Origin of the sequence: Streptomyces cucumeris (assembly GCF_024295805.1) — a bacterium.
Lineage (GTDB): Bacteria > Actinomycetota > Actinomycetes > Streptomycetales > Streptomycetaceae > Streptomyces > Streptomyces cucumeris.
This window is the reverse complement of the sequence record NZ_JANCLX010000002.1, coordinates 100,720-327,641: the sequence shown is the minus strand read 5'-3', so window position 1 is coordinate 327,641 and position 226,922 is coordinate 100,720. Positions and strand designations below refer to the sequence as shown.

Here is a 226,922-nt window from a genome sequence, read left to right as displayed (position 1 = left end):
CCGCTGGAGGAGACCGTTCCGGCCGAACGCCCGCTGACCGTGCGCGATCTGCTGACCTTCCGGATGGGGTTCGGGCTGGCGCCGGGGCCGCCCGGCGGCCATCCCGCGCTGGCCGCCGCCGAGGAGCTGGGGCTCGCCATGGGGCCGCCGAAGCCCGCCACCCCGCACGGTCCCGACGAATGGCTGCGGCGGTTCGGCACCCTGCCGCTGATGCGCCAGCCCGGCACGGCCTGGCTGTACCACACCGGGTCCCAGGTGCTGGGGGTGCTGATCGCCCGCGCCACGGGACGCCCGCTGGAGGACTTCCTGCAGGAGCGGATCTTCGAACCGCTGGGGATGAAGGACACCGGCTTCCACGTACCGCCCGGTGCGCGGGACCGGTTCGCCGCGTCCTATCTGCCCGATCTCACCACCGGGGAGCCCACGCTGTACGACGCGCCCGGGGACGGCCGGTGGAGCCGCCCGCCGGTGTTCCCCGACGGGGGTGCGGGCCTGGTCTCCACGGCCGACGACTACCTCGCCTTCGGCCGGATGCTGCTCGCCGGGGGGCGGTACGGCGCCGGTGCGCGGCTGCTGTCCCGTCCGGCGGTCGAGGCGATGACGACCGATCAGCTCACCCCCGCCCAGAAGGCCGCCTCCACCGCGGCGCCCGGCTCCTGGGACCACCGCGGCTGGGGCTTCGGCGTCCAGGTGGTGACCGGCCGGGACGGGATCTCGGCGGTGCCCGGCCGGTTCGGCTGGGACGGCGGACTCGGCACCTCATGGGCCTCGGATCCGGCGGAGGACCTGGTCGCGGTCCTGATGACGCAGCGCGCGCAGTTCCCCCGGTACTCGCCCCTCTACCTGGACTTCTGGACGCTGGTCTACCAGGCGATCGACGACTGAGCGGCCACCGGTGCCGGTGCGCCGGCGCGGCACCCGTACCCCGGTGCCACATCAGCCGAGGTGCGTGCCCTACGAGGCGTCTGCCGGGCCCGCGAGCCCCACGCCGAGCAGCGGATCGGCGAGCGCGTCGGCCAGCCGGGTCTCCTGGAAGCGCAGCAGGGGGCTCTCGTTGCGCACCAGCCACTGGCGGTAGGCGTCACTGGCCCAGGCGATCTCGAAGTAGGCGTCCTCCAGGTCGCCGAAGAGGGCGTCGACATCGAGGAGCCCGGCGACCGGAGCGCCGCCGGGGTGCCCGGCGCGGGGCGGCACCGTCGCCCGCGAGGCGAGGAAGAGCCGGACGGTCAGCGGGTCCCCGCACAGCGGGCGGACGGCGACGCCCTGACGGGAGCGGGCGGTGGGCTGGCAGGGGGTGACCACTTCGCCGGAGGCCACCAGATCGGCGGCGGTGAGGTAGTCGCCGTAGACGACCCGGGGGCTCACCCCGGCCGCGGCCAGCACCCGCCGCAGCCCCGGGCCCTCGCCGTCCACGCTGGGGTCGACCATCCACTGGTCGGAGGCGAGATCGGCCAGGTGCACCGTCTGCCGGGCGGCGGCCGGATGGGTGTCGGAGAGCGCGACGAACTGCGGTTCGCGCTCCACCAGCACACGGCGCCGGACGCCTTCGGGAACGTGCAGCGGGGCGCCCTCGACCTCGTGGACGAAGGCCACGTCGAGCTGGTTGGCCTCGACCATCTGCAACAGCGCGTTGGCGGACACATCGATGTGGATCGTGGTGTCCGTGTCCGGGCAGCGGGTGCGGAGCCTGCGCAGCCAGCCGACCACGGCCCGGCTCCCGGTGCTGCCGATGCGCAGCCGGGCCCCCGCGGCCTGTCCGGCCTCCAGCCGGACCTCGGTGAGCAGCGCGCTCATCTCGGCGACGATCGGCCGGGCGCGGCACAGCACGGACCGCCCCAGCGGGGTCGGCCGGCTGCCGGTGACCTCCCGCGAGAACAGCCGACCGCCGATGGTGTTCTCGATCCGCCGGAGCTGGGTCGTCAACGAGGGCTGGGTCATGCCCAGTTGGCGCGCGGCCTTGCGTAGGCTGCCGGTGTCGGCAATGGCGCATAGTGCACGAAGGTGCCTCACCTCGAGCTCCATAACGGGAGCATAACGGTGCCCGCGGTGGTCACACCAGACTCTGAATCCCCACCAAATTTGCCTCATGTTTGACCAATTGGTAGTCAAACGACGATCAACCAGGGGTCAATCGGCCCTCAGTGGGGGCCGGTCGGGGCAGGGTGATGCGTTGGCGCTATCACCCTTTGATATCTCTTCGACAGGCCAATTCTCCTCAAGACTCTCCGGCACCAAGAGTTCATCCCACGGCCTGGTCGCCTCCCCACACTCGGCGGCCGTCGGCCCGAGGACGATGAGGAGCCCCCCACATGACCCTGCCCAAGTTGGCGCTGTCCGCGACCCTCGGAATCGGCCTGGCGGCCACCCTGACCGCCCTGCCCGCGTCCGCGGCCACCACCGACCACAGCCAGACCCAGCGGACCAGCGCGGCCGCCGGGTACACCGCGAGTGGTGAGGACCGGGCCGACACCACCGCGTTCCTCAAGGCCGTGGTGAAGTCGGCGCTGGCCAAGAAGGAGAAGGCGCACGACAAGTCGGCGGCCGTCACCGTGACCTACGACGCCAGCGCGGCCCCCACGTTCAAGAACGAGATAGCCCGCAGCGCCGAGATCTGGAACTCCTCGGTGAGCAACGTGACCCTCCAGGAAGGCGGCAGCGCCGACTTCACCTACCGCGAGGGCGACGACCCGAACGGCTCGTACGCGAGCACCGACGGCCACGGCAAGGGCTACATCTTCCTGGACTACGCGCAGAACCAGGAGTACGACTCGACCCGCGTGACCGCCCACGAGACCGGCCATGTGCTCGGTCTGCCGGACCACTACGAGGGCCCGTGCAGCGAGCTGATGTCCGGTGGCGGCCCCGGCACGTCCTGCACCAACTCGCAGCCCGACCAGAACGAGATCGCCAAGGTCAACGAGCTGTGGGCGAACGGCCTCGCCAAGCTGGACAAGAAGCTCGCCGGCAACCGCTGAACCGGTACCGGGGGCCGGCCGGTCCGGTGGGTGATCCCACCGGGCCCGGCCTGCCCGTCCGGCCCCGCTGATCCCTCGCTCCATGGTTCAGGGCCCATGGATCAGGGCCCCACCGCCCGTACCCGGTCACCCGATGCCGGGTACGGGCGGTCGGCGGTTCCGGTAGGTACGCGTCGCACCGGTCCGCACCGTCCGCACCGCTCCGGACGGGTCCGCTCCGGACGGGAGACGCCGTCCTCGGTCGGAGGTACCGTGTAGACACCGCATGTCGCACGAACCGGCCGGATTCCTCCAGGCTGGGGCCCGGCCCCAGGGAGTGGTCACCATGCAGACCGTCGTCACCGTGGTCGTGATCCTCGGGCTGATCGCCCTCGGCGCACTGCTGATCCACCGGCTCAATGTCCAGCAGGGCTACCACATCACCCCCGAGAGCCACGACGCCGTTCGCGGCGGTCGCCGCCACCACCACGGCCAGGGCCGGGGACGGGCGCACCCACGGCGGGTCACCCCTCCGCGGGACCGCCGGGCGTAGCTCCCGCACCACCGGATGTGGTCCGCGGACCGCCGGATCCGGACCCCGCGCCGCCGGACGCGGCCTCCTCCTCGTGAAGCGCCTGCGCGAGCGTGGGCACCGGGGCGAACACCTCCGCCAGACCGCCCGCCCGCAGGGTGCGGAGGATCAGCGGATGGGAGCAGACCAGCCGCAGCCGGCCGCCGCCCTCGATGACCCGCCGCCGGGCCCGGCACAGCAGCCCCAGCCCCGAGCAGTCGAAGAAGGCGGTGGGGGTCAGATCGATCACCAGCACGGGGGTGGCCGTGGCGGCGTCGAGCTGGGGACCTACGGACGCCAGCCCCGCGATGTCGATCTCGCCGTGCAGCTCGACGACGGTGCACCGGCCGGACCGGTACATCACCGCGCGCGGCTCGGGATCCGGGGCCGCGGGCCGCTCCGGCAGGGGGCATAAGCCGTCGGCGGCGCCACCGGCCAGACGGCCGGGACCCACGGCGGCGTCCGACGACACCGGCGCACGGCGAGGAGCGCCTGGCTGTGTCATCGCGATATCCCCTCGGAACGGCATACTGCCCCCTCTCACCCCCGCCAGGGTCCCGCGCGTGGGCATCTCGGGCGCATGGTGTGGATCCGCGGCACAGGATGCGGATCCGCCGGTCCCTGGGTGGCGTGCGGCGAGCGTAAAGGGGTGACCGTCGGTTACAGGGGGCAGGGCACGAGATTCCGCCACCAAAAAGCGTTCTTCCGAGTGAATTTCCGCTCTTACTATTGACGCTTCGTCAGATCGACTCAGGCTCGGTCGGATGTCTGGGCCGAAGCCTCCGCGACTGCCGGAGTCAGATCCTCCAGCACCTCGAAGGCATCCTCGAGCCGCACCATGCGCAGCAGCCGCAGAAACCGCGGATCGTCGATGACCAGCCGCAACCGGCCCTCGCGCTCCAGCACCCGGTTGCGCAGGCGGCACATCAGGGACAGTCCCGCGCAGTCCAGGAAGGTGACCGGCCGGAGGTCCAGCACCAGATCCGGGCACCTGGCCTGGGCGAGGGACTCCAGCCGTGCCGCGATCCGCCCCGCGGCGAAGATGTCCAGCTCTCCCGCCACTTCGGCCACCGTGACGCCGCCGACCACACGTACACGGACTCCGAAGGCGGGCCGATCATCGAACATGCAAGCCTCCTCGGCATGGTGGGAGGCGCGCGACACCGGAGCGCCCGGGATGACACACCGTCCGATCAGGAGGTGCGCGGACACCACAACGCCGCCGCGCCGGTCACCACCGGGGCCCAGGCCGGCCCTTCAGTACATGACATACCCATCTACCGGCTGACCAGTCAACGCACGGCGCGGCACGTGACGTTGGCCTATTTAGGCTGACGCCATGACCGACACTCCCGCCCGGCTGCTGACCCTGCTGTCACTCCTCCAGACCCCGCGCGAGTGGCCGGGCAGCGAACTGGCCGAGCGGCTCGGCGTCAGCCACCGCACCATCCGCCGCGATATCGAGCGGCTGCGTGACCTCGGCTATCCGGTGGACGCGAGCAGGGGTGCCACCGGTGGCTACCGGCTGGTGGCGGGTACCGCCATGCCCCCGCTGCTGCTGGACGACGAGGAGGCGGTGGCCATCGCGGTCGGGCTGCGCACGGCCGCGGGCCACACCATCGAGGGCATCGAAGAGGCATCCGTACGGGCCCTGGCCAAGCTGGAACAGGTGCTGCCGTCCCGGCTCCGCCGCCGGGTCGGCGCCCTCGGCTCCGCCACCGTCCCGCTGCCGCCCGCCGCGGGCGGCCCCACGGTGGACCCCGAGCGGCTGACCGCGCTGGCCGCCGCGGTGGCCGCGCACGAACGGCTGCGCTTCGCCTACCGCGCGGGCGACGGCACCGAGACCCGGCGGCTGGTGGAGCCGCACCGTCTGGTGGCCTCGGGCCGCCGCTGGTACCTGGTGGCGTACGACAACGAACGCGAGGACTGGCGCACCTTCCGGGTGGACCGTGTCCATGACCCCCGGCCCACCGGCGTCCGCACCGCCCCGCGCGCCCTGCCCGGCGAGGACGCGGCCGCCTTCGTCTCCCGCTCGCTGCGGGGCGTCGCCCCCGCCCACCGGGCGGTGGCCACTGTGCGGCTGCCCTGCGAGCGGGTGGCCGGGCTGCTGCCGGGCGCCGAGGTCGAACGCCTCGACGAGCACCGCTGCCGGGTGCGCACCGCCACCGAGGCCCTGGAGTGGCTGGCCTTCCGGCTGGTGCTGCTCGACGCCGAGTTCGAGGTGCATGAACCGCCGGAACTGATCGCCTATCTGCGCGTACTGGGCGGCCGGGCGCTCCGGGCCGCGAATGCGCCAACTAGTGATTCTCCGCCAACTGTTACTGAACGGTAATCCCTTGGTCTTCCTCTGTCCGCCCCAAGCCGTGAACATGCCATCCGGGGGCACCCAACGACTGAGGATGTGACAGATGACAGCAGCACGTACACGTTCGCGACGGTTCGGCGTGACGACGGCGGCCGTGGCCATCGCCATCGGTGTCGGCGGAACCGCCACGACGGCGAACGCGGCTCCGGCCGCCGCACCCGCTGCCGCCAGTGCCACCACCACCGCCGGTGCCGCGAAGGTCGACTACGAGACCTGGAAGCGCGATGTGCAGGACATCGTCGACAACCAGGCCCGCCCCTACGTCGAGCAGCGCATCGCCAACCCGGGTGGCCAGAAGCAGGCCATCGTCCTCGACATCGACAACACGTCGCTGGAGACGGACCTCGGCTTCACCTTCCCGCAGCACGCCGTGGAGCCGGTGCTGAAGCTCACCCAGTACGCCCACGAGCGCGGTGTGGACATCTTCTTCGTCACCGCCCGGCCCGGGATCATCTACCCGGTCACCCACTACAACCTGGAGCACGCCGGCTACTCGGTGAAGGACCTGTACGTGCGGTTCCTCCCGGACCTGTTCAAGGACAAGGGCGAGTACAAGGCGGCCAAGCGCGCGGAGATCGAGAAGAAGGGCTACACGATCATCGCGAACATCGGCAACACCCCGACCGACCTGGTCGGCGGCCATGCCGAGCGGCACTTCAAGCTCCCTGACTACAACGGTCAGTTGTCCTGAGCCGGGGCCGGGTGACCCGGCCCCCAGCGCACCACCGGGCGGCGGCTCCCGCGGACCACGGCCACCAGGCCACCGGCCGCGACGAGGACGCCGCCGCCCACCGTGAGCAGCCACACCGGAACGCCGCCCGCCGTCAGCAGCGTGTCGTGGTACCGGACCCGCTGGTACGCGCTGTCGCGGGCGGCGCGCCGCAACTCGTGGTCCCCCGAGATCCGTTCCGGCCGGGGGAACTCCTGCCGGAACGAGGTCAGGAACATCCGCCGCCCCGCCAGCTCCTCCAGCGCCCCGCGCGACGCGGGCCCGGGCTCGACCCGTCCCGCGTAGAGCACCTCGGGCCGCTCCCCGCCGATGTCACCGCGCGGCTCCATCCGATGCGGGGCCAGGACATGGAGCTCCAGCTCCTGCGCCGTCCTGGCCAGCCGGGACAGCCGCATCGGATAGATCAGGCGCTCGGAGGCGAAGCGCAGCCGCAGCGGCTCCAGGGTGCCGCCCAGCACGGTCCGGCCAACCGCGCCCGTACCGCCGCTCCCGGCGGAGCCGCCCCTGGCGGAGCCGCCCCTGGCGGAGCCGCCCCTGGCGGAGCCGCCCCTGGCGGAGCCGTCCTCGGCGGGCGCCAGCCGGACGGCCACGTACTCCCACTTCGCCCGCACATAGGGCGTCAGCCCGTCGGCCAGCCGGTCCGGCAGTTCGAAGCCGTTCCGCTCCAGCCAGTCGCGCAGCGCGTGCGGATCGGTCGCGGTCAGCCGGGCGACATCGAACGGGCCCAGCCGCTCCCGGCCGACGACGCCCACCGGCGGCGCGGCGGCCTTGGCGCCGTCCCCGGGCGGGGCACCCACGGCACCGTCCCCGTGATCGCCGTCGAAGGGCCAGTCGCCGTCACGCGGCCAGAAGTAGTGGCGTTCCCTGTCGGCCGGCGCGATGACCTCCGTGACCTCGTCGAGGAGATCTCGGTCACCCAGAGTGACCGAGGCCCGGTGTGGCACCGGCATGACCCAGGCGGCCTCCGAGGCGTCACCGCCCACCGTGAGGCTCATGACGATCTCCTCGGTGGTGCCGTCCCAGCGCACCACCGAGGTCTCGCGCTGCACCGCGATCGTGGTGTTCCGCCCCGGCACCATGCCGCCGCAGCCGCACGCCCAGGCGGGCCGCACCAGCGATCCGAGCTGGACCAGCACCAGCGCCAGTACCACCACCAGGGCCCGCCGCCGCCCCGGCGACAGCCGTTCCCCGATTCCCCCGCCGACCATCGCTTCCACTCCCCCGTGTTCTCCGCCACACCGGCGGACACGGCCTCAGACGGCGCGCGCGGGTTGTCCGGTTCCACCAGTGGAAAGACCGCTTCCACCGGTGGAAAGGCCGGAAGCTCCAGAACTCGGGGCGCAAGATTGGTGGGTACCTCCGCGCCCGCGCGCCCCATGCGCACCAAGACTGGGACACACCGCCGACTGTGCGCCGACACTCACGCGAAACCGCGCATACGTCACTGCCAGTCACCCCGCGAAGGGACGACCGATGACCGGATCACACATAGTGGCGCTGGGCCACTACCAGCCCGCGAAGGTGCTCACCAACGACGACCTCGCGGCCATGGTCGACACCAGCGACGAGTGGATCCGCAGCCGGGTGGGCATCCGCACCCGGCGCGTCGCGCGCCCCGACGAGACGGTGGACGAGATGGCCGCGGCGGCGGCCGCCAAGGCGCTGGCCGGCAGCGGTCTGCCGGCCGCCGACATCGATCTGGTCCTGGTGGCCACCTCCACCGCGATCGACCGCAGCCCCAATATGGCGGCGCGGGTCGCCGAGCGGCTCGGTCTGGGCAGCCCGGCCGCCATGGACGTGAACGTGGTGTGCGCCGGGTTCACCCACGCCCTGGCCACCGCCGACCACACGCTGCGCGCCGGGGCCGCCACCGCCGCGCTGGTCATCGGCGCGGACAAGTTCACCGAGGCCGCCGACTGGACCGACCGCTCCACCTGTGTGCTGCTGGGCGACGGCGCGGGGGCCGCCGTGGTGGTGGCCGACGACCGGGCGGACGCCGGACCGGGGACGCTCGCGGGGATCGGCCCGGTGGTGTGGGGTTCGGTGCCCACCATGGGCGGCGCGGTCCGGATCGAGGGCACCCCGATCCGCTTCGCCCAGGAGGGCCAGTCCGTCTACCGCTGGGCCACCACCCAGCTTCCGCCCATCGCCCGGGAGGTGTGCGACCGGGCCGGGATCCGCCCCGAGGACCTGGCCGGAGTGGTACTGCACCAGGCCAACCTGCGGATCATCGAACCGGTCGCCCGGAAGCTGGGCGCCGTCAACGCGGTGATCGCCCGCGATGTGGTGGAGTCCGGCAACACCTCGGCGGCCAGTATCCCACTCGCCCTGTCCAAGCTGGTCGAACGCGGCGAGGTCGCCTCCGGCGATCCGGTGCTGCTGTTCGGCTTCGGCGGCAACCTCTCCTACGCGGGCCAGGTCATCCGCTGCCCGTGACCGGGGCGCGCGCCGGGGGAACCCGTCCGATTCGTTCAAGACCGGCGGCCGGGGCGCTGCCTACGCTGCCCGCATGACTCCACGATTCGACGCGATCGGCATGGTCGTCGCGGATATGGCCGCATCCCTCGCCTTCTACCGCCGCCTGGGGGTGGACATCGCCCCCGAGGCCGACTCCCAGCCGCACGCCGAGGCCACCCTGCCCGGTGGCACCCGGCTGCTGTGGGACACCGTCGAGACGGTGCGCTCCTTCGACCCCGGATGGACGCCGCCGACCGGCTCCCCGCGCACCGGGCTGGCCTTCCTCTGCGACGGTCCGGCCGAGGTGGACGCGGTCTACGCGGAGCTGGTGAAGGCGGGCGCGCCGGGGCACAAGGAGCCCTGGGACGCCTTCTGGGGGCAGCGCTACGCCGTGGTGCTGGACCCGGACGGCAACGGCGTGGACCTGTTCGCACCGCTGCCCGGCTGACGGGCTCCCCGGCCGCCGGGACGGCGGCTCAGCCGGACTCCGCCAGCAGCCGTCCCAGCGGTACGCCCGCCATCGTCCGTACCTCACGGGCCAGATGGGCCTGGTCGGCGTATCCGGCCACCACCGCGACCTCGGCGAAGGGGAAGCCGTCGCGCGCCAGGTCCAGCGCCCGGTTCAGCCGCAGCACCCGCCCGAGGGTCTTGGGGCCGTAGCCGAAGGCGGCCAGCGAACGGCGGTGGAGCAGCCGCTCCCCCAGCCCCGCCGACCGGGCCACGTCCGCCACACTGCGCCCGTGCGCGAGCCCGGCGACCACGCCCGCCAGGACCGGATCGGGCGGCGGCGCCTCATCGAGCCGCCCGAGGGCGGCGTCCTCCAGCGCCCGGCCCACCGCGGCCGCCAGGCCCCCGGGCTCGGCGGCCCCGGCCGCCGCATGTCCGGCCACCCGTCCGGTCAGCCGCCGCACCCGCGCCCCGGGCCACAGCGCGGACAACGGCACCCGCCGGTCCCGCAGTTCGTGCGCGGGGACGCCGAGTACGGACGGGCCGGTGCCGGGCGCGAACCGCAGCCCCACGTAGCGGGCCCCGGGCGGGGCGGCAGCGAGCTGGGCACGGGTGTCGGGACCGGCCACGAAGAGCCGGCCCTCCGGGGCCGTGCCGCCCTCGTCGGTCCAGATCAGATCGGTGCAGCCGTCGGGCAGCACCCGCTGGGAGCCGGTTCCGGCCGTGCGGGTCCACACCACCGTGCCGCCGCCGAGCCGCGACCCCCGCTCGCGGTATCCGCTCACGGGACCTCGCGCAGGTACATCGCACCGCAGGAGTGGCAGAACGGACCTCCGTCGTGGGTGGCCCACAGATCGGCCGCCTGGGTCTCCGCGTCCGGGGCCAGCTCACGTCCGCACATGGCCGTGGTCCCATTGGCCCGGACCATGTGCCAGATCTTGACCGGCGCACCGGCCACCCGTCCGGAACTGCCCTCCTCGTACTCGGCGCGCATTTCGTGCTGCATGGCGGGACACCTCCTGCTCACCACCACTCCTTCCATGCTCCCGCCCGGCCGGGCCGTACGCCACCCTGGGGGCGGCCTGGCTAGAAGACCGACCAGCCGGTCAGCGTGGTGAAGTGGTCCAGCGCGGCCACCCCGGCCACCGAATTGCCCCGCGCGTCCAGGCCGGGGCTCCACACGCACAGGGTGCACCGGCCCGGGATCACCGCGATGATGCCGCCGCCGACGCCGCTCTTGCCGGGCAGTCCGACCCGGTAGGCGAAGTCGCCCGCCGCGTCGTACGTCCCGCAGGTGAGCATGACCGCGTTGACCCGCTTCGCCTCACGGCGCGACAGCAGCCGGGAGCCGTCCGCGCGCAGTCCGTGGCGGGCCAGGAAGGTGCCCGCGAGCGCCAGGTCGCGGCAGCTCATCTCGATGGAGCACTGCCAGAAGTAGTGCTCCAGGACGGTCGGCACCGGGTTGTCGAGGTTGCCGTAACTGGCCATGAAGTGCGCCAGGGCCGCGTTGCGGTCGCCGTGGCCGGATTCGGAGGCGGCCACCGCCGGGTCGAAGGCGAGCTGGTCGTTGCCGCTCTCGGCGCGCAGGAAGTCCAGCATGGTGGTGCTGGCGTCACCGGTCAGGCTGTGCAGCCTGTCGGTCACGACCAGGGCCCCGGCGTTGATGAACGGGTTGCGCGGGATGCCGTTCTCGTACTCCAGCTGCACCAGGGAGTTGAACGGGTTGCCCGACGGCTCCCGGCCGACCCGCCGCCAGATCCGCTCCCCGTCCTGGGCGAGGACGAGCGCGAGTCCGAACGCCTTGGAGATGCTCTGGACGGAGAACGGCACCTCCCAGTCACCGACCCCGGTGATCCCGCCGTCCACATCGGCCACGGCCATTCCGAAGTGCTGGGCGTCCACCTCGGCGAGCGCGGGGATGTACTGGGCCACCTGCCCCCGGCCGACCTGTGGCTTCACATATGCCGCGACCTCGTCGAGTACTGCCTGGTAGTCCATGGTGCCGTGGTTCTCCTGCGCGTCGTCGAGCGGATCTGACCGCACGATAACCACACCTCTCCCACTGGTCACCCCATGTGTTTATGAGAACGCAGCGGGTAAGCAACCAGTGAAACGAGCGGGCCGCGGCCGGCGCGCCCGCCGCATGAGCAGAACGGAGGCGGCCATGGCCTCACCCATGTCCGCTGGGGACTTCCTTTCGGCGCTGAAGCGCGAGGGCCTGCGCGTGGTGCAGGTCGGCGACTGGCGCAACCACAACCGTAATCACAAGGGCCCCTGGGGGCCCGTGCACGGGGTGATGATCCACCACTCCGTCACCCGAGGCACCGCGCAGACCGTGGAGATATGCCGGGACGGCTATGAGTCCCTGCCCGGTCCGCTGTGCCACGGCGTGATCGCCAAGGACGGCACCGTGCATCTGGTCGGCTACGGCCGGGCCAATCACGCCGGGCTCGGCGATGACGACGTGCTCCAGGCCGTCATCGCCGAGCGGGTGCTGCCGCCGGACAACGAGGCCAATACGGATGGCAACCGCCATTTCTACGGCTTCGAGTGCGAGAACCTCGGGGACGGCCAGGATCCATGGCCCGAGGCCCAGTTGGAGGCGATCGAGCGGGTCTCGGCCGCGATATGCCGCCATCACGGCTGGAACCAGCGCTCGGTGATAGGCCACCTGGAATGGCAGCCGGGCAAGGTGGATCCGCGCGGCTTCACGATGGATGCGATGCGGGCGCGGATCCGCGAGCGGCTGGCCTGAACCACCCCGTCCGGGGAGGACCCGGGGGCGGGCGGCTCAGAGTCCGCCCTCCGGGGCCTCCTCCCGGAAGGCGGCGGCCTCCTCCAGATCCAGTCGGCGCAGCAGCCGGCGCAGCATCTCGTCGTCGATCCGCCGCTGGTCACGCAGGTCGACGAAGACCTTCCGCTCGGCCTCGATCATCTCGCGGGCCAGTCTGCGGTAGGTGTCGTCCACGGATTCGCCGGTCACCTCGTTGACCGCGCCGAGCCGTTCCCACACCGCGTTGCGCCGCCGTTCCAGGACATGGCGCAGCCGGTCGACCAGCGGCGGCGGCAGGGCGTTGCGCTCGGCCGCGAGGAGTTCGTCCAGCCGGGTCTCGGCCGACTGGGACGCCTCGGCCTGCGCCTGTGCCTCCAGCAGCGTCTCGGCCTGGGGGTCGCGGCCGGGCACGCCCAGCCGCCGGATCAGGGCGGGCAGGGTGAGTCCCTGGACGACCAGGGTGCCGATCACGGTGGTGAAGGTCAGGAAGAGGATCAGGTTGCGGGCCGGGAACTCCGCACCGCCGTGCGTGGTGGGCGGGATGGAGAAGGCGATGGCCAGCGAGACCACACCGCGCATCCCCGCCCAGCCGACGACGACGGGCGTCGTCCAGGTGACGCCCGGTTCGCGCTCCCGGATCCGGCGGAAGAGCTTCCGGGGCAGGAAGGTCGCGGGGAAGACCCAGACGAAGCGCATCAGGACCACGGCCAGGAAGACGATGACCGCGTACCAGGCGGCCTCGGCCGAGCCGTACGGCCCGAGGCCCTGGAGCACCACCCGCAGTTGCAGCCCGATCAGCGCGAAGACCGCGGACTCCAGGATGAAGGCGATCATCCGCCACACCGCCGCCTCCTGGAGCCGGGTGGCGAAGTCGACCTGCCAGGCGTGGTGTCCGAGGTAGAGGCCGACGACCACCACGGCCAGCACACCGGACGCCTCGACCTGCTCGGCGGCGGAGTAGGCGACGAACGGGATGAGCAGCGAGAGGGTGTTCTGGAGCAGCGGGTCCGTCAGCCGCCGCCGCAGCCAGTGCAGCGGCACCATCAGCACCAGACCGACGCCGACACCGCCGACCGCCGCGAGCAGGAACTCCCCGGCTCCGTGCAGGAAGGTGACCCCCTCCCCCACCACCGCGGCCAGCGCCACCCGGTAGGCGGTGATCGCCGTGGCGTCGTTCACCAGCGACTCGCCCTGGAGGATGGTGGTCAGCCGCGACGGCAGTCCCAGCCGCCGGGCGATGGCGGTGGCCGCCACCGCGTCCGGCGGCGCGACCACCGCGCCCAGCACCAGCGCGGCGGTCAGCGGGAGATCGGGCACCAGCAGATGGGCGATCCAGCCGACCGAGACGGTCGCGAACAGCACATAGCCCACCGAGAGCAGGGCGATCGGGCGCAGATTGGCCCGCAGGTCCAGGTACGAGCTGTCCAGCGCCGCGGTGTGCAGCAGCGGCGGCAGCACCAGGGGCAGCACGATATGCGGGTCCAGGGTGTAGTCCGGCACCCCCGGGACGAAGGAGAGCATCAGCCCGACGGCCACCAGCAGCAGCGGCGCGGGGACCGGGGTGCGACGGGCCGCCCCCGCAACCGCCGCGCTGCCCGCGACCAGCATCAACAACGGCAATACGTCCATCGGCCCCGGCCCGTCCCCTTCGGTTGCGTCTAACCTGGCAATCATGAGCGAGTGCCCACATGTTCCCGACCTGCCGCGCCCCGGTCCGCGCCCGCTGACCGACACCTGTCCGGAGTGCCTGGCCGCCGGAAGCCATCCGGTGCAGTTGCGGATGTGCCTGGAATGCGGTCATGTGGGCTGCTGCGACTCCTCCGCCTTCGGCCATGCCACCCGGCACTTCGAGGAGACGGGTCATCCGGTGATGCGCAGCCTGGAGCCGGGTGAGGGATGGCGCTGGTGCTATGTGGATCTGCTCATCGTCTAGTGCGACGGCTGCCGCGGCACGGGTGGCTCCGGTTAGCCTTCATCACATGATCAGACCAGTGAAGCCGTCGGACGTCCCGGACATCCTCGCGATGATCCGGGAACTGGCGGAGTACGAGAAGGCGCCGCAGGAGGCGAAGGCCACCGAGGAGCAGCTTCGCGAGGCGCTCTTCGGGGCGGACCCGGCGGTCTTCGGGCTGATCGCCGAAGAGGGCACCGGAGCGGACGCGGAGACGGTGGGGTTCGCCCTGTGGTTCCGCAACTTCTCCACCTGGACCGGCACCCACGGGGTGTACCTGGAGGACCTGTACGTCACTCCGCGGGCGCGCGGCGGCGGCCACGGCAAGGCGCTGCTCGCCGAGCTCGCGCGGATCTGCGTGGAGCGGGGCTACGCCCGCTTCGAGTGGTCGGTGCTCGACTGGAACGCTCCGGCCATCGGCTTCTACGCCTCGCTGGGTGCCGAACCGATGGACGAATGGACGGTCCGGCGGCTGACCGGTGACCCCTTGCGTGCATTGGCCGCCCAAGCCGTGGGCACCTCTATGACCAGCGATTCGTTGGGCGAGGCGACATCTCTTTCGAATTGAGACCGCAGACCCCTAGCCACGCTGCGTACTCATGTGCTTACTATGAGTGATATCGCGAACCTTCGGGTCGGGGTTCACCCATGACGGGGGCCGTGCTTCGTCCAGGCGACACCGCACCGCAGATCGCGATAGCGTCGCAGCCGAACCACACATCGCGCCGACTGTTCTGCCTCCACCATACGGGCATACGGGCGGCGCTCCAATCAGCTCAGCTCAACCAGCTTGTGTCACCTTGGAGGTGAGGGTGTCCCAGATCGCAGGCGAGCCCGGGACCCAGGACTTCGTAGAAGTCCGGCTGCCCGCTGCGGGGGCGTATCTGTCGGTGCTGCGTACGGCCACGGCCGGTCTCGCAGCCCGGTTGGACTTCACCCTCGACGAGATCGAGGATCTGCGCATCGCCGTTGACGAGGCCTGCGCGATCCTGCTTCAGCAAGCCGTCCCCGGCAGTGTGCTGAGCTGCGTCTTCCGATTGATCGACGACGCACTGCAGGTGACTGTCTCGGCTCCCACCACCGATGGCCGCGCGCCCGAGCGCGACACCTTCGCCTGGACGGTGCTCTCCGCACTGGCGGGCAAGGTCGACTCGACCGTGGCCGAGGACCGTACGGTCAGCATCAGCCTGTACAAGGAGCGCGGCGCCGGCCCCGGACAGCCGTGACGGAACGAGGGGGCTCCGTGAGCACTGCATCATCGCGGGGAGTGGGTACCCCGGCCATCCCGCACCCGCCGGCCCGGCCGCACCCCGCGGACTCGGAGGCGGCAGGAGACCGACCAGAGCGGGCGGACCACATGGATCAGCACGACCACGAGCAGGCGCAGCAGCACCACCACGATCCGCACGACCGGAGCGGCGCGCGGGCGATGTTCATCGAGCTGCGCCGGCTCCCGGAGGGCTCCTCCGAACGGGCCGAGCTGCGCAACCACCTCGTGCGTATGCACCTCCCGCTGGTGGAGCACCTGGCCCGGCGCTTCCGCAACCGGGGAGAGCCGCTGGACGACCTCACCCAGGTCGCCACCATCGGGCTGATCAAATCCGTGGACCGGTTCGACCCGGACCGCGGCGTGGAGTTCTCGACCTATGCGACCCCCACGGTCGTCGGCGAGATCAAGCGCCACTTCCGGGACAAGGGCTGGGCGGTGCGGGTGCCGCGCCGCCTCCAGGAGCTGCGGCTGTCGCTGACCACGGCCACCGCTGAGCTCTCCCAGCGGCACGGCCGCGCTCCGACCGTGCACGAGCTGGCCCAGCATCTGTCCATCTCCGAGGAAGAGGTGCTGGAGGGGCTGGAGTCGGCCAATGCCTACAGCACCCTTTCGCTGGACGTGCCGGACACCGACGACGAGTCCCCGGCGGTCGCCGACACCCTCGGCGCCGAGGACGAGGCGCTGGAGGGCGTGGAGTACCGCGAGTCGCTCAAACCGCTGCTGGAGGATCTGCCGCCACGGGAGAAGAAGATCCTGCTGCTGCGCTTCTTCGGCAATATGACCCAGTCGCAGATCGCGCAGGAGGTCGGCATCTCGCAGATGCATGTCTCCCGGCTGCTGGCGCGCACCCTCGCCCAGCTCCGGGACCGGCTGCTGGTGGAGGAGTAGCGGGCGGCGGAGCGGAAGGGCGTGCGCGGCACACCGGTCAGGCGTCGCGCGGCCCGATCCCCAGCGCCTCGGTCGCGGTGGGGTTGATCAGCAGCGCGAGGACGGTGAGGGCCACGATCCCGATCGCCGCTCCGGCGGCGATCAGCCCCCCGCCGTTCGACACCAGCGTCCAGGCCACCGGCAGCGCCATCAGCTGCGTGATCATCGCCGGACCCCGGCTCCAGCGGCGGCGCAGCCACAGTCCACGGGCGGCCAGCAGCGGCAGCGCGGCCAGTGCCAGCACGGTGACCCCGAGCATCTCCGCCTGCTGCGGGCTCTCCGGGTCGCCGGTCAGCCCCATGATCAGCACATAGACGCCGAAGCCCAGGAGCACCACGCCCTCGACGGCGGCAAGCACCGCGGCAGCGGTGATCCGCGCCGGACGCGGCCCCTCGGGGGCGGTGTCGGCCGGTGCAGCCGGCGCGGCGGCCGCCTGGGCCTTCTTCCCCTGGGACCCCTGCGGCGCCTTCTTCCCCTGCGGGGCGGTTCCGGCGGGGCGGGGCTTCTTGGCGGTGGCGGACTTCTTACTGCTCACCCCAGCAGCGTAGCCGTCGCCCCGGGCTCCGGGGCGCACCCCGGGGATTACGGCCGTTCACCGCGGATGGGTAGGCTGGCGCGCATGCGCGCACTCCTCGTGGTCAATCCGGCAGCAACCACCACCAGTGCCCGCACCCGTGACGTACTGATCCATGCGCTCGCCAGCGATCTCAAGCTGGACGTGGCGACCACGGAGTACCGGGGGCACGCACGCGATCTGGCCCGCCGCGCGGCCGACGCCGGCACCCATGAGCTGGTCGTCGCCCTCGGCGGGGACGGCACCGTCAACGAGGTGGTCAACGGGCTGCTGCACAACGGTCCCGCACCGGAGGACCTGCCCCGGCTGGCCGTGGTCCCCGGCGGCTCCACCAATGTCTTCGCCCGCGCCCTGGGGCTGCCCAATGACGCCGTCGAGGCGACCGGCGCCCTGCTGGACGCCCTGCGGGACGGCACCGAGCGCACCGTGGGCCTCGGGCTCGCGGGCGGCACCCCGGGCACCCCGGACGAGGCGGTGCCCGCACGCTGGTTCACCTTCTGCGCCGGATTCGGCTTCGACGCAAGTGTGATCGGCCGGGTCGAACAGCAGCGCGAACGCGGCAAGCGGTCGACCCACGCCCTGTACATACGGCAGATGCTCCGGCAGTTCCTCGGCGAGCCGCACCGGCGCCACGGCACCATCTCGGTGCGGCGACCGGGTCAGGACACCCTCGAGGACCTGGCCCTGGCGATAGTCTGCAACACCGCCCCCTGGACCTATCTGGGCAACCGGCCGGTCTACGCGGCCCCTCGCGCATCCTTCGACACCGCCCTTGACGTGCTGGGACTCACCAAGCTGTCGGCCCCGGCGGTGACCCGCTACGCCACCCAGCTGCTGATGTCGAGCCCCGAGCGGGGCCCTCACGGCAAGCACGCGGTCTCGCTCCATGACGAGACGGACTTCACCTTGCATTCCCAGGCGCCACTGCCCTTCCAGATGGACGGTGACCACCTGGGACTGCGTACGAGCGTGACGTTCACAGGCGTACGCCGTGCACTGCGTGTGATTGTGTGAGTGAGACCGCCGAAACTCCTTTCAGTCGAACGTTTAGGCTGGCTTCCACCCAACGGAAGTACGGCTGTGACCTAGTCGACACCAAGGAATCAAAAAAAACTTTCCGGAAGGGGTTGTATCCGCCGCCGAGGTTTGCGAGTCTCTTCTTGGCGATCGGGACGGCCGGAGAACGGCCCCCTTGAGAGCCCGAACCCCCTCCTCATTCCACGGGACCGCACCAGCCCCAACTGGTTGATGTCCCTAGCCTTGCGGGGGGATTCGTGAAAGCGTTCACATTCACAAGCAACGAACCCGCAATCCGCGAGGAGATGGAGCAGCCATGGACTGGCGTCACAACGCCGTTTGCCGCGAGGAAGACCCCGAGCTGTTCTTCCCCATCGGCAACACTGGTCCTGCGCTGCTGCAGATCGAGGAAGCCAAGGCCGTCTGCCGTCGCTGCCCCGTGATGGAGCAGTGCCTGCAGTGGGCGCTTGAGTCCGGCCAGGACTCCGGCGTCTGGGGTGGACTCAGCGAGGACGAGCGCCGCGCGATGAAGCGCCGTGCCGCTCGGAACCGGGCGCGCAACGCCAGCGCCTGACCCTGAACGCCCCGTGGCCCCCGAGCCGCAGCGCGCAGTAATCCCGATGCGCACAGCAACGTGAGCTTTGAGCCCCCGGACCAGCCGGTCCGGGGGCTCAGTGCTGTGCGGGCCCAGTTGCTGTACGGGCCCGGTACGGTGCGGGCCGTGCTGTGAGGTGGACGACAGACGGAGCGGTCAGCGCTTCTCGGCGCGCACCGGGAAGTCCAGGACCACCCGGGTACCGCGCTCCGGGGCCGGCCGCATATCGAAACTGCCGCCGAGTTCACCCTCCACCAGGGTGCGGACGATCTGGAGCCCGAGGTTCCCGGTCCGCTGCGGATCGAAGCCCTCCGGCAGTCCCCGGCCGTCGTCCTGCACGGTGACCCGCAGCCTGCTGTCCTCACCGGTGCCGCCGCGTACCGCCGCGACCTCGACCGTGCCCTGCTCCCCCGGTCCGAAGCCGTGCTCCAGCGCGTTCTGCAGCACTTCGGTGAGCACCATGGACAGCGGGGTGGCGACCTCGGCGTCCAGGATGCCGAAGCGTCCGGTGCGCCGTCCGGTGACCTTGCCCGGCGAGATCTCCGCCACCATGGCCAGCACCCGGTCGGCTATATCGTCGAACTCGACCCGCTCGTCCAGGTTCTGGGACAGCGTCTCATGGACGATCGCGATCGAACCGACCCTGCGCACCGCCTCGTTCAGCGCCTCCCGGCCCTGCTCGGAGTCCATCCGGCGGGCCTGGAGGCGCAACAGCGCGGCCACCGTCTGGAGGTTGTTCTTCACCCGATGGTGGATCTCCCGGATGGTGGCGTCCTTGGTGATCAACTCTCGTTCGCGCCGACGCAGTTCGGTGACGTCCCGCAGCAGCACCAGCGAGCCGATGTGCAGGCCCTTGGGCTTGAGCGGGATGGCCCGGAGCTGGATCACCCCGTCGCCGCCCTCGACTTCGAACTCCCTGGGCGCCCAGCCGCTGGCCAGTTTGACCAGTGCCTCGTCCACCGGTCCGCGCACCGGAGCGAGTTCGGCGGTGGTCCGGCCCAGGTGATGGCCGACCAGGTCGGCGGCCAGCCCCAGCCGGTGGTAGGCGGAGAGCGCGTTGGGGCTGGCGTACTGGACCACCCCGTCGGCGTCCATCCGGATCAGCCCGTCGCCCGCGCGCGGCGAGGCGTCCATGTCGACCTGCTGGCCGGGGAACGGGAATGCGCCGACGGAGATCATCTGGGCGAGGTCGGAGGCGCTCTGGAGGTACGTGAGCTCCAGCCGGCTCGGGGTCCGCACGGTGAGCAGATTGGTGTTGCGCGCGATGACGCCCAGCACCCGGCCCTCCCGGCAGACCGGGATGGACTCCACCCGCACCGGCACCTCCTCGCGCCACTCCGGGTCGCCCTCCCGGACGATCCGGCCCTCGTCCAGGGCGGCGTCCAGCATGGGGCGGCGCCCGCGGGGAACGAGATGGCCGACCATGTCGTCCTGATAGGAGGTGGGGCCGGTGTTGGGCCGCATCTGCGCCACCGAGACGTACCGGGTGCCGTCACTGGTCGGCACCCACAGCACGAGGTCCGCGAAGGAGAGGTCGGAGAGCAGCTGCCACTCCGATACCAGCAGGTGAAGCCATTCGAGATCGGCATCGCCGAGGGCGGTGTGCTGGTGTACGAGGTCGTTCATGGAGGGCACGGTGTGAGCCTACCCGCCCGGGTGGATTAGCCTATCCGCGCACAACCATGGACAGACCCTAGTGGTCTAGTCCAGAATGATCGAGCATTGAGATCTTCCGCACTCCCCGCACAGGAGGGCGGATCGGGTACCCGGCGCGCTCTGCCCTGACCGCACCGGGCGCCTCGTGGCCGGCCGCTCGGCCGGCGCAACCCGGGCTGCGGTGCCGGGCGGGTTGAGGGTCCCGCTCTGGCGCCGCGGCCCGCGGGTGGTTCAGCGGGTTTCGGTGACCTTGGCCAGCGCACGGGGCGCGTCCGGATCCTGGCCACGGGCGATGGTCACCTCATACGCCAGCATCTGCAGCGGCAGGATCTCCAGGATCGGCTGCACCTCCTCGGCCACCCCACCCGTGGGCAGAGCGAACCCCGCACAAGCCCGGTCCACCTCCGACTGCGCGCCGATCACCACCAGGTCCGCTCCCCGGCCGCGCAGCCGCTCCAGCACCGGCTGCAACGCCTCCCCGCCCCGGCCCTCGGTCACGATCGCGATCACCGGCGAGATGTTGTCGACCATCGCCAGTGGACCGTGCAGCAGATCCGCCCCCGAATACGACAGGGCCGGGATATAGCTGGTCTCCATCAGCTTCAGCGCCGCCTCCTTCGCCGTCGGATACCCAAAGCCCCGCGAGGTGAGCACCATCCGCTCGGCGAACCGGTACCGCGCCGCCAGCGCCCGCACCTCGCCCTGCCGCTCCAGCACCCCCCGCGCCAGATCCGGCAGCACCTTGGCCGCCGCGCCATCCCCGCCCCGCAACCCCTCCACCAGCAGATACAACGCCAGCAACTCAGCGGTGTAGGTCTTGGTGGCGGGCAGTGCCTTCTCCGGCCCGGCCAGCACATCGATATGGAACTCCGAAACCGCCGCCAGCGGTGATCCGGCGTTGTTGGTCACCGCCAGCGTGATCGCCCCCGCCGCCCGCGCCGCCTCGGTGGACGCCACCAGATCCGGCGAACCACCCGACTGACTCACCGTGATCACCAGCACATCACGCAGATCCTGCCGCGCCCCGTACGCCGTCGTCGTCGACATCGACGTCAGCCCACACGGCTTACCCCACAACACCTCCACCAGATACTTCGCATACAACGCCGCATTGTCCGACGTCCCCCGCGCCGTCAGCAGCACAAAACGCGGAGCCCGCGCCGCGATCCGCTCCGCCGTCTCCCGGATCCGCGGCGCCCCCTCCTCCAGGATCCGCCGTAGCACCGCGGGCTGCTCGGCCATCTCACCGGACATGATCCGACCGGGACGGGAGTCGGGCCGGGCCGTCGGGGTGGCGGACATGACGGGTGCCTCCAGGTGGCTCTGCCGGGTGGTGCTCGGTGGAGTCATACCCCGGCCGCACCGCCGACGATGACTTCCGCGGCCGCCCGTCCGCAGACCCGGGCGGCGCCGTGGGTCGCAATGTGCAGCGCCCCGGCGGGCGGCGCCTGGGGCACCCCCATCTCGACGACGACCGTGTCGGGCCGGGCGGCGAGCAGGGCGTCCAGGGCGTCGGCCATCCAGCGGTGCCGGTGGACGTCGCGGACCACGGCGACGATCCTACGGTCCGCCGCCTGGTCGAGCATGTCGTCGACCAGGGCGGGGACACCGCCGGTCCCGGCGTCCTGGCGTCCGTGGGTGGCGGTCGTGGTGCCGGGCAGCAGCCGGGTGAGTTCGGCCGCCACGCCCCAGGGCGTCTCGTCGCCGACCGCGATGTTGGCCATCGGGGTGAGGGCCGCGACATGCGCGGGCCCGGTCGGCGGCCGGTACGCGGTACCGCCGGGGGTGATCCGCAGCGCCCGCCGGGCCGCGGCGAGCCCGATCCCGGGCGCGGGCTCGATCCCCTCCGCGGCGCCCGGTCCGCCGTACCGCCGGGTCCACTCCCCCAGCGCCCGTACCCGCGCCGCGGCGTCGGCCAGCCGCTCCTGCGGCAGCCGGCCGTCGAGCACGGCGGCCACCAGCGCGTCACGCAGCCGGAGCACGGTGTCCTCGTCGGCGAGACCGCCGCCCACACAGATGGCGTCGGCGCCCGCGGCGACGGCCATCACACTGCCGCGCTCCAGGCCGTAGGCGTCGGAGACGGCCCGCATCTCCATGCCGTCGGTGACGATCAGACCGTCGAAGCCGAGGCCGCCGTCGGCGACGGGGCCGCGCAGCAGTCCGTGGAGCGCGGCCGGGCTGAGGGTGGCCGGGTGCTCCGGGTCGAGCGCGGGCAGCAGGATGTGGGCGCTCATCACCGCCTTGGTCCCGGCGGCCACGGCGGCCCGGAACGGCACCAGTTCACGTGTCGCCAGGGTGTCGAGTCCGGCGTCGATCCGCGGCAGCGCGTGGTGGGAGTCGACAGCGGTGTCGCCGTGGCCGGGGAAGTGCTTGGTGCAGGCGGCGACCCCGGCGCTCTGGAGCCCCTCGACCCAGGCGGCGGTGTGCCGGGCGACGAGCCGGGGCCCGGCGCCGAAGGAGCGGACGCCGATGACCGGGTTGTCGGGGTTGGAGTTGACGTCGGCGGAGGGCGCCCAGTTGAGGGTGACCCCGCAGGCGGCGAGGCGGCGGCCCAGCTCCCGGGCGACGGCCCGGGTCAGCTCGGGGTCGTCGACGGCGCCGAGGGCCAGATTGCCGGGGAAGGAGGAGCCGCCCCGCACCTCCAGCCGGGTGACATCGCCGCCCTCCTCGTCGATCGCCACCAGGACGTCGTCCCGTTCGGCACGCAGCCGGGCGGTGAGCGCGGTGAGCTGTTCGGGCGAGGTGATGTTCCGGCCGAACAGCCCGACGGAGGCGAGCCCCTCACCGAGTCTGCGCAGCAGCCAGTCGGGGGCGGTGGTGCCGGTGAACCCGGGCTGGAGGACGGTCAGGGCGTCCCGCGTGAGCGTGACGGGGGTGTGTGCGAGGGTCGTCATGGCCGGGGTTCATCCCTTCACAGCGCCGGAAGTGAGCCCACCGACCGCCTTGCGTTGCAGGAACAGGAAGAGCAGCAGAATCGGTACGGCGAAGAGCGAGGCGGCCGCCATGGTGGCGCCCCAGTCGTCGCCGAAGTTGGTCTGGAAGCTGGACAGCCACAGCGGGAGGGTCTGGGCCTCGGCGTCCTTGTTGAGGATCAGCACCAGCGGGAACTCGTTCCAGGCGGTGATGAAGCCGAAGAGCGAGGTGGCCATCAGACCGGGCGCCAGCAGCGGGAAGATCACCCGGGTGAACGCCTGGGACCGGGTGCAGCCGTCGACCATCGCCGACTCCTCCAGCTCCCGGGGTACGGCGGCGATGTAGGAGCGCAGCGTGAGCACCGTGAACGGCAGCACCATCACCATGTAGAACAGGGTGAGGGGAACCAGGCTGTTCAGCATGTCGCCGTCGCGGACGAGCAGATAGATCGCGATCACCATGACCTCCCAGGGCGCCATCTGCGCGATCATGAACGTGACCAGGAAGCCGTGCCGTCCCCGGAACCGCAGCCGGGCCAGGGCGAAGGACGCCAGCAGCGCGATCATCAGGGAGAGCGCGACCGCCGAGACGGTGACGGTGAGGGAGTTCCGCACCAGCGTCCAGAAGTGGTCCGCGCGCACGGCCGTGCCGAAGTGCTCGAGGGTGGCCGAGGCCGGGAACCACACCGGGTCCTCGGCGACGATGTCCGAGGCCGGTTTGAGGGCCGTGCAGAACATCCAGTAGACAGGGAACGCGAAGCCGGCGAAGAGCACGACGGCGGTCGCGTTCGGCCACAGCCGGGCCAGCGGCGAGCGCTTCACAGCTCGTCCTCCTCCTTCCTGAGGGCGATGCGGAGGTAGGAGGAGGTCAGGACCAGCAGGATCACGATGGTGAGCAGCGAGATCGCGGCGCCCATGCCGTAGTGCTGGTTGCCGACCCCCTCGATGAAGGCGTACACGGGGAGGGTTTCGGTGAGCCGGTCCGGACCACCCTCGTTGATCGCGAACACCTGTGGGAACGCCTTGAAGACCCAGATGACTTCGAGGAAGACCGTGGCGAGCAGGAAGGGCCTGAGGAAGGGCAGGGTCACCGAGGTGAAGCCGCGCCAGGCGCCCGCGCCGTCGAGCGCCGCCGCCTCGTACAGCTCCCGGGGGATCGTGGTGGTGGCCGCGTAGAGGTTGAGGGCCACGAAGGGCACCGACTGCCAGACGATCAGCACGGTGATGACGAAGAAGGTGGAGTACTGGCCGCCGGTCCAGTTGTAGTCGGCCATGGAGTGCCATCCGAGCCGGTCCAGCACCCAGTTGACCACCCCGAAACGGGCCGCGAAGAGCCACTGGAAGACGGTGGTGGCGGCGATCACCGGCATGGCCCAGGCGAGGACCAGACCGGTCGAGAGCAGCAGCCGCATCCGGGTGCCGAGCCGGGCGAGCAGCAGTCCGGTCAAGGTGCCCAGCACCATGATCAGCACGACATTGACGCCGGTGAAGGCCACCGAGCGGCCGGTGACCCGCCAGAAGTCCGCACTGCCCAGCACCTCGCGGTAGTTGGCGGTGCCGTTCCACTCGGTGAGGTGCTGGATGAGCTGCCGCATGTTCAGGTTCTGGAACGACAGCATGCCGTTCTTCACCAGCGGCCAGCCCAGCAGCGCGGCGGTCGCGGCCAGCGCGGGCAGGAGCAGCAGATAGGGCGCCGCACCGCCCCGCCGCCCGCGTCCGGAACGCCCCGCCGGAGGGGCGGTCCGGGACGGCGGCGCCGCTCCCCGGCGGACCCCGGCCGCGGCCGGTCCGGGGTCCTGGTGTTCGGTCGCGACAGCCACAGGCTCAGTTCTCCTGGCTGAGGCGCTTGTTCAGCTCGCCCTCGACCGACGCCGCGGCGTCCGCGGGGGACGTCCCCTTGAGCACGGCGGTCATATAGGACTTGACCGGGTTGGGGGCGTTCTCCACCGCGGCCCATTCCGGGATCAGCGGGGTGGTGCCGCCGGTCGCCACGGCGGGGGCGGCGGCCTCCGCGGCGGCGTTGCCCTTCAGCCGGTCCTGGAGGGACTCCTTGTTGGGGATCACCCCGCCCTCCTTGGCGAGCTGTCCCTCGAAGGTGTCGTTCAGCGCGATCTTCAGGAACTCCTTGGCCAGTTCCTGCTTCTCGCTGCCCGCGGCCACGGCCAGGTTGGAGCCGCCGAGGAAGACGCCCTCGGGCTGGTCCGCGGTCTCCCCGGGGATGGTGAAGTAGCCGATGTCCTTCTCGATCTTCGGATTGGCCTTGACGGCGATGGCCGCCTCCCAGCCCATCCCGATGAAGGCACCGGTCCTGCCCTTGGCGAAGACCTCGCCCTGCTGCGGGGTGGCCTCGTCCTTGTTCTTGGGCGCCTCGCTGAAGGACTGGTACTGCTTGTAGATGTCCATGGCCTTGGCGACCTTGGCGTCGGCCAGGTTGGAGACCCAGCGGCCGCCCTGCTTCTTCACCAGGTCGGCGCCGGTGCCGATGGTCAGTCCGTCGAAGAAGTACCAGTTCTGGCCCGGCAGATAGAGCGGTTCGGCATCGGTCTTGTCCCGGATGGTGTCCAGGGCCCGGAAGAACTCGGAGCGGGTCTTCGGAACGCCCTTCAGCCCCGCCTCGGCCCAGATCTTCTTGTTGTAGAGGACCACGCGGCTGGCCGCGTACCAGGGGGCGGCGTACTGCTTGCCGTCGTACACCGCGGACTTGTTGAGCGACGGGGACCAGCCGGCGCCGATCGACTTCTTGAGGTCACCCAGTTCGGCGAGGCCCCCGGTGCGTGCGTAGGAGGGGGTCTGGGTGTTGCCGATCTCCAGGACGTCCGGCGGATCGGACTCCGAGAGCGCGGTGGTCACCTTCTGCTGGATGCCGTTCCACTGCTGGATCTCCAGCTTCAGCGTGGCGCCGGTCTTCTTCTCGAAAGCGGCCTTGACATCCTTCGTCCAGCCGTCCGGGGTGGATCCGTCCATCGCCCACACCGTCAGCGTCTCGCCCTTGAAACCGTCCGCTCCGGCCTTGTCGTCGCCGTCGCCGGACCCACAGGCCGCGACGCTCACCAGCATTGCCGCGACACCCGTCGCCGCTATGAGCCCACGCTTCACAGCACTCTCCTCAAAGGACCGGATGAGGGGTTTAATGGTTTAGACCAGTGCACCAGTGCCCCGCAGCTTGGCCTAGACCTTTGGGGGTGTCAAGGGTGTATAAGAGTCGCGGGCGGCTCCGTTACCGGACCGACATCTGTCGACATCCGCCCCGGGCCGCCGCCGGAGCGCGGGACCGTGCCACGATGTGAGCCGCTGAATTCGGAGGAGCCGGTGACGGCAGCAGACCAGGAGTCGGAAGGGCACGCGATGGAGACCGAGGGGGTTACGGCCACGGCCACCACACCCGCGGCCGAGAGCGGCAACAACTCCGGGGGGACCCGCACCGCGCGGGTACCGAAGTACTACCGGCTCAAGCGGCATCTGCTGGAGATGACCGAGACACTGCCACCGGGCACCCCGGTGCCCCCGGAGCGGACCCTGGCCGCCGAGTTCGACACCTCGCGCACCACCGTGCGCCAGGCCCTCCAGGAGCTGGTGGTCGAGGGGCGGCTGGAGCGGATCCAGGGCAAGGGCACCTTCGTGGCCAAGCCCAAGGTCTCCCAGGCCCTCCAACTGACCTCCTACACCGAGGACATGAAGGCCCAGGGGCTGGAACCCACCTCCCAGCTCCTGGACATCGGCTACGTCACGGCCGACGACCGGCTCGCCGGGCTGCTGGACATCGCCACCGGCGGCCGGGTGCTGCGCATCGAGCGGCTGCGGCTGGCCAGCGGTGAGCCGATGGCGATCGAGACCACCCATCTGTCAGCCAAGCGCTTCCCCGCGCTGCGCCGCAGCCTGGTCAAGTACACCTCGCTGTACACGGCCCTGGCCGAGGTCTACGACGTCCACCTGGCCGAGGCCGAGGAGACCATCGAGACCTCGCTCGCCACCCCGCGCGAGGCCGGGCTGCTGGGCACCGACGTCGGACTGCCGATGCTGATGCTCTCCCGGCACTCCCTGGACGCCTCCGGCGAGCCGGTGGAGTGGGTGCGCTCGGTCTACCGCGGCGACCGCTACAAGTTCGTGGCCCGGCTCCAGCGGCCCCGCGGCTGAGCCGACGGCCCACCGGCCCGGTGGGCCGTCCCGGGCCCCAGGCGGCCCTCCGGGCGCCGTACGGGGGCCGAGTCGCGGATGAGGCCACTTCTTTCTCATACCGATATGCGGACGGGTAGTGACGGCTGCCGGGCCGCGGGCTTAGATTTCCTGCTCATTACGTACATGATCAGCGTAGCGATCAGCCATAGACGCAGGTGATGAGCCGAGGGGACGGGAGCCCGCCACCATGTCCGACACATCTGATCCGACCGGTTCCGCCGGTGCGTCCGGCAGGAGACCGGTGGTCACGCCCACCCGTGTGGTGGTGGCCTTCTGCTTGATCGTGCCCTTCGCGGCGATGCTCTGGGTCGGCTCGTACGCCAAGGTCGAGCCCGCCTTCATCGGCATCCCGTTCTTCTACTGGTACCAGATGCTCTGGGTACCGGTCTCCGCCGTGCTGACCTCGGTGGCCTATGTGCTCGTCCGGCGTGAGCGGCGGGCGCGCAAGGAGGGCGGATCGGCATGAAAGACGTGAACGGCGTCGCACTCGGCGTCTTCCTGTTCTTCTTCGTAGCCGTCACGGTCATGGGCTTCCTGGCCGCCCGCTGGCGCGCCGCGGAGAACGCGAACAACCTCGACGAATGGGGTCTGGGCGGCCGCAGCTTCGGCACCTGGATCACCTGGTTCCTGCTCGGCGGCGACCTCTACACCGCGTACACCTTCGTCGCCGTCCCGGCGGCGATCTACGCGGCCGGGGCGTCCGGGTTCTTCGCGGTCCCGTACACGATCCTGGTCTACCCGCTGATCTTCACCTTCCTGCCCCGGCTGTGGTCGGTGTCGCACAAGCACGGGTACGTGACCACCTCGGACTTCGTCCGCGGCCGGTTCGGCTCCAAGGGTCTGTCGCTGGCCGTCGCGGTCACCGGCATCCTCGCCACCATGCCGTACATCGCCCTCCAACTCGTCGGCATCCAGGCGGTGCTGGACGTGATGGGCGTCGGCGGCGGCGAGAACACCAACTGGTTCATCAAGGACCTGCCGCTGCTGATCGCCTTCGGTGTGCTCGCGGCGTACACCTACTCCTCCGGGCTGCGTGCCCCGGCGCTGATCGCCTTCGTCAAGGACACCCTGATCTACATCGTCATCGTGGTGGCGATCATCTACATCCCGATCAAGCTGGGCGGCTTCGACGACATCTTCGCGAAGGCGGGCGCCGCCCTCTCGCAGGAGAATCCCACCACCGGGCAGCCACGCGGCGCGCTGGCCAGCGGGGAGAAACAGCAATGGGCGTACGCCACGCTGGCCCTGGGCTCGGCGCTCGCGCTGTTCATGTACCCGCACTCGATCACCGCGACGCTCTCCAGCCGCAGCCGTGAGGTGATCCGCCGCAACACCACCATCCTGCCGCTGTACTCGCTGATGCTGGGTCTGCTGGCGCTGCTGGGCTTCATGGCGATCGCGGCCGGGGTGAAGGTGGACAACGGCCAGCTCGCCATTCCGCAGCTCTTCGAGGACATGTTCCCGGACTGGTTCACGGGTGTGGCCTTCGCCGCCATCGGCATCGGCGCGCTGGTACCGGCGGCCATCATGTCGATCGCCGCGGCGAACCTGTTCACCCGCAACATCTACAAGGACTTCATCAAACCGGACGCCACGCCCGAGCAGGAGACCAAGGTCTCCAAGCTGGTCTCGCTGATGGTGAAGGTCGGTGCGCTGGTCTTCGTCCTGGGGATGGACAAGACGGTCGCGATCAACTTCCAGCTGCTGGGCGGCATCTGGATCCTCCAGACCTTCCCGGCCCTGGTGGGCGGGTTGTTCACCCGCTGGTTCCACCGCTGGGCGCTGCTGGCGGGCTGGGCGGTCGGCATGGTCTACGGCACGCTCGCCGCCTATGGCGTGCCCAGCCCGGTCAACCCCGACCAGAAGCACTTCGGCGGCAGCTCGAAGGAGATCCCGGGCATCGGGGAGATCGGCTACATCGGTCTCACCGCGTTCGTCCTCAATGTGGTGGTCACCGTGGTCCTGACGCTGGTCCTGCGGGCGGTCAAGGCGCCGGACGGCGTGGACGAGACCTCCCCGTCCGACTACACCGCGGACGCGGGCGACCCGGGCGTCGAGGCCGAACTCCCCCCGGCGACGGCAGGCGCCCCCGGCGCCCACTGACCCTCTCCCCCGTCCCCACCGGCCGCCGCCTCCCTCCCCGGGAGGCGGCGGTCCTGTGCGTGTGGGCCCGCCGCACGGCCGCGCGGGCCCGGCACCGGGCCGGCGAGAGGTCGTCCCGCGGCCGTGCGCGGGACTTGCGGGGCCGCGCGGGCCCGCCGCGTGGCCGTACTGGAACCGGTCACGGGGTCCGGTCAGCCCGTCGCAGGACGGTGCGCGGTCGTAGCGCGGCTGCGCGGGACCCTGGCGAGGCCGCGCGGTCATGCGGGCGCGTCGGCCGCGCACCGCCGCGGCGCTGCACGGGCCCGACACCGGGCCGGGCGGGGCTGTCGCGCGGCCGTCACCGGCCCGTCACCTGCCCGCCGCGGGCACACGGGACCGACCCGCGGTCGTCGTGAGCGTCACGGGCCCGCCCCACGGCCCGGCGCGGACGGGCGCGGCCCCCGCAAAGGTGTGCCGGACCTCGCCCGCGCCGCACGCGGGCGTCGTGCGGCGCGTCAGTGGAGGAGCTTCAGGCCCAGCACACCGGCGACGATCAGCAGCAGACAGACGATCCGGGCGGCGCTCACCGGGTCGCCCAGGGCGGCCATGCCGTAACCGGCGGTGCCCACCGCCCCGATGGCGACCCAGACCGCGTAGCCGGTGCCCAGTGGCACCGAGCGCATCGCGTAGGACAGACCGGCCATGCTCAGCACGGCGGCGACGGCGAACAGAACGCTGGGGCGGAATCGGCTGAAGCCGTGTGACGCGGCGAGCGCCGCGGCCCAGACGGTCTCCAGAAGACCGGACAGCACCAGAATGACCCATGCCATGACGGGAACACCTCACGCAGTAGCAGACTTCGCTGACTGCGCCGTCTTGTCCTGACCGGGTACGACGCGCTCGTCCGGGGTGCCCGGGGGCATCCGCTTCCCATTGAACATGAATCGGGGAGCCAGGAGATGGTGAGGTCGGGCACACTGCGGTCATGGACATCACGGTGCGGCGGGCACGGGACGAGGAGCTGGACGAGGTCGGCGAGATGACCGCGGCGATCTACCTCGGCGACGATCTGCTCGACTTCGGGGCCGAGGACCCCTATCTGGAGGATCTGCGGGACGCCCGGCGGCGGGCCGGGGAGTCCGAGGTGCTGGTCGCCACGGACTCCGCCGGCGGGACGGTGCTGGGGGCGCTGGCCTTCGCCGCGTACGGGGCGCCGTACTCCCAGCGGTCCCGGCCGGGCGAGGGCGAGTTCCGGATGCTCGCGGTGCGCCATGAGGCGCGGCGGCGCGGGGTGGCGGAGGCGCTGGTGCGGGCGTGCATGGACAAGGCGCGGGCGCTGGGTCTGACGGGGATCGTGATCTCCAGCCATCCGAAGATGACCACCGCCCACCGGCTCTACGGCCGGCTGGGGTTCGTCCGCGCCCCGGAGCGGGACTGGGAGCCGGTGCCGGGCATGCGGATCTGGGCCTTCACGGTGGCGCTGTAGCGCCCGGAGGGGTGGCCCGTGGTCAGTCCAGCCAGCCGCGTTCGCGCAGCGCGGCGGTGAAGGCGGCGTAGGAGTCCTCCAGGGCCGCGCGTTCCGTCCCGTCCGGCTCGATGTCCCGCCCGGTGCGCACCATCGCCGCGGCGGCGGTGGCGAGGTCGGGGTGGAGGGTGCCGGAGGCGGCCAGCAGGGCGGCGCCGAAGGCCGTCTCGGCGTGGTCGGCCACCCGCAGCGGGCGGCCGAGGACGGTGGCGCGGATCCGGGTCCACAGCGGGCTGCGGCTGCCGCCGCCCGCCGCCCACAGCGGTCCCTCGACCGCGACGCCCAGCTCCCGCACCCGGTCCAGCGCCAGGCGCTCCAGGAAGGCGACGCCCTCCAGCGCGGCGCGGTGGGCGTCGGCGTCCCCGTCCGGGGTGCCGCGGACGAAGCCGCGGGCCGCGCCGCTGACGAACGGGAAGCGCTCGCCCTCGCGGCGCAGCGGATAGGCGATCACGGAGGCCGGACCGCGGTCGGCGGCGGCCCGGTCGAGCGCGGGCAGCCGGTCCGCCGGGACGTGGGCCAGGGCCTCGCCGCCGGTGTTGGAGGCGCCGCCGGGCAGCCACCAGCCGTCGGGGTGACGGTGGCTGTAGAGGGCGCCCGAGGGGTCGGTGACCAGGTCGCGGGTGACGCCCTTGAGGACGTAGGTGGTGCCGAGGATCCCGGCGAACTGGCCCGGCCGCACCGCTCCGGTGGCCAGTTGTCCGGCGCAGCCGTCGGTCATCCCGAGCCGGACCGCGCACCCGGCGGGGAGGCCGGTCTCCGCGGCGGCCTCCGGGCAGACGGTCCCGACGGCGGTGGCCGGTGGCCGGACCGGCGGCAGCCAGTCGGCGGGGATCCCGAGGGCGGTCATGACCTCCTCCGGCCAGCCGCCCTCGCGCGGGTCGTAACCGCTCTTGAGCGCATGGCTCCAGTCAGTGGCCACGGGCCCGCCGGTCAGCCGGCGGCCGATGAGGTCGGGGGTGTGGAGGACGCCCCGCGCGGGACCGCTCCCCGGGCCGGAGTCCTCGGCCAGCCAGGCGATCCGGCCCAGCGCGGCGGTCGGGCCGACGGAGAGGCCGAGCGCGCGCCAGCGGTCGGCGCCGAGCTCCTGGGCGCGGGCGTTGAACGCGGCGCCACGGCGGTCGTCGTACATCAGCGCCGGACCGGCCGGCTCCCCCGCGCCGTCCACGGGGACGATCGTGCCGGAGGTGGCGGACGTGGCGACGGCCGCCACTTCCCGGCCGCCCGCGGGGAGGGCCGCGGTGGCCTGCCGCAGGGCGGCGGCGGCCGCGGGCCACCAGGACCCGGCCGGCTGTTCGCTGTGGCCGCCCGGACCGCGGTGCGGCGTCGGCAGGGTCGCGCGGCCCTCGGCCCGTACCCGGCCGGCCGCGTCGACGCACAGCACCCGTACCGCCGCCGTGGCGATGTCGATCCCGGCGACGACCTCACCCATCACATCACGCATGCTCGTTAAATTAACATGCAGGATGTGATTTCGGAGGGAGTCAGGTACCGATCGCCGCCACCCGGACGTCGGTGCGCTCCCGCAACTCCGTGAGCAGCGACGGCTCCACCGCGCCGTCCACCACCAGATGGTCGAAGTCGTCCACCGGGCACAGCCGGTGGAGCGCGGTGCGCCTGGTCTTGGAGGCGTCCATCAGCAGCACCTTGCGGCGCCCGGCGGCCAGCATGGCCCGTTTGACCATCACCACGTCCTGCTCCTGGTGGTACGTGGTGCGCGCGTCCATCGCCGAGGTGGACACCAGCACCATGTCCACCGACAGCGCCTCGATGGCCTCCGCGCACGGCACCCCGAGGAAGGAGTCATGGGTGTGCGAGTACTCCCCGCCGAGCCCGATCAGCCGTGTCTGCGGCACCCCGGCGAAGACCTCCACCACCCGCCGCGCGTTGGTCACCACGGTCAGCGGGACGGCCGCCACCAGCAGCCGGGCCAGTGCGAGCGCGCTGGTGGAGTCGTCCAGCATCACCGACATACCGGGCTCGACCAGCTCCGCGGCGGCGGCCGCGACCGCCTCCTTCTCGGCCCGGTTGACGCCCATCCGGTAGTCCAGGCTGGACTCGAAGACCGACGAGGGCAGCGCCGAGACCCCGCCCCGGAACTTGCGCACCACGCCCAGCCGGGCGAGTTCGTCGAGGTCCCGGTGGACCGTCATCAGGCTGACGCCGGTCAGCTCGGCCAGCTCCGCGGCGGTGGCCGTGGAGCGTTCGAGCACGTACTCGGTGATGGTCTGCCTGCGGGCGTCCTGGGAGCGGGCGGAGCCGCCCGGGGTGCCGGTGGAGGTCATGCCGGGGATTCTTCCGTACCGCCCCCGTGGCCGCGCCCGGCGGGGACGCCGTGCCCGGTGGGGACGTTCAGGGAACGCAGCGCGGTGCGGTCGCCGGTGAGCTCGATCTCGGTCACCGCCGCGTTGTCCAGCCGCGGGAAGACCTCGCGGTAGCGGCCGGGGCGGATGCCCAGCAGGGCGCACAACGCGGTGCGCAGCAGGGTGTTGTGCGCGACGACGAGCACCGTGCGCCCCGGGTGCGCGGCGGCCAGGGCGCGCAGCGCGGCGGCGGCGCGCCGCCCGGCCGCGCCCGGCGGCTCCGAACCGGGGAAGGCGCCGGTCTCGGCGTCCTCGCGGAACGCCCGTACCGCCGCCGGGTCCTCGGCCTCCATCTCGGCGATGGTGCGGCCCTCGCCCCAGCCGAAGTCGACCTCGCGCAGCTCCTCGACGATCTGGGGCGCCAGGCCCAGCGCCTCGGCCGCGGGAGCGGCGGTGAGCCGGGCGCGGCTCAGCGGGGAGCAGGCGACCGCGTCCACCCCGCGCTCCCCCGCCCAGCGGGCGAGCGCGGCGGCCTGGCGGTGGCCGCGCCCGGTCAGAGCCACGTCCGAGATCCCGGCGTAGCGGTTCTCCGCATGCCAGACGGTCTCGCCGTGGCGTACCAGCAGCAGTCGGGTGGTCATCCGGGCGCCTCCCACGCGTCGGCCATTGCCTGATCAAGTCAGGGATGTTAAATCTAGCATCGTTCATGTGATGTATCGCCGAAGGAAGGCCCTTATGCGCGTCCTCGCCGCCGGAGACCACTTCGTCACCCCCGGGCTGATCGCCGAGGCCCTCCACGACCGGATCGGCCCGTCGGACCGGGCCCTGGAGGTCGCCGAGCTGACCCTGCCCTGGCCCCATGAGCCGTTCGGCCCGGTGGGCGGGGTGACCGAGGCCAGCGGCACCGAGGAGGAGCTCATCGAGGCACTCACCGGCGCCGAGGTGTGCGTGACACAGATGGCGCCGTTCACCGCGGAGGTCTTCGCCGCCCGCCCCGGACTGCGCCTGGTCGCCGTCTCCCGCGGCGGCCCGGTCAATGTCGACCTGGCCGCGGCCACCCGCGCGGGGGTCGCCGTCAGCTTCGCCCCGGGCCGCAACGCCGCTGCCGCCGCCGAGTTCGCGATCGGCATGATGCTCGCCGCGATGCGGCGCGTCCCGGCGGCCGACGCCGAACTGCGCGCCGGGCGCTGGCGCGGTGACCTCTACGCGTACGAGGAGGCCGGAATCGAGCTGGACGGGGCGACCGTCGGGCTGGTGGGCTACGGGGCCATCGGCCGCATCGTCTCCCGGGTGCTGCGCGCCTTCGGTGCCCGGGTGCTGGTCGCGGACCCCTACACGGATCCGGAGGCCGCCCGCGCCGACGGGGTGGAACCGGTCGGCCTGGACGAACTCCTCGACCGCAGCGAGGTGGTGAGCCTGCACGCCCGGCTGACCCCGGAGACCCGCCATCTGCTGAACGCCGAGCGGATCGCGCGGATGAGGCCCGGCGCCGTCCTGGTCAACACCGCGCGCGGCGGACTCCTGGACTACGCCCCGCTGCCCGGGGCGCTGCGCAGCGGGCGGCTGGGCGCCCTGGCGCTGGACGTCTACGACGTCGAACCGCCGCCCGCCGACTGGCCGCTGCACTCCGCGCCGAACGTCGTCACCACCCCGCACCTGGCCGGGGCGACCCGGCAGACCGCCCACCGCGCGGCCGCCATCACCGCGGCCGAGGTCGCCCGGTACGTGCGCGGCGAGAAGCTCGCCCACCCCGCCAACCCCGAGGTCACGGAGGTCCGTACGCCATGAGCACCGACCGGGTGATGATCGGAGTCGATATCGGCACATCGGTCACCAAGGCCGTGGCCTTCGGCCGGGACGGGCGGGCCATCGCGTCCGCGAGCCGTCCCAGCCGGCTGGACCGGCGGTCCGGCGGCCGGGTCGAACAGGACCTGGAGGATGTGCTGCGCACCGTGGCCGAGGTGTGCCGCGAGGTCGCCGCCGCCCTGCCCGCGCCTCCCGTGGCGCTCGCCCTGACCGGCCAGGGGGACGGGCTGTGGCTGCGCGACGCGGCGGGCCGGGCGGTGCGTCCGCCGATCTCGTGGATGGACGGCAGAGCGGCCGGGACGGTGGCCCGCTGGCGCGCGGACGGCACCCTGCGGGCGCTGTGGGCGCGTACCGGTTCGGGGGTGTTCCCCGGCTGCCACGCCCCGCTGCTGGCCTGGCTCGCCGAGCATGAACCGCGGTCGCTGGAGCGGGCCGAGGTCGCGGGCTACTGCGTGGACGCGGTCGCGCAGCGGCTGACCGGGGTGATCGGGGTGGACGCCTCCGACGCCTCGCTGCCGTTCCTCGATGTCACCACCCGCCGCTATGTCCACGACGCGCTGGAGATGTGCGGAATCGCCGGGTACGCACGGCTGTTGCCGGAGCCCGCCGCGCCCGGGGCACTCGCCCCGCTGCACGAGGAGGGCGCCCGGCTGCTCGGCCTCCCGGCCGGACTCCCGGTCGCCGCGGGCCCCTACGACCTGCCCGCCTGCGCCATCGGCAGCGGGGTGCGGGAGCGGGGCGACGGACTGCTGATCGTGGGCACCACCCTGGCCTGCCAGGTCCTGACCGACGACGCCCGGATCGACCCGGCCGCCGATCCGGCCGGGATGTGGCTGTGCACCCCCGACCCCACGCGCTGGCTGCGGGCGATGCCCGCGATGGTCGGCACCGCGGCCCTGGAATGGGCGCTGGAGTTCACCGGGGCCACCACCGCCGGCCTCGACGGGATACTGGCCGACAGCCCGCCCGGCGCCCGCGGGGTCACCGCACTGCCGTTCCTGTCCGGGGCGGGCGAGCGGGCGCCGTTCGTCGAACCCGCCGCCCAGGGGCGGCTCGACGGGCTCACCCTCGCCTCGACCCGTGCCGACGCGGTCCGCGCGGTCTGCGAGTCCATCGCCTACGCCGCCCGGCACTGCCTGGAGGCGGCCGGGCTCTCCGCGAACCTGGCGCTGTGCGGCGGCGGCACCCGGTCCCGGGCCTGGACCCAGTTGTTCGCGGATGTCCTCGGCCGCCCGGTGCGGATCCCCGGAGAGCCCGAAGTGGGGGCGCGCGGCGCCGTCGCGGTCGCCTGGGAGAGCCTCGGTGAGCCGGTCGACCCGGAGCGCTGGCAGGCCGACGCGCGCACCGTCACACCCGATCCGGACCGCCGTGAGATCTTCGAACGCGGCTACGCCGACTACCGCTCGCAGCTCGCCCATGCCCTGGCCGGCTGGCGGGAAAAGGCCCGGGAACAGCAGGTGGAAGCCGCCCCGCAATAGCACATACGTGGGAAACTCCCCCGTGGGCGACACAAGATGTGGGGGCGCGTGCGTCGGCCGACACAAGATGTATGCTCGTCCTCGCTGTCGACGCAGGGGAATCCGGTGGGAATCCGGAACTGTCCCGCAACGGTGTACGTGTGCGCATATGTGTACCCGTGAGTCCGATGACCTGCCGACGGCCGTCTGAACACGTCCGGGCCTCGCGGGTTGGGTTGTTGGACGCTGCGCGGTATGCGTTCGTACGGTAGTGCGGATTCGTCATGCCCGTACGCGACCTTCGCTCCCCATCCCTCCTGGCCCCCAGCCGAGCGAGGGAGAACACTTCAGTGACCATCGCGCCCGCCGACCCGGTTTCAGAGGCCACGGCTTCCCAGGCAGAGGCCGACGCGCCCGGTACCGCGCTGCTGCGGACCCTCACCGGGCTCACCGCCGACCTGCCCGCCACCGACCCCGGCAAGGTCGCGGCCGCCGCCCTGCGCGGCCGTCATCCCGGCTCGGACGAGGCGGAGTTGCGCACTCTGGCGACCGAGGCGGCGGCCGGGCTGATCGCGGACGAGCCGGAGTACTCCCGGCTGGCCGCGCGGCTGCTGGCCCTGGCGATCACCGAGGAGGCGGCCGGGCAGGGCGCGGTCTCCTTCTCGTCCTCGGTCGCGGTGGGCCACCGCGAGGGCCTGATCGCCGACAGCACCGCCGAGTTCGTCACCACCCACGCCGCCCGGCTGGACGCGCTGGTGGAGCGGGCGCTGGCGGACGGCGCCGACAAGCGCTTCGGCTACTTCGGACTGCGCACCCTGCACAGCCGCTACCTGCTGCGCCACCCGACCACCCGTCAGGTCATCGAGACCCCGCAGCACTTCCTGCTCCGGGTCGCCTGCGGTCTGGCCGAGGACCTCGGCGAGCGAGCCCTGGACGAGGTCGCCGAGCTGTACCGGCTCACCAGCACCCTGTCCTACCTGCCCAGCTCCCCCACGCTGTTCAACTCCGGCACCCGGCATCCGCAGATGTCCTCGTGCTACCTGCTGGACTCCCCGCTGGACGAGCTGGACTCCATCTACAACCGCTACCACCAGGTCGCGCGGCTGTCGAAGCACGCGGGCGGCATCGGTCTGTCCTACTCCCGCATCCGGGCCCGCGGTTCGCTGATCCGGGGCACCAACGGGCACTCCAACGGCATCGTGCCGTTCCTGCGCACGCTGGACGCCTCGGTGGCCGCCGTCAACCAGGGCGGCCGGCGCAAGGGCGCGGCCTGTGTCTACCTGGAGACCTGGCACGCGGACATCGAGGAGTTCCTGGAGCTGCGGGACAACACCGGTGAGGAAGCCCGCCGCACCCACAACCTCAACATCGCCCACTGGATCCCGGACGAGTTCATGCGCCGGGTCGAGGCGGACGCCGACTGGTCGCTGTTCTCCCCGGCCGACGCACCGCAGCTGGTGGACCTGTGGGGCGAGGAGTTCGACACCGCGTACCGCAGGGCCGAGGCCGAGGGCCGCGCGGTCAAGCAGGTCCCGGCGCGCCAGCTCTACGCCCGGATGATGCGCACGCTCGCGCAGACCGGCAACGGCTGGATGACGTTCAAGGACGCTGCCAACCGCACCGCCAACCAGACCGCCGAGCCCGGCAAGGTCGTCCACTCCTCCAACCTCTGCACGGAGATCCTGGAGGTCACCGACGACGGCGAGACCGCCGTGTGCAACCTGGGGTCGGTCAACCTCGCGGCCCACCTGGGCGAGAACGGTCAGATGGACTGGGAGCGGCTGGACGCCACCGTCCGCACCGCCGTGACCTTCCTCGACCGCGTGGTGGACATCAACTTCTACCCCACGGACGAGGCCGGGGCCTCCAACTCCCGCTGGCGTCCGGTGGGTCTGGGCCTGATGGGCCTCCAGGACGTCTTCTTCCGGCTGCGGCTGCCGTTCGACTCCCCCGAGGCGAAGCAGCTCTCCACCCGGATCTCCGAGCGCATCATGCTCGCCGCGTACGAGGCGTCCTGTGATCTCGCCGAGCGGCACGGCCCGCATCCGGCCTGGTCCGCGACGCGCACCGCTCGCGGTGTGCTGCACCCGGACCACTACACGGACGCGGTGGCCACCTGGCCGGAGCGCTGGGAGGCCCTGCGGCAGCGGATGGCGAAGTCCGGGATGCGGAACTCGCTGCTGCTGGCCATCGCGCCGACCGCGACCATCGCCTCGATCGCCGGTGTCTACGAGTGCATCGAGCCGCAGGTCTCCAACCTCTTCAAGCGCGAAACCCTCAGCGGTGAGTTCCTCCAGGTCAACTCCTACCTGATCGACGACCTGAAGAAGCTGGGCGTCTGGGACGCGCAGACCCGTGAGGCGCTGCGCGAGTCCAACGGCTCGGTCCAGGACTTCTCCTGGGTGCCCGCGGACGTCCGGGCGCTGTACCGCACCGCCTGGGAGGTGCCGCAGCGCGCCCTGATCGACATGGCCGCGGCCCGTACGCCGTACCTCGACCAGAGCCAGTCGCTGAACCTCTTCATGGCCTCGCCGACCATCGGCAAGCTCAGCTCGATGTACGCGTACGCCTGGAAGCAGGGCATCAAGACCACGTACTACCTGCGTTCGCGCCCGGCGACCCGGATCGCCCAGTCGGCGCGCGGCGGCGCGGCCGCCGCCACCATCCCCGTCCAGCAGGCGCCCGCCGACGAGGACGCCATCGCCTGCTCCCTGGAGAACCCCGAGTCCTGCGAGGCATGCCAGTAATGTCCAACTCTGCAAAGAACCTGCTCGACCCGGGTTTCGAACTCACCCTCCGGCCGATGCGGTACCCGGACTTCTACGACCGCTACCGCGACGCGATCAAGAACACCTGGACGGTGGAGGAGGTCGACCTCCACTCGGACGTGGCCGACCTCGCCAAGCTCTCCCCGGGCGAGCAGCACCTGATCGGCCGCCTGGTCGCGTTCTTCGCGACCGGCGACTCGATCGTGGCCAACAACCTGGTGCTGACGCTCTACAAGCACATCAACTCCCCCGAGGCGCGGCTGTACCTCTCGCGGCAGCTCTTCGAGGAGGCCGTGCACGTCCAGTTCTATCTGACGCTGCTGGACACCTACCTCCCCGATCCGGACGACCGCACCGCGGCGTTCGCGGCCGTGGAGAAGATCCCCTCCATCCGGGAGAAGGCGGAATTCTGCTTCCGCTGGATGGACTCGGTGGAGAAGCTGGACCAGTTGGAGACCAAGGCCGACCGGCGCCGCTTCCTGCTCAACCTGATCTGCTTCGCCGCCTGCATCGAGGGGCTGTTCTTCTACGGCGCCTTCGCCTACGTCTACTGGTTCCGCTCGCGCGGGCTGCTGCACGGCCTGGCGACCGGCACCAACTGGGTGTTCCGCGACGAGTCGATGCACATGGAGTTCGCCTTCTCGGTGGTGGACACCGTCCGCCAGGAGGAGCCCGACCTCTTCGACGACGAACTCGAGCACCAGGTCACCGAGATGCTCAAGGAGGCCGTCGAGGCGGAGCTCCAGTTCGCCCGCGACCTGTGCGGTGACGGGCTGCCGGGGATGAACACCGCCTCGATGAAGGAGTACCTCGAGTGCGTGGCCGACCAGCGCCTGATGCGCCTCGGCTTCCCCACCGTCTTCGGCTCGGAGAACCCGTTCTCCTTCATGGAGCTCCAGAACGTCCAGGAGCTGACCAACTTCTTCGAGCGGCGCGCCTCGGCGTACCAGGTCGCGGTCGAGGGTTCGGTCTCCTTCGACGACGAGTTCTGACCGGCTGACCCACCGCGTACGCGCCACGGGCCGGACCCCTCGGTGGGGTCCGGCCCGTGGTGCGTCGGGTGGGGGCGCGCTCAGTCGTTGGGCACGGTCTCGTAGCGCGGGGTGCCCTCGGCCATCTGCCGCAGCACGTCCTTGCGGTCGCGCTTGGAGAGCCGGTCGATGTAGAGGCGGCCGTAGAGGTGGTCGGTCTCGTGCTGGAGGCAGCGGGCGAAGTAGCCGGTGCCGCGCACCGCGATCGGCTTGCCCTCGGCATCCTGGCCGCGGACCACGGCGACGTCCGGGCGGGGCAGCTCGGCGTAGGCGGAGGGGACGGACAGGCAGCCCTCGTTGGAGTCGTCCAGCACCCGGCTCTCGGCGGGCAGCTCGTCCAGCACCGGGTTGCAGACCACGCCGACGTGCCGGACGCCCTCGTCGTCCATGCAGTCGTAGACGAAGACCTTCAGGTCCACGCCGATCTGGTTGGCGGCCAGGCCCACGCCCTCCGCCGCCCGCTGGCTGGCGAACATGTCGTCCACGAGCCGCGCCAGGTCGTCACCGAACTCGGTGACCTCCTGGCACTCGCGGTGCAGCACCGGATTGCCGACGACGGTGATCGGGCGGGCGGTGCCGCGCTCGCGGTAGGCCCGCTCGCGCTCCTCGCAGTTCTCCGTGTCCACGATGAACTCGCCGTCCACCTGCTGTTCAGTCCCTTGCTGCGACATCGTCCGCCGTACGCCTTCCTTCAACCCTGATGCGTCGCCCTACAGAGTACGGCCCGCCCGGAGTGACACGGGCGTCAGCAGACCTCTTCCAGATCCCGCCACTCACGGGTGTCCGGGCTGTCGGCGACCCAGCCGTCCAGCAGCCCCCGCACCAGCCCGCTCGGCGCGGCGATCCCGCATTCGCGCTCGGCGACCCACAGCGAGCCCGAGCCCGCCGTACGGTGCCCCAGCGGCCCGGGGTGGCCCGGCTCGCTGTGGTCGTGCGGGTCCAGGTGCTCGCCCTCGCCCTCGTCGCTGGGCATCCGGCTCTCCGAACAGGAGCGGCACAGCAGCCGCACCGAGGACGACCAGTCCTCGGCGGCGAAGCCCGCGTCCGCGGCGAGCCGCTCCAGGGCGTCCCGGTCGGCCTCGGTGGCCGCCTCCAGCAGCACCACCCAGGTGGGCACCGGGGACGGCGCCCACAGCTCGATCTCGTCGAAGACGGGGTAGGCCGGGCCCGCGGAGGTCACCCGTTCACCGTGGGGCACGCCGTCGTGCAGCACCACCTCGCCCCAGCGCCGCCCGGAGGACGGCAGCGGGATGGACAGCACCTCGATCCGGGCCGGGTCCAGCCTGCGGCCCCAGACCACCTCGGCCTCGCCCTCCGGCGACAGCCGCACCGCAGCGCTGCCCAGCTCCATGCCCAGCGGCTCACCGGACGCGGACGCCTCACCGGGCACCTTGAGCCCGTACGCCTGCCAGGCGCGGCGCGCCAGCGGCCAGTCCTGGAGGGCGGTGGCGGCGATGCCCACGTTCCACCAGTCGGGAGCGCCGGTCTCCCGGTCCAGCAGCGCGACCGCGCGCAGCCCGGCGGCGCGGGCCTGCTCCCAGTCGTGCCGGAACTTGTGCAGCAGGGCCAGGTTGAACCAGGACTCCGACAGCCACGGCTCCAGATCGGCGGCGCGGGTCAGCAGCGCGCCCGCGTCCTCGTACCGGCCGTCGCCGATGAGCGTGAACGCACGGTCCGTGGCCTGCCGCCATGAGGCGGACGGCCGGTGCCGTACCTTGCCGAAGATCTTCACGATTCCCGCCTGCCGGTATCGAAGTAGTCCCGAACCAGATGCCTTCGCGGACGGCGTCGCCCTCCCTGGGGGACAACCTGCCACACATTCGCGGACATCTCAGCCCGGCCCCTCTCGCTTCGGCCGGGACACGATGCCCACCACACCTCCTTGCCACCGGCCATCGGCCCGACACCCCTCTCCTCGCATCCAACCATGCCTCTTGGGACACCCGCTCATTACCCGCGAGTTCTCAGCGGGGACCGGCCCCGCACCGGGCTGGACAGCACCGTGGCGAGCGCCTCGACCACCGCCGGGTCGAAGTCACGGGCCGTGGCCAGCCGCAGCCGCTCCAGGGCGTGCAGCGGGGCCGCTCCCGCGGTGCCCGCCGGGCCGTCCGGCCCTGCCGCCGGGGCGGTCGCCAGCTCGGTGTACGCGTTCACCGCGCGCACGATACGCGCGGTGAGCGGCTGGTCCCGGTACGGGTCGGCCTGCCGCTCGACGATCACCGCCACCTCGGCGGGTACCCCGGTCTGGCGCACCACAGCACCTCCCAGCAGGGCGATTCTGCGCTGTTCCGCCCCCGGCAGCGGTTCGGTGGCCCCGGCGGGGACCGGGTCCACCAGGGAGAGCTGCCCGATGTCGTGCATCAGCGCCGCGTACTCCAGCACGGTCAGCGCCGGTTCGGAGAGTCCCAGCTCACGGCCGACGGCCCGGCTGAGCCCGGCGACCGTACGGGCATGGCCCGCGGGGGTGTACCCGGCTATCTCGGTGGAGCGGGCCAGCGAGGCGATGGTCTGCCGGTAGGTGGCCCGTATGCCCGCGTAACGGCGGAACGCGTACTGGATCAGCAGCAGCGGCACCGACAGCACCGGAAGCGCCCCCAGCCCGGCGACGGCGACCCCCAGCGCCATCACCACCCCGGTCGCGCAGATCGCCGACCCGACCCCGGGCAGCGCCCACAGCTCGTCGCGGAGCAGCGGGACGTACGGCCAGCCGGTACGGGCGCGGGCCAGCGCGGCGGCCAGCACGGCGTCGCACAGCGCGGTCAGGGCCAGCAGTGCGAGCAAATAGCCGACCGTGGCCGCCCCCTGGCCGAACCAGGAGGTCAACCGGCCGGTGTGGTGCAGCGGTTGGAAGCAGGTGGCGGCGAACGCGACGGTGAGCACCCGGCGGGCGGTGTGCCCGGGGTCGGCCGGGCAGCCCAGCGCCAGCCGCGGCACCATGCCCGCCAGGGAGGCGGCCACGACGACGGTGACGACCTGGAGGACCCCGTGGGTGGTGGGCTGCCCGTCGAGGTGTCCCAGCAGGGCGTAGCCCAGGGCGCCCGCGGCGGCCACCGGCGCGGGCTCTCCGCGCTGTTCGTGCTCTCCGCTCGCGCGCGGGAGCGCGGGCGGGACATCGGCGCACCGGATGGCCTCCCCGACGGCGATGAGCACCCCGAAGGCGAGCGCCGCCTCCGGTTCGCGCACCCCGTGCCACTCGGTCCAGCCGAGCGCGACGACGGCGAGCGCCCCGGCGGCGCCGTACACCGCGGCCACGGTGAGGGCCCCGGTCCGGCGCTCGCCCTCGGCCGCGCCCCGGATCCCGCCCCGCCGCGACCGGCCCACCGCCCGGATGTGCCGCCCGGCGAGCCGATCGAGGGGGTCGGTGAACCGCCGCGCGGCCGTCCGGTCCGCGCGGGAGCCCGGCGGACCCGCGCCGGGGGTGGCGTCGGTGGAACCGGCCGTATCGGCGGGGCCCGCCGGTCCGGGCACCCCGCGGGCCCCGGCCGGCGCGGTGGTCTCCCGTGTCCCGGGCCGTCGCAGCGGCCCCCGGGCCGGGGGGCGGTGCGCCCGACCGCGTGCGATGTGCCCGGCGGCGCTCTCGTCGCGGGCGCGGCGCTCGTCGGCGGGATCGCGCCCGGCGGTCACGGCGCACCGTCCGTGGTGTCCGGGCGGGCTGCGGCGGATCCGCCGCGGGTCGCCGCGACGGCGGGTTCGGGCAGGGCCCGCGACGGGTCTGCCGGAGCGTTTCCGCGCTCCTCACCGGCGGCGTCCGCCGTGACGGCGGCGTGCCAGCCGTGCCGGTCCAGGGCGCGGGAGAAGGCCCGCACCATCCGGGGGTCGAAATGCGAGCCCGCGCACCGCTTGAGCTCCTCGACCGCGGTGGCCACCGGCCGCCCCCGCCGGTACGTACGCGTGGAGGTCATCGCGTCGAAGGCGTCGGCCACCGCGACCACCCGGGCGAACTCCGGGATCTGCGTTCCGGCCAGCCCGTACGGATAGCCGGTGCCGTCCAGCCGTTCATGGTGGTGCAGGATGGCCGCGCGCGCCTCGCCCAGGAAGCCGATGCCGCGGACCATCTCATGGCCGTACTCGGGGTGCAGCTCGATGATCCGGCGCTCCTCGGGGGTCAGCGGCCCGTTCTTGCGCAGGATCCGGGTGGGCACGCCCAGCTTGCCCACGTCGTGGAGGATGCCCGCGATCCGCAGCGCCTCCAGCCGGTCACCGCGCATGCCCAGCTCGCGGGCGATCATCGCCGAGGCGCGGCCGACGCGTTCGCTGTGCCCGCGGGTGTAGCGGTCCTTGATGTCGACGGCCTGGACGAGGGCGCGGATGGTCGCCTGGTGGGCGCCGCGCTCCCGGTGGTAGAGGGCGAAGACGCAGGCGGAGACGTACATCGGCAGCAGCACCAGCAGCGCCGCGGGCGGTCCGTAGGGGCTGTGCCAGAGCACCGCCATGGCCAGCCCCGCCGGACCGTGCACCAGGTGCGGGACGAGCGAGCCGAGGACCCGGCCGCGCCAGGCGGCGCGCGGGGAGTGCCGCTCGGCGCTGACCAGCACCCCGCACTCCAGGACGATCACGGCCAGGCAGAGCACCAGCGCGGCGGCGGTCGCGGCGGCCAGGGCGGACGGGAAGCCGGGTGCGCCGGGCGCTGGGACGGCGTCGAGCGCCGCCCGTCCGCCGAGTGCGCCGAACGTCCGTGCGGCGGCCCAGACGGCCACGGCCTGCTGTGCGGCGTGCCAGATCCGGCGCACCCCGGCCGGGCGCCGTTCGACCGGCGCGAGCAGCGCACCCGGGACGGCGACGAGAGCGGCCGCGGCGGGTGGCAGCAGAAAAGCCCCGGCCAGAAGCACGGGGCTGTACCACTCCGGCCACGGGGCCCGGGTGCCGCGGGCTCCCGCCGCGTAGACCGCGGCGAGGAGGACGACGGTGGCCCAGGGGACGGCGGCCTGGGGCCGGAGCACGGGGGCGGCGCACACCGCGGCGGTGAATACGGCGCACAGAACGTAGATGCGCGCCCCGAGAGGAAGTGCCCGCACGGCGCCCTCCTCCCGGTCCAGGGTCCGCCCTGCGCCCCTCACGGGCGGGGCGGGTCAGATTCGGGAGGATAGAGCCGCGAGCGGCGGTGACGACCGGGCGAGCCGCCCGATTGCACACCTTCGGGTGATGATCGGACCACCGTGGCACCCCGTGGTGGTCACACTCCGCCGCGGATCACTCCGGGGCGGTGCGGATCACTCCTGGGCGGTGCTGGGGGCGTTCTCCGGGGCGGGGGTCTCCGCGGTGATCTCCCGCTCGGGAACCGCCTGGCCGGACCGGATCAGCTCGATCCGGCCCATCACCTTCGACCGGAGGTCGCTGGGCACGTCGTCATGGCCGCAGCACCGCTTGACCAGCTTCTTCACGGCCTTCTCCAGACCGTACTTCTCCAGGCACGGGGAGCACTCGTCGAAATGCACCTCGAACTTGGCGCAGTCGCCGTCCGGCATCTCGTGATCGAGGAACTCGTAGAGATGGTCGAGGACCTCGGAGCAATCCGTCTCGTGCGGCTCTCCGCAGCTCATGAGCCCGCGCCTTTCCGATCGTGCGACTCGTCCGCCGCGGCGGACGCGCCCGCCGGGACCAGCCCGCGCCCACGCGCGTAGTCCTCCAGCAGTTCACGCAGCTGACGGCGCCCCCGGTGCAGGCGGGACATCACCGTACCGATGGGTGTCCCCATGATGTCGGCGATCTCCTTGTACGCAAACCCCTCGACATCCGCGAGGTACACCGCGATACGGAACTCCTCGGGGATGGCCTGGAGGGCCTCCTTGACGTCCGAATCCGGCAGGTGGTCGAGGGCCTGGGACTCGGCCGAACGCAGCCCCGTCGACATATGCGACTCGGCGCGCGCGAGCTGCCAGTCCTCGATCTCCTCGGCCGCGCTGCGCTGCGGTTCCCGCTGCTTCTTGCGGTACGAGTTGATGAAGGTGTTGGTGAGGATGCGGTACAACCACGCCTTGAGGTTGGTGCCCTCACGGAACTGATGGAAGGAGCCGTACGCCTTCGCGTACGTCTCCTGTACGAGGTCCTCGGCATCGGCCGGATTACGCGTCATGCGCAACGCGGCGGAGTACATCTGGTCGAGGAAGGTGAGCGCGTCCCGCTCGAAGCGCGCATTGCGCTCGGCGGCGGTCTCCTGCGGCCGCTCGGCCGGCTCTCCCTCGTTGACGCCGTCGGTCCCTGCGTCGGTCCCAGTGACCTGACCCACCTCCTCCAGCTTCGGGGCGGGGCCGGATGCGGACCCGCTCGAATCGGAGAATAGACGACCTTCCGGTCCGCCCGCCGCTCCAATCTTCGCGGTCTGCGCCGCCTCCGCTTGCGTCCACTCCAGGTCAGCGGCGTGCGGGCGGGCCGGGCAAGCAAGCGAACCCATGCGGGGAACTCCCTTTCCTCGTGCGGTGCCATCGCGCGGTGAATACCGATGTCCCGTGCAACACCGGACCCGCCCCCGGCATTCCCGGTCCGAGCCCGGAAATGCCGGGTCCTGCGGGCCCCGGGCCGGACCCGGAGGACCCGGCCACCGGGGGGGGAAGCGGGACCCGGCCGAACCTTGCCGACCCGCCAGGCCCCAGCCGGTCCGGTCAGCCCAGAGCCCGGGGCAGCCAGCCGGTGACCGCCTCGGTGATCACCGCGAGGGTCTCCGCCTCACCGATACCGGCCGACTTCGGCACCGCGAAGCCGTGGTCGCCGTGGGGCACCTCGACCAGTTCGCTCCCGGCGGGCAGCCGGGGGAACTCCTCGGGGCGGCCGAAGGGGTCCCGGCCGCCCTGGACCACCAGGGTGGGCACCCCGGCCCCCAGCAGCTCCTCCGCACGGGACTTCTCCGGCCTGCCCGGTGGATGCAGCGGGAAGGACAGTGCCAGCACGGCGGCCGCGCCCAGCTCACGGGCGGTCCGGCAGGCCACCCGGGCGCCCGCGCTGCGGCCGCCCGCGACCACCGGGAGCCCGGCCTTCTCCAGCGCGGGCCACAGGGCGCGCCATCCGGTGTCGAGCGTCTTCGGCGCGGGCGCGACCTTCTTCCCGGCCACCCGCCAGGGCTGCTCCACCAGCGCGACGCTCACCCCGTGTGCGGGCAGCCCGGCGGCCAGGGCACGCAGGTCCCGCGCTTCGATCCCGCCGCCCGCGCCATGGCTCACGGCCAGCACGGCACGGGCGCCGGGGACGCGATGCCAGGTGATACGGGCATCGCCGACCGGGGTCGGCACGGTTTCGGTCGTCTTCGTACTCACCCGGCCATCCTGCCGTGCCACGGGGCACACAGCGCGGAAGGCGTCAGAAGAGCGTGGCCTCCTCCGGCGCCTCCAGCTCCGTCAGCAGCTCCGGGCCGTTGTTGCGGACATCACTGACCCCGGTCCCGACCGGGTACGCGCGCAGCAGACCCGCGGGCGGCGGGGCCAGCAGCGGACGCAGATCGTCCGGGTCGGTACGGGCCGGATCGAGCCACTCCGCCCAGCGGTCCTCGGTGAGCACCAGCGGCATCCGGGGGTGGATATCGGCCAGCGAACGCGGTCCGCCGCCCTCGTCCGCCGATGCCCCGGCGGCCGGCGCGCCGGGCACCTCGGCGAACGGCTCCCGCTCCGCCTCCGTGGTGATCACCGTGCAGGTCACCCACCACGCCCGGGGGTGCTCATCCGGCAGCGTCCGGTCCCGCCAGAACTCGTACAGCCCGGCCATCGCCATCACCGAACCGTCCACCGGGGTCACGAAGTACGGCTGCTTGCGCGGCCGCTTGCGCTTCCCCTTCTCCTCCAACTGCCGCTCCCCGGACCCGGTCACCCACTCGTAATAGCCGTCGGCGGGCAGGATGCAGCGGCGCGAGGCGAACGGCCGCCGGTACGAGGGCTTCTCGTGTACCGTCTCCGCCCTGGCGTTGATCATCTTCACCCCGCCCTCGGGCGACTTCGCCCAGGACGGCACCAGCCCCCACTTCAGCGCCCTGAGCTGGCGGACCGGACGCGGCTCCGCGGCGTCTTTCAAGGGGCGTTCGAGCACCGCGTACACACCCTTGGTGGGCGCGACGTTCCAGTCGGGCGCCAGGGTCTCCGCCGGCTCCCACTTCTCCACTCCGAAGGCCCCGGCGAGATCCTCCGGCTTCCGGCTCGCTGCGTATCGACCGCACATAGGTGCCACACTGCCACGACGCCCGCGCCCGGTGGCCGCCGAGCCGGGAATCGAGCCCGACGGCCCGCCAGGGGCCGACCGCAACGCCAGCCGCGAGGAGCCGCCCGCCCATGGACGTCACGAACGCCGCCGAGCTGTGGGACCGCGTCGTCGGAACCCAGCCGGACCCCACCAGCTGGCTGGTCGTCTCCACCGGGCTCGTCGCGCTGGCCGTGGTGGTCTACCGGACGACCTGGCGGATATCCCGCAACGCCATCACCATCGCCCACGAGGGCGGCCACGGGCTGGTCGCGCTGCTCAGCGGGCGGCGGCTGGACGGCATACGCCTGCACTCCGACACCTCGGGGCTGACCGTCTCGCGCGGCAAGCCGACCGGCCTGGGCATGATCCTCACCGCGGCCGCCGGGTACACCGCGCCCTCGCTGCTGGGGCTGGCCGGTGCCTGGCTGCTGGCCTCGAACCACATCACCGCCCTGCTGTGGGGGACCACGGCGCTGCTCGCCGCGATGCTGGTGATGATCCGCAACGCGTACGGCGTGCTCACCGTCGTCCTCACCGGCGCCGCCTTCTTCCTGGTCTCCTGGCTGACCGGACCGGATGTCCAGGCGGCGTTCGCCTACGCGGTGGTGTGGTTCCTGCTGCTGGGCGGTGTCCGCCCGCCCTTCGAGCTCCAGCGCAAGCGCCGGCTCGGCGGCGCGTACGACTCCGACCCCGACCAACTGGCCCGGCTCACCGGCATTCCGGCCGGTGCCTGGCTGCTGCTGTTCCACGTCGTCTCGCTGTGCTCACTGCTCGCCGGCGGTCGCTGGCTGCTGGGGATGTGAGCCGTACGAGCCCCCGGCGCACCCCGTGCGCCAAGAAGGGTGGCTCTGTGTTTCGACTGGGTTTCGCCACTTTTGATCGAGAATGGCATTCTCGGCGAGCCACTAAAGTGAGACCCATGACCGGCATTGAGACATCCCCGGGCTCGCACCCCGCCCTCTGGCCCGCTCCGACCGCCGACGGAGCGGTCGACGCGACCGTCACCGTGCCCGGCTCGAAGTCGGTTACCAACCGCGGTCTGATCCTGGCCGCGCTCGCCGCCGAACCCGGCTGGCTGCGCCGTCCGCTCCGCTCCCGCGACACCCTGCTGATGGCCGAGGCGCTGCGGGCGATGGGCGTGGGCATCGAGGAGGGCGTGGGCCCCGACGGCGGCGGCGAGGTCTGGCGGGTCATCCCGGCCGGACTGCACGGCCCGGCCACGGTGGACGTCGGCAACGCGGGCACCGTGATGCGTTTCCTGCCGCCGGTCGCCGCCCTGGCCGACGGACCGATCCGGTTCGACGGCGACCCGCGCTCGCACGAGCGTCCGCTGCACGGGGTGATCGACGCGCTGCGCGCGCTCGGCGCCCGGATCGACGACGACGGCCGCGGCGCGCTGCCGATGACCGTGCACGGCGGCGGGGCGCTGGACGGCGGCCCGGTGCGGATCGACGCCTCGTCCTCGTCCCAGTTCGTCAGCGCGCTGCTGCTGTCCGCGCCGCGCTTCAACCAGGGGGTCGAGGTGCGCCACGTCGGCGCCGCGCTGCCCTCCCTGCCGCATATCCGGATGACCGTGGACATGCTGCGCGCCGCGGGCGCCCGGGTGGACACCCCCGAGGCCGGCGGTGAGCGGGGCGTCTGGCGGGTGGCGCCGAGCGCGCTGCTCGGCCGTGACCTGGTCGTCGAGCCCGATCTGTCCAACGCGGCGCCGTTCCTGGCCGCCGCCCTGGTCACCGGCGGCCGGGTGACCATCCCCGACTGGCCCGAGCACACCACCCAGCCCGGCGACGAGCTGCGCCGGATCTTCACCGAGATGGGCGGTTCCTGTGAGCTGACCGAGGCCGGTCTGACCTTCACCGGCACCGGCCGGATCACCGGTATCGACGCCGATCTGCACGAGGTGGGCGAGCTCACCCCGGTGATCGCGGCGGTCGCGGCGCTCGCCGACTCCGATTCGGTGCTGCGCGGCATCGGCCACCTGCGGATGCACGAGACCGACCGGCTGGCCGCCCTGGCCAAGGAGATCAACGGCCTCGGCGGTGAGGTCACCGAGACCGAGGACAGTCTGCGGATCTCCCCGGCCCCGCTGCGCGGCGGGATCTTCCACACCTACGAGGACCACCGGCTGGCCACCGCCGCCGCGGTCATCGGTCTGGCCGTCGAGGGCGTCCAGGTCGAGAACGTGGCGACCACCGCCAAGACCCTGCCCGACTTCCCCGGCCTGTGGACCGGCATGCTCGACGCGACGACACCCTCGGCGCGGAGAGCCTGAGAGTCTGCCGCCATGCGCCGCTACGGCAAGCACACCGACGAGGACGACGTACGGGTCCGTCCCAACCGCAAGGGCAACCGCCCGCGCACCAGCATCCGCCCCAAACACGAGGACGCCGCCGAGGGATTCGTCCTGACGGTGGACCGCGGACGGCTCACCGTCCTGGTCGAGGACCGCACCATCATCGCCATGAAGGCCCGTGAACTGGGCCGCAAGGGCGTCGTGGTCGGCGACCGGGTCGCGGTCGTCGGCGATCTCTCCGGCGACAAGGACACCCTGGCCCGGATCGTCCGGGTCGAGGAGCGGTCCTCCGTGCTGCGCCGGACCGCCGATGACGACGACCCGTACGAACGGGTGGTGGTCGCCAACGCCGACCAGCTGGCGATCGTCACCGCGCTCGCCGACCCCGAGCCCCGGCCGCGGCTGATCGACCGCTGTCTGGTGGCGGCCTTCGACGCGGGTCTGGAGCCCCTGCTCGTCCTGACCAAGTCCGATCTGGCCCCGGCCGACACCCTGCTGGAGACGTACCAGTCCCTCGGTGTGCCCTACGCCGTCACCAACCGGGACGAACTCGCCGACGGACAGGCCGCGGAGCGGGTGCGCGAGCGGCTCGCGGACCGGGTCACGGTCTTCGTCGGCCACTCGGGAGTGGGGAAGACCACCCTGGTCAACGCTCTGGTCCCGGACCGCAAACGGGCCACCGGCCGGGTGAACGCGGTCACCGGGCGGGGCCGTCACACCACCACCTCCGCCCTCGCCCTCCCCCTCCCGGACGACAAGGGATGGGTGATCGACACACCGGGCGTGCGCTCCTTCGGACTGCACCATGTGGACCCGGCGCGGGTCATCCACGCCTTCCCGGAGCTGGAGCCGGGCACCGAGGGCTGTCCGCGCGCGTGCAGCCACGACGAGCCGGACTGCGCGCTGGACCAGTGGGTGACCGACGGCCACGCCGACCCGGCCCGTCTCTACTCGCTGCGGCGGCTGCTCGCCACCCGGGAGCGGCGCGAGGGGGACTGATCCGGGCGCCCGGCCACGTTTGCCGCCCACTACGGGAGGTAAATGGATAATCACATCAAGGCACCCTCCGGCGAACGCGGCCGTCAGCGATACGGGAGGAATCTGTATGGCGTGGCTGCTGGTCGTGGTCGCCGGAATCCTCGAAACCGGGTTCGCCGTCTGTCTCAAGCTCTCGCACGGCTTCACCCGCATCTGGCCCACCGTCGCCTTCGCCGCCTTCGCACTGGGCAGCTTCGGACTGCTGACCCTGTCGCTGAAGAAGCTGGACGTGGGCCCGGCGTACGCGGTGTGGACGGGGATCGGGGCGGCCGGGACCGCCATCTACGGCATGGTCTTCCTCGGCGACCTGGTCTCCACCTTGAAGATCGTCTCCATCAGTCTGGTGATCGTCGGGGTGATGGGGCTCCAGCTCTCCGGCTCGGGGCACTGACTCTCCGGCCCGGGGCGCTGAGCGGCGGGGCGGCCAGCGCGCCGCGCACCACCGTCGCCACGTCCGCCGCCGGGGCGGGGGCGACCACATAGGCCAGCGCCAGCCGCGCGGCCGTATCGCAGGCGCGGGCCAGTTCCCCCGGCCCGGCCCGTGGCCACTGCCCGGCCAGCAGCCGCACCGACCGCTCCCGGACCTGGCCCAGCAGTTCGACCGGGGTGGGCAGCGGTGCCAGGCCCTCCGCCCGCTCCGCGGCCCGGGGGCGCAGCGAGCGCGCGGCCCGCGGTGGTGGCGGGCAGGTCCCCGCGGGCGCGGGCAACCGCTCCCCCCAGCAGCCTGTGAGCACCGCCCGCACCAGCGGGTTATCGGTCGCGGTCCGGACCGTCCAGACGGCGGCCGCGGCCAGCCGCTCACCGGGGTCCGTGGCGCCGGGCGGCTGGGTGAGCACCCGCTCCACCCCGCTGAGGTACGCATCCGCCTCGCGCCGCACCAGGGCGCGGGCCAGACCGTCCTTGCCGCCGAACTCGTTGTAGAGCGTCTGCCGCGAGACCCCGGCGGCCGACGCGACGTCGACCATCCGGACCGCCGCCCACGAGCCTCCCGCGAGCGCGGTGAAGGCCGCGTCCAACAAGGATTCGCGTGCTGCGGGCACCGCCACCTCCCCGGCCGGGTGCGGACAGAATTGACGGAGCGCCAGACACTGTCAAGGCATCCGCGCGCTCCGGCACACCGTGCCCCGGGCGCGCTCATGTGGCTTCGGTTCATCCCGGCTCGATACTGTTCGGCCATGCCCGACTACCACGATGACCTGCGTCTGGCCCATGTCCTCGCGGACGCCGCCGACGCCACGACGATGGAGCGGTTCAAGGCCCTGGACCTCAAGGTCGAGACCAAACCCGATATGACCCCGGTGAGCGAGGCCGACAAGGCGGCCGAGGAGCTGATCCGCGGCCAGCTTCAGCGCGCCAGGCCACGCGACGCGGTACTCGGCGAGGAGTTCGGCAGCCAGGGCAGCGGACCGCGCCGCTGGGTCATCGACCCGATCGACGGCACCAAGAACTACGTTCGCGGGGTGCCGGTCTGGGCCACCCTGATCGCGCTGATGGAGCGCGGCGAGGGCGGCGACCGGCCGGTGGTCGGAGTGGTCTCGGCGCCGGCGCTGGGCCGCCGCTGGTGGGCGGCGGAGGGGCTCGGCGCGTACACCGGGCGGAGCCTGTCGTCCGCCTCCCGGCTGCGGGTCTCCGGGGTGACCCGGCTCGCCGACGCCTCGTTCGCGTACTCCTCGCTCAGCGGCTGGGAGGAGCGGGGGAAGCTGGACCGCTTCCTGGAGCTGACCCGGGCCTGCTGGCGCACCCGCGGCTACGGCGACTTCTGGCCGTACATGATGGTCGCCGAGGGCTCGGTGGACATCTGCGCCGAACCGGAACTGTCGCTGTGGGACATGGCGGCGAACGCGGTGATCGTCCAGGAGGCGGGCGGCCGCTTCACCGGGCTGGACGGGGTGCCGGGGCCGAACAGCGGTGACGCGGCGGCGTCCAACGGACTGCTCCACGGCCCGCTGCTGGATCACCTCCGGTCCTGAGTCCCGGGGGTCCCGAGTCCCGGAGGCCCTGAGTCCCGGAGGCCATGAGTCCCGGGGTGCCCGCGGGGCGCCTCGGGGCGTGCGGAGGCGTCCGGGGCCCGCTCGGAGGGTCAACCGGCGCGGAGGAGCCAGGAAGTGGTGAGTCCGCTTCCGCGCGCCCTTGTTGAGTCCGCCAAGGCATGTGAACATGAGAATCCAGGACCTTGTGAACTTGTGCATCCTTTCACAGGTGCCCTCCGGTGCCGGATTCCCGTGGATGCACCAAGGAGGTGGCTCCATCCATGCCCATGTACGTCCGTGACGCCATGAGCTCGGTGGTCCTCACCATCGGCCCCGCACACACACTCCGCCAGGCCGCCCGGCTGATGTCGGCCCGCCGGGTGGGATCGGCCGTCGTGCTCGATCCCGACACCAGCGGACTCGGCATCCTCACCGAGCGGGACATCCTCAACTCCCTGGGCGAGGGCCAGGATCCCGACCTCGAGACCGCGCACTCCCACACCACCGCAGATGTCGTCTTCGCGGCCCCCGGATGGACGCTGGACCAGGCGGCGCGCACGATGTCGCACGGCGGCTTCCGCCATCTCATCGTGCTCGACGCGGGCGATCCGGTCGGGGTGGTCTCGGTGCGCGACATCATCCGCTGCTGGGCCCCGGTCCCGCAGCCCGCGATGGCCTGAGGCACCGGTCCGGCGCCCCCGTGGCACACGGAGAGGCCGGAGCCCCTTGGCGTCCGGCCTCTCCGGTTCTTACGGCAAGCGCCCTCAGCCGCGCAGGGCCTGGACCGCGGCCTCCAGCCGCTTGCCGTAGTCCGCGTCCGCCCTGCGGAAGTTCCCGATCGCCCGGTGCGCGATGTCATCGCGCGACACCCGCGCGATGAAGCCCGCGAGGTTGGCGATCAAGCGCTCCTTCTCCTCGTCCGACATCAGCCGGTAGAGGTTGCCCGCCTGGACGAAGTCGTCGTCCTCGGCGTGCGAGGGAGCGGGGTGGTCACCGGTGCGGCCGGAGACCGTGACCGGCTGCCACAGCGGACGGCCGGTCTCCGCCGGACCGCCGAAGCTGTTCGGCTCGTAGTTCTTGGCGCCCGCGTGACGGCCGTCGTACAGGAAGCCGTCCCGGCCGTGGGTGCGCGCCTCGGTGGCGTGCGGCCGGTTCACCGGCAGGTGGTCGGCGTTGATCCCGACGCGGTAGCGGTGGGCGTCGCCGTAGGCGAACAGCCGGCCCTGGAGCATCTTGTCCGGGGACGGGCCGATCCCCGGCACCAGATGGGCGGGCGAGAAGATCGACTGCTCGACCTCGGCGAAGATGTTCCGCGGGTTGCGGTTGAGCTCCAGCGTGCCGATCTCGATCGGCGGGTAGTCCTCGTGCGGCCAGACCTTGGTCAGGTCGAACGGGTTGAACCGGTAGTCCGCCGCGTCCGCCTCGGGCATGATCTGCACCTGCACGGTCCAGCGGGGGAAGTCACCGCGCTCGATGGCCTCGCGCAGATCGCGCTGATGGCTGTCGGGGTCCTTGCCCGCGATCACCTCGGCCTCTTCGGCGGTGAGGTTCCTGATGCCCTGGTCGGTCTTGAAGTGGTACTTGACCCAGAAGACCTCACCGGCGTCATTGGTCCACTGGTAGGTGTGCGAGCCGTAGCCGTTCATATGCCGGTAGGACGCGGGGATACCGCGGTCGCCGAAGAGCCAGGTGACCTGGTGGGTGGACTCGGGCGACAGACCCCAGAAGTCCCAGACGTTGTCCGCCTCCTGCGAACCGGTGTACGGATCGCGCTTCTGGGTGTGGATGAAGTCGGGGAACTTGATGGCGTCCTTGATGAAGAACACCGGGGTGTTGTTCCCGACCAGGTCGTAATTGCCCTCTTCGGTGTAGAACTTCAGCGCGAAACCGCGCGGGTCGCGCACCGCATCCGCCGAGCCCAGGTTCCCGGCCACCGTGGAGAAGCGCAGGAACGTCTCGGTCTGCTTGCCGACCTCGGAGAGGAACGCCGCACGGGTGTAGGGCGTCACATCCGCGGTCACCGTGAAGGTGCCGTACGCTCCGGCACCCCGCGCATGGACGATCCGCTCCGGGATCCGCTCCCGGTTGAAGTGGGCCAGCTTCTCGATCAGGTGCTGGTCCTGGATCAGACCCGGACCGCCGGCACCCGCCGTCTCGCTGTTCTGGTTGTCCGCCACCGGAGCGCCGGATTCCGTGGTCAGCGGACCGCTGGTGTTGTCCTGGACCGTCACGTGCGCCTCCCGCGTACTCGCGTCCTGCCCCTGGATTCGGGGTGGACACCACCCTACATTAGACATTGTCTAAGTCAAGAACACATGGAGAGTGATACGCATTCCGGCCATGGACTGATCCGCTGCTACCCTTGTCCTTATCTGACTGATAGGTGAATGGCATGAGTGACCTGCTGGAACGGCTCCGGGGACGCGGCTGGCGGCTGACCGCACAGCGGCGCGTCGTCGCCGAGGTCCTCGACGGGGACCATGTGCACTACACCGCCGACGAGGTGCATGCGCGGGCGGCCGACCGGCTGCCCGAGATCTCGCGCGCCACGGTGTACAACACCCTCGGCGAGCTCGTCTCGCTCGGCGAGGTGATCGAGGTGAGCACCGACGGCCGGGCCAAGCGCTACGACCCCAACGCCCACCACGCCCACCAGCACCTGGTGTGCGCGCGGTGCGGCACGATCCGTGATGTCCACCCCACCGGTGACCCGCTGGCCGATCTCCCCGCGGGGGAGCGCTTCGGGTTCGCCGTCTCCGACGTCGAGGTGACCTACCGCGGGCTCTGCCCGGACTGCGCGGCCGCCTGACGCCCTGCGGTCGCCTTCGGGCGCCCCCGAGGGCCTCGGACATACGGAAAATGACGAAGGGCCCGGATCCTGGGATCCGGGCCCTTCGTTCTCGTAGCGGGGACAGGATTTGAACCTGCGACCTCTGGGTTATGAGCCCAGCGAGCTACCGAGCTGCTCCACCCCGCGTCGGTGTGAAGCAACCTTAACCCGCGGCCGCCGACCAGAGCAAACCGGTTACCCGCGCGCCACCCGGCCGCCACCCGACGGCCCGGGATCCGGCCCCCGGAACCGCCCCCGACCTGGGCCGGACGCCGCGGCCGCGCCTCGTGGATCAGCCGGGGCCCGGGTCCGCCGGGCGGACCCAGGCCCTGTCCTGCCGGTCTTCATGGATCAGCCCGCGGCGTCCGGTGCAGGGGGCACCTCCCAGCGTCAGCCGGGGGCGGACCGCACGACCGGACCTAGGCGGTGAGCTCCTGCTGGAGCGCGTCCCGCAGGCGCGCCGCCCGCTCGGCGACCTCCGCGGGCCCCAGCTCGACCGCCCGCGCACACCACCGCTGGCCCTCCGCGAGCGCCCCGCGGCGGGCCGCCAGCAGCGCCAGCCGCAGCGCGGCGCGGCCGTGCCCGGCCCCGGCCGCGCGCGTCCACCACAGGGCGGCCTCCGGCTCGCTGCCCTCCCGGGCCAGGAGCAGCCCCAGGTTGAACGCGCCGTTGCTGCTGCCCGCCTCGGCGGCCATCCGGTACCAGCGCGCGGCCTCGACCACATCGCCCCGGGCGGCGGCCAGCATGCCCACCCGCACCTGGGCGCGGCGGTGGCCCTGGCGCGCCGCGCGCTCGTACCACTCCTCGTACTCGGGCACGGGTCCGTCCTCGGTCACCGGGGCGGGGAACCGCGTCCCGGACGAGGTGCCGAACCCGGTGCCGGTGGCCGTGGGGTCACCGCCGACCGCCGACCGGTCGAGCAGCGCGGCCAGTTGGAAGGCCGCCTCGGCGCTGCCGCCGCCCGCGGCGCAGCGCAGATGGCGCTCGGCGGCCTGGCCGTCGCCTTCCCGCAGCAGCGCGATGCCGACCTGGAGCGCGGCGTCGGTGTGCCCGGCCGCGGCGGCCCGCTCGTACCACTGCCGGGCCGCGCGCTCCTCCTCGCGGCCGGTGTGCAGGATCCCCAGGTTGAACGCGGCGTCGACGCTGCCCGCCTCGGCCGCCTTGGAGAACCACGGCTCGGCGCCCGCCGCGTCGCCCCGCTGGAGCAGCAGTACGGCGACCGCGTTGGCGGCCTCGCGGTGGCCGGCGTAGGCGGCGCGGCGGTACCACTGCTCGGCCTGGGCGGTACGGCCCTGTTCGGCGCAGAGCAGACCGAGGTTGTAGGCGCCGTTGATGTCGCCCGCGTCGAGCGCGGCGCGGTACCAGCGCTCGGCGGTCTGGGTCTCCCCGCGGTCGGCGTGCAGCGCGCCCAGTGCGTTCGCCGCGTTGCCGTCGCCGTCCTGGGCGGCGCGGTGCCACCAGACGGCGGCGCTGTCGGTGTCCCCCGCGTCGCGCAGCAGGAAGGCGAGCGCGCAGGCGGCGCGGGCCTCGCCGTCCTTGGCGGACGTCAGGTACCAGCGCCCGGCCTCCTGGGTCTCACCGCGCTTCTCCAGCAGGGTGCCCAGGTGCAGGGCGGCGCGCCGGTGGCCGCGCGCGGCGGCCTGCCGGTACCACTGCTCGGCCTCCTCCGGCTCGGCCTCGGTGCCGGTGCGGCGCGGCTCGCCCTCGGCCGCGGCCTCGTCGTGCCGGCGGTCGAGGATCCGGGCGAGCCGGTAGGCGGCCTCGCGGTGGCCGCGCTCGGCGGCCGTACGGAACCAGCGCTCGGCCCCGATGTCGCCGCGGTGCTCCAGCAGATCGGCCAGCGCGTACGCGCCCAGGGTGTGGCCGGATTCGGCGGACTGGCGCAGCCAGTACTCGGCGGCGGGCTCATCGCCGCGCTCGCGGTGGTGGCGGCCCAGGGCGTGGGCGGCCGCGGCGGATCCGGCGACGGCGGCGACGCGCCACCACCCGGCCGCCTCGTCCGCGTAACCGCGCTGGTGGAGCAGGACTCCGAGGTTGTTGGCGGCGGCGCGGTCCCCCTCGGCGGTGGCGGCCCGCAGAAACGGCTCCGCACCGTCCAGATCGCTCCGGCGCAGGAGCAGCGCACCCAGTGCGCTCATCGCGGCGGTGTCGCCCGCTTCCGCGGCACGGCGGTGCCGGGTCTCTTCCTCGGCATCGTCATGCGTGTGCGCAAAACGCCCTGTCTCCAACAGACTGACCCTGTCCCCCATATATCCCATCGTGACATCACTCGTATCCGGCGTACACCTGGTATACCGCAGCCAAGGAGGTCACTTCAGCGTTTTGTCGACTTGCCCACAGAGAGACAACCCAAACGCTTGTATCCGAGTTCCCCGAGTAGACGCTCACTGAACACACAACGAGGCCCGGATCCTTGCGGATCCGGGCCTCGTCTGTCAGTAGCGGGGACAGGATTTGAACCTGCGACCTCTGGGTTATGAGCCCAGCGAGCTACCGAGCTGCTCCACCCCGCGCCGTTGCACGATCACCGTACCACGGCGCGGGACTGGGTCACTCCACGGTTCTCCCAGGTGGGGGCGCGGGTCAACCGCCCTTGTTGTCAGCGCTCTGGCTCTTGGGCTCGTTCTGCTTCCCGTCGTCCGCCTTGTTCTTCCCGGCCTTGTCCTCGGCCTTGGCGGCCCGGTCCAGGGCGTCCTTCAGATCGTCCTGGGCCCTGCCGTAGGCGTCCCAGTCCTGCGGCTCCTCCTGGAGCGCCTTCTGACCGGCGTCCCAGGCGTCCTGGGCGTCCTTCAGGGCGTCCTGGAGCGAGGGGTTGGAGCTCGCCGGGGGCTTCTCCCTGCCGCCGTCGTCATCGGACGGTGGCTTCTCCTCACCGTCACCGGACGATTCGCCGAACACCACGTTCAGCGCCTCGCCCAGACTGTCCTTGAAGACGGGTTCCTTGCCGTTGTAGGAGACACCGACCTTCTTCAGCAGCGGATAGTTGGCGCTGCCGCCTCGCGCGTACACCGGCTCGATGTACAGGAAGCCGCCATTGAGCGGGACGGTGAGCAGATTGCCGTACTCGATGTCGGAGTCGGTGCCCCGCAGGTTGCGGACGAACTCCGCGACTTCCGCATTGCCGTTGAGCTTGCTCTGCACCTGTTGTGGCCCCGGTACGTCCCTGGTGACCTTCAGCAGTCTTATGGTGCCGTAGTCCTTGCTGTTGGCATCGGCGTCGATGGCCATGAAGGCACCGAGGTTGGGCCTGCCGTTGGGCGTGAAGGTGGTGGTCAGCGAGAACGTCTGGTTCTGCTGGCCGGGCATCTTCATGCTCAGGTAGTACGGCGGGACCGCGTTGCCCTCCTCGCGCTGGGTCGGGTCGTCCGGGACCTGCCAGGCGTCACTGCCGCTGTAGAACTGCTTGGCGTCGGTGACGTGGTAGCGGGTGAGCAGCTCGCGCTGGACCTTGAACAGGTCCTGCGGGTACCGCAGGTGCTCCATCAGCTTGGCGCTGATCTCGCTCTTCGGCTTGACCGTGCCCGGGAACGCCTTCTCCCAGGTCTTGAGCACCGGGTCCTTGGTGTCCCACTCGTAGAGGTCGACCGAGCCGTCATAGGCGTCCACGGTCGCCTTCACCGAGTTGCGGATGTAGTTGACCTTGTTCTGCTGGGCGACCACCGAACGGTCGCCGTCGCTCAGCGAGTCGGCCGTGCTGTCGCCCAGGGTCGTGCGCGAGGCGTAGGGATAGCCGTTGGTCGTGGTGTAGGCATCCACTATCCACTTGATCCGGCCGTCGACCACCGCCGGATAGGCGTCACCGTCGATGGTGAGCCAGGGCGCGACCTTCTCGACGCGCTCCTTGGGGGTGCGGTTGTACAGGATCCGCGAACCCTCGCCGATGGCTCCCGAGTACAGGATCTGCGGCTCGCCGAACGCCACCGCATAGGCCGCGCGGTTGACCGGGTTGGAGAGGCTGACCCCGCTCTTGCCCTGGTAGCTGGTGGTCTTCTCGCCGTCGTCCTCGTAGTCGAGCTCCTTCTGGGGCCCGCCGACGATGGAGTACTGGTCGGTCTTCTCGCCGTAGTAGATCTGCTGGCGGTAGCTCTCCATCGAGCCCTGGGTGGGCAGCCCGGCCTCGGTGAACGCCGGGGCGCCCTCCTGGTCCGCCTGCGGATCGGGGTTGGTGCCCTTGGCCGCCACCACACCGTAGCCATGGGTGTAGGTGAAGTGGTCGTTGATCCAGTTCCGCTTGGGGATGCCGTCGAGGTTGAGCTCGCGGACGCCGACGACGGTGTCCTGGTCCTTGCCGTCGGGCCCCTTGTAGCGGTCGACGTCCAGGGTGGAGGGGAACTGGTAGTACTTCCGCTTCTGCTCCAGCTGCTGGAACGTCGGCGAGACGACGCTCGGGTCGATCAGCCGGTAGCTGGCGGTGGAGTCGGCGACCTGGCGCAGCTTGGCGCCCTTGGCGCCGCCCTTGTCGTCGGTCTTGCCCGAGTAGTCCGCCACCTTGGAGTCATCGATGCCGTACGCCTTGCGCGTGGCCTCGATGTTCTTCTGGATGTACGGCGCTTCCTTGGCCTGCTCGTTCGGCTGGACCTGGAACTTCTGCACGATCGCCGGGTAGAGCCCGCCGATCAGGACCGCCGAGAGCACCATCAGACCGAAGCCGATCACCGGCAGCTGCCAGGTGCGCCGCCACAGGGTGGCGAAGAACAGCAGCGCGCAGATGACCGCGATGCAGAACAGGATGGTCTTGGCGGGCAGATAGGCCTGGGCGTCCACATAGCGCAGCCCGGTCCAGTTGTCCGTGGCCTTGAAGTCGCTGGACTTCACCGCCAGGGCGTACCGGTCCAGCCAGTACGCGACGGCCTTGAGGGCGACGAACACCCCCAGCAGCACCGACAGATGGCCGGTGGCCGCGCCGGTCGCGCGGGCGCCCGGACTGGTGATCCGCAGCCCCCCGTAAAGGTAGTGCACCACGGCGGCGGCGATCAGGGAGAGCACCGTGGCCGCGAAGCCGAAGCTCAGCAGGAAGCGGTACCAGGGCAGGTCGAACGCGTAGAACGCGACGTCCTTGTGGAACTGGGGGTCCTTCTGGCCGAACGGCACCCCGTTGACCCACAGCAGCCAGATCCGCCACTGACCGGCCGCCGAGGCGCCCGCGACCAGCCCGACCAGCGCGGTGACCGCGAGCAGCACCCACTTCTTGAACGGGGCGATGCCCATCCGGTAGCGGTCCAGGCTCTGCTGCTCCAGGGACATCGCGCTGAGCGGCGGCCGCAGCCGGTGCGCCAGCCAGATGTTGAGCCCCACGGCCACGGCCATCAGCGCGCCGAAGACCGCGAACAAGCCGATCTTGGTCTTCAGCGTGGTGCTGAAGACAGTGGAGTAATGAAGCGAGCGATACCAGAGCCAATCCGTCCAAAACCCGGCAAACATGACAAAGAGCATGACCAGCGCGGCCAGCACACCCAGGGTCATGAGCAGGGTCCGGACGCGCCGGGACGGTCGGCCGACTCTGATCCGCGGTCCCGTCGGGCCTCCGCCGCGGTCCGGCATCTGGAAAGCCAAGGTGCGCACCTCGAAGTTCGCTGTCGGTGTGATGCGGGCCCGGACACAGGAGGGCCCACCTGATGCAACTTACTCAGGCTTTACTCAGTTCCCGTTTCCGGGTCCGATCAGGGCACGATATGCACCATGTCCAACGCAACCCCCGGTAGCACCCCGATGGCCGCCAATCCGCTGACCCGAGCCGTGCTCGAGATCGACGAATACGCCTCCGGGCTCGGCTGGGACCAGCCGGCCCGGCTCTTCGCCCTGGTCGACACCGCCCGGCTGCGGGCCCAGGAGCCCGGCCTGGCCGCCCAGCTCGGCCTCGACGAGCAGGGCGATGAGTCTCCCGCGCTCACCCCGATCGAGCAGGACGAGCTGCCCCCGCAGAACCCGCTCGACGAGTTCCTCGCCACCATCGCCTGGCCGGACGCGGTCGTCGGCTGCGCCATGACCGTGGAGCGGCTGATGCTGCCGCCATCCGCCGAGGAGGCCGTGCCGGAGAACCTGGACCAGGCCCGGCTGGCCTCCTGGGTGGCCGCCCACCCGGACCGCCAGGAGGTCCGGATGACGGTCGCGGTGCTGCGGGACGGCGGACGTGAGTCGGCCGTACGGCTGCGCGAGAAGGACTCCCCCACCGAGGTGCTGACCGGAGCCGGTCTGGTGCCGGGGCTCGCGGACGCGCTGAGCGCCACGTTCGCGACCGACTGACGGGCCCGGCCGGCCCGGGGACGGCGTACCGGGGCGGCGCCCCTCGGGGCGCCGTCTCAGCCCGTCGTGCGGACTCAGCCCGTCGTGCAGGCCGGCAGACCGGCGGTGTCGCCCTTGCGGATCTTCTTCAGCGCGCCCAGCGCGTCATCGATGGTGTGCACCTTCACCAGCCGCAGTCCGCCGGGGACGTCCTTGGCCGCCGCTGCGCAGTTCTCCTTGGGCGTGAGGAAGTAGCGCGCTCCGGCCTCACGGGCGCCGATGGTCTTCATCTCGATCCCGCCGATCGGGCCGACCACGCCCTTCTCGTTGATGGTGCCGGTGCCCGCGATGAACTTCCCGCCGGTCAGATCCCCGGGCGAGAGCCGGTCCACGATGCCGAGCGCGAACATCAGCCCGGCGCTCGGCCCGCCCACATCGGCCAGCTTGATGTCGATCCGGAACGGGAAGGTGTAGTCGGCCATGGCCGTGATGCCCACGATGGCCCGGCCGTCCTTGGCCTTGGTGGTGGTCAGGGTGATGCGCTTCTGACCGGAGGGCTTCTTCCCGGCCTTCTCCGCCGCGGCGGCAGCCTTGGCCGGGATCACCGAGAAGACGGTCCTCTGACCGGGCTTGTGCTTGGTGACCAGCTTGGAGATGTCCTCGAAACCGCGCACCGCGGTACCGTCCACGGCCTTGATCACATCGCCCGCGTGCAGCTTGCCCTGGGCCGGGCTGCCCTTGCCCACCGTGCCGACGATCACCTGCGAGGAGACGGGCTTCTTCAGCGCCTTCAGGGCCGCGACCTTGGCGCTCTCCTGGGACTGGGTGAACTCCTCGGCGTTCTGCTGGTTCACCTCGTCCGGCGTCTTGTCGTCCGGGTAGAGGGTGTCGTGCGGAACCACCACGTCGTCGTGGGCCAGCCAGCCGTAGACGGCTTCCACGATGTTCATCCGGTACTCGGAGCCGGTCACCCGGACCGTCGTCATGTTGAGGTGGCCACCGGTGGTCTCACAGCCCTTGTGGCCGGAGATCTGCAGCACGCACTCGCCGTTGTGCTCCCCCAGGGTGTTGTACGTGGGTCCCGGCGACATCTCCGCGTAGGGCACCGGGATCAATACACCGGCGCACAGCAGCGCGATCAGCATCAGAAGGGAAGCGAGCATCGTCGCGGTGCGGCGTGGCATGGAACGACAGTACGGGACGCGTCCCTCAGTCCACCCCCGGGGCCGTCCGTACGAGTGCGGGCTCAGGCGGCGTCCGAATGGGAGTGCTGCCGCTCCATGGCTTCGCGGAACCTCGCGTACCCGGCCAGTTCTTGGACGTCTCCCCCGCTGGTCCGCTTGGCGGCGCGGGCGGCTATGCCGGCGTATATCGCCGCGGCTATCGCCGCGAGTACTGGAATGAGCAACCAGAGCAGCGCGCCCACAGCGGCCTCCCGTCCCCTCGTAGAACCGCGACCGGAACCGCGACTGACAGATGAGCAGATTAATCCTCCGCTCCGTCAACGCTCACGGCAGGGTGGGGGTTACGCAAGTGGAGTACACCCTTCCGCGCCCATGTCGCATCAGGGGTGCGTGTGCCCGTTGATCCGCCCCTCACGCCCCACTGAGACCCGCCGGTACCACCGGTCCGCGGGCCGCCGGGTCACCCCGCCCCGACCCACTCCTCGGTGCCGTCGGCGAAGGTCTGGTGCTTCCAGATCGGCACCTCGGCCTTGAGGTCGTCGATCAGACGGCGGCAGGCGGCGAACGCCTCCGCGCGGTGCGGACAGGAGACGGCGACGACCACGGCCAGATCACCGATCACGAGATCGCCGACGCGGTGCACCGCGGCCAGGGCGCGCACCGGGAAGTCGGCGGCGACCTTCTCGGCCACCCGGCGCAGCTCGGCCTCGGCGGTGGGATGGGCGGAGTAGCCGAGGGCGCCGACCTCCACACCCCCGTCGTGGTCGCGCACGGTGCCCACGAAGAGGGCCGTACCACCGGCTGCGGCGTCACCGACGGCCCCGAACACCTCGTCCACCGACAGCGGGGTGTCACGGACGGCGAGCAGACGGATGGGGTCGGCGGCCGCGAGCTCGCCGGGGTGATCGTACGTACGTGCCATGCCGTCCATCGTGCCGTACCGTCCCGTCATCGCGGAATACCGGATCGCGGAAAGCGACTTCCGAAATCACCCTCTGTGAGGGCCTGCCGGGCCCGGCGGTCAGGCGCGGCGCCGTGCCTTGCGGGCGCGGCGCACGATCGCGGCGGTGCCCACCAGGGCCACGGTCGCGCCCGCGGCGCCGAGTGTCGTGGCGTCCTTGCGGCCCAGCCGCCGCCCGGCGACCGTATGGCGTCCGGCGACCTCCTCCAGCAGCTCGGCGAGGACCTCCTCGTTGGTCCACTTGGGCCGCCAGCCCGCCGCGTGCAGCCGGCTGCCGCTGACCGCCCAGGGGTGCATGGTGTACGCGAGGTCCCCGGCCGGGGACGGCGTCAGGCCCAGCCGGTGCAGCCGGGACGCGGCGCCCAGGGCGACCGCCGACGGCAGCTCCATGCGCCGGATACCGGACAGCTCCTCGACCTCCTCCTGCTCCAGCCAGCCGTCGCAGCCGACCGCGAGCTCGCCCTCGACCTTCTCCAGGGCCGCGTACTCCAGCGCGCTGACCAGGTCTTCCACATGGCAGAACTGCCAGGTCGGACGGGAACCGGCGACCACCAGCAGCCGGGGCGACTCGAAGTAGCGGGTGAGGGCGGTATCCGTGCCGCCGACCAGGATCGCGGGGCGCACCACGGTCACGTTCAGCCCCGGATGCGCCCTCGGCGCGCGCTCCCCCAGCCGCTCGATCTCCAGCAGATCGCCGACGCCGGTGGCCTCGGCGGTGGCCCGCAGCTCCGCGTCCTCGGCGAGCGGTACGTCGTTCTCGGCCAGCGCCCCGTAGACCATCGCGGAGGTGCAGAGCACCACCCGGCGCACCCCGGCGGCCGCGGCGGCCGTCAGCACGGTCTGGGTGCCGCGCACGTTGTACGCGGTGCGGGCGGTGGCGTCCGTACCGAGGTCGAGATCGACGGCGAGATGGACCACCACGTCCGCACCGCGCAGTTTGTCCGCGATGACCGGATCGCGGACGTCCAGCACATGCCAGTGCGCCTCGCTCACCTCTCCGCGGCGCTCGTCGATGGCGAGCACCTGCTTGATCTCGTCGGACTCCGTGAGCCGCTGCGTGAGCAGGGCACCAGGTCCCGAAGCGGCTCCGGTGACCGCCACGACGGGGCGTCGTGCGGTGCGGGCCGTCTCGTTTCGCGCAGCGCGAACTTCTCGGTCTGGGGAACTCACCGGGCGTCTCCAGCGGTTGTCTTCAGTACGCAGCGCGTGCACGCGTACGTACCAGGTGACGTCCATCCTGCCGCAGGGCGGCGATCAGCGAAGCACCGAGCCCGTAAACCGGCGAGGTGTCTAGGCTGGGTGGTGATGTCGGGCATCCGCCGCCGGCCCGGGGCCGGTGGCCCAACGAGCCGAGGAAACCCGTGAGTGACACCCCATTCGGATTCGGCCTTCCGCCGGAGGAGCCGGAGGACGGCGACGACGGCAAGAGGAAGGGCGGCCAGGGCGGCGATCAGGGCCCCGCGAATCCCTTCGGGTTCGGCGGCGGCACGGGCGGCGCGGAGAATCCGTTCGCCGCGATGTTCGGCTCGCTGAACCCCAATGACCTGGGCGCCGCGTTCCAGCAGCTCGGGCAGATGCTCTCGTACGAGGGCGGCCCGGTGAACTGGGACATGGCCAAGGACATCGCGCGGCAGACCGTCGCGCGCGGCACCGCCGACGGCACCAAGGACGAGAGCGTCGGCCCGGCCGACCGCGATGCGGTCCAGGAGGCGGTCCGGCTGGCCGACCTGTGGCTGGACGGCGTCACCTCGCTGCCCTCGGGCTCCGGCACCGCCGTGGCGTGGAGCCGCGCGGAATGGGTCGAGGCGACCCTTCCGGTCTGGCGCGATCTCGTCGATCCGGTCGCCGAGCGGGTCGGTGCCGCCATGGGCGATGTGCTCCCCGAGGAGATGCAGGCCATGGCCGGCCCGCTGCTGGGGATGATGCGCTCCATGGGCGGTGCCATGTTCGGCACCCAGATCGGCCAGGCGCTGGGCGTGCTGGCCGGTGAGGTGGTCGGCTCGACCGATGTCGGGCTGCCGCTCGGCCCGGCGGGCAAGGCCGCGCTCCTCCCGGTGAACATCGCGGCGCTCGGCTCCGGCCTCGGCGTCCCCAAGGAGGAGGTGCGGCTCTACCTGGCGCTGCGCGAGGCCGCCCACCAGCGGCTCTTCTCGCACGTGCCGTGGCTGCGCTCACATCTGTTCGGTGCCGTCGAGGGGTACGCCCGCGGGATCAAGGTGGACACCGCCAAGCTGGAGGACGCGGTCGGCCAGCTCGACCCCACCCACCCCGAGCAGCTTCAGGAAGCGCTCCAGCAGGGCATGTTCCAGCCGGAGGACACCCCCGAGCAGAAGGCCGCGCTGGCCCGGCTGGAGACGGCGCTGGCGCTCGTGGAGGGCTGGGTCGACGCCGTGGTCCACGCCGCCGCCGCGCCCCATCTGCCGTCGGCCGACGCGCTGCGCGAGACGCTGCGGCGGCGCCGGGCGAGCGGCGGGCCCGCCGAGCAGACCTTCGCCACCCTGATCGGTCTGGAGCTGCGGCCCCGGCGGCTGCGGGACGCCTCCCGGCTGTGGGCCTCGCTCACCGACGCCCGCGGTATGGAGGGGCGCGACGGGCTGTGGGAGCACCCCGACATGCTGCCGACCGCCGAGGACCTCGACGACCCGGACGGCTTCGTCCACCGCGAACAGCTTGACTTCTCCGAGCTGGACAAGATGCTCGGCGAGGCGGCGGGCGGGGCCGAGCGGCCCGGCGGCGCGACCGGCGAGGGCGACAAGGACGGCAAGGGCGGCCCGGCCGCCGAGGAGCCCGGGAACGGCCCGGACGAGCGGCGGGACGACAGCGGCGCGTGAATCTCCACAAGGACGCGGCGCGGGTCCTCGATGGGTGGTCCGCGCCGGACGCCGACCAGGAGCGGCTGCGGCTGGCCTACGGCGACCATCTGGCCGCCCATCCGGACGGGATGTGGAAGGCGTGCCGGGACGGGCACATCACCGCGAGCACCCTGGTGATCGACCCGTCCCGGGAGCGCGTACTGCTCACCCTGCACCGGAAGTTGCGGATGTGGCTGCAGATGGGCGGCCACTGCGAACCGGACGACGCCACCCTGGCGGACGCGGCGCTGCGGGAGGCCACCGAGGAGTCCGGGATCACCGGGCTGACGCTGCTGCCGGGCGGCCCGGTGCGGCTGGACCGCCATCACACCCCGTGCGCCTGGCATCTGGACGTGCAGTACGCCGCGCTGGCCCCGCGCGGCGCCACGGCCGCGATCAGTGATGAGTCACTGGACCTGCGCTGGTTCGGCTACGACGAGGTGGCGGACGTCGCCGACGAGTCGGTGCGGCGGCTGGTGGACCGCACCCGCGCGGTGCTCTGACCGCCGGACGCGCGGATGCCCTGATGCGGACGAAGCGGCCGCGGCCCCGGGGGGCCACGGCCGCGTGACGTCGCGAAGGACCGCCGTCAGTTGCCGAAGATGTTGCCCTGGTTCTGCCCCCGGGCGCCCTGCTGGCCCATCCCGAACTGCGCGGCCGCACCCCCGCCGATCACCGCGTTCTGCGGCGGCAGCAGTTCGCTGGGCTGCACCATGGCGTACCCCTGGCCGAGGAAGCTGAGCTCCCAGCCCTCGCCCGTGTTGCCGCGCCGCCGCCACACACCCGAGGAGTGGGTCTGCGCCTGCATCTGGACGCGCAGCGAACTGGACCAGGCGACGATGGCGTCCGCGTCGACGTTGACGTACTTGTCCGGCGTGACCTGGAGCATCAGCGGCTGGCCGGAGGTCATCAGGGCGACCTTGCCCCGCCCGGAGATGTTGAGGTTGTACTTGCCGGAACCGGAGATCCCGTACTGGCTGTCCACCGCGATGGTCTCCCAGTGCAGCGTGGAGTCCAGCGCGAGGACATAGGCGCTGTCGACCGTCAGCCCCTCGCCCTCCACGTCCACCACATGGACGTACTGGGCGAGGTTGGCGAGGTAGACGGTGCCCTGCCCGGAGCAGCGCATCAGGTCCAGACCCTCGCCGACGGTACGGGAGCGGCGCTGGCCCGGCGTCTGGTACTCGCCGTCGAACTCGATCAGCCCCTGGTAGGCGACCATGCTGCCCTTACGGGCGAGCACATCCTCGTGGCCGGTCAGGGCGACCCGCAGCATATGCGGGTTCTGGAGCGCGTAGCGGTCCTGGGTCTGGGCCTCGGTGAAGGCGAAGAGCGGGCTCTGCATCTGTCTCTCTCCCCCTCAGCCCCGTGCCCGGAGCCGGTCGGTGCTGTCCTCACTGGGCTGTACGACGACGAAGCCCTGCCCGGAGAAGCCGAGCTGGTACGCCTCACCGCTGCCCCGGCCGATCAGGGAGGACGCCTTGAAGCTGCGCTTGCCCTTGACCTTGAGCCCGGTGGACCAGGCGACGAGCGCGTCCGGGTCCACGTAGGTCTCGTCCTCGCCGCGGCCGCAGTCGACGACGATGGGGGTGCCGCGGGAGGTCAGCGCGACCCAGCCGGTGCCGGAGACACCCACGTTGAACAGGCCCTGTCCGGCGAACTTGGCGATGCCCTTGACCCGCTCGACCCCCCACTGGAGGTGGGCGTCGAAGGCGAGCAGATTGGTCCCGTTGACCGAAAGCGAGTCGCCGTTGAGGTTGATGCAGACGACGTTCGCCCCGTAGTCGGCGAGGTAGAGCAGTCCGTCGCCGCTGCACCGCATCAGCGGGGCGCCCTCGCCGGTCAGCCACTGGGAGGCCATCTGGCGCACGGCGGGCGGGTTGGGCTCGTACTGGACGAAACCCTCGTACGCGACCATCGAGCCGGTGCGGGCGAAGAGGTCCTGGCCGCTCTGCATCGCGACCTTGAGCATGCTGGCGCCGTGGTTCTCCATACGGGCGGCGACCGGCGCGGGGGCATAGCCCGTGATCAGTTGCTGGTCCATGTCGGTTGCCTTCAGACCTCGTAGGGCTGGACGACGATGAAGTTGCCGGGCGCACCGCGGAACTGGAGGTTCACGGTCTCCCCGCTGTGGCCGGGGTAGGCGGCCCGGCGCAGCCGCACCTGGCTGGAGATGATCACCTGCGAACCGGCGGACCACGCCACGATGGCGTTGCTGTCGGCGAAGGTCGTCGGGGTGACCGGGAGGACGACCGGAGTGCCCTCGGTCTTCACGATGACGGTGCCGGTGCCCTGGAACTGCATGGTGAACAGCGCGCCGCCGGGGATGCCGTGGCCCTCGATCCTGCGGACCTCGTGCTGGAGCGACTCGTCGAAGGCGAGCACGCTCTCGGCGGAGACGCAGATCGCGTCGCCCTGGAGCTCGATCGGGTGGAGCTCGGCCGCGTTCTCGGCGAGGAAGACCTGCCCCTGGCCGCTGCAGCGCATCAGCTGCATCTCCTGGCCGGTCGCGTTGCCGACGATACGGCCGCGGAACCCGGCGCCCTTGTAGCTGAAGTCGACCTTGCCCTGGTAGAGCACCATGGTGCCCTGCCGGGCCAGCACCGGCTGACCGCCGACCCCGAGGTCGACCCGCATCAGCCGCGGGTTCTGCGGGGTCCAGCGCTGTCCGGTGGGTGCCTCGCGGTACTGGGCCAGCGCGGCCTGGACACCGGGGGCGCCGCCCTGGCCCTGCGGAACGCCCTGGGGGGCACCCTGCGGCTGACCGTAGGGCTGGCCCGGACCCGGCTGACCGGGGTACGGCTGCGCCGGGGGCTGGCCGTAGGGGGCGGGGGCGGGCGGTGCCTGGCACGGCACCTGGCCGCCGAACGGCGGCTGCTGCCCCGGGAACTGTCCTGGCGGACCGGGCGGGGGCACCTGGCCGGGAGGCGGTGTCTGTCCGGGCGGCGCGAGCGGCGCGGCGATGGTGGGCGCCCCGTGCATCTGCGGCGAACCGGCAGCGGGCTGCGGGGGCATGGCCTGCGGCGGGGTGTGCTGTGCCGCGGGCACGGGCTGCGGCGGCGCCTGGGGCGCCGGCTGCGGAGGCGTGCCCTGCGGTGCGCCGAAGGCGGGGGCGGGCTGCGGCGGCTGCGGGGCGGGCTGGCCGCCACCGGGGGCCGCGAAGCCCGGGGCCGCGGCGGCGCCTCCGGGCGGCGCGAAACCGGGCGCACCGCCCTGGGCGGGCGCGGGGGCGGGCTCCTCCTCGGCCACCTCTCCGCCGAAGTTCTTCAGCAGTGCGTCGAGTCCGCCGTCGAAGCCCTGGCCGACGGCGGCGAACCGCCAGACGTCCTTGAGGTAGAAGTCGCCCAGCATCACCGCGCGCTCGGTGCTGAACTCCGCGCCGGAGAAGGAGTACCGGGCCACCTCCTCGCCACCCGCGACGATCCGGAGGTAGCCGGAGGCGATCTGCGACATCTGGCCCGCGCCGTCGACGGTCGCCGTGAAGGAGAGCTTCTGGATGGCGGACGGGATGGAGTCGAGGGTGACGCGGAAGGACTCGGTGTCACCGGCCTGGGCCCCGAGCTGCTGAATCGCTTCCTCGGGGGATTTGGGCTGGTTGAAGAAGATGAAGTAGCGGTCGTCCGACAGCCGCTCGTCCGCGTCGAGACCGAAGCAGCTGATGTCGAACGTCAGGCCGGGCCCGGCGATCTGCACACCGATGTACAGATCCCTCCCGGCCGTCAGGTCACTGATCTTGGCCTTGTGGCCGCGCTGGAATTCCCTGGCCATACGTAACGCCCGTCCCCCATCCCGAAACCGGTGAGTGCCTGCGCGCCAGGCTAACCGCTGCCGCCGACTATGAGCGACGCCGGGGAAGAGCGGTCCGGTTCCCCAGTGAAATTCGTTGCCTTCCTCAGGCCCGTTCGCCACCGGGCCCGGACAGGTGCGGCAGCCGTCCGGCGGCCACCACGCCCTCGAGGTAGCCGCGCGCCCGCTCGGTCCGCGGATACGCCTCCAGCAACTGCCAGAACCGCGGCCCGTGACCGGGCACCAGGAGATGGGCCAGTTCATGGAGGAGGACGTAGTCCACGACGTACTCGGGCATGCCCTGGAGCCGGTGGGAGAGCCGGATGCTGCCCTCGGCCGGGGTGCACGAGCCCCAGCGGGTGTTCTGGTTGGTCACCCAGCGGACGGAGGCGGGCCGAGCCCGGCTCCCGAGGTACTGCTCGGACAGCAGCTCGGCGCGGGCGGCCAGTTCCGCGTCGCCCAGTATCCGCTTGCTCTCCTGCGCCGCCAGTTTGTCCAGCATCACCGTCACCCAGCGGCGCTCCTCCGCCTCCGACATCCGGGCAGGAATGAGGACCACGGTGCGGTCGCCCTCGCGGTACGCGGAGACCGTCCTGCGGCGCCGGGTGCTCCGGCGGACCTCGACCGCACTCGCGGTCGTGCCGCGGTCCGTCGGGCTCGGCACGGTGTGCGGGGTCCCGGCGGCGCTGTGCGCGGGAGGCTCCCCGGCGAAGCGAGGGGAAGGGTCGGCGGGCACGCCCCGACGTTACCCGCTGGCGCGCGGGGAAGCCCCACCCCTCACCGGGTGGCGGAACGAACCACTCCAGCGTGTGCACGGCTTGTACGACTATTGCCGTCGCCTGTGGACAGCGGTCGGCGCGGGCGGTGGCGGTCCTCGCATGCTGGGGGCAGTTCGGAGGACCGCGTCGCGGCGGAAGCCTCGACGAGGGGTCGTGGGGTCGCGAGGTCGGCGGGAAGGGCGGACCGACGGACGAGATGGACGGACCGATGGAGGGGGAAACGGGGATGCGTTCGACACATCCGATGCTCAAGCCCGCGCTGCGGCGCGCCTGGCGGAGCCGGGACACGGTGCAGTTCGGGGTGGCGGCTGCCCATGCGGTGGTGCTGGGCCCGCTGGACACGGCGACCGGCAGCTTTCTGGAGCTGCTCGACGGCACCCGCGGGCTGCCGCTGTTGCGCCAGGAAGCCCAGACCCTCGGGCTGCCGGAAGGGCGGGCCGATGCGGTGGTGGAGCGGCTGGCCGCGGCCGGGCTGCTGGAGGAATGGAGGGACGGCGGGGAGCCCGCCGCGGCCGCGGACCGGCTGCGGCCGGACGCCGCGGCGCTGTCGGTGCTGCACCGGCAGCCGGGAGCCGCGGCGCGGCTGCTCGCGGCGCGGCGGGCCACCCGGGTGCAGGTGAGGGGCGCGGGGCGGGTCGGTGCCGCGGTCGCGGCCGCGCTGTCCGCCTCGGGGGTCGGGCTGGTCGATGTGGTGGACGGCGGCTGTGTCGAGCCCTGGGACCTCGTACCCGGTGGGCTGTCGGCCGAGCAGATCGGGGAGCGGCGGGAGGTGGCCGCGCGGCGGCTGGTGCGGCGCTGTGCGCCGGGTCCCCGGCCGAGACGTCCGGCCAGGGACCCGGTGCCCTCGAATGAACCCGGGCTGGCGCTGGTGGTGATCGCTCCACGGGACGGCCTGGCGGCCTACGCCCCGGATCCGGCACCGGCCGAGCCGCTGCTGGCGGCGGGGATCCCCCATCTCTACGCGGGGGTGCTGGAGGCCACCGGGGTGGTGGGACCTCTGGTGCTGCCGGGGGCCACCCCCTGTGCCGGATGTCTCGCGGCGGGCCGTGCGGAGGAGGAGCCCGCCTGGCCCCGGATGCTCGCGCAGTGGCGGTCCGGCCGCCGCCGGTCCGCGCCCGCCTGTGACACGGCGCTGGCGGCGGTGGTCGCCGGGGTCACCGCCGCGCAGGCGCTGGCCTTCCTCGACGGGCGGGCCTCACCGGTCGCGGGTGCCCGCTGGGAGTTGGCGCTGCCCGCGCTCACCGGGGAGGTGCGGGCGCTCGAAGGGCATCCCGGATGCGCATGCGGAGCGGCCGGACGGCAGGATGCGGTATATGCCTCGGCCATGGAGGCGCGGCACGCGACAATGGCCGGGTGACCGACGTCCACGAGTGGGCGACGGGGGTCCGGGGGGCCTCCCCGGGATGGCTCAGCTGTAGTTGGAGGGGCGCATGTCCGATCTGCCGCGCAAGGCGATCACCCGAACCGCCAAACTGGCGGCGCTGCCCTTGGGATTCGCGGGGCGCGCCACATGGGGGCTCGGGAAGCGGATAGGGGGGCGACCGGCGGAGATGGTCGCGCGTGAGGTCCAGCAGCGCACCGCCGAGCAGATGTTCAAGGTGCTCGGCGAGCTCAAGGGCGGGGCCATGAAGCTGGGCCAGGCGATGTCGGTCTTCGAATCGGCGCTTCCCGAGGAGATCGCCAGGCCGTACCGGGCGGCTCTGACCAAGCTCCAGGAAGCGGCGCCGCCCATGCCCACCCGCACGGTCCACGCCCAGCTGGCCGAGCGGCTGGGGGCAGACTGGCCGGAGCTGTTCCAGGAGTTCGAGGACAAGCCGTCGGCGGCGGCCTCGATCGGCCAGGTGCACCGTGCGGTCTGGCACGACGGGCGCGCGGTGGCGGTCAAGGTGCAGTATCCGGGGGCGGGCGAGGCCCTGCTGTCGGACCTCAGCCAGCTGAGCAGGTTCGCCCGGGTGCTGGGCCCCCTGGTGCCGGGGCTCGACCTCAAGCCGCTGATCGCGGAGTTGCGGGACCGGGTGGCCGAGGAGCTGGACTACGAACTGGAGGCCGAGTCCCAGCGGGCCCATGCCGAGGAGTACACGGAGGACTCGGAGATCGTGGTGCCCGAAGTGGTGCACCAGTGCGACCAGGTACTGATCACCGAGTGGATGGAGGGGATACCGCTCTCCGAGGTGATAGCGGAGGGCGGAACAGAGCAGCGGGACCGGGCCGGGCAGCTGCTGGCGCGCTTCCTCTTCTCGGGGGCGTCCCGCACCGGGCTGCTGCACGCCGATCCCCACCCGGGCAACTTCCGGCTGCTGACCGGTGGCGCCCCGGACGGACCGCCGGAGCAGTGGAAGCTGGGCGTGCTGGACTTCGGCTCGGTGGACCGGCTGCCCGGCGGGCTGCCCACTCCCATCGGTGTCGCGCTGCGGATGGCGCTGGAGGGTGACGCCAAGGGCGTCTACGCGCTGATGCGCGAGGAGGGGTTCTTCAAGCCCACGATCGATGTGGACCCGGACGCTCTCCTGGACTTCCTGCTGCCGATGCTGGAACCGGCACAGGCCGACAGCTTCCTCTTCGACCGTAAGTGGATACGCGGCCAGGCGGCGCGGGTGGCCGACCGGCGTTCGCCCGTCTATGAGCTGGGCAATCAGCTCAATCTGCCCCCGTCGTATCTGCTGATCCACCGGGTCACGCTGAGCACGATCGGAGTGCTGTGCCAGCTCGGTGCGACGGTGCGGCTGCGGGACGAACTGGAGGCATGGGTCCCTGGCTTCGCCGCCGACCCGGAAGAGGCGGAGGTGGATGCCTCGGTGGAGGCGGACGCCTCGGCCGAGGTCGCGGAAGATGACCTGGAGATCCTGGACGAGCTGGACGGGACGGACGAGGCGGAGGCTCTCCGGGACGACGCTGCCGAGGACACGGCGGAGGATGCCGCCGCCGAGGACGAGGCGGAGGTCGGTGCCGGGGCCGTGGGCGCGGCGGAGCCCGGGGCGGCGAAGCGTCTGGTGTGAGGCGACCGGGTCCGGGCCCGGCCCTCACCACCAGGGCGAGTCGAGCCGTCCTTCGATCGCTCGGAGATGGGCACGGGCGCAGTCGTCGCAGAAGTAGCGGCGGGCACCGTTCTCGACGGAGCAGGTCCAGGTCGGCGGCGTACCGTCGGCCTGAGCGCCGCAGCGGGCGCAGACGAGGGTCCGGGTGTCCGATCGCACCGGTTCCGATGTCTTCTGGTCCACCCGGTGACGATAACTCCGCCGGCCCGGGCGCGGCGGGCAAACGCGCCCCTCTCCTTTCCGTCCCCCCGTCCGGGGGAGGCCGAAGGGCCGGTCCGATCGGACCGGCCCTTCGGTGTTTCACATCGTTCGTTCCCTCAGTGCATGACCGCCATGGCCAGGGCGCGGCGGGCACGGAGCGAGGCACGCTCGGCCTTCCGCTGCATCCGGCGGGCGGCGACGAGGCGGAGGGCGGTGCGTTCGGACTCGGCCTCGTGCAGCCGCTCGTGCATATGGGCACGAGCCAGGGCTTCTGGGATGAGTTGCATTTCTCGGTTCCTGTTCTGGCGCGACTCAGGGGCGCCTGAAGTACGGGGTGCGGGTGTTTCGGAGACCGGTGGGGTCATCGTCGGGACCTGATTCATGGGGTCGTGCGTCGCTGGGCGATCGATGGTGCCGATGGTGCTCATGCCGTGACCGGGTTCTTGCGCGGACGGCCACGCGGCCGCTTGCGGGCCACCACGACGCCCTGGACGAAGAGCTCGCCACCCCAGACACCCCAGGGCTCACGGCGGTCTTTCGCCCCGGCGAGGCAGGCCTCACGCAGCGGGCAGGTCTGGCACAGGGACTTCGCGTACTCGACGTCGGCCGGGGACTCGGCGAAGAAGACCTCCGGGTCGTAGGAGCGGCACGGTACGGCGACACCCAGGTTCTCGATGGCCTCATCGAGTTCGGTGAGGGCGGTGAGCGGCGTCAAGGAGTCCTCCGAGGAGTCAGGCGGTCGGTTCAGGTCGGTCGCTGCGGACGGGGCGTGCGTGTTGAGTTGCACGGTGGTGTGTTCCTCGTCTCTTCGTCCGGCTGGTGGCCGGGCTTCTGGCAAATCAAAAGGGCCGCGGATCCCGGTGTGGGTTCCGCGGCCCTGGAAGGTGCCGACCTGATCCTGGATCAGGCTGGATTACTCCAGGGTTCGAGCCTGCGGAGGGCCCACTTCTTGTGCTGCTGGTGCTGCTGCTTCGTCCGGGATCCGGCACCATTGGCCGCTTCGGCTGCAAAGGCATAGGCATTCGCCGCCGCCACTGCCGCTACCGCAGGTGCCTCGATCGGTCGCTCACTGAGACGCGGACGCGCGGCCTCGGCGCCGGACAGACCGGTGCCGGGCAGGGCAGAGCCGAGCTTGCAGGTGGCGACGACCGAGCGATCGGTCATTTTGATGGTCTTCATGAAGCTGATCATTGGTCTCCGCCTCCTCTCGGCGTCTCAGGGACCGGTCTGGACCAGTCCGGGCTTGTTCAGTACAACACGGATTCCCCGGTTCCCGGAAGGGCCGTTGTCTCCGTGCTCGGAAGGCTATGGGTAGCTGCTCCGCACGCGCAAACTATTTTTCCGTCGAGTTCTGCGGAGGGTCACCCGGTTGGGTTCCCGCGGCCCCGTCATCCCCCTCGCTGTCGCCTGCCAAAGGGAGTTCCTGGCCCGCACACAGCGCGAGAACATCGGCGCCGAACCGGTCGAGTTTCCGTCTTCCGACACCAGAGATGCCGGAGAGCTCCGATTCGGTTCCCGGAACGGCCTCGGCAATCGCGAGCAGTGTCTTGTCGGTGAAGACGCAGTACGCGGGCTGTGCCAGCAGCCCGGCCTGCTCCGCCCGCCAGTCGCGCAGCCGCTCGTAGAGCGCCTCGTCCAGCTCGGAGGGGCAGCCCTCGCAGCGCATCAGCTTCATCTCGCCCGCGTCGGTCAGGGTGCGGCCGCAGACCCGGCAGTGCACCGGGCCACGGCGGCGGCGCACCGCTCCCCCGGTGGCCGCGCCACCGCCGAGCGCACCGCGCTCGACCCCGCCGCCCCCGCCCGGCAGCCGCCCGGAGGCGGCTCCGGAGCCCGGTCGCAGACCGTTGAGAAAGCGGGTGGGGCGACGGGAGGCGCGGCCTCCCGGAGTGCGGGAGAGCGCCCAGGACAGGCTCAGATGACGACGGGCCCGGGTGACCCCGACATAGAGGAGACGGCGCTCCTCCTCGATCTGCTCATCGGTCTTGGCGTAGGTGATCGGCATCATGCCCTCGGTCAGACCGACCAGGAACACCGCATCCCACTCCAGGCCCTTGGCCGCGTGGAGTGAGGCGAGTGTCACACCCTCGACCGTGGGCGCGTGCTGGGCGGCGGCCCGCTCGTCCAGCTCCGCCACCAGATCGGCGAGCGTGGCCCCGGGCCTGGCCCGGACGAAGTCCTCGGCGAGCCGGACCAGGGCGGCCAGCGACTCCCAGCGGTCCCGCACCGCGCCGGAGCCCGCCGGCGGCTCCGGGGTCCAGCCGCGGGTGCCCAGCACCGCGCGCACCTGGGAGGGCACATCGTCATCGGTGAGGGCGGGGTCGGCGCTCCCGGCGCGGGCCGCGCCGCGCAGCAGCAGCCCGGCCTCGCGCACCTCGGGCCGCTCGAAGAACCGCTCGGCGCCGCGCATCTGGTAGGGCACCTGGGCATCGGCCAGGGCCTGCTCATACAGCTCGGACTGGGCGTTGACCCGGTAGAGCACGGCGATCTGGCTCGCCGGGACCCCGCCGCCGCCCTCCGCCACCGGGGTGATCAGCTCACGGATCCGGCGGGCGGTGGCCTCCGCCTCGGCGGGCTCGTCCGCATGGGCGGCGTAGACCGGCTCCGGACCGGAGTCGCGCTGGGAGATCAGCTCCAGCCGGTGCTCGGCGGCCCGGCCGCGGGCCTGGGCGAGCAGCCCGTTGGCCAGGTGGACCACCTGGGGGGTGGAGCGGTAGTCCCGGACCAGCTTGACCACGGTGGCGCCGGGGTGCCGGGTGCGGAAGTCCAGCAGATGGTCGGGGGTGGCCCCGGTGAAGGAGTAGATGGTCTGGCTGGCGTCCCCGACCACGCACAGGCTCTGGCGGTCACCGAGCCACAGTTCGAGCAGCCGCTGCTGCAAGGGGCTGACGTCCTGGTACTCGTCGACCACGAAGTGCTGGTACTGACGGCGCACCTGATCGGCGATGTCCTGCCGCTCCTGGAGCACCCCGACCGTCAGCAGCAGCACATCCTCGAAGTCGATCACTCCGCGGTCGCGCTTCATCTGCTCGTAGCCCGCGTAGATCCGGGCGATCTCGGCCGGATCGCGCGGGGCCTCCCGGCCGGATTTGGCCGAGGCCGCCGGATAGTCCTCCGGCACGGTCTGGGTGACCTTGGACCATTCGATCTCGCCGGTCACATCCCGCAGCTCATTGCGGTCCAGCCGGACCCGGCAGCGCGCGGCGGCCTCGGCCACCAGCTGCACCTTGCGCTCCAGCAGCCGCGGCACCTCGCCGCCGACCGCCTTGGGCCAGAAGTACTGGAGCTGGCGCAGGGCCGCCGAGTGGAAGGTGCGCGCCTGCACCCCGCCCGCGCCGAGCTGGCGCAGCCGCCCGCGCATCTCCCCCGCGGCCCGGTTGGTGAAGGTCACGGCGAGCACGCTGGCGGGCTGGAGGATGCCCGCCCGGACCCCGTAGGCGATCCGGTGGGTGATCGCCCGGGTCTTGCCGGTGCCGGCCCCGGCCAGCACGCACACCGCGCCGTGCAGGGCCGTCGCCACCTCGCGCTGCTCGGGGTCGAGCCCCTCGAGCACCGCGTCGGCATCACGCGGGGTGGCCGCATAGGCGCTCGGCGTGGGGCCCTGCGGGAAGAGAGTGGAGGACGTTGCTGCTGTCACCCCGCCATGCTGCCAGTTCCTCTGAGGCACCCGCGCCGGTTGTCCACAGCTGTGGGGATGCGGTCGTACTTATCCCCGGGGGCCGGTGGATCCCCGGGCGATCCCGGGAATCCCCGGGAATGACCCGGAGGTGCCGGACGTTCTCCCTCTGCCCACCCACCGACCACCGAGGAGAGCGAAACCGATGTCCGGCACCGTGACGATGTACAGCACCACCTGGTGCGGCTACTGCCGCCGCCTGAAGGGCCAGATGGACCGCGAGGGCATCGCGTACACCGAGATCAACATCGAGCAGGACCCGGACTCGGCGGCCTTCGTCGAGAAGGCGAACGGCGGTAACCAGACCGTCCCCACCGTCCTCTTCCCGGACGGCTCGACGCTGACCAACCCTTCGCTCGCCCAGGTCAAGGCGAAGGTCGCGGTCTGATCGAGGACCCCGGCCCGGCCTGAGTCCAGGACCCCGGCCGCGGCGTGTGCGCCCCGGGCCGCCGAAGGCCCGGGGCCGCCGGGCTCAGCCCAGCGGGCCGCGCGGCAGCGGCTTGCCGTACCAGAGCTCGATCAGCCGGGCCGCGATCGAGATCCCGGACGGAGGCAGCACCTCCCCGCTCTCGATCGCGGTCCGCAGATCGTCCCGGGAGAACCAGCGGGCCTCGTGGATCTCCTCCCCGTCCACCTGGATCCGGGAGGACGTGGCCCGTGCCATGAAGCCCAGCATCAGGCTGGAGGGGAACGGCCACGGCTGGCTGGCCACGTACTCCACGTCGCCGACCCGGACGCCCACCTCCTCCGCCACCTCGCGGACCACCGCCTGTTCGATCGACTCGCCGGGCTCCACGAACCCGGCCAGCGTCGAGAAGCGCCCCTCCGGCCAGTGCACCTGGCGGCCCAGCAGCGCCCGGTCCAGCTCATCGGTCACCAGCATGATCACGGCCGGGTCGGTACGCGGGTAGTGCTCGGCGCCGCACGCCGGGCAGCGGCGGATATGACCCGCCGCCGCGATCACCGTGCGCTCACCGCAGCGTGAGCAGAAGCGGTGCAGCCGCTGCCAGTTCTCCAGGGCCACGGCGTGCACCAGCAGCCCCGCGTCCCGCTCGGACAGCAGCGCGCCCGCCTCGCGCAGCCCCGCGGGCCGTGCCGACTGGTCCATCCGGCCGGGCAACGCGTCCTTCTGGAGCGCGAAGTAGCGCACCCCGTCCTCGTCCGTCCCCAGGAAATAGCGGTGGGTCTCGGTCGGCGGGGCCTCGAAGGCCGGCGTCATGACCAGCTCGGTGCGTCCGTCAGGGGTGTCGTCGACCAGGGCCTGGCCGCCGGAGACCACGAAGACCCGCGTGGTCGGGTGACTCCACGCCGCGGCCAGCCACGCCTCGTCGAGGCGGTGGTGCGCCGCGCGGTCGATCCCGCTCGCGGCGCTGAGCGGGATCGCCCCGATGGCGGTGCGGTCGGTCCAGGTGGTCACGGCTGCTTCCAACTCCCCCTGCGAGACGGGTGGCTTCCATTCATCGGCGGGCTGCTCATCGGCGGGCTACGCCCGTCCATTCTCCGCGAGATCGCCCCAGAGGTAGGCGGCGGTCTCGGCGCCCTTCAGCAGCAGATCGAGCTCGACCTTCTCGTTCGGCGCGTGCCAGCCGTCCGACGGCACCGAGATGCCCAGGAAGAGCACCGGCGCCTCCAGGACGTCCTGGAGGTCGGCGGCGGGTCCGGAGCCGCCCTCGCGGGTGAAGCGGACCTTCTGTCCGAACGCACGCCCCATGGCGCGCACCACCGACTGGAGGGCCGGGTGGTCCAGCGGGGTCAGACAGGGGCGGGTCGCTCCCCAGAAGGTGATCTCGTGGCGGATCCCGGCCGGGAGCCGGGCCGCGACCCAGTCCCGCACGGCCGTCTGGACCTTCTCCCCGTCCTGTCCGGCCACCAGCCGGAACGACAGCTTCAGCTGCGCGGTGGACGGCACGATCGTCTTGCCGCCGGGGCCCTGGTAGCCCCCGGCGATCCCGTTGACCTCGGCGGTCGGACGGGCCCAGATCCGCTCCAGGGTGGAGTACCCCGCCTCGCCCAGCGCGGCGTGCGAATGTGCGGTGCGCAGCCAGGCGGCCTCGTCGAAGGGCAGCTCGGCGAAGAGCTCGCGCTCACGGTCGGTCAGCTCCACGACACCGTCGTAGAAGCCGGGGACCGCCACCCGGCGGTCCTCGTCGTGCAGGGCGGCGGCCAGCCGGGCGGCCTCGGTGGCCGGGTTGGGCACCGCGCCGCCGAAGGAGCCGGAGTGGATGTCCTGATCGGGGCCGGAGAGGTCGATCTGGCAGTCGGTGAGCCCCCGCATCCCGGTGCAGACGGTCGGGGTGTCCTCGGACCACATCCCGGTGTCGGAGACGATCACGGCGTCACAGACCAGCCGGTCCGCGCGGTCCTGGATCAGCCGGGGGAAGTGCGGGGAGCCGGACTCCTCCTCGCCCTCGATCAGCAGCTTGAGGTTGACGGCGGGCGCGTCACGGCCGGTGGCCGCCAGATGGGCGCGGACCCCCAGGGTGTGGAAGAGCACCTGCCCCTTGTCGTCGGCGGCGCCCCGGGCGTGCAGCCTGCCGTCCGCGATGACGGGGTCGAAGGGATCGGTGCGCCAGCCGTCCTCACGGGCGGCGGGCTGGACGTCGTGGTGGCCGTAGACGAGCACGGTGGGCGCGTCCGGATCGCCGGACGGCCACGCGGCGAACACGGCGGGCGCGCCGGGGGTGTCCCAGATCTCGACCACCGGGAAGCCCGTCGCCGTCAGGTGCTCGGAGAGCCACTGGGCGCTGCGGCGGACGTCGTCCGCGCGGGCGGGGTCGGCCGAGACGGACGGTATGCGCAGCCACTCGGAGAGATCGTCGAGGAAGGCTGGGCCATGACCGTCCACGAAGGCGCGGACCGCATTGTCCGTGTCCGGAGTGTCGCTCATGGCCATGAGCCTATCGGCCCCATCGGGACGAAAGCCGCGCGGCCTCCGGGCCGCTCATGTGTGCTCGCTCTCAGTCACGGAACGGACAGCGGCGCCATCGTTTCCGATCAGTTCCGCAGCCGGGTCACCGGTCCCGTCCGGAGCCTCGTCCTCAGCCTCGTCCGCGCCCAGCAGGATCCGTTCCAGCTCCGCCCGGCCGGGCAGACCGGACGGGCGCACCAGTTCGCCGGTGCGGACGTACAGGAACGCCGCCGAGACCTCCGACAGCGGCAATCCGTGCTGCTCGGCCCAGGCCAGCCGGTAGACGGCGAGCTGGAGCGGATCGGCGTCCTGGGCACGGCCGGTCTTCCAGTCGACGATCTCGAAGCCGCCGTCAGGACCCGGCGCGCGGTACACCGCGTCGATCCGGCCGCGGATCGTCCGCCCGGCCAGGGTGAGCTGGACCGGCGCTTCGACACGGAACGGGGTGCGCCGGGCGTACGGGGTGCGCTCGAACGCCTCCTTGAGCGCGGCCAGGTCCCGTTCGTCCGTGATCCCCGCCCCGGCACCGACGCCGCCGGTGCCGTCCGGGTCGTCCTCGGATCCGGGCAGCTCGTCCGGTCCGAGGAAGGGCAGCGGCACCTCCTCGAAACGCGACTCGACCCATGCGTGGAAGCGGGTGCCCCGGCGCGCGGCGGGCTGCGGCGGCCGCGGCATGGGACGGGCCAGCTCCCGCGCGAAGCCGTCGGGGTCCGCCGCCAGCCGCAGCAGCTGGGACGCGCTCAGCGACAGGGGTACGGGCACCTCGTGCACGGTCGTACGGGCGCGGCGCAGCTCCCCGGCGAGCGCGTCGAGATCGCGGTCCCAGGAGGCGATCATCCGCGCCTGCTCGGGCGGCAGGGCGGGGTCCTCCGGCGCCGGGCGGACGTCGTCGAACGGCACCTCGTCGAACGCGCCGTCGTCATACGCGCCCTCGTCATGCCGCTCGCCGCCGGGCGGACCGTGGGACCCACCGGACCCCGCCGGGTCCTCGACGTCTCCGGCGTCTCCGGCGTCTCCGGCATCCTCGTACGGGTCGCCGAACGCCTCGTCTTCGTGCGCGTCCCCGTACTCGTCCTCCGGCGGCGCCTCGGGCCAGAAGCCGGGGTCCTCCTCCGGGGCCGCCGCGTCCTCCCCGGCGTGCGGCTCTTCCTCCGCCGCCTCCAGCCGCGCCAGATGGCCGAGGACGATCTCCGCCGCGCGGCGCCGGCGGGCGAGGGCATCCGGGTCGAGCGGAAGCGGCCAGGCGCGGTCGGCGGTGGCCTCCTTCAGGGCCGGGTTCTCCTCGTCCTCCTCCGGCTCCGGGGCCCATGCCTCCACCTCGCCGTGGCCGGATTCGCAGTGCTCGCGCAGCGCCTCCAGGAAGGCGGACGGACCGCGGGGCCGCTTCTGGTTCGGCCCCCACCAGTGGCCCGAGCCGAGCAGCAGGGACCGGGGACGGGTGAAGGTCACATAGCCGAGCCGCAGTTCCTCGGTCCGCTGGTGCTCCCGCATCGCCTCCTTGAAGGCGGCCAGCCCCTTGCTGTCCCAGTCGGTGACGTCCGGCAGGGTGGCCGCGTCGCCGCGCAGCCCGTGCGGGAGGACCTTGGCGGCGGACGTCCAGGACTCGCGCGCCTGCTCACTCGGGAACTGCTTGGCGACCAGCCCGGGCACGGCCACCACATCCCACTCCAGCCCCTTGGACTTGTGCGCGGTGAGCACCTTGACGGTGTTCTCGCCGCCGGGGAGGGAGTTGTCGAGCCCCTTCTCGTACTGCGCGGCGGTCCGCAGGAAGGCCAGGAAGCCCTGGAGGGTGGCCTCGCCCTCCACCGGGGCCTCGCCCTGGCGCCCGGCGAAGGAGGCGGCGACGTCCAGGAAGTTGCCCAGCGTCTCGCGGCGGCGGGCGGCCAGGGCGTGCGGCGAGGCGGACAGCTCGACCTCCAGACCGGTGGCGGTCAGCACCCGGTGCAGGACGTCCATCAGCGGATCGCCCAGTGAGCGGCGCAGATCGCGGAGTTCGGCGGCGAGCCGCGCGAAGCGGATCCGGGCCTCGGCGGAGAACGGCAGACCGCCGTCCGGACCGCGGCCCTCGCCACCGGCTTCCGGGAGGCCGGGGTCGAGGAAGGTGTCGAGCGCGTCGGCGAGCGAGATCACCTCGGCCGGGTCCACACCCTCGACGGCCTCGGCCAGTCTGCGGTCCGGATCGTCCCCGGCGCCGTCCGGGCCGCCGGAGGCGACCAGGGCACGCGCCCGCCGCCCCAGCAGCGCCAGATCGCGGGGGCCGATCCGCCAGCGCGGACCGGTGAGCAGCCGGACCAGTGCGGCGTTGGCGCCCGGGTCCTGGAGGACCTCGCAGACGGCCACCAGGTCGGCGATCTCCGGCAGGTGCAGCAGCCCGGAGAGCCCGACGACCTCGACCGGGATGTCCCGTTCCACCAGGGCGCCCTGGATCTCGGCGAAGTCCCCGGCCGTACGGCAGAGCACCGCGATCTCACCGGGCGGGGTGCCGGTGCGCACCAGATGGGCGAGCGAGTCGGCCAGCCAGCGCAGCTCCTCGGCGTGGGTGGGCAGCAGGGCGCAGCGCACCACCCCGTCCCGTTCGGCGCCGGGGGCGGGCCGCAGCGCCTCCACGCCCTCGTGCATCGCGCGCAGGGGCGCCGCGAGCCCGTTGGCGAGGTCCAGCAGCCGCCCGCCGCTGCGCCGGTTCTCGCTGAGCGCGAAGCGGCGGGCCGGGCTGCCGTCGGCGTGCGGGAAGTGCCGGGGGAAGTCGTCGAGGTTGGCCACGGAGGCACCGCGCCAGCCGTAGATGGCCTGGCAGGGGTCGCCGACGGCGGTGACCGGATGGCCGGTGCCGCCGCCGAAGAGTCCGGAGAGCAGCAGCCGCTGGGCGACGGAGGTGTCCTGGTACTCGTCGAGCAGCACCACCGCGTAGTCCTCGCGCAGGATCCGGCCGACCTCCGCGCGGGTGCGCGCGAGGGCCGCCGAGTGGGCGATCTGGTCGCCGAAGTCCAGCAGGTCGCGGCGGCGCTTCTCGTCCCGGTACGCCTCGACCAGGCCCAGCAGCTCCAGCCGGGCGCGCGCGGTGGCGGGCACCTTGCGCAGGGCCTCGTTGGTCAGCCGCACCCCGTCCAGGGCGGTCAGCAGCCCGGTGTCATGGGCCCGCAGCCGCTCGGCGGTGACGAGGTGTTCGGCCAGCTCGGCGTCGAGCGCCAGCAGATCGGTGACCAGGTCGGCGAACGGGCGGGTGAGCGCCGGGTACGGGCCGGGGGCGGAGCGCAGCACGCGCGCGGCGAGCTGGAAGCGGGTGGCGTCGGCGAGCAGCCGGGCGGTCGGTTCCAGGCCGATGCGCAGCCCGTGCTCCTTGAGGAGCTGTCCGGCGAAGGCGTGGTACGTGGAGATGGCGGGTTCGCCCGCGGCCGCGTCCGCGTCGCCCGGGTCGGGGTCGAGGTCGACCACGCCCGCCTTGACCAGCGCGCCGCGTACGCGCTCGGCCAGTTCGCCCGCCGCCTTGTTGGTGAAGGTCAGGCCGAGCACCCGCTCGGGCGCGACCTGCCCGGTGCCCACCAGCCAGACCACCCGCGCGGCCATCACCGTGGTCTTGCCGGAGCCCGCTCCGGCGACGATCACCTGCGGGGCGGGCGGCGCGGTGATGCACGCCGTCTGCTCCGGGGTGAACGGGATCCCGAGCAGCTCCTTGAGCTCCTCGGGATCGGTGATGCGGGCTGACACTCGGTTGAGGCTATCGGTCCCCTCCGACAGCCGGACACCAACCCGGGACGGCCTCGAACAAGCCGGGACGGAAACGGATATGACGGGACAGAGGCGGAGTGAAACGAGCGGAAGTGTCCGATTCCCGGCACCAGGGAATCCCGGGTCAGGCACCGCGGACCGTGTGAGCCGGGCCACGGCGGCGCTCAGTCCACCACGTGCCGTCCCTCGGCGCGGGCGCTGCACGAGGCGCGGAAGGAACAGCGGTTGCAGTGCTCGCCCGCGCTCGGCGCGAACCGCTCGTCCAGCACCCGTCCGGCCGCGGTGGCGAGCAGGTCGCCCACCCACTCCCCGTCCGGCGGCTCCTGCGCCTGCACCTTGGGGACGCTCTCACCGCCCTCCTTCCTGGCCGCGCCCTGGCGGAGCTGGACCAGCTCCGCGCCGCCCGGCTCGGGACGGTCGTCGCCGAACAGGCCGTCGACGGCGCCCTCGCGCACCGCAAGCTGATAGACCGCGAGCTGGGGGTGGCGCTCCACCGCGCCGCGCGTCACCGGCTGCTTCCCGGTCTTGAAGTCCACGACGTACGCCCGGCCCTCGGTGTCCGCCTCGACACGGTCCATGCTGCCGCGGATGCGCACCTGGTAGGCGTCCGCCTCCAGGGTGACGTCGAAGCCGTGCTCGGAGGCGACCGGCGTCCGGCCGCCGCGCTCCATCACATGCCAGCGCAGGAACCGCTCCAGCGCGGCCCGCGCGTTCTCCTTCTCCTGCCGTGACTTCCAGGGGGCGTCGAAGGACAGCGCGTCCCAGACCGAGTCCAGCCGCTCCATCAGGACGGCGAGATCGGCCGGGGTGCGGCCGGAGGCGACCTCGTCGGCCAGGACGTGGACGACGTTCCCGAAGCCCTGGGCGGCGGTCGAGGGCGCGTCCGCCTTGACCTCGCGCCCCAGGAACCACTGGAGCGAACAGGTGTTGACGAGCTGGTCGAGCGCGCTGCCGGAGAGCGCCACCGGCCGGTCCCGGTCACGCAGCGGGACCTCGCTGTGCGTCGGCTCGTACAGCCCCCACCAGCGGTAGGGGTGGGCCGCCGGGACGAGCGGCTGGCCCTCCTCGTCGCGCAGCGCGGCCAGCCGCGCCAGCCGCCGCGCGGCGGCGTCCCGCAGCGTCCCGGGGGCCTCCGGATCGACGGTGACGGCGCGCAGCTCGGCGACGAGCGCGGCCACCGACAGCGGACGGCGCGGACGCTGCGTGACATCCACGGGGGTGACGCCGAGTTCGGCCAGGAAGCGGGAGGGCTGGTCCCCGTCGTCGGAGGCGGCCTTGACGGCGGTGACCACCAGCCGGTCCCGGGCCCGGGTGGCCGCCACGTAGAACAGCCGTCGCTCCTCGGCGAGCAGCGCGCCCGGCGGCAGCGGCTCGGCCAGGCCGTCGCGGCCGATCCGGTCCGCCTCCAGGAGCGAACCGCGGCGCCGCAGATCGGGCCACAGCCCCTCCTGGACGCCCGCCACGACCACCAGCCGCCACTCCAGGCCCTTGGAGCGGTGGGCGGTCATCAGCCGTACGGCGTCGGGGCGGGCCATCCGGCGCGAGAGGGTGTCGGCGGCGATGTCCTGGGCGTCGATCTCCTCCAGGAAGTTGAGGGCGCCCCGGCCGCCGGTGCGCTCCGCGCGCGCGGCGGTCTCGAACAGCGCGCACACCGCGTCCAGGTCGCGGTCCGCGTTCCGCCCGGCGGCACCGCCGCGCTGGGCGGCGCGCTCCAGCCGGCCGGGCCAGGAGGTGCCGTCCCACAGCCGCCACAGCGCCTCCTCCGCGGTGCCGCCCCGGGCCAGCGCCTCCCGCGCGGAGTGCAGCAGCCGCCCCAGCTGCTGGGCGCCGCGCGCATACGCGGGGTCGTGGACGGCCAGTCGTCCGGGCTCGGCGAGCGCCTCGGCCAGCAGGGTGTCCGAGGGACGCGGCACCGCCTTGCCCGCGGTCCGCTCCTCCTCGCGCAGCGCCCGGCCCAGCCGGCGCAGATCGGCGGCGTCCATCCCGCCCAGCGGCGACGCCAGCAGGGTGAGCGCGGTCTCCACGTCGAGGGACGCGGTGAGTCCGCCCGCCTCCGGCAGCGCGGCCGTGGCGGTGGCCCGCAGCGCGGTCAGCAGCGGGGCCACCGCGGGTTCATGGCGCAGCGGGATGTCATCGCCGTCCACCTCGACCGGGACCCCGGCGGAGGTGAGGGCACGGCGCACACCGGGGAGCGAGCGCCCTCCGGCGCGCACCAGGACGGCCATCTCACTCCACGGCACACCGTCCTCGAGGTGGGCGCGGCGCAGGATGTCGGCCACGTTGTCGAGCTCGGCGCCCGCGGTGGGATAGGTGTACGCCTCGACCTGGCCGCCGTCGCGGGCCGCGGTCGGCTCCCGGTGGGCGCGCACCGCGTCGGCGGGCAGCCGGGTGAGCGGCATCCGGCGGGCGATCAGCCGGGTGGCCGCCAGGAGGCGGGCCCCGGAGCGGCGGGAGGTGGTGAGCACCGCCACGTCCGCGGGTCTGCCGTCCGGCCGCCGGAAGGCGTCCGGGAACCCGAGGATGCCGCCCACGTCGGCGCCGCGGAACGCATAGATGGACTGGTCGGGGTCGCCGAACGCGACGAGGGTGCGCCCGCGCGCCATCCGGGGTGCCCGCCGGGACGCCGCGGTGCGCCCGCCCCCGTGGACGCCCGCGAGCGCGCGCAGCAGCCGCCCCTGGGCGGCGTCGGTGTCCTGGTACTCGTCGACGAACACCGCGTCGTAGCGCGCCGCCAGTCCGGCCGCGACGTCCGGCCGCTCGGCCAGCAGCACCGCGCGGTGCACCAGCTCGGCGTAGTCCAGCACCCCCTGGGCGTCCAGCACGTCCAGGTACTCGGCGAGGAAGTCCGCCGCGGCGCCCCAGTCGGGGCGGCCGGTGCGCGCCGCGAAGTCCCCCAGGGCACGCGGTCCGAGGCCCAGCTCCCGGCTGCGCGCGAGCACGGCGCGCACCTCGTCCGCGAAGCCGCGGGTGGTCAGACAGGCGCGCAGCTCATCGGGCCAGCGGGCGGACGCCCGCCCCTCGCGCGCCAGCTCGGCCTGGCCCGCGAGCAGCTCCCGGACGGCCACGTCCTGTTCGGGTCCGGACAGCAGCCGCAGCGGATCGGCGAACAGATCGGCGTCCTGGTGGGCGCGGACCAGGGCGTAGCAGAACGAGTGGAAGGTGGTGGCCTGCGGGGCGGTGGCGCCGCCCATGCGCGCGGCCATCCGGTCGCGCAGCTCGACGGCGGCCTTGCGGCTGAAGGTGAGGACGAGGATCCGCTCCGGGTCCGCGCCCTCCCGCGTCCGGCGGGCCACCGCCTCCACGAGCGTCGTGGTCTTCCCGGTGCCCGGTCCGGCGAGGACGAGCAGCGGACCCTCCGGGTGACGGACCACGGCGCGCTGATGTGCGTCCAGGACAGGCGGGGCGACGGACTCCGGCCGGTGACGGACCAGCCGGTACCTGCCCGGGGACGGCGGCCGTGAGGAAGGCTGCCGCGCCTGCCGCTGTCGCGGGAGGGACGAGGAGGAGGAGCTCACGTGGATCGCCGGTCCTGGTGGGTTGGCTGGGTGCGGGACAGCCTCTCATGTGCCGCGGAAGGTCACGGGGAAGGCTGTGGACAACCCCACGCGCCCGCCGGGACGGCGTCGATGGCGGGTGTCCTGCGGTGCGCGGGCGGCGCACGCGCGCGCCGGACGCGCGTCCGGACGGGGCGCGCGCCGTGACGTCACGGACGGTCCGCGCCGCGGTCCGGGGCGCTGCTCGGGACGCTGCTCGGGGCCGGAGAAACGCCCCGGACCGCGCTGCCACTCCCGTCGACCGCGCTGCTACTCCGGTCCCGGCGGGGCCGCTCCGCCGTCGGCCCGCCGGCCGTCCCAGCGGGCCGCGCGCAGATCGAGCCGGGGCAGATGGCCCTCCGCCGAGCGCGGGGCCTCCCGCAGCGGGGTGCCCTCCTCACGGTAGTGACCGAGCGCACGCAGCTCATGGCCCGGGAGCAGCGCGCCGTCCGCGCGGACCACCCGCCACCACGGCACGGCGCCCCCGTAGAGCGCCATCACCCGGCCGACCTGGCGCGGTCCGCCCTCGCCCAGCCATTCGGCGATGTCCCCGTAGGTCATCACCCGGCCAGGCGGGATCAGCTCGGCGACCTCCAGCACCCGCTCCGCGTACTCGGGCAGCTCCTCGCCGCCCGGTTCCTCGTTCTCCCGGCTCATCGGACCCATCCTGCCGCACCCCACCGACACTCCCCCGGGCCCGCGGCCGTCCGTTTCCGGCCGTATCGCCCATCCCCGGTGTGATCACCGAGCGTGCGGGAATCCTGTACACGGCGTACGATCCGAGGTTCACGCCCCCGAAATGCACCCTGATGCCCTCATCCGCCTCCCGGGCATGCCACCATCTTCCGGGCGGTGACTGGTGATACGAGATCAAGAAGAGACGGCGAAGCAGGGTGCGCAGCCTCCGGAGGAGGAGGCCCGCACCCCTGAGGCGTTGTCGCGTCCCGACGCCTCGTCCGGCACCCCCGAGCACCACGACGGCCGCGGCCAGGAGCCGGACCCCGGCTCCGACGGCCCGCGGGGCGGCGGCGACGGCGGCGAGCCGCATGTCGACCGGGTCTCCGGGGACGAGCCGTTGCTGCCGGCGCGGGTCCACCGCCCCTCCGACCTCATGCGGCTGCTGCTCGGTGTGCTGGGCATGGCCGTCGTCCTGGCCATCGCGGCCTTCGCGCACGGCACCACCGCGGGTCTGGAGAAGGACATCGGCCACGGCGCCGACCAGGCGCCCCCGCTGCTGATCGACTTCGCAGGGCTCACGGCGAGCGTCGCCGTCCTCGTCCTCCCGGTGGCCTTCGCCGTCGAGCGGCTGATCAAACGGGACGGGCTGCGGATCGCGGACGGCGTCCTGGCCGCGGTGCTCGCCCACGGGGTGTCCCTCACCACGGACCTGTGGGTCGCGGACGGCGCACCGGAGTCGATCCGGGAGGCGCTCACCCAGCCCGCCCCCGGCGGCACGTTCAGCGATCCCGTCCACGGCTATCTCGCGCCCGTCATCGCCTATATGACGGCCGTCGGGATGGCACGGCGCCCGCGCTGGCGGGTGGCCATGTGGTGCGTGCTGCTGCTCGACGCGTTCGCGGTGCTCGTCGGCGGCTACACCACCCCGTTCTCGATCATCGTGACGGTGCTGATCGGCTGGACCGTCGCCTACGGCACGCTCTACGCCGTCGGCTCGCCCAATGTCCGCCCCACCGGGCAGAACCTCCTCGCCGGGCTGCGCCGCGTCGGCTTCAACCCGGTCAGCGCGATGCGCGCGGAGGAGCCCACGGAGGGCGACCAGGGCAACCACGGGGACCGCGGCCGCCGCTATCTGGTCACCCTGGAGGACGGTCCGCCCCTGGACGTCACCGTGGTCGACCGCGAACAGCAGGCCCAGGGGTTCTTCTACAGCGTCTGGCAGCGGCTGACGCTGCGCACCATCGCCCCGCCGCGCAGCCTCCAGTCGCTGCGCCAGGCGCTGGAGCAGGAGGCGCTGCTCGCATACGCGGCCATCGCCGCGGGTGCCAACGCGCCCAAGCTGATCGCCACCTCCGAGCTGGGCCCGGACGCGGTGATGCTGGTCTACGAGCACATCGGCGGCCGTCCGCTGCACGCCCTGCCGGACGAGGAGCTCACCGACGAACTGCTGGCCGGGGCCTGGCACCAGGTCCAGGCGCTCCAGTCACGGCGGATCGCCCACCGGCGGCTGGACAGCGACGCCCTCCTGGTCGACCGCGACGGCCGGGTGATCCTCACCGATCTGCGGGGCGGCGAGATCGCCGCCGGTGACCTGGTGCTGCGGATGGACGTCGCCCAGTTGCTCACCACCCTCGGGCTGCGGGTCGGCGCCGAGCGCTCGGTGGCGGCTGCGGTCGCGGTCCTCGGCCCGGACGCGGTCGCCGACAGCCTTCCGCTGCTCCAGCCGCTGGCCCTGGGCCGCGGCAGCCGCGCGACCCTGCGCCAGCTTGCCCGGGAGCGCGCCCAGCGACAGCGGGAAGCGGTGCTGGAGGCGTCGCGCACGGCCAAGGAGGCCAAGGAGGCGCGCGGGGCCGACGAGCCCCAGGCGGCCATCAGCGACCGCAAGACCCAGCGGGCCGAGAAGCAGGCGGAGAAGCGGGCGATCGAAGAGGCCCTGGAGGACGCCCGCGAGGAGGATCTGCTCGCCCAGATCCGTCAGCAGGTGCTGCTGGTCCGGCCGCAGGCGCCCATAGTGCCGGTCCGGCTGGAGCGCATCAAACCGCGCACCCTGGTCAGCTTCTGCGCGGGCGCCTTCGCCGCGTACTTCCTGCTCTCCCAGTTCACCCACATCAAGCTGGGCGCCGTGGTCGGCGAGGCCAACTGGATCTGGGTGCTCTTCGCGCTCGTCTTCTCCGCGCTGACCTATGTGGCCGCGGCCATGAGCCTGCTGGGCTTCGTGCCCGAGAAGGTGCCCTTCGGGCGGACGGTGCTGGCGCAGGTGGCCGCCTCGTTCGTGAAGCTGGTGGCCCCCGCGGCGGTCGGCGGCGTCGCCCTGAACACCCGGTTCCTCCAGCGCGCGGGGGTGCGGCCGGGCCTCGCGGTGGCCAGTGTCGGGGCCTCCCAGCTCTTCGGACTGGCCAGCCATATCGTGCTGCTGCTGACCTTCGGCTACATCACCGGGACCGAGCGCACCCCGACCCTCTCACCGTCCCGGAGCGTGATCGCCGGGCTGCTGACGGCCGCGGTGCTGGTCCTGGTGGTGACCGCGGTCCCCGTCCTGCGGAAGTTCGTCTCCACCCGGGTGCGGTCCCTGTTCGCCGGTGTCGTCCCGCGCATGCTGGACGTGCTCCAGCGGCCCAGGAAGCTGCTCGCGGGCATCGGCGGCATGCTGCTGCTGACCGTCGCCAACGTGCTGTGCCTCGACGCGTCGATCCGGGCGTTCGGCGGTGACCTGAGCTACGCGAGCATCGCGGTCGTCTTCCTCGCGGGCAACGCGCTGGGCTCGGCGGCCCCCACCCCCGGCGGTGTCGGCGCGGTCGAGGCCGCGCTGATCGCCGGTCTGACCTTCGCCGGGCTGCCGTACGAGACCGCGGCGCCCGCGGTGCTGCTCTTCCGGCTGATGGTCTTCTGGCTGCCGGTGCTGCCGGGCTGGCTGGCCTTCACCCACCTCACCCGTAAAGAGGCGCTGTAGGGGCCGTCGCGGGGCCCGCTCCCATGGCCGCCCGACAGGGCCCGTAGCGCCCCGTACCACCGCGGCCCGGAGCCCGCGCGCCGGAACGCCTCCGTACGGCCCCCACCGCCGGCCCCGCTCACCCGTCCGTCCGCGCTGTGCGCGCGGCCCGGCGCGGGCCGCCCGAGGATGGCGGTACGCCGCCCACCCCCGGGAGAGCCGCCGTGTCCCGACCTCTGCGCACCGGTGCGCTGTCCGCCGCCGTCCTGCTGATGACCGCCCTCCCGGCCGGATGCGGCGGGGACGGCGGGGACCGGCCGGACACCTCCGCCGCCCAGAAGCTGGACTGGGCACCCTGTCCGACCCCCTCGGACAGTCAGGACGGCAGTGCCACCAAGGCCCCCGGCAAGGAATGGGAGTGCGCGACGCTCCACGCCCCGCTGGACTACCGCGATCCGGACGGCGACACCATCGGCATCGCCATGATCCGCGCCAAGGCCACCGACCGCCGCCACCGGATCGGTTCGCTCATCTTCAACTTCGGCGGCCCCGGCGGCTCCGGCGTCGCCACCCTCCCGGCGCTCGCCGACAGCTACCGCCAACTGCGCACCCGCTACGACCTGGTGAGCTTCGATCCGCGCGGGGTCGGCCGCAGCAGCGGGGTGCACTGCCTCAGCGATGAGCAGCTCGACTCCTACTACGCCGCCGACCCCACCCCGGACACCGCCGCCGAGGTGAAGGGTCTGGTCCGCCGGGTCAAGCGGTACGCCGCCGCGTGCGAGAAGAACTCCGGGAAGGTGCTGCCCTATGTCGGCACCACCAACGCCGCCCGCGACATGGACCTGATGCGCCGGGTCCTCGGCGACCGCAAGCTCTACTACTTCGGGATCTCGTACGGCACCGAACTGGGCGGCGTCTACGCCCATCTGTACCCCCGGAACGTCGGACGCGCGCTCTTCGACGGGGTGGTGGACCCGGCGCAGACCCCGGAGCAGGGAGCGCTCGGCCAGGCCAAGGGGTTCCAGCTCGCGCTGAACAACTATGTGAAGGACTGCGACAAGGGCGGCGGCATGGTCGCACCCGCGAGCTGTCCCACCGCGGCGCAGATCCGCACCTTCCTCAAACGGCTGGACACCCGGCCGCTCCCGGCCGGTGACGGACGGAAACTCACCGAGTCGCTGGCCGCGGGCGGGATCGCGCAGTCCCTGTACTCCGAGCAGTTCTGGCAGTACCTCACCCAGGGGCTGGACGCCGCCCGGCAGGGCGACGGCCGGATCCTGATGGCCCTGGGCGACGCCATGAACGGACGTGACCAGGACGGTGACTACAGCACTCTCCAGGCGTCCCTGACCGCCATCACCTGCGCCGACTTCAAACAGCGCTACACGGTCGGCGACATCGAGCGGAAACTGCCCACCTTCCGCAAGGCGTCCCCGGTCTTCGGCGACTTCATGGCCTGGAGCCTCACCCAGTGCACCGGCTGGCCGGTGCCCGGCACCTGGACCACACCCGATGTCAGCGCGCACGGTTCCGCCCCCATCCTCGTCGTCGGCAACACCGGTGACCCGGCGACGCCCTACTCCGGTGCGCGGAAGATGGCGCAGGAGCTCGGCCCCGGTGTCGGTGTCGAACTCACCTACAAGGGACAGGGCCACGGCGCGTACGACAGTGGCAGCGGCTGTGTCCAGCGGATCGCCAACGCCTATCTCCTCCAGGGCAAGGTGCCGCCGAAGGGCAAGGTCTGCACCTAGGCCGTGTCGTTGGGATCTAGGGAGCCTCATGACTCCGGCGGCGCCAACCGTGACGGTATTGAGAAGGAGTACGCACACTCCCGTTCGGACCCTCCTCCTAGGATCACCGGGTATGTCGAGTTCCCTACGCACCATACGGACCAGGGCACTGGTCTCCGCGACCGTCGTGGTCGCTCTCACCGCCGTCGTCGGCTGCGATGACGACGGCGGAAAGGACCAGGGCAAGGGGCAGTCCAGACCGTCCGCCCCGGCCCCCGCCGCGACGGACAGCTCCCTGCCGGACTCGCTCACCGGCCAGAAGCTGCGGTGGAAGTCCTGCCCCGCACCGTCGCCGATCCAGGGCACCGGCGCGGCACCGGGGAACGACTGGGAATGCGCCACGCTCAAGGCTCCGCTGGACTACGCGAAGCCGAAGGGCGAGACGATCGATCTCGCCATGATCCGGGCCGGGGCCACCGACGAGGACCGCCGGATCGGCTCCCTGATGTTCAACTTCGGTGGCCCCGGCGGCTCCGGGGTCTCCTCGCTGCCCGGCTTCGCCGACGACTACGCCAAGCTGCGCACCCGCTACGATCTGGTGAGCTTCGATCCGCGCGGGGTCGGGGAGAGCGCGGGCGTGACTTGTCTGAGCGACAAGGAGATGGACGCGGCCGACGCCGTCGACGGCACCCCGGACGACGAGGACGAGATCAAGGCCGCCACGGCGGACTCCCGGAAGTACGCCGCCGCCTGCGAGAAGAAGTCCGGCCGGGTCCTGCCCCATGTGGACACCGTCAGCGCCGCCCGTGACATGGACCTCATGCGGCAGGTGCTCGGTGACCGCAAGCTCTCGTACTTCGGCATCTCGTACGGCACCGAACTCGGCGGTGTCTACGCCCATCTCTTCCCCCGGAACGTGGGACGCGCGGTGCTCGACGCCGTCGTCGACCCGACCGAGGACCCCGAGGAGGGCGCCTACGGTCAGGCCAAGGGGTTCCAGCTCGCGCTGGACAACTACCTGAAGGACTGCGCCAAGAAGGGCATCGGCTGTCCGACCGGCAGTGACGCCGAGGCGGGCGACGCAAAGATCGCCGCGTTCCTGAAGAAGCTGGACAAGAAGCCGCTGTCCACCCAGAGCGGCCGCAAGCTCACCCAGGACGGCGCCCTGAGCGGGATCGCCGCCGCGCTGTACGACCGGGAGAGCTGGCGGTATCTGACGCTCGGCCTCCAGGAAGCGATGCACTTCGGCAAGGGCAACATGCTGCTGGCGATGTCGGATTCACTCGCCGGCCGGGACGAGAAGGGCCGCTACAGCAACATCAGCGCCGCCAATATGGCCGTCAACTGCGTGGACGACAAGCAGCGTTACACCGTCGAGGATGTGAAGGCCCAACTGCCCCGGTTCCGCGAGGCGTCGCCGGTCTTCGGCGAGTACCTGGCCTGGGGCATGCTCGGCTGCACCGAATGGCCGGTGGACGGGACCACCGACAGCCCGGAGGTGAACGCCAAGGGCTCGGCGCCGATCCTGGTGGTCGGCAACACCGGTGACCCGGCGACCCCGTACGCGGGGGCGCGCAAGATGGCCGGGGAACTCGGTCCGGGCGTGGGGGTCGAGGTCACCTACAAGGGCCAGGGCCACGGTGCGTACAACAGCGGCAACGCCTGTATGACCAGGACCGTGAACGCCTATCTGCTGGACGGGAAGGTGCCCTCGGACGGCACCACCTGTTCCTAGCCGGACACACCGCGGGGCCCGGACCGATATCGGTCCGGGCCCCGCGCGCGTCTCCGTCCGGGGTTCCGGGGTCGGCCCGGTGCGGACGTCAGCCTCAGTAGACGGGCTTCTCGGGCTCGATCTGGTGGACCCAGCCGATCACACCGCCGCCCACGTGCACGGCGTCCGCGAAGCCCGCGGACTTCAGCACGGCCAGGACCTCCGCGGACCGGACACCCGTCTTGCAGTGCAGGACGATCTTCTTGTCCTGCGGCAGCTCCTGGAGGGCGCCGCCCATCAGGAACTCGTTCTTCGGGATCAGCCGGGCGCCGGGGATGGAGACGATCTCGTACTCGTTCGGCTCGCGGACATCGATGATGTCGATGTTCTCGCCGTCGTCGATCCACTCCTTGAGCTGCTTGGGCGTGATGGTGGACCCGGCGGCGGCCTCCTGGGCCTCCTCCGAGACGACACCGCAGAACGCCTCGTAGTCGATCAGCTCGGTGACCGTCGCGTTCGGCCCGCAGACCGCGCAGTCGGGGTCCTTGCGGACCTTGACCTGGCGGTAGGTCATCTCCAGGGCGTCGTAGATCATCAGTCGGCCGACCAGCGGGTCGCCGATACCGGCGAGCAGCTTGATCGCCTCGTTGACCTGGATCGAGCCGATCGACGCGCAGAGCACACCGAGCACACCGCCCTCGGCGCAGGACGGGACCATGCCCGGCGGCGGGGGCTCCGGGTACAGGCAGCGGTAGCAGGGACCGTGCTCGGACCAGAAGACCGACGCCTGACCGTCGAAGCGGTAGATCGAACCCCAGACGTACGGCTTGTTCAGCAGCACGCACGCGTCATTGACCAGATAGCGGGTGGCGAAGTTGTCCGTGCCGTCCACGATCAGGTCGTACTGGGCGAACATCTCCATCACGTTGTCCGCCTCGAGGCGCTCCTCGTGGAGGACGACGTTCACATACGGGTTGATGCCGAGCACCGTGTCCCGGGCCGACGCGGCCTTGGAGCGGCCGATGTCCGCCTGGCTGTGGATGATCTGGCGCTGCAGATTGGACTCGTCGACCTCGTCGAACTCCACGATGCCGAGGGTGCCCACACCGGCCGCGGCCAGGTACATCAGGGCCGGGGAGCCGAGACCGCCCGCGCCCACACAGAGGACCTTGGCGTTCTTCAGCCGCTTCTGCCCGTCCATCCCGACATCGGGGATGATCAGATGGCGCGAGTACCTGCGGACCTCGTCGACGGTGAGCTCGGCAGCCGGCTCGACCAGGGGTGGCAGCGACACGGGGACTCCGTAAGGGGAGGGAGCAGACGGACATGCACCCCCGCGTGAGCGGGGTGGTTTTCTTCCCGTAACACTGCCACGCCCCATCTCATTCCATGACACGCGGTCCGATGCGCGAGACGATGTCGTCCCAGTAGCCGGGCAGGGCCTCCCAGGGCGTGGTCGCGGAGGTCCGCCGCCCCGGATGGTGCGTACGGTCGGTGAAGTAGATCGTCCCCGCGCCCTGCCAGCGGGCGATCCGCAGCGCCTCCTCCAGATGCGGCCCAGGGACGCCGTGCACCAGATGGCAGAAGCGTTCGGGCGGATACCCCGCCGTCCACTCCGCGACCTGGGACCAACGATAGTCCGCCCACGCGCCGCGGAAGGTCACCAGCTGATCGGCGACCTCCATGTACTCCGGGTGCGGATGGGTGCCCTGCCCCAGCACCAGATGACCGCCGCCGAGCAGGGCGCGCAGGGTGGCGGCGGTACGGCGGACCTCCACCAGGCCGGGACGGTCGGCCGGGCAGCGGTCCAGCAGGAAGCCGTCCACCCGGTACCAGTCCAGGAAGCGGTCGGCATCGGAGACCAGCTCGCCGAACGGGCGGGTGCCGCAGCGGGCGTCCAGGAGGCCCAGCACCCGCACACCCGCGGCGCGCAGCCGGGCCACCGCGGTGAGGCAGTGCGGATCCCGGCGGGCGCCGGGGCCTCGCCCCACCGAGAGCACCGTCCAGTCCACCGGGGCGCCCGGCCGGGCGAGCTCCGCCCATTCGGTGGGCGCCACCAGCGGGTGGGCGTAGCCGGGGACGCCCAGGCCGAGCGTGTGATCGGCGGCGGGGATGTCGCGCAGCGGACCCGGGGAGGTCAGATGCGACATGCCGCCTCCATCCAGATGTCGGCGAGCGACTCCTCCAGCGGGATCCTGGAGCGCCAGCCGAGCCGGTCCCGGGCGGTGCGCACATCCGCCTGCTGCCAGCTTCCGCAGCCGTCCGGGTAGGGGAAGGTGGCCGCGCCGCCGGTGGGGTGCCCCTCCGCCGCCGGATGGGGGTGGTGGCCGGGGCCGTGCGCGGCGTGGGCCGGGGCCGGGACATGGGCCACCGCGCCGGCCGCGTGGTGCACCAGCCCGCGCCCGGGCGGGGCGTCGATCTCGTGCAGCGAGCCGCCGAACCCCGCCACCCGGGCCAGCACTGCGGCCGCCTCGCGCAGCCGCACCGCACGGCCGGTGCCGATGTTGACCACGCCCTGGGCGGCCGACAGCGAGGCGGCGTGCACCGCCCGCGCCACGTCCCGGACGTCCACGAAGTCCCGCTGGACGCCGAGCCCGCTCAGCTTCAGCTCGCTCTCCCCGGACTGCATCGCCCGGCGCATCGCCTCGGCGAGCCTGCCCAGCGGGGACCCGGCCGGGGTGCCCGGCCCCACCGGGGAGAACACCCGCAGCACCACCGCGTCCAGGCCCGAGCCCAGCACCAGCTCGGTGGCGGCCAGCTTGCTCACCCCGTACGGGCCGCCGGGGCGCGGCACGGCGTCCTCGGCGGTCGACGAACCGGGCTGCGAGGGTCCGTACTCGGAGGAGCAGCCGATCTGCACCAGCCGGGCACCGCAGCCGCTGCGCCGCAGCGACTCGCAGACCGTCGCGACCGCCACCGTGTTGTGCCGGGTGAGCTCCCGGGCTCCGCCGCGGGTGGCGCCCGCGCAGTTGATCACCACACCGGGGTGGACGGCGTTGAGGAAGCGGGTGAGCGCGCCGGGGCTGCCGCTGGAGAGGTCGAAGCGCACATCGGCGTCGTCCCCCCGGCCGAGCGCGGTGAGCTGTACGGCGGGGTCGGCGAGCAGGTGCTCCGCGACATAGCGCCCCAGATATCCCCCGGAGCCGAGCAGCAGGACTCTCATCGGTCACGCCTCCCCGCGCGGGTGCGTGGACAGGACAGGTCGTCGCTCATGTGGTGGCTCCTCGTGAGGGTGGCAGGGTGCTGCGGTCGTACGGGGGGTGGCGGGTTCACTGGGGCGCCTCGCAGGGCGCCGGATGGGTGCCGTCGGCACGGTGCGGACCGCGGCGGGAGGTGCCGTCGCCCGGCGCGCCGGGGGCGTCACCGTGGGCCGAGGCACGGGACAGGACGGCGCAGGCGTATCCGAGCAGGCCGAGCGCGGCGGCGGCGCAGGCGGCCGCGGGGACGACGGCGGCGCCATGGGCGGCGGTCAGCCGTGCCACCGGCTCGCCGAGCGGGGCGGCGCCGGGCAGCCGGGCGGCCAGCGCGGTGACCTCCACCACCGCCTCGACCGCGCAGGCTGCGGCCAGCCCGCCGACCGCCGCCCCGCGGAAGCCGTGGACGGCGAGCAGCCGGGCCAGGAACAGCAGCGCGGCCAGCGCGGCGACGGCCGCCTCGACGGTGGTGACGGACCCGGGGCCGGAGCCGGCGGGCGGCCGGGGGAGGACGAGCCGGGCGGTGAGCACCAGGGGCGCCAGCGCGGCCAGGAAGCCGAGGGCGGTGAGCGCGAACAGCGGGCGGACCCTGGTGGCGAACTCCCCCACCCCGCGGCTGCCCGTCAGCCTCCGGCGCGCCCGGAGGGCGAACCAGCGGGCGCATCCGGCGGCGGGCGCGACGGCCAGCGCGAGGACCACGGCGGTCCCGGCGGCGCGGGCGGGGTCGTACGCGCCGCGCTCACCGGTGACCAGCCCGGTGAGCAGCCAGTCCCCGCAGGCGGCGTAGCCCAGGAGCCAGCCGAGGCAGAGCGGACCTGCGAGGTCCGCGAGCCACCCGCCGCGTCCGCGTCCGGCGATCCGCAGCGGGCCCCGGCTCAGGCACAGCCAGAGCGCGACGGCCACCAGGACGGTGCCGAACGCTCCGGCGGCGGCCCGAGGGGCGGGCGGCGCGAGGTCCGGCCGCAGTACGGCCCATGCGGTCGCCGCGCACAGCGCCCCGGGCAGCGGCCACAGCGCCCAGGTCCCGCGCGCGGGACGCGGGGCGGGGGCCGCCGCGGACTCCTCGGCGCGGGGCACCCGGGCGTACAACTCCTCGGCGAGGCCGAAGACATCGCGGTGCCGGAAGCGGGCGGCGGTGCGGTCCGTCACCCCGTGGGCCTCCAGCCCGGCGGCGATCTCCAGCGGATCGACGGCGCGGGCGCAGAGGTCGTGGTGCCGGTGCATCAGCTCCCGCACCGGATCGGCGGGCCGCCGCCGACCGGCGCCCGCCCGCGCCCCGGATCCGGGGGCGTCCGCCGGGTCGTCGGGGGTGATCAGGGCGCGGGAGGGATCGTTCCAGCCGCCGGGGGAGGTGGGGGTGGTGGGCTGGTCCGACAGGGGGTCATGGGGCAGGGTCATACGCCCTCCTCGGTCAGGTGGTTCGCCACCGGGCCCACACCCAGCGCCTCACGGGACACCGGAACGGCCCAGCCCGGGGTGTGCTCCTGTGCGCCGCGGGACGGCGCGGGATCCGCGGACCGGTGGCCGGAGCCGTCGCCGTCGCGGCCGGCGGTCCAGCGGCCCGGGATATGGGCCTCCGCCGGGAGGGCGAACGGCAGGGGCGCGCCGTCCTCGCCGACCTCCTCGCGCCGCACCGGGCAGTGCGACATCAGCTCCAGGTAGATCCCGCGGAAGGCGGCCACGTTCTGCTCGATCGTGAACAGCTCCAGCGCGCGGGCCCGTGCCGCGGCGCCCAGGCGCGCACGGCGGGCGGGGTCGCGCAGCAGCGCCAGGCATGCCTCGGCGAGCGCCCGGGGGTTGCGCGGGGGCACCACCAGACCGGTACCGCCGATGACCTCGCACACCGCGCCGACGTCCGTCGACACCGTGGCCCGGCCGCAGAACATCGCCTCGACCAGTCCCACCGGAAAGCCCTCGACCACGCTGGAGAGCACCACGACCCCGCCCGCCGCGTACGCCTCCGGCAGGGACGGCGCCCCGGGCTCCCCGAGCCGTTCGAAGGAGACCGGGTTGTCGCCGACGGTGTGGGCGTTCACGGCCTCGTCGGGGAAGAGGTGCGCGGCGAGGGCGCGGCAGCGGGCCGGGTAGTCCTCCTCCCCCGCCGGTTCCACGGGGGCGTCCGCGCGCCGGGTCTCGATGATGCGCAGCCGGGCGTCCGGCCGTCGGCGGCGCACCTCCGCGAACGCGTGCAGCAGACCGACGACGTCCTTGGGCGGCTCGACCCGGCCCACCCACACCAGCGTGCGGCCGTCGTCGCCGGCGCCCGCGGCGCCGTCGCCGCGCTCACCGCCCTCGCCGACCTCCGCGAAGCGGGCGGCGTCCATACCGGGGTAGACGGTGCGCAGCCGCTCGGGGTCGGCACCGCACCGCTCCTGCCAGCGGCGGGCGTGGGTGTTGCCGGGGGTGATCAGCGCGGCCCGCGCGTAGACCTCGGCGGCCAGGCGGCCCTGGAAGGCGGTGAGCAGGGTGCGGACGGGCGTGGGGCGCGGGGCGCCGGACCGCGCCGGGTCCGCCGGTCCGGCCGGATGGTCCGCGAGGTAGTGCTCGCGCAGCCGGACGCCGTACTCGGTGACCAGCAGCGGTGTACCGAAGAACCGTTCGGCCACCAGCCCCGGGAGCGCCGCCGCCCCGCCGGAGGCGGCATGGCACAGATCGACCCGGGCGAGTCCGAAGGGCCCGTACCAGTCGAGCGACAGGGGGCGCAGCGCGCGCTCCAGCGCCTCGGTGACGGTCAGCAGATCGGCGACCCGCGCCTGCTGGGCGCCGTGCGCGGCCCCGGGGAGGCGGCAGGCGCGCTCCAGCAGGCGGACGGCGTCCTCGGAGCGGAGCGCGGCGGAGAGCCCGCCGAGGTCGAGGGCGAGTTCGGCCAGACCGTGGAGGCCATTGGCGAAACGGTCCGCCAGATGCCCGGTGCCCGGCTCCCCGGCCCCCGGAGAGGCGATGGCGGCGGCCAGTTCGGCGAAGTGCTCCGCGAAGCGGCGCCGCTGCCTGCGGCCGACGCGCCGCGCGGGCGGAGCGCCCCACAGCGCGGCGGTGCGCACCCGCCGCACCTGGGCGGGGAGTCCGGTCCAGCCCGCGGCCTCCTGGTGGGCGCTGCGGCTCAGCGCGTAGATCTCGAACTCATGCTGGTCCAGGCCCCGGACGAGCCGGTCGCACCACACCAGTGCTTCACCCGTCGCATACGGATAACCACCCTCCGTAAGCAGTCCTACGCGCATGAGAGCACCCCCGATCTTTCCTATGGGCCGGCCGTGATGCCGCCGTCGTGCGGCGTGAGCACGTTATGCGCGCATGACGCAGGCGCGACGGACGGTTGTCCGTCGCACCACCGGAAGGGGTGAACGCCCGTGACCTTCCCTGCGCTCAGGCGTTGTTGGGCGCTATAGGCGATCCGAGGCCCCGTTCCGGGGCGCGGGCGGTGTACCGCCGGTGCAGGAACGGTTGGGCGCGGGGCGGGACTTCCCCGCCGGGGCGGACCGCTCCGTGGGGAATCCGCCGGGGCGGACTATCCCTTGGGGAACGGCCAGGCGTTGGGGCGACAGGTCGCGCCGTCGGTCGACAGGAACTTGGTCTGCTGCATCATCACCGGGGCGAGCGCGCCGTCGCGGCCGCAGACCTCGTGGTTGTGGCCGAGCCGGTGGCCGACCTCGTGGTTGATCAGCATCTGCCGGTAGCTGTGCATCTTGTCGTCGCCGTAGGTCCTGGCGCCCTGCGCCCACCGATAGGCGTTGATCATGACGCGCTGGGTCGAGGCCGAGTCACAGGAGACATTGAGCTCGGTGGTGTCCAGCCCGGACTTGGCGCACCAGGCCGCCGTGGTCCCGGGGCTCGCGAGGGTGATCACGAACTTGGCGGGCCCGGAGGAGACCCGTTCGAAGGCGTACCTGCCGCCGTGCCCCCAACTCCGCTCGTCGTTCAGCGTCTTGTGGACGGCCTCGGCGAACAGCTCGCCGTCCAGCCGCAGTCCCTTCTCCACGTCCACGCGGTAGCGCACCACCTCGCCCCGGCCGGGCGCCTTGTCGTGCCCGCCGACGGTCTGGAACGCGCCGGAGCCGCGCAGCTTCGGGTCGAGCGGGAAGACCGCCGCCATCTTCTGCGCGTACGTCTGCGGCGAGGACTTGGGCGGCGCCTTCACCCCGGCGGACCCGGCCGGGGCGCCGCCCCGGTCGTCACCGCGCGAGACGGCGTCGGAACGGCCGCGCTCCGCGTCGCCCTGGGCGCTCGCCCGGTTGTCCTCCGGCGAGCCGCTCGTCACCTGTCCGGCCACCACGACGGCCAGCACGGTGGTGACGGCGGCCGCGGCGACCCCGGTGAAGGTCCGGCCCTTGCCGCCTTTGGCGACGCCCCGGGCGCCGTTCTCGGGATCGTCGTCCCGTGGTCCGTCGGGGTCGTCGTCGGTGTGGCGCTCCTCGCCCCGGCCGCCGTCGGCGCCGTCACCGGCCGCTTCCTGCGCACGGCGCGGCGCGGGCACCGCTCCCGGCGCTCCGGCGGCGAAGACGTCGTCACCGTCGTCCGGACCGCCCGAGAATTCGAACGCGTCGAGGTACTCCTTGCGGGGACCGGGCATCAGCCCGCCCGCGCCGGAGACCGTGGGCCGGGACGGCTGGTTCATCTTCCCCGGCGCGTTCACGACCGTGGCACGCCCCTGGGCGCGGGGCCCGCCGAGCGCGCCCCAGCCGCCGCCGGGCTCATGGTGTTCGGGATGGCCGCCGCGGGTGCGCGCCGACGGGGACTGCGGGACGAACGCTGCCCGCGGTACGCCCTGCGGGGGTGTCATGGCGGGGTCACCGGGGGTGCCCCGCCTCCGGCGTCCGGTGCCGGGGGCCGCCGCGGGCGCGGGCTCCGCGCCGGGCGCCGTGTGTTCCACAAACGCGGGGCCGGAACCGGAGCCCGCGGCGGAGGATGGGCGACCCCGGTCCTCCTTGCTGCCACGTGCGCTGTGTTTACCCACGCGCCGCACCGCTCCCGTCCGTGCCGGGTTCCGATACGGCGCCGCGTACCGCCCGGCTCTCCCGGCCTTCTCGTCCGTCAACGTCATCGAGCAGTTCGCGCATGGCGCGAGCCACTGCTTCCGGATACTCCATCATCGCGACGTGTCCTGCGTCCAACAGCGTCAACAGCCGGGAGTCACGGAAGGTGGCGTTCGCCCGCTGTGCCATCCGGATGGAGACCAGTTGGTCGCGCATACCGTAGACGAGGAGCGTGGGCGCGAGCACCCGCTCGGCCTGTCGCCACAACGAGTGCTGGCCGCCCAGGGTGTAGGAGTCGACGACACCGCGCGCGGACCGCGTGAGCGCGTCCCAGAAGTACGGGAGGTCGAGGCGGCGCTGGAACTCCTCCACCGCCAGCGCGAAGTCCTCCGGGCCGACCCGCCCCGGGTCCCCGTAGGTGAGCAGCATCACCTCGCGGGTACGCCGCTCGGCGTCCCAGTCCCGGGTCATCCGGGTGAACAGCCGGGTCACCCCGGGTATCGCGAGCAGCCCGGTGGGCAGCGCCGCACGCTGCGGCCGCAGCTCGGGCAGCGCGGGAGAGACGAGGGTGAGGGTGCGCACCAGATCGGGCCGTACCGCCGCGACGCGGGTGGTGACCGCCCCGCCCATCGAATTGCCCACCAGATGGACCGGACCGCGGTCGGCGGCGTCGAGGAAGCGGATCACCGCGCGGGCGTGGCCGGTGATCGAGTAGTCACCGTCGTCCGGCGGCGGGGAATCACCAAAACCGGGGAGGTCGACCGCCTCGCCGTCCACCCGGCCGGCGAGCCCCTCCATCAGCGCGGACCAGTTCAGCGAGGAGCCGCCGAGGCCGTGGACGAAGAGCGCGGGCGGCAGCCCGGGGGCGGCCGGGGGGCGGGAGCGCACGTTCAGCGTCAGGCCGGGCAGCCGGGCGGTGCGCAGCTTCTCCCCGGCGCCGACCCGCACCGGCCGCCCGGGCGGGACCGTGGCGATCACGCGGGCTTCCGGCGGCTCGGTCGCAGACATGCGGCAATGTTACGAGACGATCACGCACCTGATCGTGTGTTCGCCCTCACAGACAACGTAGCGTCCGAAAGTGACCTCTCCTAGGCTCGTTACTACACGGGGACGCTCAGCCGCCTCCGGGAAGGGGAGTACATGTCCATCGACCCGTCCGATCCCGAGACCTTCGAGAACCTCGGAAACGACGACTCCACCGAGTCCGACGTCGAAGCCCCCGAGGCGGACGCCGCCGACCAGCACCGTGACCTGGTCCCCCACCGCGACGACCAGCCGCCCTCCGACGAGCTCGTCGAAGCGAACGAGGCGGACCGGGCGGAGCAGGCCAGGGTCGTCGAGGTCAACGAAGAGGACTACCGGTGACCAGCGGCAATGGTGGGCTTTTCATAGAGTCCGGTCCGTGAAATTCTCCGCACGAACCGCGCGCGGCCCGGTTACCCAAAAGTACGATGGCGGGCGCGGGTGGACATCGTGCACAGAACATTCAAATGGGAGGCGGCGTGACAGCCATCGAGCAGACAGAGGCGCGCCCGCGGGGTACGCGCCTGCCGCGCCGAGCCCGACGCAATCAGCTCCTGGGGGCGGCCCAGGAGGTCTTCGTCGCTCAGGGTTACCACGCGGCGGCGATGGATGACATCGCCGAGCGCGCGGGAGTCAGCAAGCCCGTGCTCTACCAGCACTTCCCGGGCAAGCTGGAGCTCTATCTCGCCCTGCTCGACCAGCACTGCGAGGCACTGCTCCAGGCGGTGCGCACAGCGCTCGCCTCGACCACCGAGAACAAGCAGCGCGTCGCCGCGACCATGGACGCGTACTTCGCGTACGTCGAGGAGGAGGGCGGCGCCTTCCGCCTCGTCTTCGAATCCGACCTGACCAACGAGCCGGCCGTGCGCGAGCGCGTGGACCGGGTCTCGCTCCAGTGCGCCGAGGCGATCAGTGAGGTGATCGCCGAGGACACCGGCCTGTCCCAGGACGAGTCGATGCTCCTGGCCGTCGGCCTCGGCGGGGTCTCGCAGGTCGTCGCGCGCTACTGGCTCTCCAGCGGAAGCGCGGTACCGCGGGACACCGCGGTGCAGCTGCTGACCTCGCTCGCCTGGCGGGGCATCGCCGGGTTCCCCCTGCACGGGGCCGACGGCGGGCAGCACTGAGCCATCGGGTCATCCCGGGGCACGCGGGTCATCTCGGGCCGCGCCGCCGCGCGTTCGCGGGAGCGGGCGTGTTCGCTGCAGGCGTGTGCCCGGGCCGCCCGGCGGGTCCCCCTCCCCGGCTAATGTGTGCGGAGTACGGCGCGGACGGCCGCGCACCCCAACTGACCGTCGGAGGGACAAAGCCGTGGAGGTCAAGATCGGCGTGCAGCACGCGCCCCGCGAGATCACCTTGGAGAGCGGGCAGTCTGCCGAGGAGGTCGAGCGCCTGGTGGCCGACGCGCTCGCCGGCAAGGCTCAGCTCCTGACCCTGGTGGACGACCACGGCCGCAAGGTCCTGGTCCCGGCCGACCGGCTCGCGTACGTCGAGATCGGTGAGCCGAGCACCCGCAAGGTCGGATTCGGCACGCTCTGAGCGGTCGCGTATGACGGCGGCGGGGGGGGGGGGGGGGGGCCCACCCCCGCCCCCCCCCCCCGGCGCCCAGGCGGGGGCCCCCGGGGGGGGGGGGCGCCCCCCGGGGGGGGGGGGGGGCCGGGGGGGGGGGGGGGGGGGCCCCCCCCCCCCCCCCCCCCCCCCCCGCCGTTCCGCTCTCCGGGCGCCCCGTGGTGCGCGCCGGTGGCCAACTCCCCCCGCGCGCCGCGCACGCCCTTCCCACGCGCACTCCGCCGTCTCCTCCCGACACTCCCGCATCGCAGGGTTGCCCGCTCGTGGGCACGGGTAGGACGGGCACGACCGACGCGTGATCGCGCGCCGGTTCCGGTCCGCTCACGGGAAGGACGCGCCATGATCCTCTGGGAAGCGCTCGGCTCGGTACTGATCGGTCTCGCCATCGCGTACGGGGCGAGCCGCTGGCGCCCCCGAAGGCTGCCCGCACGCCCCCTGGTCCTGTCGACCGGCTCCGGTGGCGCGCTCTTCGGCGCCCTGCTCGCGCATACGGTGCTGGGCCCGGGCAACTCGGCGGCGGTGCTGATCGTCGCGCTCGGGTTCGCGGCGGCGATGCTGTCGCTGCTCATCCGCCCGGCGGGCCGCTCCCGCCGCAGGCGCTCCGTCACGGCCTGACGCGCGGCACGGCGGCCGGGGACCCGGCCGCCTCCGCCAGTGCCGCGTCCGGCCGCGTATCGCCCCGCTCACGGCCCCTGGTAGGACCCTCCGCAGAGCGCCGCCCCGGCAAAGGCGGGGGCCATCGGGCCCAGCAGGCCCAGCGCGATGGACCCGATGGCACCGGCCGGCCACCGTGCGCACCCCGGCCGGCACGGCACCAGGCCGTGCCGGCCGGATCCGCGCTAGGTCGTGTCTTGTGGATCGGCTCGGATCAGCCCGCGGCGTCTGGTGCAGGGGGTACCTCCCAGCGGTAGCTGGGGGCGGATCGCAAGGCGGAGGAGCGTCCTCGTAGTGGGCCTACTCGGATGCTCCGACAACGCAGCGAGCTGCCGTGCCAGGCGTCGCGGGCCCGAGGTGATCCACAAGACACGGCCTAGGCGGCCAGGCCCAGCGCGGCCATCCGCTTGGTGTGCGCCTCGGTGATCCGGGAGAACATCCGGCCCACCTCCGCCAGGTCGAAGCCGTCGGCCAGACCGCCCACCAGCATCGTGGACAGCGCGTCACGGTCCGCGACCACCCGCTGCGCCTGCGACAGCGCCTCGCCCATCAGCCGCCGCGCCCACAGGGCCAGCCGCCCGCCGACCCGCGGGTCGGCCTCGATGGCGGCGCGCACCTTCTCCACCGCGAAACTGGCGTGGCCGGTGTCGTCGAGCACCTGGAGCACCAGACCGCGGGTGTCGGCGTCGAGCCGGACGGCCACCTCGCGGTAGAAGTCGCTGGCGATCGAATCGCCCACGTATGCCTTGACCAGGCCCTCCAGCCAGTCCGACGGCGCGGTCTGGCGGTGGAAGCCGTCCAGGGCCGCGGCGAACGGCTCCATCGCCTCGGTCGGCCGCTCACCGACCGTGGCCAGCCGGTCCCGGAGCCGCTCGAAGTGGTGGAACTCGGCGGACGCCATCTTCGCCAGCTCGGCCTTGTCCTCCAGCGTGGGCGCCAGCTTGGCGTCCTCGGCCAGCCGCTCGAAGGCGGCCAGCTCGCCGTAGGCGAGGGCGCCGAGCAGATCCACCACGGCGGCCCGGTACTGCGGATCGGCGGCGGCCGTGTCCCAGTCCTGGGCGGCGATCCCGGTGGCCTCGGCGGCGGGCTCCTCGGAACCCTTCGCCGGACGGTCCGCCGCGCTCTCCCCGGCGCGGTCCTCGGTGGTTGCTGCGGCGTTCTCAGGCGTGTCAGACGTCTCCATGGAGCGCACAATAGCCCGCTCAGCACGGTGGGGAAGGGCCTGGTCAGCCATGGCCTGAGGCGCCGCTCATCCGGTTACCCGGTCACAGATGCGCGCTTCCGGGGTACAGTGGTATTTGCACCCGTCGCATACCGGCGGGTCGTTCCACGAATGCGGATGCCCGGTCGGTGGCCCGATCGGCTCCAAACCGACCGCCCTCCGCGCGGCGCGCAGTGTTCATGCGCACGGCAGGAGGGACCCGCTCGCGGCGTGAGCGCTCGAGCGAGGGCAGTGGTCCCGCGCCGAACCGGCCGCCCCAAGGCCGGTGCAATCCGGGCGCTGTGCGACCCCCTTCGCCGCCTCCCGCCGCGTCTCACAGAAGAGGCAAACATCCTGACCACGTTCCGAGAACTCGGGATCCTCCCCGAGACGGCCGAGGCCCTGGAAGCCGTCGGCATCACGTCCCCGTTCCCCATCCAGGAGATGACGCTCCCGGTCGCCCTGTCCGGCACCGACGTCATCGGCCAGGCCAAGACCGGCACCGGCAAGACGCTGGGCTTCGGCCTCCCGCTGCTGGAGCGCGTCGTCGTCCCCGCCGACGTCGAGGCCGGCCGGGCCAAGCCCGACCAGCTCACCGAAACCCCGCAGGCGCTCGTGGTCGTCCCCACCCGCGAGCTCTGCCAGCAGGTCACCAACGACCTGCTCACCGCCGGTAAGGTCCGGGACGTCCGCGTCCTGTCGATCTACGGCGGCCGCGCCTACGAACCGCAGGTCGAGGCCCTGAAGAAGGGCGTCGACGTGGTCGTCGGCACCCCCGGCCGGCTGCTGGACCTGGCGGGCCAGAAGAAGCTGCGGCTCTCCGCCGTCAAGGCGCTCGTCCTCGACGAGGCCGACGAGATGCTCGACCTGGGCTTCCTGCCCGACGTCGAGAAGATCATCCAGCTGCTGCCCGCCAAGCGCCAGACCATGCTGTTCTCGGCGACCATGCCGGGGCAGGTCATCTCCCTGGCCCGTCGCTACATGTCGCAGCCCACCCACATCCGCGCCACCGCGCCGGATGACGAGGGCGCGACCGTGGCCAACATCACCCAGCACGTCTTCCGGGCCCACTCGCTGGACAAGCCCGAGGTCGTGGCGCGCGTGCTCCAGGCCGACGGCCGTGGACTCGCGATGATCTTCTGCCGCACCAAGCGCACCGCGGCCGATATCGCCGACCAGCTCGCCCGGCGCGGTTTCGCGTCCGGCGCGGTCCACGGCGACCTCGGCCAGGGGGCGCGCGAGCAGGCGCTGCGCGCCTTCCGCAACGGCAAGGTCGATGTCCTGGTCTGCACCGATGTCGCCGCGCGCGGTATCGATGTCGAGGGCGTCACCCATGTGATCAATTACCAGTCGCCCGAGGACGAGAAGACCTATCTGCACCGCATCGGCCGCACCGGCCGCGCGGGTGCGTCGGGTACCGCCATCACCCTCGTCGACTGGGACGACATCCCGCGCTGGCAGCTCATCAACAAGGCGCTGGACCTGCCGTTCAACGACCCGGAGGAGACCTACTCCACCTCGGGTCACCTCTTCGAGCTGCTGAGCATCCCGGAGGGCACCACCGGTGTCCTGCCGCGTGCCGAGCGCACCCGGGCCGGGCTGGCCGCCGAGGAGATCGAAGACCTCGGTGAGACCGGTGGCCGGGGTGGCCGGGGCCGCCGTTCCGGCGCCGCCCCGCAGCAGCAGGAGCGTCCGGCCCGCACCCGGACCCAGCGGGTCCGCCGCCGCACCCGCGGCGGTCAGACCATGGGCGACGGGGGCGCGCCGGAGGGGACGTCGGCCGCCGAGACCGCTGCCGACACCGTCGAGGGCGCCACCGAGCCGCGTCAGCCCCGTCGTCGCCGTCGCACCCGCGGTGGTGCGGCGGACGCGGGCGAGGCGGCCACCGCCGCGGTCGACACGGTGGAGACCGCCGAGGCCGTCCCGGCCGAGGAGGCCCCGGCCAAGCCGCGCCGCCGCCGCACCCGGGCGAAGGCCACGGAGGAGGCCGCGGAAGCGGCCGTCGCCACGGCCGAGGGCACCCCGGCACCCGCCGAGGACGCCCCGGCCAAGCCCGCCCGCCGCCGCACCCGCGCCAAGGCCACCGAGACGGCCGAGGCCACCGCCACCGCGGAGACGGTCACCGAGGCCGCCGACGCGGAGGCCAAGCCGCGCCGCCGTACCCGGGCGAAGGCCACGGAGGCCGCGGAGGCCGCCGTCGCCACCGCCGAAGGCACCCCGGCACCCGCCGAGGACGCCCCGGCCAAGCCCGCCCGCCGCCGCACCCGCGCCAAGGCCACCGAGACGGCCGAGGCCACCACGGAGGCCGTGGAGACGGCCACCGACGGTGAGGCCAAGCCGGTCCGGCGCCGTCGTCGCACCCGTGCGGCGGCCCAGCCCGAGGCCGCGGCCGAGAGCTGACGGCACAGGCACCGATGAGCGCCTCGGGCCCCGTTCCGCGACACCGCGGACGGGGCCCGAGGCGTTCACGGTCCGTTTCCCGCGGTCTGTATAGCCTCATCCCATGAGCAGGCCGCCGTTTCTCACACTGCCCGCGGGCGCCCGCGCGTACCGACTGGGGACCGCGCGCGGGGAGTTCGCCGCGCATGATGCGCGGCCCGCTTCGGCCGCCCGCGGCACCGTGCTGCTGGTGCCCGGTTTCACCGGCAGCAAGGAGGACTTCATCGCCCTGCTGGAACCGCTGGCCGCCGCGGGCTTCCGGGCGGTCGCGGTCGACGGCCGCGGTCAGTACGAGAGCCCCGGCCCCCGGGACCAGACGGCCTATGGCCGGGACGAGCTGGCGCTCGACGTCCTGGCGCAGGCCACGGCGGTCAGCGCCGCCACCGAGGATCCGGTCCATCTGCTCGGGCATTCGCTGGGCGGGCTGATCGCGCGGGCCGCGGTGCTGAAGGACCCGGGCGCGTTCAGCTCACTGACCATCATGAGCTCGGGCCCGGCGGCCATCTCGGCCGCCCAGCAAGCCCGCACCAAGCTGCTCATCGACGCGCTGACCGTGATGGACATGGAGTCCGTCTGGCAGGCGATGCGCGAACTGGACCCGCCCGAGGCGGCCGACGCGGCGACCCCGCCCGGCGTGCGGGAGTTCCTCCACCAGCGCTGGCTGGCGACCGTACCGGAGCAACTGATCGCCACCGGACGGCAGCTCAGCGCGGAACCGGACCGGGTCGGCGAGCTCGCGGCGGCCGGGCTGCCCGTCCATGTGCTCTCCGGTGAGGTGGACTACGCCTGGCCGGTGCCGCAGATGGACGAGATGGCCGAGCGGCTGTCGGCGCACCGGACCGTGATCGGAGGGGCCGAGCACTCCCCCAACGTCGAACGGCCGCGGGAGACGGCCGACGCGCTGGTCTCGTTCTGGCGCGGCGTGGGCTGAGCCGCGCCGTCCACCGGTCGGCGCGCGTCGTCCACGACAGCGGTGCGGGAGGCTCAGTACTGGGCCTGGAGGTGCTCCCAGAAGCCGTCCCGCAGCGCGCGCCGCAGATCGGCGTGGGCGCGCAGCGACAGCCGCAGCAGCCCCTCCGCGTCGATCAGCAGCTCCTGGTCCACCGAACCTGGCAGGTACGGATGGCCCGGCAGCAGCTCGGCGAGGGTCTCGCGGCCGCGTGCGGAGAGCCACTGGGCGGCGATCTGCGCCCCGATGAAGCGCACCTCGTCCCGGCTGGGGGCGGGCCCCGCGGGCACCGGCTCACCGTTGAGCTCGTAGCCCGTGGCGCGGCGGGTGACGTACGGCTTGCAGAAGTCGAGGTCGAAGGTGCGCTGGCTGTCGACCTCCCACAGCAGCGGTTCGGCCTGGTTGCGGCCCTCCACGGCCTCGATGCCCCACAGGTGGACACGTGCCCCGTAGCCCTGGGCCGCCTCGACGGCCGAGACCAGGTCCTCGTCACCGCCGATCAGCACGGCGTCACCGATGGCGCGGTGCCGGGCGAGGGACTCCAGATCGGAGCGGATGAGGGAGTCGACGCCCTTCTGCTGGTTGTTGGCGTTGAGGTTGCCCAGCCGGACCTTGACGTCCGGCAGCTCCGCGATGCTCTGCTGCTCGGCGGTGTGGATGCGCCGCCGGGCACCGTCGAACCAGTAGACCCGCAGCAGTCTGCTGTCCGGAAAGATCGTGCGCGCCTTGTCGATGAACGCCTCGATCAGCCCCTCGGCGTCCAGCTCGAAGGCCCGGCGGTCCTCCGTACCCGCGACCAGCCGTCCGGCGGCCGCGTAGACGTACCCCGCGTCCACGAAGATCGCGTGGGTGGAGGGGGTGGTGGCCACCTCGGCGAGCACGCGTTGCAGCAGCTCATTGGTGCGCTCGATGCCCACGGCGATCGAGACGAGGTCTGGTTGGCCCGCAGGCAGCACGTCACTCATACGCGGTTCATTCTCCGGGCGGCCGCTCGGGGATCACAACCGGACCCTCCCCCGCCACCAGCAGATATTTAGCCTGGCGAAAAATTTCATTAGCGTAGGGAATGTTTTCACGGCACACTTTCGTTGAAGACGTACAGGAGCGTGCGGCAGCGAGGCCGCGCCGCCTCCGTACACATCAGTTCTCCTCAGGAGGATCAGACGAAGGGAGAAGCCGTGCGCTTCGAGATCATGCGTCTTGACGACGTCGACGGTAACGCCGTGGACAGCACCGTCGTGGACGCCGCCTCCGTCAACCGGATCGTGCAGCAGGCCGCCGCGATCGGCCAGCGCATCTACATCCGTCCAGCCGAGACCGTCGCCCGGTAGTGCCGTAGGAAGGTCCTGACGGCACCACCCGTACGCACAGCGCCCCCGTACACGGATGTACGGGGGCGCTTCGCGTGCGGGCACGGGCTCCGGGCGCCTCAGGCGGTCTGGACCACCTGGATGACACCGTTGATGATCTGCTGCACCGCCAGAGCGGAAAGCATCATTCCGGCCAGTCGGGTGACCAGCACCACACCGCCTTCCTTGATCACGCGGATGATCAGCAGCGAGTAGCGCATCGTGAGCCACAGCACCACGTGCATGGCGACGATGGCGGCCCACACCGAGACCTGGTCGCCGACGCCCTTGGCGTGCTGCACCGCCAGGATCACCGAGACGATCGCCCCGGGCCCGGCCAGCAGCGGCATCCCGAGCGGCACGAGCGCCACATTGACGTCCTTGGTCTGGGTCGGCTCGTCGTTCTTGCCGGTGAGCAGGTCCAGCGCGATCAGCAGCAGGAGCAGCCCGCCCGCGATCATCAGCGCGGGGACCGAGACATGCAGATAGTCGAGGATCTGCTGACCGGCGACGCCGAAGACGGCGATGACCCCGAAGGCGACGGTGGCGGCCTGGCCGGCCATCCGGCGCTGGACCTTGACGGGGCGGCCGGAGGTCAGCGCCAGGAAGATCGGCGTGATCCCCGGAGGGTCCATGATCACGAAAAGGGTGAGAAAGAGGGATCCGAAGACAGCGGTGTCGAACACGGTGAAGGGCCTTGCGCAGACGTGCGCGAGCGGCGGCTCGCGAGGGGGACGGGAGGGAGAGGTGGGTGGAGGGGAACGGCGGTGCGGTGGGCTCAGCCGCCCGCGCCCGGCACCGGGAACGCACCGGCGGCCCGGCGCACGATCTCGCCGTAGATCTCGGGATCGGTGGTGTACTCGCCCAGCCGACAGCTCTTACGGCTGCCGTGGTAGTCGCTGGAGCCGGTGGTGAGCAGACCGTGCTCGGCGGCGAGGCCCCGCAGCCGGGCGCGGGTGGGCCCGTCGTGGTCCATGTGGTCGACCTCGATACCGTCCAGGCCCGCGGCGGCCAGTTCGCCGATCGCACTCTCCGGTACGCACTGGCCACGCTTGACGGCCAGCGGATGCGCGAAGACGGTGACCCCGCCCGCAGCCTTGACCAGCCGGATCGCCTCGAAGGGGTCCAGCTCGTGCTTCTCGGCGTAGGCACGGCCGCCATCGGCGAGCCACTCCGGGGTGAAGGCGTCCGAGACGCTGTCCACCACGCCCAGCTCGACGAGTGCGGTGGCCACATGCGGCCGTCCGACGGCCCCGTCCCCGGCGATCCGTGCCACCTGCTCCCAGGTGACCGGTACGCCCAGCTCCCGCAGTTTGGTGACCATCGTCCGGGCGCGGGGCACCCGGTCGTCGCGGACCAGTTCGCGTTCGCGCGCGAACTCCGGCTCGGCGGGGTCGAAGAGGTACGCGAGCATGTGCAGGCTCACGCCGTTCAGCCGGCAGGACAGCTCGGCGCCGGTGACCAGGGTCAGGCCCTCCGGCAGCGCCCGTATCGCCTCCTGATGACCGCCGACGGTGTCGTGGTCGGTCAGCGCGATGACGTCCAGACCGGCCGCGGCGGCGTTCCGCACCAGCTCGGCGGGGGTGTCCGTACCGTCCGAGGCAGTGGAGTGGGTGTGCAGGTCGATGCGCACGACACGGCTCCAAGCTGCGGTGGAAGGAACGGAGGGGACGCTTCAGGATAACCGCCGCCCCGGGCGTGTCCGGGTCAGGGGCAACCGGCCCCGGACCGGAGGGCGACGGGCGGCGGGGCCGCGGTCAGGACAGGATCCGCGGCGACAGCGCCCCGCACGGCACCAGGTCCACCTCGGCCCCGGCGTCCCGCAGATCGGTGAGCACCATCTCGTCGTACATCAGCAGTCCGGTCTGCTCGGGCCAGACGATCGCCCACAGCCACAGTCCGCACGCCTCGCCCGCGAAGACCGCCCGGTCGTCCGGGGTGCCCTCGACATGCCACAGCGGAGTGGGCCGCCCGGCGGCCAGCACCTTCACATGCGGGGGCTTGTCCACCCGCATCCCCGGCCCGGGGTCGGGCCCCGGGATGCCCGCGTAGCGCGCGCCGAGTCCGACGCCGAGCTCCTCGGCCACCAGCAGCAGCTCACCGGGGCCGCCCAGCGGACCCGGCCCGGAGCAGGCCACGGTGGTGGCACGGCCGCCGCTGCGGTCGTCACCCGCGCACGCCACACCGGTGAACAGCCAGCCCACGGGCAGCGGCCACGGCATCCAGACCGGGACCCGGGCGCGGTTGGTGACCACCACGAGTGCTTCGACGCTCGGCGGGACGACAGGCTGGAGCGGATGCACGGTGCCGTGCATGCCGCACTGCCAGGAGTCGGCGAAGAGACCGGGCGCTCGCACCCGGCCACCGCACTTCGGGCAACTGGGTTCGCCCCTCATAGGGCCCCACGGTCCTCCCCGGTCGTCCCCGCGTCAAGGACGATCACCCGTCCGGAGGTCGTACGGCCGAGGAGTTTCCGCCCGTACGGCATACGCGGTATGCCGTGATCCGGCGACACGCACCAGGTCGGCCGCTCCCGGTCCGGCGTCAGCCCCGGGCGTCAACGGCCCCAAGTGGCCCGCCGGGGCGTCAGCCGTTCAACGGCACCCCGGAGCGCACCGGATCGCGCAGATCCGTGCCGTGCCGCAGCCAGCGGTCCTGGAGCGCGCCCGCCCCGTGCACCCGCTTCCAGGCCGCCTCGTTCCCCGTCATCGGCAGCAGGGGCAGGAAACGCACCGGATCCATGGGCGGCAGCAGTTCCAAGTCCTCCACCAGCCCGCCCGGTTCGGCGACCAGTACGGAGGTGAAGGGCGCATCGCTCCACAGGGGGGCGCCGATGTCCAGCGACGCGCCGGGCGTCACCACCAGTCCCTCCACCTGGGGGGAGGCGGCCAGCACGGCGAGCGGGCGCAGCACCTCGTCCAGCACTCCGGTGCCGGGGCCGTTCCCGTCGGTGCGCACGGTGAGCACCAGCTCGGCGCGGGGTCCGCGCAGCGGGTCGGCGACGGCGGCGGTGGGGTCGGTCATCGGGGTGTCCGACATACCCAGGGTGGCGTAGCGGACGACGTCCCCCTCGCCCCGGAACCGCAGCACCTCGATGCGGTCCGTGCCGACGAAGGTGACGGCGGCGCGGGCATCCGGCTCACCCAGCGCGGTGATCAACCGGGCCTCGACCAGCTCAAGAACGTCTGACATGCGGCGAGCATAGATCGCGTATCGAACAGGCAAAGCGGCGACGTAACGCTTCTGCCGACTGATAGCCTTTATCTCTGCCCAGGGAGTTACACGTCGTCCCCCACGGGGGACCGGCCGGAGGAGGTGGGGCTGCGGTGGATCCGAGTCGACCGTGCAGTACCGACAGTTCTCCCGTCGTTTCCCCTGGGGATGCGCACGCATGATCTGAGCCTTCCGTACCCCACCGCATCGCGGTGAAACACGTGAAGTCAGTTCGCATCCAGGGCATGTGGCGGCAGAGCGCCTTCGTTCCGCTTTGTTCAGTTTTCTTACGCGAAACCGTCAGCGCCATCGCACGGAGCGCCGCCCGCTTTGCGGACGTACAGATGCCGGACCGCCGTACGTCCACCTTCCGGGTGCCGCGCTGCGCCCCGCGCCCGCCGCTGACGGCCTGCCCGTGAAGGAGCCCGTCATGTCGATGATCCGTGACCTGCGCGCAGCCGTCCGCCCCGCCCTGAGCCGGGCCCGCACCGCCCACAACTACGACGCCACCCGTGATCCCTCGGTCACCAGCGCCGTGGTGGACTGCGCGGTCTACCGGGACGGACGGCGGGTCAGCGACCACGTCAGCCCGGCGAAGGCGATGGAGCGGGTGCGCGCCGAGGGCGGCTTCGCCTGGATCGGTCTGCACGAGCCGAACGAGCGTGAGTTCGCCGGTATCGCCCAGGAGTTCGGGCTGCACCCGCTGGCCGTGGAGGACGCGGTCCAGGCGCATCAGCGGCCCAAGCTGGAGCGGTACGACGACACCCTCTTCACCGTCTTCAAGACGATCCACTACGTCGAGCACGCCGAACTCACCGCGACCAGCGAGGTGGTGGAGACCGGCGAGGTGATGTGCTTCACCGGCCGGAACTTCATCGTGACCGTCCGGCACGGCGGACAGGGTTCGCTGCGCGCGCTGCGTCACCGGCTCCAGGACGACCCGGAGCTGCTGGCCAAGGGCCCCTCGGCGGTGCTGCACGCCATCGCCGACCAGGTGGTCGACGGCTATCTGGCGGTCGCCGACGCCGTACAGGACGACATCGACGAGGTGGAGATCGACGTCTTCTCGGCGGCGACCTCCCGGCGTGGCGGTGACGCGGGCCGGATCTACCAGCTCAAGCGTGAGGTGCTGGAGTTCAAGCGGGCGGTCTCACCGCTGCTGCGGCCGATGCAGCTGCTGAGCGAGCGTCCGATGCGGCTGGTGGACCCGGACATCCAGAAGTACTTCCGGGATGTGGCGGACCACCTGGCCCGGGTCAACGAGCAGGTGCTGTCCTTCGACGACCTGCTGAACTCGATCCTCCAGGCCAATCTGGCGCAGGCGACCGTGGCGCAGAACGAGGACATGCGCAAGATCACGTCATGGGCGGCGATCTTCGCCGTCCCCACGATGATCGCGGGGATCTACGGGATGAACTTCGACTACATGCCGGAGCTGCGCTGGAAGTTCGGCTACCCGTCCGTGCTGCTGGTCACCGTCGGGATCTGCTTCGCCATCCACCGCGGCTTCAAGCGGAACGGCTGGCTCTAGGCCCGTTCGTCCGGTCTTCCGGCGCCCCGCCAGGATGACCAGGGTGAGTCCGCCGAGGATCACCGCGAGCGCCGGGTAGGCGGCCACGGGCGGTGTCTGGCCGAGCCAGAGCGCCGCGATCAGGGCCGCCCCCGGGGTCTCCAGCAGCACCGCGGTGGAGGTGACGGCGGGGCCGAGGCCCCGCACCACCCGGTTGATCAGGGTGTGCCCCAGAAGCTGCGCGGTGACCGTCAGGGCGGCGAGCTGGAGCCAGGTGACGCCCCGGTAGCCGCCGAGCGCGGTGCCCGAGCCCAGACAGACGGCCAGCAGCAGCGCGCTGGTGGTGGCGTAGCAGACGAAGGTGTACGCGGTGGTGCTCACCGAGCGGCGCACCTCCGCGCCGAGCACCACGTAACCGGCCCCGGCCACCCCGCCGACCAGCGCCAGTCCATCGCCCAGCAGCGCGCGGGGCGAGGCCGACAGATCGACTCCGGTGAGCATCACCACACCGAGCAGGGCGAGCCCCATACCCAGCCAGACCCGCGCGGCCGGGCGGTGGCCGCGCAGCCGCAGCAGCAGCGCGGTCCAGATCGGGGTGGTGGTGACCAGCGCGGTGGAGGAGGCGACGGAGGTCATCCGCAGACTCGGCAGCCAGGTGCCGAAGTGCACCGCGAGCAGCGCCCCGGCCGCGGCCGACAGCAGCACCGCCCGGCGTCCCATCCCGCGCAGCTCGCCCCGGTGGCGCCACAGGGCGAACGGGGCCAGCGCGCCGACCCCCATGGCGTTCCGCCAGAAGGCGATGGCGAGGGCGGGCGCGGCGGTGGCGGCGGCCAGCGGCGCGGAGAACGAGACCCCGGCGACGGCCACCGCGAGCAGTACGGCGTCCAGCGGGAGCGGGGTGGCGGCAGCCGCGCCGCCGGTACCGTCCGGCGCGTGGCCGGTGGCGGGGCCGGGAGCGGGACGGGCGGTGGACACACCCTCAGCGTAAGGCGCGTGGCCGGGGCGGGGACCGGCCGTCCCGCGGACCGGGACGGCCCGCCGGGCGCCCGGTGGGACCGCCACGCACACGTCCTAGGCTGTGCACATGACGCAGACGCCGATGGACCGTGCCCTTGTCGAGGAGGCGGCCAAGAAGTCCGCCCTCATCTGGGTCCGGGGGAGCGAGGGCACCGCCCGCGCGCTGTGGCACATCTGGCACGACGGCGCCGTCTGCCTGGTCGGGGACGGCCCCGACGAACAGCCCCTCACCGGACTCGGCCTCACCGACGGCGGCCCCGCCACGGTGACCGTGCGCAGCAAGGACAAGGGCGGCCGGCTGGTCGGCTTCCCCGCGCGGGTGGTGGAGCTGACCCCGCGCGGGGAGGCGTGGACCGCGGCGGTCGACGAGCTCAAGGGCAAGCGGCTGAACGCGGTGGACGCCGACCGGATCGCCGAGCGGTGGGCCGAGAGCAGCCGGGTGCTGCGGCTGGAGCCCGCACCGGGGGCGCTCGCCGAGCAGCCCACCGGCTCGCTGGCGGCGACCCCGCTGCCGTCCGCGGCGGTCACCCGGCGTCCGATGCCGGAGGCGCTGCCGAAGCTGCTGGCGCGCGGGCGCCGGGGCCGCAAGCGCTGAGCGCTCCGCGGGAGGAGCCGCGAGGCGCCGCCGCGCTCCGGGGCGCGGCCGGACCGCAGGGCGTCAGGGCCCGTTCGGGATCTGCCGTCCGTAGTCCAGGACGTGGTCCTGGTCCGGGGCGGTCAGCGTGAAGTCCTTGTTCCAGTCCGCGAGCCGGATCACCCCGGCGCGCCCCGCCCGCTGGAGCCGCAGGGGGTACGGACGGCCCTCCAGGGAGACGTCCAGCGAGCCGCCCTCACCGGCCTCGCCGCCGAGGACCCGGATGGTGCGCACACCGCTCACCTCGCCGCGGTCCCCCGCGCTGATCCGGCCGTGCAGTCCGAGCAATCCGTCGAGCAGCACCTTCTTGTCGGTGAAACCGGTGAGCCGCCGGTAGGAGGGGTCGCCGGGGGGAACCTTCACATACTTGTCGTCCAGCTTGTCCGCGGCGTCCCCGGCGGCGTCGCCGCCCTTCCCGGCGCCCTCGCGCGCCCAGAAGCCCGCGTCCGCCTTGAGGTAGAGCTCCTTGCCGACGCGCAGCAGCTCGAAGGTGCTGCCCTGGGTGGAGACCTGCCCGGTGCCGCCGTCACCCTTGAGCCGCACGTCGAGGGTGTAGGTGCGCCCCTTGGTGACGAGATTGCCGGACAGCCGTACCGCTCTCGCACTCCCGGCCGCCGCACGGGCCTTGCTCTCGATCTTGGCGGCGGACAGTTTGCCCACGCCGTTGGTGCCCGCGTCGGGGTCCTTGCCCCCCTCGCCACCGCACGCCGCGAGGGTCGCGGCCAACCCCGCGCACATCGCCGCGACGAGGGCGCTCTTCCGGGTGCGCACGTCCGCTCTGCCTCCTGATGCCGGTGCAGTAGGGCAGCGTACCGGTGCCGTCCACGGGTGTCCGCAGGGTGGCGGACGGCCCCTCGTCCAGCGGCACGGCGGGTCGGGGCACGCTAGCCTGAACCCGGCGTAACGGTACGAAAGGACATGAAGGCGGCACAGCGGAACGGGCCGTGACGGGCCACGGACGAGGAGAGGCAGGACATGCCGGCAGGCGCCCCCAGGGTCTTCGTCTCGCACCTCGCGGGTGTCGCCGTCTTCGACCCCAACGGCGACCAGGTGGGGCGGGTCCGCGACCTGGTGGCGATGCTGCGGCTGGCGGGACGGCCGCCGCGGGTGCTCGGACTGGTGGTCGAGGTGGTCGGCCGCCGCCGGATCTTCCTGCCCATGACCCGGGTGACCGGGGTGGAATCCGGCCAGGTCATCAGCACCGGCGTGATCAACATGCGGCGCTTCGAACAGCGCCCCACCGAGACGCTGGTCCTCGGTGAACTGCTCGACCGCCGGGTGCGGCTGGTGGAGACCGGCGAGGAGGTCACCGTCCTGGACGTGGCGATGGGCCAGCTCCCCGCCCGCCGCGAATGGGAGATCGACAAGGTCCATGTGCGGCGCGGCAAGTCCGGGGCGCTGCGCCGCCGCGGTGAGTCGCTGACCGTCGAGTGGTCGGCCGTCACCGGCTTCTCGCTGGAGGAGCACGGCCAGGGCGCGGAGAACCTGCTCGCCACCTTCGAACGGCTGCGCCCCGCCGACCTCGCCAATGTGCTGCACCATCTCTCCGCCAAGCGGCGCGGCGAGGTGGCGGCGGCGCTGGACGACGACCGGCTCGCGGACGTCCTGGAGGAGTTGCCCGACGACGACCAGGTGGAGATCCTCGGCAAGCTCAAGGAGGAGCGCGCCGCGGACGTCCTGGAGGCCATGGACCCCGATGACGCGGCCGATCTGCTCTCCGAGCTCCCCGAGGAGGACAAGGAACGGCTGCTGGCCCTGATGCGCCCGCGCGACGCCGCCGATATGCGCCGGCTGATGTCGTACGAGGAGGGCTCGGCGGGCGGTCTGATGACCACCGAGCCGATCGTGCTGCGGCCGGACGCCACGGTGGCGGACGCGCTGGCCCGGGTGCGTATCCAGGACCTGACCCCGGCGCTGGCCGCCCAGGTCTATGTGTGCCGTCCGCCGGACGAGACCCCCACCGGGCGCTACCTGGGCACCATCCACTTCCAACGGCTGCTGCGCGACCCGCCGTTCACCCTCGTCGCCTCGATCGTCGACACCGATCTGCCGCCGCTGCCGCCGGACACCCCGCTGCCGGTGGTCGCCAGCCACCTGGCGGTCTACAACCTGCTGGCCGCGCCGGTGGTGGACGAGAGCGGCTCGCTGCTCGGCGCGGTCACCGTGGACGACGTCCTGGACCACCTGCTGCCGTCCGACTGGCGGGAGCGGGAGCTGCACACCGGGGTGACCATGCCGGGGGCCGCCGATGGACGGTGAGGGGAGCCGCCTGGACCGGCCCAAACCGCGGCGCCGCAGTCCGCTGCCCGCCTGGGACCCCGAGGCGTTCGGCAAGGCGTCGGAACGGATCGCCCGCTTCCTGGGCACCGGCCGCTTCATCGCCTGGATGACCGCCTTCGTGGTCGTGTGGGTGAGCTGGAACACCCTGGCCCCGGACCGGCTGCGGTTCGACCCCTTCCCGTTCATCTTCCTGACCCTGATGCTGTCGCTCCAGGCGTCGTACTCCGCGCCGCTCATCCTGCTCGCCCAGTACCGGCAGGCCGACCGCGACCGGGTCAACCTCGAACAGGACCGCAAGCAGAACGAACGGTCCATCGCCGACACCGAGTTCCTGACCCGGGAGATCGCGGCGCTGCGCGTGGGGCTGGGCGAGGTCGCCACCCGGGACTGGATCCGCTCGGAGTTCGAGGACCTGATCAGGGAGCTGGACGAGGGGCGGGCCGGTCCCGCCCGGAGTGAGGAACGCGACCGCTGACGGGCTTTCCGTGGCTCGCCCGGCGCGCCGTACCATCTCCATATGGCTACCGACACTCCCCCATCGCCGAGCGAGGACGCGGTCCGCGCCGCGCTCGCCACGGTCAACGACCCGGAGATCCACAAGCCGATCACCGACCTCGGCATGGTCAAATCCGTGGACATCGCCGCCGACGGCGCGGTCGCGGTGGTGGTCTACCTCACGGTCTCCGGCTGTCCGATGCGGGAGACGATCACGACCAATGTGCGGGACGCGGTCGCCCGCGTCGAGGGTGTGACCTCGGTCACCGTCGAACTCGATGTGATGAGCGATGAGCAGCGCCGGGAGCTGGCCGCCTCGCTGCGCGGCGGCCAGGCCGAGCGCGAGGTGCCCTTCGCCCAGCCCGGTTCGCTCACCCGGGTCTACGCGGTGGCCTCCGGCAAGGGCGGCGTCGGCAAGTCCTCGGTCACGGTCAACCTGGCCGCGGCGATGGCCGCCGACGGGCTCAAGGTCGGCGTGGTGGACGCCGACATCTACGGCCACTCCGTACCGCGCATGCTGGGCGCCGACGGACGGCCCACCCAGGTCGAGAACATGATCATGCCGCCGTCCGCGAACGGCGTGAAGGTGATCTCGATCGGGATGTTCACCCCGGGCAACGCCCCGGTGGTGTGGCGCGGACCGATGCTGCACCGCGCGCTCCAGCAGTTCCTGGCCGATGTCTACTGGGGCGACCTCGACGTCCTGCTCCTGGACCTGCCCCCGGGCACCGGCGATATCGCGATCTCGGTGGCCCAGCTGGTGCCCAACGCCGAGATCCTGGTGGTGACCACACCGCAGCAGGCCGCCGCCGAGGTGGCCGAGCGGGCCGGGTCGATCGCCGTGCAGACCCATCAGAAGATCGTCGGCGTGGTGGAGAACATGTCCGGGCTGCCCTGCCCGCACTGCGACGAGATGGTCGACGTGTTCGGCACCGGCGGTGGCCAGGTGGTCGCGGACGGGCTCAGCCGGACCACCGGTACGACGGTGCCGGTCCTCGGCGCCATCCCGATCGACGTCCGGCTGCGCGAAGGCGGCGACGAGGGCAAGCCGGTCGTCCTGACCGACCCCGACTCCCCGGCGGGCGCCGCGCTCAAGGCGATCGCGGGCAAGATCGGCGGGCGGCAGCGCGGGCTCGCGGGCATGTCGCTGGGGGTCACCCCGCGCAACAAGTTCTGACGGCATCGAGCGGCGGGGGGGGGGGGGCGGGGGGGGGGCGCGGGGGGCCCCCCCCCGCCGGGCGGGTGGGTGGGGGGGCCCCCCCCCCCCCCCCGGGCCGGCGGGGGGGGGGGGGGGGGGGGGGGGGGCCGGGGGGGCGCCCCCCCCCCCCCGCCGCTCGTGTCTGTGATGCGTCGGCGCTCAGCCGTCGGTGTCGTACTCGGTGATGTCCTTGATCACCGAGAAGCCGAGCCCGTAGGCGCTCATCCCGCGCCCGTACGCCCCGATGTGCACCCCGTCGCGCGCCGATCCGGCCAGCACCCAGCCGTACTCGGACTCGCGGTAGCGGAAGTCGGTCGGCACGCCGTCCACGGGCAGCGACAGGGCCGTCCAGCCCTCGCCCTCGACGTCGTCCGCCAGCTCCCAGGCGATCGCGGTCTGCTGGTCCAGCCAGTCCTGGCGCAGCGCCCGCTCCATACGGGTCGGCCAGGTGCACGACAGCAGGCCCGAGCCCGCCAGCCAGGCGGCCGAGGAGACCGAGGTGGCCTCCAGGACGCCCGTGCCGTCCGCGCTGTCCCGTACCGGGCGGCTGGCGACGGTGACCACCACCGCGAACCGCTGCTGATCCATATCGGTCTCCACCCGCAGCGACGGCTCCTCGCCGTGGCCGGTTGATCCGTACTCGACGGTGCCGTCCGCCGCCGCGCCCACCTGCATCAGCCAGCGGGGGCCGGTGAACGCCTCGTCAAGCCCGTACCAGGGGAAAGCGGCCATCAGATAGCCATCGACGCTCCGCCGGGCGTCGGCGGGCATTCCTTGCGCGGCTGCGCCCACTCCCTGCACCCCTAGCCGACTCGTCGTCTCCATGTGCGCGCGGCCTCCTCGTTGCCCTGCGTCATGGGCGGCCCGCCCCCCTCAGGCGACCTCACCCCGGACAAAGGGAGGATAGCCATACCGGTCAACCAGGCCGGGCATAGGTGGGATCAAGTGGCGTCGGAGTCGAAAGGCGGACGGTCCTCGCGACCCGGCTCTTCCCGCTTGCGTAGCAGGTCAGGGGTGGTGGAACCGGACGACGGAGCGGCCGGCGAAGAGGATCCGGAGCCGCCCGGGGAGCCCTGGGAGGACTCACTCTCCCGGCCGTGCACCGCGTCGGCGACCTCCGCCATCTCCTTGCGGAGGTCGAAGCCGTTGCGGATCTCCTTCAGTCCCAGCTCATCCGAGTCCAGCACATGCTTGCGGACGAACGTCTTGGGATTGAGGTCCTCGAACTCGAAGTCCTTGAACTCCGGTCCCAGCTCGGAGCGGATGTCCTCCTTGGCGCTGTCGGAGAACTCCCGGATCTTACGGATGAACTGCGACACATCGCGGACCACCTTCGGCAGCTTGTCCGGGCCGAAGACGAGCACCGCAAGGACGACGAGCGCGACGAGCTCGAGAGGTCCTATGTCCAACACCGTGCAGCTCCTAGAGAGGTCCCGTGGCCACGGTCCAGGCCACTCCACACGGTACCTGTCGGCGGGGGTGGCACGGGAGACGGCCGGGCCAACATCAGGCTCATCCCTCGCTGCTCGCCGAGCCCAGGGACAGCTCCACCGAGCGCTTCTCGCCGTCCCGCTCCAGGGTCAGCCGGAGCCGGTCCCCGGGGCGGTGGCTGCGGATCTTGACGATCAGCTCCGGGACGCTGTGCACCCGCACCCCGTCCACCTCGGTGATCACGTCACCGGCCTTGATCCCGGCCTCGTCGCCCGGTCCGCCCGGCTTCACCGGCGGACCGCCGACACCCTTGGTGTTCACCCGGGCGCCGTCGCCCTGGTAATCCATGTCGAGGGTGACCCCGATCACGGGATGGGTGGCCTTACCGGTGTTGATCAGCTCCTCGGCCACCCGCTTGCCCTGGTTGATCGGGATCGCGAAGCCCAGGCCGATGCTGCCGCCCTGGCCGCCGAGCTCGGAGCCGTCGTCCGCGGCGCGGATCGCGCTGTTGATGCCGATGACGCGGGCCCGGCCGTCCACCAGCGGACCGCCGGAGTTGCCCGGGTTGATCGGGGCGTCGGTCTGGAGCGCGTCGACATAGCTGATGTCGGTGCCGTCGCCCTTCTCGCCGCCCGCGGTGATGGGGCGCTCCTTGGCGCTGATGATGCCCGAGGTGACGGTGCCTTCGAGGTCGAACGGTGCGCCGATGGCCACCACCGGGTCGCCGACCCGCACCGAGTCGGAGTTGCCCAGCGGCAGCGGACGGAGCCCGGAGACGCCCTCGACCTTGATCACGGCGAGGTCGTACCCCGCGTCCCGGCCGATGACCTTGGCACCGGCGGACTGACCGCCGTTGAACGTCACCGTTATGTCGCCGCCGGTGCCCGCGGGCTCCACGACGTGGTTGTTGGTGAGGATGTGGCCGCGCTTGTCCAGGACGAAGCCGGTGCCGGTGCCCTCCGCGGAACCGCCGCGGACGTGGATGGTGACCACACCGGGCAGCGACCGGGCGGCGATGCCCGCGATGGAGCCCGGGGCCCGCGACTGGCTGTCGACCGGGGCCTGCGGCAGCTTGACGTCCCCGCCGCCGGTCGCGCGGTCGTGCTCCAGATAGCCGCCGATGGCTCCGCCCAGACAGCCCGCGATCAGCGCGATCACCAGCACGGCGACCCAGGCGCGGCGACGGGTGATCATCCGGGGGGCGGGGGCCGGCGGGGGTACGGGGGCGCCCCAGGGGTCGTACTGCCGCCACTGGGCCGCGGCGCCCTCGGCGGCGGGAGGCGGAAGCGGGGTGCCGTGGGGCGGCGTCACCCCGGGGTGCGCCATGGCCGCCGGGGCGGCCTGCGGCGGTACGGCCGGGACCCCGGGTGGGAGATGCGTGCCGTGGCCGGGAGTCGCACCGGGCGGGAGGTGCGTGCCGTGGCCGGGAGTCGCACCGGGCGGGAGCTGCGTGCCATGACCGGGAGTGGCGCCGGACGGGACCGGGGTGCCGTGGCCGGGCGTCGCACCCGGCGGGAGCTGCGTGCCATGACCGGGGGTCGCGCCGGACGGGAGATGGGTGCCGTGGCCGGGGACCGTGCCCGGTGGGAGATGGGTGCCGTGGGCCGGGGTGGCGACCGGGTGCTGGACGGGCGGCGCGGGGGCCCAGGGGCCGGGGCCGCCGTAGGGCGGGGTGCTGTACGGGTCGGGCTCGTGCAGCGGACGGGGGCGCGGCTCGGCGGACGGCACCGCGTCCTCGGGCTCACCGCCCGCTGCGGCGGCTCCGGCCGTCCCTGCCGTCCCCTCGGCCGCGGAGGTCCGCTCCGGGGCCGGAGCGGCGTCCTGGGCCGCGTCCTGCCCGGCGCTTCCGTCCGCCGCCTCGGTGGTGTCCCCGGCCGTCGGCCGGTCATCCACGGGTCGTGCGGCCGGACGGCTCCACCACTTCGGTTTCGGCATGGGCCCGGGGGCCTTCCGCTCGTCCATGATCTCCCCAAGTTCCCGCGACACGACACGGACCGCGCGGCCGCGAGGGCAATCAGCCGCCTCCGGGTCGCGCTGCCCGGAGGCGATTCAATCAGGTCCGCCGACGCGGGCGCAGTGCGGACGGATGGACCGTGTCAGGTGCGCGCACACGGCTCCCGGTGACCGGGATCACTCCGGCGATGCGCTGACGCCCAGCGAGGGCGAGGTGCGCGCCGCGGGCGGCGTCGGGCCCTCCAGCAGCGTCGGCCCGGGGGCCGGCGCGGTGGCGGGCCGGGTGCGCAGCAGCTCGGTGGCCGACAGCAGCGGCTGTATCAGCGGGTTCAGCGCCGCCGCACTCGCGGCCTGGCGCAGGGCCCGCGGATGCGGGGTGGGCGCCGAGGACGGGACATCCGCGCGGGAGTCACCGGTGGTCCGCAGCCCCACCTCCTTGCGGGTGCGCTCACGTGTGCCCGTGGCAGGGGTGCCGGCGGAGTCGGCGCGGGCAGGGGTCACCGAGGCGTCCGGGCCCTCGGCCATCCGGCCCGGGGGGTCGACCGCCGCGTCCAGCGGGAGGGCGGCGCCCAGCGCGAACGCAGCGAGCGAGACCGCGCCCGCGGCGGCGAAGGCGAACCGGCGGCGCGGTCCGGACCGCTCCACCTCATGGATGCGGAAACCACGCTCGCGGGAGGCCGGGGCCGAGGCCGCCGGGGCGATCGCGGTGCCCGGTGCCACCGGGGGCAGCAACGCGAACGCCCGCTCGCGTCTTTCCCGCGGGTCGGCCACCTCCCGTACGTCCCGGGTGCCGCCGGGCATGCCCCGCATGCCGAAGATCTCGGAACCGCCGAAGGGGGAACCGCCGCCTTCGTCACCGGAGCCGCCGGGCAGCCCCTGGAGACGCGCCAGAAAGCCCTCGGAGGGCCCGGGGGGCGCCGCCTGGGCGAACACACGTTTCAGCCGACGCTGCGCGTCGGCCTCCGCCTTGCACTTGCAGCACGTGGCGAGGTGCGCGAGAACGCGCTCCCGGGCGTCATGCCCGAGCTCACCGTCGACGAGAGCCGCAAGGCGGTCGCCGAGATGCTGCTCGGCGGGGGACTGACCGCCTGACCGGGTCACGCGATTCCGACCTCCCCGCTCACCCGGGGACCGGCGACGCGCGGGGCGACGGCCGTCACCTCGTGCTGCTGCTCGGTCCGTGCGGCGGGGGCGCGGTGACGCAGCGCCTTGCGCAGGTGCGAACGGCCACGGTGGATACGGCTGCGCACCGTGCCGAGCTTCACACCGAGCGTGGCGGCGATCTCCTCGTACGACAGCCCCTCGATGTCACAGAGCACCACGGCGGCGCGGAACTCCGGGGCCAGGGTGTCGAGCGCCTGCTGCACATCGGCGTCGAAGTGGGTGTCGTTGAAGTGCTGCTGGGGGGAGGGCTCACGGCTGGGCAGCCGCTCCGCCGCGTCCTCGCCGAGGGCGTCGAAGCGGATGCGCTGACGGCGCCGGACCATGTCGAGGAAGAGATTGGTGGTGATGCGGTGCAGCCAGCCCTCGAAGGTGCCCGGGGTGTACGTCGACAGCGACCGGAAGACGCGGACGAACACCTCCTGGGTGAGGTCCTCGGCGTCGTGCTGGTTACCGGTGAGCCGGTACGCGAGGCGGTAGACCCGTGCGCTGTGCGTGCTGACGATCTCCTCCCAGGTGGGAGGCGTCCACGCCGGGGCGTCCGCATCACTGGCGAAGGTCGCGGTCATGGCGGATTCGGCGGAACGGGAACGGTCAGCGGTGTTGGTCACGGATTTCGGCTCGCCCGCTGACCTGCGAAAGCGCCTCAGCACTCGCCGGTCACCGGCCGCAGCCGCACCTCCCCTGTCGGCTCTGGTGGTGTCCAGTAGAGCCCCTACCATATCCACCTCGCCCGTTAGCTCCGGATAAGCATTTTTGGCCTGCATTTGGTCGTGATCCATACGATCCCCCCTCTCGTGTCAACGCCCGGTCCCATCTGCGGGTTCCCGTGCGCAGCGGATACAGTCACCGTTGCGCGAACTACGGGGACAGGAGAGGGTCATTACCGGCAACCGGCAGACGAGCTGGGCGTTCGCCGACGCGTTCGTCGCCGAGGACGAAGCCCTGCACTGGGCCCGTGACCGGGCCCGGGAGGCAGGACTGCGCTCGGTGTCGGCGGGTACCGGCGCTGCGCTGCGGCTGCTCGCCGCCGCCGCGGACGCCAAGGCCGTCGCCGAGATCGGCACCGGGACCGGCGTCTCCGGTATCCACCTGCTGCACGGGATGCGCCCGGACGGGGTGCTGACCACCGTGGACATCGAACCGGAGATGCAGCAGTTCGCCCGGCAGGCGTTCCGCGCGGCCGGGTTCGCCGGGAACCGGGCGCGCTTCATCCCCGGACACGCCCTGGACGTACTGCCGCGGCTGGCCGACGGCGGCTACGACCTGGTCTTCTGCGACGGCGACCGGCTGGAGTGCCTGGACTACCTCGAGGAGGCCATGCGGCTGCTGCGGCCGGGCGGCCTGGTCTGTTTCGAGGGGGTCTTCGCGGGCGGCCGGACCGTGGACTCCGCCGCCCAGCCGCAGGAGGTACTGCGGCTGCGGGAGCTGCTGCGGACCGTGCGGGAGTCGACTGTGCTCCAGTCCTCCCTGCTGCCGGTGGGCGACGGACTGCTCTGCGCCGTCAAGCGCGGCTGAGGGCGCTCCCCGCAACAGGGCGCACGCCCCGGCCCCCGGTACAGCACCGCCCCGGCGGCCGGTACCTGTGTACCGGACGCCGGGGCGGCACTCGGGTGATGGTGGGGCCGCTCCGTCAGCCGACGACCTTCTTCAGGGCGTCGCCGAGGGCATCGGCCTCGTCGGGTGTCAGCTCGACGACGAGCCGACCGCCGCCTTCGAGCGGAACGCGCATGACGATGCCCCGCCCCTCCTTGGTCACCTCGAGCGGGCCGTCGCCCGTCCGCGGCTTCATGGCCGCCATGCTCGTTCCCCTTCCTGAAACCAGCTCATCGCAGCCGACAACCCAGGTGTCACCGGCATCGAACACGTTGCTTCTCTGCCATTATCCCGCATGGCACGACCCGATGACCAACATCGGTCGGCAACCCCCGTGGGAGCCACTCCCGCAAATCCACCCAATTCGGGGAGGGGGGCATGTCGCCCGGTCATGATCTCCGGCATGCTGAGCGCTGACCGCCGCAGCGGGCCCGTTCCCCGGCCCGGCCCCCGCGGCACCGCCCCAGCCGCGACCAGCCACCTCCGGAGGACCGCCGATGGCCGACACCGTGCTCTACGAGCTGACCGACGGGCTCGCGACGATCACCCTGAATCGTCCCGACGCCATGAACGCGCTCAACCTCGACATCAAGGTGGCGCTGCGCGACGCGCTGCTCCAGGCCGCCGAGGACCCGGCCGTGCGGGCGGTGCTGCTGACCGGGTCGGGCCGCGCCTTCTGTGTCGGACAGGACCTCAAGGAGCACATCGGGCTGCTGGCGGCGGACCGTGAGGCCCACGCCCGGGGCGAGGCCACCGAGGGCTCGACCATGACCACGGTCGCCCTTCACTACAACCCGATCGTCACCACCATCGCGGGGATGCCCAAGCCGGTCGTCGCCGCCGTCAACGGGGTCGCGGCCGGGGCCGGAGCGGGCTTCGCCATGGCCGCCGACTACCGGATCGTGGCCGACTCCGCGAGCTTCAACACCTCGTTCGTCGGTGTCGCGCTCACCGGCGACTCGGGGATCTCCTGGACCCTCCAGCGGCTGATCGGCCACGGCCGCGCCGCCGATCTGATGCTCTTCCCCCGCAATGTGAGCGCCGCGGAGGCGCTGGAGCTGGGCATCGCCAACCGTGTCGTCCCGGCCGCGGAGTTGGCGGCCGAGGCGACGGCGGTCGCCCGTGCGCTGGCCCAGGGTCCGACCGCCGCCTACGCGGCGGTCAAGGAGTCGCTGGCCTACGCGGCCGGGCACACCCTGACCGACGCACTGGCCAAGGAGGACGAATTGCAGCGGCGGTTGGGCTCCTCGGACGACCATCTCACCGCCGTCGACGCCTTCGTGAAGAAGGAGAAGCCGCGCTTCACCGGCCGCTGAGCGGCGCGCACCTGCCGCGAGCGGTCCGGCCGGTGCCGCCGGTCGCGTCAGGCAGCGCCGCGCAGATGACAGCCCGCGAGATGGTCATCGACCAGACCGCACGCCTGCATCAGGGCATAGGCGGTGGTGGGCCCGACGAAGCGGAAGCCGCGCTTCTTGAGGGCGCGGCTGAGCGCCGTGGACTCCTCGGTGATCGCCGGGACGTCCGCGGTGGTCCGCGGCACCGGACGGCCGTCGGGGTCGGGGGCGTGGGACCAGATCAGCTCGTCCAGTTCGCCCGGGTCCAGCTCCGCCGCCGCACGGGCGTTGGCGATGGTGGCCACGATCTTGGCCCGGTTGCGGATGATGCCGGGGTCGGCGAGCAGCCGTTCCTCGTCGGCCTCGGTGAACGCCGCCACCTCGGCGATCCGGAAGCCGGCGAAGGCGGCGCGGAAGCCCTCGCGGCGGCGCAGGATCGTCAGCCAGGACAGACCGGACTGGAACGCCTCCAGGCAGATCCGTTCGTACAGGGCGTCATCACCGTGGACCGGGCGGCCCCACTCGGTGTCGTGGTAGGCGCGGTAGTCCGTCATGGTGGCGGACTCCAGCCCCCAGGGACAGCGCGGCAGCCCGTCCGGTCCGGTGACCGGACCCTGGCCGGTCATGCCTCGGACCCGTCGTGGCCGCCGGAGTCCCCGTGCTCGCCGTGGCGGCGCGGGGGCCGGAACACGTCCTGGTCACGCTCGTCCTCATCGGACTCCGGACCATCGAGACCGCCGCGCGGGGTGAGGTGGTCCCGGCGGTCCCGGCCGGTCTGCGGCGCGGGCCCGCCGTGGTCCGCGCCCCGGGGCCCGGCGAGCGCGTCCTCCAGCTCGGCGATCCGGGCGTCGCGCTCGGCCAGCTCGGCGCCGAGGCGGCCCAGCGCGTCGTCGACGTCTGCCATCCGGTAGCCGCGCAGGGTCATCGGCAGCCGCAGGGCCTCCACATCGGAGCGGACCAGGGGCCGGTCGGCGGGCAGCCGGTCGTCCAGCAGGTCCGGGGGTGCCTCGCTCAGCGTTCCGCCCTGGCCGCCCCCGACGACGGCGAGCGTGACCCCGCCGACCACTACGACCAGCGCGATCAGCAAGAACAAGAACACGGTGATCGTCTCCCCGGGGGTGCATGGTTGAGTCTGTGCCCGACGGCCTCGACATCTGTCTGACCCGATCGTGCCATGCCCCCGGGGCGGCTATCGTCGCTGCCCGCCCCCGGACAGAAGAACGCGAGAACGCGAAGGGACAAGCATGCTGCGGCTGGGACGACGTGAGTTCGGCGCCGATGAGCGGGTGATCATGGCGATCGTGAACCGGACGCCCGACTCCTTCTACGACCAGGGGGCGACCTTCCGCGACGAGCCCGCGCTCGCCCGGGTCGAGCGGGCGGTCGCCGACGGCGCGGCCATCATCGACATCGGCGGGGTCAAGGCGGGCCCGGGGGACGAGGTGAGCGCCGAGGAGGAGGCACGGCGCACCGTCGGTTTCGTGGCCGAGGTGCGCAGGCGCCACCCGGATGTGGTGATCAGCGTGGACACCTGGCGGCATGAGGTGGGCGAGGCGGTCTGCGAGGCGGGCGCCGATCTGCTCAACGACGCCTGGGGCGGGGTGGATCCCCGGCTGGCGGAGGTCGCCGCCCGGTACGGGGCCGGGCTGGTGTGCACCCACGCGGGCGGGGCCGAACCGCGTACCCGGCCGCACCGGATCGCCTACGACGACGTGGTGGCGGACATCCTGCGGGTCACCCTGGGGCTGGCCGAGCGCGCCGTGGAACTGGGGGTGCGACGGGACGGGATCATGATCGACCCGGGGCATGACTTCGGGAAGAACACCCGCCACTCGCTGGAGGCGACGCGACGGCTCGGCGAGCTGGCGGAGACCGGCTGGCCGGTGCTGGTGTCGCTGTCCAACAAGGACTTCGTGGGCGAGACGCTGGACCGCCCGGTGAAGGAGCGGGTGCTCGGCACCCTGGCCACCACCGCGGTCTCGGCCTGGCTCGGCGCGCAGGTCTACCGGGTGCACGAGGTGGCGGAGACCCGTCAGGTGCTGGACATGGTGTCGTCCATCGCGGGCCACCGGCCCCCGGCGGTCGCCCGCCGGGGACTGGCCTGAGGGTCCCGCGGGGGCCGGATCAGGCGCCGGACTCCTTGGTGACCAGGTCGACCACCTCGTCGATGTCGTCGGTGAGGTGGAACAGCTCCAGATCCTGCGGGGACGCCTTGCCCTCCGCGATCAGCGTGTTCTCCAGCCAGTGGACCAGCCCGTGCCAGTAGGAGCTGCCGAACAGCACGATCGGGAAGCGGGTCACCTTCTTGGTCTGCACCAGGGTGAGCGCCTCGAAGCACTCGTCCAGGGTGCCCAGCCCGCCGGGCAGCACCACGAAGCCCTGCGCGTACTTCACGAACATCGTCTTGCGGACGAAGAAGTAGCGGAAGTTGACCCCGATGTCGACATACGGGTTGAGCCCCTGCTCGTACGGCAGCTCGATGCCCAGGCCGACGGAGACGCCGCCCGCCTCGCTCGCGCCGCGGTTGGCGGCCTCCATGGCGCCGGGACCACCGCCGGTGATCACCCCGAAGCCCGCCTCGGCCAGCGCCCGGCCGATCCGCACCCCGGCCTCGTACTCCGGCGATCCCTCGGGGGTGCGGGCGGATCCGAACACACTGACGGCCTTGCCGAGCTCCGCCAGGGTGCCGAAGCCCTCGACGAACTCGGACTGGATGCGCAGTACGCGGAACGGGTCCTCGTGCACCCAGTGCGTGGCGCCCTGGGTGTCCAGCAGCCGCTGGTCGGTGGTACCGGGTCGCATCTGGTGACGACGGCGCACGACCGGGCCCAGACGCTGCTCGTGCAGCGCTCGCTCTTCCTCGGCGTTGCCCACTGTGTGCTCCCTTCGCCAAGATCTGCCAAAGATCTGAAGTTCAGGGTAGGCCCCCGGGGCGGCGAACAGCCGACATCCGGGCCACGCTCACCCGGCGGACCGGCGGACCGCCGTTGATCAGCGGGTCAGCCAGGCCCTCAGCAGCTCCTCGGCCTCCAGCACCGCGGCGGTCGGCACATGCTCCTCACGGGTGTGCGCCAGCTTGGGATCGCCGGGTCCATAGTTGACCGCGGGCACCCCGAGCGCCGAGAACCGGGCGACGTCGGTCCAGCCGTCCTTGGGGGCGAGCTCGGCGCCGAGGGTCTCGACGAACGCGGCGGCCGACGGATGGCTCAGACCGGGCAGGGCGCCGGGCGCGCTGTCGGTGACCTCCACCGCGAAGCCGTCGAAGACCTCGTGGACATGGGCCAGCGCCTCCTGCTCCGAACGGTCCGGGGCGAAGCGGTAGTTCACGGTCACGGCGCAGGCGTCGGGGATGACGTTGTTGGCATGACCGCCCTCGACGCGTACCGCGTTGAGCCCCTCGCGGTAGGTCAGCCCGTCGATCTCCACCCGCCGGGGCATGTACCCGGCCAGCCGGGACAGGATCGGCGCGGCCTTGTGGATGGCGTTGTCCCCGAGCCAGCTCCGGGCCGAGTGGGCCCGCTTCCCCTCGGTGCTCACCCGTACCCGCAGGGTGCCCTGGCAGCCGCCCTCGACCTTCCCGTCGGTGGGCTCCAGCAGCACCGCGAAGTCGGCGGCCAGCCACTCGGGGTGGCGCTCGGCCAGCCGTCCCAGACCGTTGAGCTCGGCGGCGACCTCCTCGTGGTCGTAGAAGACGAAGGTGAGGTCGCGGTTGGGGGCGGGCACCGTGGCCGCCATCCGCAGCTGTACGGCCACCCCGGACTTCATATCGGAGGTGCCGCAGCCCCACAGCACGCCGTTCCCGTCCAGCCGGGAGGGCACGTTGTCGGCGATCGGCACGGTGTCCAGGTGTCCGGCCAGGATCACACGCTCCGCGCGCCCCAGGTCGGTCCGGGCGACCACGGCGTCCCCGTCCCGGTCGACGGTCAGGTGCGGAAGGGTCCGCAGCGCCTGCTCGACGGCGTCGGCGAGGGCTTTCTCATCACCGCTGACCGAGGGGAAGTCGACGAGCCGGGCGGTGAGCCGGGCCGCGTCCAGGGACAGGTCGAGGCGTGGGTGGTCCATACCCGCGACCCTAACGCGCGGGCCTTCCGCGGCCGCACCGCGCGTGGCCTTCCCCACCCCTCTCCCCTTCCCCGGCGGGGTGCCGGGGCCCTCCAGTAACGTGTGGCGCGTGCCCGCGTCCGCCCTCTCCAGCCGCCCCCGACTGCTCCGGGCCGCGGTCGGCTGTGCCGTTCTGCTGGGCCTGGCCGGGTATCTGGCGGCCCATGTGCTGACCGGGGGCGGCGGCCCGCCGCGCTGTGTGGTGCGCGCCGGTGGCGAGAAGGTGCTGCTGGCTCCCGAACAGGCCGCGAACGCGGCCTCGGTCGAGGCCGTGGCGGCCTCCCGCGGACTGCCGGAGCGCGCCGTCACCATCGCGCTGGCCACCGCGTTCCAGGAGTCGGGGCTGCGCACCATCCGCCACGGCGACCGGGACTCCGCCGGACTGTTCCAGCAACGGCCCTCGCAGGGCTGGGGCACCAGGGCGCAGATCCAGGACCCGGTCTACTCGGCGGGCAAGTTCTACGACCGGCTGGAGCGGGTGCCCGGCTACTCCCGGCTGCCGCTCACGGTGGCCGCGCAGCGGGTGCAGCGCAGCGGCTACCCGCAGGCGTACGCCAAGCACGAGACGGAGGCGGTGGTGCTGACCGCCGCGCTCACCGGTCGGGCGGAGGCCGCATTCAGCTGTCCCGGTCCGCCGGACGACGGCACCGCGGGCGATCCGCGGCGGGTCGGCTCGGCGCTGGCACGGGAGTTCGGCCGGGAGGTACGGCCCCGGGTGGAGACCGCCGGAGGGGGCGGCGGCAGACATGCCGCAGGCGCGCGCACGGTGCTGGTACCGGTCCGGCCGGTGACCGCCCGGGGCGCGACGGCGGAGCGCGGCTGGGAATTGGCGCACTGGGCCGTGGCTCACTCGGACGGACTGCGTATCGAACGCGTCTCTTATGGAAAGCACGTGTGGAGCGCGGGGAATTCCGGGGACGGCTGGCGCATCTCACAGGAGAGTTCCGGAGCGGACGTCCGCCTCGTCATCGCGCGCTAGCGCAACGGGACACCGCAGCTCAGCGGGGGTGCTCAACCGCCCCTGGGGGGACCGGGAGACCGTGTGCGCCGCGAATGCGCACCGAGGCGAATTCCGGGACGCATTACTCATTCTTTACCTGGGGGCACCGCAACCTCCCGCGGGCCACATCGGTATGCACGGCGTCCGATCACCGGGCACTGCACGCCAATTGTCCCTCCGTCAAAGGAGCATCATGTCCCTCCCTCTCACGCGTCGGATCGCTCGGGCCGCGCTGGTGGTCGCCGCCGGCGCCGCTCCCGTGGTCGCCGCCGCCGGCGCCGCGAGTGCGGCGGAAGCTGCCCTGCCGCAGCCCAAGCTGGGCGGACTGAGCGCCCTGGACACCGCATCCGTCGACCAGGTCGCGGACATCGCCTCGCAGCAGATCGGGAGCACGGCGGGCGACGTCGGCGGCAAGGCCGGACGCACCGTCACGGAGGTTCTGCCGGGCAAGGCCGCTCCGGCGACCCCCGTCCAGCAGGCGAAGACCCTCCCGGCCAAGGGCAAGGCCGTCAAGGGCGCCCACGCCAAGGCCAAGGGCGGCGCGCACGCCAAGGGCAAGGCCACCAAGGCCGCTCCGAAGGCCCCCCAGGCCCCGCAGCAGGCGCCGGGCCCCGTGGGCCAGGACCTGCCGATCAAGGGCCTTCCGCTGGGCGGCCTGCCGGTGATCGGCGGCTGATCACCCGCGCCGCGCACCACGGGGGCCCGGGGAGTGTCCACTCCCCGGGCCCTCGTGCATCGGTCGTCGGTTCCGCGGTGTGCCCGTCAGGCCGTCAGCCGGCGGACCGCCGCCGCCACCCGCTCATCGGTCGCGGTGAACGCGATCCGTACGTTCCGCTCGCCCGCCGGGCCGTAGAAGTCGCCCGGCGCCACCAGGATGCCCCGTTCGGCGAGGGCGCCGACGGTCTCCCAGCACGGCTCGTCCCGGGTGGCCCACAGGTACAGCGACGCCTCGCTGTGCTCGATCCGGAAGCCGAGGCCCTCCAGCGCCGGGCGCAGCGCGGCACGGCGCCGCTCATAGCGCTCCCGCTGCTCGGCCACGTGCTTGTCGTCGGCGAGCGCCGCGACCGTGGCGGCCTGCACCGGGGCGGGCACCATCATCCCGCCGTGCTTACGGATCTTCAGCAGCTCGCCGAGCACCGTCTCGTCACCGGCGAGGAACGCCGCGCGGTAGCCCGCCAGATTGGACCGCTTGGACAGCGAGTGGACCGCGACCAGTCCCTCGAAGCTGCCGCCGGAGATCTCCGGGTGCAGCACCGAGCGCGGATCGGCCTCCCAGCCCAGTTCGAGGTAGCACTCATCACTGACCAGCAGCACCCCGTGCTCCCGGGCCCAGGCGACGGCCGCCCGCAGCTCCTCGGCCGACAGCACCCGGCCGGTGGGGTTGGACGGGGAGTTCAGCCACAGCAGCTTGAGCCCGGCCGGGTCCAGCCCGGCGCCCGCGGCCCCGCCCGCGAAGACCTCCACGTCGTACGGCACCGGTTCGGCACCCGCCAGCCGTGCGCCCACCTCGTAGGTCGGGTAGGCCAGCCGTGGGAAGGCGACCCGGTCCCCGGCGCCGAGTCCGAGCTGCGCGGGGAGCGAGGCCACCAGCTCCTTGGAGCCGACCACCGGGAGCACCTCGGTGTGGCGGACCCCGGTGGCGCCCAGCCGCCGCTCCACCCAGCCGGTGAGCGCGTCCCGCAGCGCGGCGGTGCCCCAGACGGTGGGGTAGCCGGGGCTGTCGGCGGCACCGGCCAGGGCCCGCTGGACCGCGTCCGGAACCGGGTCGACCGGCGTGCCGACCGAGAGGTCGACGATGCCGTCGGGATGGGCCGCGGCGGTCGCCTTGTACGGTTCGAGACGGTCCCACGGGAAGACCGGGAGACGGGCGGAGACGGCTGACACGGGTGGCTCGCTTTCGTCGCAGTCAGCCCGGTCGGACCGCCGGGAAACCCGGTGGCCCCCCGGGAGAAACAGACCGGCCCCGCAGGCCGCAGGCCGTACGGGACCGAGGGCTGCGCCCAGGGCCCGCGAACGGGGCCCGGCGCGGGAGCGGACTTACTCGTCGTGCTCCTGCGGCGGCAGGGCGGCGATGAAGGGGTGGTCGCGCTCGATCAGACCGAGCTTGCTCGCGCCACCGGGCGAGCCGAGCTCGTCGAAGAACTCGACGTTCGCCTTGTAGTAGTCCTTCCACTCCTCCGGAGTGTCATCCTCGTAGAAGATGGCCTCGACCGGGCAGACCGGCTCACAGGCTCCGCAGTCGACGCATTCGTCCGGGTGGATGTACAAGGACCGCTGGCCCTCGTAGATACAGTCGACGGGGCACTCCTCGATGCACGCCTTGTCCTTCAGGTCGACACAAGGCTGCGCGATGACGTAGGTCACGCTGTCGTTCCTCCTCGTTAGGGCTGCTATCGCGCGGGAGCGCGGCGTCGTCGATGCCCGCACCTAGTATCGCCGTTCCAGGGCACCAGACGCACATGAGGGGCTGACACAGCTGTGGATTTCACCACCGGCGGACGTCTCGAGGTCCGGATCACCCCAGCTGACGTGGGCAAACGCGTATCGGTGCGGCTTTTGACCGGGGCGGCCGACCCGCACGCGACCTTCACCGACGTGGTCGGAGTTCTCACATCGTGGACCCATGATGTGCTGTGTGTCACCCGGCGCTCCGGGGAGGCCGTGCGGATCGCGCGGTCCTCGCTGGTGGCGGGGAAGGTGGTGCCCGCCGCGCCCGCCCGCCGCCGGGGTCCGGCCGCGAGCGCGCGCGAGCTGGACCGGGTGGCCGCGCGCGGCTGGCCCGCGGTGGAGAGCGAGGCCCTGGGCGACTGGCTGCTGCGGGCCTCCGGCGGTTTCACCAGGCGGGCCAACTCCGTACTGGCCACCGGCGACCCGGGACTGCCGCTGGACGCCGCGCTGGACCGGGTGACCGCCTGGTACGGCGAGCGCGGACGGCCCGCGTACCTCCAGCTCAGCACCGGCGCCGAGGACACCCAGGAGCTGCTGGCCGCCGAACTGGACGCGCGCGGCTGGACCAGGGAGGTCTCCGCGCAGGTGCGGATCGCGGGTCTGGCACCGGTCGCCGACCAGGACGCGGACATCTCGGCGGTGACGCTCTCCCGCCATATCGACGACGCCTGGCTGGCCCGCTACCAGCGCTCCGCCGCCCCCTCCCCCGAAGTGCGGGCGGTGCTCTCCGGCGGCCCCTCGGTGTGGTTCGCCACGATAGGCGGCGCGGCCGGGGACAAGGTCCCCGCCGCGATCGGACGGTTGGTGGTGGACGGCCGGTGGGCCGGGTTCGCGGCGGTGGAGGTCGCCCCGGAGCGGCGGCGACAGGGGCTCGCCGGAGCGGTGATGACCGCACTGGCCCGCAAAGCACTGGAGGAAGGCGCCTCGGCGGCGTACCTCCAGGTCGAGACGGACAATGAAGGGGCTCACGCGCTGTACGAGGGCCTGGGCTTCACCGTCCACCACACCTACCACCACTGGCGCGCGCCGCACGGCGACGCCCACTGAGCGGGTACCGGATCACCATGCCGCACAGCGACGAGACCTCCCGACACCGGCGATTCGCCGAGGCGGCCCGTGAGGAGCGCCCCGATCTGGCCCTGCTGTGCCTGCTGGTGGGGATGGAGGCGGACCCCGGTCTGGACGAGGACGGTCTTGACCGGGCGCAGATCGAGCTGGACCGGCTGGCCGGTCTGGTGCCCTTCTCCCCCGGCGGGCCCGAGGGCTGGGCCGCCGCGCTGGCCCGGGTGCTCGGCGGGGAGCACGGTTTCCGGGGCTCCGGGGCCGACTACCGGCGGCTGGAGTCCTCACTGCTGCACGAGGTGCTGGAGCACCGCCGCGGACTGCCGATCCTGCTGTCGGTGGTGTGGATCGAGGTGGCGCGGCGGGCGGGCGCACCGGTGTACGGGGTGGGTCTTCCGGGCCACTTCGTGGTGGGCTTCGGCGATCCCCACGGACACCATGTGCTGGTCGATCCGTTCGACGGCGGCCGGACGCTGTCGTCCGAGGACGCGGCGACGCTGGTGGCGGGCGCCACGGGCACCCCGCTGGCGCCGTCGATGCTCAGCCCCTCCACCCCGCTGGACATCGTGCTGCGGATCCTCAACAACATCCGGGCCTGGGCCGCCGCCCGCCCCGAGCGCACCGATGTGCGGCTGTGGGCGGTCGAGCTGTCGCTGCTGCTGCCCAGCCACCCCGCCCGGCTGCGCTATGAGCGGGCCCAACTGCTGGTCGAGCGGGGTGAGTTCACCGCGGGGGCGAAGGAGCTGGAGAGTTACGCGGAGGTGGTGGCCGCGGTGGAGCCCGAGGCGGCGGAGGCGGTGCGACGCCAGGCGCGCGCGGCCCGCGCGATGCTCAACTGAACGACCGGGCCCGGCCGGACGGTTGGGCCCGGCCGGACGGCGGTCGTCAGGCCCTGCGGGTGTCCTTGCGGTACAGCCACGCCGCCGCGCCCGCGAAGAGTGCCAGATAGCCGGCGAGCAGCGCGATGTCCCCGGCGTGCGGCGCGTCGCCCACCTCGATGGCCTGGCCCAGCGCCGCGTACGCGTGGGTGGGCAGATAGCCGGCGATGTCCTGGAGCCACTGGGGATAGGCGGTGGTCGGCATCCACAGACCGCCGAGGATCGACAGACCGAAGTAGATGATCATCGTCAGCGGCCGTACGGCGTCCCCGGTGGCCAGATAGCCGATGGCCACCCCCAGCGCCGCGAAGACCAGGGACCCCGCCCAGATCGCGCCGGTCAGTGCGAACCACTGCCAGGGGGCGTCCATCCGCACGCCCTTGGTGACGGTGGCCACGACGAAGACGACCACGATCGACGGCAGGGTGGCGACGGCGGCTGCCGCGATCTTCGCCAGGACGTAGCCGCGCCCCGGCAGCGGGGTCAGCCGTAGCTGGCGCACCCAGCCGCGCTCGCGCTCCTTGGCGATCCGCTCGCTGTTGCCCATCAGGGCGGCGGTGAGCGCCCCGAAGGAGGCCATCGCGACGGTGTAGTACAGCGGCATCGTCAGATCGGTGTGCGGAACGAGCGCGGTGCGCCCGGCGGTACCCGCGATCATCAGGAACAGCGCCGAGGGGTAGATCACCGTGAAGAACATGAACTTCTTGTTCCGCAGGGTGCGCTTGATCTCAAGGGCGACCAGGGTCTTCATCGGGTCGCCTCCTTCCGCGTCGCGGCGTCGGTGAGGGTGAGGAACGCCTGCTCCAGGCCGAGTCCGGCGACCTCGAGTCCGCGCGGGTAGAGCCCGAGCGCGTAGACCGCATGCACCGTGGCGTCCGCGTCGGTGGAACGGATCCGCACGGTCCGGCCCGAGATCTCGATCCCGCCGAGCGCGGGCAGACCGCGCAGCGCCGTCTCGTCGGCCGGGGTGTCCAGGGTGAAGGAGATCCTGCGGGCTCCGGCCATCGCCTTGATCTCGGCCGAGGAGCCGTCGGCCAGCACCCGGCCGCGGTGCAGCACGATCACCCGGTCGGCGATCGCGTCCGCCTCCTCCAGGTAGTGGGTGGCGAAGAGGATGGTGCGGCCCTCCGCCGCCTGGGCCCGCATCGCGCCCCAGAAGGTCTGCCGGGCCGAGACATCCATCCCGGTGGTCGGCTCGTCCAGCAGGATCAGATCGGAGGCGCCCGCGGTGGCGAACGCGAACCGGACCCGCTGCTCCTGACCGCCGGAGAGTTTGTCGACCTTGCGGTCGGCGATCTCGGTGATCCCCGCCCGCTCCAGCACCCGGTCCACCGGATGGCCCTGGGGGTGCAGATCGCAGGCGAGCCCCACCAGCTCCCGTACGGTGACCTCCTCCATCAGGGCACCGCTCTGCAGCATCGCGCCCACTCGGCCACGGGCGATGGCCTGCCGCGGGGTGGTGCCGAAGACCTCGACCCGGCCGGAGTCGGGGTGGCGCAGGCCGAGCAGCAGATCGAGGGTGGAGGACTTGCCCGCGCCGTTGGGGCCGAGCAGGGCCACCGTCTCCCCCGGGTGGAGGGTGAGGTCGAGTCCGTCGACGGCGCGGACGTCACCGTAGTTCTTGGTCACCCGTTCGAAGCGGACGACGGGGGCGGGGTCCGCGGCGCGCGGTGCGGCGCCGGACGCGGACGGTGCGGTTCTCACGGTCATGGGCCCAAGCCTCGCCGACGGCGGCGTACGCCCGGCAGGGTCAGCGGTCGTGACCTGGGGATGACAGATGTCACGGTCCGGCGCCGGGAGGCGCGGACGCGCGACGGCCCCCGCCCGGTGCCGGGCGGGGGCCGCTGCGCGGACCTGAGGTACGGACTCAGTTGGGCGTGGTGTCGATGACCCCGATGCGCTCCGAGGCCGTCTTGCCGACCAGCGCCTTGCTGAGCGCCACGACCACGTCCTGCGGGCTGACCGGCTTCTTGGAGCCGTTGCCGCGCTCGATCAGCACCCCGTCGAAGGTGGCGCCGTAGAGCTGCTTGAGCACCGCGAGGTCGTAGTGCTCCACCAGCTTGCCGTTGACCACCCTCATCGAGAGGATCTTCGGCAGCGACCGCTCGGGGCTGAACTGCAGCGAGTGGGCGGGATCGGTCTGCACGGTGACCAGACCGGACATCGCGGGCTTGGCGAAGGTCTTCATCTTGCTGTCGACCGCGGCCTTGCTCACCGTCGGCTGCTTGACGCTGACCGGCAGCGTGATGGCCTGGTCCTTGCCGGTCTCGGCCCGCTGACGGTAGGCGTCGGAGACGGCGCTGACCGCCTGGTCGACGTCGAGCGCCTTGCCCGCCTTGCCGTACACCGGGACGGCGCGGCCGGAGGCGAAGCTGATGCCGCCCTCGCGGGCGGTGCCCGAGGTGCCCGCGAGCCGCTCCAGGGCGTCCCGCAGCTTCTCCTCGTCGACCGTCACCTCGGGTTCGGCGTCATGGGTGCCGCCGAAGAGCGAGCCGATGACCGTGACCGGGTTGTAGTCACGGCCCGCGACGTTGCGGACGGTGGTCTCGGTGTCCAGGGCCAGCCCCGCGACGGACGGCTTGATCTCCTTCTGCTCGCCGTCCACCGACACCTTCAGCGGAGCGGTGGTGCGCTTGCCGAGCGTGGCGTCCAGCTTGTCGACGGCGGCCTCCTTGGAGGTTCCGCCGATGTCGACGCCGAGCACCATGGTGCCGTTGGGGACGTCCGCGTGGTTCATCACCAGGCCCGCGCCGTACGCGCCACCGGCGACGACGACCAGCAGGGCGGCCAGCATGACCAGCTTGGAGCGGCCCTTCTTCTTCGGCTTCCCGGCCGCGGGGGCGGAGGGTGCCGTGTTGCTCGGCGGGGCGCTGTCCCCTGCGGGCGCGGCGGGACCGCCTCCGGCGGGCGGGGACGGCGGCCTGCTGTCCAGCGGAGGCACCACGGGCACCCCGCTGACCAGCGTGTCGCTGGAGATCTGCTCGGGCGGCACACCGCCGCCCGGGGTGGGGTCGGGGTCGCGGAAGAGCGGACGGTCGCCGTCCGCGCCACCGCTCAGCGGACCGGTCCCGGTGGTCGCGCCCAGGCTGCCGGACATCGGCGAACCGGACGGCGGGGTCGGGGGCTGCCCGGCCGGGCCGCCGTGGCCGAGCGGACCCACCCCGCCGGGGGGTGTGCGCTGATCGCTGTCGAACGGATTGTCGAACGGATCGCCCGGCGGGGGCGGCAGCTCGTCATCGCGCGGTCCGCCGCCGAGACCGGGCGGCATCAGCATGTCGCCGGTGGCCGGGCCGGTGGTCGCGCCGTTCGGCCGCGGGTCGCCCGGGAAACCGCCGCCCGCGGGGGCGTCGGTGAAGTACGGCAGATCGGCGGTCGGGTCGCCGCCCGCCTGAGGCACGGGGAAACCCTGCGTCGTCTCGGGCGACGGCGGCACGGGGAAGCCCTGTGTGGTCTCCGGTCCGGAGGGCGCGGGGAAGCCCTGCGTCGTCTCGGGTCCGGAGGGCGCGGGGAACGCCTGCGTGGTCTCCGGTCCGGAGGGCACGGGCGGCCGCGGGATGTTCCCGGTGGACGAGTTGCTCCTGGGCTTGCGCGGCGCGAACCAGTCGCTGGTGCGCTCGCCGTCGCCCTTGGCGCCCCTGCCGTCCGCACCGTCGGCGCCGGTCTCGGCCGGAGCGGCCTCCGGCGCGGCGGCGGCCTCGGGCCGCGGATGGGCGCCGGTGCGTTCGCCGGGGCTGTCGTCCTCGCCGGAGCGGGGCGACGGAACGCCGTCCTCCCCGACGGGCTTGCGCATGACGACCGGGGGGATCGGCCGGGAACCGGGGATGTTGATCCGGATCCGGGTCGTCAGCGTGGTCTCGGTCTTCGGTTCCTCCGGCTTGGCCGCGGCACCCGCGTCGCCGTCGCGGGATGCGCCCTGCGGGGCCTCCTGCGTCCGGTTCAGCGATCCGGACTGGCGGGATCCGTACGGCGGGGTGCCCGACGGGTAGGCGGCACCGCCGCTTCCCCCCCGGGGCCCGGAGGACGAACTGTCAGATTCACGGCTCAAAGCAGGTTCTCCCAGTTAGCTCCGCCGCCCGTCAGACCTCGCGCGGGCGGCTCGGCGGCGCGCACCACCTTACTGGGCGCCGCGGTGGCGCACTTGACGGCCGTCATATCGCCGCCGCGGCACGCTCTTCGGACAGCGCCGGGCGACGAGGATGCGTCACGCGCGCCCAGGGGACGTACACGACGGAAACGTCACGTCACTTACCAAGTCGGGCGGACCGCGCGGCCGGTTGCGGAACCAGCGGCAACGTGGCGCAGATCACACCGGCGAACATCCCGCCCAGCAGGAAGACATACGAGCCCAGCCCCGCGCCGAAGAGGAAGTCCCCCTCCGGGCGCGTCGAGGTGAGCAGCAGCACGGTGACCGTCCAGGCCCCGGCGGGCACTCCACCGCCCATCCGGGTGGCGGTGGCCTTGAGCCCGCCGTAGCAGAGCGCCACCACACCGAGCAGCGCGAGCAGCAATCCGCCGGGGAACCAGGCGCCTTGGACCAGCGCGCCCGCGAGGCCCACGAGCACGCCCATCACGGCGAGCAGGACGTATGCGCCCAGACGTGCGGCACTCATACGCCCACCCCCGCGAAGAGGTCGTCCTCGCGGTCCGCGGCGGCCTCGCCCCGGACGAGCCGGTAGTGCTCACGGACGAAGAGCGGCTGGCCCAGCTCGTTGGAGAGGGCGAAGAAGGGTCCGTCCACCGCGATCTGGGTGGCGTGGGCGCGCATGGCCGCGGTCTTCGCCGCCGCGTGGCCGCCGCCGTCGACGACCGCGGTCACCTCGGCATCGTCCACCACACCGGGCACATCGTCGACCGACGCGATACCCGGGAACGGCGCCTCCCGGCCCGCCGCCCGCAGCCGGGCGAAGCCCTCCTCGACCGCCGAGCGCGGCACACAGTTCCAGTAGACCTTGGCGATCTCGTGGGGGGCGCCAAGACCAGGGCCGAAACCGGGGTCCGCGGCCAGCCGATGCGCGCGCATCGCGACGCGGTGGGCCTGGATGTGGTCGGGGTGGCCATAGCCCCCGTTCCGGTCGTACGCGATCATGACCTGGGGCCGGACCTCGCGGATCACGGCCACCAGATGGCCCGCCGCCTCGTCGAGGTCGGCCTGCCAGAAGCACTCCGGGCGGTCGTTCTGCGGAACGCCCATCATCCCCGAGTCGCGGTAGCGGCCGGGTCCGCCGAGGAAGCGGTGGTCCTCGACCCCCAAGGCCGCCATCGCCGCGGCCAGTTCACCGATCCGGTGGGGCCCCAGCGCGTCGTCGCGGTCGGCGGCGAGATGCGCCAGATCGGGCGGGATGACCTCGCCCTCTTCACCGAGGGTGCAGGTCACCAGCGTGACATGGGCACCCTCGGCGGCGTACTTCGCCATGGTCGCGCCATTGTTGATCGACTCGTCGTCCGGATGCGCATGCACCAGGAGCAGACGACGGACGGGAAGAGCGGTCATGGGCACAGCCTACGATTCGCACACCCGTGCCCATGGGGCGCGGCACCACGCCCCCTCCGCCCGCCACGGCCGGGCGGCCGTCCGACCCCCGGGGTCAGAGGTCCACGTCACCGATCATGTCCGCCACATTGGTGGTGAGGTCGTCGATCGTCGGTGCCACCGACGAGCTGGCGAGGTAGAAGCCGAGGAGCACACAGATGATCGCGTGCCCCGCCTTCAGCCCTGCCTTGTTGACGAGCATGAAGACGATGATCAGCAGCAGCACTACCAGTGAAATCGAGAGCGCCACAGCGGCTCACCTCCAGGTACACGCGCTCGGACGGACAACATTATTGATGCCACGGGGGCCCTACCCACTATGCGCAATCGATCATAACTATGGGCGCGTGCGCACGACTCGGTGCACGGGAGCATGACAGGGGCGCATGCCTGATTGCACTAACTGCCGTGCTGACGAGGCCACTTCACGCTGGTTATGCGCCATATCGGGGCCGTCCGGGCTGGCTTGATCCGGGCACCCGCGCGGCCGGACCGTGCCGTCGGCAAGCGGCGCCGGCCGGGGTCCGCGCCACCGGTGGCCCGGCCGGACCACCGATCGGGCCGTCCGGCCCCTGGAGATCAACCGGACACGTACGCTCGCCCTATGACCGGACAGCTCTCGTTCCCTCGGCAACACGCGCGCACCCAGCGTTTCACCCTCGGGGCGCCCCGGGCCCTCACCGTGGCCCCGGACGATGCGCGCGTCGTCTTCCTGCGGTCCCGCACCGGCACCGACCGGACGGGGCTGCTGTGGGTGCACGACCTCGACGAGGGCCGGGAGCGCCCGGTCGCGGACCCGGCGGAGCTGCTCGGCGGCGCCGAGGAGGAGCTGTCCGCCGAGGAGCGGGCGCGGCGCGAACGCAGCCGTGAGGGATCGGCCGGAGTGGTCGGCTACGCGGTGGACGCGGCGGTGGAGCTGGCCGCCTTCTCCCTCTCCGGGCGGCTGTTCACCGCCGATCTGATCGGTGGCACCAGCCGTGAACTGCCGGTTCCGGGCCCGGTGGTGGATCCGCGGCCGTCCCCCGACGGCCGTCACATCGCCTATGCGGCGGACGGCGCGCTGCGGGTGACCGGCGCCGACGGCGAGGGCGACCGGGCACTCGCCGCACCGGAGGGCGACACCGTCACCTACGGTCTCGCGGAGTTCATCGCGGCCGAGGAGATGCACCGCTCGCGCGGCTACTGGTGGTCGCCCGAGGGGGACGCGCTGCTGGTGGCGCGGGTGGACGACGCCCCGGTGCGGCGCTGGTGGATCGCCGACCCGGCGCATCCCGACCGGGAGCCCACCGAGATCGCCTACCCGGCCGCGGGCACGCCCAACGCCGAGGTGCGGCTGGTGCTGCTGGGCCTGGACGGCTCCCGTACGGAGGTCGAATGGGACCGGCAGCGCTACCCCTACCTGGCCCAGGTGCACTGGTCGGCCTACGGTCCGCCGCTTCTGCTGGTCCAGGCGCGGGACCAGCGCAGCCAGCTCTATCTGGCCGTGGACACCGAGTCCGGACGGACCAGCACGGTCCATGTCGACGAGGACGCGGTTTGGCTGGATCTTTTCCCCGGCGTTCCGGCGTGGACGCAAGATGGTCGGCTCGTGCGGATCGCGGACGAGGCCGGTGCCCGGGTGCTGATGGTCGGCGACCGCAAGCTCACCTCCGGTGCCCTCCATGTGCGCGCGATCCTCGGCATCGGCGAGGACGACGTGCTGTTCTCCGCGTCCCCCGGGGCCGGCGCGGGTCTTCCCGAACTGCCCGGTGAGATCGATGTCTACCGCGCCTGGTTCCGCGGCAGCGGCGACCAGGGCGGCTGGGAGCCGGTCGGCAAGCGGCCGTTCCCCGCGGTGCACTCCGCCGCGCGCGGCGCCGAGGTGGTCGCCCTGTCCTACGCGGGTCTGGAGCGGCCCGGGACCCGGGTGGAGATCCTCCGGCCCGGGGACCGCGGCACGCATGAGCCGCTCGCCGAGATCGCCTCGTACGCGGAAGCGCCGGTGCTCACCGCCCGCCCGCAGCTGGTCTTCGCGGGCAAGCGCGACATCCCCTGCGCGGTACTGCTGCCGACCGGCTACCGCGAGGGCGACGGTCCGCTCCCGGTGCTGATGGATCCGTACGGTGGCCCGCACGGCCAGCGCGTGGTGGCCTCCCACAACGCCTATCTGACCTCGCAGTGGTTCGCCGACCAGGGCTTCGCGGTGATCGTGGCCGACGGCCGCGGCACCCCGGGCCGCTCCCCCGGCTGGGAGAAGGCGGTGCGCGACGACCTCGCGGCCGTCTCGCTGGAGGACCAGGTGGAGGCGCTCACCGCGCTGGCCGGAAGCCATCCGCTGGATCTGACCAAGGTGGCCATCCGCGGCTGGTCCTACGGCGGCTATCTCGCCGGACTCGCGGTGCTGCGCCGCCCCGATGTCTTCCACGCGGGGGTGGTCGGCGCCCCGGTCACCGATCTGCGGCTGTACGACACCCACTACATGGAGCGGTACCTCGGCCGGCCGGACGAGCAGCCCGCGGTCTACGCCGAGAACTCGCTGGTGACCGATGAGGGGCTGTCCGGCGCGGCGGAGACCGTACGGCCGATGATGATCGTCCACGGGCTGGCGGACGACAACGTGGTCGTGGCGCACAGCCTGCGGCTGTCCTCCGCGCTGCTGGCCGCGGGCCGTCCCCATGAGGTGCTGCCGCTGTCCGGGGTGACCCATATGACCCCGCAGGAGCAGGTCGCGGAGAATCTGCTGCTGCTCCAGGTGGAGTTCCTCAAGCGGTCCCTGGGGCTGAGCTAGCGGACACCGCCGCCCCCGGCCCCGCCCGCCGCTACCAGCCCGGTGGCGGCGGGGGCGGGGGCGCCGCGGGCGGCGGCGGTGCGGACGGCGGGGCGGCGGGCCGCGGCGGGGCGTAGCCGCCGGTGTCGTAACCGGAGTCAAAGCCGGTGTCGTAACCGCCGTACGGAGGGTCCGCGTAACCGCCCGGCCCGCCCTGGCCGTAGCCGTGGCCGCCCTGGCCATAGCCGTACCCCCCGCCATAGCCCCCGTATGCCGGGGCCGGCGGCGCGGCCGGCGGGCGCTGCGCCAGCACGACGAGTGCGATCAGCCCGGCCAGCGCCTGGACGAAGGCGGTGAGCACGCTGAGCACGCCCACCACCGGCAGCTCGTCGAGGTGGTCGAGGAAGTCCAGCTTGATGTAGAGCGAGGCGGTGCTGACGCCCTCACCCAGCAGCAGAGCCCCCGCCGTCATCCCCAGCGGCCGGGACAGCGGCGCCCGCGCCAGCGCGGCACCGGCGGCGGCCAGCGCCAGGGCGATCACCGCCCATGCCGTCCAGGCCCCCGGCGCGGCCAGCAGGCTGATCAGGCTGTACTTACCGCTGAGCAGGTTCTTGTAGGCGTCCCAGCCCCGCTCCTGCGCCCAGTAGATCTGCCAGGCGCCGAGCGCCACCCCGATGACGCCCAGGAAGAGCGCCGCGGTGACCGCGGCGCCCGGGCCGGGCCGCCCCGGCGGCTCCTCGGCCGGCCCGCCGGGACCGCCGGGCGGAGCGAGGTCGGCGGGACGGCGGGCGGCGGCCACCGTGGCCAGCAGCAGCCCGCCCAGCACCACACCCGCCCACGCGGTGATCTCGGCACGGGTCTTGAGGTCGTCCGGGATGCCCTGCATCCAGTCGGCGTCCAGGTTCCACAGGCTCGGCAGCCGCACCGCCACGGTCACCACGGCCGCCGTGCCGAGCGCGCCCGCGGCGGATGAGGACCGCAGGGCGGTGAGCCCGACGGCCACGTAGATCCCCAGCAGGATCAGATCGAGCAGCGAGGAGCCGAAGACCGAGCCGGAGGCCCGGAACGGCATGCCCGCCCAGGTCCACCACAGCTGGTCCGACTCCTCGGCCTTGTCCAGGTCGCGGATGATCCACGCCAGCGAGATCATCCCGAGCACCGCACAGACGAGCGCGCCGAAGACGCGCGCTCCGCGGGTGAGTATCCGTCCCTGCCCCATAGCCGTAGGTCTGCCCCACCTCATACCCCGGCCAACCGTCATGGCAGGAAGTGACCTACGGAATGTGACCGGCCGGGGCGACATGGCACGCCCCGGCCGGTCTACGGCACCCGCACGGCCGTACGCGTCCAGTCTGGCGCGTCCGTATATCGGTGTTGCGACAGTGAAGTTGCCCGTGTGTTAAAGCGGTTGGGGCGCATACACCACGGTTTGCCCTCGTTGACTGATCACTGTCAAGCACATGGTCGCGTCGATCTGCCAAATGTTCGCTCAAGACTGGGACGACCGGCGGATCAGCCGTCGTACGCATCTTGACTGGGCTGTTCATGGGTTGCGACAGTCCGCTCAACCCGACACGCACGCACGACCACGGCGGGCGGGGAGCAGCGATATGACGCGCGTGGACAACGGGCGTTGACGGTGTGACACCAGTGCGGGGGCGTGACTGCGATGACGAGTCCATCCCAGACCGGCGTGGTCGAGAAGGCCGCACCGGCGGCGGAGGGCGGGGCTCCGCCCGGACTGGCGCCCCGTCAGCTCATGTGGCGGCGGTTCCGGCGCGACCGCACCGGGATGGTCTCCGCCGGTGTGGTGCTGTTCTTCTTCCTGGTCGCGCTGCTGGCGCCGCTGATCTCGACGCTGTACGGCAAGGATCCGTACACCACCTACGGTCTGGACCGCCCCGAGCTGCTTGACCCCCTCACCGGCTATCCGATGAAGCCCAACGGCGGCATCGACGGCGAGTTCTGGTTCGGCATCGAGCCCAAACTGGGCCGCGACGTACTGATGCAGCTGGTCTACGGCATCCGCACCTCGCTGCTCATCGGACTGGCCGCGACCGTGCTCTCCACGGTCACCGGCATCGTCATCGGTGTGGTCGCCGGGTACATGGGCGGACGGACCGACTACTTCCTGGGCCGTCTGATCGATCTGCTGCTGTCCTTTCCGCAGCAGCTCTTCTTCGTCGCCTTCATGCCGGTGGTCACCGCGCTGTTCGTGAGCCCGCAGAAGGAGACCCCCACCTATTTCCGGGTGACCGCCCTGGTGCTGGTGCTGTGGCTGCTGGGCTGGATGCAGCTCGCCCGGCTGCTGCGCGGCCAGGTGCTCTCACTGCGGGAGCGGGAGTTCGTCGAGGCGGCCAAGGTGACCGGTGCGTCGCCGTGGCGGATCGTCCGCAAGGAGCTGCTGCCCAACCTCGGCACCCCGATCCTGGTGCAGGCCACGCTGATGCTGCCGAACTTCGTGACGACGGAGGCGGCGCTGTCCTTCCTCGGGGTGGGCATGGTCGAACCGACCCCCGACTGGGGCCGGATGTTCGCCAAGGGCGCCAACTTCTACGAGGGCGACATCACCTACATGTTCTTCCCCGGCATCGCCATGGTGGTCTTCGTGGTCGCCTTCAACCTGCTCGGGGACTCGGTCCGGGACGCGATGGACCCGAAGACCACGCGCTGATCAGGGCCGGAGATACGGCAGAGGCAGATAACGGCAGAGTGTTCCGTCCGACGAGGCAGGTGCATGACCACCATGACGTTGAACCACAGGCGCAGAGCCCGCACATTCACCGTCGCCCTGGCCGCGGGGGCCCTGGCGCTGGCCGGATGCAGCAGCGGGGGCGGCTCGGACCCCAAGGAGTCCAAGGAGCCGGAGATGACGTCCCAGGGCATCACCCTGGGCACCCCCGCCGACTCCACGGGCCCCGCCAAGGAGCTGCCGGGCGCGCAGAAGGGCGGCACGGTCACGGTGCTCCAGCGGGACGCGTTCGAGCATCTGGACCCGGGGCAGATCTACGTCAGCGATGAGCTGATCATGCAGACGCTCTACAACCGCACCCTGACCAACTACCGCATCGACGACAAGACGGGGAAGGTCAAGCTGGTCGGCGACCTCGCCACCGACACCGGCAAGTCCTCCGACGGCGGCCGCACCTGGACCTACACCCTCAAGGACGGGCTGAAGTTCGAGGACGGGTCGCCGATCACCTCCAAGGACGTCCGGCACGCGGTCGAGCGGCTCTACGCCCCGTTCCAGACCAACGGCCCGACCTACCTCCAGCAGTGGCTCTCCGGGGACGGCCAGAAGTACCGCAAGGCGCTGCCGGACGGCCCGTACAAGGGCAAGCACCTGCCGAAGACGGTGCTGGACACCCCGGACGACAAGACCGTGATCTTCCACTTCGACCAGCCGCGCGCCGAGGTGCCCTTCGCGGTGGCCATGCCGAACATCGGCGCGGTCCCGCCGGAGAAGGACACCAAGGAGAAGTACGACAAGGCGCCGGTCGCCTCCGGCCCGTACAAGATCAAGGACTTCAAGCCGGGCAAGGGTGTCCAGTTCGTCAGGAACCCGCACTGGGACCCCAGGACCGACTCGATACGCCACCAGTACGTCGACACCTATGACGTCTCCTTCGGCCACCAGTGGGTGGACTCCACCCGGCGGCTCCAGGCCGCCAAGGGCGATGACCGGAACGGGATGACGTTCACCAACGCGGTCGACCCCTCGCAGATCTCCACGGTCCTCAAGGACAAGGAGGCGATGGCCCGGTCGATGACCGAGACGCAGCCCTATGTGGATGTCGTCTCGATCAATACCGATCGCGTCAAAGACAAGAAGGTGCGCGAGGCCATCGCCTGGGCCTTCCCCAGCGGCCAGTACCTCCAGCAGTTCGGCGGACCGAAGGCCGGTGAGATCGGCGGCGGACTGGTCGGCCCCACGCTCAAGGGCTACAACACCTCCTTCGACCCGTTCCAGAAGCGGAAGTACCCCGGCGGCAACGCCAAGAAGGCCCGGGAGCTGCTGAAGGCGGCGGGCGAGGACGGCTACGAGCTGGTCTACGGCTACGGCAACGGTGACACCCACCAGGACGCCGCGGTGGTCGTCGAACGGGCCCTGGAACGCGCCGGGTTCACGGTCCAGAAGAAGGAGATCGACCAGAGCACCTACTACACGCAGATCGGCAAGGTGGACAACAAGTACGACCTCTACCGGTCCTCGTGGGGTGCCGACTGGCCCTCCGCCTCGACGGTGGTCCCCCCGCTGTACGACGGCAAGAACGTCTACAACGACTCCGCGAACTACTCCCATCTCGATGTCCCGTGGATCAACAAGGAGATCGCCCGGGTGGCGAAGGTCAGCGATCTGAACCGGGCCACCGCCGAGTGGATGAAGCTCAGCGAGAAGATCTTCACCAAGGAGGTGCCCGCGGTGCCGACCTTCTACAACCGGCTGTTCACCCTGTGGGGCCCGGGTCTCGGCGGAGTGAAGTGGAACGCGGTCTACGGGGCCGTGGACCCCACGGCCGTCTTCGTCAAGTAGCAGCGGCCGCACCGGAGCCCGGCCGCGCCACGCGTACGCCGCCGTCAGCGGCAGCCGCGGGGCGCGGCCGGGGCCCCGCACCTACCGGAAGATCCCCGACGCCATGTTGAGATTCCTCGCCCGCCGGACCCTCGGCGCGATCGTGATCCTCCTGCTGATCAGCGCGATCACGTTCTTCCTCTTCTTCGCCCTGCCCGCCGAACCCGCGCGGCTCGCCTGCGGCAAGAACTGCGATCCGACATCGCTCGCGATCATCAACAAGAACCTCGGTCTTGACCAGCCGGTCCCGGTCCAGTACGCGAAGTTCATGGTGGGGATCTTCGTGGGGCGCGACTTCGCCGTCGGACACTGCGACGCCCCCTGCTTCGGCTACTCCTTCGTCAGCCAGGAGCCGGTGTGGGGCACCATCGTGGACCGCTTTCCGACCACCCTGTCGCTGGCCGTCGGCGGTGCCGCGGTGTTCCTGGTGTTCGGCGTCGGCATCGGCATGATCGCCGCCTGGCGGCGCGGCACCTGGGTGGACAAGTTCGTCAGCTCGCTGTCGCTGCTCGGCGCGTCCATGCAGATCTACTTCGTCGGGGTGCTCTGTCTCGCCTGGTTCGTCAGCGGCCTCGGGATCATGGAACAGCCCGCGTACCACTCCGTCACCGACAATCCGGCGAAGTGGTTCAGCGGGATGCTGCTGCCCTGGCTGGTGCTCTCACTGATCTTCATGGCCAACTACAGCCGGATGACCCGCTCCCAGATGGTCGAGCAGTTGCAGGAGGACCACGTCCGCACGGCCCGTGCCAAGGGGCTGTCCGGCCGTACGGTGTTCTTCCGCTACGCCTGGCGCGGCGCCATCGCCCCCATCGTCACCATCTTCGGCATCGACCTCGGATCGCTCTTCGGCGGGGCGATGGTCACCGAGTACACCTTCACCCTGCATGGCATCGGACGGCTGGCGGTGGAGTCCGTGCAGCTGACCGATCTGCCCATGCTGATGGGCGTGATGCTGGTCAGCGCCGCGGCCATCGTGGTGTTCAACATCCTGGTCGACGCCGCCTACGCCTTCATCGATCCGCGCGTGCGCCTCGCCTGACGACCCCGGAGCTGACGAGATGACCACCCTCACCAAACCGGACGACGGCGCGACGCCACCCACGGCCCCGGGCGCCGATGCCTTCCTCTCCGTACGCGACCTGTACGTCCGCTTCTCCACCGAGGACGGCGTGGTCAAGGCGGTCGACGGCCTCTCCTTCGACCTCGAACGCGGCCGGACCCTCGGGATCGTCGGTGAGTCCGGCTCCGGCAAGTCGGTCACCAACCTCACCGTGCTGGGGCTGCACGATCCGCGTACCACCGAGGTCCGCGGGGAGATCCGGCTCGACGGCCGGGAGCTGACCGGGGCGCCGGAACGCACCCTGGAGACACTGCGCGGCAACACCATGGCGATGATCTTCCAGGATCCGCTGACCGCGCTGTCGCCGTACTACACGGTGGGGCGGCAGATCGCCGAACCGTTCCGCAAGCACACCGGCGCGTCGAAGCGCGAGGCGCGCTCGCGCGCGGTGGAGATGCTGACGAAGGTCGGCATCCCCAACCCCGCGCTGCGGGTGGACGACTACCCGCACCAGTTCTCCGGCGGGATGCGCCAGCGCGCGATGATCGCCATGGCGCTGGTGTGCAACCCGGATCTGCTGATCGCCGATGAGCCGACCACCGCCCTCGACGTCACGGTCCAGGCCCAGATCCTGGATCTGCTCAAGGACCTCCAGCAGGAGTTCGGCTCCGCGATCATCCTCATCACCCACGATCTGGGCGTGGTCGCCAACACCGCCGACGACCTGCTGGTGATGTACGCGGGCCGGGCGGTGGAACGCGGCACCGTCCGCGAGGTGCTGCGGGCGCCCCGGCATCCGTACACCTGGGGGCTGCTGGGGTCGATGCCCCGGCTCTCCTCCGATGTCGACGCACCGCTGAACCCCATCCCCGGCACCCCGCCGAGCCTGCTGGCGCCCCCACCGGGCTGTCCGTTCCACCCCCGGTGCGCCTTCACCGGCGAGGTGGACGGGGCACGGTGCCACACCGAACGGCCGGTGCTGCCGGAGCGGCGGGGCGGCGCGTGTCACCTCACGGACGAGCGGAAGCAGACCCTCTTCACCGAGCAGATCAAGCCCCGTCTTGGCCGGGGCTAGGGAGCCGTCAACCATGACCACTGCGCCGGACGCCTCGCCGACCGTGACGGGGGAACCCCTCCTGGTCGCCGAGAAGCTGACCAAACACTTCCCGATCATGGACGGCTTCCCGATCCGGCGGAAGGTCGGGGCCGTCCAGGCGGTCGACGGGGTGGATCTGACCGTCCGCGCGGGTGAGAGCTTCGGCCTGGTCGGCGAGTCCGGCTGCGGCAAGTCCACCACCGGACGGCTGCTCACCCGGCTGCTGGAGCCCACCGCCGGAACGCTCCGCTACCGGGGCCGGGACATCACCCACGCGGGCCGCAAGGAGCTGGCGCCGATCCGCTCCGAGATCCAGATGATCTTCCAGGATCCGTACTCCTCGCTGAACCCCCGGCAGACCGTGGGCGCCATCATCTCCGGCCCGATGGAGATCAACGGCATCCGCCCGCCCGGCGGCCGGGAGGCGCGGGTGCGCGAGCTGCTGGAGACCGTCGGGCTCAACCCCGAGCACTACAACCGGTTTCCGCATGAGTTCTCCGGCGGTCAGCGGCAGCGCATCGGCGTCGCCCGCGCACTCGCCCTCGAACCCAAGCTGATCGTGGCCGACGAACCGGTCTCGGCGCTGGATGTGTCCATCCAGGCGCAGGTCGTCAATCTGCTCCGGCAGCTCCAGCGCGACCTGGGCATCGCCTTCCTGTTCATCGCCCATGACCTGGCCGTGGTGCGGCACTTCTCGCAGCGGGTCGCGGTGATGTACCTGGGGAAGGTGGTGGAGGTCGGCGACCGCGACTCCATCTACCGCCGCCCCCGGCACCCGTACACCCACGCACTGCTCTCCGCGGTGCCGGACGCGGAGACCGTCCTGGCCGACGGGGACGACGGGGCGCCGGCCGCCCGCCGGGAGCGCATCCGGCTCGCCGGGGACGTCCCCTCCCCCATCCGGCCGCCCTCGGGCTGCCGCTTCCGCACCCGCTGCTGGAAGGCCCAGGACCTGTGCGCCCGGCAGGAGCCCCCGCTGCTGCGTCTTGACGGCAACCGCGAGGGCCATCTGTCCGCCTGCCACTTCCCCGAGGCGCCCACCCTGGACGCCCGTGACCAGGACATCGTCCTGGACCCGGCCCTGATCGCGGCCGAGGACCCCGGCAAGGACTGAACTACCCGGCCACTCCGGTGGTGTACGAGGCCCAGGGCACCTCACACGGCGAACGGTGCCCGGGGTCCGGGCAGATGACCCGCACCAGCTCCGCGCGCACCTCCTCCACCCCGCCCGGAACGGGGCCCAGCGCCACCCGGATCTCCCACACTGCCCGCGCCCCGGGGTCCGCCCCGGGATGGGTCAGCCGCCACTGCTCCACGAGATCCTCGTGGAACGCGCCGAGCGACCTCCCACCGTCGCCCGCCGGCTCTCCCGCCCCGAGCACCGACACCCGGTGCTCCACCCCTCGCGCCACCAACACCCGCCCACACGCCGTGGCCAGCCCGGCGGCGGTCCCGTCGGTGGCGTAGACGCCGAGCCGGATCTCGATGGTGTGTTCATCGCCCATGCCGGGGACGGTAGTCCATCACCGTTCCTCCGGAGCGGAGTTGTTGTGACGGGGAAGGTGACGACTCCGGCGGTTCCCGTCAGCTCAGGTCGGGCACCGGCTGGTCCGGGGAGTCCAGCCAAGCCGTGTGCTGACCTTCGGGAGTGATCGTCATGCCGAAGCGGTCCGGCCCAGGGCTGCCCATGGCCCGCCACCACGCATAAGCGGCCTCCACCGAGCCCCACAGGCGACGGGAGCCGTGCTCCCATACCGTGAACTGATCGTCGCTCCGGCCATCCCAGTCGACGGCCGCCCACGACTCGGCGTCGGTGGTGGCCAGCCACAGCCGGGACGTCACTCCCTCCACATCGGGGTTGTCATGCCAAGCCCGCCAGAGGTCGCGGAGTTGGAGCCCGACGGCGAACTGAGCCGCCCATTCGTCTCCGGTGACCTCCCATGGCGACAGACGGGTGACCGACTCGCTCGGTACGTGCTCGTCCCGTACCACGTCCCGGTAGATCCGCAGGTCCGTACGCTGGTTACGCATGAGCATGAACGCCGAATGAGGAGAGAACCACCCCGATGCCATGCCCTGCCCGTCCACCGTCAGCCGGAGCAAGCCGTAGCAGAACCACGGCGACTCCCACGGGGTCAAGATCACCCCGCCTGGTTTCGTCTGCTTCACCCAGGCGCGGGGCACCTGCCGCACCGAACAGGTAGCGATCACCCGGTCATATGGAGCGCCTGCCGCGTATCCGGCCACGCCGTCATCCGTGACTACCCGAGGCTCCAGACCGGCAGCCGTAAGGCCAGCCGCAGCCTGCGCGGCAAGAGCGGGATCCACCTCTACCGTGGTCACCAGCCCCGCACCCAGCCGATGCGCCAGGAGTCCGGCGTTCCAGCCCGTGCCCGTCCCGATCTCCAGCACGCGGTGACCATTCGCCACGCTCAACATGTCGAGCATGCGGAAGACGATCGATGGGGCGGACGCCGATGACGAGGGCCAGCGATCACCGCTGCCCGGGTCGGTACCGTCGTTGATCTGTGTCACCACAGGGCCGTCCGCGTAGGCCGCGTGCAGCCAGGCCGAGGGATCCGCACTCCGGACGCAGGCGGCCAGACCATCCCCCACCCACACCTTCTCCGGCAGGAATGCGTGCCGGGGCGCGGCCCAGAACGCACGTTCCCACTCCGGTGCGAGCACCCCCGACAGCGTTTCCTTGAGAGTGCCGAGCAGACCGCGCATGGCGGTCCGCTCGGCTCCGTCGTTCACCATCACCAGTCGCGCTCTACTTCCCGTGCTTCGGCGGCTGCTTGGGCTGCGCCGTGTCCGGCGACGGCGCCGACGTACCCGGGTCCTTCTTCCCCGAGTGCTTGCCGTCGCCCCCGCTGCCGCCTTGTCCCGTTCCCCATCCCATGACTGCTCCCTTCGGTCGTAGTGTTGCTGCGGTGGTGCAAGATCCCGCCCGGCTACTCCTTCACGTCCTCGTAGGACGGGAGGCCCGAGCGGGGGTCAATGGGCAGTCGGAGAGACATGAGCAGAGTGGTCGATCACTGCTTCTCCCGACGCTTGAGCCTGGCTGTCACAGGCAGGCAATTCGGCCCAGACGACCTTGCCCGATTCGTCCAAGTCGTAGTTCCACCGGCGAGCCAGGGCCTCGACGAGCAGGAGGCCGCGTCCGGAGTCCTCGTCCGTGCCGCGGGTGCGAATCTGCGGCAGACCACGCGATCCGTCACTCACAGCGATGCGAACCACCTGCTCCGGAAGGCGGTCGATCTTGATGCGAATGACCGTTCCCGCTCCGTGCCGTACGGCGTTGCTCACCAACTCAGCAACGATCAAGGACGCTTCATCCACAAGGCATTCGAGCCTCCAGGCGTGGAGCGCGATCTTGACCAACCGCCGTGCATGGGAGGAAGACACCTCCTCACGGGGTAACACTTCGGAGTAATCAGGCGTACCGATCCCGACAGGCCTCGTCGCGGTCGTGGTCACTGGGTCCCTTCCCGAGGTGGTTGCGGATTGACGTGGCTGGGAAGCAAGAGTGATGCGCTCCTCCAAGCCGCGGGGAGAGACGTCCGGGGCGCCCGCTCCTCTACCCGGACAAGTCAACGGCGGTGCCTCGATGCGCGGAGTAGCCGACGTGTTGGGCGTTTCTTCGTGTTGGCTTTCCCTGTTGGCTTCTACGTCACGTGCTGGCCGATCGAGTCCAAGGGGACGGGACATGCGAGAGCACGAATTAGGGCCGCTGCTCAAGGGGCTGAGGGAGAGCACCGGCCGTACGCAACAGGAACTCGCCGACGACCTGAACCGCCGGACGGGGCGTCACAGCGACCGTCACCAGGTCTCCGACTGGGAGCGTTGTGTCATCCCCGGGCCCTACTGGCGCGAGCAGCTCGCGGACTCCCTCGGAGTCCCGGTGGACCTGCTGAACCGTGCCGCTGCGGCATCCAGGCGCCGGCGCAAACTTGAACGACTCTCTCTGGAAGGACCCGACGAAAGCGCGGAGGGACCAGTGGACCGAAGGACGTTCTTGGGTACGGCTGCGGCGGCGGCCGGCACGGCGGCGGAACCGTGGGGAAGGCTTGCTATGGCCCTCTCCGGTGGTCAGGTGGACGAAGACGCCGTACGGCACCTCATCAGCGGTACCGCCGACTTGTACACGGACGAGGAGCATGTCCCCGCTCCGCTGCTCTCCGCTCGTATCGCGGCGCACCTCGACTGCATCACCGCGATGATCCCCAGAGCGGGACAGCGACGAACCGAGCTCATCATCTCCGCAGGCGAAACGACGGCGCTCGCTGGCTGGGCAGCCTGGGACCGGGGAGAGTACACCGAGGCCGCGCACTACTACCGGGCCGTACGCGATGCGGCCAAGGAGACAGGGCACCGACCGCTCGACGCGCTAGCGATCCTCTATGCCTCCTATGGGACCGACAACCCCTCCAAGGCGGCCGCGATGCTCGCGGAAGCACAGCTCTGTGTGAAGGGGCCCGGCTATGCCACAGCCCATGCCTGGGCAGCCGCGAGAGAGGCGGAGGAGCAAGCCCGGCTGGGCCGGTCGGATGCCGCCGAGCGCGCCGTCGAACGGGCTCGGACGGCCTACGACTACGCCTCGCCGGAAGCAGAGCAGCCATGGGTTCGGTTCTTGCGACCAGCACGACTCGACTCGATGGCCGTCTCCACCTACACGCGGCTTGGGCACCCGCAAGCCTTGACCCGAGCCCAGGCATCCATGGAGCACCTCGACGTGGGGAACCCGAAGGTCAACGTGGCGGTGCTCTGCGACGCCGCGATGGCCCACCTGGTGGCGGGCGACGGAGATCGAGGCGCAGCGGTTGCCCGCCGGGCTCTCGATACAGCCGTATCCTTCAACTACATCGGGGTGACCATGGTCGACGTGCGCATGAAGGAGGTTGCCGGAGTGCTCCCGGACAGCACGACGGCGCGAGATCTCCAGCAGGAGATTCGCGCCGCAGTGGCATAGGGAGCTACTTGGTCTCGGTGGAGACCCAGTTGAGATATCCAGCGGATCCACCGGTGACCGGAGTGGCAATGATCTCCGGCTCATCGTAATCGTGATGCTCGGCGATGAAGCGGGTCAACTCGTCGACCAGGTCAGAGCGGGTCTTGAAGTCGATCCGCCATTCTTGATCGTGCTGGATCTTGCCCTCCCATCGGTACACGGAGGAGATGGGGTAGACCTGTGCACAGGCGGCGAGTTGCTCGGCCACCACGACACCTGCCAACTCCTTCGCCTTCTCTTCCGCGTCGGTCGTCGTGATCACTACGGAGTGTCCACTGTCCGTCATGCCGGAGAGCCTATGCCCCCGCACGGCTCAACCGTCCGGGGTACGGCGCCCGTGCCCGTGCCCGGGAGTCAGCGGAACACACCGAGCGGCACGCCGTCGTCAACGGTCCGTTCCCCCGCGCCGAGCACCAACACCGTTTCCCCAGCCCCCGGAGGCATCGCGGATCGGCCCTGGCCTCGGAGGTCGTCGCTCATGCCTCGCGAGACCAACGGCCCTCTGCACCGTGTCTGCGAACAGCACGCTCATCACCACTGGGAGAGGAGTTCCATTGTCCACCTCCTACCGCGGCCTGATCCTCGACTTCGGCGGCGTCCTCACCACACGAATGAAGCTCAACGGTCAGGCGTTCGAGCGCTCCGAAGGCCTCGCACCCGGCGCCTACTTCCACGCCTTGGAGAAGCATCCTGACGGGGTCCGTATCTACGCGGACCTCGAAGTCGGCAGGGCTGCACAGGAGGACTGGAACCGGGTGATCGGAGGGATCCTCGGCGTGGATCCGACTGATCTGATGCGCCGGGCCCTTGCGAACCTGCGGCCAGAACCCGATCGTCGCGGCAGCCCAGCGGGCGCGCGAGGCTGGAGTGAAGGTCGCGATGCTGTCCAACAGCTTCGGTCTTGAGCCGTTCAACCCGTACGAGGCCCTCGGCATGTGGGAGGACGAGTTCGACGCGGTGGTCCTGTCCGAGCGCGCCGGGGTGCGGAAGCCGTCACCGGCCATCTACCAGTTGGCACTGGATGCGCTGGGACTGACCGGTGCCGAGTGCGTCTTCGTGGACGACCATGCACATAACCTGCCACCTGCGGAGGCCCTCGGGATCCGCACCCTTCACCACACCACGGACCCCGAGTCCACCGCGGCTCAGCTCAACACGCTGTTGGTCCCGGCTACTGCCTGCCCGCGGCAGCGGTGACGCAGCTTGCCGGACGGGCATCGCGCATGAGTAGGGTTCCGGCCATGACCAAAGCCGCGTCCCCCGTGTACGAGGAACACTTCACCCGGTCGCCGTTCCAGCTCCTCGGGGGGTACGGCTGGAAGAAGCTGGTGGCCTTCCGGGTGGACGCGGACGGGGTGCTCCTCGGCGGGGCGCCGGCCCGGCATCGGCAGCACACCGCGCGGGTGCTGTGGCAGGACATCGAGTCCGTGGTGATGTGGGCGCATCCGACGGCGGGGCCCTCGCCGATGCGATACGTGGGGGTCGAACGGCGGTCGGACGCACCGGAGTTGCCCGGGCCCAACCGGAACCTCAAGGCGGTGACGGCCGCGGCCTTGGCGCCCCATATCGACTACGAGGTCTTCCGGGCGAGCCGGACGCTGGTCCTGTGGCGGGTCGACCGCGACCGCCTGGAGGCCGCCGTCAACGCCTTCGCCCCGGGCGTCCCGGTCCGGTTCCACCCGGAGCACTGGGGCTAGGCCAGCCCCGGGGTCACCGCGACGCGTTCCTCGGCGAAGTGGCAGGCGGAGGCGTGGGCCGCCGGGCCGTCGGTGGTGCGGAACGCCTCCGGGACGGCCAGCGCCGGTACGTCCACCGCGCAGCGGTCGCGCGCCTTCCAGCAGCGGGTGCGGAAGCGGCAGCCGGAGGGCGGATCGGCCGGGGAGGGGACGTCGCCGGACAGGAGGATGCGGGTCCGGCGGGCGCGCGCGCCGGGGTCGGGAACGGGGACGGCGGACAGCAGCGCCTGGGTGTAGGGGTGGGTGGGGTGTTCGTAGATCTCGGTGTCGGTGCCGGTCTCCGCGAACCGGCCCAGGTACATCACCGCCACCCGGTCGCAGATGTGCCGGACCACCGAGAGGTCATGGGCGATGAAGACGTAGGAGAGGCCGAACTCGTCCTGGAGCCGCTCCATCAGGTTCACCACCTGCGCCTGGACCGAGACGTCGAGTGCGGAGACCGGTTCGTCGGCGACGATGACCTCCGGCCGCAGGGCCAGCCCCCGGGCGATGCCCACACGCTGGCGCTGGCCGCCGGAGAACTGGTGCGGATAGCGGTTGATGTGCTCGGGGTTGAGGCCGACCACATCCAGGAGTTCCTGGACCCTGCGGCGCCGGTCGCCCTTGGGCGCCGCCTCGGGGTGGATCTCGAAGGGTTCACCGACGATGTCACCGACCGTCATCCGGGGGTTGAGCGAGGTGTAGGGGTCCTGGAAGACCATCTGGATATTGCGCCGGACATGGCTGAGCGCCCGGCCGGAGAGCCGGCTGATGTCCTCGCCGCGATAGCGGATCGCCCCTGCGGTCGGCCGTTCCAGGTTGACCAGCAGCCGGGCGACGGTGGACTTGCCGCAGCCGGACTCGCCGACGATGCCGAGGGTCTCGCCGCGCCGCAGGTCGAAGGAGACGGTGTCCACCGCCCGGACCGCGCCGATCCGCCGCTTGACCAGGACGCCCCGGGTGAGCGGGTAGAGCTTGGCGAGGTCGCGGACCTCGAGAACGGACTCGGCGGACTGCACGCGTTGCTCAGGCATCGAGTTCGTCCTTCCAGAAGTGGCACGCGCTGGCCCGTCCGGGCGCGGCGGTGTCCGTCACATCCGGCACCTCGTACAGCGGCGGGCGTTCGGTGCGGCAGATCTCCTGGGCACGCGGGCAGCGCGGGTGGAACGGACAGCCGGTGGGGACGGAGAGGAGGCTGGGCGGCAGCCCCTTGATGGCGTAGAGCTCCTTGCCCTGGTGGTCCACGCGCGGGATGGAGTCCAGCAGTCCACGGGTGTACGGATGGGCCGGGCGCCGGTAGAGCTCCTGGACCGGCGCGGTCTCCATGATCCGCCCGGCGTACATCACGGCGATGCTGTCCGCGACGTCCGCGACCACCCCGAGGTCATGGGTGATCAGGATCAGCCCCATCGCGTACTCACGGCGCAACTCATCGAGCAGATCCATGACCTGGGCCTGGACGGTGACGTCCAGGGCGGTGGTGGGCTCGTCGGCGATGATCAGCTCCGGCTCCAGGGCGATCGCCATGGCGATCATGATCCGCTGGCGCATCCCGCCGGAGAACTGGTGGGGGTAGTCGTCGACCCGGGCCTTCGCCGCGGGGATCCGGACCCGGTCCATCAGCTCGACCGCCCGCGCACGGGCGTCCTTACGGGACGTCCCGCGGTGCACCTCGTACATCTCGGCGAGCTGGGCGCCCACCGTCAGCACCGGGTTGAGGGCCGACAGCGCGTCCTGGAAGATCATCGCCATCGCGGCACCGCGCACCGAACGCCGCTCCCGCGGACTCATCGTCAGCAGGTCCCGGCCGTGGAAGAGGACCTGACCGCCGGTGACGGAGGCGGGCGGCGAGTCGAGGATGCCCATGACGGCCTGGGCGCTGACCGACTTCCCGGAGCCGGACTCGCCCAGGACGGCCAGTGTCCGGCCCGCGTCCACGGCGTAGCTGACTCCGCCGAGGGCCTCGGCGACGCCGTCCCGGGTGCGGAATTCGACCCGGAGGTCTTGTACGTCCAGCAAACGCGTCACGGGTGGCTCCTCAGCGCAAGCGGGGGTCCAGGGCGTCGCGCACCGCGTCACCGAGCATGATGAAGGCGAGGACGGTGACGCTCAGCGCGCCCGCGGGCCACAGCAGCATGTGCGGGGCGTTGCGGATCTGGGCGGAGGCGGAGGAGATGTCGATCCCCCAGGAGACGGTGGGCGGTTTGAGCCCCACCCCGAGGAAGGACAGCGTCGCCTCCAGGGCGATGTAGGTGCCCAGCGCGATGGTCGCCACCACGATCACCGGGGCGACCGCGTTGGGCGCGATATGGCGCAGCAGGGTCCGGCCGCTGCCCGCCCCCAGGGCCCGCGCCGCCTGGACGTAGTCGTGCTGTTTGACGGTGACGACCGAACCGCGGGCGATCCGGGAGATCTGCGGCCAGCCAAGCAGCACGATGAAGCCGACCACCGGCCAGACCGAACCGCTGGTCACCACGGACAGGAAGACCAGTCCGCCGAGCAGGATCGGGATGCCGAAGAAGACATCGGCCAGCCGGGAGAGCAGCGCGTCCCACCAGCCGCCGAAGAATCCGGCGAGTCCGCCGAGCAGACTGCCGAGCAGGGCGGCCCCGGCGGTGGCGCAGATCCCGACGGTGATGGAGGCGCGGGCGCCGTAGACGGTGCGGGTGTAGACGTCGCGGCCCTGGAGGTCGTAGCCGAAGGGGTGGCCGGGCGCGGGGCCCTCCTGCGCCTTGGCCAGGTTGCCCTGGTACGGATTGCCGTCGGCGATCGCCTGCGGCCAGATGGCGATGGTGACCAGGAAAAGGATCACCAGCGCGGAGACGATGAAGACCGGGTTGCGGCGCAGGTCGTGCCAGGCGTCCGACCACAGCCCGCGGCCACCGGGCAGACCGCCGGTCCGGATCTCGCGGCGCCAGGGCATCCGCCGCCGGGTCCGCGGCGGCCCGCCACCCCGGAGGGCGTCGGTGCCGGAGGCGGCCATCGGCCCGCCGCCGCCCGCGGCCGGCGCGAGCGCCTCGGTCATGTCGAGCTGCGTCTCAAAGGGCTCAGGCATAGCGGATCCTCGGGTCGAGCACGGCGTAGAGGAGGTCGACAAGGAGATTGGCGACCAGGAAGACGATCACCAAGATGGTGACGAAGCCGACCACGGTCGGTGAGTTCTGGCGCAGGATGCCCTGGTAGAGCTGGTAGCCCACACCATGGATGTTGAAGATCCGCTCGGTGACGATGGCCCCGCCCATCAGCGCGCCGATATCGGTGCCGAGGAAGGTCACCACCGGGATCAGCGAGTTGCGCAGCAGATGGCGGGTGACGATCCGGTGGCGCGGCAGCCCCTTGGCGACGGCGGTGCGCACATAGTCGGCGCGGGCGTTCTCCACCACGGAGGTGCGGGTGAGCCGGGTGGTGTACGCGAGCGAGACCAGCCCCAGCACCACACCGGGCAGCAGCAGTTGGGCGAACGGCGCCTCCGGCGACACCGACGGCCGGGCCAGCCCCCACTCCACCCCGAACAGGTACTGCAGCACGGTGCCGCTGACGAAGGTCGGGATGGAGACCACGACCAGGGTGAGCAGCAGCACCGAGGTGTCCAGCCCCCGGCCGCGGCGCAGTCCGCTGAGGACGCCGAGGGTGACACCGAGCGCCATCTCGAACACCACGGCCACCACGGTCAGCCGCAGGGTGACCGGAAAGGCCCCGGCCATCAGCTCGGTGACCGGCTGTCCGTTGAAGGCGGTGCCGAAGTCCCCGCTGAACACCTGCCCCATGTAGTGGACGTACTGGCTCCACAGCGGTTCATCGAGGTAGAGGTCCTCGCGGATCCGGGCGGCGGTGGCCGGGTCGGGCGCCTTGTCGCCGAAGAGCGCGGCCACCGGGTCGCCGAGCGCGTAGACCATGAAGAAGATCAGGAAGGTGCTGCCGATGAACACCGGGACCATCTGCAGCACCCGCCGCAGCACATAGCGGCCCATGCTCAGCCGACCTCGATCTGGTGGTAGACCGGGACGCTGAACTGGTTGAGGACCACATCGCTCAGCCGCTCCGAGTAGCCCGCGCTGCCGTTCTGGTACCACAGCGGGATGGCGGGCATCTGCTCGGCGAGGATCTTCTCCGCGTCCTGGAACGAGGTCACGGCGGCACCGGTGGCGGAGGCCGCGTTGGCCTGGTTGACCAGCTTGTCGAAGGCGGGGTCGCTCCAGTGGCCGTCGTTGGAGGAGGCACCGGTGTAGTACAGCGGCTGGAGGAAGTTCTGGATCAGCGGGTAGTCCATCTGCCAGCCCGCCCGGAACGGCCCGGTCATCTGCTTCCCGGCCATCTTGTTGCGGTAGTCGGCGAAGGTGCCGACCGGCTTGCCGACGCACGCCCGGTCGCTGTGCAGTGTGGCGTTGACGCTGTTGCACACCGCGTCCACCCAGTCCTTGTGGGAGCCGGTGTCCGCGTTGTACGTGATGGTCATCCGGCCGCCGGGCAGTCCGCCCGCCGCCTCGATCAGCTTGCGGGCGCGCGCCGGATCGTAGGCGCAGGCGTTCCCGCACAGCCCCGGCCGGTAGCCGCCCTCACGGCGCAGCACCGGGGAGGTCCAGTCGGACGCCGGGGTACGGGTGTTGCGGAAGATCCGCTCGGTGATCTGCTTCCGGTTGATCGCCATCGAGATGCCGCGCCGCAGCTTGGCCTTGGCGGGGCCGCGCCAGGCGCTGTCGTACATCGGGAAGGTGAGGGTCTGGATGATCCCGGCGGGCTGGTTGATGTAGCGGTTGCCGAGGTCGGCGCGGACGAACTTGAGCTGCTGGGCGGGGACATCGTCCACCAGGTCCAGGTTGCCCGCCTGGAGATCGGTGTAGGCGGTGTTGGAATCGGTGTAGACCCGCAGGTCGACGCCCTTGTTCCGGGGCTTGTCGGGGCCCTTGTAGTCGTCCCGGGTGCGCAGTTTCATCACCGCGCCCTTGGAGTAGGACGCCACCTCGTACGGTCCGTTGCCGACGGGGCGCTTCAGCCAGGCGGCGTGGTGGGTGAAGAACGCGCGGGGCAGCGGTACGTAGGCGTTGTAGCCGAGCGTCTTGGGCCAGGTGGAGAACTTCTGGGTGAGCCGCACGGTGAAGGTGCGGTCGTCCTTGACCCGCAGCCCGGAGAGGGTTTTCGCGGTGGGGCTGCCGGAGAGGGGGTGGACCTTGTCGTACCCCTCGATGTACTCGAAGAAGTACGCGTTGCGCTGCTTGTTGTCGAGCAGGGCGCCATAGTTCCACGCGTCCACGAAGGACCGGGCGGTCACCTTCTCGCCGTTGGCGAAGCGATGGCCCCGTTTGATGGTGACGGTGTAGTTGCGCTGGTCGGAGGTGGTGATCCGGTCCGCGAGCGCGTCCTTGGCCTCACCCGTCTCCGGGTCGTAGGTCTTCAGCCCGCGGAAGATCATGTCCAGCACCTTGCCGCCCTGGACCTCATTGGTGTTCGCCGGTTCCAGGGGGTTGGGCGGATCGCCCCAGGAGGAGCGGATGATCCCCGAGCCGGAGCCGCCACTGTCACCCCCGCCACAGGCTGTGGCGGACAGCGCGACCACGCCCACCAGGGCGCCGGCACATCCGGTGCTCAGCGTGCGACGGATGGGGCTGCGGTGCGATGCGGTGCGCATGGCGCCTCCCGAGGACCGGTCCAAGATCCGCTATAGGCCCCTATGGCATCCCAGGCCCGGGCGGGTCGCACCTCCACCGCGGCTGTCCGTGGCACCGCCGGAGCACACCGGGGTCCGGGGTGTCACCCGGACGACGCGAGGGCGCCCGGACCGTGTCGACGGTCCGGGCGCCCTTGTGCGCTGTCGCTGACGCGGATCAGGCGTGCACGACGTCCTTCTCCTCGGCGAAGTGGCAGGCCGACTCGTGCGCGGCCGGGGTGTCACTGCCCGCGAACCGCTCCGGGACGGCGAGCAGCGGCACCTCCTTGGAACACCTGTCCTCCGCCTTCCAGCAGCGGGTGCGGAAGCGGCAGCCGGACGGCGGGTTGGCCGGGGAGGGCACATCACCCGCGAGGATGATCCGCTCCCGGCCCTCACGGGACTCCGGGTCCGGGACCGGGACCGCCGACAGCAGCGCCTGGGTGTAGGGGTGCGTCGGGTGGTCGTAGATCTCGGTGTCGGTGCCGATCTCGGCCATCTTGCCCAGGTACATCACACCGACCCGGTCGGAGATGTGCCGGACGATGGACAGGTCGTGCGCGATGAAGACATAGGACAGGTTGAACTCGTCCTGGAGCTTCTCCATCAGGTTGATCACCTGCGCCTGGACCGAGACGTCCAGGGCCGAGACCGGCTCGTCACAGATGATGATCTCGGGGTTGAGCGCGAGACCGCGCGCTATCCCGATGCGCTGCCGCTGACCGCCGGAGAACTGGTGCGGATAGCGGTTGATGTACTCCGGGTTCAGACCCACGACGTCCAGCAGTTCCTGGACCTTCCGCCGGCGGTCGCCCTTGGGCGCGACCTCCGGGTGGATCTCGTACGGCTCGCCGATGATGTCGCCCACCGTCATCCGGGGGTTCAGCGAGGTGTACGGGTCCTGGAAGACCATCTGGATGTTGCGGCGCACGGCGCGCAGGGCGCGGCCGGACAGCCTGGTGATGTCCTGGCCCTTGTAGAAGACCTCACCGGCGGTGGCGGTCTCCAGGGTCATCAGCAGCTTGGCGACGGTGGACTTGCCACAGCCGGACTCGCCCACGATGCCCAGGGTCTCGCCCTGGTAGAGGTCGAAGGAGATTCCGTCGACCGCCTTGACCGCGCCGATCTGCCGCTTGAACAGGATGCCCTGGGTCAGCGGGAAGTGCTTGACCAGATTGCGCACCTGGAGGATCGGTTCACCGCGCTCGACGGGCGCCTCGATGGCCTCCACGGCTGCCTCTTCGGTGGCCGCGTCGACCGTCTCCACCTCCGTGACATTGGGGGTGGCGTCCTGGATGTCGTCGGACCGGTCCACGGCCGCTTTCTTCTCGATCTCAGCCATGGAGCGTCTCCTTCCAGAAGTGGCACGCGCTGCCGCGCCCCGGCAGCTCCGTGCCGTCCTGCTCGGTGACCTGGTGCAGGACCGGGATCTCGGTGCTGCAGATGTCCTCCGCCTTGGGGCAGCGCGGGTTGAAGGCGCAGCCCGAGGGGACCTTGAGCAGGTTGGGCGGCAGACCCTTGATCGCGTAGAGCTCCTGGCCCTTGCGGTCGAGACGCGGGATGGATTCCAGCAGACCCCGGGCATAGGGGTGGGCCGGGCGCTTGTAGAGCTCGTGCACCGGCGCGGTCTCCACGATGCGGCCCGCGTACATCACCGCGATCTTGTCGGCGACATCCGCCACCACACCGAGGTCATGGGTGATCAGGATCAGACCCATGTTGTACTCGCGCTGGAGCTCGGCGAGCAGATCCATCACCTGGGCCTGGACGGTGACGTCCAGCGCGGTGGTGGGCTCGTCCGCGATGATCAGGTCCGGCTCCAGGGCCAGCGCCATGGCGATCATGATGCGCTGGCGCATACCGCCGGAGAACTGGTGCGGGTAGTCGCCCACCCGCTCCTTCGCCGCGGGGATGCGGACCCGGTCCATCAGCTCGATGGCCTTGGCCTTGGCCTCCTTCTTGGACAGCCCCTGGTGGACGCGGAACATCTCGCCCAGCTGGTAGCCCACGGAGAGCACCGGGTTGAGGGCCGAGAGCGCGTCCTGGAAGATCATGGCGATCTTCCGGCCGCGGATCTTCCGGCGCTCCTCGTTGGACATGGTGAGCATGTCCTCGCCGCGGTACAGGATCTGGCCCTGCGGGATCTTCCCGGGCGGCATGTCCAGGATGCCCATGATGGCCTGGGCGGTCACCGACTTGCCGGAGCCGGACTCGCCGAGCACGGCGAGCGTCTCACCGGCGCGGACACTGTAGTTGACACCGTTGACGGCCTTGGCCAGGCCCTCCCGGGTGTGGAACTCCACGTGCAGGTCGCGGACTTCCAGCAGCGGGGTGCCGTCGTCGCTCTCCTCCACACGGGAGGTGGCGCTCGTGGTCTTCTCGATGGTGGTCACGTACGCCCTCCTCAGCGCAGCTTGGGGTCGAGGGCGTCGCGTACCGCGTCGCCGAGCGTGATGAATGCGAACACGGTCAGGCTCAGCATCCCGGCGGGGAAGAGCATCACATGCGGGTTGTCCCGGATGGCGTCCTTGGCCGCGGAGATGTCGATGCCCCACGAGATCGTCGGGTCGGCGAGGCCGAGACCCAGGTACGACAGCGTGGCCTCGGCGGAGATGTACGCGCCGAGCGAGATGGTCGCGACCACGATGGTGGGCGCGAGGGCGTTGGGCAGGACGTGCCGGAACAGGATCCGGGTGGTGCCCGCGCCGAGGGCGCGCGCCGCGGTGACGTAGTCCGCCTGCTTGGCGGTGATCACCGAACTGCGCATCACCCGGGCGATGGTCGTCCAGCCCAGGAAGGCCAGCGCCGCGATCACCACGTACACCTTGCGCTCGGTGAACGCGTTCAGCACGACCATCGAGCCGAGCAGGAACGGCAGACCGAAGAAGATGTCGACGAGGCGGGAGACGATCGCGTCGACCCAGCCGCCGAAGTATCCGGCCAGCATGCCCACCAGACCGCCGAAGAGGGTGACCATGACCGTCACCCCGACACCGACCATGATCGAGGCGCGGGTGCCGTAGATGACCCGGGCGTAGATGGAGCGGCCCTGCACGTCGTAGCCGAACCAGTCGGCCTGGAAGAAGTGCGTCAGCTCCGGCTTGGTCAGGAAGTGGTTGGTCAGATCGCCGTCACGGGGGTCGGCACCGGTGAAGAGACCGGGGAACGCCGCGATGGTCAGCAGCAGCACCAGCAGCACCGCGGAGACCCAGAACAGCGGCCGGTGGCGCAGCTCGTACCAGGCGTCTCCCCACAGCGAGCGGGGCTTGCCGGGTCCGGTGTCCTTCTTCGAGAGGCCCGTGCCGACCGCCGCCGCGTCGGCGTGGGAAGCGGGGCCACCGAGAGCGAGTCCGGTGCCTGTCGTCGGCTCAGACATATCGAATCCTCGGGTCCAGGACCGCGTACAGCAGGTCGACGAGCAGGTTGATCAGCAGGATGACGAGGACCAGAATCGTCACCACACCGACGATCGTGGTCCCCTCCCGCTGTCCGAGCGCCTTGAACAGCAGGTTGCCGACGCCTTGGACGTTGAAGATGCCCTCGGTGACGACCGCACCGCCGACGAGCGTGCCGATGTCGGTGCCGAGGAAGGTGATCACCGGGATCAGCGAGTTGCGCAGCAGGTGGACACCGACGATCCGGCGTCGCGGCAGGCCCTTGGCCACCGCGGTGCGCATGTAGTCGGCGCGCAGGTTCTCCGCGAAGGTGGTCCGGGTCAGCCGGGCCACGTATGCCAGCGAGAGCATCGCGAGGACGAAGCCCGGCAGCAGGAGCTGCTGGAGGTCTTCCGAGTCCTGGACGTTGGGCGGCAGCCAGCCGAGTTCATCAGCGAAGATGAACCGGGCCAGGTAGCCCATGACGAAGACCGGCATCGAGATGACGATCAACGTGAAGATCAGGACGCCGGTGTCGACGGCCTTGCCCGCCTTGAGACCGGCCCAGGCGCCCAGCCCGATGCCGATGATCATTTCGATGGTGAGGGCCACCGCCGCGAGGCGGAGGGTCACCGGGAAGGCCATGCTCATTTCCTCGGAGACCTGACGGCCGCCGAAGGTCTTGCCGAAGTCTCCCTGGAAGAGATCCTTCATGTAGTCGATGTATTGCCAGAGCAAGGACTTGTCGAGCCCGAACTCATGGCGCAGGGCCGCGACCTGAGCGGGGTCGGCGGCCTTGTCTCCCCACATCGCCCGGATGGGGTCACCGGGCAGAACGTGGACCATGAGGAAAATCAACAGAGTGGTCCCGATGAAGACCGGGATCATCTGGAGCAGTCGCCTGGCGACGTAGCGCCCCATCATGCCTCCATGCCGTTGGGGGGTGGCGGAGGCCACGGCTCATCTGCTCCACGGGGGTGGGGGGAGAGGGGTCGCGGGCCTCACGCCTGCGGCCGGTGCCGCCGCGCTCCCCGGAGAGAGGATGCGGCGGCACCGGCCGGCGGTCCCGGTAATTACTTCTTCTTCACCTGAACGTCGGTGAAGATCGGGTCGCCGTCCTGACCGTAGGGAATCTTCCCCAGGATCTTGTTGGACTGGCCGCTGTTGACCTTGTAGAACCACAGCGGGATCGCCGGCATGTCGTTGGCGAGGACCTGCTCCGCCTCCTGGTAGAGCTTCACGGTCTCGTCCAGGGTGGGAGCCTTGTCGGCCTTGGTGGAGAGCTTGTCGAACTTGTCGTTCGCGTAACCGCTGGTGTTACCGGCGGCCTTGGAGCCGTACAGGTCCCTCATGAAGTTGGAGTTGACCGGGTAGTCGAGCACCCAGCCACCGCGGTACATGGACTTGACCTGGTGCTTGTCACGCGCGTTCAGGTCGGCCTGGAAGTCGGGCTTGGAGTCGCCCACGCAGTCGACACCGGTGGCCTTGCGGATGCTGTTGCAGACCGCGTCGACCCAGGGCTTGTGGTCCTGGTCGGCGTTGAACTGGATGGAGATCTTGTTGCCCGGGACGCCGCCACCCTCCTTGATGAGGGCCTTGGCCTTCTTCGGGTCGTAGGAGACCTGGTCCTTCAGCGCACCGGCCTTGTAACCCAGCACACCGCGGGCGACGAAGCTGTCGGCCGGGGTACGCGAGCCGTGCAGCACCGTCTTGGTGATGGTGGCACGGTCGATCGCCATGGACAGACCCTGGATGACCTTGGGGTCGATGTCCTTGAACTGGTCGGTGTAGAAGGCCGGGACGATCGACTGGACCGCCGAGTACTCCTCGTCGATCGCGCGCTTGCCCAGGTCCGACTTGTAGTTGGTCAGCGCGGTGGTCGGAACCTGCTCGATCCAGTCGAGGTTGTTCGACCGCAGGTCCGAGTAGGCGGCGTCGGCGGTGGTGTAGTTCTTGAAGTCGATGCCACCGTTCTTGGCCTTGTTCGGGCCCTGGTAGGCGTCGTACTTACGGACCTTGATCAGCTTCTTGTGGTCCCAGGAGACGAACTTGTAGGGGCCGTTGCCGATCGGCTTCTCGCCGTAGCCCTTGGGGTCCTTGAAGAAACCGCTGGGCAGCGGCGACCACACGTCGTAGCCCAGCTTGTAGGAGAAGTACGAGACCGAGCTGGAGAGCTCGATCTTGAACTCGTTGTCATTGACGACCTTGAGGCCGGACATCTTGTCCGCCTTGGGCTTGCCCTTCTCAGGGTGGACGTCCTCGTAGCCCTTGATGTCCGAGAACCAGCTCGAGTTGGTCTGGTTGTTCTTGACGTTGGCCGACCAGTTCCACGCGTCCACGTAGGACTTGGAGGTCACGGCCTCACCGTTGTGGAACTTCCAGCCCGGCTTGAGCTTGACGGTCCAGACGGAGGAGTCCTTGTTGGGAGTCACGGACTCGGCATTGATGTACTGGAGCTTGCCGGTGCCCCGCTCGTAGTCCACGAGCTGGGAGAAGACGGTCCTCAGGACACGGCTGCCCTGGCTCTCCTTGGCGTTTGCCGGCTGCAGCGGGTTCTGCGGCTCGCCCAACTGGGCGGTCAGGATCCCCTTCGGGTCCACCGTCCCCTTGTTCATGTCGTTGTCGCCGCTGTCACTGTCGCCGCCGCCACAGGCGGTGGCGGCCAGTGCCACAACCGCCGCCAGTGCGACCCACTTGGCGCTCTTGGCACCGCGCATGGGTATGCCTCCTCAGGAGTCCTCTGCCACTACGAGAGGGGGTATCCGGAAAGCACGCTGACACCCCTGACAGCGAAAGGGTCCGGAACCCCCCAGATGTGCTCGTAGGCCCGCGCTCCCCACAGCGTGTGACCCATTGACCCGAGCTCAATGGACCCCATGATTGAGCACGCTCGCCCCGTAAACCACACCTTATGGGTCTCGCTTTGGTCACATCATCTACGCGCGGAGCTTCGAAATCCGGACAAAAGCGTTGCTGACAGACACACGCGAAACGGACTGTTAACACATCATGCGGAGCCCTCTGGCCGATATCCGGACGCCTTCCCCCGGATAACTTGTTGACCGACACCTTCCTGACATGCCAGCAGCCCGGACCCCTCACGGCTGAGGAAGTCCGGGCTGCCCGGCGGATTCACGGACGCACCCACCCAGCGCTCACGCTGGGTGACGGGCTCCCGCGTACGCGTCAGCGCTTGGCGCGGGAGGCGGCGCGGCCGCGCTCCTTGGCGTCCAGCACCACCTTGCGGATGCGCACCGTCTCCGGGGTCACCTCGACGCACTCGTCGTCGCGGCAGAACTCCAGGGACTGCTCCAGGGAGAGCAGCCGCGGCGGCACCAGGGACTCGGTCACGTCCGCGGTGGAGGACCGCATGTTGGTGAGCTTCTTCTCCTTGGTGATGTTCACGTCCATGTCGTCGGTGCGGGAGTTCTCACCGACGATCATGCCCTCGTAGACCTCGGTGCCCGGCGAGACGAACAGCACGCCGCGCTCCTGGAGGTTGATCATCGCGAAGGCGGTCACGGCGCCCGAGCGGTCCGCCACCAGGGAGCCGTTGTTCCGGGTCTTCAGCTCGCCGAACCACGGCTCGTGGCCCTCGTGGATGGAGTGGGCGATACCGGTGCCGCGGGTCTGGGTCAGGAACTCGGTACGGAAGCCGATCAGACCGCGGGACGGGACGACGAACTCCATCCGCACCCAGCCGGAGCCGTGGTTGGACATGTTGTCCATCCGGCCCTTGCGGGTGCCCATCAGCTGGGTGACCGCGCCCATGTGCTCCTCGGGCACATCGATGGTGATGCGCTCGACCGGCTCGTGGACCTTGCCCTCGATCTCCCGGGTGACCACCTGCGGCTTGCCGACGGTCAGCTCGAAGCCCTCCCGGCGCATGGTCTCCACCAGGATGGCCAGCGCCAGCTCACCGCGGCCCTGCACCTCCCAGGCGTCCGGGCGGTCGGTGGCGAGCACCCGCAGCGAGACGTTACCGATCAGCTCGCGCTCCAGCCGGTCCTTGACCAGCCGGGCGGTGACCTTGCGGTCCTTCACGGCCGACTTGTCGGCGCCCTTGCCACCGGGGCCACGGCCGACCAGCGGCGAGGTGTTGGTGCCGATGGTCATCGAGATCGCGGGCTCGTCCACGGTGATCAGCGGCAGCGCGATCGGGTTCTCCGGATCGGCCAGCGTTTCGCCGATCATGATGTCCGGGATACCCGCGACGGCGCAGATGTCACCGGGCCCGGCCACCTCGGCGGGCTTGCGGGTGAGCGCCTCGGTCATCATCAGCTCGGTGATCCGGACGTTGGCGATCGAGCCGTCCCGCTTGATCCAGGCGACCGTCTGCCCCTTCTTCAGCTCGCCCTGCTCGACGCGGAGCAGCGCGATACGGCCGAGGAAGTTGTCCGCGTCCAGGTTGGTGACATGTGCCTGGAGCGGCGCGGCGGCGTCGTACTCGGGCGCGGGGACGGTCTCCAGCAGGGTGGTGAAGAAGGGCTGGAGGCTGTCGCTGTCGGCCGGGACGGTGCCGTCCTCGGGCTTGTTCAGCGAGGCCACGCCGTCCCGGGCGCAGGCGTAGACGATCGGGAACTCGATCTGCTCCTCGGTCGCGTCCAGGTCCAGGAAGAGGTCGTACGCCTCGTTGACCACGGCGTCGATCCGGGAGTCCGGGCGGTCCGTCTTGTTGATGCACAGGATGACGGGCAGCTTGGCCTGGAGGGCCTTGCGCAGCACGAAGCGGGTCTGCGGCAGCGGGCCCTCGGAGGCGTCCACCAGCAGGACCACGGCGTCGACCATGGACAGCCCGCGCTCGACCTCACCGCCGAAGTCGGCGTGGCCGGGGGTGTCGATGATGTTGATGGTGACGGGGTCCCCGCCGTCCGCCGGGTGGTACTTCACGGCGGTGTTCTTGGCGAGAATGGTGATCCCCTTCTCGCGCTCCAAGTCGTTGGAGTCCATCACCCGGTCGTCCACCTGCTGGTGGGCGGCGAACGCGCCGGCCTGCTTGAGCATGGCGTCGACCAGGGTCGTCTTGCCGTGGTCGACGTGGGCGACGATGGCGACGTTACGGATGTCGTGACGCGTGGGCATACTTGCGGCGCTTCTCCCGGAATCGTGGATGACGGCGCGCCCGGTCCGGTACGCCCGCCCGCCGGGCAGAACACGCCACGGCCTCACCCCCATGGTAAGGGGACGGCACGGGAACGGTCGCCGCCACCCATCCCCGGCCGCCCGGCACCCGCTCAGGCGCGGGCCGGATCGCCCTTCCGGCAGCCCAGTCGCGCGACCTCGTTCTCGGCCTCGTCACGGCCTTTCTTCGGGGCGGCTTCGCAGGTGACGATGATCTCCTCGGCGGACTGCCAGGTGACCGTGTGGCCCACCCCGTGCGAGGCGCTGTCGGGGCAGACGTAGCTGAAATCGGCCTCGATCAGGTCGACCGCCCGGGCGGTGACGTAGAACCCGGTCTGCTCGGCCCGGCGGGACGCGTAGACCCCTGGATCGTCCTCGGTGGCCGTACCGGGCTTCTTCGCCCCGTAGGCCAGGCCGGTGCCGACATGGCGCTCCAGGGAGCGGAGCACCGCCGGGGCGGGCACCGCGGGGCCGTCGGCCCGGACGGAGACGCGGTAGCGGGCGACCTCGTCCAGCTCCCTGGTGCTGACCTGCTGTCCCTTGGTGAAGCTGCCGTTGTTCAGATCGGTCACGACCGGGCGCTGGGAGACGTTCAGCCAGCGGTACATGGGCCGGTCACAGTTCTTCTCCCGGGCGGACGGCTTCTCCTGGGCCCCATTGCCGGAGGTGCATCCGGCCACCGCCGTGACGATCACCGCGATGCCGGCCCCCGTGCGCAGTGCGCGCTTCATTCCCGTTCCCCGTTTCCCCGTGTGGTCACCGTGTCGGCACGGTGGGTCATGATCACGGTCATGGTTCCGCACCGGGAGCGGGCGTCACAAGGGGTTGAGCGCTTTCCGGGGACACAGCGGTCCGCCGGGCCCCGGCCCGCGGCCCGGCCCCGCGGGCCGGGGGGGTGACGTACCGAACCCCAAGTGCGGGCGGCTGCGGGCCCGCGCCCCCCGCGGGCCGCGGGCCCCCCCCGGGGGGCCGGCCCCCCCCGCACCGGGGGGTTCACTTACGGAAACCGATGTCCTGGTAGCGCGGGGTGACGAAGCCGAAGGCGCCGGCGTTCACCACGCCCTTGCGCATCGCCACCAGCTCCGGCCGCTGGTAGAGCGGGACCGAACCGGCCGCCGCCCAGATCCGGGCGTCCGCCCGGCCGACCAGCGACCGCGAGGCGCCGCCGTCCAGCTCGGAGACCGCCTCGTCGAAGAGCTGGTCGATCTGGTCGGTGCCGACCCGGGTGTAGTTCTGCTCGACCACCAGCGAGCCGTCGGCGGCCGGCTGCGGCTTGGCGTAGATCGGACGGCCGTCGGTGGCCGGGTAGGCGGTGGCGGGCCAGGAGTAGAGGGCCAGGTCGTACTTGCCGGAGGCGATGTAGTTGCGGAAGTAGCCCTCGCCCTCGACCTTGGTGATCTCGGTGCGGACACCGATCGCCTCCAGCATCCGCGCGATGCGCTCGCCGACGGCGCGCAGCGAGGAGCTGCCGCTGTCCGCGGGGAGGACGAAGCGCAGCACCAGCGGACGGCCCTTCTTGCGGACCACCGCCGAGTCGGGGAGGTTCCCGGAGCGGCCCGCGTCACCCGCCGCCGGGGAGGCGTCGCCCGCGGTGGCGGACGGTGAGGTGGACGGCGCGGCGCCGGCGGTGCCGCTCGCGGACGCTGACACGGACGCGCTACCGGAGGCGGTGGCGGACGGCGTGCCCGAGCCCGCGTCGGTGGGCACCGCGCGCCGGATGCCGAGGTCGTCCGTCTTGCCGTCCAGCTTCTGCGGGCCCGCCGCGCGCCAGCCCGCGTCCGCCAGCAGCGACTGCGCGGCCTCGGTGTCGGAGGCGCCGAGGGCGCCGCTGTGGTCCTTGTATCCCTTCTGCGCCGCCATCAGCAGATGGTTGCCGAGGGGGTCGGCGGGCAGGCCGAGGGGCCCCAGGACCTGCTTCGCCAGTGCCTTGCGGTCGATCGCGCGGGCCACCGCGCGGCGCACCCGCTCATCGGCGAGCGGGCCCTTGGTCCCGTTCAGGGCGAGCTGGGTGTAGGCGGGCTCCAGCGCCTTGCGCAGGGTGAAGCGGCTCAGGGCCATGGTTTCGGCCCGCTTCTTGTCCGAGGCGTTCGCGGCGGCCCAGTCGTGCAGGGCGTCCGCGGCCTGCCGGCCGTCACGGGCCAGATCCGGCGCGTTGGCCCCGGCGCTGCGGGACGCGGCCCCGGCGGCCCGCTTCTTGCCGGACGGAGCGGTGGCCTGGATCCGGCGGGCGGTGGCCCGGTCGACCTCGGCCAGATCGACCCGGCCGGAGATCAGGGCGTCGGCGCGCTGATCGGCGGGCACGGTCTGGAAGACCATCCGGCTCAGCCGCGCCCGGTCGCCCCACCAGCGGGGGTTGCGGACCAGGGTGACCGTGTCGGTGGTGACACCGCGGACCATGAAGGGACCGGCGCCGACCGCGAGGCCCTTGTTGGCCGCGGCGTTGAAGACCGCCGGGTTGTCCATCACGCTCTTGGGATAGAGCGGGGTGAACAGCGAGCGCCAGTCGGTGTAGGGCTTGGCGAAGGTGACCTTGACCTCGTGGTCCCCGTCCCCGGGCTCGATCTTGGCGATGCGGTCGTACCCGGCGTTCCGCGCCGTCCAGTACGCGTTCTCCGTACCGCGGAGCGCCTTCCACTGGGCGGCGAAGTCCTCCGCGCTCAGCGGGCGGCCGTCGCTCCAGACGGCCTCGGGGTTGAGCTTGTAGACCACGACCTGCTTGGGCTCGGTCGAGGTGACGTCCGCGTCCTTGAGGAAGTCGGGGTTGCGCTGCGGCTTGCCCCGGGCGTCCAGCGTGTAGAGCGCGGGCAGCACCGCGCCCGCGACCCGCGTGGTGCCGGTGTCGGCGGCCGACTGGAAGGCGTTGAAGGTCTTGGGCGTCGCGTCCAGCGCCCAGCGCAGGGTTCCGGTCCCGGTCGTCCGCGAGCGGGAGGCCGTGGCGATGTCCCGGGAGGCGGGTGGCGGGGCGCCCTCCTCATCGGAGCTGCACCCGGTCAGCGCGACGGGCAGCGGCAGCATCACACCCGCGGCGAGCAGCAAGGCACAGCGGCGCTTGGCGATGGACATGGCGACGAACCTCCGGGATGTGCCAGATATGTGCATCTTTGGCGGATTGTGACGCTTATCGCATATGCTGCTCACTCAAAGCGACGGTTCACGGGACAGCACGCCGGGACGCCCGCGGAGACGGCCATGAGGGGAAAGGATCACCCGTCCGGATCACAACACAGGGCGCGCACTCCGGCGCACGGAGGCGTAATCCCACCGGCGGCGCGGCGAATCGCGACAGATCCCTTCCCAACGACGACTGTGACGGGTAACACTCGCTGTCGCATGACCGTCGCCAACCGCAACCGCGGAAGTGAGGGCAAGTCATGTCCTTGAACGACGACCTGACGAACGTCCAGCGCTGTCTCGATGACCTGGTCCGCTCGGTCACCCGGCTGGAGAAGCAGGTGGGTCCGGGCGGGCTGGAGATACGACGGGTCCGCACCGACGCGGACCATCTCCGCGAGAGCCTCGCCCTGCTGCGCGCGACGGCTCCCCAGGAGCGACCACGCCCCGAAATGGTCCCGGTCCCCGACGCTCCGTACAACAGTGCGCTGTGGTCGGACGTCGACGACGAGGGCCTCGGCGCGCGCGATCGCCACGCTCCCTGACGACGGCACGGTGCACCGGCCGCCCCTGTGAACGGGCGCGCCGGTGCACCGGCGCGGGTGCACGACCCCACCGTCCCCGACACCACTCCACCGCGGAGTTCCACTTGGCCACAGGCACCGACCCCCAAGCCACCACGTCCACCGACCGGGAGGCGCCCCCGGGCGGGGTGCACGGCCCGTCCAGGGCCGCCATCCCCTCCCGTCACCTGCGCACCGACCGCTGGTGGCTGGCTCCCGCGGCGACCGCCGCCGGGCTGCTCGCGTTCATCGTCTACTCCACCTGGCGCGCCTTCGCCGGGGACGACTACTACGCAGAGCCGTATGTCTCACCGTTCTACTCGCCCTGTATCGCGCAGAACTGCGTACCGATGAAGGGCGGCGCCAACTGGGAGATCTTCGGCGCATGGTGGGGCCTCTCCCCCGCCCTGCTGATCCTGATCTTCCCGCTCGGCTTCCGGCTGACCTGCTACTACTACCGCAAGGCGTACTACCGGGGCTTCTGGGCCTCACCACCCGCCTGCGCCGTCGCCGAGCCGCGCTCCCGCTACACCGGAGAGACCCGCTTCCCGCTGATCCTCCAGAATCTGCACCGCTACTTCTTCTACTTCGCGCTGATCGTCGCCGGGATCCTCAGCTATGACACGGTGCTCGGCTTCCGCGATGAGCACGGCCGGTGGGGCCATATGGGCCTCGGGACGCTGATCCTGCTCGTCAACATCACGCTGATCTGGGCCTACACCCTCTCCTGCCACTCCTGCCGCCATATCGTCGGCGGCCGGCTCAAGCACTTCTCCCGGCATCCGGTGCGCTACCGGCTCTGGGAAGGGGTCAGCAGGCTCAACGCCCGCCATGCACAGCTGGCCTGGGCATCCCTGATCAGCGTCGCCGTCGCGGACTTCTATGTCTATCTGCTCGCGAGCGGTGCCTTCGACGATCCGCGCTTTTTCTAGGAGAGGTGCTTCAACCGATGACGCAAGTCGAGCGGCAGGCGTGGGACGTGGTCGTGGTCGGCGCCGGGGGCGCCGGGCTGCGGGCCGCGATCGAAGCCCGGGAACAGGGCATGCGCTGCGCCGTCATCTGCAAGTCGCTGTTCGGCAAGGCCCATACGGTGATGGCCGAGGGCGGTATCGCCGCCAGCATGGGCAATGTCAACGAGGGCGACAACTGGCAGGTGCACTTCCGGGACACCATGCGCGGCGGCAAGTTCCTCAACCACTGGCGGATGGCCGAACTGCACGCCCAGGAGGCCCCGGACCGGGTCTGGGAGCTGGAGACCTGGGGAGCACTCTTCGACCGCACCGCGGACGGCCGGATCTCCCAGCGGAACTTCGGGGGCCATGAGTACCCCCGGCTGGCCCACGTCGGGGACCGCACCGGCCTGGAGCTGATCCGCACCCTCCAGCAGAAGATCGTCTCCCTCCAGCAGGAGGACAAGGCGGAGACCGGGGACTACGAATCCCGGCTGAAGGTCTTCCAGGAGTGCACCGTCACCCGGATCCTCAAGGACGGCGAGCGGGTCTGCGGGGTCTTCGGCTACGAACGCGAGTCCGGCCGCTTCTTCGCGATCGACGCCCCGGCCGTGGTGCTGGCCACCGGCGGTATCGGCAAGTCCTTCAAGGTGACCTCCAACTCCTGGGAGTACACCGGGGACGGCCACGCGCTGGCGCTGCTCGCCGGAGCCCCGCTGATCAACATGGAGTTCGTGCAGTTCCACCCGACCGGAATGGTCTGGCCGCCCTCGGTCAAGGGGATCCTCGTCACCGAGTCGGTGCGCGGGGACGGCGGGGTGCTGCGCAACAGCGAGGGCAAGCGGTTCATGTTCGACTACATCCCGGACGTCTTCAAGGAGAAGTACGCACAGTCCGAGGACGAGGGCGACCGCTGGTACGAGGACCCGGACCACAACCGCCGCCCGCCCGAGCTGCTCCCCCGCGACGAGGTGGCCCGCGCCATCAACGCCGAGGTGAAGGCGGGCCGCGGCTCCCCGCACGGCGGGGTCTTCCTGGACGTCTCCACCCGGATGTCGGCCGAGGTGATCAAGCGGCGGCTGCCCTCCATGCACCACCAGTTCAAGGAACTGGCGGACGTGGACATCACCGCCGAGCCCATGGAGGTCGGCCCCACCTGCCACTACGTGATGGGCGGGGTGGACGTCGACCCGGACACCGCGGCGGCCACCGGCGTCCCCGGGCTGTTCGCCGCGGGCGAGGTCGCGGGCGGGATGCACGGCTCCAACCGGCTGGGCGGCAACTCCCTCTCCGACCTGCTGGTCTTCGGACGGCGGGCCGGGCTCTACGCCGCCAAGTACGCCCAGGACAGCGCCCGCTCGGGCCCCCGGGCGGCCCCGGACGAGGCACAGCTCGACCTGGCGGCCGCCGAGGCGCTGCGCCCGTTCAGCGCCGAGGGCGGTGCGGCATCCGGCTCCGCGGCCCCGGCCGAGAACCCCTACACCCTCCACCAGGAGCTCCAGCAGGCGATGAACGACCTGGTGGGGATCATCCGGAAGGCCGGGGAGATGGAGGAGGCGCTGCACCGGCTGTCGGGTCTGCGGACGCGGGCGCGGCGGGCCGGGGTCGAGGGCCACCGGCAGTTCAACCCCGGCTGGCACCTGGCGATCGACCTGCGCAACATGCTGCTGGTCAGCGAATGCGTGGCCCGGGCGGCGCTGGAGCGGAGCGAGAGCCGCGGCGGTCACACCCGGGACGACTATCCGCAGATGGACCGCGAGTGGCGGCGGGTCAATCTGGTCTGCCGGCTCTCCGACCCCTCCGGCGGTCTGGCCGCGCCCGACGCGGGCCACGGCCAGATCCGGCTGGACCGCCGGGAGATGCCGCCCATCCGCCCCGATCTGCTCGGCCTGTTCGAGAAGGACGAGCTGATGAAGTACCTGACGGACGAGGAGCTGACCCAGTGAGTGCGTACGAGGCCCGCTTCCGGGTGTGGCGGGGCGATGTGGACGGCGGCGGTCTGAAGGACTTCCAGGTGGAGGTCCATGACGGCGAGGTCGTGCTGGACATCGTGCACCGGCTCCAGGCGACCCAGGCCCCGGACCTGGCCGTCCGCTGGAACTGCAAGGCGGGCAAATGCGGTTCGTGCAGCGCGGAGATCAACGGCCGCCCCCGGCTGATGTGCATGACCCGGATGTCGGTCTTCGAGCAGGACGAGACGATCACCATCACCCCGCTGCGGGCCTTCCCGGTGGTCCGGGACCTGGTGACGGATGTGTCCTTCAACTACGCCAAGGCGCGGGAGGTGCCGTCCTTCGTCCCGCCCGCGGACCTCAAACCGGGTGAGTACCGGATGCGGCAGGAGGACGTCGGGCGCTCGCAGGAGTTCCGCAAGTGCATCGAGTGCTTCCTGTGTCAGGACACCTGCCATGTGCTGCGTGACTTCGAGCAGAACAAGGAGGCGTTCGCCGGACCGCGCTTCCTGATGCGGGTGGCCGAACTGGACATGCATCCGCTGGACGCGGCGGCCGACAGCGGGATCGACCGCAAGCGCGGTGCCCAGGAGGACCACGGCCTGGGCTACTGCAACATCACCAAGTGCTGTACGGATGTCTGCCCGGAGCAGATCAGGATCACCGACAACGCGCTGATCCCGCTCAAGGAGCGGGCGGTGGACCGCAAGTACGACCCGCTGGTCTGGCTGGGCAACAAGATCCGCCGCCGGGACGGCTGATCCGCCCTCGGCCCGTCCGGTGTGACGGTGTGGACCCCGCACCGTCACACCGGTTCACCACAGGCTCAGCAGCGCCTCGACCGAGTCCGGCCCGCTGGACCGGCCGTCGGGAAGGGCCAGTTCGAACCAGACCGTCTTGCCGTGCGGGGTGCGCCGGCTGCCCCAGGCGGCGCTGAGCAGCCCCACGAGCTGGAGCCCCCGGCCGCCCTCGTCGGTGTCCCGGGCACGCCGCCGCCGGGGCTGTACCAGTCCGCCGTCCCAGACCTCGCAGACCAGGGTGCGGTCCAGCAGCAGCCGCAGCCGGATCTCCCCCTCGCCGTACCGCAGCGCATTGGTCACCAGCTCGCTGACCAGCAGCTCGGTGGTGTCCACCAGATCATCGAGCTGCCAGGACTCCAGCTGCTCCCGGGCCAGTTCCCGGGCGCGGCCGACCGACTGGGGCGCGCTCGGCAGGTTCCAGTCCCCCACCGACTCCTGCGGCAGCCCCTGGACCCGGGCCATCAGCAGCGCGATGTCGTCCTCGCCGTGGTGGGTGTCCAGACCGCTCAGCACGTGGTCGCAGATGTCCTCCAGGGAGCTGTCGGGCACCCGGGTGCCGTCGTGCGAGGACAGGGCCGCCCGGAAGTCCTGGAGCCCCTCGTCCAGCGGATGGTCACGGGACTCGACGAGGCCGTCGGTGTAGAGGGCCAGCAGCGCGCCGTCGGGGAGTTCGACCTCGATCTCCTCGAACGGCTCCCCGCCCACCCCCAGCGGCATCCCCGGCGGCACCTCCATCAGCAGCGCGTCCTCGCCGGGTTCGACGAGGACGGGGGGCAGATGTCCGGCGTTGGCGAAGGTGCAGCGGCGGGTGACGGGGTCGTACACCGCGTAGACACAGGTGGCGAGGTAGACCTCGGACAGGTCGGAGGAGTCCTGGGCGCCGGAGCGGGCGCGCGAACCGGAGCGGGCCGGGGTGTGCGAACCGCCGCTGGGCGCACCGAGCCCGCGGGCGATCTCGTCGAGCGCGGAGAGCACCTCGGCGGGCTCCAGGTCCAGCAGCGCCAGGGTGCGGACGGCGGTGCGCAGTTCGCCCATCGCGACGGCGGCGCGCAGCCCCCGGCCCATCACATCGCCGACCACCAGCGCGGTGCGGTGGCCGGGCAGCTCGATGACGTCGAACCAGTCACCGCCCACCTCGGTCGCCGCGTTCCCCGGCAGATAGCGGCAGGCGATATCGAGTCCGGCGGCCTCGGGGTCGCCCGGCGGCAGCAGGCTGCGCTGGAGTATCAGGGCCCGTTCGTGCTCCCTGCGGTAGAGCCGGGCGTTGTCGATGCTGACGGCCGCGCGGGCGGCCAGCTCGACGGCGAGGGCGCGGTCCCGCTCGCCGAAGGGCTCGCTGCCCTTGGTGCGGGAGAACTGGGCCAGGCCCACCACGGTGTCCCGCGCCACCATCGGTACCACCAGGGTGGACTGGAGCATCGCGCCGAGCTCGGGGCCCTCGCCGCTGTCCCGGCCGGGGACGACCTTGACCTGGGCGGTGCGCAGCACCCCGGCGCACAGCGAGTGGAAGGGGTAGCGGTGGACCTCGCCGACCTGGACGGGCTTGGGCAGTCCGCCGTCGGTGTCGGCGCGGCAGATGTCGCCGAAGGCGACCGGGCCGTCGGAGACCGCGGAGGCGAACGCGACACGGCGCAGTTCGGCGCTGCCGTCGGCCAGGCCCTGCGGGGTCTCGTCACCGGCCAGCAGCCCCTGGTACAGGTCGACCGAGGCCAGGTCGCAGAACTGGGGGACGGCCACGTCCAGCAGTTCGCGGGCGGTGGTCTCCAGGTCGAGCGAGGTGCCTATTCGGGCGCCTGCCTCGTTGAGCAGCGCCAGATTGCGCCGTACGCCCGCGGCCTCCTGTTCGGCGCGGCGGCGGCGGGTGACATCGGTGGCGAGTCCGGCGACGCCGATGGGGCGGCCGGAGCTGCTGTGCAGCCGGTACAGCGAGACCGACCAGCGGCGCCGGTCGGGGCTGCCGGGCACGGTGCCCACGACCGGCATATCGGTGAGCGACTTGCCGGTGTCCAGGACCTGGCGCAGGGCGGCGCCGAGCCGCTCGGCCTCACCGCGCGGCAGCAGATCGTGCGCGGTGGCACCGCGGTAGGCCTCGGCCGGGCGGCCGAAGACCTTGGCGAAGCGCTCATTGACCCGAAGCATGCGGAGGTCGGTACCGAAGAGAAAGAAACCGAGCGGAGATTGACCGAAAACGGCCTGTGAAGCGGCAAGGTCGGTTTCCAGGCCGCGGAGCGCGCTCACATCGACCGCGATGCACAGCGCCGAGCGCTCACCGTCCTCGTCCTGAGAGGGCATCACATAGACCTCGGCCACACCGTGCTCATGCGGTGCCCCGGGGTTGCGGTAGGGGACCAGCCCGGTCCACTCCCGGCCATCCAGGATGTCGGCGACCTTGCGGTGGCCGGTGTCGCGCAGCTCGGACGGAACGAACGCATCCACCGGGTCCCTGCCGATGGCCTGCCGTGCCGTCAGCCCCAGCAGCTCCTCGGCCCGTTCGCTCCACTGGGTGATCCGTCCGTCGGCCCCCAGGGCGAAGGAGGCGACACGGATGTAGTCGTAGAGGGATCCGGGGGGACTGCTCTGCCACATGGCCGACATCGACGACATGTGCGATACCGGCGACACCTGGGACACCTGTGTCTCCGGCGACACTTCCGACACCGGCGACACCTGCGAACCAACCGACTCCTCGGGCATCTCAGCCCCCGCTGGCTTCTCGCTCATGCGCCCGTCCCCTCCGGCTCAGGTGCTCCGACCGGCTACAGATAGCCGAGTATCCAGCACCTCGGCCATCCGGAGTACGGTCTTCACGATCACAGCACTATCTCAGCCCGCAATCAGTTTCCGTCCCGGCTTTTGGTTAAGCGCTCAAGATCAGCGCTCCCCCACACTCCTAACCGGGCAGAGCCAACTCGAACCACACGGTTTTTCCCGCGTGCCTGCTCCGGGTCCCCCAGTGCAGCGCGGTGCGGGCCACCAACTCCAGGCCACGACCGCTCTCGTCCTCGGTCCCGGCGGCCCGCGCCCGCGGCGGATCGGCCAGCGGATCCGACACTTCGACCATCAGTACGGATCCGGGTGACGAACGGTTTTCGCGGCGGGCGTACATCCGCAGCCCGATCGGGCCGCTGGCGTACCGCAGCGCGTTGGTGACCAGTTCGCTCACCAGCAGCACTGTGACATCGCTCATGGCGGACAGCCCCCACTCCTCCAGCACGGCCTGAACCCGACAGCGGGCGGTGCGGACCGCCCCCGGCTCGGCGGGGAAGATCCACTCGGCGAAGCCGGGCCGCGGTCCGGCCCGCCCTGCGCTGTCACTCACGCCGATCACTTCCCAGCCCTGGTGCAGCCCCTCCGGAATGTAGGGATTCAGGGAGGTTAATCAGCACATACCCGATATCCGGGGCGTCCTATCGTCCGGACGGGCGTCAGCGGGTGCGCGGCGGAGTGCGTTCGGCGCGCAGCAGGCGGACGGCCTGCGCCACCGCGGGACGGTCCTGGTCCAGCCAGTCGACGTCGTCCACCCGGTCGGGGGTGAGCCAGCGCAGCTCGTCGTGGTCCTGGAGCGGACGGGGCGTACCGGAGACCAGCCGCGCGGTCCACACCCGCAGCACATAACCCGGTTTTAGCGGCCATTCACCGGCCAGCGGCTCCAGCGGCCGGACCTCGACGCCCAGCTCCTCCCGCAACTCGCGGACCAGGGCCCGCGGCGGGGTCTCCCCCGGCTCGACCTTGCCGCCCGGGAGCTCCCAGCGGCCGGCGAGCTCCGGCGGGGCGCTGCGCCGGGCGGCCAGCAGACGCCCCTCGTCGAAAACGGCTCCGCCCACCACCACGCGCTCGCTCATGCGGGAACCCTAGGCGATGCGATGCGGAACGGGCGCGGTGCGCCTACTGCGCCTGCCGGGAGGCGGCGGTGCGCTCCACCACGTAGAGGTGCTCCGGACCCTGGGCGTCGAGCCGGTCGGCCACCTCCTGGGCCTCCGACCGCGTGGCGTACCGGCCGACGCGGTAGCGGTTGCCGTTGTCGTCCTGGCGGATCACGAGCCATGGCAGTACCGCGGTGCCGTCACTCATCTCCCCGCCCCCTCCGTCATCCGGTCCCGCGGCGGCTGACGCCGTCGCGGGACCGTCAAGGAATTCCCGGTCCGCATATGCCCGAGCCTACGCCCAACCTTCACTCAGCGGATACGTGTTCTCACGTGGAGGCACGCATCCGGCCATGCGGACCGGTGAGCTCAGACGCGGACCGGGGTCTTGTCGAGGTCGTCGTCGGCCTCGTCGGCCTCTGCGGCCTCCTCGGCAGCGGCGTCGGCCAGCTCCCGCTCCGCCTCCAGCAGCGTCGGATTGCGCCAGGAGCTGCGCACGCCCCAGAAGTAGAACGCGAGACCGATCGCGGCGACGACCAGGATGTCCCAGCCCTCGGGCAGATAGCCGCGGCCGCCGAACTCCTCACCGCCGGCCCACGAGACCCCCGCCATGACCAGCAGGTAGGCCACCATCCAGGCACCCGCCGCCAGGTGCGGGCGCAGCTCGGCCCACGGCTTGCGCAGCTCGTACCAGGCCCAGACCGGCAGACCGATCGCCATGATGAAGATCACCTTGCCGGTGAGCGGCCAGCGGGCCCAGTAGAGCACCAGCGAGCCGAAGACCATCGCGACCGGGGCGATGATCGGCATCGCGCGCAGCTTGACCGGACGCGGCAGGTCCGGGGAGAGGCGGCGCAGCGACATCACGGCGACCGGGCCGGTGATGTAGGAGATCACGGTGGCCACGGAGACGATCTCGGCCAGCGAGCCCCAGCCGCGGAAGACGGCGAGGAAGGCGAAGGCGATCCCCAGGTTGAGCAGCAGCGCCGGACGCGGGATACCGGTCTTGGGGTCGACCTTGCCGAAGATCCCCGGCAGATGGCCGTTCTCCTGGACACCTTGGATCATGCGGGAGGTGGTGGCCGCGTAGATCATGCCGGTGCCGGACGGGGAGACGAAGGCGTCGGCGTAGAGCAGCAGGGCCAGCCAGTTCAGACCCCAGGCGAGGGAGAGGTCGGCGAGCGGGGAGTTGTAGGACAGGCTGGACCAGCCGCCGTCCGCCAGGTCGGCCGCCGGAACCGCGGTCAGGAAGGCGATCTGGAGCGCGACGTAGATCACCAGGGCGATCAGGATCGAGCTGATGACGGCCTTGGGGAGCGACTTGCCGGGGTTGCGCGCCTCACCCGCCATGTTCAGCGGGGACTGGAAGCCGTTGTAGGCCCAGACGATGCCGGAGACGGCGACCGCGGTGAAGACCGAGCTCCAGCCGTTGGGGGTGAAGCCGCCGTTGTCCGTGACATTGCCGGTGTCGAAGTGCGACAGCAGCAGGGCGCCCGCGGTCAGGGCCGGGACGACCAGCTTGAAGACGGTGATCGCGGTGTTGGTCTTCGCGAAGAGCGTGATCGCGAACCAGTTCAGGAAGAAATAGAAGACCAGCAGCACCGAGGCGAGGGCGACACCGGTGCCGGTGAGCTCCTTGCCGTCGTACAGCTCCTTGGCCCAGCCGAAGTCCCAGGAGCTCATGTACTGGACCGAGGCGGTGGCCTCACCGGGGATCACGGAGACGATCGCGATCCAGTTGGCCCAGGCGGCCAGGTATCCGGCGAGCGAACCGTGCGAGTACTGACCGTAGCGGACCATGCCGCCGGCCTTCGGGAACATCGAGCCGAGCTCGGAATAGGTCAGGGCGATGGTCAGCGCCACGACGGCGCCGATCACCCAGGCCAGGATGGCGGCGGGACCGGCGAGCGCGGCGGCCCGCTCAGCGCCGAACAGCCATCCGGAGCCAATTATGGAACCGAGACCCACGGCGGTCAGAGCCACTGTGCCCAGTGACCTTTTGTAATGCGTGTGGGCTCCTTGTTCAGTGCTCAACGCCCTGACGCTCCTTTCAACCCCCATACCTGCACCTGATGCAAACGGGCGTCATCGTACAAGCGAATTGAAGGCGCGCTTCACGGGTTTGAGCTGATCTTGAGCTGGCAGACCGTCCGTGTGATGTGCGCAACACATCGCCGCAGGTCAACGGCTGGTAAAACGCACGGAAAGCAGACGTGGGGGCCACCGAACTACACCTTCGCGAAATCTCTACGGATCACCCTCGGAAAATCTGTAGCGCCCCGGTAATCCTGCGTAACGCACAGCGGATTCAAGGGCTCTTGATGAATGTTCGTACCCGGCTATCGCAAATGGCCCGCGATGGATGAGTGACGCGAGTTGAGTCCGATGTGCCGGACTTCGATCCGGAGTTCCGCGCAGATACGCGGCTCAAATCTACCTCAAATTCAGTTGAGCTCAAATCGAGCTCAAATTCACCTGGGGCAAAGGGAGTTGGCGTTCGAGGGGCCGCGCAATCGATGGCGCCGCCCCAACAGGGCGGCGCCCGGGGTCACTTCACCGGAAGGTGGTACGCGACCCGATAGCGCTCGGCCAGCACCACCACATCCGCCGTCTCCACCGGACGCCCGCCCGCGCGGTACGTACGGGAGACGACCAGCACCGCGTGGCCCGGCACCCCGCCGAGCGCCAGCACCTCCTCCGCCAGCCCGGGGCGCGCCGCGACCTCCTCGGTCACGTTGTCCACCACCAGGTCGAGGGCGGCCATCCGGGAGACCACCCCGCGCCCGGCCAGCGGACCCTCCTCGGGGAGCATCACCGGGGTGCGGCCGGTGATCGCGAGCGGCTCCCAGGAGGTGGAGAGCATCACCGGCTCCCCGCCCGAGCGGAAGAGATAGCGGGTGCGCATCACCCGGTCACCGGGCTCGATCCCCAGCCGCTCGGCGGTCTCCGGCCCGGCCTCCTCCTGCTCGCTCACCGCGTCCCAGGTGCCGATGACCCGGTCGTCCGCCTGCTCCTGGCGGAACGGGGAGGACGGGCCCGAGCCGTGGTACCCGGCGCGGGAGAGCAGCCGCGGGACGAGCTGGGGGCGCACATAGGTGCCCGAGCCGGAGCGGCCCTCCACCAGCCCCTCGGCCATCAGCACCTTGCGGGCCTCGAGCGCGACGGTGTCGGAGACCCCGTACTCCTCACGGATCCGCGCCTGCGAGGGAAGACGCGCGTGGGGTGGCAGCTCGCCCGCGGCGATCTTCTTCCGGAGATCGTCGGCGACGCGGAGATATGCGGGCTGGTCACCAAAGGCCACGTGCACTCCCAGTGGTTGACAGTCGGCAACAGCTTGGCAACCGAGGGTTGCCGATCGCAACTGAAGGCCAGAGCTTCACCAGAAGTGGTGAACCCCAGCTCAACGACGTTTACTTGGACTCCTTCGACAATGCCCCGTTCAGCCGGTTTCATTGGCGATCACCAGCTCACCTGACCAAGGAGCGTCCGTTGTCCCTACGTCGCCGTCCACGCGTCGTGTCCACCGCCCTGCTGCTCGTCCTGAGCGCGGCCTGTACCGGGGCCTCCGGCGGACAGGACGGCCCTGACCGTGTCCGCGGGGCCAAGCCGGGCGCCGCCGGCGTCGGCGACAAGCTTTTCCCGAAGATGGGCAACGGCGGCTACGACGTCACCGACTACCGGCTGACGCTCGACTACACGCCCGACTCCAACCGCCTCAAGGGCACCGCCAGGATCACCGCACGGGCCACCAGCGCGCTGAGCTCCTTCCATCTCGACTTCGCCGGGCTGCACGTCCGCAAGGCGACGGTGAACGGACGGACGGCCGAGGCCGAGCGGCAGGGCACCGAGCTGAAGCTCACCCCGGCCGCAGCCCTCCCCAAGGGCCGCGCCTTCACCGCCACGGTGGTCTACGACGGCAAGCCGAAGACCATCAAGGATCCGGACGGGTCCGAGGAGGGCTGGATCGAGACGGACGACGGCGCCGTCGGACTCGGTGAACCGACCGGCTCCATGGCCTGGTTCCCCGGCAACCACCACCCCTCCGACAAGGCCCGCTACGACATCACCGTGACCGTGCCCAAGGGGCTGACCGCCGTCTCGGGCGGGGAGTTGAAGCAGCGGAAGACCCACGGCCGTCACACCACGTTCCGCTGGAGCTCCGCGGAGCCGATGGCCTCCTACCTGGCCACCGTCGCGGTCGGCGACTTCGATGTGCACACCACGACCACCGACGGTGAACTCCCGCAGTACGTCGCGGTCGACCCCGACGAGGCGGGGGACTCCACCAAGGTGCCCGACCAGATCACCAAGGTGATCGACTGGGAGAGCCGGACCTTCGGCCGCTACCCGTTCTCCTCCACCGGCGCGATCGTCGACCATCTGCCCGGCCTCGGCTACGCCCTGGAGACCCAGACCAAGCCGTACTTCGCCGACGCGCCGGACGAGATGCTCCTCGTCCACGAACTGGCCCACCAGTGGTTCGGCAACGCGGTCACCCCCCGTCTGTGGAAGGACATGTGGCTCAACGAGGGGTTCGCCACCTACGCCGAGTGGCTGTGGGAGGAGGACCACGGCGGCCGCACCACCGACCGGACCTTCCGCAACTTCTACGACGGCACCGACGACGAGAGCGGCGGCATCTGGGACTTCGCCCCCGCCGCTCCGCCGAGCGCCGCGCGGGTCTCGGACGCGCCGGTCTACGGACGCGGCGCGATGGTGCTGCACAAGCTGCGCCGGGCCGTCGGCGACAAGGACTTCTTCACCATCCTGCGCACCTGGGTCAAGGACCACCGGCACGGCAACGCCACCACCAAGCAGTTCATCGCGCTGTCCGAGCGGATCTCGGGCAAAGATCTCACGAAGCTCTACGACGTCTGGCTGTTCGGGAAGGACAAGCCCGCGAAGCCGTGAGGCCGCGGAACGCGGCGTGAGTTCACTCTGCCTGAACTCAGCGGGAGCGCAGCGTCCCGGCCGTGGCGCCGGTGCGCTCCCGCAGCAGCACCCGCAGGGTGTTGGCGTGTTCGTAGCCGACCTTGCGGGCGATGGCCTCCAGCGACAGTCCGGTGGTGCGCAGCAGATGCGAGGCCCGCTCGACCCGCAGGTCCTGGACGAAGCGCACCGGTGAGGTGCCGAGGGTGCGGCGCACGGTGCGCTGGAGGGTGCGTTCGCTGACACCGAGGGAGCGCGCGGCGTCGGCCACGCTCACCGGCTCCTCCAGCCGCTGCCGGACCCAGCGCTCGAACCCGGCGACCACGGGGTCGCTCTGGGCGAGGGCGCTGGGGATGGTGTACGCCGACTGCGCGGGCCGTTCGTCCACCACCAGATAGCTGGTGACGAGGTCGGCCACCGCGGGGCTGGTCATCCGGACCACCGCGAGGGCGAGATCCACATGGCCGAAGGCCGCCCCCGCGGTGATCACCCCGTCCGACGCGCACACCATCCGGGTCTCGTCGACCGCGACCCCGGGGTACCGCTTACGGAAGACCGGCGCCAGCCACCAGCTGGTGGTCGCCCGCCGCCCCTCCAGCACGCCCGCCTCGGCCAGCAGGAACGTCCCCGTACAGGCCGAGGCCACCGGGGCGCCCCGCTCCCGGGTCCGGGCCACCAGCTCCCGCGCCGCCGCCGACGGCTCCCCGGCGACATGGGCGAGCAGCACCTCCGGCCGCCGTTCCGCCAGTGCCGGGACCAGCAGCAGATCCGCGTCCGCCGCCTCGGCCACCGGCGCGGTGGTCACCTCCAGCCCGGCGCCGGTGCGCACCCGGCGGCGGAAGCCCACGGTGGTGACCCGCCAGGCGGGCGGAGGCTGCGGCAGCTCCCGGCGCATCCCGTTGGCGCCCCGGAGCACGTCGAGGAAGGCCGCGAGGCCGGAGTCGAAGCAGCCGTCATAGGCCAGCACCGCGATGTCCATGACGGAAACGGTATCGGAACCGTCGTTTCCGACACTGGGAGGCGACCGCCGGTGGACCTAGCGTGAGGGCTCACCAGCCCGGGCACCATCCGGCCCCGGCCGCCCCGGCCCAGCCGACCCGGCCCCAGCCGACCTGCGAGAACGGACGCACCACCGATGACCGACACCCGCACCGCGCGTACCCGCACCCATACCTGGGAGCCGCCCGCCCCCGACCCCGAGGACTTCCACCGCTCGGGCCTCGAGGTGCTCCAGCGGATCCTGGACGGACGGCGGCCCGCACCGCCGATCGGCTCCACCCTCGGCTTCCGGCTGGTGGAAGCCGCCGAGGGACGCGCGGTCTTCGAGGGCGAACCCGGGGAGCACCTGCTCAACCCGATGGGCTCCGTCCACGGCGGCTTCCTGGCCACCCTCCTCGACTCGGCCCTCGGCTGCGCCGTCCTGTCGACCCTCCCCGCCGGACGCCTCTACACCACCGCCCAACTGGGGGTCCATCTGGTGCGCCCGGTCTTCGCCGACACCCCGCCGCTGCGCTGCGAGGGTACGGTCCTGCACACGGGCCGCACGACCGCGACCGCCGAGGCACGCGTCATCGGCGCCACCGACGGCAAGCTGTACGCACACGCCACCACCACCTGCGCGGTCATGGACGCACCGCGGAACGGCTGACCGAGCCGGAAGGAACCGCCCATGTCCGAGACGACCGTCGTCAACCTCAAGGGCCACCGCGACGACCCGGACTACGCCGACGTGGTCTACGTCGGCCGGGCCATGCACCGCGGCGGCTGGCACCTCGACGCCTCCCCGCTGGCCAGCCCCTACCGCCCCGGCCCGGACGGCACCCGCGAGGAGGTCCTGGAGAAGTACCGCGCCCACCTCCTCGCCCACCCCGACCTCCTGGCCCTTCTCCCCGCCCTCCGCGGCCACCGCCTCGGCTGCTGGTGCGTCCCGCTGCCGTGCCACGCCCAAGTCATCGCAGAACTGGCGGACAACGGCTGACCTCGCTCCCGCCGGATGCGGCGGCCCGCCGATCGGCAGCCGCCGCATCTCCCGAATCGCTACGGTTGCACCATGACCGCACTGCCCGCCTGGACGCGCCCGCCGCGCGCCGAAGGCTGGTTCGCGGAGGACTTGGACCACCTTCCCGAGGCGCCCCGCCACACCGAGCTCATCGACGGAGCGCTCGTCTTCATGACGTCCCCCCAGCGATCCTGGCACGGCCGCCTCGTCACCAGACTCACGGTCGCGCTCGAGCAGCAGGCTCCCGAGGGCTTCGAGGTCGACCGGGAGATGACGATCCGCCTCGACGAGCGCAATCGCCCGGAGCCGGATCTGCTGCTGACCACCGCTCCCTTCGTCGCCGACCGCACCTGGTACGCACCGGAGCAGGTCCGCCTTGTGATCGAGGTCGTTTCGCCCGAATCCGCCCACCGCGACCGGACCGTCAAGCTCCGCAAGTACGCCGAAGCCGGGATCCCGCATTACTGGTGCATCGAGGACGAGCACGGCGCTCCCGTCGTCCATGTCTACGAGCTGGACGAGCCGACAAGGGGCTACGCACCGGCGGGCATCTTCCGCAACATCCTCAAACGGCCGGTGCCGTTCCCGGTCGATCTCGACCTGGACAGCCTCACCCCCTGAGGACCATCCGCTCCGACAACGCTGAGGGCCGGGCTCATCGAGCCCGGCCCTCAGCGTGGAATGCGGTCAGACGTTGAAGCGGAACTCCACCACGTCCCCGTCCCGCATCACATAGTCCTTGCCCTCCATCCGCGCCTTGCCCGCCGCGCGGGCCTCCGCGACGGAGCCGGTTTCGACGAGTTCGTCGAAGGAGATGACCTCGGCCTTGATGAAGCCCTTCTGGAAGTCGGTGTGGATCACACCGGCGGCCTCGGGGGCCGTGGCGCCCTTCTTGATGGTCCAGGCGCGGGACTCCTTGGGGCCTGCCGTGAGGTAGGTCTGGAGGCCCAGGGTGTTGAAGCCGACGTGGGCGAGGGTGGCCAGGCCCGGCTCGTCCTGGCCGACGGACTGGAGGAGCTCCAGGGCCTCGTCCTCGTCGAGCTCGGCGAGGTCGGCCTCCAGCTTGGCGTTGAGGAAGATCGCCTCGGCGGGGGCGACCAGGGCGCGCTGCTCGGCCTTGAAGGCGTCGTCGGTCAGCTCGTCCTCGTCGACGTTGAAGACGTAGAGGAAGGGCTTGGTGGTCAGCAGGTGCAGCTCGTGGAGGAGCTCGGCGCGCTCGCTGCCCTGGACAATGCCCGCGGAGAAGAGGGTGCGGCCCTCCTCCAGGATGGCCTTGGCCTCCTCGACCGCCTTGACCTGGGCCTGCTTGTCCTTCTGGATCCGGGACTCCTTGACCAGGCGCGGCAGCACCTTCTCGATGGTCTGGAGATCGGCGAGGATCAGCTCGGTGTTGATCGTCTCGATATCGCTCTTGGGCGAGATCTTGCCGTCGACATGGACGACGTTCTCGTCCTTGAAGGCACGGATGACCTGGCAGATCGCATCGGACTCACGGATGTTCGCCAGGAACTTGTTGCCCAGGCCCTCACCCTCGGAGGCGCCCTTCACGATCCCGGCGATGTCGACGAAGTCGACGGTGGCGGGCAGTTTGCGGGCGGAGCCGAAGAGCTCGGCGAGCTTGTCGAGCCGGGGGTCCGGGACGCCGACGACACCGACGTTGGGCTCGATGGTGGCGAACGGGTAGTTGGCCGCGAGCACGTCGTTCTTGGTCAGGGCGTTGAACAGGGTCGACTTGCCGACATTGGGCAGACCGACGATTCCGATCGTGAGCGACACGTTGGCGACTTCCCGTAGCTTCCCGTAGCGGGGATGTGATGACAGGGACGTGGCCCCTGACGGGGCCGGTCCACCAGTCTACGGGGCCGTCCACGATCACCCACCCGGGCTGATTATCAGTCGAACACGCTGCCAAGGTCCTGCGAAGGGCGTGTCCAAGGGCGGATTACCGCCCTCCGTCGACCTACGTTGGTCGGGTGGAGCACTACAGCACACGGACGCCCCGGCGGACCGCGGCCCCGCCGCCCCGGCCGGCCGCGGACGATACGTACACGGGCCGGGGCGGCAGGGGACCGGGCAGGAGCGGCGCGGACCGGGTGTCACGCCCGGCGCGGGCGCCCGCGCGGCGGACGCGCCCGCTCGGCGCCGCCGCCGGGGCGCTGGCCGGGCTGCGCGGACGGGGCTTGAGCTGGCCGAACCCCCGGCTCACCGGACTCGGCACGGGGCTGCTGACCACCGGGGCCATGCTCGGCTTCGGCTGTCTGGACGCCTTACTCTTCTCCGGCTCCCCGGCCGTGTACAGCGGGTTCTTCCTGTTCGCCTGTGTCGCCTGCGCCATGTGGGTGCGCCCGGCCGATCTGCTGGCGGGGCCGGTGACGGTCCCGCTCGCCTTCACGGCCGGGCTGCTGCCGATCAACGACGGCGGCGACGGCTTCGGCGCACAGGCGGTCGGCGTGTTCACCGTGCTCTCGCTGCATGCGGGCTGGCTCTACTCCGGGACGCTGCTGACCGTGCTGATCGTGCTGGTGCGCCGGGCGACGCTGGTCAGCCAGCGCCGCCGGCAGCGGCCGACGCGGACGACGCGGCCATCGCGGCCCCCACGATCCCCGCATTGTTCTGGAGCCGGGCAGGCACGATCTCGGCCCTGACGCCCTCGATCAGCGGCAGGAACTTATGGGCCTTGCGGCTCACCCCGCCGCCGATCACGAACAGCTCGGGTGAGAACAGCATCTCCAGGTGGGCCAGGTACTTCTGCACCCGGTGCGCCCAGTGCTCCCAGCTGAGGTCGTGGTCCTCCTTGACCTTGGTCGAGGCGCGCTTCTCCGCCTCGTGGCCGTTCAGCTCCAGATGGCCCAGCTCGGTGTTGGGCACCAGGGTGCCGCCGGTGAAGACCGCGCTGCCGATACCGGTGCCGAGGGTGAGCAGGATGACCGTGCCCGTGCGGCCCTGCCCGGCGCCGAAGGTCATCTCCGCGACCCCGGCGGCGTCCGCGTCATTGAGCACGGTGACCGGGCAGTCCAGCCGGCCGCGGAGCAGCCCGGCCAGATCGGTGCCGACCCAGCTCTTGTCGACGTTGGCGGCGGTACGGGTGGTGCCCTCCGTCACGACGCCGGGGAAGGTCACCCCGACCGGCCGCCCGGACCAGTCGAAGTGCCGGACGACCTCCACCAGTCCGTCCACGACCGCCTCGGGCGTCGCCGGGTGCGGGGTGAGCACCTTGTGACGCTCCTCGGCCAGATCGCCGCGGTCCAGGTCCACCGGCGCGCCCTTGATACCGGACCCGCCGATGTCCACACCGAACACCCGCGCGGTGGAACCGCCCGCGGCGGTCACCGCTCCGCGCCGCCCGCCGCGGCATTCCCGGTGGCGGTACCGCCACCGGAGGCGGCCGCCGCCTCGGCCCGCAGATCGCGGCGCAGCTCCTTGGGGAGCGAGAAGGTCAGGCTCTCCTGCATCGGCTGGATCACCTCGACATCGCCGTAGCCGCGCTCGGCCAGCCACTCCAGGACGCCCTCGACGAGCACGTCCGGTACGGAGGCGCCCGAGGTCACACCGACCGTGGAGACGCCCTCCAGCCACGCCTCGTCGATCTCGCCGGCGAAGTCGACCAGATGCCCGTCCTTGGCCCCGGCGCCGAGGGCGACCTCGACCAGCCGGACGGAGTTGGAGGAGTTCTTGGAGCCGACGACGATGACGAGGTCGGACTCGGCAGCCACCTGCTTGATCGCGGTCTGGCGGTTCTGCGTGGCGTAGCAGATGTCGTCGCTGGGCGGGCTGATCAGCTGCGGGAAGCGCTCCTTGAGCGCGTCCACCGTCTCCATGGTCTCGTCGACCGACAGGGTGGTCTGGGAGAGCCAGACGACCTTGGACTCATCACGGACCTCGACGTTCTTCACATCGTCCGGGCCGTCGACCAGCGTGATGTGATCGGGCGCCTCACCGCTGGTCCCGATGACCTCCTCATGGCCCTCATGACCGATCAGGAGGATGTCGTAGTCGTCCTGGGCGAACCGGACGGCCTCCTTGTGGACCTTGGTCACCAGGGGGCAGGTGGCGTCGATGGTGGCCAGCTGCCGCTGCTTGGCCTCCTCGTGGACGACCGGCGCGACACCGTGGGCCGAGAAGATCACGATCGACCCCTCGGGCACCTCCTCCGTCTCGTCGACGAAGATCGCGCCCTTCTTCTCCAGGGTCTGGACGACGTATTTGTTGTGGACGATTTCCTTGCGCACGTAGATCGGCGCGCCGTACTGCTCCAGGGCCTTCTCGACGGCGATCACGGCACGGTCGACACCGGCGCAGTAGCCACGCGGGGCGGCGAGCAGGACCCGGCGGGCGGAGGTTGCAGTCATGACCCCCATGGTAGGGGCGATGAACCGGGGGTCCTGTCGGCGGTGGCCGATACGCTCGCGGGCATGGCTGTCAACACGTCCGCGGAGGAGCCGATCCCGGTCGGCGAGGTGTCCCGGCTGATCGGGGGGTGGATCGACCGGCTGGGGGCGGTGTGGGTGGAGGGTCAGATCACCCAGCTTTCCCGGCGCCCTGGCGCCGGGGTGGTGTTCCTGACGCTGCGCGACCCCAGTTATGACATCTCGCTCACCGTCACCTGTTTCCGTGCCGTGTTCGACCGCATCGCGGACACGGTCACCGAGGGCGCGCGGGTGGTGGTGCACGCCAAGCCGGAGTGGTACGCCCCGCGTGGTCAGCTCTCGCTGCGCGCCGCCGAGATCCGCCCGGTCGGCGTCGGGGAGCTGCTGGCACGGCTGGAGCAGCTCAAGAAGGCGCTGGCGGCCGAGGGGCTGTTCGCCGCCGACCGCAAGAAGCGACTGCCGTTCCTGCCCCAGCGCATAGGGCTGGTGTGCGGCCGGGCGTCGGCCGCGGAGCGGGACGTCCTGGAGAACGCGCGGCTGCGCTGGCCCGCCGTCCGCTTCGAGGTGCGCAATGTGGCGGTGCAGGGGGTGCACGCCGTGCCGCAGGTGATCGAGGCGGTCAAGGAGCTGGACGCGCTGCCCGAGGTGGACGTGATCATCGTGGCGCGCGGCGGCGGCAGCGTGGAGGACCTGCTGCCGTTCTCGGACGAGCAGTTGGTGCGGGCGGTGGCCGCGTGTGTCACCCCGGTGGTCTCCGCGATCGGCCATGAGCCGGACTCCCCGCTGCTGGACCTGGTGGCCGATCTGCGGGCGTCCACGCCCACCGATGCGGCGAAGAAGATCGTCCCGGATGTGGGCGAGGAGCTGCTGCGTATCCAGCAGCTTCGCGAGCGCGCGCTGCGCAGCGTCCACGGACTGCTGGACCGGGAGGAGTGCGGGCTCTCGGCGGTGCTGGCCCGCCCCTGCTTCCAGCGCCCCCGGCGGATGGTGGACGAGCGCGAGGAGCAGATCGCCGCGGTGCTGGAGCGCGGCCGCCGCTGTCTGGGCCATCTGCTGGACCGGGCCGAGTCCGAGCTGACCCACACCCATGCCCGGGTGGTGGCCCTCTCCCCCGCCGCCACGCTGCGCCGCGGCTATGCGGTGCTCCAGCACGCAGACGGTTCGGTGGTCCGCGCGGCGGACGAGGTGGAGCGGGACGAGGAGCTGAGGGCACGGGTGGCCGAGGGCGAGCTCACGGTCCGCGCGGTCGGCGCCCCCGCCGCCGAGGGCGGCTGAGCGGACGGCCCTGCGGTGTCGGTCCCTGTGCATAGGGTGTGCGGCATGGCGAAGACGGACGGACAGGCGAACGACACCTCGGCCCTCGGCTACGAGCAGGCGCGGGACGAGCTGGTCGAGGTCGTGCGCCGGCTGGAGGCGGGCGGCACCAGCCTGGAGGAGTCGCTCGCGCTGTGGGAGCGCGGTGAGGAGCTGGCGAAGGTGTGCCGCCGCTGGCTGGAGGGGGCGCGGGCGCGGCTGGACGCGGCGCTGGCCGAGTCGGGTGCGGAGGACGCCGAGGGGGCGGACACCGGGGAGCGCGCGGGGGCCGACGGGGCCTGAGTGCATCTGGCCGGGGACGGCCGGGCGCTGTGATGCGGAGCACCCTGCCGCCGCTTTAGTTGAAAGTTAATCTAAAACCGGTACGGTAGGTGGCGACATCAGATCCCACCGCTGTGACCCGAAGGTTGTGTCATGACTCTCGCCCTCGACCCCGCCGCCCAGGACCTGCTCTTCCGCGAGGCGCACACCGCCAACACCTTCACCGACGAGCCGGTGTCCGAGGAGCAGGTGCGGGCGGTCTACGACCTGATCAAGTTCGGCCCGACCGCCTTCAACCAGTCGCCGCTGCGGGTGGTCCTGGTGCGCACCCCCGAGGCCCGGGAGCGTCTGGTGCCGCATATGGCCGAGGGCAACCGGCCCAAGACGGCCACCGCCCCGCTGGTCGCGATCCTCGCCGCGGACAATGAGTTCCACGAGGAGCTGCCGACGCTCTTCCCGCACTTCCCGCAGGCCAAGGACGTCTTCTTCGCCGAGCGCGACGCCCGTGAGCGGGCCGCCGGGCTCAATGCCGCGCTCCAGGCGGGCTACTTCATCGTGGGCGTCCGCGCCGCCGGTCTGGCCGCGGGCCCGATGTCCGGCTTCGACGCCGCCGGGGTGCAGAAGGAGTTCCTGGACGACGACCACACCCCGCTGATGGTGGTCAACATCGGCAAGCCGGGTCCGGACGCCTCGCGGCCGCGCGGCCCGCGGCTGGGCTTCGACGAGGTCGTCACCAGCGTCTGACGCCGCTCAGGCCGGCCGGCTGCGGCCGTCCGGTCCGGCGCTCCGGCCGCCGTGCTCAGCCCTTCCGGGCCTCGAGCGCGGCGGCCATCTTCGTCAGGTGGGCACGGGAGGCGGTCCCGGTGACGACCGTGGTCACCCCGCGCTCCCGGCAGACCAGGGCGTCGTACTTCTCACCCTCGTAGCGGACCCACTCCTTGCCGTCGATCCGCTGGACGTCCTTGGTCGCGCGGGCCCGCTGGGTGACGTCCTCGATGAAGGCCACCGGCTTGGCGTCGCTCTGCTCGACGGCCACGTACTCCCGCTCGGCGTCCAGGAAGCCCAGGTGCCAGGCGGCCCCGCCGTCCGCGCCGCCACCTGCGCCACCGCCGCCACCCGCCGGGGTGTAGGTGACCGAGGTGGCACGCCAGCCCTTGGGCAGACTGCCGGACCCGGGGGCGGCCACGGGGTACGGCGCGGCGCGGCGGGCCGTCTGGAGCTCGACCCGGTAGTCGACCGTCCGGACGCCGCCGTCCTTGTCGCTGTCGTCGTGCGGGATCTGGAAGACATAGATGCCCGCCGCGACGGCGCCGATCGCCGCCAACGACAGCAGCATGTCCCGGACCGTCTCTTTGCCTCGCATACCTGCCACGTCCCCTATCGTCCCTCATCCCGCCGCGGTACCCCGCAACAGGGCCGCGCTCATGCGTGGGGTCCTCTGCTCACCTTCGCAATCAACGGATAAAGTCATGAGCACCCTCACCCTGCTCGCCCGTCGAACGGCGAGGAGGGATCTTCCGGCCGTCGCCGTACAGAAAGGTGCGCTCCGATGACCGAGCATCATCTGCCGTCCCAGCTCGAGGTCAGCCCCGAGGCCCCCGACCGCAACCTCGCCCTGGAGCTCGTCCGGGTCACCGAGGCGGGAGCCATGGCCTCCGGCCGCTGGGTGGGCCGTGGCGACAAGAACGGCGCCGACGGTGCCGCCGTCAAGGCCATGCGTTCGCTGGTGCACACCGTCTCGATGAACGGCGTCGTGGTCATCGGCGAGGGCGAGAAGGACGAGGCGCCGATGCTCTACAACGGGGAGCGGGTCGGCGACGGCACGGGCCCGGAGTGCGATGTCGCGGTGGACCCGGTGGACGGCACCACCCTCACCGCCAAGGGCATGGCCAACGCGGTCTCGGTGCTCGCGGTCGCCGAGCGCGGCACGATGTTCGACCCGTCGGCCGTGTTCTACATGGACAAGCTGGTCACCGGCCCGGAGGCGGCGGAGTTCGTCGACATCACCGCACCGCCCGGGGTGAACATCCGGCGGATCGCCAAGGCCAAGCGGTCCAGCCCCGAGGACGTCACCGTGGTGGTGCTGGACCGTCCCCGGCACGAGGGCATCGTCAAGGAGATCCGCGAGGCGGGCGCGCGCATCAAGTTCATCTCGGACGGCGACGTGGCCGGAGCGATCATGGCGGTGCGCGAAGGCGCCGGCGTGGATCTGCTGCTGGGCGTGGGCGGCACCCCGGAGGGCATCATCGCGGCCTGTGCGATCAAGTGCCTCGGCGGCACCATCCAGGCCAAGCTGTGGCCCAAGGACGACGAGGAGAAGCAGCGGGCCCTGGACGCCGGTCACGACCTGGACCAGGTGCTCCAGACCGACGACCTGGTCAAGGGTGACAACGTGTTCTTCGTCGCCACCGGTATCACCGACGGCGATCTGCTGCGCGGGGTGCGGTACCGCGCGGAGACCGCGACCACCCAGTCGCTGGTGATGCGGTCCAAGTCCGGGACCATCCGGCAGATCGACTCCACCCACCGGCTGTCCAAGCTGCGCGCGTACGCCTCGGTGGACTTCGAGCGCGCCCGCTAGGACGGACCCCTGGGGCGGACGACGCCGCACACCACGGGACCGGGCCTCATCTCTGCGGTGGGCCCGGTCCCGTGGTGTGTGATGAGTGGCGTGTGATGAGCCGGTCGGAGCGCTCAGCCCGCGGCGGCGACCCGCATGGCGCGCTGGAGCTCGGCCTCCCGGCGGCGGCGGCGGGCCAGCACGACCCGGCGCTCGGCGGCGGTCAGCCCGCCCCACACCCCGTACGGCTCGGGCTGCAACAGCGCGTGCTCCCTGCACTCGACCATGACCGGGCAGCGCGCACAGACGCGCTTGGCGGCCTCTTCCCGCGACAGCCGCGCAGCCGTGGGCTCCTTGGAGGGAGCGAAGAACAGCCCGGCCTCGTCCCGTCGGCACACCGCCTCCGAGTGCCAGGGGCCGGCCTGATCCCGAGCGGGGATGCGCTGCGGGGGCACGGCGGCGTCCAGCAGGGGCTGATGCGGTTGCAGCACGGTCTACTCCTGACGACGGCTCCGGTGGTCACCCTTGCCCGCCTCAAGGCGTACGGCCCCGTGTGCACCCCCATCAGCCGTACGAGAGACGATGCACCAAGCCTTACCCGCTGTGCGCGCGCTTATGCACACCGTTGTCCCGACCGCAAATTCCCTGCGCTCGCCCGGGCTTCACCGGACTACGACCGCAGGTTCTTCAGTCGCTTACCCCGCTTCGGCCGTGCTTCCACCCCTCCGAAGAGAGCGAATCCGCTGACATGGATCACCGGCGCCTCCGGATCCGGCGCCTCGGCGGGGGAAACGTCGAAACCGCCGAAGATCCCGGCGCCCGAACCGTGCAGGGTGACGTTCTCCGGGACCTTGATCTCCACACCGCCGAACAGCACCGCCACCCGGATCTCGACCTCCCGCCGCTCGAAGACCGCCTCGGTCAGATCGATCTCCGCCCCGCCGAACAGCACCAGCGCGTTGGTCCTGCGGCGGACCCGCCAGCGGCCCTTGCGCGCCGCCCCGCCGAAGATCGCCACCAGATTCTCCGCGGCGGGAGGGGTACGGGAGGGATCGGCGCCGCCGCGGACCGCCTCCGGTCCTGCGCCGCGGCCCGGCGCCGCGGGCAGATCGCGGACCAGGGGCTCCAGTTCACCGAGGGTCTTGGCGCGGTAGACCGCGTCGATCCGCTCCGCGTGCTCCTCCGGGTCGAGCCGTCCCTCGGCGAGGGCCTCCCGCAGGATGTCCGCGATCCGGTCGCGGTCCGCATCGGAAGCGCGCAGCGGCGAGTGCGCGGGCGCGGTGTGCGCCACGGCGGTGTGCGCCACGGGCGAGGGCGCCGCATCGGCAGGGGACTTGGCCAGGGGCACCGGCTGCTGCTCATCCACGTGATCAGCGTACCCAGTCGCGATAGATCGCGACTAGGGGTTTCACGGTCCCGCCCCCGGGAGGCGACTGAGCCTTACCTCACCGCCACCACCCCGCCGCGCCGTTCTAATCTGGTGGGCGCTGCCGTCGTTGTCAGCCCTGTCTGCCGAGTGAGGAATGGCCGGAATGCCTGAGTTTGCCTACACGGATCTGCTGCCTCTGGGCGAGGACACCACGCCGTACCGCCTGGTGACGTCGGAGGGCGTGAGCACCTTCGAGGCCGACGGTCGCACCTTCCTGAAGGTCGAGCCGGAAGCCCTGCGCAAGCTGGCGGCCGAGGCGATGCACGACATCTCGCACTATCTGCGCCCGGCCCACCTCGCCCAGCTCCGCCGGATCCTCGACGACCCGGAGGCCAGCGCCAACGACCGGTTCGTCGCGCTGGACCTGCTGAAGAACGCGAACATCGCGGCGGCGGGCGTCCTGCCGATGTGCCAGGACACCGGTACCGCGATCGTGATGGGCAAGCGCGGTCAGCAGGTGCTGACCGAGGGCCGCGACGAGGAGGCCCTCTCGCGCGGTGTCTACGACGCCTACACCGAGCTCAACCTGCGCTACTCCCAGATGGCCCCGCTGACCATGTGGGACGAGAAGAACACCGGCTCCAACCTGCCCGCGCAGATCGAGCTGTACGCGACCGACGGCGGCGCCTACAAGTTCCTCTTCATGGCCAAGGGCGGCGGCTCGGCCAACAAGTCCTTCCTCTACCAGGAGACGAAGGCGGTGCTGAACGAGGCATCGATGATGAAGTTCCTGGAGGAGAAGATCCGCTCGCTGGGCACCGCCGCGTGCCCGCCGTACCACCTGGCCATCGTGGTGGGCGGCACCAGCGCCGAGTACGCGCTCAAGACCGCCAAGTACGCCTCGGCGCACTACCTCGACGAACTGCCCGCTTCAGGCTCCCCGACCGGCCACGGCTTCCGCGACAAGGAGCTGGAGGAGAAGGTCTTCGAGCTGACGCAGAAGATCGGGATCGGGGCGCAGTTCGGCGGCAAGTACTTCTGCCACGACGTCCGGGTCGTCCGGCTGCCCCGGCACGGCGCGTCCTGCCCGGTGGCCATCGCCGTCTCCTGCTCGGCCGACCGCCAGGCGCTCGCGAAGATCACCCCCGAGGGCGTCTTCCTGGAGCAGCTGGAGACCGACCCGGCGCGCTTCCTCCCGGACACCACCGACGAGGAGCTCACCAAGGGCGCGGGCCCGGACCTGGACGCGGTCGCCATCGACCTCAACCGGCCGATGGACGACGTGCTGGCCGAGCTGACCAGGCACCCGGTCAAGACCCGGCTCTCGCTGACCGGCACGCTGGTCGTCGCCCGTGACATCGCGCACGCGAAGATCAAGGAGCGGCTGGACGCGGGCGAGGAGATGCCGGAGTACCTGAAGAACCACCCGGTCTACTACGCGGGCCCGGCCAAGACGCCCGAGGGCTACGCCTCCGGTTCGTTCGGTCCGACGACGGCGGGCCGGATGGACGCCTACGTCGAGCAGTTCCAGGCCGCCGGGGGCTCGAAGGTCATGCTGGCCAAGGGCAACCGCTCACAGCAGGTCACCGACGCCTGCGCCGCGCACGGCGGCTTCTACCTGGGCTCGATCGGCGGCCCGGCGGCGCGGCTGGCCCAGGACTGCATCAAGAAGGTCGAGGTCCTCGAGTACGAGGAGCTCGGCATGGAGGCGGTCTGGAAGATCGAGGTCGAGGACTTCCCGGCGTTCATCGTGGTGGACGACAAGGGCAACGACTTCTTCACCGACCCCGGCCCCGCGCAGCCCTTCGTCGCCGGCATCCCGGTGCGCCAGGGCGCCTGACGGACGGATCCGGGGGCCGGGACGGCGGTGCGCCGTCCCGGCCCCCGGCCGTCGGTCCCCGATCCCGGCCCTGGTCCCGGTCAGCCCCTGAGCACCGCCTCGAAGGCCCCGGGCCGCTGGGCGATACCGCTGCACCGGTTCTCCGGGGTGGCCCCGGGGTCCTGCTCGGCGTCCGGGTACCGGCCGTCCTCCTCCGCGTCGGGGCACGGCCGGTCGCGTTCCGCGGACCACATCGACAGCCGCCCGATCCCCTTCTCCGCGGCGAACCGGGCCAGCTCGGCCGCGTCCTCCAGCGTGAACACCTCGCCGGAGACATCGTTGAGCCCGATCATCGGCGTCACCCCGAGGGCCTTCCACGCCGCCTCGTCGGAGAGTCCGAGCACCCCGCGCACCCGGGCCTGGGCGGCGGTCGCCGCCCGCATCGCGTAGTCGCCCATGTCGCCGGTGTGCGCACCGCTGTAGTTCATCGCCATGATGTTCACCGCCGAGACGGTGACGCCCTCGTCCCTGGCCGCCTCCAACTGGGCGGTGCTCGGCGCCGTCAGCCCGTCGGGCATGGCCGGCAGGGTGAAGGAGACGTCCAGGCCCTCGTGGGTGCGCTGGAGCAGGGCGATGGCCTGGGCTCGGCGGGCGGCCGCGGCGGGGTCGGCGAGACCGCCGCCCTCGATGTCGAAGTCCGCCTTGGTCAGCCCGTAGCGCTCGATCACCTCGGTGTAGGCCGCGGCGAGTTCGGAGACATCGGTGCACGCGGTGCTCAGCTCGGTGCCGTCGGCACCGCCGAAGGAGACCCGGACGTCACCGCCCGCGCGGCGCACCTCCTCGATCCGGGCATCCAGCGCCCGGTCGTCCAGGGTGGTGCCGCCGTCCCAGACCGGGGCGCAGCCGTCGCCCGCGACGACGAAGCCGAGGGTGAACTCCTTGACCCCGCGCCCCGCCGCGGCGGCCATGTCGTACCCCGTCTCGGACCAGGCGCTGACGTACGGGACGAAGGCGGCGGGGGGCGGCGGGGCCGGCTGCGGGCTCCGCACGGGCGCGGCCACCCGGGTGCGCGGTTCCGGTGGCTCCTGCTGTCCGGCCCATACGGCGATGGTGGCGCAGACCACGGCGCCTGCCACGGCGATTCCGCTCATGCGAGGGCTGGCCCTCATGGCTCTCGCTCCTGTCGGTGGTGTTCGGGGGTGATGTCCGGTTCGGGGGTGATGGGCGGCGGGGAACTCCGCCCCCGTGCCGCCCTCCACCGCAAACCTCGCATATCCGAGAAATGGAACGAACTATGACACACCGCATGTTTGACTGATATGTCTCAAGTCGTATTTCCTGGACTAGCCTCTCGCTCATGCATCCTCAGTCAGACGTGGTCGAGCGCGTGCCTACGCGACCCCTCCGCCCCGAAGTGGCCGGGAAAGGGCCGGTGTTCGTCGATCCTTCCGGGCGACGCGGCCGTCTGGTGCGGCACGCGGGTGTGATCGCGGGGGCCGTCTGCCTCGGCTACTCGGTGGTCCTGGCGGTGAGCTTCGCGGGAGGAACCGCGTTCGCTCCCGAGATGCTCATCCCGGGACAGCCGATCTCCACGGAGGCGTTCGGCCGGAAACCGCAGGGCGGGGTGGAGCGGATCCAACCGGAGCACCGGCCGCCGTCCCCGCCCCGGGACGGGACCCGGCACGGTCCGCGGCCGCACGGGCACCGTGCCGACGGCGCGGACACCGGCGGCACCTCGGTGCGGGACGTGCGCCCGCCGGCGCTCGGGAAGCCCGCCTCGCCGGAGCCGCCCGCCGCGGCCCGGCCCCGTCCGGCGGCCGCCGAACCCGCCGTCCGGGTACGCGCCGACGCCCCGGAGCGCGCCGGGAAGAAGGCCCGGGGCCAGACTCCGTCACGCACCGCGGCCACCGGCGAGAAGCGCACCGCGCACCGCGAGCACCGGCGCACCCGCCCCGCCGCACGGAAGGCGGGGCACCACGCCGCGCGGCCCCATCGCCCCGAGCCCGTCCGGCGCCCCGAGAATCCCCGTCCGGCCTTGCCCCAGTTGCCCTCCTGGTACCAGAGGCCCTCCTGGTACCCGCGGCCCACCGGTCCCGTACAGCCGGGCGGGGGCGCGGCGCACATCCCGGTCAACCGGCCACCCGCCGCCCGGCCACCGGCCGCCCGGCCGCCCGCCGCGGGGGCCGCCCGCCCCCAGTACCCCGGGTGGAATCCGGTGCCCCGCAATCCGCAGGCGCAGCGGCCGCTGAACCCGGCCCATCCCGCTGCCGGAGCCCGGCCGCCCGGCGTTCCGCGGAACTGGAACACGCCGTCATGACCTTCGGCAGACAGCCGAAACTCCCCCGGCCACGCCGTCGCGGCCTCCCCGCACCCCGACCGGCCACCGCGCCCCCACCGGCGCCCCGCACCTCCGGTGCGGGGCGCCGTGGCAGGTTCCGCGGCAGAGCCGCGCGGACCCGGACCAGAGCCCGGACCAGGACCAGGACCAGGGCCCGGACCGGGCTGAGGACCCGGATCCGTACGGTGCTGGCCCTCGCCACCCTGCTCGCGGTGGTCTGCGGACTGCTGCTGGACGGCTATCTGCACGCCGAGGTCGGCAACGACGCCCGCGTCCACCGGTCGCACCCCTCGCACAGCGTCCCCGACCGGCTGCGCCACGGCGGCCCGGTGCTCACCTTCGACCGGCACGGCAGGGCGACCGAGCACACCATCCCCACCCGGACCGTGGCGCTCACCTTCGACGACGGCCCGGACCCGCGCTGGACGCCGGAGATCCTGGCGGTGCTGCGCAGACACCGGGTGCCCGGCACCTTCTTCGTCGTGGGCCAGATGGTGGTCCGCCACCCCGAACTGGTGCGCCGGATGCGCCGGGCGGGCCATGAGATCGGGGTGCACACCTTCTCCCATATCGATCTGACGTACCAGGACACCGGCCGGATCGACCGCGAACTGGCCCAGTCCCAGCTGGCCCTGGCGGGCGCCGCGGCCATCACCAGCTCGCTGTTCCGTGCGCCGTACGCCTCCGAGGTCAGCGCGCTGGACGACCGCACCTGGCCGGTCCAGCGGCATATCGGCGCCAAGGGCTACATCAGCGCGTTCGTGGACGCCGACAGCGAGGACTGGCGGCGGCCCCCGGTCCGGGACATCGTCCGCAACGCCACACCGCACGCCGGAAAGGGCGCCTCCGTCCTGTTCCACGACGCGGGCGGCAACCGCTCCCGCACCGTACGGGCCCTGGACCGGTACATCGGCCGGATGAAGGAGAAGGGCTACTCCTTCACCACCGTCACCGGCGCGCTCGGCGCCCCCAGCGCCAACCACCCCGCCGGAACCGCCCATGTCTGGCAGGGCCGGGCGCTGATCCGGGCCGCCTCGCTCACCCAGGCCGCCGTACCGTGTCTGGCCGGGCTGCTGGGGCTGGTCGGCGCCGCCGTGGTCGGGCGGCTGCTGATGATGGCGGGCCTGGCCTCCTGGCACCACCACACCCGGGCCCGGCGGCGCTACCGGCTGGTGCAGCAGGTGGACGACCCGGTGAGCGTGATCGTGCCCGCGTACAACGAGAAAGAGTGCATCGCCAACACCCTGACCTCGCTGGCCGCCAGCACCCATCCGATCGAGATCGTGGTCGTGGACGACGGCTCCACCGACGGCACCGCCGAGATCGTGGAGGCCATGGCGCTGCCCAACGTCCGGGTGCTGCGCCAGCCCAACGCGGGCAAACCCGCCGCCCTCAACCACGGCATCGCCCACGCCCGCCACGACCTGATCGTGATGATGGACGGTGACACCGTCTTCGAACCGGCCACCGTCCGCGAGCTGGTCCGCCCCTTCGCCGACCCCCGTGTCGGCGCGGTCGCGGGCAACGCCAAGGTCGGCAACCGGGACAAGCTGATCGGTGCCTGGCAGCACATCGAGTACGTGATGGGGTTCAACCTGGACCGGCGGATGTACGACCTGCTGCGCTGTATGCCGACCATCCCCGGCGCGATCGGTGCCTTCCGACGCCGGGCGGTGCTGGACGCCGGGGGCATGAGCGCGGACACCCTGGCCGAGGACACCGACATCACCATCGCCCTGCACCGGGCCGGATGGCGGGTGGTCTACCAGGAGTACGCCCGCGCCTGGACCGAGGCGCCGGGCACCCTCGGCCAGTTGTGGAAGCAGCGCTACCGCTGGAGCTACGGCACCATGCAGGCGTTGTGGAAGCACCGCCGCTCGATCGTCGACCGGGGGCCCTCCGGGCGGTTCGGCCGGGTGGGGATGCCGCTGGTGGTGCTCTTCCAGATCGTCACCCCGCTGTGCGCGCCGCTGATCGACCTGTTCACGCTGTACGGCCTGGTCTTCCTGGACCCGGAGCGCTCGGCCCTGGCCTGGGGCGCGCTGATGCTGGTGCAGTTGCTGGGCGCGGCGTACGCGTTCCGGCTGGACCGGGAGCGCTACCGGGCGCTGCTGGTGCTGCCGCTCCAGCAGATCGCCTACCGCCAGCTCATGTACCTGGTGCTGCTGCACTCCTGTATGACGGCCGCGACCGGCGCCCTGCTGCCGTGGCAGAAGCTCAAGCGCACCGGTGAGGTGGACTCCCTGCGGGCCCGGGAAGCCGTACGGTGACCGGCCTCACCCGCCCGGCCCGGCCGTCGCCGGGAACACGCCGGGCCGCACGGGTGCTGTCCTGGGCGAAGGGGCCCTGTGAGAGCGAGGCGGAATAACGCGATGAGCGACGACAGCTACCGGACCGAGCACGACTCGATGGGAGAGGTACGGGTCCCCGCACACGCCAAGTGGCGGGCCCAGACCCAGCGGGCGGTGGAGAACTTCCCCGTCAGCGGCCAGCGGCTGGAGCGGGCCCATATCGAGGCACTCGCCCGGATCAAGGCCGCGGCAGCCACGGTCAACGCCGGTCTCGGCGTGATCGACGAGGAGGTGGCCGGGGCGATCGCGGAGGCGGCGGCCGAGGTCGCCGGGGGCCGCTGGGACGACCACTTCCCCATCGATGTCTTCCAGACCGGTTCGGGCACCTCGTCCAATATGAACACCAATGAGGTGCTGGCCACCCTGGCGAGCGAGCGGCTGGGCCGCGCGGTGCACCCCAACGACCACGTCAACGCCAGCCAGTCGTCCAACGATGTCTTCCCCTCGTCCATCCACATCGCGGCCACCGCCGCCGTCACCGCCGATCTGATCCCGGCGCTGGACCGGCTCGCCGGGGCGCTGGAGGGCAAGGCCGCGGAGTTCGCCGATGTGGTCAAGGCGGGCCGCACCCATCTGATGGACGCCACCCCGGTGACCCTGGGCCAGGAGTTCGGCGGCTACGCGGCGCAGATCCGGTACGGGGTCGAGCGGCTGCGCTCCTCGCTGCCCCGGCTGGCCGAACTGCCGCTGGGCGGTACGGCAGTGGGCACCGGGATCAACACCCCGCCCGGGTTCTCCGCCGCCGTGATCGCCGAACTGGCCCGGGCCACGGGGCTGCCGCTCACCGAGGCCCGTAACCACTTCGAGGCGCAGGGGGCCCGGGACGCGCTGGTGGAGACCTCCGGCCAGCTCCGGACCGTCGCGGTCGGCCTGACCAAGATCGCCAACGATCTGCGCTGGATGGCCTCGGGCCCGCGCACCGGACTGGCCGAGATCGCGCTGCCGGACCTCCAGCCCGGTTCGTCGATCATGCCGGGGAAGGTCAACCCGGTGATCCCCGAGGCGGTGCTGATGGTCGCCGCGCAGGTCACCGGAAATGACACCACCGTGGCCACGGCCGGGGCCGCCGGGAACTTCGAGCTCAATGTGATGCTCCCGGTGATGGCGAAGAACCTGCTGGAGTCGATCCGGCTGCTGGCCAATGCCTCCCGGCTGCTGGCCGACCGCACCGTCGACGGGATCACGGCCGACCGCGAGCGCGCCCGCGAGTACGCCGAGTCCTCCCCCTCCGTCGTGACCCCGCTCAACCGCTACCTCGGCTACGAGGAGGCGGCCAAGGTCGCCAAGAAGTCCCTGGCCGAGCGGAAGACGATCCGCCAGGTCGTGCTGGAGTCCGGCTATATCGAGCGCGGACTGCTGACCCGGGAACAGCTCGACGAGGCACTGGACGTGCTGCGTATGACACATCCGTAACCATGTGTGAGAGAACCGTTGCGGCATAGGTCACGGCACCGCGGCCCGGTCACACCTAAGATCTGCTCATGACAGCGGACATCGTGGAGACGACGGGCGCGGCGGACACCGCCCGATGGGCGCCGGGGGATCACATCCTCTGGCGCTACCGGGCCAACGCCGACGACCACATCCACATCTGCCGCCCCGTGACCGTCGTGCGGGACACCCCGGAGGTGCTCGCCGTCTGGCTCGCGCCGGGCACCCCCTGCGTCAAACCGCAGCTCACCGACGGCACCTCGGTGCACCGCGAACCGCTGTCCACCCGCTACACCAAACCGCGCACCACCGCGCTGTGCGAGTGGCTGGGCACCGGAGTCCTCAAACTGGCCCGGCCCGGGGAGCCCTGGTCGGTGTGGCTGTTCTGGGACGACGGCTGGCAGTTCAAGAACTGGTACGTGAACCTGGAGGAACCGCTGGCCCGCTGGGCCGGCGGGGTGGACTCCGAGGACCACTTCCTGGACATCGCGGTCTACCCGGACCGCAGCTGGGAATGGAAGGACGAGGACGAGTTCACGCAGGCCCAGCGGGCCGGTCTGATGGACACGGCACAGGCGCGCCGGGTCCGGACCGCCGGCCGGGCGGCCGTGGAACTCATCGAAGCGTGGGGAGCGCCGTTCCGGGACGGCTGGGAGGACTGGCGGCCCGACCCGGCCTGGCGGCTCCCGGCGCTTCCGGCGGACTGGGACCGCAACGACAGGGGGCATACGTCCACGCACTCGAGGTCCTGAACCTCTTGTTGTGCACCGGTGTTTCAAACGTAGGATCGTCGTCCGGAACACCGCGCGCACGGGAAACCAGACACTGGCGCAACTCACGGACGATGCGCAAGATCTGACGCAATGTCACAGGAGGGGCGGAGTCGTGAGCAGTGAGGACGACTACGGCGACGGCTACGAGGGGTACCGGGACTTCGACCGTCTGGCGCTGGACCGCAGCGGCCAGGCCGAAGCCTTCGATGCGATAGGCGACCGTTACGACGAAGCCTTTCCGCATAAGGAAGGCCAGGTCAAGGCGGGTCAGTGGCTGGCCGACGCACTTGCTCCCGGCTCCCGGGTGCTGGACGTCGGCTGTGGCACCGGACTGCCCACGGCCCGTCAGCTTGCCGGGGCCGGGCACCGGGTCACCGGGATCGACATCTCGGCGGGCATGCTCAAGCTGGCCCGGGACAACGTGCCCGGCGCCGAGTTCCACCAGGTGGACATCGTCGATCTGCGGACCGGCGGACGGCACGGCCCCGGAGGGATGCGTGAACTCGGCCCCTTCGACGGCATCGCCGCCTTCTTCGCCCTGGTACTGCTGCCTCGCGCGGAGATCCCCTACGCGCTGCGGGCGCTGCACGCGGTGCTCAGACCCGGCGGGGCGATGGTGCTCGGCATGGTGGAGGCGGACGTCGACGACTTCGCCATCCCGTTCCTCGGCAACTCGGTCCGGGTATCCGGCTATCTGCGGGAGGATCTCCGACAGGTCGTCAGTGACGCGGGCTTCGAGATCACCGGGGAGGACTCGCACGCGTACGCCCCGGCGAGCACCGACGTACCGCCCGAGATCCAGCTCTATCTGCACTGCCGACGACGTGCCTGACACACGGTGCGCCCCCCACACCAGGGCGCACGGCCCCGGACGGATGGAAACCCACGCGTGACGGAGCACCCGACCTCCCCCAACAGGCGACAGGCTGCCACCCCTGCCGCCGCCTCGGGCCTGCCCGAGGACGCGCACGGCGCGGTCCCGGACCCGCGGACCGCCGTGCGGCGGACGGCCGCGCCCGGCCAGGAGCCGGACGGTGGACGCCCGCGACCGGCGCTCCCCGGGGACGGGCCGTCCGCGGCACCGGCCGGGGACGGCGCACCGGACCGGGACGAGGAGCCCGCCGCCCCACGGGGCTCGGCGCGGGCCAGGCGGCGCGGCCGGGGCGCGGCCGAGACCGCCCCGCGCGGTGGTGGAGGTACCGAGCGCCGGAGCGCGGCGCACAGCGAGCACCCGGCACAGCCGGAGCACGGCACACCGGAGGGCGAACCTGTGTGGGACGCGGACCGCAACGCCGCCAGGGGCGCGGCACGCCGACCCGGAGCGCGTGACGGCTCCCCGGAGCGGGACGGGCGCGCGCCGGACGCCGGGCACCGGGACACCGGCCGCCCCGGCGCCGCCGCGGGTGAACACCCCGCCCAGCCGGTGGAGTCGGCGGACGCGGTGGCCACGGCGGCCGGAGAGGTCGCGTACACCGGGTCCGGCGGCGGTATGCCCCCGGTGCCGTCGGCCGGTGGCACCGGCGGTGCCGGCGCGGCCGAGACGGCCGCCGCCCGGGACCGCGGCGGGGACCGGCTGCGCTTCGTCGGCGCGGCCACCCGGCGGATCGCCCGCGGTATCGACCTCGACGAGATCGTGCTCGGCCTGTGCCGGGCCACCGTGCCCACCTTCGCCGACGCGATCCTGGTCTATCTGCGCGATCCTCTCCCGGTGGGCGATGAGCGCCCGGTGGGTCCGGTGGTGCTGCGGCTGCGCCGTACCGACCGGATCCCGCTGGACCCGGACACCGACAGCGGACGGCTGCCGCTGATGCCCTCCCAGCCGGATCTGTCGCCCGCGGTGGGCGGCGGTCCGGCGGCCGAGCTGTGCGAGGTGGAGGCGGGCGGTCCGCTGGCCGAGGTGCTGCGCGGGGTGCGGCCGGTCTTCGGCGACTCCCTGGCCGCCCGCGCCGCACTGCCCGAACTGCTCGGCGACAGCACCTCGGTGGCCACCGGCCAGCGCACCGTGCTGGCGCCGCTGCGCGGCCGCCGCCGGGTGATCGGCGCCGCGGTGTTCGTCCGCCGCCCGGACCGGCCGCCGTTCGAACCGGACGATCTGCTGGTCGCGGCCCAGCTGGCCACCCACACCGCGCTCGGGGTGGACAAGGCGGTGCTCTACGGACGCGAGGTCTACATCGCGGACGAGCTCCAGCGCACCATGCTGCCCGACTCGCTGCCGCAGCCCACCGGCGTCCGGCTGGCCAGCCGCTATCTGCCCGCCGCGGAGACCGCCCGGGTCGGCGGTGACTGGTACGACGCGATCCCGCTGCCGGGCAACCGGGTGGCGCTGGTCGTCGGCGATGTGATGGGCCACTCGATGACCTCGGCCGCGATCATGGGCCAGCTGCGCACCACCGCGCAGACCCTGGCCGGTCTCGATCTGCCGCCGCAGGAAGTGCTGCACCACCTCGACGAGCAGGCCCAGCGGCTGGGCACGGACCGTATGGCCACCTGTCTGTACGCGGTCTACGACCCGGTCGCGCACCGCATCGTGGTGGCCAACGCGGGCCATCCGCCGCCCCTGTTGCTGCACCGGGGCGGCCGGGCCGAGGTGCTGCGGGTGCCGCCCGGCGCCCCGATCGGCGTCGGCGGGGTCGACTTCGAGGCGGTCGAGCTGGACGCCCCGGCCGGGGCCACGCTGATGCTCTACACCGACGGTCTGGTCGAGTCGCGGATGCGCGATGTGTGGACCGGGATCGAGCAGCTGCGGGAGCGGCTGACCGCCACCGCGCGGCTCACCGGCCCCAACCCGCCACCGCTGGAGCCGCTGTGCGACGAGGTGCTGGACATGCTCGGGCCCGGCGACCGCGATGACGACGTAGCGCTGCTGGCGGCCCGGTTCGAGGGCATCGCGCCCAGCGATGTCGCGTACTGGTTCCTGGACCCCAAGGCGCAGACCGCGGGACAGGCCCGTCGGCTGGCCCGCCGCGCCCTGGCCCGCTGGGATCTGGACGATCTGACGGACGCGGTGGAACTGCTGGTGAGCGAGGTGGTCACCAACGCCGTGCGCTACGCGGAACGGCCGATCACCCTGCGGCTGCTGCGCACCGACGTCCTGCGCTGTGAGGTCGGCGACGACGTACCGCAACTCCCGCGGCTGCGCCAGGCCCGGCCGTCCGACGAGGGCGGCCGCGGACTGTACCTGGTCAACCGGATGGCCCGGCGCTGGGGCGCGACCCGGCTGAGCACCGGCAAGGTGGTCTGGTTCGAGCTGGCCATGCCGTCCTGAGCCGCCGCCCCCGGAAAGCATCGGGCCCCGAGCCGAACGGCTCGGGGCCCGATGTCCTCATGGCTCCTGGCGCTTGTCGCCCGGGAGGCCCTCGTCCTCCGGTGGGGTGACCGGTGTCGTCGGGGTGGTCGGTGTCTCGTCGTCCGGCGGGGTGGTCTCCGGGCTGGACGGCGTGGTCGTCGGCGTCGACTCGCTCGGCGTCGGGGACGTCGACTCGCTCTCCGACTCGCTCGGCGTCGGCGACGTCGACTCGCTCTCCGACTCGGTCGGCTCCGGCGACGTGGACGGTGAGGTGGTCGGCGGTACGGGCGTCTCCACCTCCAGGTCGAACTCGGTGTCCTTGGTGTCGTCCGCCGCGGCTCCCATGTAGGACGCCCAGATCGAGGCCGGGTAGCCGGAGCCGTTGACCCGGCCGCCGCCACCGGTGCCCTTGAGGGAGACCTGTTTGCCGCCCGGGACCTCACCGAACATACCGACGGAGGTGACCAGACCGGGGGTGTAGCCGGTGAACCAGGCGGACTTGTTGTCGTCCGAGGTACCCGTCTTGCCCGCCACGTCCATGCCCTGGCGCTTCACGGCCTGGCCGGTGCCGTCGGCGACCACACCGGTGAGGACGGAGGTCACCGCGTCGGCGGCGCCGCGGCTGATCGCCTGGCCGTTGGTCGGGTCGGGCAGGTCGGCCTGCTCGTCGCCCTTCTCGGCGGACTTCACGATCGCCGGGGTGACCTTCTTGCCGTGGTTGTCGAGGGTCGCGTAGACCCCGGCCATATGCAGCGGGCTGGCACCCATCGAGCCCAGCGACATCGCGGGGTGCTCACCGAAGCCTCCGGCCTTGCCGTTCATCCCGAGGCCGACGGCGGTCGACTTGACCTTGGGCAGGCCCACATCCACGGCCATCTGCGCGTAGACGGAGTTGACCGACAGGTTCATCGCCTTCTGGACGCTGACCGGGCCGTAGGACCTGTCGTCCTCGTTCTCCGGGGCGAACCCGACGGCGCTGCCCTTCACCGGCCGCTTGCTGGTGCCGTCGTAGACGGTGTCGGCGGTGATCGGGGTGCCGTCCTGGGTGCTGGACTCGTTCTCCAGCGCGGAGGCGAGGATCAGCGGCTTGAAGGTGGAGGCGGGCTGGTAGTCCTCACGCGTCGCGTTGTTGGTCCAGTGCTTGGTGTAGCCCGCACCGCCGTACATGGCCACCACACCACCGGTCTTGGGGTCCACCGAGACCGCGCCGACCTGGGCGTGCTTGTCGACCTTGCGCTTACTGGGGTCCAGCTTGTCGGTGAGCTGGGTACGGACCGCCTTCTCCAGCGACTTCTGCTTCTTGCGGTCGATGTTGAGGGTGATCGTCCAGCCGCCGGCCTCGAACTCCCGCTCATCCACACCCGCCTTGAAGAGCTCCTTCTTGGCGGCGGCGATGAAGTACCCGGTCTGACCGTCGAGTCCGGGGATCGGACGCGGATCCTGGGGCCTCTTGAAGTGCGTGTCCTGGCGGGCGCTCTTGGACAGCCAGCCCTTCTCGACCATGTTGTCGAGGATGTAGTTCCAGCGGGCCTTGACCATCTTCTTGCCGTTGGGGCCCGCAGTCGAGTAGTCGTACTGGCTGGGCGCCTGGAGCAGCGCCGCGAGATAGGCGCCCTCCGCCACACTGAGCTTCTCGGCGTCCTTGTCGTAGTACGCGCGGGCGGCGGCCTGGATGCCGTAGGCGTTCCGGCCGTAGTAGCTGGTGTTGATGTACCCGGCCAGGATGTAGTCCTTGGACTTCTGCTGATCCACCTTGAGGGAGATCACCAGCTCCTTGGCCTTGCGGGTGACGGTCTGCTCCTGGCTGAGGTAGTAGTTCTTCACATACTGCTGGGTGATGGTCGAGCCACCCTGCTTGCCCCTGCCGAGCGCGGTGTTGATCAGACCACGGGCGGTGCCGGTGAAGGAGACGCCCGAGTCGGTGTAGAAGTCCTTGTTCTCCGCGGCGACGAAGGTGTGCTGCACCGCCTTGGGGATCTTGCTCAGCGGTACGGACTCACGGTTGACATCGCCGTCCTTGGCCATGATCGAACCGTCGCTGTACTTGAAGATATTGGCTTCTTTCCTGGCCTGAGCGTTGGCCGGGGGGACGTCTACCAGCAGGTAGAGCGCGAAGAACCCTCCGACGAGCAGTGCACAGAAGGTGACGACATACGCGAGGATCTTCTTCCAGGTGAAGAAGCGGCGTATGCCCCCCTTCTTTCCGGCCTTCTTGGCCTTGCGGGCGCCCTGCTCCCGTGCGCGCCGCTCTTCGGCTCTACCCATCTCTCCTGCCGTTCCAGTTCGTAAGCTCCCCAGCCCAGCTCACGAAGCTAACACCGCAACCACCCGCAAATGGTCATCGATCTCGCTTTTTCCGAAGGTGACAAAGAGCACCTACCTCAAGAGAACTGACGACTGAGGGGTGCGCAGGGTTGTCGGCGCCGCTAATCTGATATCACTTTGATAGACGCCGGTCGCTGGATGGCAGCGCCGGGTCTTCGAGAGAACACGGGGACCGCCATGTCCGACGCCACCACCGCCACCGCACCCCCCGCCGAACCCCGGATACACGAGCGGCCCGCCCGCCACGTCAGCGGCGGCCTCGCCCTGCTGGGCGGTCTGCTCGGGGTCGCCGCCGGAACCGGGCTGATCCTCGCCGGGGCGGCGGTCGCCTCCGAGAACAAGGGCGCCGCGTCGACCACGCTGATCGTCGCCGGGATCCTGGTGGCCCTCACCGCGCTGATCACGATGTGCGGACTGAACACCATCGCCCCGGGTGAGGCCCGGGTCGTCCAGCTCTTCGGCCGCTACCGGGGCACCATCCGCACCGACGGTCTGCGCTGGGTGAATCCGCTCACCAGCCGGGAAAAGATCTCCACCCGGGTGCGCAACCACGAGACCGCGGTACTCAAGGTCAATGACGCCTACGGCAATCCGATCGAGCTGGCCGCGGTGGTCGTATGGAAGGTCGAGGACACCGCGCAGGCGATGTTCGAGGTGGACGACTTCCTGGAGTTCGTCGCCACCCAGACCGAGGCCGCGGTGCGCCACATCGCCATCGAGTACCCCTATGACGCCCATGACGAGGACGGCCTGTCGCTGCGCGGCAACGCCGAGGAGATCACCGAGAAGCTGGCCGCGGAGCTGCACGCCCGGGTCGAGGCCGCCGGTGTGCGCATTGTCGAGTCGCGCTTCACCCACCTCGCCTACGCTCCGGAGATCGCCTCCGCGATGCTCCAGCGGCAGCAGGCGGGCGCCGTGGTCGCCGCGCGCCGCCAGATCGTGGACGGCGCGGTCGGCATGGTCGAGGCAGCACTGGCCCGGATCACCGAGGAGGAGATCGTGGAGCTGGACGCGGAGCGCAAGGCCGCGATGGTCAGCAACCTGATGGTGGTGCTGTGCGGCGACCGCTCGCCGCAGCCCGTCCTCAACACCGGCACGCTCTACCAGTGACGGAGCACGAGCGCCCCGCCGAGCCCGCGGAGGCCGCCGAGCCCGCCGAGCCGGCGCGGTCGCCGGAACGGCAGCCGCGCCGGCCGCGGCAGCAGCGCAAGCAGATGCTGCTGCGGCTCGACCCGGCCGTGCACGATGCGCTCGCGCGCTGGGCCAACGACGAGCTGCGCAGCGCCAACGCACAGATCGAGTTCCTGCTGCGCAAGGCGCTCGCGGACGCGGGCCGGCTGCCCGGAGCGGCGCAGCCGATCCCGCGCCGCGGCCGTCCGCCGCGTGACACCACCCCGGGTGAGCCCGGCTGACCGGTCGTCGACCGATCAGCCGGCCCCCGGCGCACCCTTTACTTCCGCACCGCCCTGACCTGCACAAACGCACTCTTCACTGCATCTATACACGCGACGTATACCCATCGTGTAGAGTGCCGCGCATGTCCATCGGCCACACCCTGCTCGGACTCCTGGAGTCCGGCCCGCGCCACGGCTACGACCTGAAGCGGGCTTTCGACGAACGATTCGGTCATGACCGCCCGCTCCACTACGGGCAGGTCTACTCGACGATGTCGCGCCTGCTGAAGAACGGTCTCGTCGAGGTCGACGGCATCGAGCACGGCGGCGGGCCCGAGCGCAAGCGCTACGCCATCACCGACGCGGGTATCACCGACGTCGAACAGTGGCTCGCCCAGCCCGAGAAGCCCGAGCCCTACCTGCAGTCGGTGCTCTACACCAAGGTCGTCCTCGCGCTGCTCACCGGACGTGACGCGGGCGATCTGCTCGACGTCCAGCGGGCCGAGCATCTGCGGCTGATGCGCGACCTCACCCAGCGCAAGCGCACGGGTGACCTCAGCGACCAACTGATCTGCGATCACGCGCTGTTCCATCTCGAGGCCGATCTGCGCTGGCTGGAGCTGACCGCCGCCCGCCTCGGCCAACTCAGCAAGGCGGTACGTTCATGACTCCCGCGGGCTCACTGCTCATCGCCGACGGCCTCCACAAGGCGTACGGCCGCACCCCCGCGCTCGACGGTGCGCACTTCTCCATCCACCCCGGCGAGGTCGTCGCGGTGATGGGCCCCTCCGGTTCCGGCAAGTCCACGCTGCTGCACTGTCTGGCCGGGATCGTCACCCCGGACTCGGGTGCGGTGCACTACGGCGGGCGCGACCTGTCGAAGATGTCGGACGCCCAGCGCAGCAGTCTGCGCCGCGGCGAATTCGGCTTCGTCTTCCAGTTCGGCCAGCTCGTACCGGAGCTGAACTGCGTGGAGAACGTGGCGCTCCCGCTGCGGCTGAACGGCGTCAAGCGCAAGGAGGCCGAGGCCCGCGCGCTGACCTGGATGGAGCGGCTGGAGGTCGCGGACGTCCGCGCCAAGCGCCCCGGCGAGGTCTCCGGCGGTCAGGGGCAGCGCGTCGCCGTCGCCCGCTCGCTGGTCACCGGCCCGCGGGTGCTGTTCGCCGACGAGCCCACCGGAGCGCTGGACTCGCTCAACGGGGAACGGGTGATGGAGCTGCTCACCGAAGCGGCCCGGGAGACCCGTGCCGCCGTGGTCCTGGTCACCCATGAGGCCCGGGTCGCCGCCTACTCCGACCGCGAGGTCGTGGTGCGCGACGGCAAGGCGCGGGACATGGCGGGCGTGCGATGACCGACCAGGAGACCGCGGCCCCGTCGCGCGGCGCGTTCGCCCGCTGGACCGCCGACCTCGCCATGGGCGCCCGGTTCGCCGTCACCGGCGGCCGGGAGAGCTGGGCCAGGACCATCATGACGGCGGTCGGCGTGGGGCTCGGGGTGGTGCTGCTGCTGTTCGCCTCCTCCGCCCCCAACGCCTACGAACTCCGTGAGGACCGGGGCGCGGCCCGCTCGACGTTCGACACCGGCACCCTTGACGAGTTGAAGGCGGGACCGGACACCCTCAGGGTCGCCGACGCGAACACCACCTTCCGCTCGGAGGACATCGAGGGCAAGGTGCTGGCTCCTGACGGGAACCAGCCGCCCGAGCCCCCGGGGGTGAACCGGGTCCCGGCCCCCGGTGAGATGTGGGTCTCCCCCGCCCTGAAGAAGCTCCTCGCCGACAACGAACTGCTGCGCGAGCGGCTGTCCTACCGCGTCGTCGGCACCATCGGCGACAGCGGGCTGTCCGGCCCGGCCGATCTTCGGTACTACGCGGGTGTCGACGGTGCCGTGTTCAAGCACGACAAGGGCCAGCGCATCGACCACTGGGGCACCCAGCCCTCGAACGGCCCCATCAACCCCGGGGTGCTGCTGCTGGTCATCGTCGGCTGTGTGGTGCTGCTGCTCCCCGTCCTGATCTTCATCGCGACCGCCGCGCGCTTCGGCGGCGAGCGGCGCGACCGACGACTGGCGGCACTGCGCCTGGTGGGCGCGGACAGTCATATGACCCGTCGGGTGGCCGCCGGGGAGTCGCTCTGCGGCTCACTCCTCGGCCTGCTGACCGGTGGGCTGCTGTTCCTCGGGGTGCGGGAGCTGGCCAGCAAGGTCGTACTCTTCGACGCCAGCTTCTTCGCCGCCGACATCCGTCCGTCCGTGCCGCTGGCGCTGCTCATCGCGGTGGTCGTGCCCGCCTCGGCCGTGGTCGTCACCCTGATCGCGCTGCGCGGGATCGCCATCGAACCGCTGGGCGTCGTGCGCAACGCCACCCCGCGCCGCCGCCGGCTGTGGTGGCGACTGCTCCTCCCGGTGCTCGGCATCGGGCTGCTGCTGCCGCTGGCGGGCGGCTTCGGCGCCAACAGCAGCAGCGGGGACCGGGAGATTTACCAGGCGGCGGCCGGTGCGGTCCTGCTGCTGGTCGGGATCACGGCGCTGCTGCCCTGGCTGGTGGAGGCCGTCGTCGAGAAGTTCGGCAAGGGCCCGGTGCCCTGGCAGCTCGCCACCCGGCGGCTCCAGCTCAGCAGCGGTACGGCGGCCCGTGCGGTGAGCGGTATCACCGTCGCCGTCGCCGGGGCCATCGCGATCCAGATGCTGTTCGCCACCGTGGAGGACGACCAGACCAGGTCCACCGGCCAGGACCCGTTCCGCGCCCAGATGGCCGCGACCCTCCAGGTCGACAACGGGAACCAGGCCGCGGCCACCTTCGCCAAGTACCGCGCCACCAAGGGCGTACGCCAGGTGCTCGGCACCACCTCGGGGTACGCGGCCGAGGCCCACCCCAAGAAGAAGCGGGCCACCGAGGACAGCCCGACCGAGTCGATCACGGTCGCCGACTGCGCCACCCTGCGCGAGATGGCCCGGCTCCGCCACTGCTCCGACGGCGATGTCTTCGTGGCCGAGGCCTCGTCCGACATGTACGCCCCGGACGAGCCCTCGTTCCTCAAGCCCGGTGTGCAGCTCAATCTGCGACTGGACGGGGATGGCGTTCCGGTGACCAAGAACCCGAAGCTGTGGACCGTCCCGCGCTCGGCCGAGGTCGTGAAGACGAAGACGGACCCGCAGGGTTCGGAGAACCCCGGCGTCCTGGCCACCCCGGGCGCCCTGGAGGTCTCCCGGCTCACCGATCCCACGGCCCAGGTCATGCTGGTACTGGACCCGAGGGTGCCGGACGCGCAGGAGTACGCCTGGAACACCAGCGCGACACTCTCCCCGACGATGGACGTGTACACCCTCACCAGCACCTCGGAGACCAACCAGTTCGCGACGCTCCGCAAGGCGCTGCTCATCGGCGCCACCGCGACCCTGCTGCTCATCGGGGCCAGCATGATCGTCTCAACGCTGGAACAACTGCGCGAGCGCAAGCGGCTGCTGTCCGTCCTGGTGGCCTTCGGCACCCGCCGCGCCACGCTGAGCTGGTCCGTGCTGTGGCAGACCGCCGTCCCGGTGGTGCTGGGCCTGGCGCTGTCGATCGCGGGTGGTCTCGCCCTGGGCACGCTGCTGCTCAAGATGGTCAACGAGCCCTGGACCGTGGACTGGGCGAGCCTGAGCCTGATGACCGGGGTGGGCGCGGGCGTCATCGTCCTGGTGACCCTGGTCAGCCTGCCACCGCTGTGGCGCATGATGCGCCCGGAGGGGCTGCGCACCGAGTAGCCGTCCACATCGCACCACAGGAGCCGGTGCGCATCACGAGGTGATGCGCACCGGGAGCGGACGCAGGGCGTCGCGCAGCGCGGAGGCGAACGTCTCGAACTCCTCCGCCCGCGCGGCGCCCGCGCGCATGGCCAGGGCGATCCGCCGGGAGGGTGCCGGATCGGCGAACCAGCCGGTGGTCAGATGGTCGCCGCGGCCGGTCTCCACCCGCAGCGCGGTACGCGGCAGCAGGGTCACCCCGAGCCCACCCGCGACGAGCTGCACCAGGGTGGCGAGCCCGGCCGCACTGGTGGTCACCGGGGCGCCCTCGGTCCGGCCCGCCTCCCGGCAGATGTCCAGCGCCTGGTCACGCAGACAGTGGCCCTCGTCCAGGAGCAGCAGATCCAGCTCCCTGAGCGCGTCGCGCGGAATGTCGCTGCGCCCGCCCAGCCAGTGGTCCTGCGGCATGACCAGGACGAAGTCCTCGTCGAACAGCGGCAGCTCGACCACGCCGGGGGCGCCGAGCGGCACCGCGAGCAGCAGCAGATCCAGCCGTCCGTGGGCCAGTCCGTCCAGCAGCGAGGCGGTCTGCTCCTCATAGACCTGGAGATCGAGGTCGGGGTAGTGCTGGTGCACCAGCCGCAGCACGGTCGGCAGCAGATAGGGCGCCACGGTCGGGATCACCCCGAGCCGCAGCACACCCGTGAAGGGCGCCCGGGCCGCCTCCGCCTCCTCCATCAGCTCGCCGACCGCCTCCAGGACGGTGCGGGCCCGCGCGGCCAGCCGCTCCCCCGCCGGGCTGAGCAGCACCTTGCGCGTCGTACGCTCCAGCAGTTGCACCCCGAGGGTCTCCTCCAGGGCGGCGACGGCGCCGGAGAGCGCGGGCTGGCTCATCCCGATGGCGGCCGCGGCGTCCCGGAAGTGCAGATGTTCCGCGACCGCGGCGAAGGCCCTGAGCTGGGACAGACTGGGCTGCCGCGGTTTGCCCGGAGTAGCGGGTACGGCCACTGATAACCACCTCCAATCAACATCACCGAGTCTAGCTATTTCACTGATCAATGCCAGCTGTGCCAGGGTGGGACTCGTCCAACCCCATGGAATCCCAGATCAAAAGGGCTTCCTACCCGAAAGCTGCAAGGAGAGCGCGTGCTCACTGTCGGTGACAAGTTCCCCGAGTACGACCTGACCGCCTGCGTTTCGCTGGAGACCGGCCAGGAGTTCGAGCAGATCAACCACAAGACCTACGAGGGCAAGTGGAAGGTCGTGTTCGCGTGGCCCAAGGACTTCACCTTCGTGTGCCCGACCGAGATCGCCGCGTTCGGCAAGCTGAACGACGAGTTCGCCGACCGTGACGCGCAGGTCCTCGGTTTCTCCGGTGACTCCGAGTTCGTCCACCACGCCTGGCGCAAGGACCACGCCGACCTGCGTGACCTGCCCTTCCCGATGCTGGCCGACTCCAAGCACGAGCTGATGCGCGACCTGGGCATCGAGGGCGAGGACGGCTTCGCGCAGCGCGCCGTCTTCATCGTGGACCCGAACAACGAGATCCAGTTCACCATGGTGACGGCGGGTTCCGTGGGCCGTAACCCCAAGGAGGTCCTGCGGGTGCTGGACGCCCTGCAGACCGACGAGCTGTGCCCGTGCAACTGGAGCAAGGGCGAGGACACCCTCGACCCGGTCAAGCTCCTCTCCGGCGAGTAAAGGTGAGCTGAATGGCACTCGACGAGCTGAAGTCCGCGCTTCCGGACTACGCCAAGGACCTCAAGCTGAACCTCGGTTCGGTGATCGGCAACTCCGAGCTTCCGCAGCAGCAGCTGTGGGGCACCGTCCTCTCCTGCGCGATCGCCTCGCGTTCGCCGCGGGTGCTGGCGGAGCTGGAGCCGGAGGCCAAGGCGAACCTGTCGCCGGAGGCGTACACCGCCGCCAAGTCGGCCGCGGCCGTCATGGCGATGAACAACGTGTTCTACCGGACCCGGCACCTGCTGTCCGACCCGGAGTACAACAACCTGCGCGCGGGTCTGCGGATGAACGTCATCGGCAACCCGGGTGTGGAGAAGGTCGACTTCGAGCTGTGGTCGCTGGCCGTCTCCGCGATCAACGGCTGCGGTATGTGCCTGGACTCGCATGAGCAGGTGCTCCGCAAGGCCGGTGTGGACCGCGAGACGATCCAGGAAGCCTTCAAGATCGCTTCCGTGCTCCAGGCCGTCGGCGCCACGCTGGACGCCGAGGCCACCCTCGCCGCGAACGGCTGAGCCGAGCGGCACCGGTAGCACGTACGACGAGGGGCGGGCCCCCCCCCGGGGGGGGGGGGGGCCCCCCGGGGGGGGGGGGGGGCGCGGGGGGGGGGCCCGGCGCGGCCGGGGCCGGGG

Annotated in this window: 208 protein-coding genes, 2 tRNA genes, 2 pseudogenes and 2 riboswitches (1 of these 214 running past the window's edge); of the genes and pseudogenes, 93 read left to right on the top strand and 119 right to left on the bottom strand. The window is 71.8% G+C overall.

The window, feature by feature from the left end; all coding sequences use genetic code 11:
• Positions 1-885: the 3' portion of a serine hydrolase domain-containing protein gene (locus tag NMK44_RS04460; RefSeq protein WP_254738385.1), read on the top strand. The gene continues 324 nt to the left of window position 1, outside the view; 885 of the gene's 1,209 nt are visible here — the last part of the coding sequence; its start codon lies beyond the left edge, outside the window; it ends in the stop codon at positions 883-885.
• Positions 886-954: 69 nt separating this feature from the next.
• Here NMK44_RS04460 and NMK44_RS04455 read toward each other — a convergent pair whose 3' ends face one another.
• On the bottom strand, positions 955-2,022 hold the full coding sequence (locus tag NMK44_RS04455) for a LysR family transcriptional regulator (protein WP_254738383.1): 1,068 nt from the start codon (positions 2,020-2,022) through the stop codon (positions 955-957).
• A gap of 287 nt (positions 2,023-2,309) precedes the next feature.
• Here NMK44_RS04455 and snpA point away from each other — a divergent pair, with 287 nt between their 5' ends.
• Positions 2,310-2,975: a snapalysin gene (gene snpA / locus NMK44_RS04450; RefSeq protein WP_254738381.1), complete on the top strand. Its 666-nt coding sequence runs from the start codon at positions 2,310-2,312 to the stop codon at positions 2,973-2,975.
• A 265-nt stretch (positions 2,976-3,240) separates the two neighbouring features.
• A complete protein-coding gene (locus NMK44_RS04445; RefSeq protein ID WP_254738370.1) occupies positions 3,241-3,507 on the top strand; it encodes a hypothetical protein in 267 nt (88 codons plus the stop codon).
• Here the strand turns inward: NMK44_RS04445 and NMK44_RS04440 are convergent.
• On the bottom strand, positions 3,479-4,030 hold the full coding sequence (locus NMK44_RS04440) for an STAS domain-containing protein (RefSeq protein ID WP_254738368.1): 552 nt from the start codon (positions 4,028-4,030) through the stop codon (positions 3,479-3,481). The genes NMK44_RS04445 and NMK44_RS04440 overlap by 29 nt on opposite strands.
• A 245-nt stretch (positions 4,031-4,275) precedes the next feature.
• Entirely contained in the window at positions 4,276-4,653 is a 378-nt protein-coding gene (locus NMK44_RS04435; protein WP_254738366.1) for an STAS domain-containing protein, read from the bottom strand.
• Positions 4,654-4,864: 211 nt separating this feature from the next.
• Between NMK44_RS04435 and NMK44_RS04430 the strand changes: the two genes are divergently transcribed.
• Positions 4,865-5,857, top strand: coding sequence for a helix-turn-helix transcriptional regulator (locus tag NMK44_RS04430; RefSeq protein ID WP_254738364.1), 993 nt, complete (start codon positions 4,865-4,867; stop codon positions 5,855-5,857).
• A gap of 76 nt (positions 5,858-5,933) precedes the next feature.
• Positions 5,934-6,581: an HAD family acid phosphatase gene (locus NMK44_RS04425; RefSeq protein ID WP_254738362.1), complete on the top strand. Its 648-nt coding sequence runs from the start codon at positions 5,934-5,936 to the stop codon at positions 6,579-6,581.
• Here the strand turns inward: NMK44_RS04425 and NMK44_RS04420 are convergent.
• Entirely contained in the window at positions 6,569-7,828 is a 1,260-nt protein-coding gene (locus NMK44_RS04420) for a DUF2330 domain-containing protein (RefSeq protein WP_254738360.1), read from the bottom strand. The genes NMK44_RS04425 and NMK44_RS04420 overlap by 13 nt on opposite strands.
• Positions 7,829-8,093: 265 nt before the next feature.
• On the opposite strand from NMK44_RS04420, the gene NMK44_RS04415 reads away from it, so the two are divergent.
• Positions 8,094-9,056: a beta-ketoacyl-ACP synthase III gene (locus NMK44_RS04415; RefSeq protein ID WP_254738358.1), complete on the top strand. Its 963-nt coding sequence runs from the start codon at positions 8,094-8,096 to the stop codon at positions 9,054-9,056.
• Between the two features lie 73 nt (positions 9,057-9,129).
• Positions 9,130-9,525 carry a VOC family protein gene (locus tag NMK44_RS04410; protein ID WP_254738356.1) on the top strand — a complete coding sequence of 132 codons (396 nt, stop codon included), beginning with the start codon at positions 9,130-9,132 and terminating at the stop codon, positions 9,523-9,525.
• A gap of 28 nt (positions 9,526-9,553) precedes the next feature.
• Here the strand turns inward: NMK44_RS04410 and NMK44_RS04405 are convergent, their stop codons facing one another.
• From NMK44_RS04405 to NMK44_RS04395, 3 genes are all read right to left on the bottom strand, one after another.
• On the bottom strand, positions 9,554-10,309 hold the full coding sequence (locus NMK44_RS04405) for a DUF6597 domain-containing transcriptional factor (RefSeq protein WP_254738354.1): 756 nt from the start codon (positions 10,307-10,309) through the stop codon (positions 9,554-9,556).
• Positions 10,306-10,530 carry a hypothetical protein gene (locus NMK44_RS04400; RefSeq protein ID WP_254738352.1) on the bottom strand — a complete coding sequence of 75 codons (225 nt, stop codon included), beginning with the start codon at positions 10,528-10,530 and terminating at the stop codon, positions 10,306-10,308. The genes NMK44_RS04405 and NMK44_RS04400 overlap by 4 nt, the downstream gene beginning before the upstream one ends.
• 80 nt (positions 10,531-10,610) lie before the next feature.
• A complete protein-coding gene (locus NMK44_RS04395) occupies positions 10,611-11,522 on the bottom strand; it encodes a glutaminase (RefSeq protein WP_254738743.1) in 912 nt (303 codons plus the stop codon).
• 166 nt (positions 11,523-11,688) lie between these two features.
• Here NMK44_RS04395 and NMK44_RS04390 point away from each other — a divergent pair, with 166 nt between their 5' ends.
• Positions 11,689-12,279, top strand: coding sequence for an N-acetylmuramoyl-L-alanine amidase (locus NMK44_RS04390; RefSeq protein WP_254738350.1), 591 nt, complete (start codon positions 11,689-11,691; stop codon positions 12,277-12,279).
• 36 nt (positions 12,280-12,315) lie between these two features.
• Here NMK44_RS04390 and NMK44_RS04385 read toward each other — a convergent pair whose 3' ends face one another.
• On the bottom strand, positions 12,316-13,926 hold the full coding sequence (locus NMK44_RS04385) for a Na+/H+ antiporter (RefSeq protein WP_254738348.1): 1,611 nt from the start codon (positions 13,924-13,926) through the stop codon (positions 12,316-12,318).
• 43 nt (positions 13,927-13,969) lie between these two features.
• Between NMK44_RS04385 and NMK44_RS04380 the strand changes: the two genes are divergently transcribed.
• The 4 genes from NMK44_RS04380 to NMK44_RS04365 all read left to right on the top strand — a co-directional run bounded on the left by NMK44_RS04380 (position 13,970) and on the right by NMK44_RS04365 (position 16,406).
• A complete protein-coding gene (locus tag NMK44_RS04380; RefSeq protein WP_254738346.1) occupies positions 13,970-14,230 on the top strand; it encodes a UBP-type zinc finger domain-containing protein in 261 nt (86 codons plus the stop codon).
• Positions 14,231-14,276: 46 nt separating this feature from the next.
• Complete coding sequence (locus NMK44_RS04375) at positions 14,277-14,816, top strand: GNAT family N-acetyltransferase (RefSeq protein ID WP_254738344.1); 540 nt, start codon at positions 14,277-14,279, stop codon at positions 14,814-14,816.
• Positions 14,817-15,060: 244 nt separating this feature from the next.
• Entirely contained in the window at positions 15,061-15,474 is a 414-nt protein-coding gene (locus NMK44_RS04370; protein WP_176180706.1) for an ATP-binding protein, read from the top strand.
• A gap of 17 nt (positions 15,475-15,491) precedes the next feature.
• Positions 15,492-16,406, top strand: a complete 915-nt coding sequence (locus NMK44_RS04365; protein ID WP_374215232.1) for an RNA polymerase sigma factor SigF — start codon at positions 15,492-15,494, stop codon at positions 16,404-16,406.
• 37 nt (positions 16,407-16,443) lie between these two features.
• On the opposite strand, the gene NMK44_RS04360 is transcribed toward NMK44_RS04365, so the two are convergent.
• On the bottom strand, positions 16,444-16,980 hold the full coding sequence (locus tag NMK44_RS04360; RefSeq protein WP_254738342.1) for a hypothetical protein: 537 nt from the start codon (positions 16,978-16,980) through the stop codon (positions 16,444-16,446).
• Between the two features lie 84 nt (positions 16,981-17,064).
• Between NMK44_RS04360 and NMK44_RS04355 the strand changes: the two genes are divergently transcribed.
• Together NMK44_RS04355 and NMK44_RS04350 are read left to right on the top strand one after the other, a co-directional pair.
• The gene (locus NMK44_RS04355; RefSeq protein WP_254738340.1) at positions 17,065-18,033 is read left to right on the top strand and encodes a diacylglycerol/lipid kinase family protein; all 969 of its coding nucleotides are present in this window, start codon (positions 17,065-17,067) and stop codon (positions 18,031-18,033) included.
• Positions 18,034-18,352: 319 nt separating this feature from the next.
• Positions 18,353-18,610: a WhiB family transcriptional regulator gene (locus NMK44_RS04350; RefSeq protein WP_003953983.1), complete on the top strand. Its 258-nt coding sequence runs from the start codon at positions 18,353-18,355 to the stop codon at positions 18,608-18,610.
• Between the two features lie 177 nt (positions 18,611-18,787).
• Here NMK44_RS04350 and NMK44_RS04345 read toward each other — a convergent pair whose 3' ends face one another.
• From NMK44_RS04345 to NMK44_RS04320, 6 genes are all read right to left on the bottom strand, one after another.
• The gene (locus tag NMK44_RS04345) at positions 18,788-20,257 is read right to left on the bottom strand and encodes a sensor histidine kinase (protein ID WP_254738338.1); all 1,470 of its coding nucleotides are present in this window, start codon (positions 20,255-20,257) and stop codon (positions 18,788-18,790) included.
• Positions 20,258-20,518: 261 nt separating this feature from the next.
• Positions 20,519-21,589, bottom strand: coding sequence for an SIS domain-containing protein (locus NMK44_RS04340; protein WP_254738739.1), 1,071 nt, complete (start codon positions 21,587-21,589; stop codon positions 20,519-20,521).
• Positions 21,590-21,633: 44 nt separating this feature from the next.
• Complete coding sequence (locus tag NMK44_RS04335) at positions 21,634-23,181, bottom strand: glycoside hydrolase family 3 protein (protein WP_254738336.1); 1,548 nt, start codon at positions 23,179-23,181, stop codon at positions 21,634-21,636.
• 9 nt (positions 23,182-23,190) lie between these two features.
• Positions 23,191-24,021: a carbohydrate ABC transporter permease gene (locus tag NMK44_RS04330; protein ID WP_254738334.1), complete on the bottom strand. Its 831-nt coding sequence runs from the start codon at positions 24,019-24,021 to the stop codon at positions 23,191-23,193.
• Complete coding sequence (locus tag NMK44_RS04325; protein WP_254738332.1) at positions 24,018-25,019, bottom strand: carbohydrate ABC transporter permease; 1,002 nt, start codon at positions 25,017-25,019, stop codon at positions 24,018-24,020. The genes NMK44_RS04330 and NMK44_RS04325 overlap by 4 nt, the downstream gene beginning before the upstream one ends.
• Positions 25,020-25,023: 4 nt before the next feature.
• Positions 25,024-26,295 carry an extracellular solute-binding protein gene (locus NMK44_RS04320; protein ID WP_254738330.1) on the bottom strand — a complete coding sequence of 424 codons (1,272 nt, stop codon included), beginning with the start codon at positions 26,293-26,295 and terminating at the stop codon, positions 25,024-25,026.
• Between the two features lie 249 nt (positions 26,296-26,544).
• Between NMK44_RS04320 and NMK44_RS04315 the strand changes: the two genes are divergently transcribed.
• The 3 genes from NMK44_RS04315 (at position 26,545) to mctP (ending at position 29,478) form a co-directional block, all read left to right on the top strand.
• The gene (locus NMK44_RS04315; RefSeq protein WP_254738737.1) at positions 26,545-27,333 is read left to right on the top strand and encodes a GntR family transcriptional regulator; all 789 of its coding nucleotides are present in this window, start codon (positions 26,545-26,547) and stop codon (positions 27,331-27,333) included.
• Positions 27,334-27,562: 229 nt separating this feature from the next.
• Positions 27,563-27,841, top strand: a complete 279-nt coding sequence (locus NMK44_RS04310) for a DUF3311 domain-containing protein (protein WP_254738328.1) — start codon at positions 27,563-27,565, stop codon at positions 27,839-27,841.
• Positions 27,838-29,478, top strand: coding sequence for a monocarboxylate uptake permease MctP (gene mctP / locus NMK44_RS04305; protein ID WP_254738326.1), 1,641 nt, complete (start codon positions 27,838-27,840; stop codon positions 29,476-29,478). The genes NMK44_RS04310 and mctP overlap by 4 nt, the downstream gene beginning before the upstream one ends.
• 494 nt (positions 29,479-29,972) lie before the next feature.
• Here mctP and NMK44_RS04300 read toward each other — a convergent pair whose 3' ends face one another.
• On the bottom strand, positions 29,973-30,287 hold the full coding sequence (locus tag NMK44_RS04300; RefSeq protein ID WP_254738324.1) for a DMT family transporter: 315 nt from the start codon (positions 30,285-30,287) through the stop codon (positions 29,973-29,975).
• A gap of 35 nt (positions 30,288-30,322) precedes the next feature.
• Positions 30,323-30,384, bottom strand: a riboswitch (guanidine-III (ykkC-III) riboswitch).
• A gap of 58 nt (positions 30,385-30,442) precedes the next feature.
• On the opposite strand from NMK44_RS04300, the gene NMK44_RS04295 reads away from it, so the two are divergent.
• The gene (locus tag NMK44_RS04295; RefSeq protein ID WP_254738322.1) at positions 30,443-30,943 is read left to right on the top strand and encodes a GNAT family N-acetyltransferase; all 501 of its coding nucleotides are present in this window, start codon (positions 30,443-30,445) and stop codon (positions 30,941-30,943) included.
• A 22-nt stretch (positions 30,944-30,965) separates the two neighbouring features.
• Here the strand turns inward: NMK44_RS04295 and NMK44_RS04290 are convergent, their stop codons facing one another.
• From NMK44_RS04290 to NMK44_RS04280, 3 genes are read right to left on the bottom strand one after another with little or no spacing between them, the layout of a single operon-like run.
• Positions 30,966-32,423 (bottom strand): FGGY-family carbohydrate kinase, encoded by a 1,458-nt coding sequence (locus NMK44_RS04290; RefSeq protein ID WP_254738320.1) that lies wholly within the window; start codon positions 32,421-32,423, stop codon positions 30,966-30,968.
• A 40-nt stretch (positions 32,424-32,463) separates the two neighbouring features.
• Positions 32,464-33,264, bottom strand: a complete 801-nt coding sequence (locus tag NMK44_RS04285; RefSeq protein ID WP_254738318.1) for a DeoR/GlpR family DNA-binding transcription regulator — start codon at positions 33,262-33,264, stop codon at positions 32,464-32,466.
• The gene (locus NMK44_RS04280) at positions 33,261-33,923 is read right to left on the bottom strand and encodes a histidine phosphatase family protein (protein WP_254738316.1); all 663 of its coding nucleotides are present in this window, start codon (positions 33,921-33,923) and stop codon (positions 33,261-33,263) included. The genes NMK44_RS04285 and NMK44_RS04280 overlap by 4 nt, the downstream gene beginning before the upstream one ends.
• A gap of 94 nt (positions 33,924-34,017) precedes the next feature.
• Here NMK44_RS04280 and NMK44_RS04275 point away from each other — a divergent pair, with 94 nt between their 5' ends.
• The 4 genes from NMK44_RS04275 (at position 34,018) to NMK44_RS04260 (ending at position 40,305) form a co-directional block, all read left to right on the top strand.
• Positions 34,018-35,070 carry a 2-hydroxyacid dehydrogenase gene (locus NMK44_RS04275; RefSeq protein WP_254738314.1) on the top strand — a complete coding sequence of 351 codons (1,053 nt, stop codon included), beginning with the start codon at positions 34,018-34,020 and terminating at the stop codon, positions 35,068-35,070.
• Positions 35,067-36,566: an FGGY-family carbohydrate kinase gene (locus NMK44_RS04270; protein ID WP_254738312.1), complete on the top strand. Its 1,500-nt coding sequence runs from the start codon at positions 35,067-35,069 to the stop codon at positions 36,564-36,566. The genes NMK44_RS04275 and NMK44_RS04270 overlap by 4 nt, the downstream gene beginning before the upstream one ends.
• Positions 36,567-36,631: 65 nt before the next feature.
• Positions 36,632-36,760: riboswitch (cobalamin riboswitch) on the top strand.
• A gap of 135 nt (positions 36,761-36,895) precedes the next feature.
• Entirely contained in the window at positions 36,896-39,292 is a 2,397-nt protein-coding gene (locus tag NMK44_RS04265) for a ribonucleoside-diphosphate reductase subunit alpha (RefSeq protein ID WP_254738310.1), read from the top strand.
• Positions 39,283-40,305 carry a ribonucleotide-diphosphate reductase subunit beta gene (locus NMK44_RS04260; RefSeq protein ID WP_254738308.1) on the top strand — a complete coding sequence of 341 codons (1,023 nt, stop codon included), beginning with the start codon at positions 39,283-39,285 and terminating at the stop codon, positions 40,303-40,305. The genes NMK44_RS04265 and NMK44_RS04260 overlap by 10 nt, the downstream gene beginning before the upstream one ends.
• An 80-nt stretch (positions 40,306-40,385) precedes the next feature.
• Here the strand turns inward: NMK44_RS04260 and def are convergent, their stop codons facing one another.
• The 8 genes from def to NMK44_RS04220 all read right to left on the bottom strand — a co-directional run bounded on the left by def (position 40,386) and on the right by NMK44_RS04220 (position 48,483).
• Positions 40,386-41,015 (bottom strand): peptide deformylase, encoded by a 630-nt coding sequence (def, locus tag NMK44_RS04255; RefSeq protein WP_254738306.1) that lies wholly within the window; start codon positions 41,013-41,015, stop codon positions 40,386-40,388.
• A 74-nt stretch (positions 41,016-41,089) separates the two neighbouring features.
• Positions 41,090-42,076, bottom strand: a complete 987-nt coding sequence (locus tag NMK44_RS04250) for a tetratricopeptide repeat protein (protein WP_201871384.1) — start codon at positions 42,074-42,076, stop codon at positions 41,090-41,092.
• A 218-nt stretch (positions 42,077-42,294) separates the two neighbouring features.
• Positions 42,295-43,641 carry an HD-GYP domain-containing protein gene (locus NMK44_RS04245; RefSeq protein WP_374215236.1) on the bottom strand — a complete coding sequence of 449 codons (1,347 nt, stop codon included), beginning with the start codon at positions 43,639-43,641 and terminating at the stop codon, positions 42,295-42,297.
• A 323-nt stretch (positions 43,642-43,964) separates the two neighbouring features.
• Positions 43,965-45,359, bottom strand: a complete 1,395-nt coding sequence (locus NMK44_RS04240; protein WP_254738304.1) for an HD-GYP domain-containing protein — start codon at positions 45,357-45,359, stop codon at positions 43,965-43,967.
• Positions 45,360-45,554: 195 nt separating this feature from the next.
• Positions 45,555-45,884 carry a mycothiol system anti-sigma-R factor gene (gene rsrA, locus NMK44_RS04235; RefSeq protein ID WP_254738302.1) on the bottom strand — a complete coding sequence of 110 codons (330 nt, stop codon included), beginning with the start codon at positions 45,882-45,884 and terminating at the stop codon, positions 45,555-45,557.
• Positions 45,881-46,570: a sigma-70 family RNA polymerase sigma factor gene (locus NMK44_RS04230; protein ID WP_254738300.1), complete on the bottom strand. Its 690-nt coding sequence runs from the start codon at positions 46,568-46,570 to the stop codon at positions 45,881-45,883. The genes rsrA and NMK44_RS04230 overlap by 4 nt, the downstream gene beginning before the upstream one ends.
• A gap of 373 nt (positions 46,571-46,943) precedes the next feature.
• A complete protein-coding gene (locus NMK44_RS04225) occupies positions 46,944-47,591 on the bottom strand; it encodes an alpha/beta hydrolase family protein (protein WP_254738298.1) in 648 nt (215 codons plus the stop codon).
• A 43-nt stretch (positions 47,592-47,634) separates the two neighbouring features.
• Positions 47,635-48,483, bottom strand: coding sequence for an SOS response-associated peptidase (locus NMK44_RS04220; protein ID WP_254738296.1), 849 nt, complete (start codon positions 48,481-48,483; stop codon positions 47,635-47,637).
• A 110-nt stretch (positions 48,484-48,593) separates the two neighbouring features.
• On the opposite strand from NMK44_RS04220, the gene NMK44_RS04215 reads away from it, so the two are divergent.
• The 4 genes from NMK44_RS04215 to NMK44_RS04200 all read left to right on the top strand — a co-directional run bounded on the left by NMK44_RS04215 (position 48,594) and on the right by NMK44_RS04200 (position 52,226).
• Positions 48,594-49,307: a M50 family metallopeptidase gene (locus NMK44_RS04215; protein WP_254738294.1), complete on the top strand. Its 714-nt coding sequence runs from the start codon at positions 48,594-48,596 to the stop codon at positions 49,305-49,307.
• Positions 49,308-49,423: 116 nt separating this feature from the next.
• Positions 49,424-50,776 (top strand): 3-phosphoshikimate 1-carboxyvinyltransferase, encoded by a 1,353-nt coding sequence (aroA, locus tag NMK44_RS04210; RefSeq protein WP_254738292.1) that lies wholly within the window; start codon positions 49,424-49,426, stop codon positions 50,774-50,776.
• 12 nt (positions 50,777-50,788) lie between these two features.
• Positions 50,789-51,796, top strand: coding sequence for a ribosome small subunit-dependent GTPase A (gene rsgA / locus NMK44_RS04205; protein WP_254738290.1), 1,008 nt, complete (start codon positions 50,789-50,791; stop codon positions 51,794-51,796).
• Positions 51,797-51,902: 106 nt separating this feature from the next.
• Positions 51,903-52,226 (top strand): DMT family transporter, encoded by a 324-nt coding sequence (locus NMK44_RS04200; protein WP_254738288.1) that lies wholly within the window; start codon positions 51,903-51,905, stop codon positions 52,224-52,226.
• Here NMK44_RS04200 and NMK44_RS04195 read toward each other — a convergent pair.
• On the bottom strand, positions 52,171-52,875 hold the full coding sequence (locus tag NMK44_RS04195) for a TetR/AcrR family transcriptional regulator (RefSeq protein ID WP_254738286.1): 705 nt from the start codon (positions 52,873-52,875) through the stop codon (positions 52,171-52,173). The genes NMK44_RS04200 and NMK44_RS04195 overlap by 56 nt on opposite strands.
• Before the next feature lie 135 nt (positions 52,876-53,010).
• Here NMK44_RS04195 and hisN point away from each other — a divergent pair, with 135 nt between their 5' ends.
• Both hisN and NMK44_RS04185 read left to right on the top strand, forming a co-directional pair.
• A complete protein-coding gene (gene hisN, locus NMK44_RS04190) occupies positions 53,011-53,805 on the top strand; it encodes a histidinol-phosphatase (RefSeq protein WP_254738284.1) in 795 nt (264 codons plus the stop codon).
• A 287-nt stretch (positions 53,806-54,092) separates the two neighbouring features.
• Positions 54,093-54,485, top strand: coding sequence for a CBS domain-containing protein (locus NMK44_RS04185; protein WP_254738733.1), 393 nt, complete (start codon positions 54,093-54,095; stop codon positions 54,483-54,485).
• A gap of 84 nt (positions 54,486-54,569) precedes the next feature.
• Here the strand turns inward: NMK44_RS04185 and NMK44_RS04180 are convergent, their stop codons facing one another.
• Positions 54,570-56,036 carry a catalase gene (locus tag NMK44_RS04180; RefSeq protein ID WP_254738282.1) on the bottom strand — a complete coding sequence of 489 codons (1,467 nt, stop codon included), beginning with the start codon at positions 56,034-56,036 and terminating at the stop codon, positions 54,570-54,572.
• Positions 56,037-56,197: 161 nt separating this feature from the next.
• Here NMK44_RS04180 and NMK44_RS04175 point away from each other — a divergent pair, with 161 nt between their 5' ends.
• On the top strand, positions 56,198-56,614 hold the full coding sequence (locus NMK44_RS04175; RefSeq protein ID WP_254738280.1) for a Fur family transcriptional regulator: 417 nt from the start codon (positions 56,198-56,200) through the stop codon (positions 56,612-56,614).
• 94 nt (positions 56,615-56,708) lie between these two features.
• On the opposite strand, the gene NMK44_RS04170 is transcribed toward NMK44_RS04175, so the two are convergent.
• The 4 genes from NMK44_RS04170 to NMK44_RS04155 all read right to left on the bottom strand — a co-directional run bounded on the left by NMK44_RS04170 (position 56,709) and on the right by NMK44_RS04155 (position 62,176).
• Positions 56,709-56,782 (bottom strand) — tRNA-Met (locus NMK44_RS04170).
• A 272-nt stretch (positions 56,783-57,054) separates the two neighbouring features.
• Positions 57,055-58,893 carry a tetratricopeptide repeat protein gene (locus NMK44_RS04165; protein WP_254738278.1) on the bottom strand — a complete coding sequence of 613 codons (1,839 nt, stop codon included), beginning with the start codon at positions 58,891-58,893 and terminating at the stop codon, positions 57,055-57,057.
• A 181-nt stretch (positions 58,894-59,074) separates the two neighbouring features.
• Positions 59,075-59,148 (bottom strand) — tRNA-Met (locus NMK44_RS04160).
• A gap of 70 nt (positions 59,149-59,218) precedes the next feature.
• Positions 59,219-62,176 (bottom strand): UPF0182 family membrane protein, encoded by a 2,958-nt coding sequence (locus NMK44_RS04155; protein ID WP_254738731.1) that lies wholly within the window; start codon positions 62,174-62,176, stop codon positions 59,219-59,221.
• Between the two features lie 138 nt (positions 62,177-62,314).
• Here NMK44_RS04155 and NMK44_RS04150 point away from each other — a divergent pair, with 138 nt between their 5' ends.
• Entirely contained in the window at positions 62,315-62,878 is a 564-nt protein-coding gene (locus tag NMK44_RS04150; RefSeq protein WP_254738276.1) for a PPA1309 family protein, read from the top strand.
• 74 nt (positions 62,879-62,952) lie between these two features.
• On the opposite strand, the gene NMK44_RS04145 is transcribed toward NMK44_RS04150, so the two are convergent.
• The 4 genes from NMK44_RS04145 to NMK44_RS04130 form a co-directional block, all read right to left on the bottom strand.
• The gene (locus tag NMK44_RS04145) at positions 62,953-64,041 is read right to left on the bottom strand and encodes a YlbL family protein (RefSeq protein WP_254738275.1); all 1,089 of its coding nucleotides are present in this window, start codon (positions 64,039-64,041) and stop codon (positions 62,953-62,955) included.
• A gap of 62 nt (positions 64,042-64,103) precedes the next feature.
• Positions 64,104-64,283: a hypothetical protein gene (locus NMK44_RS04140; RefSeq protein ID WP_254738273.1), complete on the bottom strand. Its 180-nt coding sequence runs from the start codon at positions 64,281-64,283 to the stop codon at positions 64,104-64,106.
• 218 nt (positions 64,284-64,501) lie between these two features.
• The gene (locus NMK44_RS04135; RefSeq protein ID WP_254738729.1) at positions 64,502-64,972 is read right to left on the bottom strand and encodes a molybdenum cofactor biosynthesis protein MoaE; all 471 of its coding nucleotides are present in this window, start codon (positions 64,970-64,972) and stop codon (positions 64,502-64,504) included.
• A gap of 90 nt (positions 64,973-65,062) precedes the next feature.
• Positions 65,063-66,172: an NAD-dependent epimerase/dehydratase family protein gene (locus NMK44_RS04130; protein WP_254738271.1), complete on the bottom strand. Its 1,110-nt coding sequence runs from the start codon at positions 66,170-66,172 to the stop codon at positions 65,063-65,065.
• Positions 66,173-66,363: 191 nt separating this feature from the next.
• Here NMK44_RS04130 and NMK44_RS04125 point away from each other — a divergent pair, with 191 nt between their 5' ends.
• Together NMK44_RS04125 and NMK44_RS04120 are read left to right on the top strand one after the other, a co-directional pair.
• Positions 66,364-67,833, top strand: coding sequence for a zinc-dependent metalloprotease (locus NMK44_RS04125; protein ID WP_254738269.1), 1,470 nt, complete (start codon positions 66,364-66,366; stop codon positions 67,831-67,833).
• Entirely contained in the window at positions 67,830-68,357 is a 528-nt protein-coding gene (locus tag NMK44_RS04120) for an NUDIX hydrolase (protein WP_254738267.1), read from the top strand. The genes NMK44_RS04125 and NMK44_RS04120 overlap by 4 nt, the downstream gene beginning before the upstream one ends.
• Positions 68,358-68,443: 86 nt before the next feature.
• Here NMK44_RS04120 and NMK44_RS04115 read toward each other — a convergent pair whose 3' ends face one another.
• From NMK44_RS04115 to NMK44_RS04100, 4 genes are all read right to left on the bottom strand, one after another.
• Complete coding sequence (locus NMK44_RS04115) at positions 68,444-69,199, bottom strand: AIM24 family protein (protein ID WP_254738265.1); 756 nt, start codon at positions 69,197-69,199, stop codon at positions 68,444-68,446.
• 15 nt (positions 69,200-69,214) lie between these two features.
• Positions 69,215-69,898, bottom strand: coding sequence for an AIM24 family protein (locus NMK44_RS04110; protein ID WP_201871427.1), 684 nt, complete (start codon positions 69,896-69,898; stop codon positions 69,215-69,217).
• Positions 69,899-69,909: 11 nt separating this feature from the next.
• Positions 69,910-71,622 carry a TerD family protein gene (locus NMK44_RS04105; protein WP_254738263.1) on the bottom strand — a complete coding sequence of 571 codons (1,713 nt, stop codon included), beginning with the start codon at positions 71,620-71,622 and terminating at the stop codon, positions 69,910-69,912.
• 124 nt (positions 71,623-71,746) lie between these two features.
• A complete protein-coding gene (locus NMK44_RS04100; RefSeq protein WP_254738261.1) occupies positions 71,747-72,376 on the bottom strand; it encodes a M48 metallopeptidase family protein in 630 nt (209 codons plus the stop codon).
• 269 nt (positions 72,377-72,645) lie between these two features.
• Between NMK44_RS04100 and NMK44_RS04095 the strand changes: the two genes are divergently transcribed.
• Positions 72,646-73,776 (top strand): ThiF family adenylyltransferase, encoded by a 1,131-nt coding sequence (locus NMK44_RS04095; RefSeq protein ID WP_254738259.1) that lies wholly within the window; start codon positions 72,646-72,648, stop codon positions 73,774-73,776.
• Between the two features lie 73 nt (positions 73,777-73,849).
• Positions 73,850-75,415: an ABC1 kinase family protein gene (locus NMK44_RS04090; protein ID WP_254738257.1), complete on the top strand. Its 1,566-nt coding sequence runs from the start codon at positions 73,850-73,852 to the stop codon at positions 75,413-75,415.
• A 24-nt stretch (positions 75,416-75,439) separates the two neighbouring features.
• On the opposite strand, the gene NMK44_RS04085 is transcribed toward NMK44_RS04090, so the two are convergent.
• From NMK44_RS04085 to NMK44_RS04065, 5 genes are all read right to left on the bottom strand, one after another.
• On the bottom strand, positions 75,440-75,637 hold the full coding sequence (locus NMK44_RS04085) for a hypothetical protein (RefSeq protein ID WP_254738255.1): 198 nt from the start codon (positions 75,635-75,637) through the stop codon (positions 75,440-75,442).
• Between the two features lie 134 nt (positions 75,638-75,771).
• Positions 75,772-76,083: a putative WhiB-interacting protein gene (locus NMK44_RS04080; protein WP_254738253.1), complete on the bottom strand. Its 312-nt coding sequence runs from the start codon at positions 76,081-76,083 to the stop codon at positions 75,772-75,774.
• Complete coding sequence (locus NMK44_RS04075) at positions 76,080-76,442, bottom strand: WhiB family transcriptional regulator (protein WP_254738251.1); 363 nt, start codon at positions 76,440-76,442, stop codon at positions 76,080-76,082. The genes NMK44_RS04080 and NMK44_RS04075 overlap by 4 nt, the downstream gene beginning before the upstream one ends.
• A gap of 116 nt (positions 76,443-76,558) precedes the next feature.
• Positions 76,559-76,846 carry a hypothetical protein gene (locus tag NMK44_RS04070; protein WP_254738249.1) on the bottom strand — a complete coding sequence of 96 codons (288 nt, stop codon included), beginning with the start codon at positions 76,844-76,846 and terminating at the stop codon, positions 76,559-76,561.
• Positions 76,847-76,988: 142 nt separating this feature from the next.
• Positions 76,989-79,289: an ATP-dependent DNA helicase UvrD2 gene (locus tag NMK44_RS04065; RefSeq protein WP_308358246.1), complete on the bottom strand. Its 2,301-nt coding sequence runs from the start codon at positions 79,287-79,289 to the stop codon at positions 76,989-76,991.
• Between the two features lie 184 nt (positions 79,290-79,473).
• On the opposite strand from NMK44_RS04065, the gene NMK44_RS04060 reads away from it, so the two are divergent.
• Positions 79,474-79,716 carry a mycoredoxin gene (locus NMK44_RS04060; RefSeq protein ID WP_254738247.1) on the top strand — a complete coding sequence of 81 codons (243 nt, stop codon included), beginning with the start codon at positions 79,474-79,476 and terminating at the stop codon, positions 79,714-79,716.
• A gap of 84 nt (positions 79,717-79,800) precedes the next feature.
• Here NMK44_RS04060 and nudC read toward each other — a convergent pair whose 3' ends face one another.
• The 5 genes from nudC to NMK44_RS04035 form a co-directional block, all read right to left on the bottom strand.
• Complete coding sequence (gene nudC, locus NMK44_RS04055) at positions 79,801-80,745, bottom strand: NAD(+) diphosphatase (protein ID WP_254738245.1); 945 nt, start codon at positions 80,743-80,745, stop codon at positions 79,801-79,803.
• 66 nt (positions 80,746-80,811) lie between these two features.
• Entirely contained in the window at positions 80,812-82,215 is a 1,404-nt protein-coding gene (locus tag NMK44_RS04050; protein WP_254738243.1) for a dipeptidase, read from the bottom strand.
• A 54-nt stretch (positions 82,216-82,269) separates the two neighbouring features.
• The gene (locus tag NMK44_RS04045; protein ID WP_254738241.1) at positions 82,270-85,941 is read right to left on the bottom strand and encodes an ATP-dependent helicase; all 3,672 of its coding nucleotides are present in this window, start codon (positions 85,939-85,941) and stop codon (positions 82,270-82,272) included.
• 185 nt (positions 85,942-86,126) lie between these two features.
• A complete protein-coding gene (locus tag NMK44_RS04040; RefSeq protein ID WP_254738239.1) occupies positions 86,127-89,477 on the bottom strand; it encodes an ATP-dependent helicase in 3,351 nt (1,116 codons plus the stop codon).
• 288 nt (positions 89,478-89,765) lie between these two features.
• On the bottom strand, positions 89,766-90,152 hold the full coding sequence (locus NMK44_RS04035) for an MGMT family protein (RefSeq protein ID WP_302887741.1): 387 nt from the start codon (positions 90,150-90,152) through the stop codon (positions 89,766-89,768).
• A gap of 202 nt (positions 90,153-90,354) precedes the next feature.
• Between NMK44_RS04035 and NMK44_RS04030 the strand changes: the two genes are divergently transcribed.
• From NMK44_RS04030 to NMK44_RS04020, 3 genes are all read left to right on the top strand, one after another.
• Positions 90,355-93,123, top strand: a complete 2,769-nt coding sequence (locus tag NMK44_RS04030; protein WP_254738237.1) for a flippase-like domain-containing protein — start codon at positions 90,355-90,357, stop codon at positions 93,121-93,123.
• A gap of 251 nt (positions 93,124-93,374) precedes the next feature.
• Positions 93,375-94,853, top strand: a complete 1,479-nt coding sequence (locus tag NMK44_RS04025; RefSeq protein ID WP_254738725.1) for an alpha/beta hydrolase — start codon at positions 93,375-93,377, stop codon at positions 94,851-94,853.
• 112 nt (positions 94,854-94,965) lie between these two features.
• A complete protein-coding gene (locus NMK44_RS04020; protein WP_254738236.1) occupies positions 94,966-96,567 on the top strand; it encodes an alpha/beta hydrolase in 1,602 nt (533 codons plus the stop codon).
• Positions 96,568-96,661: 94 nt separating this feature from the next.
• Here NMK44_RS04020 and moeZ read toward each other — a convergent pair whose 3' ends face one another.
• From moeZ to NMK44_RS03985, 7 genes are all read right to left on the bottom strand, one after another.
• Entirely contained in the window at positions 96,662-97,840 is a 1,179-nt protein-coding gene (gene moeZ / locus NMK44_RS04015) for an adenylyltransferase/sulfurtransferase MoeZ (RefSeq protein WP_254738235.1), read from the bottom strand.
• An 88-nt stretch (positions 97,841-97,928) separates the two neighbouring features.
• On the bottom strand, positions 97,929-98,696 hold the full coding sequence (locus NMK44_RS04010; protein WP_254738234.1) for a spherulation-specific family 4 protein: 768 nt from the start codon (positions 98,694-98,696) through the stop codon (positions 97,929-97,931).
• Entirely contained in the window at positions 98,684-99,709 is a 1,026-nt protein-coding gene (locus NMK44_RS04005) for an NAD-dependent epimerase/dehydratase (protein ID WP_254738233.1), read from the bottom strand. The genes NMK44_RS04010 and NMK44_RS04005 overlap by 13 nt, the downstream gene beginning before the upstream one ends.
• Before the next feature lie 106 nt (positions 99,710-99,815).
• Positions 99,816-101,138: a hypothetical protein gene (locus NMK44_RS04000; RefSeq protein ID WP_254738232.1), complete on the bottom strand. Its 1,323-nt coding sequence runs from the start codon at positions 101,136-101,138 to the stop codon at positions 99,816-99,818.
• Complete coding sequence (locus NMK44_RS03995; RefSeq protein ID WP_254738231.1) at positions 101,135-102,958, bottom strand: DUF3492 domain-containing protein; 1,824 nt, start codon at positions 102,956-102,958, stop codon at positions 101,135-101,137. Before NMK44_RS03995 ends, NMK44_RS04000 begins: the two co-directional genes overlap by 4 nt.
• Positions 102,959-103,245: 287 nt before the next feature.
• Positions 103,246-104,517: a DUF3152 domain-containing protein gene (locus tag NMK44_RS03990; RefSeq protein WP_302887740.1), complete on the bottom strand. Its 1,272-nt coding sequence runs from the start codon at positions 104,515-104,517 to the stop codon at positions 103,246-103,248.
• A 166-nt stretch (positions 104,518-104,683) separates the two neighbouring features.
• Positions 104,684-105,718 (bottom strand): alpha/beta fold hydrolase, encoded by a 1,035-nt coding sequence (locus NMK44_RS03985; protein ID WP_254738229.1) that lies wholly within the window; start codon positions 105,716-105,718, stop codon positions 104,684-104,686.
• A gap of 132 nt (positions 105,719-105,850) precedes the next feature.
• On the opposite strand from NMK44_RS03985, the gene NMK44_RS03980 reads away from it, so the two are divergent.
• The 4 genes from NMK44_RS03980 (at position 105,851) to NMK44_RS03965 (ending at position 107,914) form a co-directional block, all read left to right on the top strand.
• On the top strand, positions 105,851-106,075 hold the full coding sequence (locus NMK44_RS03980) for an Rv3202a family protein (protein WP_254738228.1): 225 nt from the start codon (positions 105,851-105,853) through the stop codon (positions 106,073-106,075).
• 137 nt (positions 106,076-106,212) lie between these two features.
• Complete coding sequence (locus NMK44_RS03975) at positions 106,213-106,857, top strand: TetR/AcrR family transcriptional regulator (protein ID WP_254738227.1); 645 nt, start codon at positions 106,213-106,215, stop codon at positions 106,855-106,857.
• A 184-nt stretch (positions 106,858-107,041) separates the two neighbouring features.
• A complete protein-coding gene (locus NMK44_RS03970) occupies positions 107,042-107,269 on the top strand; it encodes a DUF3107 domain-containing protein (protein ID WP_254738225.1) in 228 nt (75 codons plus the stop codon).
• Positions 107,270-107,638: 369 nt separating this feature from the next.
• Positions 107,639-107,914 (top strand): hypothetical protein, encoded by a 276-nt coding sequence (locus NMK44_RS03965; protein WP_254738223.1) that lies wholly within the window; start codon positions 107,639-107,641, stop codon positions 107,912-107,914.
• Positions 107,915-108,329: 415 nt separating this feature from the next.
• Here the strand turns inward: NMK44_RS03965 and NMK44_RS03960 are convergent, their stop codons facing one another.
• Positions 108,330-109,145, bottom strand: coding sequence for a ferritin-like fold-containing protein (locus NMK44_RS03960; RefSeq protein ID WP_374215231.1), 816 nt, complete (start codon positions 109,143-109,145; stop codon positions 108,330-108,332).
• Positions 109,146-109,598: 453 nt separating this feature from the next.
• Here NMK44_RS03960 and NMK44_RS03955 point away from each other — a divergent pair, with 453 nt between their 5' ends.
• Positions 109,599-111,554 carry a DEAD/DEAH box helicase gene (locus NMK44_RS03955; protein WP_254738219.1) on the top strand — a complete coding sequence of 652 codons (1,956 nt, stop codon included), beginning with the start codon at positions 109,599-109,601 and terminating at the stop codon, positions 111,552-111,554.
• Between the two features lie 103 nt (positions 111,555-111,657).
• A complete protein-coding gene (locus NMK44_RS03950; protein WP_254738217.1) occupies positions 111,658-112,524 on the top strand; it encodes an alpha/beta fold hydrolase in 867 nt (288 codons plus the stop codon).
• A 53-nt stretch (positions 112,525-112,577) separates the two neighbouring features.
• On the opposite strand, the gene NMK44_RS03945 is transcribed toward NMK44_RS03950, so the two are convergent.
• A complete protein-coding gene (locus tag NMK44_RS03945; RefSeq protein ID WP_254738215.1) occupies positions 112,578-113,507 on the bottom strand; it encodes an NYN domain-containing protein in 930 nt (309 codons plus the stop codon).
• A gap of 213 nt (positions 113,508-113,720) precedes the next feature.
• On the opposite strand from NMK44_RS03945, the gene NMK44_RS03940 reads away from it, so the two are divergent.
• On the top strand, positions 113,721-113,873 hold the full coding sequence (locus NMK44_RS03940; RefSeq protein WP_254738213.1) for a DUF8834 family protein: 153 nt from the start codon (positions 113,721-113,723) through the stop codon (positions 113,871-113,873).
• A gap of 98 nt (positions 113,874-113,971) precedes the next feature.
• On the opposite strand, the gene NMK44_RS03935 is transcribed toward NMK44_RS03940, so the two are convergent.
• The 4 genes from NMK44_RS03935 to NMK44_RS03920 all read right to left on the bottom strand — a co-directional run bounded on the left by NMK44_RS03935 (position 113,972) and on the right by NMK44_RS03920 (position 117,083).
• The gene (locus tag NMK44_RS03935; protein ID WP_254738211.1) at positions 113,972-114,577 is read right to left on the bottom strand and encodes a MarC family protein; all 606 of its coding nucleotides are present in this window, start codon (positions 114,575-114,577) and stop codon (positions 113,972-113,974) included.
• 92 nt (positions 114,578-114,669) lie between these two features.
• Positions 114,670-115,524 (bottom strand): PHP domain-containing protein, encoded by an 855-nt coding sequence (locus NMK44_RS03930; protein ID WP_254738209.1) that lies wholly within the window; start codon positions 115,522-115,524, stop codon positions 114,670-114,672.
• A 124-nt stretch (positions 115,525-115,648) separates the two neighbouring features.
• Complete coding sequence (locus NMK44_RS03925) at positions 115,649-116,287, bottom strand: DUF6758 family protein (protein WP_254738207.1); 639 nt, start codon at positions 116,285-116,287, stop codon at positions 115,649-115,651.
• Between the two features lie 190 nt (positions 116,288-116,477).
• Entirely contained in the window at positions 116,478-117,083 is a 606-nt protein-coding gene (locus NMK44_RS03920; protein WP_254738205.1) for a suppressor of fused domain protein, read from the bottom strand.
• Positions 117,084-117,534: 451 nt separating this feature from the next.
• On the opposite strand from NMK44_RS03920, the gene NMK44_RS03915 reads away from it, so the two are divergent.
• Positions 117,535-118,635: a magnesium and cobalt transport protein CorA gene (locus NMK44_RS03915; protein WP_254738203.1), complete on the top strand. Its 1,101-nt coding sequence runs from the start codon at positions 117,535-117,537 to the stop codon at positions 118,633-118,635.
• A 93-nt stretch (positions 118,636-118,728) separates the two neighbouring features.
• On the opposite strand, the pseudogene NMK44_RS42635 reads toward NMK44_RS03915, so the two are convergent.
• Positions 118,729-119,481 (bottom strand): annotated as a pseudogene (locus NMK44_RS42635) (DMT family transporter); the annotation flags it as partial.
• Between the two features lie 217 nt (positions 119,482-119,698).
• Between NMK44_RS42635 and NMK44_RS03905 the strand changes: the two are divergent.
• Complete coding sequence (locus tag NMK44_RS03905; protein WP_254738201.1) at positions 119,699-120,226, top strand: hypothetical protein; 528 nt, start codon at positions 119,699-119,701, stop codon at positions 120,224-120,226.
• A gap of 63 nt (positions 120,227-120,289) precedes the next feature.
• Here NMK44_RS03905 and NMK44_RS03900 read toward each other — a convergent pair whose 3' ends face one another.
• Positions 120,290-121,036: a hypothetical protein gene (locus NMK44_RS03900; RefSeq protein ID WP_374215230.1), complete on the bottom strand. Its 747-nt coding sequence runs from the start codon at positions 121,034-121,036 to the stop codon at positions 120,290-120,292.
• Positions 121,037-121,240: 204 nt separating this feature from the next.
• Here NMK44_RS03900 and NMK44_RS03895 point away from each other — a divergent pair, with 204 nt between their 5' ends.
• The 3 genes from NMK44_RS03895 to NMK44_RS03885 are packed head-to-tail and all read left to right on the top strand — an operon-like array spanning position 121,241 to position 124,217.
• Positions 121,241-122,524 (top strand): magnesium transporter MgtE N-terminal domain-containing protein, encoded by a 1,284-nt coding sequence (locus NMK44_RS03895; protein ID WP_254738199.1) that lies wholly within the window; start codon positions 121,241-121,243, stop codon positions 122,522-122,524.
• Positions 122,514-123,020, top strand: coding sequence for a DUF1003 domain-containing protein (locus NMK44_RS03890; RefSeq protein ID WP_254738197.1), 507 nt, complete (start codon positions 122,514-122,516; stop codon positions 123,018-123,020). Before NMK44_RS03895 ends, NMK44_RS03890 begins: the two co-directional genes overlap by 11 nt.
• Positions 123,021-123,062: 42 nt before the next feature.
• Positions 123,063-124,217, top strand: a complete 1,155-nt coding sequence (locus NMK44_RS03885) for an Mrp/NBP35 family ATP-binding protein (RefSeq protein WP_254738195.1) — start codon at positions 123,063-123,065, stop codon at positions 124,215-124,217.
• Positions 124,218-124,397: 180 nt separating this feature from the next.
• Here NMK44_RS03885 and NMK44_RS03880 read toward each other — a convergent pair whose 3' ends face one another.
• The 5 genes from NMK44_RS03880 to sigE all read right to left on the bottom strand — a co-directional run bounded on the left by NMK44_RS03880 (position 124,398) and on the right by sigE (position 129,505).
• Positions 124,398-125,063: a hypothetical protein gene (locus NMK44_RS03880; protein WP_254738193.1), complete on the bottom strand. Its 666-nt coding sequence runs from the start codon at positions 125,061-125,063 to the stop codon at positions 124,398-124,400.
• A gap of 116 nt (positions 125,064-125,179) precedes the next feature.
• Entirely contained in the window at positions 125,180-125,650 is a 471-nt protein-coding gene (locus NMK44_RS03875) for a sec-independent translocase (protein ID WP_254738191.1), read from the bottom strand.
• Positions 125,651-125,750: 100 nt separating this feature from the next.
• A complete protein-coding gene (locus NMK44_RS03870; RefSeq protein WP_254738189.1) occupies positions 125,751-127,631 on the bottom strand; it encodes a trypsin-like peptidase domain-containing protein in 1,881 nt (626 codons plus the stop codon).
• Positions 127,632-127,799: 168 nt separating this feature from the next.
• Positions 127,800-128,723, bottom strand: a complete 924-nt coding sequence (locus NMK44_RS03865; protein WP_254738187.1) for an anti-sigma factor family protein — start codon at positions 128,721-128,723, stop codon at positions 127,800-127,802.
• A complete protein-coding gene (sigE, locus tag NMK44_RS03860) occupies positions 128,720-129,505 on the bottom strand; it encodes an RNA polymerase sigma factor SigE (protein WP_254738185.1) in 786 nt (261 codons plus the stop codon). Before sigE ends, NMK44_RS03865 begins: the two co-directional genes overlap by 4 nt.
• 130 nt (positions 129,506-129,635) lie before the next feature.
• Between sigE and NMK44_RS03855 the strand changes: the two genes are divergently transcribed.
• The gene (locus NMK44_RS03855; RefSeq protein WP_254738183.1) at positions 129,636-130,301 is read left to right on the top strand and encodes an O-methyltransferase; all 666 of its coding nucleotides are present in this window, start codon (positions 129,636-129,638) and stop codon (positions 130,299-130,301) included.
• Positions 130,302-130,416: 115 nt separating this feature from the next.
• Here the strand turns inward: NMK44_RS03855 and NMK44_RS03850 are convergent, their stop codons facing one another.
• On the bottom strand, positions 130,417-130,584 hold the full coding sequence (locus tag NMK44_RS03850) for a DUF3117 domain-containing protein (RefSeq protein WP_003966491.1): 168 nt from the start codon (positions 130,582-130,584) through the stop codon (positions 130,417-130,419).
• A gap of 292 nt (positions 130,585-130,876) precedes the next feature.
• Here NMK44_RS03850 and chcB point away from each other — a divergent pair, with 292 nt between their 5' ends.
• Positions 130,877-131,695: a 2-cyclohexenylcarbonyl CoA isomerase gene (gene chcB, locus NMK44_RS03845; protein ID WP_254738181.1), complete on the top strand. Its 819-nt coding sequence runs from the start codon at positions 130,877-130,879 to the stop codon at positions 131,693-131,695.
• A 47-nt stretch (positions 131,696-131,742) separates the two neighbouring features.
• Here chcB and NMK44_RS03840 read toward each other — a convergent pair whose 3' ends face one another.
• The gene (locus NMK44_RS03840; protein WP_254738179.1) at positions 131,743-132,339 is read right to left on the bottom strand and encodes a DNA-3-methyladenine glycosylase I; all 597 of its coding nucleotides are present in this window, start codon (positions 132,337-132,339) and stop codon (positions 131,743-131,745) included.
• Positions 132,336-132,812 carry a DivIVA domain-containing protein gene (locus tag NMK44_RS03835; RefSeq protein ID WP_254738177.1) on the bottom strand — a complete coding sequence of 159 codons (477 nt, stop codon included), beginning with the start codon at positions 132,810-132,812 and terminating at the stop codon, positions 132,336-132,338. Before NMK44_RS03835 ends, NMK44_RS03840 begins: the two co-directional genes overlap by 4 nt.
• A gap of 145 nt (positions 132,813-132,957) precedes the next feature.
• Here NMK44_RS03835 and folP point away from each other — a divergent pair, with 145 nt between their 5' ends.
• Complete coding sequence (folP, locus tag NMK44_RS03830) at positions 132,958-133,818, top strand: dihydropteroate synthase (protein ID WP_254738175.1); 861 nt, start codon at positions 132,958-132,960, stop codon at positions 133,816-133,818.
• Positions 133,819-133,837: 19 nt separating this feature from the next.
• Here the strand turns inward: folP and NMK44_RS03825 are convergent, their stop codons facing one another.
• Complete coding sequence (locus NMK44_RS03825; protein WP_254738173.1) at positions 133,838-134,587, bottom strand: LOG family protein; 750 nt, start codon at positions 134,585-134,587, stop codon at positions 133,838-133,840.
• Between the two features lie 117 nt (positions 134,588-134,704).
• Positions 134,705-135,775 carry a succinyl-diaminopimelate desuccinylase gene (dapE, locus tag NMK44_RS03820; protein ID WP_254738171.1) on the bottom strand — a complete coding sequence of 357 codons (1,071 nt, stop codon included), beginning with the start codon at positions 135,773-135,775 and terminating at the stop codon, positions 134,705-134,707.
• A 109-nt stretch (positions 135,776-135,884) separates the two neighbouring features.
• Here dapE and NMK44_RS03815 point away from each other — a divergent pair, with 109 nt between their 5' ends.
• Both NMK44_RS03815 and NMK44_RS03810 read left to right on the top strand, forming a co-directional pair.
• Positions 135,885-136,793, top strand: coding sequence for a VldE C-terminal domain-containing protein (locus NMK44_RS03815; RefSeq protein ID WP_254738169.1), 909 nt, complete (start codon positions 135,885-135,887; stop codon positions 136,791-136,793).
• A gap of 214 nt (positions 136,794-137,007) precedes the next feature.
• Positions 137,008-137,490, top strand: a complete 483-nt coding sequence (locus NMK44_RS03810) for an ATP-binding protein (protein WP_254738167.1) — start codon at positions 137,008-137,010, stop codon at positions 137,488-137,490.
• Positions 137,491-137,576: 86 nt separating this feature from the next.
• Here NMK44_RS03810 and dapC read toward each other — a convergent pair whose 3' ends face one another.
• Both dapC and fdxA read right to left on the bottom strand, forming a co-directional pair.
• The gene (dapC, locus tag NMK44_RS03805; protein ID WP_254738165.1) at positions 137,577-138,698 is read right to left on the bottom strand and encodes a succinyldiaminopimelate transaminase; all 1,122 of its coding nucleotides are present in this window, start codon (positions 138,696-138,698) and stop codon (positions 137,577-137,579) included.
• Between the two features lie 153 nt (positions 138,699-138,851).
• On the bottom strand, positions 138,852-139,178 hold the full coding sequence (fdxA, locus tag NMK44_RS03800) for a ferredoxin (RefSeq protein ID WP_014054705.1): 327 nt from the start codon (positions 139,176-139,178) through the stop codon (positions 138,852-138,854).
• 114 nt (positions 139,179-139,292) lie between these two features.
• On the opposite strand from fdxA, the gene NMK44_RS03795 reads away from it, so the two are divergent.
• Both NMK44_RS03795 and NMK44_RS03790 read left to right on the top strand, forming a co-directional pair.
• Complete coding sequence (locus NMK44_RS03795; protein ID WP_254738163.1) at positions 139,293-140,309, top strand: GNAT family N-acetyltransferase; 1,017 nt, start codon at positions 139,293-139,295, stop codon at positions 140,307-140,309.
• 17 nt (positions 140,310-140,326) lie between these two features.
• Positions 140,327-141,163: a transglutaminase family protein gene (locus NMK44_RS03790; protein WP_254738161.1), complete on the top strand. Its 837-nt coding sequence runs from the start codon at positions 140,327-140,329 to the stop codon at positions 141,161-141,163.
• Between the two features lie 46 nt (positions 141,164-141,209).
• On the opposite strand, the gene NMK44_RS03785 is transcribed toward NMK44_RS03790, so the two are convergent.
• The 6 genes from NMK44_RS03785 to NMK44_RS03760 all read right to left on the bottom strand — a co-directional run bounded on the left by NMK44_RS03785 (position 141,210) and on the right by NMK44_RS03760 (position 146,982).
• Positions 141,210-141,953: an ABC transporter permease gene (locus NMK44_RS03785; protein WP_254738159.1), complete on the bottom strand. Its 744-nt coding sequence runs from the start codon at positions 141,951-141,953 to the stop codon at positions 141,210-141,212.
• Entirely contained in the window at positions 141,950-142,912 is a 963-nt protein-coding gene (locus tag NMK44_RS03780) for an ABC transporter ATP-binding protein (RefSeq protein ID WP_254738157.1), read from the bottom strand. The genes NMK44_RS03785 and NMK44_RS03780 overlap by 4 nt, the downstream gene beginning before the upstream one ends.
• A gap of 157 nt (positions 142,913-143,069) precedes the next feature.
• The gene (locus NMK44_RS03775) at positions 143,070-145,247 is read right to left on the bottom strand and encodes a peptidoglycan binding domain-containing protein (RefSeq protein ID WP_254738155.1); all 2,178 of its coding nucleotides are present in this window, start codon (positions 145,245-145,247) and stop codon (positions 143,070-143,072) included.
• 196 nt (positions 145,248-145,443) lie between these two features.
• Complete coding sequence (locus tag NMK44_RS03770; protein WP_254738154.1) at positions 145,444-145,812, bottom strand: DUF6113 family protein; 369 nt, start codon at positions 145,810-145,812, stop codon at positions 145,444-145,446.
• Positions 145,809-146,693 carry an N-acetyl-1-D-myo-inositol-2-amino-2-deoxy-alpha-D-glucopyranoside deacetylase gene (mshB, locus tag NMK44_RS03765; RefSeq protein WP_254738152.1) on the bottom strand — a complete coding sequence of 295 codons (885 nt, stop codon included), beginning with the start codon at positions 146,691-146,693 and terminating at the stop codon, positions 145,809-145,811. The genes NMK44_RS03770 and mshB overlap by 4 nt, the downstream gene beginning before the upstream one ends.
• A gap of 94 nt (positions 146,694-146,787) precedes the next feature.
• Positions 146,788-146,982, bottom strand: a complete 195-nt coding sequence (locus tag NMK44_RS03760) for a hypothetical protein (protein WP_176180810.1) — start codon at positions 146,980-146,982, stop codon at positions 146,788-146,790.
• A 354-nt stretch (positions 146,983-147,336) separates the two neighbouring features.
• Between NMK44_RS03760 and NMK44_RS03755 the strand changes: the two genes are divergently transcribed.
• A complete protein-coding gene (locus NMK44_RS03755) occupies positions 147,337-149,499 on the top strand; it encodes a prolyl oligopeptidase family serine peptidase (RefSeq protein ID WP_254738151.1) in 2,163 nt (720 codons plus the stop codon).
• Positions 149,500-149,530: 31 nt separating this feature from the next.
• Here the strand turns inward: NMK44_RS03755 and NMK44_RS03750 are convergent, their stop codons facing one another.
• Positions 149,531-150,697, bottom strand: coding sequence for a hypothetical protein (locus tag NMK44_RS03750; RefSeq protein ID WP_254738149.1), 1,167 nt, complete (start codon positions 150,695-150,697; stop codon positions 149,531-149,533).
• A 450-nt stretch (positions 150,698-151,147) separates the two neighbouring features.
• On the opposite strand from NMK44_RS03750, the gene NMK44_RS03745 reads away from it, so the two are divergent.
• The 5 genes from NMK44_RS03745 to NMK44_RS03725 all read left to right on the top strand — a co-directional run bounded on the left by NMK44_RS03745 (position 151,148) and on the right by NMK44_RS03725 (position 157,324).
• Positions 151,148-152,152: an ABC transporter permease gene (locus tag NMK44_RS03745; RefSeq protein ID WP_254738147.1), complete on the top strand. Its 1,005-nt coding sequence runs from the start codon at positions 151,148-151,150 to the stop codon at positions 152,150-152,152.
• A gap of 72 nt (positions 152,153-152,224) precedes the next feature.
• Entirely contained in the window at positions 152,225-154,012 is a 1,788-nt protein-coding gene (locus tag NMK44_RS03740) for an ABC transporter substrate-binding protein (protein ID WP_254738145.1), read from the top strand.
• A 103-nt stretch (positions 154,013-154,115) separates the two neighbouring features.
• A complete protein-coding gene (locus NMK44_RS03735; protein WP_254738143.1) occupies positions 154,116-155,093 on the top strand; it encodes an ABC transporter permease in 978 nt (325 codons plus the stop codon).
• Between the two features lie 19 nt (positions 155,094-155,112).
• Positions 155,113-156,189: an ABC transporter ATP-binding protein gene (locus NMK44_RS03730; RefSeq protein ID WP_254738141.1), complete on the top strand. Its 1,077-nt coding sequence runs from the start codon at positions 155,113-155,115 to the stop codon at positions 156,187-156,189.
• A 13-nt stretch (positions 156,190-156,202) separates the two neighbouring features.
• Positions 156,203-157,324 (top strand): ABC transporter ATP-binding protein, encoded by a 1,122-nt coding sequence (locus NMK44_RS03725; protein ID WP_254738139.1) that lies wholly within the window; start codon positions 156,203-156,205, stop codon positions 157,322-157,324.
• Between the two features lies 1 nt (position 157,325).
• On the opposite strand, the gene NMK44_RS03720 is transcribed toward NMK44_RS03725, so the two are convergent.
• From NMK44_RS03720 to NMK44_RS03710, 4 genes are all read right to left on the bottom strand, one after another.
• Positions 157,326-157,715 (bottom strand): hypothetical protein, encoded by a 390-nt coding sequence (locus NMK44_RS03720; RefSeq protein ID WP_254738137.1) that lies wholly within the window; start codon positions 157,713-157,715, stop codon positions 157,326-157,328.
• A 79-nt stretch (positions 157,716-157,794) separates the two neighbouring features.
• A complete protein-coding gene (locus NMK44_RS03715) occupies positions 157,795-158,970 on the bottom strand; it encodes a methyltransferase domain-containing protein (RefSeq protein WP_254738721.1) in 1,176 nt (391 codons plus the stop codon).
• Between the two features lie 13 nt (positions 158,971-158,983).
• Complete coding sequence (locus NMK44_RS41965) at positions 158,984-159,112, bottom strand: hypothetical protein (protein ID WP_302887737.1); 129 nt, start codon at positions 159,110-159,112, stop codon at positions 158,984-158,986.
• Between the two features lie 95 nt (positions 159,113-159,207).
• Entirely contained in the window at positions 159,208-159,690 is a 483-nt protein-coding gene (locus tag NMK44_RS03710; protein WP_254738135.1) for an ATP-binding protein, read from the bottom strand.
• Between the two features lie 229 nt (positions 159,691-159,919).
• Here NMK44_RS03710 and NMK44_RS03705 point away from each other — a divergent pair, with 229 nt between their 5' ends.
• Entirely contained in the window at positions 159,920-161,182 is a 1,263-nt protein-coding gene (locus NMK44_RS03705; protein ID WP_254738133.1) for an NsdA family TPR-like regulatory protein, read from the top strand.
• 4 nt (positions 161,183-161,186) lie between these two features.
• Here the strand turns inward: NMK44_RS03705 and cutA are convergent, their stop codons facing one another.
• Positions 161,187-161,507: a divalent-cation tolerance protein CutA gene (gene cutA / locus NMK44_RS03700; RefSeq protein WP_254738131.1), complete on the bottom strand. Its 321-nt coding sequence runs from the start codon at positions 161,505-161,507 to the stop codon at positions 161,187-161,189.
• 325 nt (positions 161,508-161,832) lie between these two features.
• On the opposite strand from cutA, the pseudogene NMK44_RS42630 reads away from it, so the two are divergent.
• Together NMK44_RS42630 and NMK44_RS03690 are read left to right on the top strand one after the other, a co-directional pair.
• Positions 161,833-162,418 (top strand): annotated as a pseudogene (locus NMK44_RS42630) (HAD-IA family hydrolase).
• Between the two features lie 44 nt (positions 162,419-162,462).
• Entirely contained in the window at positions 162,463-162,918 is a 456-nt protein-coding gene (locus NMK44_RS03690) for a hypothetical protein (RefSeq protein WP_254738129.1), read from the top strand.
• Here the strand turns inward: NMK44_RS03690 and NMK44_RS03685 are convergent.
• From NMK44_RS03685 to NMK44_RS03625, 13 genes are all read right to left on the bottom strand, one after another.
• On the bottom strand, positions 162,915-163,970 hold the full coding sequence (locus NMK44_RS03685) for an ABC transporter ATP-binding protein (RefSeq protein ID WP_254738127.1): 1,056 nt from the start codon (positions 163,968-163,970) through the stop codon (positions 162,915-162,917). The genes NMK44_RS03690 and NMK44_RS03685 overlap by 4 nt on opposite strands.
• On the bottom strand, positions 163,963-164,964 hold the full coding sequence (locus NMK44_RS03680) for an ABC transporter ATP-binding protein (RefSeq protein ID WP_254738126.1): 1,002 nt from the start codon (positions 164,962-164,964) through the stop codon (positions 163,963-163,965). The genes NMK44_RS03685 and NMK44_RS03680 overlap by 8 nt, the downstream gene beginning before the upstream one ends.
• 10 nt (positions 164,965-164,974) lie before the next feature.
• The gene (locus NMK44_RS03675) at positions 164,975-165,991 is read right to left on the bottom strand and encodes an ABC transporter permease (protein ID WP_254738124.1); all 1,017 of its coding nucleotides are present in this window, start codon (positions 165,989-165,991) and stop codon (positions 164,975-164,977) included.
• A complete protein-coding gene (locus NMK44_RS03670; protein WP_254738122.1) occupies positions 165,984-166,907 on the bottom strand; it encodes an ABC transporter permease in 924 nt (307 codons plus the stop codon). Before NMK44_RS03670 ends, NMK44_RS03675 begins: the two co-directional genes overlap by 8 nt.
• A 2-nt stretch (positions 166,908-166,909) precedes the next feature.
• Positions 166,910-168,562, bottom strand: a complete 1,653-nt coding sequence (locus NMK44_RS03665) for a peptide ABC transporter substrate-binding protein (RefSeq protein ID WP_254738121.1) — start codon at positions 168,560-168,562, stop codon at positions 166,910-166,912.
• Between the two features lie 196 nt (positions 168,563-168,758).
• On the bottom strand, positions 168,759-169,922 hold the full coding sequence (locus NMK44_RS03660) for an ABC transporter ATP-binding protein (protein WP_254738119.1): 1,164 nt from the start codon (positions 169,920-169,922) through the stop codon (positions 168,759-168,761).
• The gene (locus tag NMK44_RS03655; protein ID WP_374215229.1) at positions 169,915-170,973 is read right to left on the bottom strand and encodes an ABC transporter ATP-binding protein; all 1,059 of its coding nucleotides are present in this window, start codon (positions 170,971-170,973) and stop codon (positions 169,915-169,917) included. The genes NMK44_RS03660 and NMK44_RS03655 overlap by 8 nt, the downstream gene beginning before the upstream one ends.
• Before the next feature lie 11 nt (positions 170,974-170,984).
• Complete coding sequence (locus tag NMK44_RS03650) at positions 170,985-171,956, bottom strand: ABC transporter permease (RefSeq protein ID WP_254738117.1); 972 nt, start codon at positions 171,954-171,956, stop codon at positions 170,985-170,987.
• Positions 171,949-172,875 carry an ABC transporter permease gene (locus NMK44_RS03645; RefSeq protein WP_254738115.1) on the bottom strand — a complete coding sequence of 309 codons (927 nt, stop codon included), beginning with the start codon at positions 172,873-172,875 and terminating at the stop codon, positions 171,949-171,951. Before NMK44_RS03645 ends, NMK44_RS03650 begins: the two co-directional genes overlap by 8 nt.
• A gap of 152 nt (positions 172,876-173,027) precedes the next feature.
• A complete protein-coding gene (locus NMK44_RS03640; RefSeq protein ID WP_254738113.1) occupies positions 173,028-174,671 on the bottom strand; it encodes a peptide ABC transporter substrate-binding protein in 1,644 nt (547 codons plus the stop codon).
• A gap of 469 nt (positions 174,672-175,140) precedes the next feature.
• Positions 175,141-177,036, bottom strand: a complete 1,896-nt coding sequence (gene typA, locus NMK44_RS03635) for a translational GTPase TypA (protein ID WP_254738111.1) — start codon at positions 177,034-177,036, stop codon at positions 175,141-175,143.
• 152 nt (positions 177,037-177,188) lie between these two features.
• Positions 177,189-177,806 (bottom strand): hypothetical protein, encoded by a 618-nt coding sequence (locus tag NMK44_RS03630; RefSeq protein WP_254738109.1) that lies wholly within the window; start codon positions 177,804-177,806, stop codon positions 177,189-177,191.
• A 262-nt stretch (positions 177,807-178,068) separates the two neighbouring features.
• Positions 178,069-180,138: an ABC transporter family substrate-binding protein gene (locus NMK44_RS03625; RefSeq protein ID WP_254738107.1), complete on the bottom strand. Its 2,070-nt coding sequence runs from the start codon at positions 180,136-180,138 to the stop codon at positions 178,069-178,071.
• Positions 180,139-180,446: 308 nt separating this feature from the next.
• Here NMK44_RS03625 and NMK44_RS03620 point away from each other — a divergent pair, with 308 nt between their 5' ends.
• The 4 genes from NMK44_RS03620 (at position 180,447) to NMK44_RS03605 (ending at position 184,412) form a co-directional block, all read left to right on the top strand.
• Positions 180,447-180,731: an Rv0250c family protein gene (locus tag NMK44_RS03620; RefSeq protein ID WP_254738105.1), complete on the top strand. Its 285-nt coding sequence runs from the start codon at positions 180,447-180,449 to the stop codon at positions 180,729-180,731.
• A 104-nt stretch (positions 180,732-180,835) separates the two neighbouring features.
• On the top strand, positions 180,836-181,681 hold the full coding sequence (locus NMK44_RS03615; RefSeq protein WP_254738103.1) for a succinate dehydrogenase subunit SdhC: 846 nt from the start codon (positions 180,836-180,838) through the stop codon (positions 181,679-181,681).
• Between the two features lie 17 nt (positions 181,682-181,698).
• The gene (locus tag NMK44_RS03610) at positions 181,699-183,645 is read left to right on the top strand and encodes a fumarate reductase/succinate dehydrogenase flavoprotein subunit (protein ID WP_254738101.1); all 1,947 of its coding nucleotides are present in this window, start codon (positions 181,699-181,701) and stop codon (positions 183,643-183,645) included.
• A complete protein-coding gene (locus tag NMK44_RS03605) occupies positions 183,642-184,412 on the top strand; it encodes a succinate dehydrogenase/fumarate reductase iron-sulfur subunit (protein WP_254738099.1) in 771 nt (256 codons plus the stop codon). Before NMK44_RS03610 ends, NMK44_RS03605 begins: the two co-directional genes overlap by 4 nt.
• Positions 184,413-184,466: 54 nt before the next feature.
• Here NMK44_RS03605 and NMK44_RS03600 read toward each other — a convergent pair whose 3' ends face one another.
• The 6 genes from NMK44_RS03600 to NMK44_RS03575 all read right to left on the bottom strand — a co-directional run bounded on the left by NMK44_RS03600 (position 184,467) and on the right by NMK44_RS03575 (position 191,615).
• Positions 184,467-187,172, bottom strand: coding sequence for a SpoIIE family protein phosphatase (locus tag NMK44_RS03600; RefSeq protein ID WP_254738097.1), 2,706 nt, complete (start codon positions 187,170-187,172; stop codon positions 184,467-184,469).
• A 169-nt stretch (positions 187,173-187,341) separates the two neighbouring features.
• Positions 187,342-187,779, bottom strand: a complete 438-nt coding sequence (locus NMK44_RS03595; RefSeq protein ID WP_254738095.1) for an ATP-binding protein — start codon at positions 187,777-187,779, stop codon at positions 187,342-187,344.
• Between the two features lie 97 nt (positions 187,780-187,876).
• A complete protein-coding gene (locus tag NMK44_RS03590) occupies positions 187,877-188,293 on the bottom strand; it encodes a (deoxy)nucleoside triphosphate pyrophosphohydrolase (RefSeq protein ID WP_254738093.1) in 417 nt (138 codons plus the stop codon).
• Between the two features lie 43 nt (positions 188,294-188,336).
• Positions 188,337-188,522 (bottom strand): SPOR domain-containing protein, encoded by a 186-nt coding sequence (locus tag NMK44_RS03585; protein ID WP_254738091.1) that lies wholly within the window; start codon positions 188,520-188,522, stop codon positions 188,337-188,339.
• 161 nt (positions 188,523-188,683) lie between these two features.
• Positions 188,684-190,375, bottom strand: a complete 1,692-nt coding sequence (locus NMK44_RS03580) for an APC family permease (RefSeq protein WP_254738089.1) — start codon at positions 190,373-190,375, stop codon at positions 188,684-188,686.
• A gap of 487 nt (positions 190,376-190,862) precedes the next feature.
• Positions 190,863-191,615: a GntR family transcriptional regulator gene (locus tag NMK44_RS03575; protein WP_254738087.1), complete on the bottom strand. Its 753-nt coding sequence runs from the start codon at positions 191,613-191,615 to the stop codon at positions 190,863-190,865.
• Positions 191,616-191,803: 188 nt separating this feature from the next.
• On the opposite strand from NMK44_RS03575, the gene NMK44_RS03570 reads away from it, so the two are divergent.
• Positions 191,804-193,225, top strand: coding sequence for a M1 family metallopeptidase (locus NMK44_RS03570; RefSeq protein ID WP_254738085.1), 1,422 nt, complete (start codon positions 191,804-191,806; stop codon positions 193,223-193,225).
• A 37-nt stretch (positions 193,226-193,262) separates the two neighbouring features.
• On the opposite strand, the gene NMK44_RS03565 is transcribed toward NMK44_RS03570, so the two are convergent.
• Positions 193,263-194,222 (bottom strand): GlxA family transcriptional regulator, encoded by a 960-nt coding sequence (locus tag NMK44_RS03565; protein WP_254738083.1) that lies wholly within the window; start codon positions 194,220-194,222, stop codon positions 193,263-193,265.
• A gap of 156 nt (positions 194,223-194,378) precedes the next feature.
• Here NMK44_RS03565 and NMK44_RS03560 point away from each other — a divergent pair, with 156 nt between their 5' ends.
• From NMK44_RS03560 to NMK44_RS03550, 3 genes are all read left to right on the top strand, one after another.
• Complete coding sequence (locus tag NMK44_RS03560; RefSeq protein WP_254738081.1) at positions 194,379-194,891, top strand: PaaI family thioesterase; 513 nt, start codon at positions 194,379-194,381, stop codon at positions 194,889-194,891.
• A 21-nt stretch (positions 194,892-194,912) separates the two neighbouring features.
• Positions 194,913-195,221 carry a DUF4326 domain-containing protein gene (locus NMK44_RS03555; RefSeq protein ID WP_254738079.1) on the top strand — a complete coding sequence of 103 codons (309 nt, stop codon included), beginning with the start codon at positions 194,913-194,915 and terminating at the stop codon, positions 195,219-195,221.
• Between the two features lie 72 nt (positions 195,222-195,293).
• Positions 195,294-195,863 (top strand): Uma2 family endonuclease, encoded by a 570-nt coding sequence (locus tag NMK44_RS03550; RefSeq protein WP_254738077.1) that lies wholly within the window; start codon positions 195,294-195,296, stop codon positions 195,861-195,863.
• Between the two features lie 66 nt (positions 195,864-195,929).
• On the opposite strand, the gene ychF is transcribed toward NMK44_RS03550, so the two are convergent.
• Positions 195,930-197,018: a redox-regulated ATPase YchF gene (gene ychF, locus NMK44_RS03545; RefSeq protein ID WP_254738075.1), complete on the bottom strand. Its 1,089-nt coding sequence runs from the start codon at positions 197,016-197,018 to the stop codon at positions 195,930-195,932.
• A 197-nt stretch (positions 197,019-197,215) separates the two neighbouring features.
• Here ychF and NMK44_RS03540 point away from each other — a divergent pair, with 197 nt between their 5' ends.
• Complete coding sequence (locus tag NMK44_RS03540; RefSeq protein WP_254738073.1) at positions 197,216-197,887, top strand: DUF6542 domain-containing protein; 672 nt, start codon at positions 197,216-197,218, stop codon at positions 197,885-197,887.
• Here the strand turns inward: NMK44_RS03540 and ppgK are convergent.
• Entirely contained in the window at positions 197,784-198,572 is a 789-nt protein-coding gene (gene ppgK, locus NMK44_RS03535; RefSeq protein ID WP_254738071.1) for a polyphosphate--glucose phosphotransferase, read from the bottom strand. The two genes, NMK44_RS03540 and ppgK, sit on opposite strands and share 104 nt — an antisense overlap.
• Positions 198,569-199,600, bottom strand: coding sequence for a 4-hydroxy-3-methylbut-2-enyl diphosphate reductase (locus tag NMK44_RS03530; protein ID WP_254738069.1), 1,032 nt, complete (start codon positions 199,598-199,600; stop codon positions 198,569-198,571). Before NMK44_RS03530 ends, ppgK begins: the two co-directional genes overlap by 4 nt.
• Before the next feature lie 54 nt (positions 199,601-199,654).
• Here NMK44_RS03530 and xseA point away from each other — a divergent pair, with 54 nt between their 5' ends.
• The 3 genes from xseA (at position 199,655) to NMK44_RS03515 (ending at position 201,928) form a co-directional block, all read left to right on the top strand.
• Positions 199,655-200,884, top strand: coding sequence for an exodeoxyribonuclease VII large subunit (gene xseA, locus NMK44_RS03525; RefSeq protein WP_254738067.1), 1,230 nt, complete (start codon positions 199,655-199,657; stop codon positions 200,882-200,884).
• A 45-nt stretch (positions 200,885-200,929) separates the two neighbouring features.
• Entirely contained in the window at positions 200,930-201,205 is a 276-nt protein-coding gene (locus tag NMK44_RS03520) for an exodeoxyribonuclease VII small subunit (RefSeq protein WP_254738065.1), read from the top strand.
• Between the two features lie 132 nt (positions 201,206-201,337).
• The gene (locus NMK44_RS03515) at positions 201,338-201,928 is read left to right on the top strand and encodes a malonic semialdehyde reductase (protein WP_254738063.1); all 591 of its coding nucleotides are present in this window, start codon (positions 201,338-201,340) and stop codon (positions 201,926-201,928) included.
• Positions 201,929-201,983: 55 nt separating this feature from the next.
• On the opposite strand, the gene NMK44_RS03510 is transcribed toward NMK44_RS03515, so the two are convergent.
• Complete coding sequence (locus NMK44_RS03510) at positions 201,984-202,547, bottom strand: DUF4245 domain-containing protein (protein WP_254738717.1); 564 nt, start codon at positions 202,545-202,547, stop codon at positions 201,984-201,986.
• Between the two features lie 186 nt (positions 202,548-202,733).
• Here NMK44_RS03510 and glpX point away from each other — a divergent pair, with 186 nt between their 5' ends.
• Positions 202,734-203,765: a class II fructose-bisphosphatase gene (gene glpX, locus NMK44_RS03505; protein ID WP_254738061.1), complete on the top strand. Its 1,032-nt coding sequence runs from the start codon at positions 202,734-202,736 to the stop codon at positions 203,763-203,765.
• 113 nt (positions 203,766-203,878) lie between these two features.
• Here glpX and NMK44_RS03500 read toward each other — a convergent pair whose 3' ends face one another.
• Positions 203,879-204,235 (bottom strand): WhiB family transcriptional regulator, encoded by a 357-nt coding sequence (locus NMK44_RS03500; protein WP_176180866.1) that lies wholly within the window; start codon positions 204,233-204,235, stop codon positions 203,879-203,881.
• A gap of 179 nt (positions 204,236-204,414) precedes the next feature.
• A complete protein-coding gene (locus tag NMK44_RS03495; RefSeq protein WP_374215228.1) occupies positions 204,415-205,110 on the bottom strand; it encodes a DUF1707 SHOCT-like domain-containing protein in 696 nt (231 codons plus the stop codon).
• 166 nt (positions 205,111-205,276) lie between these two features.
• Between NMK44_RS03495 and NMK44_RS03490 the strand changes: the two genes are divergently transcribed.
• Positions 205,277-206,953, top strand: a complete 1,677-nt coding sequence (locus NMK44_RS03490; protein ID WP_254738059.1) for a fumarate hydratase — start codon at positions 205,277-205,279, stop codon at positions 206,951-206,953.
• A gap of 80 nt (positions 206,954-207,033) precedes the next feature.
• Here the strand turns inward: NMK44_RS03490 and NMK44_RS03485 are convergent, their stop codons facing one another.
• Complete coding sequence (locus NMK44_RS03485) at positions 207,034-208,101, bottom strand: chitinase (RefSeq protein WP_254738057.1); 1,068 nt, start codon at positions 208,099-208,101, stop codon at positions 207,034-207,036.
• A gap of 218 nt (positions 208,102-208,319) precedes the next feature.
• On the opposite strand from NMK44_RS03485, the gene NMK44_RS03480 reads away from it, so the two are divergent.
• The 6 genes from NMK44_RS03480 to NMK44_RS03455 all read left to right on the top strand — a co-directional run bounded on the left by NMK44_RS03480 (position 208,320) and on the right by NMK44_RS03455 (position 217,090).
• Positions 208,320-209,249: a hypothetical protein gene (locus NMK44_RS03480; RefSeq protein WP_254738055.1), complete on the top strand. Its 930-nt coding sequence runs from the start codon at positions 208,320-208,322 to the stop codon at positions 209,247-209,249.
• A complete protein-coding gene (locus tag NMK44_RS03475) occupies positions 209,246-211,540 on the top strand; it encodes a bifunctional polysaccharide deacetylase/glycosyltransferase family 2 protein (RefSeq protein WP_254738053.1) in 2,295 nt (764 codons plus the stop codon). The genes NMK44_RS03480 and NMK44_RS03475 overlap by 4 nt, the downstream gene beginning before the upstream one ends.
• A 102-nt stretch (positions 211,541-211,642) precedes the next feature.
• Entirely contained in the window at positions 211,643-213,034 is a 1,392-nt protein-coding gene (locus NMK44_RS03470) for a class II fumarate hydratase (protein WP_254738052.1), read from the top strand.
• Positions 213,035-213,102: 68 nt separating this feature from the next.
• The gene (fomD, locus tag NMK44_RS03465; protein ID WP_254738051.1) at positions 213,103-213,804 is read left to right on the top strand and encodes a cytidylyl-2-hydroxypropylphosphonate hydrolase; all 702 of its coding nucleotides are present in this window, start codon (positions 213,103-213,105) and stop codon (positions 213,802-213,804) included.
• Positions 213,805-213,937: 133 nt separating this feature from the next.
• Positions 213,938-214,657, top strand: a complete 720-nt coding sequence (locus NMK44_RS03460; RefSeq protein WP_254738050.1) for a class I SAM-dependent DNA methyltransferase — start codon at positions 213,938-213,940, stop codon at positions 214,655-214,657.
• Positions 214,658-214,714: 57 nt separating this feature from the next.
• On the top strand, positions 214,715-217,090 hold the full coding sequence (locus NMK44_RS03455; protein ID WP_254738049.1) for a SpoIIE family protein phosphatase: 2,376 nt from the start codon (positions 214,715-214,717) through the stop codon (positions 217,088-217,090).
• Positions 217,091-217,147: 57 nt separating this feature from the next.
• Here the strand turns inward: NMK44_RS03455 and NMK44_RS03450 are convergent, their stop codons facing one another.
• Positions 217,148-219,376 carry a transglycosylase domain-containing protein gene (locus NMK44_RS03450; protein ID WP_254738048.1) on the bottom strand — a complete coding sequence of 743 codons (2,229 nt, stop codon included), beginning with the start codon at positions 219,374-219,376 and terminating at the stop codon, positions 217,148-217,150.
• Between the two features lie 237 nt (positions 219,377-219,613).
• On the opposite strand from NMK44_RS03450, the gene NMK44_RS03445 reads away from it, so the two are divergent.
• The 5 genes from NMK44_RS03445 (at position 219,614) to NMK44_RS03425 (ending at position 224,574) form a co-directional block, all read left to right on the top strand.
• Complete coding sequence (locus NMK44_RS03445; RefSeq protein ID WP_254738047.1) at positions 219,614-220,546, top strand: SPFH domain-containing protein; 933 nt, start codon at positions 219,614-219,616, stop codon at positions 220,544-220,546.
• Positions 220,543-220,848: a type II toxin-antitoxin system antitoxin gene (locus NMK44_RS41960; RefSeq protein WP_308358207.1), complete on the top strand. Its 306-nt coding sequence runs from the start codon at positions 220,543-220,545 to the stop codon at positions 220,846-220,848. The genes NMK44_RS03445 and NMK44_RS41960 overlap by 4 nt, the downstream gene beginning before the upstream one ends.
• Positions 220,849-220,973: 125 nt before the next feature.
• Positions 220,974-221,498 carry a PadR family transcriptional regulator gene (locus tag NMK44_RS03435; protein WP_254738045.1) on the top strand — a complete coding sequence of 175 codons (525 nt, stop codon included), beginning with the start codon at positions 220,974-220,976 and terminating at the stop codon, positions 221,496-221,498.
• The gene (locus NMK44_RS03430; RefSeq protein ID WP_254738044.1) at positions 221,495-222,181 is read left to right on the top strand and encodes an ABC transporter ATP-binding protein; all 687 of its coding nucleotides are present in this window, start codon (positions 221,495-221,497) and stop codon (positions 222,179-222,181) included. The genes NMK44_RS03435 and NMK44_RS03430 overlap by 4 nt, the downstream gene beginning before the upstream one ends.
• Complete coding sequence (locus NMK44_RS03425) at positions 222,178-224,574, top strand: ABC transporter permease (RefSeq protein ID WP_254738043.1); 2,397 nt, start codon at positions 222,178-222,180, stop codon at positions 224,572-224,574. The genes NMK44_RS03430 and NMK44_RS03425 overlap by 4 nt, the downstream gene beginning before the upstream one ends.
• A gap of 33 nt (positions 224,575-224,607) precedes the next feature.
• Here the strand turns inward: NMK44_RS03425 and NMK44_RS03420 are convergent, their stop codons facing one another.
• Complete coding sequence (locus tag NMK44_RS03420; protein WP_254738042.1) at positions 224,608-225,561, bottom strand: hydrogen peroxide-inducible genes activator; 954 nt, start codon at positions 225,559-225,561, stop codon at positions 224,608-224,610.
• A 138-nt stretch (positions 225,562-225,699) separates the two neighbouring features.
• Between NMK44_RS03420 and NMK44_RS03415 the strand changes: the two genes are divergently transcribed.
• Both NMK44_RS03415 and NMK44_RS03410 read left to right on the top strand, forming a co-directional pair.
• Positions 225,700-226,254: a peroxiredoxin gene (locus tag NMK44_RS03415; RefSeq protein WP_254738041.1), complete on the top strand. Its 555-nt coding sequence runs from the start codon at positions 225,700-225,702 to the stop codon at positions 226,252-226,254.
• A gap of 11 nt (positions 226,255-226,265) precedes the next feature.
• On the top strand, positions 226,266-226,805 hold the full coding sequence (locus NMK44_RS03410) for an alkyl hydroperoxide reductase (protein WP_254738040.1): 540 nt from the start codon (positions 226,266-226,268) through the stop codon (positions 226,803-226,805).
• Positions 226,806-226,922: the final 117 nt, after the last annotated feature.

Coding starts and splice junctions, on each gene's coding strand:
- NMK44_RS04165 (WP_254738278.1), bottom strand. CDS start 58,893: ATGGGATATATGGGGGACAGGGTCAGTCTGTTGGAGACAGGGCGTTTT.
- NMK44_RS04335 (WP_254738336.1), bottom strand. CDS start 23,181: ATGACGACCCTCGCACACACCCCCGTCACGCTCACGCGGGACGCCCTG.
- NMK44_RS03530 (WP_254738069.1), bottom strand. CDS start 199,600: ATGGGGGTCATGACTGCAACCTCCGCCCGCCGGGTCCTGCTCGCCGCC.
- NMK44_RS04090 (WP_254738257.1), top strand. CDS start 73,850: ATGTCCGATCTGCCGCGCAAGGCGATCACCCGAACCGCCAAACTGGCG.
- NMK44_RS03880 (WP_254738193.1), bottom strand. CDS start 125,063: ATGGAGACGACGAGTCGGCTAGGGGTGCAGGGAGTGGGCGCAGCCGCG.
- NMK44_RS03665 (WP_254738121.1), bottom strand. CDS start 168,562: ATGCGCACCGCATCGCACCGCAGCCCCATCCGTCGCACGCTGAGCACC.
- NMK44_RS03740 (WP_254738145.1), top strand. CDS start 152,225: ATGACGTTGAACCACAGGCGCAGAGCCCGCACATTCACCGTCGCCCTG.
- NMK44_RS03955 (WP_254738219.1), top strand. CDS start 109,599: ATGACGCTCCCGGTCGCCCTGTCCGGCACCGACGTCATCGGCCAGGCC.
- NMK44_RS04070 (WP_254738249.1), bottom strand. CDS start 76,846: ATGATCAGCTTCATGAAGACCATCAAAATGACCGATCGCTCGGTCGTC.
- NMK44_RS03640 (WP_254738113.1), bottom strand. CDS start 174,671: ATGCGCGGTGCCAAGAGCGCCAAGTGGGTCGCACTGGCGGCGGTTGTG.
- NMK44_RS03885 (WP_254738195.1), top strand. CDS start 123,063: ATGGCTACCGACACTCCCCCATCGCCGAGCGAGGACGCGGTCCGCGCC.
- NMK44_RS03770 (WP_254738154.1), bottom strand. CDS start 145,812: ATGAGTGCCGCACGTCTGGGCGCATACGTCCTGCTCGCCGTGATGGGC.
- NMK44_RS03590 (WP_254738093.1), bottom strand. CDS start 188,293: ATGAGCGAGCGCGTGGTGGTGGGCGGAGCCGTTTTCGACGAGGGGCGT.
- NMK44_RS04455 (WP_254738383.1), bottom strand. CDS start 2,022: ATGGAGCTCGAGGTGAGGCACCTTCGTGCACTATGCGCCATTGCCGAC.
- NMK44_RS03410 (WP_254738040.1), top strand. CDS start 226,266: ATGGCACTCGACGAGCTGAAGTCCGCGCTTCCGGACTACGCCAAGGAC.
- NMK44_RS03705 (WP_254738133.1), top strand. CDS start 159,920: ATGCGAGAGCACGAATTAGGGCCGCTGCTCAAGGGGCTGAGGGAGAGC.
- NMK44_RS03580 (WP_254738089.1), bottom strand. CDS start 190,375: ATGGGGGTTGAAAGGAGCGTCAGGGCGTTGAGCACTGAACAAGGAGCC.
- NMK44_RS04430 (WP_254738364.1), top strand. CDS start 4,865: ATGACCGACACTCCCGCCCGGCTGCTGACCCTGCTGTCACTCCTCCAG.
- NMK44_RS03650 (WP_254738117.1), bottom strand. CDS start 171,956: ATGTCTGAGCCGACGACAGGCACCGGACTCGCTCTCGGTGGCCCCGCT.
- chcB (WP_254738181.1), top strand. CDS start 130,877: ATGGCCGACACCGTGCTCTACGAGCTGACCGACGGGCTCGCGACGATC.
- NMK44_RS04175 (WP_254738280.1), top strand. CDS start 56,198: ATGAGTGACCTGCTGGAACGGCTCCGGGGACGCGGCTGGCGGCTGACC.
- NMK44_RS03750 (WP_254738149.1), bottom strand. CDS start 150,697: ATGGGGCAGGGACGGATACTCACCCGCGGAGCGCGCGTCTTCGGCGCG.
- NMK44_RS04390 (WP_254738350.1), top strand. CDS start 11,689: ATGGCCTCACCCATGTCCGCTGGGGACTTCCTTTCGGCGCTGAAGCGC.
- NMK44_RS04115 (WP_254738265.1), bottom strand. CDS start 69,199: ATGCAGAGCCCGCTCTTCGCCTTCACCGAGGCCCAGACCCAGGACCGC.
- aroA (WP_254738292.1), top strand. CDS start 49,424: ATGACCGGCATTGAGACATCCCCGGGCTCGCACCCCGCCCTCTGGCCC.
- NMK44_RS03920 (WP_254738205.1), bottom strand. CDS start 117,083: ATGTCAGACGTTCTTGAGCTGGTCGAGGCCCGGTTGATCACCGCGCTG.
- NMK44_RS04350 (WP_003953983.1), top strand. CDS start 18,353: ATGGACTGGCGTCACAACGCCGTTTGCCGCGAGGAAGACCCCGAGCTG.
- NMK44_RS04415 (WP_254738358.1), top strand. CDS start 8,094: ATGACCGGATCACACATAGTGGCGCTGGGCCACTACCAGCCCGCGAAG.
- NMK44_RS03755 (WP_254738151.1), top strand. CDS start 147,337: ATGACCGGACAGCTCTCGTTCCCTCGGCAACACGCGCGCACCCAGCGT.
- NMK44_RS04395 (WP_254738743.1), bottom strand. CDS start 11,522: ATGGACTACCAGGCAGTACTCGACGAGGTCGCGGCATATGTGAAGCCA.
- NMK44_RS04105 (WP_254738263.1), bottom strand. CDS start 71,622: ATGGCCAGGGAATTCCAGCGCGGCCACAAGGCCAAGATCAGTGACCTG.
- NMK44_RS04310 (WP_254738328.1), top strand. CDS start 27,563: ATGTCCGACACATCTGATCCGACCGGTTCCGCCGGTGCGTCCGGCAGG.
- NMK44_RS04375 (WP_254738344.1), top strand. CDS start 14,277: ATGATCAGACCAGTGAAGCCGTCGGACGTCCCGGACATCCTCGCGATG.
- NMK44_RS03690 (WP_254738129.1), top strand. CDS start 162,463: ATGACCAAAGCCGCGTCCCCCGTGTACGAGGAACACTTCACCCGGTCG.
- folP (WP_254738175.1), top strand. CDS start 132,958: ATGCTGCGGCTGGGACGACGTGAGTTCGGCGCCGATGAGCGGGTGATC.
- NMK44_RS03450 (WP_254738048.1), bottom strand. CDS start 219,376: ATGGGTAGAGCCGAAGAGCGGCGCGCACGGGAGCAGGGCGCCCGCAAG.
- NMK44_RS04400 (WP_254738352.1), bottom strand. CDS start 10,530: ATGCAGCACGAAATGCGCGCCGAGTACGAGGAGGGCAGTTCCGGACGG.
- NMK44_RS03780 (WP_254738157.1), bottom strand. CDS start 142,912: ATGACCGTGAGAACCGCACCGTCCGCGTCCGGCGCCGCACCGCGCGCC.
- NMK44_RS03685 (WP_254738127.1), bottom strand. CDS start 163,970: ATGCCTGAGCAACGCGTGCAGTCCGCCGAGTCCGTTCTCGAGGTCCGC.
- NMK44_RS04035 (WP_302887741.1), bottom strand. CDS start 90,152: ATGAGCCGGGAGAACGAGGAACCGGGCGGCGAGGAGCTGCCCGAGTAC.
- NMK44_RS04025 (WP_254738725.1), top strand. CDS start 93,375: ATGACCGCCCTCCCGGCCGGATGCGGCGGGGACGGCGGGGACCGGCCG.
- NMK44_RS03810 (WP_254738167.1), top strand. CDS start 137,008: ATGTCCCTCCCTCTCACGCGTCGGATCGCTCGGGCCGCGCTGGTGGTC.
- NMK44_RS04340 (WP_254738739.1), bottom strand. CDS start 21,589: ATGTCCGCCACCCCGACGGCCCGGCCCGACTCCCGTCCCGGTCGGATC.
- NMK44_RS03645 (WP_254738115.1), bottom strand. CDS start 172,875: ATGGGGCGCTACGTCGCCAGGCGACTGCTCCAGATGATCCCGGTCTTC.
- NMK44_RS04220 (WP_254738296.1), bottom strand. CDS start 48,483: ATGTGCGGTCGATACGCAGCGAGCCGGAAGCCGGAGGATCTCGCCGGG.
- NMK44_RS04000 (WP_254738232.1), bottom strand. CDS start 101,138: ATGACCCTGCCCCATGACCCCCTGTCGGACCAGCCCACCACCCCCACC.
- mctP (WP_254738326.1), top strand. CDS start 27,838: ATGAAAGACGTGAACGGCGTCGCACTCGGCGTCTTCCTGTTCTTCTTC.
- NMK44_RS03950 (WP_254738217.1), top strand. CDS start 111,658: ATGAGCAGGCCGCCGTTTCTCACACTGCCCGCGGGCGCCCGCGCGTAC.
- rsrA (WP_254738302.1), bottom strand. CDS start 45,884: ATGAGCTGCGGAGAGCCGCACGAGACGGATTGCTCCGAGGTCCTCGAC.
- NMK44_RS03925 (WP_254738207.1), bottom strand. CDS start 116,287: ATGAGGGGCGAACCCAGTTGCCCGAAGTGCGGTGGCCGGGTGCGAGCG.
- xseA (WP_254738067.1), top strand. CDS start 199,655: ATGGCTGTCAACACGTCCGCGGAGGAGCCGATCCCGGTCGGCGAGGTG.
- NMK44_RS04315 (WP_254738737.1), top strand. CDS start 26,545: ATGGAGACCGAGGGGGTTACGGCCACGGCCACCACACCCGCGGCCGAG.
- NMK44_RS03585 (WP_254738091.1), bottom strand. CDS start 188,522: ATGAGTGACGGCACCGCGGTACTGCCATGGCTCGTGATCCGCCAGGAC.
- NMK44_RS04435 (WP_254738366.1), bottom strand. CDS start 4,653: ATGTTCGATGATCGGCCCGCCTTCGGAGTCCGTGTACGTGTGGTCGGC.
- NMK44_RS03485 (WP_254738057.1), bottom strand. CDS start 208,101: ATGAGGGCCAGCCCTCGCATGAGCGGAATCGCCGTGGCAGGCGCCGTG.
- sigE (WP_254738185.1), bottom strand. CDS start 129,505: ATGGTAGGGGCTCTACTGGACACCACCAGAGCCGACAGGGGAGGTGCG.
- rsgA (WP_254738290.1), top strand. CDS start 50,789: ATGCGCCGCTACGGCAAGCACACCGACGAGGACGACGTACGGGTCCGT.
- NMK44_RS04260 (WP_254738308.1), top strand. CDS start 39,283: ATGCCAGTAATGTCCAACTCTGCAAAGAACCTGCTCGACCCGGGTTTC.
- NMK44_RS03995 (WP_254738231.1), bottom strand. CDS start 102,958: ATGCGCGTAGGACTGCTTACGGAGGGTGGTTATCCGTATGCGACGGGT.
- NMK44_RS03840 (WP_254738179.1), bottom strand. CDS start 132,339: ATGACCGGCCAGGGTCCGGTCACCGGACCGGACGGGCTGCCGCGCTGT.
- NMK44_RS03785 (WP_254738159.1), bottom strand. CDS start 141,953: ATGAAGACCCTGGTCGCCCTTGAGATCAAGCGCACCCTGCGGAACAAG.
- NMK44_RS04440 (WP_254738368.1), bottom strand. CDS start 4,030: ATGACACAGCCAGGCGCTCCTCGCCGTGCGCCGGTGTCGTCGGACGCC.
- NMK44_RS03620 (WP_254738105.1), top strand. CDS start 180,447: ATGTCCTTGAACGACGACCTGACGAACGTCCAGCGCTGTCTCGATGAC.
- NMK44_RS03510 (WP_254738717.1), bottom strand. CDS start 202,547: ATGCGAGGCAAAGAGACGGTCCGGGACATGCTGCTGTCGTTGGCGGCG.
- NMK44_RS04445 (WP_254738370.1), top strand. CDS start 3,241: ATGTCGCACGAACCGGCCGGATTCCTCCAGGCTGGGGCCCGGCCCCAG.
- NMK44_RS03550 (WP_254738077.1), top strand. CDS start 195,294: ATGACCGCACTGCCCGCCTGGACGCGCCCGCCGCGCGCCGAAGGCTGG.
- NMK44_RS03660 (WP_254738119.1), bottom strand. CDS start 169,922: ATGGCTGAGATCGAGAAGAAAGCGGCCGTGGACCGGTCCGACGACATC.
- NMK44_RS04200 (WP_254738288.1), top strand. CDS start 51,903: ATGGCGTGGCTGCTGGTCGTGGTCGCCGGAATCCTCGAAACCGGGTTC.
- snpA (WP_254738381.1), top strand. CDS start 2,310: ATGACCCTGCCCAAGTTGGCGCTGTCCGCGACCCTCGGAATCGGCCTG.
- NMK44_RS03565 (WP_254738083.1), bottom strand. CDS start 194,222: ATGGACATCGCGGTGCTGGCCTATGACGGCTGCTTCGACTCCGGCCTC.
- NMK44_RS03850 (WP_003966491.1), bottom strand. CDS start 130,584: ATGGCGGCCATGAAGCCGCGGACGGGCGACGGCCCGCTCGAGGTGACC.
- NMK44_RS03675 (WP_254738124.1), bottom strand. CDS start 165,991: ATGCCTGAGCCCTTTGAGACGCAGCTCGACATGACCGAGGCGCTCGCG.
- NMK44_RS04410 (WP_254738356.1), top strand. CDS start 9,130: ATGACTCCACGATTCGACGCGATCGGCATGGTCGTCGCGGATATGGCC.
- NMK44_RS04080 (WP_254738253.1), bottom strand. CDS start 76,083: ATGAGCACCATCGGCACCATCGATCGCCCAGCGACGCACGACCCCATG.
- NMK44_RS03870 (WP_254738189.1), bottom strand. CDS start 127,631: ATGGACGAGCGGAAGGCCCCCGGGCCCATGCCGAAACCGAAGTGGTGG.
- NMK44_RS03425 (WP_254738043.1), top strand. CDS start 222,178: ATGACCGACCAGGAGACCGCGGCCCCGTCGCGCGGCGCGTTCGCCCGC.
- NMK44_RS03490 (WP_254738059.1), top strand. CDS start 205,277: ATGCCTGAGTTTGCCTACACGGATCTGCTGCCTCTGGGCGAGGACACC.
- NMK44_RS04420 (WP_254738360.1), bottom strand. CDS start 7,828: ATGGTCGGCGGGGGAATCGGGGAACGGCTGTCGCCGGGGCGGCGGCGG.
- NMK44_RS04155 (WP_254738731.1), bottom strand. CDS start 62,176: ATGCCGGACCGCGGCGGAGGCCCGACGGGACCGCGGATCAGAGTCGGC.
- NMK44_RS03445 (WP_254738047.1), top strand. CDS start 219,614: ATGTCCGACGCCACCACCGCCACCGCACCCCCCGCCGAACCCCGGATA.
- NMK44_RS04425 (WP_254738362.1), top strand. CDS start 5,934: ATGACAGCAGCACGTACACGTTCGCGACGGTTCGGCGTGACGACGGCG.
- NMK44_RS04215 (WP_254738294.1), top strand. CDS start 48,594: ATGGACGTCACGAACGCCGCCGAGCTGTGGGACCGCGTCGTCGGAACC.
- NMK44_RS04300 (WP_254738324.1), bottom strand. CDS start 30,287: ATGGCATGGGTCATTCTGGTGCTGTCCGGTCTTCTGGAGACCGTCTGG.
- fomD (WP_254738051.1), top strand. CDS start 213,103: ATGACAGCGGACATCGTGGAGACGACGGGCGCGGCGGACACCGCCCGA.
- NMK44_RS03725 (WP_254738139.1), top strand. CDS start 156,203: ATGACCACTGCGCCGGACGCCTCGCCGACCGTGACGGGGGAACCCCTC.
- NMK44_RS03600 (WP_254738097.1), bottom strand. CDS start 187,172: ATGAGCGAGAAGCCAGCGGGGGCTGAGATGCCCGAGGAGTCGGTTGGT.
- NMK44_RS03430 (WP_254738044.1), top strand. CDS start 221,495: ATGACTCCCGCGGGCTCACTGCTCATCGCCGACGGCCTCCACAAGGCG.
- cutA (WP_254738131.1), bottom strand. CDS start 161,507: ATGACGGACAGTGGACACTCCGTAGTGATCACGACGACCGACGCGGAA.
- NMK44_RS03560 (WP_254738081.1), top strand. CDS start 194,379: ATGACCGACACCCGCACCGCGCGTACCCGCACCCATACCTGGGAGCCG.
- NMK44_RS04020 (WP_254738236.1), top strand. CDS start 94,966: ATGTCGAGTTCCCTACGCACCATACGGACCAGGGCACTGGTCTCCGCG.
- NMK44_RS04275 (WP_254738314.1), top strand. CDS start 34,018: ATGCGCGTCCTCGCCGCCGGAGACCACTTCGTCACCCCCGGGCTGATC.
- NMK44_RS04110 (WP_201871427.1), bottom strand. CDS start 69,898: ATGGACCAGCAACTGATCACGGGCTATGCCCCCGCGCCGGTCGCCGCC.
- NMK44_RS04285 (WP_254738318.1), bottom strand. CDS start 33,264: ATGACCTCCACCGGCACCCCGGGCGGCTCCGCCCGCTCCCAGGACGCC.
- NMK44_RS04050 (WP_254738243.1), bottom strand. CDS start 82,215: ATGAGCGACACTCCGGACACGGACAATGCGGTCCGCGCCTTCGTGGAC.
- NMK44_RS04010 (WP_254738234.1), bottom strand. CDS start 98,696: ATGTCGCATCTGACCTCCCCGGGTCCGCTGCGCGACATCCCCGCCGCC.
- NMK44_RS03625 (WP_254738107.1), bottom strand. CDS start 180,138: ATGTCCATCGCCAAGCGCCGCTGTGCCTTGCTGCTCGCCGCGGGTGTG.
- NMK44_RS04150 (WP_254738276.1), top strand. CDS start 62,315: ATGTCCAACGCAACCCCCGGTAGCACCCCGATGGCCGCCAATCCGCTG.
- NMK44_RS03985 (WP_254738229.1), bottom strand. CDS start 105,718: ATGTCTGCGACCGAGCCGCCGGAAGCCCGCGTGATCGCCACGGTCCCG.
- NMK44_RS04280 (WP_254738316.1), bottom strand. CDS start 33,923: ATGACCACCCGACTGCTGCTGGTACGCCACGGCGAGACCGTCTGGCAT.
- NMK44_RS03515 (WP_254738063.1), top strand. CDS start 201,338: ATGACTCTCGCCCTCGACCCCGCCGCCCAGGACCTGCTCTTCCGCGAG.
- NMK44_RS04005 (WP_254738233.1), bottom strand. CDS start 99,709: ATGAGAGTCCTGCTGCTCGGCTCCGGGGGATATCTGGGGCGCTATGTC.
- def (WP_254738306.1), bottom strand. CDS start 41,015: ATGTCGCAGCAAGGGACTGAACAGCAGGTGGACGGCGAGTTCATCGTG.
- NMK44_RS03735 (WP_254738143.1), top strand. CDS start 154,116: ATGTTGAGATTCCTCGCCCGCCGGACCCTCGGCGCGATCGTGATCCTC.
- NMK44_RS03670 (WP_254738122.1), bottom strand. CDS start 166,907: ATGGGCCGCTATGTGCTGCGGCGGGTGCTGCAGATGGTCCCGGTGTTC.
- NMK44_RS03555 (WP_254738079.1), top strand. CDS start 194,913: ATGTCCGAGACGACCGTCGTCAACCTCAAGGGCCACCGCGACGACCCG.
- NMK44_RS41965 (WP_302887737.1), bottom strand. CDS start 159,112: ATGGGATGGGGAACGGGACAAGGCGGCAGCGGGGGCGACGGCAAGCAC.
- NMK44_RS03895 (WP_254738199.1), top strand. CDS start 121,241: ATGCCGGCAGGCGCCCCCAGGGTCTTCGTCTCGCACCTCGCGGGTGTC.
- NMK44_RS04380 (WP_254738346.1), top strand. CDS start 13,970: ATGAGCGAGTGCCCACATGTTCCCGACCTGCCGCGCCCCGGTCCGCGC.
- dapE (WP_254738171.1), bottom strand. CDS start 135,775: ATGGACCACCCACGCCTCGACCTGTCCCTGGACGCGGCCCGGCTCACC.
- NMK44_RS03630 (WP_254738109.1), bottom strand. CDS start 177,806: ATGAAGCGCGCACTGCGCACGGGGGCCGGCATCGCGGTGATCGTCACG.
- NMK44_RS03610 (WP_254738101.1), top strand. CDS start 181,699: ATGACGCAAGTCGAGCGGCAGGCGTGGGACGTGGTCGTGGTCGGCGCC.
- NMK44_RS03520 (WP_254738065.1), top strand. CDS start 200,930: ATGGCGAAGACGGACGGACAGGCGAACGACACCTCGGCCCTCGGCTAC.
- NMK44_RS03720 (WP_254738137.1), bottom strand. CDS start 157,715: ATGGGCGATGAACACACCATCGAGATCCGGCTCGGCGTCTACGCCACC.
- NMK44_RS03790 (WP_254738161.1), top strand. CDS start 140,327: ATGCCGCACAGCGACGAGACCTCCCGACACCGGCGATTCGCCGAGGCG.
- NMK44_RS04295 (WP_254738322.1), top strand. CDS start 30,443: ATGGACATCACGGTGCGGCGGGCACGGGACGAGGAGCTGGACGAGGTC.
- NMK44_RS03965 (WP_254738223.1), top strand. CDS start 107,639: ATGATCCTCTGGGAAGCGCTCGGCTCGGTACTGATCGGTCTCGCCATC.
- typA (WP_254738111.1), bottom strand. CDS start 177,036: ATGCCCACGCGTCACGACATCCGTAACGTCGCCATCGTCGCCCACGTC.
- NMK44_RS04345 (WP_254738338.1), bottom strand. CDS start 20,257: ATGAACGACCTCGTACACCAGCACACCGCCCTCGGCGATGCCGATCTC.
- hisN (WP_254738284.1), top strand. CDS start 53,011: ATGCCCGACTACCACGATGACCTGCGTCTGGCCCATGTCCTCGCGGAC.
- NMK44_RS04355 (WP_254738340.1), top strand. CDS start 17,065: ATGCGCGCACTCCTCGTGGTCAATCCGGCAGCAACCACCACCAGTGCC.
- NMK44_RS03475 (WP_254738053.1), top strand. CDS start 209,246: ATGACCTTCGGCAGACAGCCGAAACTCCCCCGGCCACGCCGTCGCGGC.
- NMK44_RS03890 (WP_254738197.1), top strand. CDS start 122,514: ATGGACGGTGAGGGGAGCCGCCTGGACCGGCCCAAACCGCGGCGCCGC.
- NMK44_RS03730 (WP_254738141.1), top strand. CDS start 155,113: ATGACCACCCTCACCAAACCGGACGACGGCGCGACGCCACCCACGGCC.
- NMK44_RS04135 (WP_254738729.1), bottom strand. CDS start 64,972: ATGGACGGCATGGCACGTACGTACGATCACCCCGGCGAGCTCGCGGCC.
- NMK44_RS03745 (WP_254738147.1), top strand. CDS start 151,148: ATGACGAGTCCATCCCAGACCGGCGTGGTCGAGAAGGCCGCACCGGCG.
- NMK44_RS04185 (WP_254738733.1), top strand. CDS start 54,093: ATGTACGTCCGTGACGCCATGAGCTCGGTGGTCCTCACCATCGGCCCC.
- NMK44_RS04145 (WP_254738275.1), bottom strand. CDS start 64,041: ATGCCACGCCGCACCGCGACGATGCTCGCTTCCCTTCTGATGCTGATC.
- NMK44_RS03905 (WP_254738201.1), top strand. CDS start 119,699: ATGACGCAGACGCCGATGGACCGTGCCCTTGTCGAGGAGGCGGCCAAG.
- NMK44_RS04095 (WP_254738259.1), top strand. CDS start 72,646: ATGCGTTCGACACATCCGATGCTCAAGCCCGCGCTGCGGCGCGCCTGG.
- NMK44_RS03945 (WP_254738215.1), bottom strand. CDS start 113,507: ATGAGTGACGTGCTGCCTGCGGGCCAACCAGACCTCGTCTCGATCGCC.
- NMK44_RS04270 (WP_254738312.1), top strand. CDS start 35,067: ATGAGCACCGACCGGGTGATGATCGGAGTCGATATCGGCACATCGGTC.
- NMK44_RS04290 (WP_254738320.1), bottom strand. CDS start 32,423: ATGCGTGATGTGATGGGTGAGGTCGTCGCCGGGATCGACATCGCCACG.
- glpX (WP_254738061.1), top strand. CDS start 202,734: ATGACCGAGCATCATCTGCCGTCCCAGCTCGAGGTCAGCCCCGAGGCC.
- NMK44_RS03470 (WP_254738052.1), top strand. CDS start 211,643: ATGAGCGACGACAGCTACCGGACCGAGCACGACTCGATGGGAGAGGTA.
- NMK44_RS03915 (WP_254738203.1), top strand. CDS start 117,535: ATGTCGATGATCCGTGACCTGCGCGCAGCCGTCCGCCCCGCCCTGAGC.
- NMK44_RS04060 (WP_254738247.1), top strand. CDS start 79,474: ATGTCCGGCACCGTGACGATGTACAGCACCACCTGGTGCGGCTACTGC.
- NMK44_RS03980 (WP_254738228.1), top strand. CDS start 105,851: ATGTCCATCGACCCGTCCGATCCCGAGACCTTCGAGAACCTCGGAAAC.
- NMK44_RS04385 (WP_254738348.1), bottom strand. CDS start 13,926: ATGGACGTATTGCCGTTGTTGATGCTGGTCGCGGGCAGCGCGGCGGTT.
- NMK44_RS03435 (WP_254738045.1), top strand. CDS start 220,974: ATGTCCATCGGCCACACCCTGCTCGGACTCCTGGAGTCCGGCCCGCGC.
- NMK44_RS03715 (WP_254738721.1), bottom strand. CDS start 158,970: ATGGTGAACGACGGAGCCGAGCGGACCGCCATGCGCGGTCTGCTCGGC.
- mshB (WP_254738152.1), bottom strand. CDS start 146,693: ATGACCGCTCTTCCCGTCCGTCGTCTGCTCCTGGTGCATGCGCATCCG.
- NMK44_RS03990 (WP_302887740.1), bottom strand. CDS start 104,517: ATGACACCCCCGCAGGGCGTACCGCGGGCAGCGTTCGTCCCGCAGTCC.